Genomic DNA, 199498 nt, shown 5'->3' with positions numbered 1-199498 from the left:
GCCGTCCTCGAGCACCTCGAAGTCGGCAGCGGTCAGATCGGGCACCATCGCCCCGTCGCGGGTCGGGTACACATCCACGCGCACGACGTTGACGCCGCCGCGAAACGCCTGCCCGGTCTGAGTCTGGGTCTGGGTTGGAGTCTGGGTCTGCGGTTGGGTCGCGGCGGGCGTCTGGGTATGGGATACCGACACCAGACCAGCCAGCCCCACCGCCAACACGGCTGCGCAACCACGCCGGCCACTCGTGCTCACGGGTGGAGTATACGCCAGGGGCTTGGGAATTGGTACTTGGGGCTTGGGGATTGGGGCTTGGGGCTTGGGAAGAATTGAACACTGAAAATCTGCGTCTAATCTGTGGTTAATCTGTGGCTGTATTTCTGTTGATCCCATTGGTGGCCTAAGGCACGGCCGGCAGGCCCGGCAGCTCCATCAGTGGCCCCGGCACCGGCTCGAACCGCTGCGCGAATCCCTGCAACTGGCCGTCGCGGCTGACGGTGACCAGCCGCACGGCGGTGGCCCTGGCCCCTGCGCGGAAGAACGGCTGCAGCCCAATCTCGCCGGCGGCCTCCACGGTGACCGTCGGCTTGCCGGTCTCCAGGTCGAAGCCGGCAACGGCTTTTGAGACGAGCGGCATCAACACCTGGTTCGGCAGCGGCAACGGGCTGCCGGATGGCCGCGAGGGGAGTGACGCGCTCCATCGCAGGTTGCCGTTCTTGCGGTCGACAGCGCGCAGCACGTTGTCGCGTGCGGCGAAGTAGATGCGGTGCTCATCGGCGGCCGGCAGCCCCGAGACGTCGCCGCCGACGCGCCACGTCCAGCGCTCGCGGCCGCTGGTGAGGTTCACGCTGACGACATCTTTGGCCGTCGTGCCGAACACCAACTGGTCATCGAGGGCCAGTAAGCCGGTAATGCGAGCGTCGAGTTTACGAGACCAGGTGGTTTCGCCGGTCGCGAGCAGCACCGAGACCAGCCGGTTGTCGGCGAGCGGCAGGAAGAGGCGATCGAGCGCGGGCGCCGGCGCCGCCGCCAGGGCCGAGCCGAGCGCCTGCCGCCACACCAGTTGGCCGTCGGCGGCCCTGAAGGCGGCGAGGTCACCGTTGGGGGTGGAGGCGAGCAACCACCCGGTGTCCCAGTACAGCGAAACGGCCGCGCCGCCGGGGAGCGGTGCGCGCCAGCGCGCCGCGCCGGTCAGCGCGTCGCGCGCTTCGATCGTGGCTTCGGTCACGGTAAACACCAGGCCGTCGCCCGCGGCCGGCGTGAACGGCGTGGCGACGTCCAGCCGCCAGCGGACGGCGCCGCTGTCGAGATCAACCGCCACCAGCTGTCCGCCTTTGAGCGGCACGAATGCGGTTGAGGCATCGAAACCGGCGGCCGCGGCGGGCGCAGAATCGAACGGAAGCGACCAGCGCGGGTCGAGCGGCGCGACGGTCGCGGCCGGCTCCTGAAGAATCGCGACGAGCGCCGCCAACAAAACAGCCATCAGCCCTTATAATAGTGGCTTACCCTCTCATTCGAGATTTCGTGGCCCACCAAACCATCATCGTCCTCGATTTCGGCTCGCAGTTTACCCAACTGATCGCTCGCCGTTTGCGCGAGCTCTCGGTCTACTGCGAAATACTTCCGTTTAACACCTCGCTCGACGCCATCAAGGCCAAGGCGCCGATTGGCGTCATCCTGTCGGGCGGTCCGAGCAGCGTTGACGAAGAGGGCGCGCCGCACTGTGACCGCGCGGTGCTCGACCTGGGCGTCCCGACCCTGGGCATCTGCTACGGCATGCAGCTGATGACCGAGATGTTGGGCGGCACGCTGGGCCGCTCCGCGCACCGCGAGTTCGGCCACGCCCTCGTCCGGCGCGAGCCGGCCACGCCGTCGCGGCTGCTCGAGGGCATTCCAGACGAGCTGAAGGTCTGGGCCAGCCACGGCGACTTCGTCGCGGCGGCCCCGCCGGGCTTTACCGTCGCCGCGACCAGCAACAACGCGCCGGTGGCGGTGATGGAAGCCGCGGATCGCGGCTACTACGCCATGCTGTTCCACCCCGAGGTGGCACACACCGACCGCGGCACCGACCTGCTGCGGAACTTTGCCTTCGGCGTCTGCGGGTGCACCGGCGACTGGACCATCGCCTCGTTCATCGACGAGGCGACGGCCCGCATCAAGGCCCAGGTGGGCAACGGCCGCGTGGTGTGCGGCTTGTCGGGCGGCGTCGATTCCACGGTGGCCGCGTCAATCATCCATCGCGCCATCGGCGACCACCTGCAGTGCATCTTCGTCGACAACGGACTGCTGCGGCTGAACGAGGCCCAGCAGGTGGTGGAGCGCTACAAGAAGCTGGCTTTGCCGGTTCACCACGTCGATGCCACCGACATCTTTCTGAGCCGGCTGGCCGGCGTGACCGATCCGGAGACGAAGCGCAAGATCATCGGCGCCACGTTCATCGACGTGTTCAACGAGAAGGCCCAGGCGCTGGGCGACTTCGACTTCCTGGCGCAGGGCACGCTCTATCCCGATGTCATCGAGTCGGTCTCGGTCCGCGGACCGTCGGCCACCATCAAGAGCCATCACAACGTGGGTGGCCTGCCGGAAGGCATGAAGTTCAAGCTGGTGGAGCCGCTTCGGGAGTTGTTCAAGGACGAGGTGCGGCGCGTCGGTCGGGATCTGGGCATCGAGAAGGAATTCCTGGTCCGCCAGCCGTTCCCGGGCCCCGGGCTCGCCGTCCGCATTCTCGGCGACATCACCCGCGACAAGATCACGCTGCTGCAGAAGGCCGACGCCATCGTGGCGGACGAGGTCCGCAAGGCCGGGTGGTACGAGCGCATCTGGCAGAGCTTTGCGGTGCTGCTGCCGGTGCAGAGCGTCGGCGTGATGGGCGATGCCCGCACCTACGAGTTCACGGTCGCCGTGCGCGCGGTCGAGAGCCTCGACGGCATGACCGCCGACTGGGCGCGCCTGCCGCACGACCTGCTCGCCACGATCTCCTCGCGCATCGTCAACGAAGTGCGCGGCATCAACCGGGTCGTCTACGACATCAGTTCGAAGCCCCCGTCGACCATCGAGTGGGAGTAATCGCGCGGTGAAGGACTTCGTTCACCTGCACCTGCACACCGAGTTCTCGCTACTCGACGGCGCCTGCCGCATCGACGAGCTGTTGGACGAGGCGGAACGGCTGAAGATGCCGGCGCTGGCTGTCACCGAACACGGCAACATGTTCTCGTCGGTGGTGTTCCACGACGCGGCGCGCAAGCGCGGGATCAATCCGATTCTGGGGTGCGAGGTCTACGTTGCCCCCGGCGACCGCCGCGACAAGAGCGGCACACCCGGTGAGACGGCAAACCACCTGGTGCTGCTGGCCGAGAACGAGCAGGGGTTCAAGAACCTCATCAAGCTGGTGTCGTCGGGATATACCGAAGGCTTCTACTACAAGCCGCGCATCGACAAAGCACTCCTCGCGCAGCATGCCGAAGGCCTGATCGGCCTCAGCAGCTGCCTCAAGGGCGAGGTCGCCTGCGGGATTCGCGCGGAGCAGATGCCCAAGGCCCTCGCCGCCGCGGCGCAGTACCGCGACATTCTCGGCAAGGGCAACTTCTTCCTCGAAATGCAGTTCCAGGGCATCGAGGAACAACGCATCGTCAACAACGGCCTGCTGCCGATTGCCCGCGACCTCGAGATGCCGCTGGTCGTGACCAACGACGTGCACTACCTGCGGCACGGCGACCACAAGCCGCACGACATCCTGCTGTGCATCGGCACCGGCAAGTCGGTGAACGACGAGAACCGCCTGAAATATCACGGCGACCAGTTCTTCCTGAAGACCGCCGCGCAGATGGCCGAAGTGTTCGGGGACTATCCCGAGGCCATGCAGAACACGTTGCTGATCGCCGAACGCTGCAACGTCACCATTCCGTCCGGCCAGAACCACCTGCCGAAGTTTGCGGTCCCTGAAGGGTTTACGCTCGACGAGTACTTCGAGCACGTCACGCGCGAGGGCTTCAAGCTGCGGCTCGAGCGCCTGCGCCAGACTGACGAGAAAGGCGAGCTGCGCCACACCCTGGCGGAGTACGAGGAGCGCCTCACGTACGAGATCGCGATGATCAAGAAGATGGAGTACCCCGGGTATTTCATGATCGTGTGGGATTTCATTCGCTACGCGCGCGAGCACGGCATTCCCGTCGGCCCGGGCCGCGGTTCGGCGGCCGGGAGCCTCGTGGCCTGGGCGCTGCGCATCACCGATGTCGACCCCCTGCACTACGACCTGATTTTCGAGCGCTTCCTGAACCCGGAACGCGTGTCGCTGCCCGATATCGACGTCGACTTCTGCGAGCGACGGCGTGGGGAAGTGATTAACTACGTGACCGAGAAGTACGGCCGCGAGAACGTCTCGCAGATCATCACCTTCGGCACCATGAAGGCCAAGGCCGTCATTCGCGACGTCGGCCGCGTGATGGACATGCCGTACGCGGATGTCGACAAGATCGCCAAGCAGATTCCACCGGCGCTCGACATGACGCTCGAGAAGGCCCTGGCCGAAAACCCGGTGCTCCGCGACATGGCGCGTGCTGACGCCCGCGTCAACGATGTGCTGGAGATGGGCAAGCGCCTCGAGGGCGTGTCGCGCAACGCCGGCGTCCACGCGGCCGGCGTCGTGATCGCCCCCGGCCCGATCACCGACTACGCGCCGCTGTTCAAGAGCAACCGCGACGAAATCACGACCCAGTGGGCCATGAAGGAGGTCGAACGCGTCGGCCTGCTCAAGATGGACTTCCTGGGCCTCAGCACCCTCACGCTGATCCAGGACGCGCTGGCCGAACTGAAGCGCACCGAACACATCGTGCTCGACATCGACAACGTGCCGCTGGACGATGCGAAGACCTACCAGCTGTTCGTGGATGGCCAGACCTACGGCATCTTCCAGTTCGAAAGCTCGGGCATGCGCGAGATCCTGCGGCGGGCCAAGCCGCAGCGGCTCGAAGACCTGATTGCGATGAACGCGCTCTATCGGCCCGGCCCCCTCAAGGGCGGGATGGTGGACGACTACATCAACCGCAAGGCCGGGCGCAGCGTGGTGAAGTACGACCTGCCGGTGCTCGAGCCCGTGCTCGCCGATACCTACGGCGTCATCGCCTACCAGGAACAGGTCATGCGCATGGCGTCGGTGGTGGCCGGGTTCACCATGGGCCAGTCCGACGTGCTCCGCAAGGCCATGGGCAAGAAAGACCCGAAGGTCATGGCCAAGCAGCGCGAAGCCTTCATGAAGGGCGCGCTCGAGAAGAACGTCAACGAGAAGAAGGCCAGCAAGATCTTCGAACTGATGGAGTTCTTCGCCGGGTACGGCTTCAACAAGTCGCACTCGACGGCGTACGCGTTCCTGGCGTACCAGACCGCGTACCTGAAGGCGAATTACCCGCGCCACTTTGCCGCGGCGCTGCTGACCATCGAGGCGGCCAATACCGAGAAACTCGCCGTCTACATCAGCGAGTCTCGCGAACGCGGGATCGCGGTGCTGCCGCCCGACATCAACGAAAGCCAGTTGCACTTCACGGTGGTGCCGGAAGGCGTCCGGTTCGGGCTGACCGCCATCAAGGGGCTGGGCGAGGGCGCCATTCGCAGCCTGATCGAGGTGCGCGAACGCACCGGGCGCATCACCTCGGTCCACCAACTGTGCGAAGAGTTGGATCTGCGACTGGTGAACAAGAAGGTGCTCGAGGCGCTCGTGAAGTCCGGCGCCTGCGACAGCCTCGTGCCAACCGGCGTGCCGCTGATTGCCGGGCGCGCCAAGCTGTTCGGCGCCGTTGACAGCGCCATCGAGCACGGCAACCGCACCCAGCGCGACCGCGACCAGGGCCAGGCCGACCTGTTCGGCGGCGGCGACGAGGGCGGCTTGTCGATCATCCGGCTGCCAGATTCGCCGCCGTGGACCGAGATGGAGTTGCTGTCGAACGAGAAAGAGGCACTCGGGCTGTACCTGAGCGGCCACCCGATCGATCGCCACGCCGACAGCCTGCGCGCGTTCGGCGCCAAGACGGTCGGCGACCTGATGCTCAGCGACATCCCGGAGGGTGTGGACGGCGTCCCCGGCCGCCTCGTGATCGAAGACGTGTATGTTGGCGGCATCGTCGGCGGCTTCCGCGGCCTGAAGACCAAGAAGGGCGATCCGATGTGCGTGTTCACGCTCGAGGATCACCAGGGTTCGGTCGAGGTGGTGGTGTTTCCCGAGATGTACGGCAAGCACCGCATGGTGATCGAGAACGGGGCGCTGCTACTGGTGCGCGGCAAGTTCGAGCGCGACGAAGAGAATTCGCGCTTCCAGTGCACCGAGATCATGCCCCTGGCGCTGCTCAAGGAGCGGCTGTCGCGCGGGGTCAGGATCCGGTTGAAGGCCGCCTGCCCGCGTGAGACGATTGAGGCGCTGTGGGAACTGCTGCCGAAGCACCGCGGCGACCGGCCGGTGGCCCTCGAGGTGGAGCTGAACGGCGGCTCGCGCCACGTCATCGTCCGCGCCGAGGTAACATCCTCGATTCGCGTGCGGACCTCGGAACAGTTTGTCGCGGACGTTGAACGTATATGCGGACCCGGTTCAGTAACCGTACACTCGTAGCCCTGATCCCTGATCCCTGATCCCTGATCCCTGAATATGCCCGATCTGCTCGAATTCGAAGAACCGATTGCCGTCCTGCTGAAGGAGATCGAGGCGTTATCGACGCTGGCGATCAGTGAGGACCGCGACCGCGAAATCGCGCGGCTCGAGGCGCGCGTCAGCGCCATCCGCGGGGAGCTCTACAAGAACCTGACCCCGTGGCAGCGGGTCCAGGTCGCGCGACACCCGGGCCGGCCGACCACGCTCGACTACGTCGAGCGCCTGTTCACCGACTTCGTCGAGCTGCACGGCGATCGCCGGTTCGCCGACGACCATGCCATTGTCACCGGAACGGCGTTCTACAAGGGCGCGCCCGTGATGGTGGTCGGCCACCAGAAGGGCAGCGACACCAAGCAGAAGATCTACCGCAACTTCGGCTACGCCCGGCCCGACGGCTACCGCAAGGCGCTGCGCACCATGGAACTGGCGCAGAAGTTCGGCCGGCCGATCGTCTGCTTCGTCGACACCCCCGCCGCCTATCCCGGCATCGAGTCCGAGGAACGAGGCGTGGCCGAGGCCATTGCCCTCAACCTGCGTGAGATGGCGATGCTCGAGGTCCCGGTGATCGTGATCGTGCACGGCGAGGGCGGCAGCGGCGGCGCGCTCGGCATTGCCGTCGGCGATCGCATCCTGATGCACGAGTTCGCGATCTACAGCGTGATCCCGCCCGAAGGCTGCGCCGCGATCTTGTGGCGCGACTCGGCCAAGAAGGTCGAGGCGGCCGAGGCGCTCAAGATCACCGCGCCGGACCTGTTGCAGCTGGAGATTATCGACGAGATCGTGCTCGAGCCCGTCGGCGGCGCGCACACCGACCCGCAGCAGGCGGCGGCGCTGCTCGACGTGGCCTTGCAGCGGTCGCTGGCCGAGGTCTCGGCGCTTGGCGTCCAGGAACGTCTCGACCAGCGCTACGCGAAGTTCCGCAAGATGGGATCCGTCGGGATCATCGACGCGTAACGTGGCGGTCCCTCCAATCTGGAACACGCGTCCTCACGACGAGGCGCAGGCCGCCGAACTGGCGCGCACGCTCGGCTTGTCGCCCATCACGGCGCGCCTCCTGGCCATCCGCGGCCTCACCGATCCGGACGAGGCGTCGCGCTTTCTGAAGCCGTCCCTCGATCAACTCCTCGACCCGTTCCGCCTGACGGATGTCGGCAAGGCGGCCGACCGGCTGCTCGCCGCCATTGCCGCGAAGGAGCGCATCGCCGTCCACGGCGACTACGACGTCGATGGCATCACCTCGACCGTCATTCTGCGCCGCGCCCTCGAGTTGCTGGGCGCCGACGTTGGCCACTTCATTCCCGAACGGCTGACCGACGGCTACGGCCTGCAGCCCAACACGATCGATCGCCTGCACGCCGAAGGCGTGAAGCTAATCGTGTCGGTGGACTGCGGCATCCGCGGCGCCGAGGCCGCCCGGCGCGCCCGTGCCCTCGGCGTGGACCTGATCATCACCGACCACCATGAGCCGGACACCGACCTGCCCGACTGCTTCGCCGTCGTCAACCCGAAGCGCCACGATTGCACTTACCCCGACAAGAACCTGGCCGGCGTCGGCGTCGCCCTCAAGCTGGTACAGGCGCTCTGCCACCGCACCGGCAAGTCGGCGTGGCTGCCGGCGTTCGTGAAGATCGCCGCCATCGGCACGCTTGCCGACGTCGTCCCGCTCGTGGGCGAGAACCGAATCATCGCCAAACTGGGTTTGCAGATGTTGACGAAGGGCCCGCACAAGGTGGGCCTGCGCGCGCTGCTCGAGGCCGCGGGCCTGACCGGCAAGACCATCGACGCGTACCATATTGGCTTCATGGTGGCGCCGCGCATCAACGCCGCCGGCCGCATGAGCACCCCCGACATCGCCACGCGGCTGCTCCTGGCGTCGGACGATGCGATGGGGGAAGAGGCGAAGGCGCTGGCGGCCCAGCTCGAGGCCGAGAACACGCGCCGCCGCACCGAGGACCAGGACATCCTGGCCAAGGCCAAGACGATTGTCGAGTCGGATCCCGATGTCGGCGCGCAGAGCGTGCTGGTGGTGGCGGGGGAGGGCTGGCACCGCGGCGTGATCGGCATTGTCGCGTCGAAGCTGGTCGATGCGTTCTATCGTCCCGCGATCGTGCTGTCGATTGAAGACGGCATCGCTCATGGATCGTGCCGCAGCATTCCGGGCTTCGACATGCTGGGGGCGCTTGAATCGTGCGCCGGACTGCTGACTCGCTTCGGTGGTCACAAGCAGGCCGCGGGGTTGCAGTTCGAGGCGTCCCGCCTCAAGGAGTTCCGCCAGGCGGTGAACGCGTTTGCCAGCAACTGCCTGGGTCCGGACGACCTGCGGCCGCGCCTGTGGCTCGACGGCCCGCTCAAGCTGAACGAGCTGAACGACCGCGTGATGAGCGAGTTCGCTGCCCTCGCGCCCTTTGGCCCCAGCAATCCCAAGCCCCGCTTTCACACCGGACCGGTCGCCGTCGTCGACGGGCCGCGGATCCTGAAGGAGCGCCACCTGAAAATGAGCGTGAAGCAGGAGGGCCGCGTGCTGCGCGCCATCCAGTGGAACGCCGCCGAGCGCGAGCCGAAGCTCACGGCCCAGAAGGACGGCGTCGAGATCGCCTATACCGTCGAAGAGAACGAGTTCCGCGGTGAGAAGTACGTGGAACTCAGGTTAGAGGACTTCCGGGCCGCGGATTCCAAAACAGCCACAGATTAAACACCGATTAACACCGACTAGACACCGACTAGACACCGATCAGACACCGATCAGACACCGATCACTCCTGCCGAAGCGCCTCCACGACATTGATGCGGGCCACGCGCCAGGCCGGGAGGTACGAGGCCGCAACTGATGCCGTCGACAGGATCGCGAACACCGCCAGGTAAGAACGTGGGATCCAAAGCAATCGGCGGCTGTTTCTTGGATCTGCGGCTGGTACAATCGGAGGCGTGGCTTCCTGGCAGAAACGCGCGCAACTCGTCCTGGCGGTCGTCGCCATCGGCGTGATTGGCGTGGTCGGTTACACCCTGCGGCCGCGCCAGGCCCGGGTCGCACCGCCGCAGATCGAGCGGCTCGATCCGAAGGCGACCATCGAGACGCGCGGCGGGGACGTGATCCAGCTCAAGGGCTCGCGCCAGGACGCCCGCATCGAATTCGAGAGCCAGGTCACCTACGACACGGGCGAGACCAAGCTGGTTAGCGTGAAGGTGACGGTCGACAACCGCGCCGGCCGCAGTTACACCATCACCGGCCAGGAAGCGCGCGTCGGCAAGGACCAGGCCAGCTACGACCTCAAGGGCGACGTCAAGCTCGAGACCACCGACGGCCTGACCGCGTTTGCCGAAGCCGCCACGTACTCCGATACCGAGAAGATCGTGAAGGCGCCCGGGCCGGTGCGCTTCACCCGCGGCCGCATGTCCGGCACGGGCATCGGGTTCACGTTCGACGAACAGCGCAATACGCTGTGGCTGCTCGACCAGGCGGTCATTCATGTCGCGCCCAGCAGCGACAGCGGGCCGATGGATGTCACCGCCGGCGCCTTCGGGTTTGCCCGCACCGATCGCTACATGCGCTTCGAGCGGAACATGCGCATGGATCGCGGCGGCCAGATCATCGAGGCCACCGAGGCCATGGTCCACCTGTTTGCCGATCGCGACGAGCCGGACCTGATCGAGTTGCGCGGCAATTCACAAGTCAGCGGCGGTCCAGGCATGGGCGCACTGCAGTCGATGTCGGCGCGCGACATGAACCTGGACTACGGCGACGACGGGCGGACGCTGCAGCAGGCGACGCTGGCGGGGCAGAGCCAGATCCAGCTGGCCGGCAACGGTGGCGCGGCCGGGCAGCGACTGAGTGGCGAGTTCCTCGACGTCGCCCTCGCGCCGGACGGCAGCGTCAAGCAGCTGTCATCGCGACAGAACGTCAACGTCACGCTGCCCGCCACGCGTGACACGGCGGCGCGCACCATTCTCGCCAACGTGCTGACAGCAACCGGCGGCGCGCAGGGCCTGTCGGTGATGAAGTTCGGCGAAGGCGTGAACTACACCGAGGCCGCCTCGAAGACGCAGGGCGCACGGGTCGCGCGCGCGCAGAACCTGGATGCGCAACTGGACCCGGCGGCCGGCTCGTTGCAGGACGCCACGTTTACCGGAGCCTTCCATTTCACCGATGGCCCGCTCACGGCCACCAGCAACCAGGCCCGCTACCGGATCCAGGCCGGGACGCTGGCGCTCAGCGGCAAGCAGGGCAACGCCGACCCGCAGATCAAGACCGACGCGCTGACCATCGACGCGGAAACCATCAACGTGACGCTCAATCCACGCAAGATGGTGGCGGCCGGCAAGGTGAGAAGCGTCCTGCTATCCCCAGGCAAGCCCGTCGGCGGCGCGACTGCGGCGAAGCGGCCAGGACTGCTCGGTGACAAGGAGCCGGTGCACATCATCGCCGAGTCGCTGACCTACGACGAGGCGCTGCGCCGCGGCGAGTACAAGGGACAGGCGCGGCTGCTGCAGGGCCAGACTCAGATCAACGCCGACGCTCTGACCATCGACGAGAGCAAGGGCGACCTCACGGCGGTCGGCAAGGTGATCACCACCCTGGCCATCGTCCGCAAGGACGCCGAGGCCGGCGCACCGACGCCGACGACGATCGGTCGAGGCGGATCCTTCACCTATACCGACCAGGCGCGGCGCGCGGTTTACCAGACTGCGGCGACCCTCGATGGCGAGAGCGGGAACCTGCGCGCCGAGAAGATCGAGATCGTCCTCGCGGCCGGCGAGAACAGCGTGGGACGCCTCGACGCCACCGAGAAGGTGACCGCCATTGTCGACAAGCGCACGGTCACCGGCGCGCGGCTGTCGTACGAGCCGGCCGAAGAGAAATACGTGGTCACCGGGGCGCCGGTCACGATGATCGACGCCGAGTGCCAGGAGATGAGCGGCAAGACGTTGACCTTCTTCAGGGCGTCCGATAAAGTCCAACTCGACGGTAATGACGAAGTCCGCTCGCAAACCAAGGGCGGCGGCAAGTGTGTCCCGATATCCCCCAAGTAGCGCCCCCCATTAATGGCCTCGACCCTCAGCACACACGAACTCACCAAGACCTACGGCGGCCGCACGGTCGTGCGCGGCGTGAGCCTCGAGGTGAACTCAGGCGAAGTGGTCGGGCTGCTGGGGCCCAACGGGGCCGGCAAGACGACCACTTTCTACATGACGGTCGGCCTGACCTCGCCCGACTCGGGCCGCGTCACGCTCGACGGCAAGGACGTCACCGGTGACGCGATGTACGTGCGGGCGCGCAAGGGCATCGGCTACCTGCCGCAGGAGGCGTCGATCTTCCGCGGCCTCACGGTCGAGCAGAACATCCTGGCGATCCTGGAGACGCTCGACCTCGATGCGTCAGAGCGCCGCGCGCGGCTGCGCGAACTGCTGGCCGAGCTGGGCCTGACGCCGCTGGCCAACTCGCCGGCCTACACCCTGTCGGGCGGCGAGCGGCGGCGCGCCGAGATCACGCGGGCGCTGGTCATGAACCCGCGATTCATCCTGCTGGACGAGCCGTTCGCCGGCATCGACCCCATTGCCGTTACCGAGATCCAGAAAATCATCTTCCACCTCCGCGACCGCGGCATTGGCATCCTGATCACCGACCACAACGTGCTGCAGACCCTGAAGATCACCGACCGCGCCTACATCGTCACGGACGGCGCGATTTTCCGGAGTGGGACGCCGGCGGCACTGGCCGCTGATGAAGAGGTCCGTCGGATTTACCTCGGGGCCGATTTCCGGCTGGACTAAGATTGTAAGAGCCGGATATGGGCATTCAGCAGAAGCTCCAAACCAAGCTCGCACAGAAGCTGATCCTTACGCCTTCGTTGCAACAGGCGATCAAGCTTCTGCCAATGTCGACATTGGAACTTGCCGACCTCCTGAACCAGGAAGTCGTGGAAAACCCCCTGCTCGAGGAGATCCCGACCGAAGACCTGCAGGCGGCGGACACCGCACCGGCCGTCGAGAAGGAAGCCGAGGCCAAGGCCCAGGCCGACAAGACCGATTCCTGGGACGACGCCGATTACGAGTATTTCTTCGGCGACTACCTGGACGATGGCTACCGCCCGCGCGCGCCGCAGGAGGTCAAGGAACTGCCGCCGATCGAGAACACGCTCTCGACCAGCTCATCATTGACCGACCACCTCGAATGGCAGCTGTCGTTGCAGACCGAAGCCGAGGCGATTCGCGAGATCGGCGAAGCCATCATCGGCAACCTGGATGACGACGGCTACCTGGTGGCGTCGGTGGACGAAATCGCGTCGATGGGGCCCTGGCCGATCGACGAAGTCGAGCGGGCCCTGCTCCTGATCCAGAGCTTCGACCCGATCGGCGTCGCCGCGCGCGACCTGCAGGAATGCCTCACGCTGCAGATCAAGCACTTGCACCTCGAGGGCACGCCCACCGAGAAGATTGTCTCCGAGCACTTGCGCCTGCTGCACAACCACCAGATGCCGGACCTGGCGCGCAAGCTGGGGCTGACCATCGAGGAGCTCAAGGGCCACGTCGAGATCATTCAGCACCTCGACCCGAAGCCGGGCAGCCGCTTCAACCCGCAACCGTCGCAGTACGTGATTCCCGACGTCTACATCATCAAGGTCGAGGATCAGTACGTCGCGGTACTGAACGAGGACGGCCTGCCGCAACTCCGCATCAGCCCGACCTACCGCCGGCTGCTCGACAAGGGCGCCGCCGAGAACAGCGACGAGACACGCGCCTACGTGAAGGACAAGTTCCGCTCGGCGCTGTGGCTGATCAAGTCGGTCGAGCAGCGGCAGAAGACCATCCACAAGGTGGCGACCAGCATCTGCACGTTCCAGCGCGACTTCCTCGATCACGGCATCGAGCACCTGCGCCCGCTGGTCCTGCGCGACGTGGCCAACGACATCGGCATGCACGAATCGACGGTCAGCCGCGTCGTCACGAACAAGTACATGCACACGCCGCAGGGCGTGTTCGAGATGAAGTACTTCTTCCACAGCGGCATCAGCAGCTCGTACGGCGACGCCGTGTCTTCGGTGACGATCAAGAACCGGATCAAGAAGATCATCGAGAGCGAAGATCCGAAGAAGCCGCTCAGCGACTCGAAGATCGTGAACATCCTGCAGCGCGAAGGGCTCATGCTGGCGCGGCGGACGATTGCGAAGTACCGCGAAGAACTGAAGATTCCCACCTCCAATCAGCGGAAGGTAATGTTCTAACCGCAAGACGATGTCGATCACCCCGGCCATCACCGTCGGCGGCCTGCTCGACGCGCGGCCCGAGTCGGTCGGCTTGACCATCGACCTGTTGGCCGGCGCCGACGGGCTCGAGCGGCACATTACCAGCCCCTACATCCAGAAGACCGGTCTGGCGCTCGCGGGCTTCCACGAGTACCTGCAGCCTGGCCGCATCCTGCTGTTCGGTGACAGCGAAGTGCGGTTCCTCGAGAACATGGCGCCCGGCGACCGCCGGCAGGCGCTGGCCAAATGCTTCAACGACTCGCTGCCGTGCCTGCTGATCACGGGGGGTGCCGAGTTGCCACCCGAGGTGGTGTTGGCCGGCGACCGGGCCGGCGTCCCGGTGCTGCGCACGCCGGTGCCGACGGCGACCGCGATCGGCAAGTTGACCGCCATTCTCGAGGACCGGCTGGCGGCGCGCGAGATCATCCACGGCGTGCTGCTCGACATCCTCGGCCTGGGTGTCTTAATCGTTGGCGACAGCGGCATCGGCAAGAGCGAGTGCGCGCTCGACCTGGTGGTGCGCGGCCATCGCCTGGTCGCCGACGACACCGTCGAAGTGCGCCGCCGGGCCGACTCCTTCGTGATCGGCGCCTGCCCTGAGTTGACCCGCCACCACATGGAAGTGCGCGGTCTCGGCCTGATCAACATTCGCGACCTGTTTGGGGTGGCCTCGACGCGCACCTCGAAGCGGGTCGAGCTCGTCGTGCAGCTCGACCGGTGGGGCCCCGACCGCGAGTACGATCGCCTGGGCCTGGACGACGCGTGGTACGAGCTGATCGGCCTGAAGGTGCCGTTGATTCGCATGCCGGTGGCGCCCGGCCGCAACCTGGCTATCCTGGTGGAGGTCGCGGCCCGCAACCAGCTGCTGCGCATGCGCGGCATCAATGCCGCCCGCCAGCTGGTGGAGCGCCTCGATGCCGGGTTGCTGAGCCCGAGCACCTCAGCACCCCAGCACCTCAGCACTTCTGCACCCAAGCACCTGGAAGAGGACGAAGAGCTGTGAGCAAAGCGCGCTTGCCCTTGAGTTGGGCGCGATTTATCGTGTTGACCGGCTTGTCCGGATCGGGCAAGTCGCAGGCGATTCGCGCCCTCGAGGATCTCGGTTACTACTGTGTCGACAACCTGCCGGTGTCGCTGCTGCCGGTGATGGCCGAGCTCAGCGAACGGCAGAGCGAACACAACCGGGTCGCGGTCGTGATGGACGTGCGCGAATCGCGTTTCGTCAGCGACTTCCCGCGCGTCTACCGCCAGCTGAAGACCAACAAGCTCCTGCGCACCAAGCTGATCTTCCTGGAGGCCGGTCACGCCGAGCTGGTGCGTCGTTTCAGCGAAACCCGGCGCCCGCACCCGCTGGCGCCCGATCGTCCCATCACCGAAGGCCTGAGGGAAGAGCGCGCCTCGCTGCGCACCATTCGCGCCATGGCCGACAAGGTCGTCGACACCTCCAAGCTGAACGTGCACGAGTTACGGCAACAGCTGCGCGAGCTGGTGTCGGGGCAGAAGCAGGCATCGAAGCTGGTGCTGACCTTCCTCAGCTTCGGCTTCCAGAACGGCCCGCCGGCCGAAGCCGACCTGGTGTTCGACGTCCGCTTCCTGAAGAACCCGTATTGGGTGCCGGCGCTCAGGTCGCAGACCGGCCGCGACCCGGCGGTCGCCGCCTACATTCGCCGGCAGCCGGTCGCGCGCGCGACCGTCAAGCGGCTGTCGGCGCTGCTGCGCTGGATGGTGCCGCTGTACGTGCAGGAAGGGAAGTCGTACCTCACCGTCGCCGTTGGCTGCACCGGCGGCCGGCACCGGTCGGTCTACATCGCCGAAGCTTTGAAGCGTGAACTGTCGGATGTGAAGGGCGTCTCGGCGCGCGTCGCGCACCGCGACCTGGCGAAAGGCCCGCGATGATTGGAGTTGTCGTTGTCACGCACGGGCAGCTGGCCACCGAACTGGTCAACGCCGCCGAAACCATCGTCGGCGACCTGCCGCATTTCGCGGCGGTGTCGATCGGCTGGCACGAAGACGTGCAGGACGCCCGCGACGCCATCGCGGCCGCGATCGCGCGCGTCCAGCAGCCGGGCGGGGTGCTGCTGGCCACCGACATGTTCGGCGGCACGCCCTCGAATCTCGGCATCACGTTCCTGAAGGAGGACGCCGTTGAAATCGTCACTGGCGTCAACCTGCCCATGTTGATCAAGGCCGCGAACCTGCCCGACGGCCCGCACCTGACCGAGGTGGCGCGGATGCTGCGCGAGCACGGCCGCAACGCGATCTGGGTGGCGTCCGACCTGCTTACAGGAGCAGGTGGGGCAGGTGCGGCGGGTGCGCCTGGCGCCAGTGGCGACGGTCCGACCGAATGACCACGCGCGAGTGCGTGATTCGCAACCGCCTGGGTCTGCACGCCCGGGCCGCGGCGAAGTTCGTGCACCTGGCGACCCGCTTTATGTCGCAAGTCCGCGTCTCGCGCGAGGGCCGGACGATGGACGGCAAGAGCATCATGGGGATTTTGTTGCTCGCCGCCGCGCCCGGCGCGAGCATCGTCATTACCGCTGACGGCGCCGACGAGGCCGAGGCGGCAGATGCATTGTGCCGCCTGGTCGAGGGCGGATTTGGAGAAGAGCTGTGGAACGCCTGACCGGGATTGGCGTGTCACCCGGCGTGGTGCTCGGCCGCGCGGTGGTCCTGACCCAGCGCACCGAGGTCATGCGGTTCCCGATTCCGCCGGAGCGGGTCGACCAGGAAGTCGCGGCCCTGTGGCGCGCGCAGGCGGCCTCGCAGCAGCAGCTCCAGGACATCAAGTCGCGGGTCGAGCACGGCCCGGGCAGCGAGCTGGCGGCGCTGTTCGACGCCCAGCTGCTGATGCTCGACGACCCCATGCTGGTGGGGCGGGCCGAGACGATCATCCGCACCGAGCGGGTCAACGCGGCGTGGGCGGTGCATCGCGCGTACGAAGAGCTGTACCACGTCTTCATGTCGATGGAGGATCCGTACCTGCGCGAGCGCGAGAACGACGTCGCTGACGTCGCCGGCCGGTTGCGGCTCAACTTGCGCCATGGCGCCAAGGGACCGAAGGAGTTGCTGAGCCAGGTGGACGGGCCGTCCGTGCTGATCGCCGACGAGCTGACCGCGTCGGTCGCCGCGCAGCTCGACTGGTCGCGTGTGCAGGCGTTTGCCACCGACGCGGGCAGCCGCACCTATCACACCGCCATCCTGGCGCGCTCGCTGAAGGTGCCGGCCATTGTCGGCCTGCACGACGCGTCGCTGCGCATCCCCGCCGGCACGCCGGTGGTGCTCGACGGCACGACGGGGGAGTTGATCGTCGCCCCGACGCCCGATCAGATCGACGAGGCACATCGGCGGGCCACCCGGCCGCGCCGCCGCGGGCAGACCGCAGGCGATTCCGGGCCGGTCTCGACCACCGACGGCGTGCGCATCCGTCTCGAGGCCAACATCGAGCTGCTCGAGGACCTGCCGTTCCTGAACGAGCACGGCGCCGAAGGCGTCGGCCTGTACCGGTCGGAGTTCATGTTGTCGGGCCGCCCGATTGCGAGCGTGACCGAGGAGGATCAGTACGCGCTCTATCGCAGCCTGATCGAACAGGTTGCACCGCGCCCGGTGACCATTCGCACGTTCGACCTCGACGAGCGTCAGTTTGCCGGACCTGGCCGCGGACCGGAACGCCGCCGCACCCGTCCCGGCCTGCGCGGCCTGCGCCTGGGCCTGGCGTATCCGGAGGTGCTGCGCACGCAGCTGCGCGCGCTGGTCCGCGCCTCGGCGCACGGGCCGTTGCGGATCATGTTCCCGTTCGTGACCGCGGTCGAAGAGGTGCGCGACGCCCGCAAGATTCTTGCGGATGTCGTATCCGGCTTTAGCCGGATCGACCCGACGCAGATCAAGGTCGGCGCGATGATCGAGGTGCCCTCGGCGGCCCTTGCCGCCGACCTGCTGGCGCCGGAGGTCGATTTCTTCACGATCGGCACCAACGACCTGATCCAGTTCTGCCTCGCGGTGGACCGCACCGACGATCGGGTGTCGGACCTCTACGAGCCGCTGCATCCGGCGGTGCTGCGGCTGATCCGGACCGTCCGGCGAGCCGCCGCGCGCCACCGGATCCCGGTGTCGCTTTGTGGCGAGATGGCGTCGGACCCGGCGCTGGTCGGGTTGCTGGTGGGCCTCGGCCTGACCGAGTTCAGCATGACGCCGGGCGCCATCCCGATTGTCCGCCAGGTCATTGCCGAGACGAGCGCCGCCGATGCGCGCCGTTTGGCCGGCCACGCGCTGCGGTTGGCGACCGCGGCCGAGATTGAGCAGTACCTGTTCGACGCCCTGGCCGCGTCGGCCATTCAAAGGAGTCCGTTGTCGTGAGTGAACCGTTGCATCGCGTCGAAAAACCGTGGGGATACGAACTGTGGTGGGCGCGCACCGACCGCTACGTCGGCAAGCAGATCCACATCAACAAGGGCCACGCCCTCAGCCTGCAGTACCACAACAAGAAGGACGAGACGATTTTCGTGTGGTCGGGCCGAATCCTGTTCGAGCGGGAAGTGGACGGCCAGCTGGTCGCCACCGAGATGGGTCCGGGCGAAGCCGTGCACGTGACGCCGCCGACCGTGCATCGCATGACGGCGATCGAAGACTCGGATGTGCTGGAAGTCTCGACCCCCGAGACGGACGATGTCGTCAGGCTGGAAGATCGGTACGGGAGGAAAGGGACCTAGCTGATACTTGCCGGGAGTCGGGAGTCGGGAGTCGATCGACTCCCGGTTCCCGGTTCCCGACTCCCGTCTAGAACGGGATGTCGTCGTCGGTGACGGGGGCGGGATCGCGCATGGGATCCTGGTAGCCGCTGTCACCGCCGCGCTCCACCTGGCGATCGCCGCCGCGGCTGCCGCCGCCACCACCGCCAAGCAGCACGATCTTGTCGGCCTTGACCTCGGTGGTGTAGTGCTTCTGGCCTTCCTTCTCCCACTGGCGTGTCTGCAAGCGGCCCTCGAGATAGATCTGCTTGCCCTTGACCAGGTACGGCTGCAGCGAATCAGCCGTCTTGCCCCAGAGCACAATGCGGTGCCACTCGGTCTGTTCCTTCTTCTCGCCTTCCTTCGACGTCCAGTTCTCGGTGGTGGCAATGCTGAAGCTGGCCACTGACTGTCCGCCCGGTGTGACGCGCACTTCGGCATCCTTGCCGAGATTGCCCACCAGGATCACCTTGTTCACGCTGCCCATGTCTGCTCGCCTTTCTCACTCACAATCGCGCTTCGATCGCTGTCGTCGAGGTCACGTCACTTACTGATCATCGCCGGATGGCCTACTTGGCCCGGGCCATCGCCGCCAGCCGCTGCTTGGCCAGTCCCGCCAATTCCGAGTCGGGGTACAGCTTGAGCAGGTTCTCGTACGCCTCGCGCGCCCGATCCGGTTGCTTGGTCGCGGCGAGCGCCAGGCCCATCTTGTAATAGGCGTCGGGCACCCGGTCGCCCTTCGGGTAGACGGTGATCACCCGATTATACGCGTCGATCGCCTCCGCGAACTTGCCGTCCGAGTAGTAGCAGTCGCCGATATACCACTGCGCGTCGTCGGCATTGTCGGTGCGGGCAAAGCTCCTGAGATAGGTATTGAACCCGTCCACGCACAGCGTCCACTGGCCGGCGGTGAAGTCGGCCAGCGCGGTGCTGAACAGCCGTTGCGGCGACATCCCGGGCGCCATCGTCATCGGCGGCGCCGGCGTCAGCGGCGCCTGCACGTCGCTCGGCGGGGCACTGGGATCCACCGGCACGGCCGGCGCGGCCATGGCCATGTCGGGCATCGCCAGGCGCAGCGCCTCCACTTCCTGCGACAGGCTGGTGATGCGCACGTTGCTTTCGTCAATGCGCTCGCGAACGATGCGCAGGTCGGTGCCGAACTGGTCGACCGCCAGCTTCTGATCGGCGAACGACTTGCGGGTCGCCCCGGCCTGTTCGTCAACGCGCGACGAAATGGCCGTCAGCTGCGCGCCGAGCGCGTCGAGCGCCGCCTGCAGCTGCTGCTGCAGTTGCTGCGTCTGTTCCTGCAGCATGCGGATGTCGGCCATCATCTGCATTTCGCGGCGCGACTGGGCCGTGGCCGGGGCGGCGCAGGCGAGGGCGGCAAGGAGGGCCAGAATGCCAGCTTGCAGTCGTCGAGTCATACGACCCATCTTACTTTGCCGTAATCACGAAATGCGCCCGCCGATTCTTCGACCACGCCGCATCGTCGTGACCGGGGTCAAAGGGAAACTCCTTGCCGTAACTGACGGTCCTGACCATGTCAGCCGGGATGCCGAGCGAGACCAGGTAGGTGCGCGCCGCCAGGGCACGGCGCTCGCCAAGGGCGAGGTTGTACTCAGCCGTTCCGCGCTCGTCGCAGTGGCCTTCAATGGTGATCTGCCACGTGGGGAACTGCTTTAGCACGGCCGCGTTGGCCTGCAACACGACCTGGCCCTCGGCGTCCACCTCAGAGCTGTCGAGGACGAAAAACAGCGGCTTCAATGGCGAATCGCGGTTGAGGTCGTCGAGCGACTTCGAGCCAATGGTGTCTTCCATCGGCATGGGCGGCACCGGCACCGGCTCGGCCACCGGGCTGGGCGGCGGCGGCGGCGCCGGCGGGGCCGTATTGGCCGTCGCGGGAGGCGGCATGGGCCGCGCCACCGGCGGCGTCTTCTTCGAACACGCACCAACCACCACCGAGAGAAGAACCACCATCACCATCAACGACTGTGCTCGTCTGTTCATAACTAACCTCATTCGCAACTTCCGCACCGTGCACCCGAGGCACCCTAGGCACCCTATTTGTTTATTGCGACCAATGCGGCATCTGGTTGTTGCCATCCCTGGTGATCTGCCGGAGGTTGCGTCCGTCCCGGTCGACCGTGAAGATCTGGCTGCGGCCGGCGCGCGTGGACATGAACGCGAGGTGGCGGCCGTTGGGCGCCCACGCCGGGCTCTCATTGCTGCCCTCGCCAAACGTGATCTGGCGCGTCTCGCCGCTGGCGATGTTGAGAATCTTGATGTCGAACCCGGGCCCGGTCTGGGCGGCAAACGCAATCTCGTTGTACGGCGGGGGCGACCAGGTGGGGCGGTCGGCATACGATTCGAAGGACACCTGGCGCAGCCCGGTGCCATCGACATTGACCACAAAAATCTGCGGCCGGCCGCGCCGCTCCGAGGTGAAGGCGATCTGCGTCCCGGTGGGCGACCACGTCGGCGTGACGTCGATGGCCGGATTGTTGGTGAGCCGCGTGACATTGGAGCCGTCGCGGTTCATCACGTAGATCTCACTGTTGCCGTCACGGGTCGACATGAAGGCGATGCGGTTGCCGTCGGGGGAGAACACCGGCAGGAAATTCTGGCCGACGCCTTTCGTGGGCGACTCCATCGTCCCGGCGTAGATATTGGAGATCAACACGTCGGGCCGGCCGCTGCGATACGAGGTGTAGGCAATCGAGCGGCCGTCGGGCGACCAGTTCGGCGTGACGTTGAGGTTGCGATTGATGGTGATGCGGCGGGGGTTGGCGCCGTCGTAGTCGGCAATGTAAATCTCTTTCACGTCGCGCTTCTCGACCGTGTTCATCACCGGTTCGCGATTGCGATCGGACGCGAAGGTCAACTTGGTCCGCGCGACGCCGCGCAGTTGGCGCTGCGATTCGTGCAACTCGTCGGCCATGGTGTGCGCGTAGATGCGCGGGTTGGCGGCGGCCCCGGTGTACTCGCGGCCGTACGCCGACTGCCGCGCGCGCACGTTGTACAGGCGCATCTCGACGCGAATGCCGGTCGGCGTCTTCTGCACGGTGCCGATGATCACGCCGTCGGCGCCGAGCTCGCGCCAGCGATCGAACGGCACGGCCTCAATCGAGCCGGCGACCGGGATCGACTTGTAGGTGTCGCGCGGAATCAACGCGAACTCGCGCTCGAAGTCGAGGTCGGCGAACAGCACTTCACTGATCGTACGGGCCGCCTCCTGGGTCTCGCGATCGGGCGACAGTGCCAGCAGGTCGGGCACCGCCAGCCGCGGCGGCGTGCCCGATTCGCCGGTCAGTCTTAATTCGACGCTGGTCTGTGGCTGTGGCGGCGCGGGAGGGGTGGCCGGTTGCTGGGCGGTGAGGACCGCCGAGGCCGCCAACAACATCGCGCCTGAAAGTTTCGTCGCCAGTGATCGGTTCGTCATGCTCACGTTCTCTGTTTACCGCACATACTCAAACCATAAGTAGACCGGCAGCGCCGATCCAGTGAACTCGGTTGGCAGCGGGGGCAGCTTGGCCAGTTGCAGGGCACGCGACGCCAGGTAATCGAGATCCGCCCGGCCGCTCGATCGCTCCACTTTCACATCCACGATTCGCCCGTCGCGTTGCACCACGAAACGCATTTGCGTCTCGGCGACCGTACCCTGCTTCGAGCTCCAGTTCATCGTGATCTGGTCTTTCATCGTCGCCAGGTAACCGGGACAGCAGAAGTTGACCACGTCGACATACCCGCCCTTGCCGCCAGCGCCCGACGACAGGCCGAAGCCCTGTCCCTTGGCGCCGGTCTCGGCGATGGCGGTGCCTTTCTGGATCTCCGCGCCTTTGGTCGGAATGGTGCTGCGGGGATCCTTGGCATCGGTCTTGGTCGGGGTCGTCTTGCGCGGCGGCGCCTTCGTGGGTTCGATCATCGCCGGGGTTTGCGCCGCGGGCGGTCGCACCGGTTCGACGGCTTTCTTGGTTTCCACCACTTGCTGGATCGTTCGGCCCCCCAGGGTGGCGAGGCCGCCGTCGGCCGGCCCGATCGGACCGCCGAGGCTGATCTGCAGGATCACCTCCGGCTCCCGCTCGATCGCGCCGAACCAGGCGCCCGGCACGAACGCCACCGCCGCCACCAGCGCCACGTGCGCCATCGCCGACCATCCCACCATCGACGACAGCCCGTCGGACTTGGCCGAGCGCGCGATCAGCACTTCCGAGACCGCGTCCATGGCCTATCGCGCCGCCCTCGGCTGGGCCGTGATGCCGACGTTCTGCACCCCGCCGGCCTTGAGGTGATCGATCACCTCGTACAGTTCCTGCAAGGTGACGCCGGCGTCGCCGCGCAGGAAGACGTCCTTGTCAGTCCGGGTTTCCATCAGCTGTCGCATGCGCTCGGAAAGCACCGCTGCATTGACCGGCTCCTCATCGATCCAGACCCGCTGATCGGTCCGGTAGGAGAGCGGCACGCTGATGTACGGGCGCACCGACGTCAGCTTGTCGGCGCGGCGCGAGACCGGCAGCCGGACCTCGATCCCCTTCTGCATCATCGGCGCCGCCACCATGAAGATGATGAGCAGCACCAGCATGACGTCGACCAGCGGCACGACGTTGATCTCCGACAGCGACGTCGTCACGCGGCGGCCGCGGCGGCGGCCGGTGTTGGCGTCGGGCGGGGTCGAGATCTTCGGCACCTAGGTGAAGTTCCTTTCCGAGATGTTCAGGAACTCCAGCGCGAAGTCGTCCATTTCGGACGCGTAGTTCTTCACCTTCGAGGTGAAGTGGTTGTAGAAGTAGACGGCCGGGATCGCGGCGAACAGGCCGAGCGCGGTGGCAATCAGCGCCTCGGCGATCGGACCGCTGACCACGGCCAGGTCGGTCGAGCCTTGCGTGCCGATGTTCATGAACGCCGTCATGATCCCCCAGACCGTTCCGAAGAGCCCGATGAAGGGCGTGATGCTCGCGGTGGTGGCGAGAAACGTCATCCGCCTCTCGAGCTTGGCCACTTCAATGGACGAGGCGCGCAGCAGCGCGCGGTCGACCGCCGTGATGCTCTTCAAAGTAGGACGTGGCGCAGGCGTTCCAGGACTGGCCGCCCCCTGCGATTGCCGCAACTGGGCCGTCAACTCGGCGTAGCCGGCCTGGAACATCCCGACCAGCGGGCTGAGCGCCAGGGAAGGGCAGACCGCCTGCACTTCGGAGAACTTGGCCGACTTGCGGAAGACCTCGAGGAACGTGGTGGATTGCTTCTCGATGCCACGGAACGCCCAGAACTTGTGGAGGACGATGCCCAGCGAAATGATCGAGAAGATGAGCAGGATTACCATCACCGCCATGACGACGGGGCTGGCGGCGAAGATTAGGTCAGCGAACTCCCCGGCAGCCGCTCGAGTGGGCGGCAGTTCGCCCTCGAGTTGCAATGCCAGGACAAACGATCCAGGCGTCGGCAACAAAGCCTCCGAATCAGGTCCATTGGGAAAATGCGCGCTGGGAAGCGCCGTACTGTGCAACCGTAGCACGCTCCGTGAAATTCTGTCAAACCCATGATACGATGGCAGTTGCGCTCGCCACAGGATTCCCGCAACACGAGACACCACCCGCATGATCCGCTACCTCGCCATCCGCAACCTCGCGGTCATCGAGTCGGTGGCGGTCGATTTTGAACACTCGTTCAATGTCCTGACCGGCGAAACCGGGGCCGGCAAGTCCATCCTCGTCGAAGCTGTCGGGCTGCTGCTCGGCGGCCGCGCCACCCAGGACCTGATCCGCACCGGAGAGGACCTCGCCAGCGTCGAGGCCGTCTTCGAGACCGCCGACGGGGAAGAGTTGATCGTCCGGCGCGAGATTACCTCGCAGGGACGCAGCCGCGCCTTCATCAACGGCGCGCTCGCGACCGCCGCGGCCCTGAAGGACCTGGCGAACCGCCTGGTCGAACTGCACGGCCAGCACGAGCATCAACAGCTGCTCGATCCGTCCCAGCACCTGGCGTTGCTCGATACGTGGGCCGGTCTCGATGCGGAACGTGGCCGGGTCGCCGCCGCGTTCGACACCGTCCGCGGCTGGCGCGACGCACTCGATCGGCTGCGCATGGACGACCGCGAGCGCGCCGCGCGGCTGGACCTGGTCGAGTTCCAGCTGGGCGAACTCCAGAAGGCCGGCCTCCAGGCCGGAGAAGACGAGACGCTGGCGGCGGACCGCCAGTTGCTGCGCAGCGCCGACACGATTCATCGGCTCTGCAACGAAGGCTACGCCGAGCTCTACGATACCGAGACGGCGGCGCTCGGCACGCTCGGCCGGGTCTGGAAACGGGTGGGGGAGTTGGCCGCGATCGACCCGCGCTTCGCGCCGTACCTGGAGGCCCGCGACGCAATCAAGGCACAGCTCGAAGACCTGGCGTTCACGCTCCGCGACTTTGCCGACGGCATCGACGCCTCGCCAGGCCGGCTCCAGCAGGTCGAGGACCGGCTGGCCCTGATTGAGCGCCTCAAGCGGAAGCACGGGGGGACACTCGAAGAGGCAATTGCCGTTCGCGACCGCCTCGCCGCCGAGTTCCAGGCCCTGACCGGTGGCCAGTCGACCCTGGCCGAGATCGAGCAGCGGCTGGCGGACGCGGGCCGGGTGTTCCTGGACGAGGCCCGGGCGTTATCGTCGGCCCGCCGGTCCGCGGCCGCGCGGTTCGCCAAGAGCCTTGAAGCCGAGCTGGCCGATCTGGCGATGGCCCGGACGAAGTTCGAAGTGCGGCTGTCGAGCAGCGAGTCGGAAACGGAGTGGACCGCAGCCGGCATCGACGCGGGGGAGTTTTTCCTGTCGCCCAACGTCGGCGAAGAGCTCCGGCCGCTGGCGCGCATTGTTTCGGGTGGTGAACTGTCGCGGGTCATGCTGGCGCTGAAGACGCTGGGCGCCAAAGACGGCATGGCGGGCAAGACCCTGATCTTCGACGAGGTCGATGCCGGGATCGGCGGGCGAGTGGCCAGCGTGGTCGGCGACAAACTGGCGGCGCTCGGCCAGCGGTTCCAGGTGCTCTGCATCACGCACCTGCCGCAGATCGCCGCGAGCGGCCGCACCCAGTTCCTGATCGAGAAACGGGTACAGGGCAGCAGGACGGTGACGAGCGTCACCCGCCTGACCGCCGAGGATCGCGTACCGGAGGTTGCCCGCATGATGGGCGGATCGGCGGCCGGGGTGAAGGCGCTCGAAAGCGCCCGCGAGCTGCTCGAGACCGCCCAGGCGAAAGGTGAAACTGCGGCGAAAGCGAAAGGCGAAAGTCCGCGGCGGGCGAAAGCGAAACTGGAATGAAATACTTCATCGAGACCTACGGCTGCCAGATGAACGTGCACGACTCCGAGCGCATGGCCGGGTTGCTCGAGCAGTCGGGCTACGACGCGGCCGAGTCTGAGCGCGATGCCGACCTCGTGGTAGTCAACACTTGCAGCGTGCGCGAACGGGCGGAAGAGAAGCTCTATACCCGCCTGGGCGAGATCAAGGAAATGAGCCGCGAGCATGGCCGCGACCCGTTGGTGGTGGTGGCCGGCTGCGTAGCGCAACAGGAAGGCACCAAACTCATCAAGCGCTCAAAGGGCGTCGTCAACCTGGTGGTCGGCACACAACAGGTGAAGATGCTGCCGATGCTTGCGACGCAGGCGCTGAACGAGCGGCCGTCGGTGTTCTACGGGCGCTCGCGAAATGAAGGACTGATCGCCATCGAGAATCCGTACGAGGAACCCTCGTTCCCGCTGGGCGTGGTTCGGCGGGGCGATCCGGTCCGCGCCTACGTGACCATTATCGAGGGCTGCAACGATTTCTGCGCTTTCTGTGTCGTGCCGTATACCCGTGGGCACGAGCGCATGCGGTCTAAAGCCGAGATATTGGCTGACGTGCGAGAAGCGGCTGACAGCGGGCGGCGCGAGGTGCAACTCCTCGGACAAATCGTGAACCATTACCAGGCTCCAGACGACCCGGCGTGCGACTTCCCGGCGCTGCTCGAGGCCGTGCACGAGGTGCCGGGCATTGACCGCATCCGGTTTGCCAGCCCGCATCCGCGGCACACGAGCGACCGCCTCATCGGCACGGTGCGCGACTTGCCGAAGGTGTGTAAACACCTGCACCTTCCCGTGCAGTCGGGCTCGTCGCGGGTCCTGTCACTGATGCGGCGGCGGCACACGCGCGACGAGTACCTCGACCTGGTTGCACGCATTCGCGCGGCTATCCCGAACGTGCAGCTATCGACCGATATGATCGTTGGCTTCCCAGGAGAGACGGCAGCCGACTTTGACGAGACGATGAGCCTGACCGAAGCGGTCGGCTACCACAGCATCTTCTCGTTCAAGTATTCGGAGCGCCCGAACACGCTGGCCTCGAAGCGGATGCCGGACGATGTGACGGACGAAGAGAAGAAGCGGCGCATCGTGGCGCTGCAGTCGCTCCAGCGATCGATCCAGTCGAACCTCTTCCAGCGGTCGATTGGCACGACACATGAAGTACTGGTGGAGGCGACCAGCCGGCGAAGCGGGTGGGAACTGACGGGCCGCACCAGCGGCAACACGGTGGTCAATTTCCCAGGACCGCCGGAATGGCTGGGGCGGTTGGTGGACGTGACGATCCGGCGTACCGGCCCCAACAGCGTGTGGGGCGAGCCGGTCATGTAGCGTCCGGCGTTAGCCGGACCATTCGACGATCGATAGAACTATCCGCCCAAAAGCGGATGCCACAGCAGCGCAGTAACGGGGACGCAATGATCGAAATGAACATCAAGGGGCTGATGGTCGATCCCATCACCAACATGCCCATCATCATCCTCCGCGACTCGGAGGGGCAGAAGGTGCTGCCGATCTGGGTGGGCGTGTTCGAGGCCAACGCCATCGCGTTGCAGATCGAGAACATCCAGACGCCGCGGCCGATGACGCACGACCTGTTGCGCAACATCATCCAGGACCTGCAGGCGACGGTGGACAAGATCGTGGTGTGCGACCTGAAGGAGAACACCTTCTACGCGATGATCCATCTCAAGACTCCGCTGGGTCCGGTGGCGATCGACGCCCGGCCGAGCGACGCCATCGCGCTCGCGCTGCGCACCCGCGCGCCGATCCTGGTGGACGAGAAAGTGATCGACCACGCCAAGACGGTGGACCTGTCGAACGAGAAGCAGGACAGCGATCGTCTCCAACAATGGCTGGAGCAGTTGGATCCAGACGACATGGGTAAGTACAAGATGTAAGTTGAAAGTTGAGAAGTTGAAAGCTGGTAGTTGAAGTGGGCAGTTCCAAGCCCGAAACTACCAACTACCAACTCTTCAACTTTCAACTTTCAAAATGTCGGCCCGCCGACAATCCCGCTAAGCTCCACGTTTACATAGCTTTACATCACGGCATTTCGCGAAATCCCAGCGTCGCCAGAACACAAGATCACGAGATTCGTGATCTTGCTGCTAGAATGCGGGCGAGCCCTACGCGTAACTGCCCAATGATTCTCAGTATTGCCAACCAGAAAGGCGGCGTGGGGAAAACCACCACCGCCATCAACCTCGCGGCCGCTCTTGCCATGCGCGGCAAGCCGACGCTGCTCATCGACCTGGACCCGCAAGGCAATAGCAGCATGTCGTTCATCGACATCCGCACCGCCACGCGAAGCATGTACGACGTGTTCGTCGACAACACCGTGCACCTGGCCGACGTGATCGTGCCGGCCTCGCTGCCGAACCTGTCGATCGCACCGGCGCGCATCGCCCTGGCCAAGCTCGAATCGCGGCTGGTCGGCGAGCTCGATGCGCCATTCCGGTTGAAGGATGAACTGGCCGCGCTCCAGGGGCAGTTCGCCAACATCGTCATCGACTGTCCGCCGGCCCTGGGCCTGCTGACCATCAACGCGCTGGTCGCCTCGACCCATTTGCTAATCCCGATCCAGTCGTCGTACTTCGCGCTCGAAGGCACGGACGACTTGCTCGAGACCATTGAAAAGGTCCGCCAGCGGCCGAACCCGGAACTGCAGATCCTGGGCGTGGTGATCACCATGCACGACAAGCGCACGGCGCTGGCCCGCGACATCCAGGAACAGATTCGCAAGGTCTTCGGCGACAAGGTCTTCCGCACCGTCATCAGCAAGAGCGTGCGGCTCGAGGAGAGCCCGGCGTACCGGGAGTCCATTTTCACCTTCGCGCCGGAGTCATCTGGCGCGACCGAGTACTACAGTTTGTGTGAGGAGGTGATCGACCGTGCCTAAGCCTCGCGGATTGCCAGACAACCTGCGCATGCGCCACGACGCGCATTACGTCGAAACCCTCGCGGCCTCAGCCGGCGCCCCGGTCGGCCGCATGGTCCCAATCGACCAGATCGACCCCAACCCCGACCAGCCGCGACAGGCCATGGGCGACCTGGCCGAGCTGATTTCCTCGGTCACCGAGAAGGGGATTATCGAGCCCCTGGTGGTTCGCCAGCGCGGGCCGCGGTACCAGATCATCGCCGGCGAACGGCGATACCACGCCTCGGTCCAGGCCGGGCTTACCGAGTTGCCGGTCGTCATCCGCGACGTGGACGACCGCGAGATGCTGGAACTGGCGCTGGTCGAGAACATCCAGCGCAAGGACCTGACGGCGTTTGAAGAGTCTGAAGCCATGCAGGCGCTGGCACAGCGCTGCGGTTATACCCACGAGGACCTGTCGAAACGCCTGGGCAAGTCGCGGACCACGATCACCGAGGCGCTGTCGATCAACGGCATTCCGCCGGAGGTCCGGAAGGTCTGCCGGCTGGCCGGCATCAACAGCCGTTCGCTGTTGCTGCAGGTGGTCCGCCAGGGCGACCCGCAGAAGATGCTGGCGCTCGTCGAGAAGATTGCCAACCAGGGCGCGACCCGTGAGCAACTGCGCAAGGATACCCAGAAGGTCAAACCCGGGCGGCCCAAGGCGTTCGTGTTTGCATTCAGGCCGCCGAGCAAGGCCTTCAACATGCGCCTGAGCTTCAACAAGAAGAACGCGAGCAAGGACGAAGTGATTGCCGCACTCGAGAACATTCTCCAGGAACTGAAACACGCGAAGTGAGCGACGCGGGAGGCTTTCCCCGCGTGCCCTGCCTGTTAGTTAACATAAGATGTATTATCAGACTTAGTCTATTTCGCACACAAACATGGCCTGTGGACGGTTTGTGTGGGTTTTAGATGGGTTTGCCGGGCAACTGCCCTAGAGATGCCAGTCCGAAGTTGCTGAGCCCGGCCCCGGAACAATCACGGTCCACGGACCGCCAGCCGGAACGGTGTCCAGGACGTCGTTGGTCCGCGCCCGAACCTGGAGCCGGAATTCGAGCCGCTGACCCCGCAGGACTTCGAATTCGTCGATCGGGATGATCACCTCTGCCAGCTCATCAACAGATTGCCACGCCGGCTCGACCGGGACCTGACGGGTGTCGGGCGCCGAAACCAGCACGACCAGGGTCGCCGACCCGGACGACAACAAGCCGACCACCGGCCCGGCGAGTCGAAGGCACAGACCGGCCGACGCATCGAACCCGACCAACAGTTCGGTGATGGGTGAAGCGGCGGCCACCTCATGCATGGCGCCGGCTGGCCGGACCAGCGACGGCCGCGACGCACCCGCCCATTCCAGGTAGCTCGTCGCGCGACCATCGAGCCTGACCGAGACCACCCCCGCCGGGCTGAGTTCCGTAGCCGCGCCGGTGGAGATGTTCGACACGTATAGCTCGTCCGGAACGGGAACGCCCAACGCCGCATAGGCATTGCGCAGGTGGAGCCGGAACAGCTCGTCGAATTCCTGGTCGTGGTCCGACGAGTGGTCATCGCCGTACCACCAGAACCAATCACTGCCTTCGGCGATTAGTAATTCCTCGAAGGCCTGGTCGCGCCGGTCGGCGGCCACGCCCCCCGCATGGCGATCGAACGTGTCACGCGCCTCGGCCAATTGCGACCAGGCCCGGTGGTCATCGCGATGGCCCATCCAGATATAGAAATCGGCGTTGATCCACGAGCCAGCGTGGACCGACGCCAACGGGACCGCCGGCCCCGACGCCGCCTCGGCCATGGTCACGGTCCGGATGTCACCGGCCGCTGCCAGCGCCGAATAAAGCGCCCGCAGGAACGGCCGCCCGCCGCCGGGATAGTGTTCCCACGCGTTCTCTCCGTCCAGGATCACGCTGACCGTCCCGACTTCCCCGCCGGTGGCTGCCGCGAACCGATGGCCTGCCGTCCGCACCCGGTCCACGAAATCCGCGGCCGCCGCCCCCGCGTCCCACGATTGATAGTGGAAGCCAATCCGATCCGACAGCGCGTGATCGCGAAACAGCGCGACCGGGCCCGCGGCGCCCAGCCGATAGGGCCGGTACAGGATCTCGGGCCGGAGCGCGTGGCCGAACTCGTCGCGCGGCAAGGCCACGCCAAGCGAGCGCGCCAGGATGTCCTCGTCGGTCGCGATCCACGTCACGCCGGACTCAGCCAAAAGCGCCACCGCGGCGTCCGAGACCGAGCCTTCCGAGGGCCACATGCCCGCCGGTCGGCGGCCGAAAGTGTCGGCGTGAAACGCGAGGGCCCGCTCGATCTGCGTCCTGGCGTCATCGGGGCGGGCAAACCGGGTGCGGGGCCGACCTGCGCCCGGATGCGTGCCGAGCCCGACATCCGAGTCGTGCAGCAGCGGCAGAATCGGGTGATAGAACGGTGAGCACGCCAGCTCGACCTGCCCGCGCTCGCCGGCTTCTCGATAGGCCGGCACCACGAGCCGCAGCAGTTCGAGTTCGATTTGCCGCAGCGCCACCTTGTCGGCCTCGGTGTAGTCACGGTCGCGGGCAATCAGCTCGACGAGCCGCGGGTCGCGCGCCAGCCAGTCGGGGTCGATCCAGGCGAGCTTGTGCCAGACCTGCAGATCGCGCAGGTCGGCGGGCGTGAACGCGGCCCCGGCCAGGCGCGCGGCGTGCAGTTCCGCGTAACGCGGATAGGGCGCAATCATGCGGCCGTACGGTGCATGAAACCCGTTGGCGACCAGCCAGCCGGCCTCGTCTGCGGTCAACGCCTCCGCCGGCTTGAGCCCCGCGGCGAGGTGCCGATCCGAGGCCCGGTCTTCCGCAAACGCCTGGACCTGCACGACCAGCGACGGCACCAGGTTAAAGGTCGCGCGTACGCCCGGAAACTCGCCCATCAGGGCGACCATGCCCCAGTAGTCCTTGATGGCATGCAGCCGCACCCACGGAAGGATGTGCTCGCCGGTGGCGAGGTCCTCGTAAAAGGGCTGGTGCATGTGCCACAGCAGGGCGAGGTTCACCATGGGCGATAATGGGGGCAGCTTGCGCGCCCAGGAGGCGCGCGGAACCCCATGCGAATGCGCATCATCGACCGGTACGTCATGCGGGAGATCCTCCCGCCGTTCCTGATTGCCCTGTTGGTGTTCACGTTCATCCTGATTATCCCCTTCATCATCGACCTGGCCGAACAGATGATTGCGAAGGGGGTGCCGTGGGTCACCCTGCTGCAGCTCATGGCCACCCTGGTGCCGGGGGTCGCGGCGCTGACCATTCCCATGGCGCTCTTGATCGGCATTCTCGTCGCCCTGGGCCGGCTGTCGGCCGACCGCGAGGTGGTGGTGCTGATGGCCTGCGGCGTCAGTCCGTACCGGCTGCTGCAGCCGATCCTGCTCCTCGGCGTGATCTGCTGGGGCGTCGCCTCGTGGGTGATGCTCGAGTCCATGCCCAACGCCAACCAGACCTTCCGCGAGATCTCCAACCAGATCGTGATGGATCGCGCCGAGGGCGAGGTGCGGCCGCGCGTGTTCTTCGAAGACTTCCCCGGCCTCGTGCTCTACGTCAACGAGGTGCCGGTCGGCGGCACCGGCTGGAGCGACGTGCTCGCCGCCGATACCCGCGACCCGGCGCAGCAGGTGATCTACCTCGCCAAGCGCGGCCGCATGGTGATTGACCGCGAGGCCCGCACCATCCAGATGGTGCTCGAAGAAGGCACGCGCCACCGCACCGACCTGGCCGATCCCAGTTCCTATGAAGTGGCGCGCTTCGACAGCACCATTCTGTCGCTCGACCCCGAGACCGTGTTCCCCCGCCAGGGACCCGCCCGCGGCGACCGCGAGCTGTCGATCGAGGAACTGCACGCCAAGGCTGAGGAGTTGCGCGCGCAGGGGTTATCCCCGCACAACCAGATCATGGAGATCCACAAGAAGTTCTCCATTCCGGTGGCCTGCTTCGTCTTCGGCCTCCTGGGCCTCGCGCTCGGCGCCACCAGCCGCAAGGACGGCAAGCTGGCCGCGTTCGTGCTCGGCATCGGCGTGATCTTCAGTTACTACGTGGTGATGTACGGCGGCGAGGCGCTCGCGAAGGGATTCTGGCTGCCTGCCTGGCTGGCGATGTGGCTCCCCAACTTCCTGCTCGGGTTCGCCGGCATCGCGCTATTGGCATGGCGTTCGCGCTCGGCCGGTTCGCCGATCAGCATCTCGCTGCCCGCGTGGCTAAGCCGCCGCCGGGCGAGCACCGACCCGTCGGACACGTCCACGACCACCACGACCGGTGTCTCCGCCAAGAGCGGCCGCGTGGTCGTCGTGTTCAAGGTCCCCCAGTTCTCGCTGCCCGGTCCGCGCCTGCTCGACGTCTACCTGGCCAGGCAGTACGTCCGCATTCTCGGCATGACCACGGTCGGCATGCTGGGCCTGTTCTACATCTCGACGTTCATCGACCTGTCGGACAAGTGGTTCAAGGGCCAGACCTCGCTCGGCATGCTGGCGCAATTCCTGTTCTGGTCCACGCCCGAATGGCTCACCTACATCCTGGCGCTGGCCGTGCTGCTCTCCGCACTCGTCACCATCGGCCTGCTCACCAAGAACAGCGAGCTCATCGTCATGCGCGCGTGCGGCATCAGCCTGTATCGCACGGCCCTGCCGCTCGTCCTGTTCGCCGCCGCCGCCAGCGCGATCCTGTTTGCGATGGAAGAACGGCTGCTCGCCACGGCCAATCGCAACGCCGATCGGCTGAAGCACATCATCCGCACCGGTTCGCCGCAAACTTTCGGGGTCATGAACCGCAAGTGGATCGTGGGCAGGAGCGGCGAGGTCTACCACTACCAGTTCTATGACCCGCGCCGGCGCGAGCTGAACAGCCTGTCGGTGTTCGACTTCGATGAGGCGGCGCACACGATTCGCTCGCGGATGTTCGCCGCCAAGGCGACCTATGCCCCGGTGGCCGGCCCGGCCGGGACCGTGCCCGAATGGCGCCTCGAACAGGGGTGGTCGCGCGACTTCAGCGCGAAGGCCCAGGTCACCGACTTCGCCAAGTTCGCCGAGCGCTCCGTGCCGCTCGAGCCGGCCGACTATTTCGTGACCGAGACGCGCGAGCCCGACCTGATGAACTTCGGTCAGCTGCGCACCTACATCGGTGAGCTGCGCGCGAGCGGCTACAATGTGCTCGAGCACGAGGTCGGCCTGTATCGCAAGACCGCCTTCCCGTTCGTCACCCTGGTAATGACGCTGATTGCGGTGCCGTTCGCGGTGTCCACGGGCAAGCGCGGCGCGATGTACGGCATCGGCATCGGCATCGTGCTCGCGCTGGTGTACTGGGTGATGATCAGCGTGTTTGCCGCTTTCGGTGCCGGCGGCTTGCTCAATCCAATCCTGGCGGCGTGGGCGCCCAACCTGATCTTCGGCGCCGCGGCCGCGTTCCTGCTGTTGACCGTACGCACATGACCCAGGTTCCGCAACGCCCCTCACCCACCCGCTACATCACCGCCGGCGTGTGCCTGATCGCGGCCCTGGTGTGCCTGCCGGCCGGCTTCATCCAGATGATCCTCGCGTTGCAACGCGGCGGCTACGGCACCATCAGCATGGTGTACCCGATCGCGTGGCTCGCGCTCGGTGGCGGATTGCTTGGGTTGGGGATCGCGTTGATGATCTGGGAGCTGAGCGTCCGTCACGGCGTCAGGCATTGAAGTCAATCCAGCTGAAGCCGGATGTTGCTTGCGGTCCGGCTGAAGCCGGACACTACAGTGCGATGTGGCGTCCGCCTTTAGGCGGACCTAACGAACGAAGGCGATTTCCGACAGCGTCAGCGAACCGGAGGAGCCGGGGCGATTGTTCAGCGTGTCGATCACGAAGAGCAACGACTCGATACGCGGCAACGGTGCGGCCGCCGTCGAGGTTGAGCCGATCGGCCTGAAGCTCGTGAGCGGCAGGTCGATGAGACGAGACTCGCCATCGGCGTAGAAGGTTCTCCCCCACCGTTCCGTCGCGCTGCCCGCGCGTAACTGCACCCACGCCCTCACCGGTGCGGACGCCCTCACCGTGAACCGTACTCGCCCGAAGTCAGCAAGTCCGCCAATGGTGGGCAACGCCACGGCGGCGTACTGCCCGGCGGCTACCCCTGGCGCGAGGGCGTAGCGCCACCCAATCGGCGGCTCGCCGGCGAAGCGCCGGTCGCGCGAATCAGTCGTCGGCTCGTCCACCAACTCGCTGACGTCGTTGGTTCCCTTCTCGGTGGAGGCGTCCGCGGTCCGGGCGGGAATCCTGGAACTCGGCGTTGCCGCGCCTGGAGCGGGACTGACAAGTCCATCATGCAACCCGACATAGATCGGGTTGGACAGCACCCACGGAATGGGCGGCAATCCCGGCGCGCCGGCGGTGTACGCCTCGATCCGATAGACACCCGGCTCCCTGGTCTCCAGGACCAACTCGTCCTTGGTCGTGCTGCCGACCACGACGCCATTGCGCAGCAACTGAAGTGTGGTGCCGGGCGGCCCGCTCAGACGCGCCCGCAACGAGACGCGGCCATGGATTGGGATGCTGTCACCCACCCCCGTGGTCCGCTGAGCCGCGGTCGCCGTGAAGTCGAGCGCCCCGGGCGTCGCCAGCGCGTCGATGACGGTGAAGGTCCGGCCAAATTTCAGCGCCCTGAGGACGTCAACGGCGTCTGCATGAGCGTCGCCCGTGAGCGGTTGGTTCAGGACCGCATGGTTAGAGAAAGTCCGGAAGGTCGCCTCGTAACCCGGAAGTCGGACATGGATCGTGGACACATCAGGATCGCTCTCCTGCCGGAACCCCAGGCGCGCGTGCGCGTCGGCGGCGGCCAGCGCGGGCATCGGACGGGTCGCACCCGCGGAGTCCCATCGCGCTAGTAAATCAGCGGGCCGATCCAGGAGCGCGGCCATGGCGGGAGCCGGCCGGATGCCGTAACTCAACACGGCGCGCGCGAGCGCCAGCCCAGGCTCGTCTCGCCAGCCGCTGTCCGCGTTGAGCCACTCCAGGCCGTCTGGCTCAACCTCCCAAGCCGACCATCGCAGCGCCGGCCGCGGCGAATCGGGATGCGCCGCAATCCCGACACCGCCCAGACGCCGCACGTCTTCCAGCACATCAGCCGCGGCCCCTGCGAATGGATACGGCGCGGCCGGCATTCCCAGCGCCACCAGGTGGCCGCTGGCCGTGTTCAGTTCGACCGCATCGATCACCAGCACGCCGTGGCGATACTGCGGAGCATCGGGTTGCCGCGTGCCGTCTCCGTGGTCGGTGATGACGATGAATTGGAGTCCAGCACGCGCGGCCGCGGCGGCAATGTCGTCCACCGATCCACTGCCGTCGGAGCGATCCGAGTGAATGTGATACGCCCCGCGAGCCGTCGGCGGACCGCCAGCCAGCGGCGCCGTGTCGCGCGTCGCCGGCGGCAGGAGCATCCAGCCAATGACCAGCACCAACGCGACCAACAGGCCAATGATTCGTAGTCCGCGATGGCGAAGCAGCTGGGTCATGAATCTCTAGGGCCGCGGGTGGAACTTGTCGTACACCGCCCGCAGTCGCGCCTCTAGAATATGCGTATAGATCTGCGTCGTCGACAGGTCGCTGTGCCCGAGCATCATCTGGATCGCCCGGAGGTCGGCGCCGCGCTCCAGCAGGTGCGTCGCAAACGAGTGGCGCAGGACGTGGGGACTGAGGGCGCCGGGCAGCCCGCATTGCCGCCCGTACGCCTTCAGGATCTTCCAGAAGCCCACGCGCGACAGCCCGGTGCCGCGGGCGTTGACGAACAGGCGCGTCGAGGTCCGCTTCTTCAGCAGCACGGGCCGCGACTCCGCCAGGTACCGCACCACCCAGCTGGCGGCCTCATCGCCGAGCGGCACCAGCCGTTGTTTCCGGCCCTTGCCGGTGGTGGTGAGGTAGCCGCTCTCGAGGTTCACGTCCTGCGGCTTCAGGTTGATCAGCTCAGAGACACGGAGTCCGGTGGCGTACAACACTTCGATCAGAGCCCGGTCGCGCAGGCCGCGCGGCACGGCGGTGTCGGGCGCCGCCAGCAGCTTGTCCACATCGTCCACCGACAGGAACTTGGGCAGCGTCTTCCAGGCCCGTGGGGCCTGCAGGTCGTCGGCCGGGTTTACGGTGCGATGGCCCGAGACGACGAGAAACCGGAAGTAGCCGCGGTAACAGGCCACACTGCGCGCCACCGAGGCCGGCGCCCGTCCTTCACCCATGAGTTGCCGGACCAGCGCCTCGAGGCCGCGGCGATCGAGATCCTCGACGGCCCGGCCCAGTCCGGCGGCAAACTGCTGCAGCTGGGCCAGGTCGCGGGCGTAGCTGTCCACGGTGTTGGGCGACAATCGGCGCTCCACCGCCAGGTGGGACAAGTAGGCGACGACGAGCGCACTCACCGCACAAGGATAGTCTCATTGACAGCAGGCACACCGGGGACTAGCATCAGCTGTTACCTTGATCGCAGCAGAGACTAGCTAGTGGCCCCCACCCGTTCTCGATGGCAGTCGCTCCCGACCGAAGCCATTAACCCCTCGTCGCTCAACATCGACAAGCTGGACGCGGGCGGCATTGTCGACCTCATGCTCACCGAAGATCGCCGCATGCTCGTGGCGGTCCAGAAGGAGCGCGACCGGATTGCCCTGGGCGCCGACATGTGTGCGAAGGCCCTCCGCAAGGGCGGCCGCCTGGTGTTCGTGGGCGCCGGCACGAGTGGCCGCCTGGGCGTGGTCGAATCGGCCGAGATGCCGCCGACCTTCGGCACCAACCCGCTGCTGGTGCAGGGTGTAATGGCCGGCGGCAAGAACGCGATCATCCGCGCCAAGGAAGGCTCGGAAGACAACTACGAAGAGGGCGCACGCGCCCTCACGCGGCTCGACCCGACCAAGAAGGATGTCGTGATCGGCGTCTCGGCCAGCGGCATGACGCCGTTCGTCCGCGGCGCGCTGACGAGCGCCCGCAAGGCCGGCTCGCGCGTGGTGTTTGTGACCTGCGATCCCCGCAACGAACTGCAGGCGTTCGTGGACCTGACCATCGCCCCCGCCGTCGGGCCCGAGATCATCGCCGGATCGACCCGCCTCAAGGCCGGCACCGCCACCAAGATCGTCCTCAACATGCTGACGACGTCGGCGATGATCCTGATTGGTAAGACCTACGGCAACCTGATGGTTGACGTGAACGCGCTCGGCTCCGAGAAACTGCGCGACCGCGCCCGCCGCATTGTCCACATCGTCACCGACCTCGACTACGACGAGGCCGAGAAGCTGCTCAAGAAGGCGCACTGGAACGTCAAGGTCGCCATCGTCATGCAGAAGGCCGGGCTGACCTACGCCAAGGCCGTCACGCGGCTGCGCAAGTCGGACGATTTGATCCGCGATGCGATTGGCGAAGACATCGAACCCCGTCTCAAGGCGCTGATCGCCGGCCTGCCCTGAGCGAGCGTGGCGCGCGTCAGCGCGTCACGCGAGTCGAAGGGGCACTCTCTAAGCCAGTCTTGAGCCCGCGGCGCGGTCGAGCATGACCGTGACGCGCGGATGTAACTGCAGGAATGACGCGGGCAGCCGCGTCGTGATCGGGCCGCCGATCATGCCGGCGACGGCGGCCGCTTTCTCTGTGCCGGTGGCCATCAGCACAATTTCCCGCGCGTGCAGGATCGTCGCCATGCCCATCGACAAGGCATGCGTCGGCACGCGGCCCAGGTCGCCGCTGAACAGGCCGGCATTGGCCTCGCGGGTTTCGCGGCAGAGCTCCGCCACGTGTGTGCCGGCCTCCAGCGCGTCGGCCGGCTCGTTGAACCCGATGTGTCCGTTCGCGCCGATGCCGAGAATCTGGAGGTCGATGCCGCCGACCTCGTCGATGGCGCGTTCGTAGCGAGCGCACTCGGCGGCCAGGTTGGCGGCGCGGCCGTCGAGCATGCCGATGTTCACCGTCTCGATGCGCACGTGGTCGAACAACTCGGCCTGCATGTACGAACGATAGCTGCCCTCGTCGGTGGCACCGAGGCCGACGAACTCGTCAAGGTTGAAGGTGCGCGCCTGCGACCAATCGACATGACCGCGATGGCTGCGCGACCGGATCTCGCGATAGAGCGCCACCGGCGTCCGGCCGGTCGGCAGGCCGAGCACGAGGCGCGGCTTGAGGGACAGGGCTTCGATCACGCGAGTAGCGAGGGTCGAGGCCAGGACATCTTCTTGGTCGAATCGTTCAATGTTCACTGAGGTGTCGCGCGAAAGGCATCACGGTAAGGGGGAACGCGGACACCGCCGTCGGCTTCCGCCAACGCCAGGCGCACCGCGCCAAGCGCCGGCTCCACGCCAAGGGCGGCGACGGTGCTGCGGGGCGCGACCTCGGCCAGCCGCCGGCTGACCTCGTCGGCGAGCCACGGGGCGCCGCGCAGCATGCCGCCCGACATCAGCACGGGAAACTGTTCGCCGCGCATTTCGAGGCTGGCAATGACCGAGGCGGCAGCCAACGTCAACTCCTCGGCGGCCTTGCGCATGATCTCGCCGGCCACGGCATCGCCGGCGCCGCGCGCCTGCTCCACCAGCGGCCCCAGCGACGCAATCGCGCGCTTGCCCTTGGCGTGGTCGTAAATCTCTGACACCAGCTGTTCCGGGCGGGACAGCGTGAAGTGCGCCAGGACCAGGCGCGTCAGCCCGGTCGCGGGCCCGCGGCCGTCGGCCGCGCGCGTCACGGCCTTGAGGGCGCGGCGACCGATCCAGTACCCGGAACCCTCGTCGCCGAGCGACGTGCCCCACCCGCCGGCGCGCGCCGCGAGCCCATGGCGATTGACGCCGTAGGCGATGGAACCCGTGCCCGAGATCAGGACCAGGCCCGGGCCCACCGCCGCCGTGTCGTCAGCCAGCGGCACACCCGCGACCAGCGCAATCAACGCGTCGTTGACGATCAAGGTGCGCTCGCGGAAACCCAGGCGCCGCATCACGGCCGCGATCACCTGGCTGTCGCCCTCGCGATCGACGCCGGCCAGCCCGAGGCAAACCGCGGCGGGCACCCCGGCGCCGCCGGCCATCGCCTGATCGATCACGTGATGCAGGACCTTCTCCACTTCGAGCTCGCCATGCGCCTGCAGGTTGGCGCCGCCGGCGCGGCCCTCGCCGACGATGCGGCCGGCCGCATCGGCGAGCAGGGCGACGGTCTTGGAGCCGCCGGCGTCGATACCGAGCACATGCATCCCCCTAGCTTACAGCCCGGACGCGCGCCCCCACCGGCCGGGAGACATGCTAAGTTGATGTGTTGTCAATGTTTCGCCCCACTCCCCCAGTAGTGGCGCGCCTGGTCCGGCGGTCTGCCCTGGCGTTGGCGGTCGCCGCACTCGTGGCCGTCTCGGTGTTCGCGACCGATGGCGATCCAGCCGACCTGTCCACCGTAGCCCAAGGGGCGAAGGTGGAGACGCGCGCGTTGTGGGTCACGCGCACCACGCTGTCGTCGCCCGAGGCCATTCGCGAGATGGTGCGGGCCGCCGATGCCGGCGGCTTCAACACGCTGATCGTCCAGGTGCGTGGACGCGGCGACGCGTATTACGCGAGCACACTGGAGCCGCGAGCCTCGGAACTGGCGTCGAAGCCGGGGTTTGATCCGCTCGCCACGGTCCTCGCCGACGCGCATGCCGCCGGTCTGAAGGTGCACGCGTGGGTGGCGGTGAACCTGGTCTCGAGTTCGGTCAGCCTGCCTGCGGCGCGGGAGCACGTGATTTACCGCGAGCCCGAGTGGCTGATGGTCCCGCGCGAGCTGGCCGCCGAGATGAAGAAGGTGGACTCGCGCAGCCCCGCCTACCTTGGCCGCCTGGCGCGCTGGACGCGGGCCCATGCCACCGAGGTTGAGGGGCTATACACCTCGCCCGTGCATCCACGGGCGCAGGCACACGCCGCGGCCGTGATTGGCGAGTTGGTCCAGAATTACGCAGTCGACGGCGTACACCTGGACTATGTCCGTTTCCCGAACGAAGACTTCGACTACAGCCCCTCGGCGATTGCGTTGTTCAAGGCCACGATTCTTCCCGACATGAGCGAGCAGGAGCGGCGCCAGGCCGCGGCCCGCGAAGTGCTCGACCCGGCCGCCTATCCGAACCTGTATCCCCAGCGATGGAATCGGTTCCGTCGCGACGGCCTGACCGCGCTCGTCACCCAGGTGCGCACGGCGATCAAGGCTGCCCGGCCGGGCGTGCTCTTGAGCGCGGCCGTCGTTCCTGACGCGCAGCAGGCCGCCTCGTCGCGCCAGCAGGACTGGCGCGCATGGCTCGACCAGTCGCTGCTCGACGTACTGTGCCCCATGGCCTACACCACCGACACCGGTGTGTTTGCGCAGCAGATCGAAGCGGCACGCGACTACGCCGGTGACCTGCCGGTGTGGGCGGGCATTGGCGCCTATCACCTGGCCCAGGCGCAAACGCTGCAGCACATTGCCGCGGCTCGCCGGCTGGGCGCCGCCGGCATGATCCTGTTTTCCTACGACGCCCTGACCGCGCCCCCGAACAGCGCCGGCACCCTCAGCGAACTGGGCCGGGCGGCCTTCGGGTCGGGATCGCACTGAGACAGCGGTTCGCACTACACTGCGACTGACTCATGTCGCTGTCCGCGGTCGACTACGCCGTCATCGGCGTTTACCTGCTCGCGATCACCGCCTTCGGTTCGTGGTTCGCGCGATACCAGAAGACGACGCGCGACTACTTCCTGACCGACCGCAGCGTGCCCTGGTGGGCGATCTGCTTCACCATCGTCGCCACCGAAACCAGCACGCTGACCTTCATCGGCATTCCAGCGGCCGCCTACGGCGGCAACATGACGTTCCTGCAACTGGCCGTCGGCTACATCATCGGCCGGGTGCTGGTCAGCCTCCTCTTCATTCCGGCCTATTTTCGCGGCGAGCTGTTCACGTCGTACGAGCTGCTGCAGCGCCGCTTTGGCACGCGCGTCAAGACGCTCGCCGCCGTCATCTTCCTGATCACGCGATCGCTGGCTGACGGCATCCGGCTGTTCACGACCGCCCTCGTGATTGCGATCGTGACGGGCGTGCCGGTGACCGGTGTGGTCGTGGTGCTGGGCGCGGCGATGATCCTCTACACCATGCGCGGCGGCGTGTCGGCGGTGATCTGGACCGACGTGGTGCAGATGTTCGTCTACATCGCCGGCGCCGCGGCGGTGGCGTGGGCCCTGCTCGGCCGCATTCCCGGCGGCTGGCCGGAAGTCGTGCGCGCCGGGCAAGAGACCGGGCGGTTCGTGTTCTTCGACCCGGCGTTCGACCTGACCCGGCCGTACACGATCTGGGCCGGCCTGCTTGGCGGCGTGGCCTTGACGCTGTCAACCCACGGCACCGACCAGTTCCTGGTGCAGCGCTTGCTCTCGGCGCGGAGTGCGAAGGAGGCATCGCGCGGGCTGATCCTGAGCGGCTTCATCGTGTTCGCGCAGTTCGTGCTGTTCCTGCTGATCGGCGTCATGCTGTTTGCGTACTACCAGCACGTACCGATCCCACAAACCTTGACGCGCGCCGACCAGATCCTGCCGATCTTCGTCGTCAGCGAGCTGTCGAACGGACTCGCCGGCTTCATTGTCGCGGCGATTGTCGCCGCGGCGCTGTCGCCGTCGCTGAACGCGATGGCGGCGACCACCATCAGCGATTTCTACTTGCCGTACGTCAACCCATCGGCAGACCAGGCGACGCAGATGCGCATCGCGAAGCTCGTGACCGTGGGCTGGGGCATCGTGCAGCTGGCGGTGGCGATCGGCGCGCAGTGGATGGAGCGATCGGTACTCGATGCCGGTCTGGCGGTGTTGGGGTTCGCGTCGGGACCGGTGCTTGGCGCCTTCCTGCTGGGCACCCTGGCGGCGAGGGTGAGCGAACGCGACACGTTCTTCGGCATGGTGGCCGGCCTGGGCTTGATGACGGCCGTGTGGTGGTCCACGCCGATCGCCTTTACGTGGTATGTCCTGATCGGCGCCGTCACCACCTGCCTGGTCGCGGGGATCCTGGCGACCGTGCTGCCGCGCCAGACCGCGCCGGCATCCTGATGGCCGCCCCCTACCCCACCGTCGCCGGCGTGCTCGAGCGCGCTATCGCCAATCGGGTGTTCCCCGGCGCGGTGGTCGAGGTCGGCCGGCGTGAAGGTGCGGTGGCGACGATCGCGCGTGGCTCGCAAACCTACGCCGACAGCGCGACCGTCGTCGCCGACACCATTTACGATCTCGCGTCGCTGACCAAGGTGCTGGCGACCGCGGCGCTCGCGGCCGGCGAGTTTGCCGGCGGCCGCATGCGGCCGAACGACCGCGTGCGGCACTGGATTGCGTCGTGGACCGGAGAGGATCGCCAGCCGGTGACGATTCAGGACTTGCTCGAGCATTGCTCGGGTCTGCCGGCGCATCGGCCGTACTGGGAACGCCGCCGCGGCCGCGCCTCGTTCGAGCTGGCGATTTGCGAAGAGCCGCTCGACTACCTGCCCCGCACTCAATCGATCTACAGCGACCCTGGGTTCATCCTGCTCGGCCTCGCGATCGAGCACGCGGCCGCGACCCCACTCGATCAGCTGTTCGACGGCTGGCGGGACCGGGAGTTGGGGCGAGGGGCCGAGTTGAGGTTCCGGCCGCCGGTCGAATGGCACGACCGCATTGCTCCCACTGAGGACACGGCCGAAGGTGAAGAACGGCGCGGGGAGGTGCACGACGAAAACTGCGCGGCGCTCGACGGGGTGGCGGGACACGCCGGGCTATTCGGCACCGCCGCGGCCGTCGGCGCGTGCGCGCGCTGGTGGCTGGCGTCGCCGGCCTTCGCGACGTTCGCCCGCCAGAGCAGAACCCCGGGCAGTTCTCGCGCGCTCGGCTGGGACACCATGCTCCCCACCTCGTCGTGCGGCACGCTCCTGTCGCGTCACGCCATCGGGCACACCGGCTTCACGGGCACGTCGCTCTGGATCGATCCCGATCGGGACCTGTATGTAGTGTTGCTCTCGAACCGCGTGCACCCAAGCCGCGACGGTGACGGCATCCAGGAAACGCGCCGCGCGTTGCACGACGCGGTCGTCACCGACCTAGCCTAACCACCCAAGGCACCTTAGGCACCCTAGGCACCCCAGGCACCCTAAGGCTGTGGAACCGGAGGACGATTCGGCTGGCCGACGAGCGGTGTGAACGTGGCACCGCCCGGGCCCTGCTGTCCGCCGCTCGGCCGCTGCCCCGGCCCGGGGAACGATCCCGGCTGCATGCCAAACGCGCCGGGACGCTGCGGTGGGCCGCCGGGGGCGCCCGGCTGCTGTTGACCCGGCCCTCCGGGCCGCTGCGCCGTCTGAACGTAGACGAACGCCCATTCGTTGTATTTGTTGCGGCCGTTGTACAGCCTCAGCGAAGTTTCCGTGCTCTTGGACGTGACGCCGATAATGCCGCCGGCGCCGGTTGCGCCGGTGCTGCCAAACCCCGCCTGCAGGGTCTGGCGGGCAGGAGTGCCCAGGTTGGCACTGCCCTGCTGGCCCGGATTGGTCGATCCGGTCGGCGAGCCAATGCCCTGGGCGGCCTGGTTGGCGTAGATCGGCTGGAAGTCGTCGTTGGTGATCGGGTCTTTGTATTTCTTGCGGAGGAAACGTTGCTCAACCAGGACATCGATGCTCGGCGGTGCCGTATTGGCAAACTTGCGCTGGAACAGGCCAATGGCGCGGGCGTACTGGTTGCCCCGGAACACCAGCTCCTGCTCCTTTTCGCGCGTGGCGAGCGTCGTCCAGTGCGGCAACAGGGCGCCCATCAGCACCGCCATCACGCTCATGGCCACGAGCAGGGCCGCCATCGCGTAACCACTCGACGTCTTCAGCTGGCCCACCGGTCCGGCGGGCAATCCTTGACCCGCTAACTTCATGCGTCTATTATCCTTAACAGGCCTTTCAGTGTCATCTTTTCAATCGACCCTTTCCAGGGTCCTGCCGGCGGCTGGTTCCAGGCAACGCGATACGCTGCGATCGTGTGTGGTCGCCGGCGCCGCCATGCTGGCGGTGGTCGCGGCCTCGTGCGACAAGGTCCCGCTGACCTCACCAACAGGCTCGACCATCTCGATCGCCGTCGACAAGAACATCATCCCGGTCAACGGCCAGGCCACCGTCACCGCCACCGTCGTGGAGTCCGCCGGCACGGCCGTGCATAACGGCACCGTCGTCAGCTTCACGACCACGGCGGGCCGCTTCGACCCTGCCGAGGCGACCACGGTCAACGGTCGAGCGGCCAGCACGTTCATCGCGCCGAACGTCTCGGTCACGGCCACACTGAACGCTTTTTCCGGTGCGGCGAGCACTCGCTCTGGCAATAGCAGTTCGGGCGGTGTCCAGGTGCTGGTCGGAAGCGCCGCAGTCGGCACTTCCGGCGTGTCCATCAATGCGGCCCCGTCGACCGTGCCGCAGAATGGCGGGACGGTCACGGTTACCGCGCGCGTCCTCGACTCGTCGAACAACCCCCTGCCGAGCGTTGCCGTCCTCTTCACCACCGACCAGGGCACACTCGAGAGCACCACGGCAACCACCGATGCGAATGGGAGCGCCTCGACGCGGCTGACGACCAATCGGGTCACCAAAGTGGCGGCGACCGTTGGCGCGGCGACCAAGGAGTTCACGGTCAACATCGTGACCGCTCCCACGGTGACCATTGCGGCGACAGGATCCGGGCACATCGTAGGGCAGCCTGTCGCCTTTACGCTGACACCAGCGGGTGGTGCCACCAGCAACCCGATCCAGTCGGTGGTGGTGAATTGGGGTGATGGGCAATCTCAGACTGTAACCGGCGTCACCGGCAACGTCGGGCTGACCCACACCTACAGTCGCGCGGGTGGCTACACAGCCACGGCGACGGCGACGGACATCAACGGCGTGCAGGGAGTTTCATCGACCGCGATCGTCGTCGGGTTCGAAGCGCTGCCGACCATTACGATGTCCGCGAGCCCTGCTAATCCTGTGCCGGCGAATGGGCTCGTAACTTTCACGCTCACGGCGGGCGCTGGCTCGGCGCCGATCCGATCGGTACGCGTGACGCTGGAGAATGGGACAGCGATTTACACCGGCACTGGCGGCGGCACGTTCTCTTATCGGTTTGATTCAGGGACGACCAACCGTGTGACCGCGACTGTCACCGACGCCAACGGCAGCGTCGGCACCACATCGACGACTATCGTCGTGTCGTAGTCTCGGCCTTCGCCGCTAAAGACCAAAGGGCTAGAGTGCTTCCGCACCCTGGCCCTTTCTTTCTTCCAACGCAGAATGGTCCGGCCGACCGCCTTCGCCAAGGCTCCGGCGGGTCAGGAAGCCGGACCCTACATCAGTTCAGCTCACCAGTCGGCGTAGCGCGTGCCGTCGAGCGCCGTGCGGTCCGAGCCGCTCTTCACCGCGAAGATGCCCACTTGCGACGCCGGGTTGTTCGGATCCGGCTCGGCCTGCGTGGTCACCCAGGTGTCTTTCGACTTGGTGAAGGGGTCGATTGGGATCTCGCGCAGATAACCTTCCGACGCCAACTCGGACAGGTCCGACGGCCACTTGTTCTTGTCGGCGTAGTACTGATCGATGGCGTCGTTCATCCGGAACAGGTTTTCCTTCAGCACGGCTTCTTCGGCGCGGGTCACGCTGTTGCGGTACTGCGACATGCCCATGCTGGCCAGGATGACGATCAGCGTCAACACGACCAGCACTTCAATCATGGTGAACCCGCTCGCCGGCGACCGTCGTTGCGATATCAATGTCACGGCGCTAGTCCCAATCGCGATACTTGGTGCCGTCGAGCGCCGTGCCCTGGTTCTTGGAATACACGTCGTAGACGTTCTGCCCGCTCCAACTCGATGAATCGGGCTTGTCCTGGTACGCCCTCAGCCCCCAGTCGGCGTCACCCATGGTAGGGTCGACCGGAATCCGGCGCAGGAACTTCAGCTTGCGCCCAGTGGCGTCGTTGGCCACCGACACGCCATCGACCAACGCCTGCAGATCCGGCGGATAGCCCTCGCTGTTCGCCTTGAGTTCGGTGGTCGGGATCTGACCCGCGTCCGCAGCATCCTTGAACTTGTCGATCGCGGTGCGCATCTCACGCAGCACGCGCCGCAATTCGGCTTCGCGCGTGCGCTGCATGGTGACCCTGGCCAGCGGCTGCACCGCCGATGCAAGGATGAGGACGATGGTCGTCACCACCAGCAGTTCGACGTAGGTGAACCCGCGTGACTTCATTACCGCACCGTCACTCCCGCCGGCAGGAACTGCAACTGCACACTGGCGCCGCCCGGCACGCTCGCAGAGCCGGTCACCGACAGCGACCCGGTGCCAGCAGCGACAGGCTCGATCAGCAGCGCCCCCAACAGGCCCGCACTCGACGCGCCGGTCTGGTCGCCGGGCCGAGTGATGACAAGGTCAACACGTCCGCTCTTCTCGTCGATCTGGCTCGTGAACGCCGGGGTGACGCCGCCCTGGCGCATGAACGTCCCTTCCTGCACGCTGCGAACCCGGACGAGGGCAGGGTTATAGGTCACCGAGATGGTGAGCGTTGACACGCGCGTCGCGCCGGAGATGGAAATCGGCACGGTATACGGACCGCTGCCGATTCGCATTTCGCTCGGCGGGCTCACCGAGATGCGCGCCGGCACGACCGCGGGAGGCGAGGCCGGTGCGGCGGCCGTAGCGGCGGCAGGCGCGGCTGGAGCTGGGGGCGGCGCGATCGGCGCCGGCTCCGGCGCCACGGCCGGCTCATCTGGCGGCGGGGCCGCGGCCGGACTGGGTGCCGCAGCCACGGCGGCGGGCATCGTCATGCCGGGAATGGGCGAACTGCCAGGCGGCACCACGGGCCGAGGGCCGCCACCCGGCAGCACCGGCGCCGCGGCGGGTTGCATGCCCGCGGCTGCAGCCGCCGCCGGCGAAGGCGCCACCCCTGGCGTCGTCGGCGGCACGGCAATGGCGGGCGTTCCCGGTACCGCGGCCGCGGGCGCGTCGCCGCCAATCACGGCCGGCGGGCCGCCGAGCACCATGTTGCTCTGCGTGCCGATGTAGATCGGGCTCAGGTCCGACGCCTTCAGTTCGTGGGTGCGCAGAATGCGCGGCGTCAGCAGCATCACAATATCGGTCTGCTTGATGAGGTTGTCGTTGCTGGAAAACAGCTGCTTGACGATCGGCAGCCGCATGATGCCCGGGAAGCCGGTGAGGGACTTACGTTCGTCTTCACGCAGCAGGCCTGCCAGCAAGTTCGACTCGCCGTCGCGCAGCCGCAGCCTGGTCTGCACCTTGCGCGAGAAGAACGACGGCAGGTTCTGGCCGGCGATGTTGGTGTCCGTGCCGCGAGCGCTGTTCTCGATGCTAATCTCGAGAATGATGTCGCCGTCGTAGGTCACCCGCGGTGTCATGTCGACGATGATCCCGATGGTGCGGTAGCCGTAGGAGGTCAGCGGATTCACCGTGCTGCCGCCGGCCGCGATCGGCGTGAACGTGGTGCTCGGCACCGGCACGTCTTCACCGAGATTGAGCGACAGCTTCTGCCCTTCCGTGCCACGCAGGTTCGGCTTGGCCAGCACCTTGGTTTGCGAGTCGCTCTCCAGGAACCGGACTACCGCTGACGGCACTTGCAGGTAGAAGTCGGCGGTGCTGACGCCTTGCGAGATCGTGTTCAGATTGAACGGCTTGTCGGACGGCGTCGATTCGGGCGAGAAGTTCAGCGCCGCCGAATAGCTGCCCAGGTCGAGGCCGTACCGCTTGGCGCGTTCGCGGCTGACCTCGAGAATCTGGACGTTCACCGACACTTCGGCGCGCGGCTTGTCGTTGGCCTCGATAATGCGCTCGGCCACCGCCACCACGGCCGCCGTGGCGCGAATCGTCAGCGTGTTGGCGGTCTTGTTCGGGACGATCTGCGGCTGAATGGCCATGCCCGCCACGCGCAGCATGCCGGTGAGCAGCGCCTGCATTTCGGTCGCGTCGGCGTTGGAGATAAAGAAGGTCCGAATCACCTGGTCTTCGTACTGCGTCCGCTTCTGCGTGCTGTCGGCGGCGACGATGATGGTCCGCTCGTTCAGCACCTTGTAGAAGAGCTGATTCGCGATCATGATCTGCTGCAACGCCTGTTCGAGCGACACGCCCTCGAGCTTGAGCGTGATCGAGCGGTCCTGGAAGTCGCGATCGAAGGTCACGTTGATCCCGCTGTAGTTGCCGATGAAGCTGAGGATCTCGCGCAGGCTGGTGTTCACCAGGTTGACGATCAACGGTTCCGGATTGGTCGGGCTCAGCACCGGCTCGATGCTGCGGCGCGCCTGCTGCCGTAGCTGGTCGATCGCCGGCGGCGGCGTCGCCGCCTCGATGCGGTCGCGCAACAGGCGCTCGATCTCGGCCGCCTTGGCGGCGATCGTGCGGTTGGACGGCTCGAACTCCATGGCCTTGGTATAGGCGCGCAGGGCTTCTTCAAGTTGGCCGGCGGCCTCGAACTGCCGGGCGCGATCGGTGTACTGCGTCGACGCCATCAGCATGGCGCGCTCGAGAGCAATCTTGTAGTCCGGGCGATCGGGGTCGTCTTCAAGCGCCTGGCGATAGAAGCCGACGGCGGCCTCCCAGTCGCCGGCCTGGCCCGCCGTTTCGCCGCGCGCGAAAGAGCGGCCGGTGGCGCACCCGGCGGCCAGCACGGCGGCCAGCGCCACCAACACGACTCCGTTGACCAAACGCCTCATCATCATTCGCTCTACTGCCCCGTCAGCCGAATCACCTGGCGGCCCCGTCCATCGAGATGGGTGACTTCCACGGATTCGGCGCCGATCTTCACAATGCGGTAACGGCCATCAATGGTATCGCCGTCCTTGCCGTACATCGTTACCTTCCCGTCGCTCAGCACCGCCCATTTCACGCCGTTGGCTCGTTCGACCAGGGCGATGAACTTCAACGGTATCGGCGGCGGTGGCGGCGGCCCGGCCGGTGCCGGCGGCGCCACCGGCCGCGTCACCTCGGTCTCCGGCGACGCCACCGCCCGCGGCGGCGCCGGCGCTACCCTCGGCTGGAACCGAAACGGATTACGCGCCGTCCCGCTCGGTTCGCCTCGCTCCGCGGCCAGCGTGTCGAGGGCGACCGGCCTCGGGGCCTCGGCGGCCTCACCGGCGGCCGGCCGCGCCGCCTGGGCGCGCGCCCCCGCGACCGGCGCCGCCGCCGGTTCCGGCCGCGACTGAAACCATACGCCAAGCGCGAGCACCAGCACGACACCGCCACCCATCAACAGCCGGCGGCGATCAGCGAGCATCGCGCCTCGACTGGTAATACGTCGATACCGCCAGCGCCAGCGACAACGTATTGCCATCGCCGCCTTGCGCCAGCGACAGGTTGTCGATCACCACGAAGTCGGGCAGCGTCTCCACGGCGTGGATGAACCGCTGCACGTCTTCCCACTCCCCCGTCAGGCTGTAGTTCACGGCCAGGCTATCAAGCGACGACTCCCGCAGGGTGGTCGGCGAGGTCGAGCTTTGCCTGAACACCACGTCGTGAGACCGCGCCAGCAGGCTCAACTTCGAGTGCGTGATGCGCTGCGCGGCGCTCAGGTCCGCGGGCAGCACCTCGCGATAAAACCGCTCCAGGTCGCGGGTCGCCTGCGCCTGGCCGTCGCGGGTCGCCTCGGCGGCCGCCAGCTCGGCGCGCGCGTCGGCCAGCGCCAGGCTCGAGGCCTGCGCCCGCGTGCCGCCGCTCTCCACCGACGCCCTCAGCGGCAACACCAGCAGCACCAGCACACCGAGGTTGATGGCCAGCAGCGCGCCGAGCGGCACGAGCACCCGCCGGTGGTCGGCGACGACCCGCGCGAACGGCACCTCGCTGCCCGTCGTAAACAGCGCCTTCATCGCCGGCCTCCCGCCACGACGTTGGCCGCCGAACGGTTCGCCGGCGCCGCCTCGCCAGGTTCAGACGCCGACGGCGGCTGCTTGGCCGCCGGCGGCGGCGTAATGGCCGGCGGCGGGAGGTTGTAGTACGCCTGCAGAACCGACGTCAGCGAGAGGTCTTCGTTGCTCGAGTCCGACCGTGACAGCACATCCAGGAACACGCCGGTTTTCTCGAGGGCCTCGATGAAGCTGTCGAGATCCTCCTGCTGCCGGGACTGGACGGTGAACGCCACCAGCAGCCGGCCGGCGTTGTCGACCTGCGGCTGCACCGACGAGATGCGCACTTCGGGCGGGAGGGTGGCCTGGAACTGATTCAGCAACTCGGTCCACGAAAACGCGCGGCGATCGATCAGCGCGTTGGCCTCGCGCGCGGCCGACGAGACCTGCGACAGCTGCGTTCGGTCGATGGTCTGCTGGACCACCCGCGCCTTCTCCCGCAAGTCGCGCGCCGCGCTCTCGTTCTCGACGACGGTCCGGCCGAGGTCGCGATTGGCCCGCTGCAAGCGCCACAGTTCCACCGTGTTAAACACCGTGAGCCCGGCCACGATCACGCCGACCGCCGCCAGGACGATCCGCACGGCACGGGTGTTGTAGAAGGGCCGCGTCGACAGGTTGGTGCGCAGCATCGCTAGGCCACCCGTCCTTCCCTCAGCAGCACGCCGACGAGCGGCGCCAGCACGTCGAGCACCTCCTGCGAGGCGCCAATGCGATCGGGCAGCGCGGCCGCCTGGCGCGGGTCCACGGATTCGACGCCGATGCGCAGCCGTTCTTCGAGACCCCGCCGCACGCTTTCGGCGCCACCCGGCAGCCGGCCGCCGCCGGCGATCAGCACGCGCGCGAAGCCGGCGCCATGCAGGCGGTCCTCGTAATACATCGCGGTCTGGTGAATCAGGTCCGCCAGCGTCCCCTCGGCCTCTTCGCCGCGGTGGCGGAAGAACAACAGCGCCTGGTCTCGCATGACCGCGAGCGTCAGGTAGGTGTCGGTGATGTGAACGAGCAGCCAATCTCCCGCGGGGCCGCCCGCCACGGCCAGGATGCCATTGAGCACGCTGAACGACGCGAGATCGACCAGGCCGGCCTCGGCGCCGGCCATCAGGCAGGCCTGCTCATACTGCTGGATCACGTCGGCCCGGGCCAGCGACACCACCATCTCGTGGCTGCCGTCAGCCGCGGCCAGTCCGGGCGACACGCTGATCACGGCCTGCTCGATCGGGAACGGCGCGGTCTTGCGCACCTGCCACCGGACGATCTCCTGCAGGTCGGCGGCCTTGGGGGGCACTTTCTCCAGCCGGAGCAGCGAGACCTTCGCCACCGTGTCGGGCACGACCAACGCGACGCGGCCGGGCGGGTGGCCCAACGCGGCCAGCACGCGGCCAACGGCCTTCGCGACGGCCGGCACGTCCGCCATGTTGAGCGCGGAGAGCGACGGCACCACCGCGCCGGCGGGTAGCGCCTCGTGGGCGTGCGCCGCGACCACGGCCTGGTCGCCGCGCCACGCCAGGCGCGCCGCCGCCACGTGCGCGTGATCGATCGCGATGGCCACGTCGGGCGGCGGGGACTGGAAGAGGGACCGGAAGCTCATTCGACGAACGTCACCTTGTTGATCTCGCGAAGGGTGGTCTCGCCGTTGAGCACGCGCTCGACGGCCGACTCGCGCAGCAGCCGCATGCCCTGCTCCTTGGCGGCGCGCTTCACTTCCGAGATCGGGCGCTTGTCGAGAATGATCTCGCGAATGTGATCGGTCAGGTCCAGCAGTTCGCAAATAGCCATGCGGCCCTTGAAGCCGGTGCCGCTGCACTCGATGCAGCCGGCGCCCTCGTAGAACGTGTGCTTCGCCGCGACGCCGGCGTCGATCGCCGACTCGGCCAGCAGTTCCGGAGCGATCGTCACCGGATGCTTGCACGCCTCGCAAATCTTGCGCACCAGCCGCTGCGCCATCACGCAGTTGAGCGCCGAGATGAACTGGTAGGGTTCCACGCCCATGTTGAGGAAGCGCCCCAGCACGTCGAACACGTTGTTGGCGTGGACCGTCGTGAACACCAGGTGGCCGGTCAGCGCCGACTGGATCGCGATCTGCGCGGTCTCGGGATCGCGAATTTCGCCGACCATCACCTTGTCGGGGTCGTGACGCAGGATCGAGCGCAGGCCGCGCGCAAACGTCAGGCCCTTCTTCTCGTTGATCGGAATCTGGGTGATGCCCTTCAACTGGTACTCGACCGGGTCCTCAATCGTGATGATCTTGTCTTCGATCGTGCGAATCTCGGCGAGGGCCGCGTAGAGCGTCGTGGTCTTGCCGCTGCCGGTCGGGCCCGTCACCAGCACCATGCCATACGGCTCGCGGATGTACTTGCGGAACCGCCGCAGCTCCTCTTCCGGAAAGCCCAGGATGTCGAGGCGCAGTTCGGTGAACTGCTCGCTCATCGACTGCTTGTCGAGAATGCGGATCACGGCGTCCTCGCCGTGCACGCTCGGCATCACCGAGACGCGGAAGTCGATGGTCTTGCCGGGCACGCGCAGCCGGAAGCGGCCGTCCTGCGGCACCCGCTTCTCGGCGATGTCGAGCTCGGCCATCACCTTGATGCGCGACAGGATCGAGCTGTGGAAGCGCTTGGCGATCGGCCGCATGGCCGACTGCAGCACGCCATCGATGCGGTACTTCACGTAGACCGCATCGTCCTGCGTCTCGATGTGAATGTCGCTGGCGCGGCGCTGGATGGCGGTGTAAATCGTCGAGTCGACCAGCCGGATGATGGGGCTGCTGTCGCTCGTCAACCGTTCGACGGTCAGGTTCTCGTCGCCGAGGTCATCGTCTTTGAGGACCTGGATCTGGAACTCTTCGGTGGCCTCGTCCAGGACGCGCTGCGAGCTTTCGCTCTTCTTCAGCATGCCCTCGATCGCCGAACGCGCGCCCACCATCACCCGCACCGGCGTGCCCAGGATCACGCTGAGCTCGTCGATCATCGGCAGGTCGGTCGGGTCCGAGACGACGATCACCAGCGACTTGCCGTCGCGCCGATACGGCACGAAACCGTAGCGCAACATCAGGTCGGCCGGAATCGACCGGAACAGTTCCTGGTCGATCCGGAAGTCGTGCATGTTGAGGAAGTCGAGCCGGTAGCGCTCGGCCAGCCGGCGCGCCGCGGCCTCTTCGGCGCTGCGTTCGGCCGCCGACACTTCCGGCGCCGCCGGCTCCTCGATCAGGGCCTCCGGGTCGAGCGTCTCGTCCGGGGTTACGTCCACCTGCCGCGTCCCTTCGTCATTAGCTGCCGCCGATCACCGAGGTGAGTTGGAACAGCGGCATGTAGAGCGCCAGCACGATGCCGGCGATCACCACGCCCATGAACACGAGCATGGCCGGTTCGATCACCGTCACAAAGCGCGCCACGTCGGTTTCGATTTCTTCGTCGTAAAAGTCCGACAGGCTGTTGAGCATCTCGGTCAACGCGCCGGTGGACTCACCGACCTCGATCATCTTGATGGCCACGTCGGGCACGGTCTTGCGCTCGAACATCGTGGCCGAGAAGCTCTGCCCCTCGCGGACCTTGGTCGCGACGATCGCCAGCTCCTCGCCCAGGTGGCGGTTGCCGGTCGAGCGCGACGCGATCTCGAGCGCGTTCACCAGCGGGATGCCGCCCCCCAGCAAGGTGGCCAGCGTCCGCGCCATCTGCGTGGTCGCGAACTTGTGGAAACTCGGCCCGATGAACGGCAGCTTCAGCAGCAAGGCATCGAACTTGGAGCCGTGTCCCGGCTGCCGCACCCAACTCCAGAACGCCGCGGTGCCGACCCCGAGCGCGATCAGGATGAGCCACATCTGCCCGCGGATCACGTCGGACACGCCGACGATGATGCGCGTGGATAAGGGGAGTTCGGCACCGAAGCTCAGGTAGAACTCCGAGAAGGTGGGCACGACCTTCACGATGATGATCGAGACCAGCACGACCGCGAGCCCGATCAGGATCGCCGGGTAGATCATGGCTGAAATCGTTTTCGAGCGGACTGTGTCAACCGTCTTCGAGTAGGCCACGTAGCGGCGCAGCACCGCATCGAGATTGCCGGCCCGCTCCCCTGCCATCAGCGAGGCGGTGTAAACGTTTGGGAACAATTCGCCGTGCGCGGCGAAGGCATCCGACAACGCGGTGCCGCCGCGCACCTTCTCGTGCACATCGTCCAGCACCGACTTGAACAGCGGGTTCGTGAGGCGGGTCCGCAGGATGTCGAGCGACTGCACCAGCGGCATGCCGGCCTTCAACAGCGTGGCCAGCTCCTGGTTAAAGACCAGGAACTCGTGGCGGGTGATCTTGCGGCTGCGCGACAGCGTGAAGCTGCCAAAGCCGAGCCGGGGCCGCAGTGCCAGAACGTGCAGCCCCTTGTCCTCGAGCTCGCGCCTGAGGGCAGCTTCGCTCTGGGCCACGTACACGCCCTCGATAATCTCACCCGATGTGGTGCCGAGCCGGCAGCGGAATTCCATCCCTAACAGATTGACCCACAGGGGATTATACGGAAATGGGACCTGTATTCCCACCCGTTTAGACGACCGTTCGACCCGAATAGTCGAGCGACCTCGCCGGGGCGACCCCCGAGGTCTTGATCCGTTCGGTGTTTAATCTGTGCCTAATCTGTGGCCGGCCCGCTGCAGGATGCGGCGGACGTAGTTCTGGGTTTCGGGGAAGGGCGGCAGGCCGCCGTAGCGCCGGATGGTGCCCTCGCCGGCGTTGTAGGCCGCCAGGGCGGTGGGCAGTTCAAGTCGGCTCAGCAGGTCCTTGAGGTGGCGGACGCCGGCCTCGATGTTCGCCTTGGGGTCGTACGAGTTGTGAACGCCGTACTGACGGGCCGTAGCCGGCATCAGCTGCATGAGGCCGCGCGCGCCCTTCTTCGACCGGGCACGGGTCTGGTAGTTCGATTCCTGCTCGATCACGGCGTGAATGAGACGCGCGTCAACCTGGTGGGTGGCCGCGACCGCGGAGATGAGGTCGGCGAACGGGCGGGCCGCCAGCACGGCGTCGGGCACGCCAACCGGTGCCGCGGCCGCTGGCACGGCCGGCGCGTCCTCGACCGGCAACGCGTCCACCGGCACCGGGTACGGCACTTCGTCCGGATCGACCCGGGTGATCATCGCCGCCGGGAACGTCACTTCCCCGCCGGCGCGCAGCACGGCGGTGGCCAGGTCGCCACTAACACGATAGGAGCGAACCGACATGCTTTGCCCGCTCTTGAACACAAGGATCTCCGCGCTCGCGGCGGGCGCGAACAACAGTAGTGATGCGGCCAGCGCGGCGATCCTGAACATGTCCTATTGAATGAACGCGTGGAACACGCGGACGCCCAGTTCGCGGGGGTCGCCGCTCTTCATGGCGGGGTCCAGGGCCGGCACGAAGGTCTTGTCGGCCAGCAATTTCATCTCAACCATGTCGCCCTGGCCCAGTTGGGCCGCGGTCACGCTGTAGGTGCGCACCGGCGCTTCGCTGGCGCTCAGTGGCACGGTCGTGACCACCTGGTCGCCGACCGTGATGGTCAGCTGCTGCGCGCCGTTAGGGCCGGTGGCCGGATTGTCCACCTGAAGATAGAGCACGACGTCGCGCTTGGGATTGCGGAAGGAGATGGTCGCCTCTTTTTTGGTCCACTGCCACTCGGTGCGGCCGGCGCCTTCAGAGACCACCTCGGCCGGGTGCCAGCCGTCCTTGAAGATGACAAAGATGTTCTCGGTCTGCGGCAACAGCTCGAAATCGACGACCTTGTAGGATCGGTCGCCGCGGTCCACGTTCGACAGCTTGAGCCGGTCATTGCTGCCGGGGCTGTAGATGCCGGCAACGACCTTGGCAGCCCCGACGTAGGGGTAACTGGGCACGAACATCGTCCGCTTGTACTCGACGCTCTGCCCCGGCTTCCACTCGGTGCTGGGGGTCGGCGGTTCGTGGTCGTCAGTCCACATCAACTCCTCGTCGGCATCGAGGAAGTGAACGAATACGCGCCGGGCGCCCAGGTTGGGGGCGTCGGCTGCCGCGGTGAACTTGTAGGTCACCTCGACCGGGCTACCGAGCGCGACTTTCGCGCGCGATAACGACACCTCGAGGGTGCCGACCGGGGGGGTCGTGTCTTCGGCCGGGCCGCACGCCGCCAAGGTGACGGTCAGGGCCATCAGTACAGCAGCTGTCCGCAATCGACTAACCATGTCTCTCCGTTGCATAGGGTTCCAAAGGAGAATATCATGCAGTCCATTCCGATGGACACTCCACGAGACGCGCTGGGCATGGTCGAGACGAAGGGCTTTATCGGCTCGGTGGAGGCTGCCGATGCCATGGTCAAGGCGGCCAATGTGGCCTTGATTGGCACGGAATACATCGGGGCCGGCTACGTGACGGTGCTGGTCCGGGGCGATGTCGGCGCCGTGAAGGCCTCGACCGACGCGGGCGCCGCGGCCGCGCGCCGGGTCGGCGAACTGGTGTCGGTCCACGTCATTCCCCGGCCCCACGCCGAGGTCGAAAGAATCCTGCCAAAGGCTTAAGGCTTTGGCCGCCGCCGCTTCATCACCCCAAACCGACAAGGACCTGGCCTCGATCGCCGAGGCCCGGGCGCTTGCCCGCCGCGCCAAAGTGGCGCAGGCGACGCTGGCCGAGTGTTCCCAGCAGCAGATCGATCGCATTGTCGAGGCCATGGCGCTGGCCGTCAGGCCCCATGCCGAAGCACTGGCGCGGCTCGCCGTCGAAGAGACGACGTTTGGCGTGATCGCCGACAAGATCCAGAAGAACCTGTTCGCGTCGCAGCGGGTGTACGAGTTCATCCAGCCCATGAAGACGGTCGGCGTGATCAACCGCTTCGACGACCGCAAGATCATCGAGATTGCCGAGCCGTTCGGCGTCGTCGCCGCGGTCATTCCGTCGACCAATCCCACCTCGACCGCGATCTACAAGATCCTGATTGCCATCAAGGCGCGCTGCGCGGTGGTGATGACGCCGCACCCGTCAGCCGCCCGGTGCATCACGCGGACCGCCGACATCATGTACGAGGCCGGCCGCAAAGCCGGGCTGCCCGAGGGGGCCATTGGCTGGATGACCACCGTGACGCTCGAGGGCACCCAGGAACTGATGAAGGCCCGTGAGGTGTCGGTCATTCTCGCCACCGGCGGCATGGGCCTGGTTCGCGCTGCCTACAGCGCGGGCAAGCCGGCGTACGGCGTGGGTCCTGGCAACGCGCCGTGCTACATCGAGTCGAGCGCCGACGTCCGCAAGGCCGCCAACGACATCCTGACCGGCAAGTCGTTCGACAACGGTGTGCTGTGCTCGTCTCCCAACTCCGTCGTGGTGGATGAGGCGGTCGAGGCCGAAGCCAGGCGCCAGTTCAAGGACCAGGGTGGTTACGTCCTGTCGCCCGCGGAGGCCGACACGCTGGCGAAGCAGCTGGTGACGCCGCAACGGCTCCCCAACCCGGCGTTTGTTGGCAAATCGGCGGTCCATATTGCCCAGCAGTGCGGTATTGCCGTGCCGGCCGGCACCAGGGCCTTGATCGCGGAACTGACGGGCGTCGGCCGCGACTTCCCGCTGTCGATCGAGAAACTGTGCCCGGTGTTGTCGTACTACGTGGTCAAGGACTGGCGCGAAGGCTGCGAGCGGTGCAAACAGATTCTGAAGTACGGCGGGATGGGCCACACCATGTCGATTCACTCGCAGAACGATGCGGTGATCCTGGAATTCGGCCTGCACAAGCCGGCCTACCGCATTTGCGTGAATACGCCGACCACGCACGGGTCGATTGGACTCACGACCGGTTTGGACCCGGCCATGACGCTCGGCTGTGGCGGCTTTGGCGGCAATATCACCTCGGACAACATTTCTCCGAAGCACCTCCTCAACATCAAAAGGGTCGCGTACGAGTTGCGACCTGCCTCGGCTTCGCCCTCAGTGCCTAAGGTGCCTAACGTGCCTGAGGTGCCTAGGGTGCAGTTGCCGGGTGCTCCAGCTCTTCCCAAGGCACCCACCAAGCCACAACCGGATTCGATCTCTGCCGATGCCCTCACCAATCGGATCGACAGGTTCCTCGCGACCCGCGGGTTAGCACCCGCCAGGGCACCTGAGGCACCTAAGGCACCCGATGCACCCTTGGCACAGGGGTCCGAGCCAGAGAGATTCGTGTGCGAGGAGGATGTTCGCTTGGCGATTCGCGAGGGACGAAAGCTCCTGATTGGCGAGCGAACTATAGTCACGCCCTCGGCCCGGGATGCCGGCGAGGCCGCGCGGGTATTCGTCCAGGCCGGCTGGCCTGCCGTAAACAGCTGAGCCGTAACAGGTTGACCCCAAGTTATCGTCGTGCTACCCTGCCTCGGGTCGGGTACTTACCACCAAAATATTGAATGCCGAGCCCTTACTCGCTCCCCATCGCGTTCCTATGTTGCACATCGGTGTTCGCCGGTTGCATCACAGGCTCAGGCGCGAAGACGGTCCAGGTCATTCCGCAGCCACCCGCGGCCGTGGCGCCAATCCCGGTCGCGCCGCCCGCGTCGGATCCGGTCGATCTGCTCATCGCCCAATCTGACCGCCACTTCGCAACTGGCCAGCAGGAGTTGACCTTCGGTCACCTCGTCCGCGCCCGCGCCGAGTTCGATCGGTCGTTGGACATCCTGCTCGAGTCGGCCGACGGCGCCCGAGCCGATGTCCGGCTGCGCGAGCACTTCGACCGGCTGGTGGACCGCATCAGCGTACTCGAGCAAATCGCGCTCGAGAAGGGCGACGGTTTCACCGAAACCCGAACGGAGCCGGCGTCCATTGATGCGCTGCTCGCCATCGAGACCTTCGATGCCGCCAAGCCGACCTTGGCGACTGCTGCCGCCGTTGAGGCGGACCTCGAAACGACGGTCCACGACATTCCGATCCCGACCAACGACCGGGTGCTGCGCTACGTCGAGCTCTTCCAGGGCCGGTTGCGCGAGTTCCTGACCGAAGGCCTGTCGCGCGGCGCCCAGTACCTGCCCATGATCCAGGCGACGTTCCGGGCCGAAGGCCTGCCGCTCGATCTCGCCTATATCCCGCTCATCGAAAGCGCCTTCAAGCCATCGGCGCTGTCGCGCGCCAAGGCCCGCGGCGTCTGGCAGTTCATGCACGGCACCGCCCTCGAGAATGGCCTGAAGGCCGACTGGTACATCGACGAGCGCGCCGACGCCGAAAAGGCAACCGTCGCCGCGGCCAAGTACCTCAAGACCTTGCATCGCATGTTCGAGGATTGGCACTTGGCCATGGCTTCGTACAACGGCGGTCCCGGCCGGGTGAAACGGGCCCTCACGCGGAGCCAGAAGAACGACTTCTGGCAGCTGACCGCTACCAAGCAGTACCTGCCGCGCGAGACTCGCGATTACGTGCCGATGATCCTGGCCGCGGTAATCATCGCCAAGAACCCGGCCCAGTACGGCTTCGACATCGAGCCGATGGTGGCGCCGGCGACCGAGACCGTGAAGGCCCCGGCCGCGCTCGACCTGCGCCGCGTCGCCGAGTGGGCCAGCGTGCCGGTGGACGACATCCAGAAGCTCAACCCCGAGTACCGCCGCTGGACCACCCCGGTCAAGGCGGGCGAGTACCAGATTCGCGTGCCAGAGGGCACGGGCGATCGCGTGCGCGAGGGCCTCGCCGCTTCGGCGCCCAGCCAGCTGAACGCCTTGCAGTGGCACACCGTCAAGAAGGGCGAGACGCTGGCCACGATTGCCAAGAAGCTGCGCGTCAACCGCACCGACCTGGCCGAAGCCAACTACCTGAGGGTGAATTCGCGGGTCAAGACCGGCGGCAAGCTGCTCATTCCGCGCATGCCGTCATCGGCGCTCTTGGCGAGGGCCTCGTCGGCCGACCTCGAGAAAGCGGCCGCCGCGACGGTGGCAGAGATTCTGGAAGAAACCGCGGCGCTGCCGGAACCGGCTGCTGCCAAAATATACCGTGTGCGCGCCGGCGACACGCTGTCGGCCATTTCCCGGAAGACCGGTACCTCGGTCGTGCAACTGCAGCGCTGGAACAAGATGCGCGGCACCAGGCTGAACATCGGCGACCGGCTCATCGTCCAGCCACCCGCCTCCAAGACCGCTAATCAATAAACAGCAAGAGGTAAGGAGTTTCTCCTTATCTCTTGAACTCCTGTGATGGGCTCTACGCCAGTCTCGAGTCGCTGTGCTTGCGCAGCGACTTGATGCCCTGCTCGATGCGCTCGGCTACTTCGCGCTCGCGCTGCAGCGCCCGCAGCGTGTTCTGCGCCTCCTGCACCATGAAGTCGAGCCGGGCCAGCTTCTCGCCGACGTGATCGATCACGGCGCGCTGTTCGCCCAGCATCTCCAGGTTGACGTTGATGTCGTCGAGCAGGTTGGTGATGGTATTGGCGCGCGCCTGCACCTCTTCCACCACCTTGCGGCGCGACTCGATGTCGGCAATCTTGGTGTCGGTATCGCTGACCCGGTCCAGCAGGTCTTCGACCTTGCCGCGCAGGTCGGTGACCTCGGCGCGATGGTCGGTCACAAACTGCAGGTCGGCCTTGCTGCGGCTGCTGATCTTGTGGACGCTCTCCACTTCGGCCTTGACCGCCTGGACCAGTGATTCCTTCTCGGCGATCAGCTTGATCTTCTGCTCGACCCCTTCGGTGGCGCGCGTGAGGTCGCTCAGGCGCAACTCGAACGTGGTGATCTTCTTTTCCGAGAACGACAGCTGGGTGCGCCGCTGTTCGAGCTGCTTCACCATGGTCTCGGCACGCTTCAGCTGGTCCTCGGCCGCTTCGGTCTGCGCCACGGCATCGCGCTGCCGGGCCTGAACGCTGGCCAGTTCGGTCAGGAGCTCTTCCTTGATGCCGGCTGCGCGGCCCAGTTCGTCGCCAACCGTCTGCACCTGCTTGAGCCGCTCGGTGGTTTCCGCCGCGAGCGTCTTGCTCTGCTCCACCAGTTCCGTGAGCCGGGCCTGCTGTTCGTGGACCGCCGTCTCTTCCTGCTTGACGGCGGCCACCAGCTGTTGCGACCGCGCGATCGATTCGCCGAGCGTCGTCACCTGCGCCGTCAGCGGCAGCAGGCGCGCCTGCAGCGCGGCCACGCCGTCGAGCTTCTGTTGTGCGTCACCCACCTGCGTGCCGAGCGTGTCGCACAGGCTCTTCAGGCTCTCGACCTCGTTGCGCCGGGCCAGCTGTTCGGCCAGCTTGCGATCGACGTCGGCGGTGACGACGTGGAGGTTGTTGATGCGGCCTTCGAGCTTCTCGATGAACTGCAGCCGCGCGCCGACGCGCGTCAGCTGCGCGTCGAGCTCGGCGGCCAGTTCGCCCAGCCGCGTCGCCGACTTGGTGCCTTCGTCCACGGTCGCCATCTTGCTCAGCACCGCGTCCATCTTCGACTCGAGTTCGGGCGTGCGGCTGAGCAGCGTGGTGGCGCGCTCGCCAAATGCCTCGAGCGCCGCGCGATCGGCCGACAGCTTGTCGCGCAGCACCGACGCTTCGGCGTAGGACTTGTGGAACTCGGCAATCTCGCCGCGCAGCGTGTCGAGGTCCTGCCGCGACTGCTTCAGGCTTTCGTGTTGCGCCATGGTGCGGCGGCTGATCTCGTCGACCTGCGCCAGCCGCTCGCCCAGTGCTTCGAGCGCGCCCTGCTTGCGGGCCATCTCCTCGGCTTGCGCCATCAGCGTCTGGAAATCCTTGCTCAGCTCATCGGCGCGCTGGTTCATGGCCGACAGCGCCTTGTCCTTGGCAAGCACGCCGTCCATGCGGGTCTCGGCCTCGCCGACCGCATTCGACAGGCCGCGCAAGCGGTGATCGAAGGCGTCGAATTCCTTCTTGTCGACCGACAGCCGTTCGATGGTCGTCTTCAAATACTCCGACAGGCCGCGGCTTTCCTTGTCGAGGCGCACGAACTCGCGCGAGAATTCCTCGCGGGCCGTCGTCGCCGCCGACAACTGGGCGGTGGTCTCCTGCGCCAGCTTCTCCATCCGCTCGACGGTTTCTTCCGCGCGCGCCACCTGCTTGGCGCCCTCGTTCAGCTTCGAGATCTGCACGTCCATCGCCCACACCATTTCGTTCAGGCGGTTGGCCTCGACGACGGCACGTTCGACGGCGTGTTTCTGGGCCTCGAGGGCCTTGGCCTTCTGCGAGACGTGCTCGGCCAGGGCGTTGAGCGAGTTGAGCCGCTCTTCGGTGTTCTTGCTGAGTTCCTGCAACTGGACCAGCGGACCGAGCTTCTTCTCGATTTCCTTCACCGACTCGGTGGCGGCGGTCGAGTCGGCCTTGGCTTCGCGCGAGGTCTCGCGAATGCGCTGGAACTCCTGCGTCAGCTGGGCGCCGACCGAACGGACGGCGTCGAGCTCGCCCCTGAGCGTCGACACGCCCTCAACTGAGCGGACGACTTCGGCGGTCGAGACCTTCAGCTGGCCGCGCAGGTCTTCGAACGACGCGCGTTCCTTGCGCAGGGTCTCGATGGTGGCCTGGTTCTCGAGGGCCTGCGATGCCAGCTGGTTCACGGCGAGGCGGTGCTTCTGCAGTTCGCCGTCCGGGGCGGTGATCTTCTCGGCCACCCGATTGGCATCGGCCACCTGGTCGAGGACCTGGGCAATGCGCGTTTCGATCTGCTCGAGGCCTTTCGCGCGCTCGTCGTAGCCGGTGACCTTCTGGCCGAGCTCCTCGAGCCGTTTCAGCGCGAGATCCGCCTTCTGGCCGACCTGGTCGAGCGCCTTGCTGGTCTGGGCCAGCTTCGCGGTGCCGCCCGCCATTTGCGTCAGCATGGCGCTCAGCGCCGCGCGTTCCTCACGCGCCTGAGTGACCAGCGCCTGCAGCTCGTCGTGCTGCTGTTTCTTGTTGCCGCTATTGCCGCCGAAAAGTGCGTCGAGCATGCCGGAGAGTATATAGCGGGGGCGGGTCTGACGGAACAGGTGGCGCAGGCAGAAATTGCGCCATCCCCGAGGGCCGGGGACGTCGCTTTCTGCGACCCCCACTCACCCACTTTCGTCGGCCCGACCGTTTCTTCGCCTCAATCGCGTGCCGGGCCGGCGGCAGTCGGCTTGCAGTTCGGTGCGCATGCTGGCAACTGTCGAAAGCGCTACCGTCATTGGGATTGAGGCCTGCCGCGTCCACGTCGAGATTGACGTCAGCTTCGGACTCCCGCACTTCCAGTTGGTGGGCTTGCCCGACGCGAGCGTGCGCGAGAGCCGCGACCGCGTCCGGGCGGCGATCCGCAACTCGGGGTTCGAGTTCCCCGCGCATCGCATCACCATCAACCTGGCGCCCGGCGACGTGCGCAAGGCGGGACCCGCCTTCGACCTGCCCATCGCCCTTGGCATGCTGGCGGCGACGGGCAAGGTCCAGCCGGCCAGCCTTGCGGGCATCGTGCATGTGGGCGAACTGTCGCTGGACGGCACGATCCAGCCGGCGCGGGGCATGCTGGCCATTGCCGCCGAGGCCCGCCGCCACGGCGCCCGCGCCCTGCTCCTGCCCCACGACAACCTCCCCGAAGCCGCCGTCGTCACCGGCCTGAGGCTCCTGCCCGTCCGAACGCTCGTCGAGGCGGTCACGCGGCTGAACCAGGCACCGGATGACTGGCCGGTGGCACCCGGCACCCCTGGCACCCTAGGCACCGTAGGCACCGTAGGCACCGTAGGCACCGTAGGCACCTTAGGCACCTTAGGCACCCTAGCTCTGGATCTATCCGACCTCCACGGCCAATCCTTCGCCCGCCGTGCCCTGGAAGTCGCTGCGGCTGGTGGTCACAACCTGCTGATGATCGGTCCGCCCGGCGCCGGCAAGACCATGCTCGCACGCCGGTTGCCGGGCATCCTGCCGCCGCTGTCGTTTGACGAAGCCATTGAGGCGACGACGATTCACTCGGTCGCGGGTCAGCTACGTCCTGGCGTTGGCCTGCTCACCGAGCGGCCCTTTCGCGCGCCGCATCACACCATCTCCGACGTCGCCCTCGTCGGCGGGGGCTCCACGCCGCGGCCCGGCGAAGTCAGCCTCGCCCATCACGGCGTGTTATTCCTGGACGAGATGCCGGAGTTCGACCGCCGCGTGCTCGAGGCGCTGCGGCAACCGATCGAGGAAGGCCGCATCACGGTGTCGCGGGCGTTGCGTTCGGTGATGTTTCCTGCGCGCTTCGTGCTGGTCGCGGCCATGAATCCCTGTCCGTGCGGGTATCAGGGCGACCCCAAGCGCCAGTGCCGCTGCACGCCGCAACAGACCGCACGCTATCGCGGGCGCTTGTCGGGGCCGCTGCGCGATCGGCTGGATCTGATCGTGGAGGTCGAGGCCGTGCCGATCACGGCGTTGACCGAGGGACCGGCCGGCGAGTCCTCCGCCGCCGTGCGCGAACGGGTGCTCGCGGCGAGGGCGCGGCAACTCGCGCGCGGCGCCAGGGCCCGCGTCAACGCGCAGCTCGCGGGCACGGAGTTGAAGAAGCACGCGCCGCTCAATCTCGCCGGACGCCGCCTGCTCGAGCGTTCGGCCGAAAAGCTCCACCTCTCCGCCCGCGGCTTCCACCGCATCGTCCGCGTCGCGCGTACCATTGCCGATCTGGCCGGCGCCGAGGCCATCACGACCGAACACTTGATGGAGGCGCTGCAATACCGGTTCGTGGAGACCTCATCATGACTGAGCAACTCGAGAGTCGGTCCGACACCGTTAGATTGACATGGCCATATGGCCATGGCTATATAGGGGATATGCGAACTATCGCCGCCGGGAAGTTCAAGGACGTCTGCCTGCAAACGCTCGACGAAGTGGCGGCCAGCCGCCGACCGATCGTGATCACCAAGCGGGGGCGCCCGGTCGCCAGACTGGTCCCCATCGCCGCCACCAGGCGGACGCGAGCGCTCGCCGGCAGCATTGTGTCCGAGTCAGGCGACCCATTCAGCACGGGTGAGGTGTGGGATGCCGGTCGTTCTTGATACGCACGCCTGGATTTGGTGGGTCACCAACGACCGGCGGCTGTCGCGACGCGCCCGTGCGGCCATCCAGAAGCCCCTCGCCCGCGGCGAAGTCTGGATCTCGATGATTTCGATCTGGGAAATGGCCAAGAAGGTCGAGAAGGGCCAACTCGCGCTCGACCGCCCGCTCGATGATTGGTTCGAGGCCGCCCTGTCGGCCGAGGGCCTGCACGTCGCCGAAATGACGCGCCCGATTCTGGTCGACAGTTGCCGCCTGCCATTGCCCTTTCACGGCGATCCCGCCGATCAGATCATCGTCGCGACGGCGCGGTCGCTGTCGGCCACCGTGGTGACGAAGGATGCGCGGCTACGCGACTATCCGCACGTCCGAACGACCTGGTGAGCCGGCGCGGAGTTGAAGAAACACGCGCCGGTCACTTCACCGGCAGCCTGGCCTTCAGTTCCTCCAAGGCGAGGATCTGTCGCAGCAGATCGCGCGCGGGGCGATTCCACTCGATGAAGCGTTGCCGATTGCGCGGCAAATCGCCGAGGCGCTCGAAGCGGCGCACGAGCAAGGCTCATTGGGCCGCCTTCGTCAACAGCGCCGGCCAGTTGAGCAGGACTTCAATGGACGGGTCAGTGCGGCGGACGACGGCGCTGACAATAAACCGCTGGCCATCCGCCGTCATGTCGTAGGGTGGCGCGCCCGAGCCCTGATTGGTAAAGAACTGAAACAGCGGGGTCGATTTGCCGAACTCAATCGGCGCCGCCCCAATGACGGGAACGCCCATCAATGTGCCGTCGGGTGCGACATAAAATATCTCTTTGCCGTCGCGGCGCCATCGTGCAAAGCTGCCGCCGCCAGGCGACACTTGGACGCGTGGACCCGGATCGGGGAAGCTCTGGACGTAGATCTCAGTTCGTCCGGAAGTATCCGAACTATACGCGAGCCATCGACCATCGGCAGACAGCGTTCCTGAGGTTTCGCTCGCGGGTGTCTGAACGAAGGGGACCGACTGCCGATCGCCGGTCAAGCGCAACACGTGAATATCAAAATCGTCGCTGACACCCGAGCGTTGCCCCTCTCCCTCCTCCAAGATGACAGACGCCCCGTCGGCGGACACGTCGGTGGGGTGCGCGTGCCTGCCGACCGGTTTGTAGAGGCTGGTTTCGGCGCCTTCGGCGCCCGCGGCCATCTCGAAGATGACATCCTTGGAGTTCACGCCACGAGTGAAGAACAGCCGCCGGCCGTCGGGTGACCACCTCGGGTTAGCGCCGCTGCTGCCAACTCGCGAGAGGACCGCGCGCGTCAGTTCGAGGACCCACACGCCGCCATTGCGAGCCATCGCCACGCGACGTTGGTCGGGCGAAAGCGCCGGCGTGGTGCCACCGGCCGCTTGTTCGATGCGTTCGAGAATCCGGCCACTGCGATCGATCCATTCGAGTTGCGTCGCATCGGCGAGTCCGGCGGCACTCACGGGCCGATACGCGACGGTGCCGCGAGTGGACACGCTGAACTGGTCCGCGGCGTTCGGCGCCAGCTGGCGCGGTTCCCCGTTCAGCCGCAACGCGGCAACGTCCAATGCCTGGGCATACAGCACGCGATCGCGAACGAACAATAGATGCCCTTCGGCATAGCGGGCAATGGTCGGAAATGTGAGCAGCCGCGTTCGTGTCGTGGCATCAAATGTCGTCGCCCACGTCCCCGCCTTCGCGGGATCGGCGCTTTGCACGCTCTCCAGGAAGTAGCGGCCGCCAGGAAGAAACGCGGTCGCATCGTGTCGCTCGCCAGGGAGCGGTACGACCTGTGCCGCGGGCAGACCGCCGTTGGCGGCGATGCGCCAGAAGCCATTGTTGTCGCTGTAAAGAATCGTGCCTTCGGGTGTCCATACCGGCGACCGCGCCGCGCTCAACCGGGTCTGGCTCAGCACTTCCGGCATGCCACCGGCCACCGTCACTTTCTTAATGCGATAGGACGCCATGAACGCGAGCGACTTCCCATCAGGTGACCAGCCCAACGCCCGGGCGCCCTCGGTGCCGGGCAGGGCGCGTGCGCCGGCCGTACCCAGATCTCGCAGCCAGATGAGCTGCCCACCGTCGCCGAAACCAACAAACGCCAGCGTGCGCCCGTCAGGAGACAGCGCGATGTCGCCAGCGGTGCGAGAGACGATCACGCCATCGGTGTCGTGAATGCCGAACCGCACGACGTCGGCCGTCCGCGGCGCCAGCAATTGCGTCGCGACAGTCCAGACGGCGAGTCCAGTCACGACGGCTCCGATCGCGAATGCGGCGGCCAGCAACCAGGGCGTGCGGCCTCGCGACGACGGACCGTCGTGCAAGTCCGTCACACCGGTATCCAAACCGCGCGTCGCAATCGTGTCGTCAATGTCGAGGCGCGCCGCCGAAGCCGAGTCGAGGCGCCGCTTGCGATCCTTTTCGAGACACCGTCGGAGCAGCTTGTGGATCGGCGCGGGTACCGTTGGCGGCAGCGCTGACCAATCCGGCTGGTCTTTCAATATCGCGGCAATGACGTGCGAAACGGTTTCGCCTTCGAAGGCCGGCCGGCCGGTCAGCATTTCGAGCAACACCACGCCGAACGCCCACAGGTCGGTGCGCTTGTCGATGGCCTTGCCGGCAGCTTGTTCGGGCGACATGTACGCGGCGGTGCCGAAAATGATGCCCGCTTGCGTCGCATGAATTGAGAGGGTCGGCGAGTTCATCGCGGTGGCCGATGATCCGGCGGTCGGATCGACAGCCTTCGCGAGCCCGAAGTCGAGCACTTTGACGGTGCCGTCTGGCCGCACCTTGATGTTCGCGGGCTTCAGGTCCCGATGAATGATGCCGTGTTCATGTGCGGCTTCCAGCGCTTCGGCGATCTGCCGCGCAATCGGCAACGCCTCATCGAGTGGAATCGCACCGCGCGCGAGACGTTGTGCGAGATCTTCCCCTTCGACCAGTTCCATGACCAGCGCGAACGTGTCGCCCGCGTGTTCGAGGCCGTAGATCTGTGCGATGTGCGGATGATTGAGCGAGGCGAGGACTTCGGCCTCGCGCTGGAACCGCGCCAGCCGTTCGCGATCCTTCGCCACGTCGGCCGGTAGGACCTTGAGTGCGACCTCGCGCTTGAGCGTCGAGTCCTTGGCCCGATACACCTCGCCCATGCCACCGGCGCCCAGCAGGGAGAGGACTTCGTAGGCGCCGAGCCGGGTGCCAGGGGTCAACCGCGTGATTATAGGGCCTTACCGCGCCCGGGACACTTCTTGCTCAGCGGGCCGGGGCCGCCCGCGTTACGCCACGCGGAGCAGCAAACGCGGCGCTACCTTGCCTCGCCCGGCACGCGGTCTGCCCGAGGACGGCGATGGTAAACTGCCGCCATGTCCCCTGCTCCGGTTCGCCCATACTTCCTGTGGTGGACCGACCTCACCGAGGCTGGCTTCGCTCGTCGGCTGAACGATCCCGATCCCGCGATCCGTGCCTACTGGCTGGGCGCGCTGCTGCGCGAAGCTCACACCGCCGACGTCTGGCGGTTCACCACCCCTTCGGCGGTTCGTGCGCAGTGGCCGCATCTGGTGCGACACCTCGGTCGCAGTCGCGCGATGTGGGCATGGTTGCTTCAGATCGATCCAGGGGAGCAGACGTGGCCACCTTCGACCGTCGCATAGTCCAGCCCTCGACGCTGCGGTTCCTGCAGGTCTGCCACGCGCGGACGCCATTTCATCTGGCCGGAGGTGCGGCGCTGTCGGGCGTGCATCTGCGTCACCGTCTATCGCGCGATGCGGACCTCGTTTTCCACGATCGGCAGACTCATCGCGACGCCGTGTCCCTGCTTCCGGAGATCGCACCGGAGGCGGGCGTCACGATCCGAGTGGTCCGTGATGCCGGCACGTTCGTGCGCGGCGTGTTGACTGGTGCCGACGGTGAGGTGGACATCGACTTGGTGTTCGAAGCGGTGGCCGACATCGGCGGCCCGGACGTGGTTGAAGGCGTCCAAGTGGAATCGCTTGCTGACCGGCGGGCGAACAAGCTGACGTGCGTCCTCTCCCGGTCTGAGCCGCGTGACCTGGTGGATCTGCTGTTTCTGGATCGCGCCGGCTATCCACCGGAGGCGGATCTCACGCTCGCCCTGGCGAAAGACGCGGGAATTGATCCGGGAGTGATGGCCTGGCTGCTCAGTCGGTTTCCTGTGACGCCCCTGCCCCAGATGCTGGTGTCGCTGTCGACCGGCGAGCTGACGTCGTTTCGCGAAGCGCTGGCAGAACGGTTGCGGCGACTGGCAATCCCGGACTCCTAACGTCCGTACGGGGCTTGATTGCGCCGGCAGCCTGTCCTTCAGCTCCTCCAGCCGCTCACCACGGAGCCGTAGTCGACCCTCGGTTGCGCCTCAGTCCTCCTTGAACCAGAACACCCGGTTCACCCCGCCGAGCGGCATCGGCTCGCGGTTCAACTTCACCTCCACCAGTGTCGTGGTGTACGGAAAGAAAAACCGGATGTCATCGCGGCCGAGGTCCTCATCGAATTCGAGCACCGCATCCCACTTGCCCGCCTCGCGCGGGCGCGCCAGGGCGCCGTGGCTCGAGTCGAAGCCGTGGTAGGCCACCAACTCGGTGCCCGATTGCGCGATGACACGAATCGCCATGCCGCCCAGGTGCTTTGGCAGTTTGTCGAGATTGACGTGAAAGCAACGGAAGCTGCGATCGTTCTTGTAGGCATGCACATCGAGATCGAAGGCCGCGAGCGCGGCGAATCCCCGCGGGCCGACGGTGCCCATTTCGATGAAGTAGTCCGTGATGCCGTCGCCCCGCTCGTCAACCGCGTGGATCACGAACTGTTGCCAGCGGGTCGCGCGGGCGGCTCTGAGCGTCGCCGCATTGGCGGCGAGGTGACGTTGGCACCAGGCTCCATAGTCCGGGCCGGACGACACCGTCAACGCGGCCAGGATCATCTGCTGCAAGTCGTGAGACGGCTTCGTCAGGATCGATGCGTGATTGAGACCAGCCAGGAACACCAGCGGCACCGCGGTGTTCTTCCACGGTTCGATCTGGACGCGTTTGCGTCGTGAGGGCTCGACGGTCAGGTCGATCGCGATCTTGCGGCTGTTGAAGCCGACGCCCGACCACCGCACCGTGCCGTCGGTGCCAGGCTCGGTGACCGCCCGCCTCAGCCAGCCATAGTCTTTGAGGCCAACGAAGATGAAGGGAAATGGCGTGCTGGCGCTCTTGCCGTAGACAGCGGTGGACGACAGGAAGTCGTGATGGGCCAGGTCCCACGTGTACTGGCTGCCCAGTTCGAGTCCGGCCAGAACCTGGTCGCCGGCTTCCATGAAGTCGGGGCCGGGTTCACGTCCTCCTTTGAACATGGCGCCGAGCCAGCTTCGCCCCTTGTGCGCCATCGGGCTTCCAAACGTGGCCGGCGCCAGGCCGACCAGCCGCTTGAGCCGGCCCTGCCGCTGGGTGGCCAGGCGTGGGCTGCCAGCCGCCCCGCTCGTCCCCGCGAGCCACTCGCGAACCACCAGCATGCCGGTGGAGTGGACGATGGCGTCAAACGGCGCCGTGTCATTCAGACCGGCCTCCCTCAGTGCCCGGTCAAAGCCCTCGGCAATGTCTTTGAGGCTGACCTCGTTGCTGAGGGAGACGTAGTTACCGACGTGGATGGTCCGGGCGTCGTAGCCGGCCGCCGCCAGGAAGGTCCGCCAGCCTCCGAAGCTCTCCCCCTTGTCGCTGTAGCCGTGGACCAGGACGACCGGAAGCTTTGCCATACCCGGCTAGACGGCCGACTGCTCAGCTTTTCTCATATTGGAGACGAACAAACAGCGAAAATCTGCACAACTCGGCAATTTGCGTTTCGGGATTCCCCGGGGCCGTGCTAGCCTACGAACTCACGTCGCCGAGACGGGAAACCCAAATCACTCAGGTACTTGATGCTCTCTAAGCGATACACCATTGTTCTGGCCGACCGCACGACCGGTGTCGTGCGTCGCTTCACGATCAGCGTGAAGGTGGCGGCCGCTGTGGTGTCGATCGCGGTGGGCCTGCCCATGTTGATTGGCGTCGGCGCCGCCTTCAAGGCGCGGTACGACGTGGCCGCGTTATACGTCGCGCACGACACGCTTGAGCTCGAGAACGCCAGCTACCGGGCGGCGACCGAAACCCTGGCCGGCCAGATTGTCGCGCTCCAGACGACGATGTCGGACCTCGGCGCCAAGGCCGCCCTTGACCCCGCGCTGCAGAACTCCATGGACAAGCTGCCGGCCGTGGTCAAGAACCGCGCGATGGGCGGGCCGACCGCGAGCGCCACGCTCACTACCCTGGCGCCCGGGCTGGCGTCGCCTGAAAACACCTTTAACGTGCTGAGGGACCTGCTCCAGGGCCTCGAGAGCCGCCTGCAGACCGTGCGCTCCAACGTGGACAAGCGCAATGCGCTGGCCGCGGCGACGCCCTCGATCTGGCCGACCCACGGCTGGTTGTCGTCGAGCATGGGCAATCGCGCCGATCCGCTCACCGGTGAGAAAGACTTTCACCCCGGTCTCGACATCTCCGCCGACAAGGGAGACCCCGTCTATGCCACGGCCGACGGCACGGTCAGCAGCGCCGCGATGGCCGGGAACTACGGCAACCTGGTGGTCATCGATCACGGCTACGGCATTGAAACCCGCTACGGCCACCTCTCGGCGTTCAAGGTTCGCGACGGCCAGGCCGTGAAGCGCGGCGACCTGCTTGGACTGGTCGGCACCACCGGACGCACGACCGGCCCGCACCTGCACTACGAGGTGCGCGCCAACGGCCGCATCCTCAACCCGCTCCAGCTCCTGCTCACCCCCCGCCGCGCCAGCGGCAACTAAAGATATAATCGGGAGATAGGCATCCCGCCTTTTTCCCAACATGTTTGGCCAGCTCCTCACTAAAGTCCTCGGCAGTCAAAACGATCGCGACCTGAAGAAGCTGCGCCCGCGCGTGGCCGAGGTCAACGAGTTCGAAGCCCGCATCAAGACCCTGAGCGACGATCAGCTCAAGGGCAAGACCGCGGAGTTCCGGACCCGGCTCGCGAACGGCGAGACCATCAACGACCTGCTGCCCGAGGCGTTTGCCGTCGTGCGCGAAGGCGGCCGCCGCATTCTGAACATGCGGCACTACGACGTGCAGCTGATCGGCGGCATGGTCCTGCACCAGGGCACCATCGCCGAGATGAAGACCGGCGAAGGCAAGACGCTGGTCGCGACGCTGCCCGCCTATTTGAACGCGCTCGAAGGCAAGGGCGTCCATGTCGTCACCGTGAACGACTACCTCGCCCGCCGCGACTCGGAATGGATGGGCCGGCTGTACCGCTTCCTCGGCATGTCGGTCGGCGTGATCCAGCACGACCTCAACGACCAGCAGCGCCAGGTCGCCTACGGCTGCGACATCACCTACGGCACCAACAACGAGTTCGGCTTCGACTACCTGCGCGACAACATGAAGTTCGACCTCGGGGCGATGGTCCAGCGCGGCCATCACTTCGCGATCGTCGATGAAGTCGACAGCATCCTGATCGACGAGGCGCGCACGCCGCTGATCATCTCGGGCCCGGCCGAGGAGTCGACCGACCTCTACTACGAGGTCGATCGCATCATCCCGAAGCTGACGCGCGGCGAGGTGCACCAGGGCCAGACCAAGGGCGAGGACCGCGACCGCCTCGAGGCCTCGGGCGACTACGTCGTCGACGAGAAGAACAAGACCGCGACGCTGACCGAAACCGGCATGGCCAAGGCCGAGCAGTTGCTGTCGCACCGGATGCAGCCCGGCGGCCTGTACGACCCCGCCAACATGCCGCTGCTCCACCACGTGCAGCAGGCGCTGCGCGCGCACGTCCACTACAAGCTCGACGTGCAGTACATGATCAAGGACGGCGGCGTCGTGATCGTTGACGAGTTCACCGGCCGCCTGATGCCGGGACGCCGCTGGAGCGATGGCTTGCACCAGGCCGTCGAGGCGAAGGAAGGCGTCAAGATCGAGCGCGAGAACCAGACGCTCGCGACCATCACCTTCCAGAACTACTTCCGCAAGTACAAGAAGCTCTCGGGCATGACCGGCACCGCCGAGACCGAGGCGCCGGAGTTTGCGAAGATCTACAAGCTCGACGTGATGGTAATCCCGACCAATCGCGTCATGTCGCGCATTGAAGAGCCCGACCTGGTGTATCGCACCGAAGCCGAGAAGTGGGGCGCGATCGTCGACGACATCATCAAGCGGCAGGAAGAGGGGCGCCCGGCCCTGGTCGGCACCGTCTCCATCGAGAAGTCCGAGCGGCTGTCGTCGATGCTGAAGAAGCGCGGCACGAAGCACATCGTGCTGAACGCCAAGTACCACGCGCAGGAAGCCGAGATCGTCGCGCAGGCCGGACGCAAGGACGCCGTGACCATTGCCACCAACATGGCGGGCCGCGGCACCGACATCCTGCTCGGCGGCAATCCGGAGTACATGGCGCGCCAGCAGAGCCTGAACGAAGAAGTCGCCGAGAAGGTCGCCAAGGGCGAAGAGAAGTACATCGACGATGACGAGTTCGTGAACTTCTTCCACGTCGACAGCTTCTACCGCGTGAAGCGCGCCGACTGGGACCGCATTTTCACGCACTTCAAGAGCCAGTGCGAAGAGGAACACAAGCAGGTCGTCAACCTCGGCGGCCTCCACATCATCGGCACCGAGCGGCACGAAGCCCGCCGCATCGACAACCAGTTGCGCGGCCGCGCCGGCCGCCAGGGCGACCCGGGCTCGTCGCGCTTCTACCTGTCGCTCGAAGACGACCTGATGCGCATCTTCGGCTCCGATCGCATTTCGGGCCTGATGCAGCGCCTCGGCATGGAAGAAGGCGTGCCGATCGAACACGGCATGGTCAGCCGCGCCATCGAGCGCGCCCAGAAGCAGGTCGAAGCGCAGAACTTCTCAGTCCGCAAGCACCTGCTCGAGTACGACGACGTGATGAACAAGCAGCGCGAGAGCGTCTACACGCTGCGCCGCGAGATTCTCGAGGGCAAGATCCACCTCAGCGAAGAAGAGGTCAGCGACATCCGCGGCTACGTCATGGCGACCGCCGAGGAACTGTTCGACGAGAAGGTCGAGGAGTTCATGGGGCCCGAGGTCGAGACCGAAGAATGGGACCTTCCCGCCCTGCAGCGCGATACCGCGCAGCTGTTCGCGCTTGGCGACGACGATTTCGCCTCGCTCAAGTACGACGAGATGAACGCCGACGAGATCCGCGACGCACTGTGGGCCAAGATCGTGGCCCGCTACGTCGACAAGGAGAACATCGTCCCGCGCGAGATCCTGACCCGGGTCGAGCGCGACCTGATGCTGCAGATCGTCGACCAGCAGTGGAAGGACCACCTCTACTCGCTCGATCACCTCAAGGAAGGCATTGGCCTGCGCGGCTACGGCCAGCGCGACCCGCTCGTCGAGTACAAGAAAGAGAGCTACGCCCTCTTCAAGGACATGCGGCGGCGGATCGAGGAAGAGATCGTCCGTTATCTGTGGTGGCTCAAGCCGGTGGTCGAGCGCGAAGGCGCCGAACCGACGCTGGCGGTGCCGGCGCGGCCCGCGCCAAAGAAACCTGCCGCGCTGAACTACAACAACCCGGCCGCCGAACGACCGTCGGTGTTCACGCAGCCACCGGCCGCGGCGGCGGGCATGCCTGACGACCTGACGCAGGAACGCGCGCCTGCTCGGGTCGGTGGCGACGACGCGCCGATCAAGACGGTGAAGCGCGACGAGCCCAAGGTGGGCCGCAACGATCCCTGCTGGTGTGGCAGCGGCAAGAAGTTCAAGAAGTGTCACGGAGCCTAATGAACCCTCTCGAATCTGGACTGCGCACTGCCCTCACTTTCGACGACATCCTCCTCGTGCCGCGGCACTCCACCGTGCTGCCGGCACAGGTCGACGTCACCACCCGCCTCACGAAGAACATCAAGCTGAACGTGCCGCTGCTGAGCGCGGCGATGGACACCGTCACCGAGTCGGAGATGGCCATTGCCATGGCGCAGCAGGGCGGCCTGGGCATCATCCACAAGAACCTGTCGATCGAGAACCAGGCGCTCGAGGTGGATCGCGTGAAGCGCTCCGAGAGCGGCATGATCGTCAACCCGATCACGGTGGCGCCCGAGGCGCTGATTCGCGAGGCGCTCGAGCTGATGCAGAAGTACCGCATCTCGGGCGTCCCCATCACCGAGGGCGGCAGCCGCGAGGGACGGCTGGTCGGCATCCTCACCAACCGCGACCTGCGCTTCGAGACCAACCTCTCGCGCACGGTGGCGGAGGTGATGACCAAGGACAAGCTGATCACCGTGCCGGTTGGCACCACGCTCGACCAGGCCCGTGAGATCCTGCATCACGCCAAGGTCGAGAAGCTCCTGGTCGTCGACAAGGACTTCATGCTGAAGGGCCTGATCACCGTCAAGGACATCCAGAAGGCAATCAAGTATCCCAATGCGTGCAAGGACTCGCTCGGCCGCCTGCGCACCGGCGCCGCGGTGGGCATTGCCCGCGACACGCTCGAGCGCGCCACGGCGCTGGTCAACGCGCACGTGGACGTGCTGGTGATCGACACCGCGCACGGCCACTCGCAGGGCGTGATGGACATTGTGCAGGCGATCCGCAAGGCGTTTCCCGATCTCGATCTGATCGCCGGTAACGTGGCGACCGCAGCGGCCACCGAGGCCTTGATCAAGATCGGCGTCAACGCGGTGAAGGTCGGCATCGGCGCCGGCTCCATCTGCACCACCCGCATCGTCGCCGGCATCGGGATGCCGATGATCTCGTCGATCGCCGAGTGCGCGGCGGCCGCGGCCAAGCATGACATCCCGGTGATTGCCGACGGCGGCATCCGCACGTCGGGCGACGTGGTGAAGGCCCTGGCCGTGGGCGCCAGCTGCGTGATGGCCGGCAACCTGTTCGCGGGCACCGACGAGAGCCCCGGCGAGTTGATCCTCTATCAAGGCCGGACGTTCAAGGAGTACCGCGGCATGGGGTCGATCGGCGCCATGCGCAAGGGCAGCCGCGATCGCTACTTCCAGGACGACTTCGAGCTCGAAAGCGGCACCAGTCCCGCCGGCAAGCCGAGCATGGAGAAGCTGGTGCCCGAGGGCATCGAGGGCCGCGTGCAGCACAAGGGCAGCATGTCGATGGTGGTGCACCAGTTGATGGGCGGCCTGCGGGCCGGCATGGGGTACTGCGGCGCGGCGACCATCCCCGACCTGCAGCGCGACGCGGAGATCATCCGCATCACCAATGCCGGCTTCCGCGAAAGCCACGTCCACGACGTGACGATTACGAAAGAAGCGCCGAACTATCGCGTGGAGTAGCCCCGCGATGAAAGACCTCAGACGGCTACTCCTGCTCGGCCTGCTCCTCGCCGGTACCGCCTCCTGCGACCGTGCGACGAAGCACTACGCCATGACGACCCTGACGGGCGCGCCCGACCAGTCGTTCTTCTCGGACACGGTCCGGCTGACGTACCACGAGAACCCAGGGGCGTTCCTGGGTGTTGGCGCGCAGTGGCGCCCCGAACTACGAGCCACCTTCTTTCAGTTTGGTAACGGACTGTTCCTGCTCGCGACAGCGGTGCTGGCGCTGCGCAGCCGGTTTTCGCGCCTGGGCCAGGCCGGCCTGGCGCTGTTCCTGGCCGGCGGGGTCTCGAACCTGGTGGACCGGGTGGCCATGGGCCGGGTGATCGATTTTCTCAATGTGGGAATCGGTCCGCTCAGGACCGGCGTCTTCAATGTCGCCGACATGGCCATTATCGCGGGGGTGGCCATCCTGATCGCCGAAGGCGTCCGCAATACTTACACGCCCGCCGTGACGAACCTGCAGGCCTGACGCGGCCCGGCGGCGCGCCCGGACCCGATCTCGCCGCTATCCCCTTTTGCACATCAGCCGATAAACGGGCATGCAATATGCAAACTAGCATGGGCATGACGTTCGTAAGCCGACTGGCGGCCGCCGCCGGTATCTCGCTGGTGTTGACGTTCTTGTTGATGCTGCTCTTCCAGGCCGATGGCCCGATGGAGCCACGGGAGATGCTGGAAGCCTCGGGCGGCGCGGCGTCGCTGTCAGAGCCAGGCATCCGCCCGATCAGCCTCCGCTAGCCCGCGTTCCTACCTGATCCCCCGCCGGGGGCCGGTCCGCTGAGGGCGCCGATCTAGGCGCCGGCGCGGTAGAGGGCGACGCCGCCCTTCATGGCGGCTGTTCGCAGCGGGCCATCCTTGCACGCGAGCGGCAATCGACGGCGCTGGGCTAATTCCAAATAAGACGCATCGTAGACTGACAGCCGGTACGTGCTCGCAAGTTCGGCGAGGCGCGAGAAGGCCAGGCCGGCCATCTCGTGATCGAGGCGCAATCGAAGCCCGCGAAGCCAACCGAGCGCAATCTGCCGCTCGCCTGCGCTGAGCTTGCCGCGCCGCTCCAGAACCGTCAGCGCGTTGGCCACCTCCAGCGGCCAAAGGGCCGGCACCTCGAGGGTTGCGCCCTCAGCAATCGCAATCAGAGTCGCGGCTGTGTCTTCGTTCGACTGCGCGGGGTGGACCCAGCCCACGGCCACCGAGGCGTCCGCCACGAACGATTTCGTCACAGCCGGCCTTCGTCGATGGCCGAGCGGACTTCGCGGTCCGAGAGCTTCGCGCGGGACCGCTTGCGGATCTGCTGCTGCAGCTCCTGCAAGCCACTGACGGCACGCCGCACGTCATCGACCCGCTGCGCACCCTCGGGTACCAGCCGGGCAACGGGCTTGTCGTGCCGGGTAATCACGACTTCCTCGCCCTGTGCGACGCGCTCCAACAGCTCGCCGAACCGGGTCTTCGCCTCGAAGGCAGTTACCTTGGTCATCGGCACTCCAGTATTAACCAGTCGTTAACCAGTTTAACATAAGTCAGACCGCAGCAATGGCAATCGCCCGGGTGTCGTCACCGGTCGCCACAATCTGGACCGACACCGCACCCACCGGCACCCGGATCAGGCGATCTGCCCATTCGATCGCGAGCACTCCCTGGTCAGCCAGTTCGGCATCCATGCCTAACTCGTCCAGGTCCACTTTCTCCAACCGGTACAAATCGACGTGGACCAGCGGCAGCCGACCCTGGCGATACTCGTGAACCAGCGTGAACGTTGGGCTCGTGACGTCGGCAGCATCGATGCCGAGTCCTTCAGCCAGCCCCTTAGTGAACGCCGTCTTCCCCGCCCCGAGGTCGCCCGACAGCAACAGCACCGCGCCCGGCTGCAGTTCTGCGGCAAGACGAGCCGCAATGGCGCGAGTATCGGACTCCGAGTTGGATTCGTAGACCACGTGAATGATGAGGCTTAAGCGTCCGTGTTCCAGGAAGAGGACAAGTGTCTGTCTGTGCCCAGGATTAAGAGGATTGAGTGTCTGTGTCTAATCTCTGGCTAATCTGTGGCTGTATTCAATCGGCGGCTTTCGTGGCCACGCGGCGGCGCGCCGTCAGCTCCAGCACGGCATCGCCGATGTGATCGATCAGATCGCCGGCCGTCATCGACACTTCCCCGTTGTCGGCGTCGGCCAGTTCCCCGGCCGAACCGTGCAGGTACACGGCCAGCCGGCACGCGGCCTCCGCGTCCAGCAGTTGGCCCAGCCACGCGGCGAGCATGCCCGCCAGCACATCCCCGGTGCCGCCCGTGGCCATGCCGGCGCAACCGGTCGGGTTCACGAACACCTTCTCGTCGGGCGTGACCACTAACGTGCGGTAGCCCTTGAGCACCACGTACAGCTTGTGGCGCCTCGCGAAGTCGGTGGTCATGCCGATGCGATCAGCCTGGAGGTCCTCGACCGTGCAGCCGACCAGCCGGGCCATCTCCCCTGGATGCGGCGTGATGATCAGGTCGCGGCCCTCACGGCCCACCAGCAGTGACGGCTCGTCAGCGAACGCGTTGAGCGCATCGGCGTCGAGCACCAGCGGGCCGTCGTACTTATCCAGCAGCTCGCGCACGAACGTCGTCACACCCTCGCCGCGGCCGAGGCCCGGGCCGGCGACAATCACGTCGGCGTCGATCGCCAGCACCGCCGGCGCCGCCGAAAAGTGCACCGTGCCATCCGGCGTTTCATCCAGGCCCTCGGTCATGTACTCGATGCCGTGCGCCGCAATGGTGGGCTGGCACGACCGCGGCGACGCGACGGTCACGAGGCCGGCGCCCGAACGCAGGGCGCCGTGCGCACACAGCACGGCCGCGCCGACCTTCCCCACCGAGCCGGCCACCACCACGACGCGGCCAAAGTCGCCCTTGTGCGCGTCCACGGCCCGCGCCGGAACCAGCGGCCGCATCTGCTCGCGCGTCAGCAGCTCGATGTGCGGGCCTTCCAGCTGGTCGAAGACATCGGCCGGAATGCCGATGTCGGCAATCACCACCTCACCCGATTTGGATTCGGCGGGCGGCAGCACCAACGGCATCTTCGGCGCGCCCAGGGTGACCGTCACCGTGGCGTCGATTGCATCACCGATCAGGTCGCTGGTATCGGCCGACATGCCCGACGGCATGTCGATGGCCACGATCGGCACGCCGCTTTCGTTGAGGTCGGCGACCACGGTCTCGTAGAAGCCGGTCAGCGGCGCCGAGAGTCCCGTGCCGAACATCGCATCGATGATCAGGTCATGACCGGTGATCTCCGCGCCGTGCAGTTCCCACGCCGTCTCGTCGGCGACTTCGACGACGCTCTGGCCAATGCGGCCGAGAATCTCGAGATTGATGCGGGCGTCGCCCTTGATCTCGGCGACCTTGCCGATCACGAACACCGAGACGTCCACACCGCGCTGGTGCAGCGTGCGGGCCACGACAAAGCCGTCGCCGCCGTTGTTGCCCTTGCCGCACACGATGGCCACCTGGCGCTCGGCCAGGTCGGGATAGAGGGACTCGACCGCTGCCACCACCTGGCGGCCGGCGTTCTCCATGAGCACGAGGGACGCGATGCCGATGTCCTGGATGGTGCGACGATCGGCCTCGCGCATCTGGTCGGCGTTGAGGATTCTCATGCTTGATGTAGCGTCCGCCTTCAGGCGGACCATTCGGCCTGCGGCGAACTATCCGGCTAAAGCCGGATGCTACATGGACTCTAGCACCATCAAGCGGCCTTGGGGTACGCTGCTGGGCGATGAGCGCTTACGTGAACGTCAACGGCGTGATTACCGACGCCGCCCACGCCGTGATCCCGGTTTACGACCACGGCTTTCTCTATGGCGAAGGGGTCTACGAGGTCTTTCGGACCTATCGGGGCGTGCCGTTCCTGTTCGACCGCCACCAGGCGCGCCTGCGGGCCTCGGCGGCGCGCATCGCCCTGGATGTGCCGTTCTCGGATGACGAGGTGCTGCAGCGGTCGCTGGCGACGATGGCTGCGGCTGGACTAGGACCCGCCTCCGCACAAGGCTCCGGCGCGGCAAGCGAAGCGTACGTGCGCATTCTGCTGACCCGCGGCGTCGGCGAGATCACCTACGACCCGGCCGCGTGCCCGGTTCCGTCGCTCGTAATCATCGCCAAGCCACTCCCTCAGGCGCCGGCGGCGCACTACGAGCAGGGCACCAAGGTGGTGATGGTGGAAGACATCATCCGTAACCATCCCGCGTCGGTGTCGCCGCTGATCAAGAGCAACAACCTGATTAACAACGCCCTGGGCATGCAACAGGCCATTCGCGCCGGGGCACAAGAGGCGATCTTCCGCAACTATCGCGGCGAGCTGGCGGAGTGCGCCCAGTCGAACCTGTTCATCGTCTCGAAGGGCGTGGTGAAGACGCCGCCCGTTGATGCGGGCCTGCTCGCGGGCATCACGCGTGCGTTCACCATGGAAGTGGGGACGGCCGCCGGCATCCGCTGCGAAGAAGCGGTCTTGAAGGATCAGGATCTGTTCGGGGCGGACGAGGCGTTCTTCACCAGCACGACCAAGGAAATCGTCCCGATCGTCCTGGTTGACGACAAGAAGATCGGTGATGGGCAGGTCGGGCCCATCACCAAGAGGTTGCTAGCGGAGTATCGGCGCGTCGCCTACGTGTAGGATTCGATCGGCGGGCAGACGCAGACGAGGTTTCTGTCGCCGTAGGGGTTGTCGATGCGGCCCACGGTCGGCCAGAACTTGTTGGCGCGCACCCAGGGCAGCGGGTAGGCCGCCTTCTCGCGCGAGTAGGCGTGCGGCCAGGCATCGGCCGAGACGGCCGCGGCCGTGTGCGGCGCGTGCTTCAGCACGTTATCCTTCGGATCAGCCTTGCCGGTGATCACTTCCTCGATCTCCTGGCGGATGGCAATGAGCGCATCACAGAAGCGATCGAGTTCAGCCTTCGGCTCGCTCTCGGTTGGCTCAATCATCAGCGTGCCGGGCACCGGGAACGACACCGTCGGCGCATGGAACCCGTAGTCCATCAGCCGCTTGGCGACGTCGCCCTCTTCCACGCCCTTGGCCTTGAAGGCGCGCAGGTCGAAGATCATCTCGTGCGCGACACGGCCGTTCTCACGCGTATACAACACGTCGTAGTGCTTCTCGAGCCGCGACTTGATGTAGTTGGCGTTGAGAATCGCAAAGCGCGTGGCATCGGTGACGCCCGACGCGCCCAGCATCCGGATGTAGGCGTAGGAGATTAGCAGGATGCTGGCGCTACCCCACGGCGCTGCGGAGACTGGGGGAATGGCTTGGGTCCGGCTAAAGCCGGACGCTACATCTTCCGCGCCGGACGCCACATTCACGAGCGGATGGCCGGGGAGGAATGGCGCGAGATGCTTGGCCACTCCGATCGGCCCCATGCCGGGACCACCGCCGCCGTGCGGAATGGCGAAGGTCTTGTGGAGGTTCAGGTGGCACACGTCCGCGCCAATCGTAGCCGGGCTCGTCAGACCCACCTGCGCGTTCATGTTGGCGCCGTCCATGTAGACCTGGCCGCCGTGCTGGTGAATAGTGGCACAGATGTCACGGATCGAATCCTCGAACACGCCGTGTGTCGAGGGGTAGGTGATCATCAGGCCGGCAAGCACCTTGGCGTGCTCTACAGCCTTCTTCTTCAGGTCAGCCACATCCACATTGCCGTTGGCATCCGTCGCCGTGACGACGACCTTGAAGCCGGCCATCACGGCGCTCGCGGGATTGGTGCCATGCGCCGATGACGGGATCAGGATGACATCGCGCGCCGCGTCACCGCGCGACTGGTGATACGCGCGCATGACGGCCAAGCCGGCAAACTCGCCCTGCGCCCCCGAGTTGGGCTGCAGCGACACGGCGGCAAAGCCGGTAATGGTGCAGAGCGCGGCCTCGAGTTCCGCGCAGATCTGCCGGTAGCCTTCGGTTTGATCCGCCGGCGCGAACGGGTGCATCCGCGAGAACTCTTCCCACGACACCGGGTACATCTCGGTCGCGGCGTTGAGCTTCATGGTGCACGAGCCGAGCGGAATCATCGACGTGTCGAGCCCCACGTCCTTGCGCTCGAGACTGCGGATGTAGCGCATCATCTCGCTCTCGGAGCGATGCGTGTTGAACACGGGGTGGGTCAGGTACGCGCTGGTGCGGCGCAGGCTGGCGGGCCACGACGGCGGCTGGGCGCCCTTGGCGTCGAGGGCCACGGCGGTGCCCTTCTTGCCGGCGGCGGCCGCGAACACCTCGAGCATCGCGGTGAGGTCGGCAGTGGTCACGGTCTCGTCGAGCGCAATCCCGATCTCGGTGTCGCCGACGTAACGGAAGTTGATCTGGCTCTGCTCCGCCGCGGCGCGGATGGTCTTGACCTTCGCGGCGTCGGTCTTGATGCGCAGCGTGTCGAAGTACTGCAGGTTCGACTGCTGGTAGCCAAGCGAAGCCAGCGCGCCCTCGAGCGAGCGCGCAAACGTGTGGACGCGCGATGCAATCGCCTTGATGCCCTCTGGGCCGTGATACACGGCGTACATCGCCGCCATGTTGGCGAGCAGCGCCTGCGCGGTGCAAATGTTCGAGGTCGCCTTCTCGCGGCGGATGTGCTGTTCGCGCGTCTGCAGGGCCATGCGGTAGGCGCGATGGCCATGCGAGTCGACCGACACGCCGATCACGCGGCCCGGCATGTGCCGGACATACTCCTGGCTGGTCGCGAAGAACGCGGCGTGCGGGCCGCCGAATCCGAGCGGCACGCCGAAGCGCTGCGAGTTGCCGAACACCACGTCGGCGCCCATCTCGCCCGGCGAGGTCGCCAGCGCCAGCGCCAGCAGGTCGGTCGCCACCGCCACGCGCACGCCGGCGGCGTGCGCCTTGTCGACGAACGGCTTCAGGTCCTCCAGGCGGCCGGCCTCGTCTGGATACTGGACCAGCGCGCCAAACACCAGCGGCTCGCCGAGCGGCATCTGGTCGACAGGCCCAATCTTCAACTCGATGCCCAGCGGTTCCGCGCGGCTGCGCAGCACCGCAATCGTCTGCGGGAAGCAGCGGTCCGACACCAGGAACGTGCCGTTGGCATCGCCCAGTTTCTTGCCCTGCACGCGGTGCAGCAGCGTCATGGCCTCGCCGGCCGCCGTGCCTTCGTCGAGCAGCGACGCGTTGGCCACCGCCATCCCCGTGAGGTCGGTGACCATGGTCTGGAAGTTGAGCAGCGACTCGAGCCGCCCCTGCGCGATCTCGGCCTGGTACGGCGTATAAGGGGTGTACCAGCCGGTGTTCTCGAACAGGTTGCGGCGGATCACGCTCGGCACGAGCGTGTCGGAGTAGCCCAGGCCGATAAAACTGCGGAAGACCTTGTTCTTCTTCCCAATTCCCTTCAACCGCGCAAGGTAGGTGGATTCGCTTTCGGCCGGCGGCAGATCGAGCGGCGCCTTGAGCCGGATGCTGGCGGGAATGGCCTCATCGATCAGTTGATCGAGTGACGCGGCGCCCACTTGCTTGAGCATCGCCGCGACGTCGTCGCCGCGAGGACCGATGTGGCGAGGGGCAAATGTGTCGAGAGGGTCGAGAAAGGGGGCTGGTTTCATTTCGCGATCAGCGCTTCGTACGCCGCGGCATCCATCAAGGACGCGGCTTCACCGGGGTTGGTCATCTTGACCTTCACCATCCACGACTCGTGCGGCTTGCTGTTGACCTGGTCGGGGCGGTCCTTCAGGTCGCCGTTGGTGGCCACCACTTCGCCCGTCACCGGCGCAAACAGTTCCGACACGGCCTTCACCGACTCAATGGTGCCGAACACCTGGCCGGCGGTCATCGTCGAACCCACCTCGGGAAGCTCGACGTAGACGACGTCGCCCAACTGCTGCTGGGCAAAGTCGGTGATGCCAATGGTGCCGGTGTCACCGTCCACGCGGATCCACTCGTGCTCTTTCGTGTACTGGAGGTCGGTCGGATAGGCCATGGGTCAGCTCTTCTTGGGACGTTTGTAAAAGGGCATGGGAACAACCACCGCCTTGGCGCGGCGGCCGCGAATGTCGATCTCGAGCTCGGTGCCCGGCGCCTTCAGCGTCGGCGGCACGTAGGCCATACCGATGGCCTTCTTCAAAAACGGGGTCTGGGTGCCGCTCGTCACGACGCCCACCTGCTGGCCGTTGTGGAACACCGGATGTCCGTGGCGGCCAATGGCCCGTTCGGTCATCTCGAAGCCCACCAGGATTTTCGCCGTGCCGTTGGCCTTCTGCGCGTGCAGCACGTCGCGGCCCAGGAACTCGGTCTTGTTCCAGCCGACAATCCAGTTGAGGTCGGCTTCGACGACGGTGGTGGTCTGGTCGATGTCGTTGCCGTGCAGGCGCATGGCGGCTTCGAGGCGCAGCGTGTCGCGCGCGCCCAGGCCGGCCGGAATCAGGCCGTGTGGCTTCCCCGCCTGCATCAGCGCGTCCCACACGGTGGGCGCCATCGCGGGGGGGATCATGATCTCGAAGCCATCCTCGCCGGTATAGCCGGTGCGCGAGACGGTGCCGCGGACGGCGGCAATCTCGCCGTGGGCGAACCAGTAGTACTTGATGGCGGCCAGGTCGATGGCGGTCTGCTCTTGCAGGATCTCCTGCGCGCGCGGCCCCTGGATGGCAATCAGCGCGTAGCGGTTACTGGAGTTGACGATCGCCACGTCGGGCGAGGCTTCCTTGGCCCGTGTCGAGATCCATTCCCAGTCCTGGTCGATGTTGCCGGCGTTGATGACCAGGAGGTAATGTGACGGCCCGAAGCGGTAGACCAGCAGGTCGTCCACGAACGTGCCTTCGGGCGAGGTCAGGCCCGAATACTGGATCTGGCCGACCTGCAGTTTCGAGGCATCGTTGCTGGTGATGTGCTGGACGGCCTCGAGGGCGCCCTTGCCGGCAATTTCGACTTCGCCCATGTGGGAGACGTCGAACAGGCCGGCCGCCGTGCGCACGGCGAGGTGTTCCGCGGTAATGCCCGAGTACTCGACAGGCATGTCCCACCCACCAAAGGGGACCATGCGGGCGCCGAGGTCGACGTGCGTACCGTGAAGCGGGGTGCGTTTCAGTGGAGCGGCGGAATCAGTCATTTAATGAGGGGGTTCACCTGATAAGGTGAACCCCCAAACGGTACTATGCCGCTCCGCCACGGTCAAGGCGACTGACTGGCCTTTTGGCGCCTGTTCCTGCGCTCGCCAATCGCCACGCACGCGGCAATCGAGCCGCCGAGCGCGACCCAGACCAGCCAGGGCCCCGTTTCGTAACCCAGCTGCATCGACGCAGGCACCAAAATAGCGGCGACGATTCCTGCGACCAGCACCCCGACGACGACCTCACCGAGAATCCGAAGCAGCATCAACGGCCTCCTTCCGCAGTGAACAGAGAGATCCTAGACCGGCACCCCGCCGGAGCAACCGATCAACCAGAACCAGGCCAACTCGGACTGCAGCGCGAACTGGAACCCGCAGGCAGCCGTCCACCCGGGAACCCACCAGTAGTCCGAGACGCAGGCGTTGAACTCCCAGTTGTACACATTCACGGTGTGCGCGTACTCCGCCCAGCAAGCGTAAGGTCCCTCAGTGCGATCCTTGAACGACGCCAGCGTCGCTTGTCGCGTGCCGGCTGGCATGGGCCGGGTCGCCGTCACCGCGAGGCCGCGCACCGCGTTCAGGAGCGCATGCGACGACCTCAACGACTGGGCCTGCGGCGAGTCGTTCGCGGCGAGCGCGACGATTAAGCTCTCGAAGCCGTCGAGCGCCTTCGACCCCACCATCAGCTTTTGCACCTTCGCAATGTTGGCCTCGAAGGGATCGGCCATCTGTAGCCGCAGGACACGGCCCATTCGACCGACTCGGATGGCCCCGTTGGTACCGGCTTCCAACTCAATGACGTCGCCAGGCACCTCCACGCGAAGGGACACCGTGTCGCGCCCCACCCGCTTGAAAAACTTGACGCCGCGCCCTTCAGCCCGCAGCGTCGGCTGCTCCTTCTCCCATCCCATGGTGAACGTCGTCTCACCAGCCTTGCGAGGCGCGGCTTCCGGCCGCGCCGACGGCGTGGCGATGGCTGCCAACATCACGATTCCCAACCACAGCTTTCGATTCATGACTTCCTCCGACCCGGGTGTGCTTTTGGCGCACCCATCTCGAAGATCGGCGCATGACCGCACGGCACCCCCGCCCTGCCTCGCCGTCTTCAACCTGCCGGAGGCCTCCGGCAAACCAGTACGAAACCGTTGAGGCGTGTCGGCTTACGGCGGCGACACCAGTGCGCTCACCCCGTCGGTCGGCGGCGCTGACGGCGCCGGGCGATAGCGAAGGTAGGCATTGAGCGTGTGGTAACTGATGTCGAGCATGCGGCACGCCTGTCGCTTGTTGCCCGCATGACGTTCGAGCACGAGCCGGGCATAACGGCTGCCCCACGCGCGCATGGTGTCGCCGAGCCGGAACGCCGGCACCAGCACGTCGCCATACGTGCCCCGCAGACTGATCGGCAAGTCGTCCACGCTGATCTGGCGCGATTCGGCCGTCGCGATCGCGCCTTCGAGCATCCGCTCCAACTCGCGCACATTGCCAGGCCAGTCGTACGCGATCAGTGCGTCGACGGCGGCCGGCGTCATGCTCAACCGCCCGCGGCCGTCGTGGCGCGCCAGGAAGTACTGCGCCAGTTCCAGGATGTCGCCCTTGCGGCGCCGCAAGGGCGGCACCGCGATCTCGACTCCGCTAAGGCGATAGAACAGGTCGGTCCGGAACAGGCCCTGCTCCACCAGCGCCGCCAGGGGCCGATTGGTGGCGGCGACAATCCGCGTGTCGATGCGCCGCGCGCCGTTGCCGCCCACCCGCTCGACGGTGAAGTCCGGGATGGCGCGCAGCAGCTTCGCCTGCGCCGCCGTCGACAGGTCCGACACCTCGTCCAGAAACAGGGTGCCGCCATCGGCGTGCTCGAACTTGCCGCGCCGGCCGCGCACGCCGGTCGCGGTGCGTTCCTCGATGCCGAACAGCTCGGCCTCGATCAGCGTTTCGACCAGCGCCGCGCAGTTGATGGCGACGAACGGTCCCTGCCGGCGCCGTCCCAACTCGTGAATCTGTCGGGCCACCAGCTCCTTCCCGACGCCACTCTCGCCCTCGATCAGCACGGTGAAGTCGGTGCTGGCCACGCGCTCAACCCGGTCGCGCAACGCGCGCATCACCTCGCTCGAACCAATCAAGGGGGCGGCGCCATCGCGCTCGGTGGCCCTCAACAGCGTCGACGAGTTCGCCAGCCGCTCGGCTTCGATCAACAGCGCCGCCAGGTTCGCGGCCGCCTCGATGACCTGGCAGGTCCACGCATCCGGCCCGCGCCGCGCATCGAACGCCGCCTCGAGCACGACCTGCCGCCCAGGTTCCTTCACCGGGACCACGTACGCCACGTAGTCGCGGGCCCGGATCGGTTGCAACGACCGCGTCGGCATCGAAGCCGACAGCTCGTTCAACCGGATGCTGCGCACGCCGTTCAGGCGGCGCAGGCGTTGGACGAGCAACGCCGCCAGGTTGCGACGATCTTCGGTACCCACCAGGTCCGCCGCCACCTGGCGGAGGATCGGAAAGATGCCACTGCGCCGGTCGGCGCTCCGGCGCTGCACGCCCGACGCGCCGGCCGAGGCCATGACTCTGTTGCCGCCCCTCATACGCTGCCCCTCTCCATGACGAGTGCTGGGACGGCTAACAAAGCTGATGCCAACTCTGGCCGGCTTGGGTTTGGCGCAAATCCCGCTCCGTCAGCCGGCTCGCCAGACTCACCTCGCGCTGCCTGGGTATTCGCTGCCCGTGATGCCGCCACACAGGCGGCAAACGCCGGGCACCCGCTACTCGCTACCCTCCGTCGCCGCGCCAACCTCAACGCGGTCGTCGAAGACCACGAGGCCGTGATAGCGCAGCGGATCAAGGCGCGCGACGTGGCACCGTTCCACGCGGCCCCGCACGCACGAGCGAGCCCCGCCACCGCACAACTGCAACTCGGTATGAGCGCCAGGCCGTAGCCGCGTTCCCGATTCGACCAGCGCGGCACGGCTGCTGATGTTGACCAGGACCACCGCCTGGCCGGGCCGCAGCACGGCGCCCGCCGCAAACCGTGGGCCGCCGCCCGACAGGCGCCGCTCGAGACGGCGCTCGATCAGCTGTCGCGCTACGGCCGCCATTGCCGCGCCCGCGCATCGAACATCAGGACGCGCACGCGGCCGGTAGCACCGTAGATTCGAATCGCCATTTGCGGTCCGCGCTGAGCCGCCAGGTACAAGGTGCCGCTGGTCGAACCGCCGAGCGGACTGAACGACACCAGCGACGAGTTGCCGATGCGCAGCGGATCGGCGCCAGTGGCCATGGCGCCGCCGGTACCCACGTCAGCAATCGGCTGGTTGATGCGCAACGCCACGCCACGCGCGTGATCGTCGATCCAGTTAACGGGCGTCAGTACCGGATCCGCCAGCCGATCGATGTCCTTCTGAAGTACTCCGTTGCCGTTGCCGTCGACGAACAGCTGGATGGCCGTCCGGCCGTCCAGCTGTTCGAACCTGACCGCTACGGCCGCGCCTCGCTTGAGCGACTCGAGCCGCGCCCGCTGCAGTTGCGCCGCCAGGTACTGCGTCCCAACAATCACGTGCTCGCGATCCAGGGTGCCACCGACCACCGGCACCGCGATCGCAGCCAACACCAGGCTGAGCCCAGCGGCGACGACCACGTCGATCAGCGCGAGTCCACGCTCACTCGCCGCCACCGCTGGCCTTGTCAGGCTTGGCCACACTGACAAGCGGCTTGATCTTCAGGAAGCTCTTCTCGCCGATGCCCTTTACGTTCATCAGCTCTTCGATCTTCTTGAAGCCGCCATTCTTGGTTCGGTACTCGAGAATGCGCTCGGCCACCTTGGGACCGATGCCCGGCAGGGTGGCGAGCTGATCGAGGGTCGCCGCGTTGAGGTTGACCGTCGTTTTCTCGGCCGCCGGTGCCTGGGCGTAAAGTGGCGCCGAATCGACCGGCGTGCCGGCGATGAGCAGTGCACACAAGGCCAAGGCCGTCGAAAGAGTTGATCGCATGGGGTTCCTCCTAATCAGTGGGTAACGTGGTGATTTGGTGAGTTGGTGATTTGATTTGGTGACTGCGCGGGAAGGTTCGATGACGACGTACGGTCAGGCGGCCATCAGCGGACAGAGCCGCGCAGTCAGTGCGCAGCAGAGCAAGGCGCGCTCCGGCTCAGGTGAATCGCCGCAACCGATTCACCGCGGGGTGCTTCCGGCGTTTCCCGCCGCGGTCCTGGACGCGTCGGCCGTGGGCTGGCGCCAACTCGCGTTCCCTCTCGGTGGTGAGGAAGGCCATTTCGGGCCTGATCGGCGAGGGTCCCACGGGCAACCGCGGTTGCGCCGAAGGCAACTGCGGTTCCCGTGTCCTGCTACAATCCGGACCGACCGAGCCGCCGCGCCTGACACCGGCGATCGGCCACCAGAGGATGAACATGCGAAAACACACTTTCCTTCCCGCCGGCCTGACGGCCCTTGCTGCTGCGGCCGTGCTCACGGCCACGGTGTCGGCGCAGAACCCGGTCACCCAGCGGATGGCGCAGTGCTCACTGGTGTGGGCTGGCCACGAAGACGCCATCGAGAAGCACCTCGCCGAAGGCGCGATCCTCAAGATGGAGGCGGTGCCGATCGGCGTCACGAAGCCGCAGCGCGCCACGCTCGAACCGGGCGGCCCCGCCGAGCGCTTTGCCTGGAAGGCCCTGAACCCCGGCTACAGCAAGGGCTACATGGAGAGCTACAAGGCCGAAATCGCCGCCTACAAGTTCGACCGCATGCTCGACCTCCACATGGTCCCGCCCATCGTCGAACGCACGATCAGCGGCCGGAAGGGCGCAGCGGTCCTGTGGGTCGAGAACACCAAGCCATGGAGCGTCGAAAAGCCCCCGCAGGGGCCTGAGCCCAAATGGAGCATCCAGCTGACCCGCATGAAAATGTTCGATCAGCTAATCGCGAACATCGATCGCAACCAGGGCAACCTGATCTACGACGACGATTGGCACCTGTTCCTGATCGACCACTCGCGCGCCTTCATCGACAAGAAAGACCTCAAGGGCATGGCGCCACTCGGCCGCGTGGACCGGCAGTTGTGGACGAAGATGCAGGCGCTGACGTTCGACCAGCTCAACCAGGGGCTTGGGGAATGGGTCGGCGAGAAGGAAAAGAAGGCGCTCTTGCTGCGGCGCGACAAAATGGCTGAAGAGATCAATAAAATGGTCGCCAAGCGCGGGGAGTCTGTGTTCTACGATTAGGGATGCGGATTGTTGCAGCCTTGCTGGCCGGCGCGCTCCTGGGTGCGCCCGCCGCACTCCTCACCGCGCAAGGCTCGCCGCGGGTCGTCGCGATCGGCGACATCCACGGCGCGATCGATGAGTTCACCTCGATCCTGAAGGTTGCCGGACTGACCGGCGCTGACGGCCGCTGGACCGGCGGCCGCACCCACCTCATTCAAACCGGCGATTACACCGACCGCGGCGACGGCACGCGCGCCGTGCTCGACCTGCTGATGGCGCTTGAACCGCAGGCCAGGAAGGCCGGCGGCCGCGTCGTGTCGCTGCTTGGCAATCATGAGGTGATGAACCTCATCGGCGATACGCGCGACGTCACCCGCGAGATCTTCGCCACCTTTGCCGATGCCAACTCCGAGGCGCGGCGCCAGGAGGCCTGGTCGCAGTACGCCGCCCTGGCGGCCGCCCGCGTGGCGAAGGGCGCGTCCGTGCCGCCGGTCTACGGGCAAACGCGCGACGCGTGGCTCACCACGCACCCGCCCGGCTACGTCGAGTATCGCGAGGCCTTCGCGCCGAAGGGGAAGTACGGCCGGTGGCTGCGCGACAAGGACATGGTCTTGCGGCACGAAGGCTCAATCTTCATGCACGCCGGGTTCGACCCCGACACCGCGCCACCCAAGTTCGACGACATGAACACCCTGCTCCGCGCCGAAGTGCGGCGGCTCGACCGGTTCAGGGACCTGCTGGTGGCCCAGAAGCTCGCGCTGCCGTTCTTCACGCTGCAGGAAATCCTGCAGGTCGCCTCGAACGAAATCGGCACCGCCAACGCGCTGATCGCCGCGGCCCAGGCCGAAGGCAAGCAACCTGACCGCTCAAAGCTGAACACGGCGTTGCTGCTCGAGGCGCAGGAGATCCTGAAGATCGACACGTGGCTGGTGGTGGCCGGCGACGGCCCGCTCTGGTATCGCGGACTCGCCACGCTGCCAGACGACGCGAGTGGCGGGCCGTTCGCGGCGCTGCTGCAGCGGTACGACGCCAGGCGGTTCGTAACTGGCCACACGCCGCAGCAGAACCGGCGGATCAACGCCCGCTTCGGTGGCCGCGCGATCCTGATCGATACGGGGATGTTGAGCTATTACAAGGGCCGCGCGTCGGCCCTGCTGATCGAAGGCGACGTACTCACCGCCATCTACGAAGACGGGAAGGTGCCGCTCGAAGGTCCGCCTAACCACCTTCGCCAAGGCTACGGCGGTCAAGAAGGCGGACACTACATAGACGACGCGGAGCGGAACCAGGCCACGGTCTGGCGAAGCCCGTCCTCGAGCGTCACCGTCGGCCGGTAGCCGAGCAGGCGCTCGGCTTTCGCGATGTCAGCCTGCGAATCGCGCACGTCACCGGTCCGCGCCTCCTCGTAGATCGCGTCGACGTCAGACCCGATGATCTTCTTCAGCGTCGTCAGCAGCTCGTTGAGCGACACGCGCCCGCCGGTCGCCACGTTGAAGACTTCCCCGCCCACGCCAGGCGTCTCGGCCGCGCGCAGCACGCCGTCCACGACATTGCTCACAAACGTGAAGTCGCGAGTCTGGCCGCCGTCGCCGTAGATCACCGGTCGCGTGCCATCGAGCAGCGACTTGATGAACAACGAGATCACGCCGGAGTACGGTGAGCCGGGATCCTGCCGCGGCCCAAACACATTGAAATAGCGCGTGGTCACGACTTCCAGCCCATAGAGGCGCGTGAACATCTGCCCGTATTGCTCGCTGACCAGCTTCTGCAACGCGTACGGCGTCATCGGCTTGGTGGGCATGTCTTCGCGCTTGGGCAGCGTCGGCTGGTCGCCATAGACCGACGACGACCCGGCGAACACGATGCGCTTGACGCCCGCGTCTTTGGCCGCCACCAGGATGTTGAGCATGCCGTCGACGTTGGCCCGGTGCGACTCGCGCGGATTCTTGACCGAGCGCGGCACCGACGGAATGGCGGCCTGGTGCAGCACGTAGTCGACACCCACCACCGCCGCCGCGGCCGTGTCGGCCTCGGCCAGGTCGCCGGCCGTGAACTCCACGCCCGGCTGCAGGTTGTGCTCAAAGCCGGTCACCAGGTTGTCGACGACCCGCACGCGGTGGCCGCGGGCGGCGAGCGCGGCCGACAGGTGAGAGCCGATGAAGCCGGCACCGCCGGTCACGAGATAAGTGGACATCAACGTTTTCCCAAAGAGTGCCGCAGTGAGCCTATAAGCCGAATTCTGTCCCGCGACGCCCTTGCGAGCGCCGCGAGGGTAACCATTCCTCTAGCCCCGACATTACTGGCGGGGTCGAGCAACCTACCCGGAGACCTCAGGCGGGCCGCCTGTGGCGGTCCCCAGCTTGCGCCGGGGGGCCTCGTCTCCCTATTTGGTCTTGCTCCGTGCGGGGTTTGGCCTGCCACGCTTGTTACCAAGCGCGCGGTGGGCTCTTACCCCACCATTTCACCCTTACCCTTCGACTCGGGACGACGGGCCTCACGGCCCGCCGCCCCTCGCTCAGGGCGGTATATTTTCTGTGCCACTGTCCGTCGGGTCGCCCCGCCCGGGAATTACCCGGCGCACTGCCCTGTGGAGTTCGGACTTTCCTCTCCCGCCAGCACTTCTCACCTCGCGGCAAGGTTACTGATGGCAGCGGTTACCCGGCTCACTGCAGCGTAGCTAGTTCGAATCTTTCTCCTGCGAAATCTGGTACTGCTCGAGCTTCTTGTATAGATTACTGCGCGGCGTATCGATGACCTCGGCGGTCTTCGAGATATTCCATCCATTCTCCCTCAACCGCGCCACCAGGTACGCCCGTTCCGATCCCGACTTGAACTCCTGGAGCGTGGTGGCCTGCAGCCATGCGGGCGTCGCCGCGCCCGCCACGGCCACGTCGCCGTCGGCACCGGCCCCGGCCCCGGCGGCCAGCATCGGCGCGTCGCCGCGGATGGCGCCGCCCTCGGGGATGTCGCGGGCGTCGATTGCCTCGCCACCGGTCATGATCATCAACCGCTCGACGAAATTGCGCAGCTCGCGAATGTTGCCGCGCCAGTGCTGCTGCTTCAACCGCTCCATGGCGGCGGCGGTAAAGGTCTTGCGGTGGAAGTTGTTGTCGCGCGCGAACAGGTCGGCAAAGTGGCGGACCAGCGCCGGGATGTCGTCGCGGCGCTCGCGCAGCGCCGGCACGTGGATCGGCACCACGTTGAGGCGATAGAACAGGTCTTCACGGAAGGTGTGGCGGTCGATCTCTTCCTCGAGGTTCTTGTTGGTGGCGGCAATGACCCGGACGTCGACCTTGATGATGCGGTTGCTGCCCAGGCGCTCGAGCTCCTGCTCCTGCAGCACGCGCAGCACCTTCGCCTGCGTCTTCAGGCTCATGTCGCCGATCTCGTCGAGGAAGATCGTGCCCTTGTCGGCCTGCTCGAACTTGCCGATCTGTCGGTCGGTCGCGCCGGTGAACGACCCCTTTTCGTGGCCGAACAGCTCCGACTCGATCAGCTCGTCGGGAATGGCGGCGCAATTGACTTGGACGAACGCGCCATCGCGCCGCAGGCTGTCGCGATGAATGGCGCGCGCCACCAGCTCCTTGCCGACGCCACTCTCACCCCAGATCAGCACCGTGGCATTGGTCGGCGCCGCCTTCTGGATCGCGCTGCGGACGACCGCCAGCGAGGGTGAGTCGCCGACGATCTGATAGCGCTTCTCGGCATCGCGCCGGTAGTGCTTGTTCTCGCTCTTGAGCCGGCGGGTATCGACCGCGTTGCGCGCGGTCAACAGCATGCGGTCGCGTTCAACCGGCTTTTCGATGAAGTCGAACGCGCCGAGCCTGGTGGCTTCGACCGCGTTCTGGATGTCGGCATTCCCGGTGATGATGACGATGGGGGTGACGCCGACCATGTGGTGGAGCTTCTGCAACACCTCGAGGCCGTCCATGCCCGGCATCTTGATGTCGCAAAACACCAGGTCCGGTGATTCCCGCTCGACCAGCTTGACGCCCTCGTCGCCGCTCGCCGCGAGCATCACCTCATACCCCTCGTATTCAAGCGTCATCTTGAACGAGTCGCGAATCGCGACATCGTCGTCAATCACGAGAATGCGTGGCTTCACCGCTGCTCCGTGCGAACGGTGCGAATCGAGCGAGTACCGGCGTCGGGGTCATACAGGAACACGGCCAGGATGTCGCCCGGCTGGGCGGCGCCCACCACGCGGCGGAACCCGGCGATCGAGTTCACCGGCTGGCGGTTGAGCTCCAGGATGATGGCGCCCCGCTCGATGCCGGCGTCGTAGGCCAGCGAGAGCGGCTCGACCCGCTGCACCAGCAGGCCGGTCATGCCGGAAGGGATGTCGAAGCGGTGGGCGTTGCTGTCGTCGATCTCGATCAGACTCAGCCCGAGTTCGCCCGGGCCGGTACGCTGGACCGAGCGGTCGGCCGGCGACACCGGCGTCTCCTGCGCCCGCTGCGGCCGCTCGGCCAGCTTCACCGACACCTCGCGGGCGCGGCCGTCGCGCACGTAGGCCAGGCGCGCGCTGCTGCCCGGCACGCGCTCGGCAATGTCGCGGATCAGGCCATCGTGGGTCTGCACCGGCTGGCCGTCCACCGACATGATCACGTCGTACGGGCGCAGGCCGGCGCGCGCGCCGGGCGAGCCCGCGGCCACGTCCTGGACCAGCGCGCCTTCCCCTTGCGGCAGTTTGAGCGAGGCCTGCAGATCGGGATCGACGTCGCGCAGCGTCACGCCGATGTAGCCGCGCTCGACGCGGCCGAGCTTCTTCAACTGCGGCAGGATGCCACGCGCCTGGTTGATCGGAATCGCGAAGCCGATGTTGTTGGCCTGGCGGCTGATCGCCGAGTTGATGCCAATCACCTGGCCGCGTCCGTTGATCAGCGGCCCGCCGCTGTTGCCGAAGCTGATGGCGGCATCGGTCTGGATGTAGTTGTCGAGGCTCGCGTCGAACAGCTTGCGGCCAATGAAACTGACCACGCCGACCGTCACGGTGTGCTCGTACGCCAACGGATTGCCAATGGCGCAGACCCATTCGCCGACCCGCAGGCCGCTCGAATCGCCGAGCGGGGCGTGCGGAAACGGCGTGGCTCCCGAGACCTTGATCAAAGCAATGTCGGTGTCGGGATCGGATCCCACCACCTCGGCGCGCAGGCTGCGGCCATCGGCCAGCTTCACGGTCAGCCGCTCGGCGCCCTCGATCACGTGGTGATTCGTCAGGATGTGGCCGGCGGCGTCGATCAGGAAGCCGGTGCCGGTCCCGCGCCGGGGCGCCTCGTTGCCGCGACGGCCCAGGTCAAACGGGTCGCCGTCGCGCGGCGCGCCCTCCTGGAGCAGGCGGCGTGCCCGCCGGCCGCGGGCCGTGGCGTCGATGTTGACCACCGCCGGGTTCAGCCGCGCGGCGATGTCGGCGAAATTCACGGGCCCCGGGCTGAACCGCTCCACGGTTCCGGTTCCTGCCGGGCCGGACTCCGCGTCACCGCGCGCCTGGAGGGTCGACACGCCGGCACCGGAGGCGTCCAGGCCAGCCTCACTTCCCGGCACGGCCAGCCGCGGCGTCGACAGGATGACGCCTACCAGGAGGCCGATGATGCCGGTGAGCGTGGCGATGATCCACGCGAACTGCCGCGTCATGATTCGATCATTATACGGCGCAAGAACGCCTCTTCATCGAGCGTCTCAATGCCCAGTGCGCGCGCTTTCTCGGTCTTGCTTGCCCCCGGTTCCGTGCCGGCGATGAGCGCCGTGGTCTTCTTGCTGACCGAACCGGTGACCTTTGCGCCAAGCGCCTCGAGCCTGGCCTGCGCGTCTTCGCGCGACATCGACGCCAGCGTGCCGGTGATCACGAAGCTCTTGCCCGCCAGCGGCTGCGGACCAGCCGGCGCCACCTTGCGCTCGCCGGTCATCTTCAGCCCGGCTGCCTGCAGCCGCTCGACCAGCTCGCGGTTGCGCGGTTCGTCGAACCACGTGCGAACCGCCTGGGCCAGTACCGGCCCGATCTCGCGCACCTGCTGCAAGGCGTCGAGCGACGCGGCCTGGATCTCGGCGACCGACCCGAAGTGGTCGGCCAGCACCTGCGCGCCGCGCTCACCGACGTGACGAATGCCCAGGCCATACAACAGCCGCCACACCTCGTTGGCCTTCGACTTCTCGATCTCGCCGATCACCTTGGCGGCGGACTTCTTGCCCATCCGCTCGAGGCTCTCGAGCCCCTCGGGCGTCAGGTGATACACATCGGCCAGGCTCTTCACGAGGCCCGACTCGGCCAGCTGGCCGACCAGCGACTCGCCCATTCCCTCGATGTTCATCGCGCCGCGCGACGCGAAGTGCTCGAGCCCGCGCCGCAGCTTGGAGGGGCACGAACTGTTCTCGCATCGCCAGACGGCCTCGTCTTCAGGCTTGTGCAGCGGGCTGTTGCACACCGGGCAGGCGGTCGGCATCACCCACGGCGCCGGGCGGTCGGCCGCCTCGGGGTGCGCGGGACCCACTACGCGCGGGATCACATCGCCGGCCTTCTCGATAATCACCATCTCGCCCGGGCGAATGTCCTTGCGGATGATGTCGTCGGGGTTGTGCAGCGTAGCCATGGAGATGGTCGATCCGGCCACGACCGTCGGTTCGAGCATGGCAAACGGGGTCGCCGCGCCGGTGCGGCCGATGTTCACCTCGATCCGGTGCAGCATCGCCACCTTGCGCTCGGCGGGAAACTTGAACGCCGTCGCCCACCGCGGAAACTTCGACGTCGTCCCCAACCGTTCGCGAGCCGCCAGGTCGTTCAGCTTGATGACGACGCCGTCGGTTTCGAAGGCCAGCTGGCCGCGTTTCTCGCGCCACTCGTCGCAGAAGACGATCACCGCGTCAATGCCGTCGCACTCACGCCAGTGCGGCTCCACCGCCAGTCCCCAACTCTTGAGATCGCGCAGCATCTCCGAATGCAGAGACGCCCCGTCCGACCCGCCCAACCCGCCCGGTGACACCACCTGGTACAGCCATGCCGACAGTCCGCGCTTCGACACCAGCGCGGGGTCGAGGTTGCGCATGGTGCCGGCCGCGGTGTTGCGGGCGTTGGCGTACAGTGGCTCGCCCGCGGCTTCCTGCTCTTCGTTCATCCGCTCGAACGCCTGCTTCGGCAAGTAGACCTCGCCGCGAATCTCCAGGCGACCCTCCGGACCGTTCTTCAACGCCAGCGGGATGGCGCGCACGGTGCGCACGTTCGCGGTCACGTCCTCACCTCGCGACCCATCGCCGCGCGTCGCCCCGCGCACCAACCGGCCGTGATCATAGGTCAGGGCAATGCTGAGGCCGTCGATCTTGAGTTCGGCCACGTACCCCGGTGATCTGTCGAGCGCCAGGCCCTTGCGCACACGCTCGTCGAAGGCGCGCAGGTCTTCCTCGTTGTAGGCGTTGTCGAGGCTGAGCATCGGCTGGAGATGATCGACCGTGACAAAGCCTTCGGCCGGACGTCCGCCGACGCGCTGCGTGGGTGAGTCGGGTGTGACCAGTTCGGGGTGAGCCGCCTCGATCGCCTTCAGCTCGTTCATCAAGGCGTCGAATTCGGCGTCGGAGACCCGCGGCGCCGCGTGCAGGTAATAGAGCTCTTCGTGCCGCCGGATCTGCTGTCGGAGTTGGTCGGTGCGCTCGGCGGGAATCATTCAATGCCTTACACGGAAGCACTGAAGCACATAAAACTCAATGGTTGGCGGTGTTTCCGTGATTCTGTGTTTCAGTGCGATGCATTTCTACCGGTCTCGTAGCAGAACGTAGTCGGCGAGCCCCATCAGGGCCTCGCGCTCGCGGCTGGGCGAAAACTGCCGCAGCTGGCGCTTGGCGGTCTCGCCAAACTCCACCGCGCGGGCATAGGCGTAATCAAGCGATCGGTGCTCCGCCAGCAGCGCCTTGATGCGCGCCCAGTTCTCGGCGCTGACGTCGCGATCGCGAACGGCGTTGCGGATGAGGTCGCTCGCCTCGGCGCCGCCGTGCTCGAGCAGGTGGATGATCGGCAGCGTGATCTTGCCTTCGCGCAAGTCGCCGCCCACCGGCTTGCCAATGACTTCAGCCGCGCCGGTGAAGTCGAGCAGGTCGTCAACCAACTGGAACATCGTGCCGAGGCCGAACCCGTACTCGCGCAGCGCCTGTTCTTTCTCGGCGCCAACCTCGCCCAGAATGCCGCCGATCTGCGCGCAGCCTCCAAACAGGTAAGCGGTCTTGCGGTGGATGATGTCGAAATGCTCGTTCTCGGTGAGATCGACCACGCCGTTCTTGGTGAGCTGATAGAGCTCACCTTCGATCATGCGCAGCGTGACATCACACAGCAGGCGCACCACGTCCAGCGAGTCCTGGGTGAGCGCCATGGCCATCGACTTGATGTAGAGAAAGTCGCCGGCGAGCACCGTGACGTCGTTGCCCCATTGCGCGTGCGCGGACTTACGCCCCCGCCGCACCTCGGCATCGTCGATGATGTCGTCGTGCACCAGCGTGGCGGTGTGAATGAACTCCACGACCGCGGCGTTGGTGATGGCGCGCGGGCCGGAATAGCCGGACAGCCGCGCGGCCATGAGCAGCACAGCCGGACGCACGCGCTTGCCCCCGCTCTTCTGCAGGTAGTTGCCGATCTCCGGGATGATATGGATCTGCGACTGGACCTGCATCGCGAACTCACGCTCGACCGCAAGCAAGTCTTCGCGTACGGGTTCGAACAGTTGGATCAGGTCCGCTTGGGTCCGGGGTGCGGCATTGGACACGTGGCCTCAATCTCACCATAGGCAGAGGGCGGTGTCAACGAAAGGGAACGCCTGTTAATGCTTGCAGGGGCGAGCTTTGCAGGAATCCTACGGCCGGAACAGTGCGTCAAAGTTGTGATCGGTTTCGGCGGCGACGACCGCTGGCGCCACTCCACGGGCCGTGGCGACGTAGTCGACGACCTTGGCCACGTGGGCCGGCTCGTTCCGTTTGCCGCGGTACGGCACCGGCGCCAGGTAGGGGCTATCGGTTTCGACGAGCAGGCGGTCGGCCGGCACCCGCGTGAGCGCAGCTCGCAGCGCCTCGGCCTTGGGAAAGCTCACCACTCCGGGAATCGACAGGTAGAACCCGGTCGCCAGGGCGCGGTCGGCCGCCGCCGAATCGCCGGTGAAGCAGTGGAACACACCACGCAAGTCGGTGCCGCCCTCTTCGGCGAGGATGCGGAGCGTGTCATCTTCTGCCTCGCGCGTATGGATTACGATCGGCAAATCGCGGCTCTTCGCCAGCCGCAACTGGGCCCGAAACACCGCCTGCTGCACCTCGCGCGGGGAGAAGTCGTAGTGGTAATCGAGACCGATCTCGCCAATCGCCCGCACCGCCGGCAGCGCGTCGAGGCGCGCGACGACGGCGGTCGCCGACGCCTGCGGATCGGCCGCGTAGTGATTGGCATGGTGCGGATGCACGCCCACGGCGAAACGGCACTCGGGCCATGCCGCTGCCACCACCGGGACGCGCGCGAACTCCGCCTCGTCTTCGGCCGCCAGGATCACGAGCGCGCGCCGCACGCCGGCCGCGCGCGCGCGCGCGACCACCTCGACGAGATCGCCGGCGAACTCCTCGCCGGCGATGTGGCAGTGTGAGTCAGTCACGTAAGGTCCCGCTAACAGGAGATCAGGAGGCCAGGAGCATTTGGGTTAGGTTCTCCTGAACTCTTGATCTCCTGTTAGACGCCGCCTGATCTGCTGGGTCATTGCTTATTCAGCCCCGTCATCCAGTTCAGCACGACCACGATCGGCGCGGTTCCGTCCAGCACCGTCGGCGTGGAGACGATGAGAAAGCGGCGCCCGTCTGGTGTGATGTCGTAATTGTGCGGCGGCAAGTTCAGCAGGCCCTGAAACAATACCTGGGGCACGCCGGCTCTGAAAGCGCCTCCCGGAACCGCGCCTGTCAGATCCACTGCCATCAGCGTACCGCCACTGTCGAAGAACAATTCCTTCCCGTCCAAGCGCCAGCGCGGGTAGTAGCCGCTCGTTGATGAAATCTGCCACTTACCCCCGGCGAGTGGAAAGCTCTGCACGAACACCTGGGCCTGCCCGCTCTCATCCGACGTGTAGGCAATCCAGCGTCCATCAGGCGAAAACGAGGCCCCGAACTCACTGAATGGAGTCGCGACCACGCGTGCCGGCTTGGCGTCTCCGACCAAGGGCAGCACCCAGAGGTCTGCCTTCGTAACGGGATCGTCTTCCTGATACAGAATATATCGGCCGTCCGGTGACCAATCGTTGATCAACTTGTTGAACGGCGTCTTCAAGAGCAACTTCTCGACCTCGGTTCCACCGGCGTCCTTCACGTAGAGGTTGAACACACCACCGTCGCGGTTCGAGACAAAGGCGATGCGCTTTCCGTCCGGAGACCAGACCGGGACGTTGTCTGCCGCAGGATCGAAGGTGAAGCGGGTGCTGCTGCCTCGTGCAAGGTCATCAATCCAGATATCGCCACCGCCCTCTGCCCGAAACACGGCGAGGCGCGCGCCGTCAGGCGACAGTCTGGGATTTTCGTACATGCTTGCCGGCTTGACGCTTGGCTCAACTTTTCCGGTGCGATCAATCCAGGTGAGCTGACGACCACCCGTGCCCCCGCTCCGATAGGCAAGCACGCCATTCTGCGAGACCGTCATGCCACCCGTGCCGGTGGACGGGCCCGAACCGACGCCCTCGGCCACTTGAAATGAGTCTCCAGACATCTCGAATGTGATCGGATCGAGCCGCTGCGCCATCAACGTACTTTCGCGCAGAAACAGGAGCAGGTTCGGCGAGGCAAACTCCGGCTTGGTCGTGGCGGCGACCAGAAATTTCCTGTCTTTTGAATTTAGCGAGCCCACGTAGATGCCGGTGTTCTCCGGCTGGCTGCTTTGGACCAGGTATAGAAAGTGAATGCCATCAGGGAGAAAGCGCGGGAACAGATGAGCCGTCTCGCCGCGAGATCGGTCCAACTCCGACACCGATGCTTGCGGGCCACCCGACGCAGCGATGCGTATCAGGCCACCGTTCGCCACCGGCGCGAACAGGATGACCCCTTCACCATTCCAGGTACCTCCACGGCCGCCGCCAGCATCAGCCACGGTCTGTGGAGTAGCACCGAGCGTGTCCACCTTCTTCAGCTTGCCATCGGCGAAGAACCCGACGTGTCGGCCGTCGGCCGACCAGAATGGGTGTGTGCCGCCTTCGGTTCCGGGCAACATCATCCCGTTCACGCGCTCGATTGGGCGCAGCCACAGTTTTCCGATCCCTTCCTCCGTGACGCGCGCCACCAACTGGCGGCCATCAGGGGATAGCGCCAGCATCAACGGCGGGACGACGCCCGAAGAATCAACGCGTATTTCGAACGTTGCCTTTGGAGGATCGGCTTCACGACGCCACGGAGCCCAGAGCACGACGGCGGCAACGGCGACGATGGTCGCGAACGCCGCCACGATCCACGGAGCCTTGGACGCTGACCCCGGCGCGGCGATCACCGTCGCAGGCGCGGCGGGGGGAGCCTCGTCCGCCCTCGCGTTGACATCGTCCATCTCCAGACGGGCATCGCCGATCGAACTCAGTCGCCGCCGGGGATCCTTTTCGAGACAGCGCCGCAGCAAACGTCGCAGCGGCGTCGGTAAGTCAGCCGGAAGCGCCGTCCAGGCGACATCGTCTTTCAGCACGGCCGCCAGCGTGATCGAAACATCATCGCCCTCGAACGCACGCTGACCCGTCAGCATCTCGAACAGGACGACGCCGAAGGCCCAGATGTCGGCACGGCGATCGACGGCGCGGCCGCGCGCCTGCTCCGGCGCCATGTAGGCGGCGGTGCCGAGAATCAGGCCCATCTGCGTGGCGTGGACGCTGAGCGTCGGCGAGTTCATGGCGTTGGCGCTCGAGCCACCCGCGGGATCCAGCGCCTTGGCGAGGCCGAAGTCCAGCACCTTGACGGTGCCGTCGTCTCTCACCTTGATGTTCGCCGGCTTCAGGTCGCGATGAACGATCCCGGCCTCGTGCGCGGCGAGCAGGGCCTCGGCAATCTGCCGCGCGATCGCCAGCGCCTCGTCCAGAGGGAGCGCGCCGGTCGCCAGCCGGTCTGCCAGCGTCGGCCCTTCCACCAGCTCCATGACCAACGCCATGTGGCGTCCGGCTCCAGCCGGACCAGCGGGGTTGGTCTCTTCCACCCCGTAGATGGCCGCGATGTTGGGGTGGTTCAGCGACGCCAGGACCTGCGCTTCGCGGCCAAAGCGCGCCAGGCGGTCGGCATCGTCGGCAACCGATGCGAGCAGCACTTTGATCGCGACGTCTCGATTGAGCTTCGAGTCCCGGGCACGATACACCGCGCCCATCCCTCCGGCGCCAAGTTCGGCGACAATGTCGTAGTGACCGAGACGGGAACCTGGAGACAGGGGCATTCGGGGGACGCGCGCCGATTCTACACTACGGCGATCGGTCGCAGGAGATCAGGAGATCAGAAGCATTTGAGGAAGTTTCTCCTGATCTCTTGATCTCCTGTCTACCTCACCCGGGTGCCCGGTGTCGCGGGTTCGACGTTCAGCACGATGGCGGCGCCGCCGTCGGGGCTGGCGGCCAGCACCATGCCGTTCGACTCGAGGCCCATCATCTTGCGGGGCGCGAGGTTGGCCACGATGACGACCGTCTTGCCGACCATGGCTTCGGGCTCGTACGACTCGGCAATGCCGGCGAGAATCGTGCGAGGCTCGGCCTCGCCCGCGTCCACCGTCAGCTTCAGCAACTTTTGCGACTTGGGCATCCGCTCCGCTTCGAGGACTTTCGCGACCTTCAGCTGAATCTTCATGAAGTCGTCGATCGTGATCAGGGCGGGTGGGGCTGGTGGGGCTGGTGGGACAGGTTGGGCGGGTTGGGCGGGTTGGGCAGGTTGGGTTGCCGGGGTCGCAGCAATTGCCTGACCGGCCTCACCCGCCTGACCAGCCTGACCAGCCTGACCAGCCTCACCCGCCTGACCAGCCTGACCCGCCTTATTCTCTTCCGTCACATTCACTCCCTTGTCTGCTTCAATGCGGGGCCACAGGGCGCCCGCGTTCAGAACCTGCTTCTCACCTGACGCGCGCCAGGCGGTGTCTTTGTCGAGCCGGCGGTCGGAGGCCGGCGCAGAATCGCCGAGGCGGCGGAGGATCTCGGTCGCCGACGCCGGCATCACCGGTGACAACAGCACTGCGGCAATGCGCACCGCTTCAGCGGTATCGGCGAGCACGCCGTTCAGGCGGTCGGCCTGGCCCGGGTCCTTCGCCAGCGCCCACGGTTGTGTCTCGGCAATGTAGTTGTTGGCGGCGCTGACCAACCGGAACGCCGCCGCGGCGCCGTCGTGCAGCGCATGCACGTCCATCGCGGCTTTATAGGCAGCCACGTTCTCGGCCGCGATGGCGGCCAGTGGGCCGCCGCCGGCCGCCCGGATCGCCCCCTGCTGGTAGCGTTCCGTCATCGACGCGACGCGGTTCACCAGGTTGCCCAGGTTGTTGGCGAGGTCGGCGTTGTACTTCTCCTCGAACCGCTCCCAGGTGAAGTCGCCATCACCGCCGTACGGGATCTCCTTGGCGAGATACAACCGCAGCGGATCGGGGCCGAAACGCGACGCCGCATCCAGCGGATCGACGATGTTCCCCATCGTCTTGCTCATGCGCTCGCCCTTGAAGTAGACCCAGCCGTGGCCGAACACCTGCTTCGGCAGCGCGACGCCGGCGCTCATCAGCATCGCCGGCCAGATCACGCAGTGGAAGCGCGTGATGTCCTTGCCCACCACGTGCAGGCTGGCCGGCCACCATTCCTTGAACCGCTCCTCGTCCCATCCGTAGCCCACCGCCGCGGCGTAGTTAATCAGCGCGTCGAACCAGACGTAGACCACGCTGGATGGATCGAACGGCACCGGAATGCCCCACGATTGACCGGCGCGGGTCATCGAGATGTCGTCGAGGCCGCCTTCGACCAGCCGCAGGATCTCGTTGCGGCGAATGTCGGGCTCGATGAAGCTGGGATGCTCCTGGTAGTGCTTCAGCAGCGGCTGCTGGTATTTCGACAGGCGGAAGAACCAGTTCTTCTCCTTGATCCACTGCGGTTTCGTGTTGTGGATCGGACAGTTGCCGTCCACCAGGTCCTTCTCCTGCTTGAAGGCCTCGCAGCCGACGCAGTAGAAGCCCTCGTACGCGCCTTCGTAAATGTCGCCGTTATCGAGACATGCCTGCGCCATCTTCTGCACGGCCGGAAAGTGGCGCTTCTTGTCGCTGGTGCGAATGAAGTCGTCGAACGACACGTCGAGGCGCTGCCACACCTCGCGGAACACGCCTTCCATCTCGTCGCAGTACGCGAGCGGGTCCTTCCCCTGCTCGATCGCCTTGCGGTAGACGTTCTGCGAGTGCTCGTCGTTGCCCATCAGGAAATGAGTGTCGAACCCGGCCAGCCGCCGGTAGCGCGCGATGATGTCGGCCGTGACCTTCTCGTAGGCCGTGCCCAAATGCGGCCGGCTGTTCACAAAGTCGATTGCGGTCGTCAGAAAATACTTCATCGCTCCAGCCATGCCTTCTGCGCCAACGCTTGAATCTCCTTGATTGGGATGCTCCGCTCGGCCGCCAGTTTCGCCAAGTCCTCGAACTCGGGTTGCGCGTTCACGATCTGGCCGTGGCGGCGCGCCACCTTGAATCGCACCGGCCCGACTGCCGTGCCGACGCTCACCATCTCGCGTTCCAGGCAATCACGAGACATCTCGTGGTAGCGCACGCCAATGGTGGTCGACTCGCGGAAGACGATCTCGCAGAGCGTCTCACGGTCGCCGGGCCGGGCCACGATCGTCATCAGCGTGCCCGGGCGGTTCTTTTTCATTTGCACCGCCGAGTAGAACACTTCCAGCGCGCCGGCGGCGTACAGCCGGTCCATCAGGTGGCCAAAGATTTGCGGGTTCATGTCGTCAATCTCGCACTCGAGGACGACGACGGCATGCGCCTGGGTGCCGTGCGCGTCCACCTTCGCACTCGGCGCTACGGCGGACAAGTGGAGCTCGGCATCCTCGCCTACCAGGACCCGAACCACGTTCGGTGTCTCCGGCAGATCCCGGTCGCCAGCACCGTAACCCACGCTCGTCACCCGCATGGCCGGCACCGGACCAAAGCTCGCCGCGTACTCCGTCAGGATCAACGCGCCGGTGGGCGTCAATAGTTCGGCCTGGATGCCCGACGAGTACACCGGCGCATCCTTCAGCAGGGCGACCGTCGCCGGCGCCGGCACGGGAAAGACGCCGTGCGCCGAGCGGACCATGCCGCCGCCCACGTTCAGGGGGGACACGACGACCCGATCCGCCTTGAACCACTCGATCGCGAACACGGCGCCGACAATGTCGATAATCGAATCGATGGCGCCGACCTCGTGCAAGTGGACCTGGTCGATCGGCAGGCCGTGAATGGCCGCCTCGGCTGCTGCCAACCGCCCGAACATGGCGATCGCCCTCGTTTTTCCCCCATCCGACAACGCCGACCGGCGAATCGCCGCCGCGATCTCTTTCAGGGTGTGATGGCCGTGCGGGTGTGAGTGGGCGTGGGTGTGGTTGGCCACGCCTGCATGAGTATGCGTGCGGCTTGAGGTCCGGCTAAAGCCGGACGCCACATCGGCATCGCCGGACGCCACATGGCCCGATTCGATGACCCGAAACTTGGTGGCGGTCACGCCGGTCTTGATGACCCTGTCGACGGACACGTCCCAGCCGTCAACCGCCAGGCTGCCGAGCGCGCGCTTCAGCTCGTCGAACGGCAGGCCGGCGTCGACGAGCGCCCCGAGAATCATGTCGCCCGCCGCGCCGGCGAAGCAGTCGAAGTAGAGAATCGTCACCGTTTAGATTCTTCCTTGAAGCTGAAGTACGTCCCGTCGCCCAGAATGATGTGGTCGGCCAACTCGATCCCCAGCATGTCGCCGGCCACGGCCAGGCGGCGCGTCAACAGCCGGTCAAACGTGCTCGGCGACGGGTCGCCCGACGGGTGGTTGTGAAATACCACCACGCTCGCCGCCGACGCGGCGACGGCCAGCCGGTAGATATCCCGCGGTTCCGCCACGGTCCCATCGAGCGTGCCGGTTGACACCACCGCGGTCCGAATCAACCGATGCTTCTGATCCAGCAGCATCACGCCCACCCGTTCCACCACGTAGCCGCCAAACCGCGGCATCAGGTAGTGCGCGGCCTCCTTGATCGTCAGGAACCGCGGCCGATCGGGGCTGTCGCGGGTCAACGTGCGCCGGCCCAGTTCGACCGCCGCCAACACCCGCGCCGCTCGCGAGGCGCCGATCCCCGGGACCCGTTCCAGGTCGTCCATCCCGAGCCGGGCCAGGCTGGACAGGCCGTCGGCCATCGCGATCACATCCTGCGCCACCGCCAAGGCCCCTCGCGACCGCGTGCCGGAACCAATCACCAGCGCCAGCAACTCGTTGTCGCCGAGCGCGTCGGCGCCCGCCCGTGCCAGCTTCTCCCGCGGACGGTCCTCCACCGGGACGCTCGCCATCGTGGCCGACCCATCATGGTAGCTGATTGAGGCGCGTTCTGCCGCGATCGCGCGGCGGCGGCGCGGCGACGCTGTCGTATACTCGTCGGACATGCTTCGTGTCGCTCGCCGCCTGGCGCTGGTCATCCTCACCCTCCTCACTGCCGCGTGCTCCGAACCCCCGAATAAGGAAATGAACCTGGCCCAGGGCGCGATCGAGGCGGCCCGCGCCGCCGGTGCCGAACGGTTCGCGGCTGACGAACTCAAGGCCGCCGTCGACGCGCTCGTTCGCTCGAACGAGGCCGCGGCCGGCGACGACTACCGGCAGGCCCTGAGCCACGCGATTGACAGTTTCGAGCGCGCCCAGAACGCCGCGAAGCTGGCGGTGGAAGGCCGCGCCAACGCGCGCGGCGAAGCCGAACGCGCGGTGGCCCAGGTCGCCACCCTGCTGGCCACTGCCGAGACCCAGTTCAAGGCCTCGCCGCTACCCGCCCGCAGCCTGGCCGCACCGAAACTCACGATCGACGTGGCGACTGTGGCCTTGCAAAAGGCGCGCTCAGCACTGGAGAAGGAAGACTACCTGGCCGTGGCACCGGCGCTCGAGGGTACCGCCGTGGCGCTTCAGGCCGCATTGGCGCAAATCGACCGGCCGCCGGCCGCCACGCCGGCGCGCCGCAAGCGCTAGGGCGCGTGCCCCGAGATCGCGATTCCCGCGATCCCAACCGCCGTTCGCTGTCGCGATTTCTGCCTACGAGAGGTCGGCGTGAGACGGCACCCAGTGGCCGTCGACCACCACTTCGGCCCAGCCCGTCAGGAACACGCCGTCGCCGGTCCACTCGACCCGTTGCGTGCCGCCTGGGGCCATGACCTGGATGTCGCGGGCCGCACCGCCATGGGCGATGGCGGCAATGGCCGATGCGCAGGCGCCGGTCCCCGAGGCGTGGGTCGGCCCGACGCCGCGCTCCCAGATCAGGATGCGCACGCGGTCCGGCGCCTCGACCACGGCAAACTCGACGTTAGTACCTTCAGCGAAGCGCGGATGCGTTGCCAGCGCCGGCCCCAGCCGGTGAAACCGCGCGAGGTCGGGCAGTTCCTTCACGAGCGCCACGCACTGCGGGTTGCCAACGGCCAGGGTGGTCACTTTCAGCCGCTCGCCGGCGGCGTCCAGCGTCTCTTCGGCGACACGCTCGGGGTGTCCCAACGCAGCGCGAAAGGTGTAACGACCGCCGCTGCGCCCCACCAGTGACAGGGTTTTCCACCCGGCGTCGGTGTCGACGCGCACTTCGGTGAGGGGCGCGAGGCCGCCGGCTTCCCGTTGATGCATCACCAGCGCGGCCAGGCACCGCAAGCCGTTGCCCGACAACTCCGACGGGCTGCCGTCGGTGTTGATCAATTTCATCCGCGCCGTGCCATCCGGAGCCACGGTGTAGTAGATGACGCCGTCACCCCCGAGACCCGAATGCCGATCGCACAACCGCCGCGACAGTTCGTCGAGGCGCAGCCCCTCGACCGGTTCGGCCGGGACGAACAGAAAATCGTTTCCGTAGGCGTGGGCCTTGGCGATCGACAGCATCAAGGCACGCGGAACGCGTTGAAGACCCACGTCAGGCCGGCGGTGAAGCCAACCGCCGGGTCGTACGAAGTCAGCCCGAGGTTGAGGCCGCCGTCGAGGCGCACCGCGCTCTTGGTGTAGCGCGCGCCAAAGCGCAGCAGGCCACGATCCTCGGCGCCCGGGGTGACGATATCCGCGAAGTTCGCGCGGCCCACAAACTCGCCGACCAGCTCGGTGTTCTGGCTGATGGCACGCGCCACCGACAGGCTGTAGATCAGCAAGTCATCCTGCGCGACCGCTTCGGTCGGGCGGCCGATCATCAACAAGCCAATGTTCGCGACCACGCGCACGGATTGAATGGTCTTGCCAATGGTCAGGGCCGACGCAAAATCCTGGACGTCCTTGCCAAGACCGGACTCATTGCCCGCGTTCGGCAACCGCGTGGAGAACCAGCTGCCCATGGCGGGCCGGCGCGCGGTCTCGGACAGCAGCCTCACCTTCGCGCCGATGCGGATGTCGCCAAAGTCGTTGGTGCTGTCGCCGTCGATCTGCAACAGGTACGCGAGGGGCGCGCCCGAGGACCGTTCCGTGATGTTGAGCTTCTGATAGATGCCCCAATCGAACTGGATCTCGGCGATCGAGCTCACCCCGAGGCTGAGGCCAAACGCCGGCATCGTCACGTGGTTGCCGCGCAGTCCCGAGACAGGGAAAAGGATGTCGCGCTGGTAATCAATCCCCGTTTCGATCAGGGCGCGCCCGGAGCCGATCGTCTCCGGATCTTCGGTTTGCAGCGGCCGCTGCTGCGCCAGCGCCGGCGAGGCCGCCGCCATGCCGAGCACAAGTAGGGTGGTCGTGAAGGTTCGCATCATGGGCTTAGAACGTTTTCCTGCTGTCGAGAAGAATAGTCACGGGACCGTCATTGACCAGCGACACCTGCATCATGGCCTGGAACTCTCCAGTGGCGACGCGCAGGCCACTCGCCGACAATTCTCGCACGACCTCTTCGTAGAGCGCGCGGGCAATCTGCGGCGGAGCTGCCGAGGCGAACGATGGACGCCGGCCGTTACGGGCGTCGCCCGAGAGCGTGAACTGCGACACCACGAGCACGCCGCCCTGGAGGTCGAGCACCGATCGGTTCATCTTGCCGTCTTCGTCCGCGAAGATGCGCAGGTCACGAACTTTTGACGCGATGTACTGCAGATCGGTTGGACCGTCGCCTTGCTCAACCCCCAGCAGCACGAGCAGGCCCTGGCCGATCTCGCCAATGACCCGCTCGGCAACGGTCACGCTCGCCGAGGTCACGCGCTGAACGACAGCTCTCACGGTTTGACGGGAACGGTGGGCCGGGACAGCATCAACGGGATCAGCGGCACATCGGCCGGCACATCGTCGAACTCCTCGAGCTGGGTGGCGATGGCCTGGGGCACCTCACCTGGCGGATTGAGACGCCGATCGAGCAGCCAGCGCGGCATGACGTTCGCCAGCGCCTTGATCATCGAGTTCTTCACGGCCGGATGTTCGCGTTCGAGCTCCGCGATCAGCCGCTTGACCCGTTGCCGCTGCAGACTGAGGTCGCCGCACGCCGGGCAGCAGCAGCCAATGATCGGCAACTCGCGCTCCTTGCAGTAGGCGCGCGCCTCGGCCTCGGTGACGTAGACGAGCGGACGAATCACGACGTGGGCGCCGTTGTCGGAGGTCAGCCGCGCCGGCATGGCCTTGAGGGCACCGGCGAAGAACAGGTTCAACAACGCGGTTTCGACGAAATCGTCCAGGTGGTGGCCCAGGGCGATCTTGGTGGCGCCGGTCTGCTTCGCCATGCGGTACAAGACGCCACGGCGCAGCCGCGCGCACAGCGAGCAGGGCGTCTCGTCGCTGTCGAGCTTGTCGTCGATGACGGCGCCAATGTTGGTGTGCTCGCTGTAGAACTCCCAGCCGCGCCCGCGGCACGCCTCGCCAACCTGCTGGTGCTGGTAACCCTCGTACCCCGAATCGACGTTAACAGCGACCAGTGAGAAGTTGATCGGGGCGCGCTTTCGCAGCTCGTCCAGGATCTGGATCAATGCCCAGCTGTCCTTGCCGCCCGACAAACCGACCATGACGCGGTCGCCGTCTTCAACCAGGTTGAAGTCGGTGATCGCCTTGGTGGTCTTCTTGGCGAGGCGCGTTTCAAGGGGCGAACGATATGCCATGACCAACTCGATGTTAGCAGGGTGTCGTAGATCTGGCGACCTGGCGATTTCGTGACATGGCGATTACGACACGACCGCTACAGCAACAGCTTCTGAATCGCTCCCGACCACGTCATCTGCTTCGCCACGTCCAGCCCGGCCTCGCCCATCCGCGCGGCGAGGTTGCGGTCGTCCATTACGCGGCGCATCGCGGCCGCGAGCGCTTCGGGCGTCGGTGCGGTGACGTAACCGGTCTCGCCGTCACGAACGAGCTCGGCCGGCCCCCCGCTATCGGTGCAGGTGATCACCGGCTTGCCGCACATGTAGGCCTCGACCGTGACGAAGCCGTAGTCTTCGTTGAACGGCGGGAACACCACGCCGCGGCAGCGCGCCAGGTGGTGCACGAGACCGGCTTCATCCAGCCGCCCCACGAACTGGACGCGATGCTCGAGCTCGAGATGGCTGCGCAGCTTCATCAAGGCGGCAAGCTCGGCGCCTTCGCCGGCAATCACGCACTTGATGCCGGCCGCCATGGGTTCAGCCAGCGCGCGCAAGACCAGGTCAAAGCGCTTGAGCGGCGACAGCCGCGACACGCCGAACAGGTAGTCCCCATAGGTGTCATGACGGTAGTCGCGCTTGGGCGGCGGAGGATACAGCACGTCCGACGAAATACCGCCAAACTGCCGCAGCCGCGTCTGCACCGTGCCCGAAATCACAAACCGCCGTTGCATCCGGGCAAACAGGTGTTGGTCGACCCGGTGGATGATGGCGCGCCGGGTGCGCTCTTTGATCCGGCCTTTCCACGACAAGTGCGAGCTGAACTGCCCCCACAGATCGTAGTACTCGCGCATGCGGTGGTTGAGCCACAGCACGTGCTTCGGATGCTGCACCGCGAACCCGGGGAACCGCAGGCTGATGACCTGGTCGACCTTCTGCTCCTCGTGCGCCATCTGCACGTCGGTGCACCACGCGGCCAGGTAGGCGCTCGCCTGCTGCCCGAACCGGTTCTGCGGCGTGACGATCAGGCCCGCTTCGTGGCCCTCCTCCTTCAGCGCGCGCACCAGCTCGCGCGCCATCACCAGGTGCCCGCCCTCGGCAAACGGCGGGCTCGACGTCACGACCGCAATCGTCGCCACTACGGCGCGTCCCCGTAGGCCGGAATCAGCCGGACCATGACACCCAGGAAGCGGCTGTCGCTGGCCCCCGACTCGAACATCGGCACGAAGCCGGTCGCGGACCCAATCGACAGGCTGTAGACGTAGTTGGTCGGGTAATCGGGATGGTACTTGTACGGCGCGCCGCGCGGCATCGCCACCTCGAAGGTCTGCTGCGAGTTGGCGGCCATGTCGACCACCTGGCGGCCCGCGCCCGCATCCACGGTCACGCGATTGGGCCGAGGGCCGGTTTCGAGAATCACCGTCAACTTCGCGATGCGCAGCGATCGGGCTTCTTCCACACCCGCGGCCTGCGATTCCGGCGCGATCGGCGCGCGCAGCAGGAGGTCGGCCGTCGATTCGCCCTTCACCCAGAACGCATCGCCCTCGCGGTTATAGATGTTGTCGTCGATGAAATAGGCAAAGATCGGCGGCGTGCTCGGGGTGCCGCCGAGCGGCTGCCGCGTCCGGTCCGGCAGCACGTTCACCGGCAAATCGTTGACCATCGTCAACTCGATCGGCAGCCGGCGGAACAGCCCCGACTTGCTGTGCTCGGCCGGGTGGGTGGAGGCATAGAACGGATTGGAGACAATCCGCATGACGAACATCCCGCTGATCGCGAGAGTGACCAGGCCGGCCACCGCGGTCTGCAGCGGCGGGACCAGGAACAGGAACACGCCGTACGTCCCGAGAAAGTAGCGATTGCCGACCGGGCCGCCGCCGCCAGACCAGGTGAACGGCATGTACAGCAGCAACGCGACGGCGGTGCCCACGCCGCCCGCCAGGGTCAGCCACTGCCACATGGCGCGGTCCCGCGTCGCGGCCAGGAACAGGATGATGGCCATCATGCCGGGGAAGAAGTAGATGGCAAACCCGGTGTGACGGCCGATCACGAAGTAGGCGAGGTTACGCCGGAACACCTCGAGCAACGCATCGCGCGTGAACAACACTTCGAAGGAACCGCCACCGACCCGACCCAGGCCGACCGAGTCGAACGTCTTGGCGTCGTTCTGGTACGGAAAGCCGCCCGTAAAGTTAACGCCGTCGCGGCTGTAGAACGTCTTGCGCTCGCCGCCCTGGTAGTTCCATTCACCGGTCAGCGCAATGTTGAGGGCGAACAACGCGGCTACGACCACGCCAAACGAGGCGCCGATCTTCATGGCCCGTTGCCCCTGGCCCCGCAGGAGCGCCGACACCAGCAGCGGCGCGATCAACAGGACGTTGGTGGGCTTGGCGAAGGCGCCCACGCCCAGCAGCACCGCGGCGACCACGTCCGAGCGCGGCCCGAGCAGCCAGCGGGTCCGCCACGAGGCGAGCTGGTCCTCGGCGATGGGCGCAGCCACTTCCTTGTAACACCAGAAGTAGTAGCCCATCAGGACGATGGCGAAGATGAAGAAATCGGGTGCGAGCTGCACCATATAGATCGGCACGAGCGAGACGAACAGGAACGCGAACGCGAACACCAGGGCGCCCACCGGGTGACTGCGCGCGCACAAGAACGAGTAGGCGCACAGGAAGCACAAGGTCATCAGGAGCGCGTGCAGGACCAGGAACCCGTTGGTACCAAACAGCCAGATGAAGGGGGCGGCCGCCAGGGGATAGATATAAGCCTTGGCGTAAAACAGCCGGCCCTCGCTCCCGCGCTTGAGAAACAAGCCCTCTGGTCCGGACGGAAACTCCTTCCAGACCCGTGCGAGATCGTCGCGGCGGTATTCGAAGTCGAGATCGGTCGCCAGACTGTGGCCCAGGGTGTAGTAGGTCGCGGCATCTCCGAAGAAGCCGCCCGACGCCTTTGCCACGTCAACCGACAGGGCCCACGTCAGCAGCACGACGCCAATCGCGGCCGTAGTGCTGGCACCGAGGCGCCAGGCCAGGCTCCGGTCCCGCAACCGCGTGGCGACGTCGTGATCCAGTGTCATTGCGCCCCGGTCCGGCTAAAGCCGGACACCACATTGGAGTTCCCGGTCCGGCTAAAGCCGGACGCCACAGTGAAGTCCATCATCGTTCGGTGGTCAGGAAACTCAAGTCGGCTTGCAGGATACCCGCTCGGCCGGTCGCGCGCGAGGTTTCGTGCAACATCACATAGAGCCGCTCCATCTTGCGGACGAACGCGGCAATATCGTAACGGGCGCCGGTCTTGCGGGATTGGGCGCCCAGGGCAGCGGCCAGTTGCGGCTCCTCGACCAGCCGGCAGATGGCGTCGGCCAGGCGGCCGGCACTGGCCTTGGGCACGACCAGGGCGTCGCGGCCATCGGTCAGCACGTCCAACAGGCCATCGGCGTCGGTCGCGACAATCGGTTTGCCCATGGCGAGGGCCTCGAACATCGTGAGCGGCGTGCCTTCCCACAGCGACGGAAACACGACGATGTCGAGGGCCGAGAGCGCGGCGGCCACGTCGCGCGTGAAGCCGGTGAACACCAGCTTGTCGCCCAAATTGAGCGCCCGCGCCTGCGCCTCCAGTTCCGGCTGCAACTCGCCTTCGCCGACAATGAAGAACCGCGCATGCGGATGCTTGGCCAGGACCTTGGGCGCGGCCTCGATCAGGTATTGATTGCCCTTCGACGGCATCAAGCGCGTGATGGTGCCGAGCGCCATCGTGCCGGGGGCAATCCCGAGGGCCTGCTTTGCCTTGGCAATCTCTGCGACACTGCGGGGCCGCGCAAACTCATCGAGCGGCGCGCCGAGGTAGACCACCTTCGTCCGTTCGGCCGGCATCAGCCGGGCGCGGGTGGTGAACTCCCCCGTCGACTCCGACACTGCGATCGCCAGGTCGGTGTGCGGCGCGAGGATCTTGTCGGCGACTTTCTGGAACCACGGCGTATCGGTATGGTTCGCGTGCTCGTGCAGGATTGCCGGAATCCCCATCCGCCACGCGCACAACCGCCCGAACGTTGTCGCGCCATAGCCGTGCAGGTGCACGAGGTCGGCCTGCTTGTCGCGCAGCACCTTCAGCATTGCGGTGAACGTCGCCGGATCGAACTTGTGCCGCGCCATGTAGGTGACGTCAATGCCGAACTCTTCGAGCGTGTCGGCCGACAAGTCTTTCTGGCGCAGGCTGATCAGCGAGACGTTGAAGCGCGAGGCATCGAACCGCGGGATCATCCACGCAAACAGCCGCTTCACGCCGTGCATGCGCGACCCTTCCCACCCGAGGTGGTCGCAGACGTGGACGATGTTTAGTCGCCGGGAGTCGGGCTCGCCCGCCGAAGCCTTGGCGGAGGTGGGAGTCGGGAGTCGGGAGTCGCTCACAGCAGTCCCTCACTCCGATACCAAACGGCTGTCCGGTGTATGCCTTCTTCGAGGTCAACCTTAGGTGAGAAGCCCAGTTCCGTCTTCGCCCGGGTGGTGTCGAAGGCGCGGCTCTTGGTGTAGAAGTCCACGCGACGCCGGAAGATGGGCGGCTCGATCCGTAGCGGCACGCACACCATTTCGCAGAGCAAGCCGGCCGTCCAGAACGGCCACACCGGCCAATGCCGGGCGGGCGGCGCGACGTCCAGGTCCTTCGCCACCATGCCGACCAGGGCCTCGAGTGTCGTGTAGCGCGGACCGGCGAGGAGGTAGGTGCGGCCGGCGGCGCCGGGCACCGTGCCGCACAACCGGAAGCCTTCCACCAGATCCTCGACAAAGGTCAGGTGATAGAACACCTGCCCATCGCCGATCATCGGAAACTTGCCGCGCGCGAGGCCACGAAACATCTTGAGAAAACGCAGGTCGCCCGGGCCGTAGATGCCGATGGGCCGCGCCACCACGACCTCGAACCCGGTCGTCCGGCCAAACTCCCGGGCCAGCGTTTCCGCCTCGAGCTTGGTCTCCTGATACACGTCCCCGGGATTGAACGGGGCGTCTTCGTTCGCGGGCGGGTTCGCGACGTGCCCGTGCACGCCGCCGGTGCTGCAGTGCACGACGCGGCGGGCACCCGCGGCCCGGGCGGCCTCGAGCACGTTGCGCGTGCCGTCGACGTTGATCGCGCGATACGCCGAGTCGGGTTGGCCGGCCTCCCGGTAGGTGGCGGCAATGTGATACACGACCTCCACGCCTTCGCTGGCGCGGCGCATGGCGGCGGCGTTGGTGAGATCGCCTTCAGCAGCTTGCACGCCCGCAGCGGCGAGCGGCGAACGATCGAATCGCGCGCGGCTTTTCGGCCGCACCAGGGCGCGAACCTCGTCCCCGCTGGACGCCAGCAGTTTCGCCAGGTAGCCGCCGGTGAATCCCGTGGCCCCGGTCACCAGCACTCTCACCGGCGCGCCAGCTCCCCCGACCCGACATTCAGGCGCGGGTCGCCCGCCAACCGTTCGTAGGCTTGCGCGGTGCGCCGCACGTACGATTCGCGGCTGTATTTTTCCTGCGCGACGATCCGCGCCGCGGCCGACAACCGCTCCCGCTGCTCCGGTTGCTCAACCAGTTCCAGCACCGCTTCGGCAATGGCCTCGGCGTTGGGCTCCACGAGCCTGGCGATCGCCGGCGTCAGCACCTGGGTGTGGGTCAGCAGATTCGTCGCGACGATCGGTTTACCCGATCGCAGGTAGGAGTAAATCTTCAGTGGCGTGTTGGTGCCGCGAATGCGTGGCGAGACCAGCAGATCGGCGGCCTGCACGAAGCCGGGAATCTCCCGGGCCGGCTGCTGCCCGGTGAAGATCATGACCGCCGCCGCGCCGCGCGCCTCGGCCTGGGCCCTGGCCGCCGCTACTTGTGCCGGCTCGCCGCCGACGACGAGGACGCGCGTCTCGGGCCGGCGCCGTCCAATAATCGCCGCGGCCTCGATCAGCACGTCGACGCCCTGGTAGGCCTCGAAGGTGCCGGTGTAGAGCGCCAGCGGCGCCGAGGCATCGATGCCCCACGTCCTCCTGACGTCGGCCGGGGTGCCGGTTGGCGGGTCGTCCACGTCGCCACCCATCACGTTCTCGATCAGCAGCGACCGCTCGCCCGCGCCCATCTCGGTCACGGTGTCCTGCAGTTCCTGGCAGATCGTGATCACGACCTGCGACTTGTGAACCATCTGGCTTTCAGCCCACGTGAACAGCGTACGCAGAGCGCCCGACTTGCTGTACTTGAAGTTAGTAAGCTGCTGCGGCAGGCTCGAGTGCATGTCGTAAAGATGCGGCACGCCCAGCCACTTCGCCAGCCACACGCCGAGCAACCCCATTTCTTCGTGCGAGTGGATCGCGTCGTAACGCTCGGCGATCACGCGCCGCAAGACCGTGAAGACCATCAGACCATCAAGCAGCAGCTTGGTGGGCGACGGGCCGATGCGCACCTTGTTGACAAAGGGCGGACGCAGCGATCGGAAAATCCGCAGGTTAGGCAGCGCGACATCCCGGCCGATCGGATAGGTGACCAGATCGATCTGGTGACCGAGTTCACCGAGCGTCTTGATGCGGTGGTATTCGCTGAACGGGGTGCCGCGCGGCTCGAAGAACGGCTCGGGCGCGAGCATCAGGATGCGCACGCGTCATTATATCTCTCTGAGCCTAATGCAGTTAGGGTAGAATCGTGGTTTCAATTTTCCCAGACTGAGTCCCTAGTTGAAGGTCCTTGTACGCCTCCTCGTCAGCGTCGCACTCATGTACTTCGTGCTGCGCTCCATCGACCTGGCCGCGCTCTGGCTGCGCGTCAAGGGCATGAATCCCACGTGGATTGCACTGGCGCTCGTCTCGTACGTTTTCATCCAGGCCGTCAACGTGTGGCGCTGGCGCCGGCTGCTGCGCGCGCAGCACGTGGACGTGGCCACCGGCACGCTCCGCGAATCGATGTGGGTCAGCCTGTTCTTCAACAACTTCCTGCCGAGCGGCATTGGCGGTGACGTCATGCGCATTGCCGACACGGCACCGGCGGCCGGCTCCAAGACGCTGGCGACCACGGTGATCCTCGTCGATCGCGCCATCGGGCTGGCGGCGATGATCCTGGTGGCCTGCCTCGGCGCGTTCGCGGCTTCGCTCGTGGGCATTCACGTGCCCGGCGCCCGGTGGTTGTGGATCGTCGCCGGAACCAGCGTCGTTCTCGCGATTCCGGTGATCGTCATCCCGAGCTTGACGGCTTTCCTGCTGCGCCCCTTGCGGCTGCTGAAGCGGCCATGGGTCGATGAACGGGTCCAGCGCCTCGACGATGCCATTGGCCGGTTTCGAGAGACGCCCTCGACCCTGTTCGGCGCGTTCGCCGGCGCGCTGGTGGTTCAGGTCACGGTCGTGGTGTTTTATCTGCTCACGGCCGAGGGGCTGGCGATACCGTTGCCGATTCTGCTGGGCGCGGTGCTGATTCCGGTAAGCCTGGCAGTGCAGATGGTGCCGGTGTCCATCAATGGCTTCGGCGTTCGTGAAGCTGTGTTCGCGTTCTTCTTTCGCCGGTTCGGCCTGCCGATCGATGCGGCCGTAGCCCTGTCGCTGGTCTCGACCGGCCTGGTCATGGGCCTGTCGCTCGTCGGCGGGCTCATGTTTCTCCGCCGCCGGTCAACCTCGCACGCCGCTTCCTAGGGCCGGCCGCCGGCCCGCGCGACCGCCGCGTAGTCCTGGAACGTAAACAGGCGGCCGTTGAGGCGATCCATGTTGCGATTGAACGCCGACACCAACTCGGTCAGCGGGTCGGCCGCGGCCTCGCCGAAGTGCTCCGGCCGCGGCGTCACCCGTTGCAGCCGCGCGTCTTCGGCAATCGGCGCACGATAGACGATCTCGACCGGGCTGAAGCCGCTGGCGTGCAACATGTACTGCAGCGTCTCGGGATGAATCGGCCGCACATGGCTCAAGTCCCTGATGTAGCTTTCGAAGAAGGCCACCCAGCACGCAGGGTTGATGGTTTCAAGCACCATGCGCGAACCCGGCCGCAACTTGTAATACGCCACCTGCAGGAACTCCGACAGATACGCCGGGTCCAGGTGCTCGATCACCTGCACGGCAATCAAGCCGCCGAGCGAATGATCCGGCAAGCCGCGCAGCACGCCCAGGGCATCGCCGGCCGCAGCGTCGAGACCTCGCGCCCGGCACACCTCCACCATTTCGGGGTTCAGGTCGAGACCGCGGGCGGTCACGCCGGCGCCCTTCAACAAGTCCAGGAACTCGCCTCGGCCGCAGCCCACATCGAGCACGTCGGCCGCGCCGGTGAAGTACGGCACGTAGTCGGCCAGCCGCGCGCGAATCTCCTGCTCGGAGCCACGAAACCGATCCTCGAATCCCAGATACTTGAACGCCTCGGTCTGGAGCGCGCTCGCTGTGACAGCCGCCGGCGCGGCGGTGGCACCGGCAACCGGTCCCGTCTTCGCGGCCACCCGTTCCACCTCGCGCTTGGCCATCACCGCGGCACGCTGCGCGACGTCGGCCACGTGGCGCAGCTCGTCGATGGCGTCCTGCATCTCCCGCGCGCGCGCATCGGCGAGCGGCGTCAACTGCTGCAGGAACTGGATGAGCAGCGATTCGAACCGCACGAGGCCGTCGAATCCCTCGCGCAAGGCCGGCAGCGCGGCGGCAATCGCCTGGTGGGCCTCGCGGTGCGGCACGGCGTTGCGATTGAGGTGTTCGACGACGGCGGCGTTGAACGCCATCTGGCGCTCGAAGACTGGCGCCACCAACTGCCAGGCGGCCTCGGCCATGCGGCCCCGCCACCCCGCCGGACGCGGCGGCCCGCCGGGCGGGACGATGGTCCACGACTCGTTGATTGCGGGCAGCCGTTGCTCGTCGTAGTGCGCGGGCGGCGACGGCCACGACGGTGAGGATTGAATCGCGCGGTCGAGCGCGGTCAGCGCTTCGTTGTACTTGCGATGGGCCTCGGCACGCTCTGCGATCAGCCGGGTGACCAGCGGCTGATTCGGCTCGGTGACCATCTGTCGAACCGTAGTGTACGGTGCGGGGGGTGTCAAGCCGACTGACGGGCCAGAGCCGGGCGTGCAATTTTTGTGATCGCAATGTCATTTCCGGTGGTCACATCCCCCGCATCCTCCACACAGGCCCGAAAATCACAAGGCCCCCGTTGGCAGCGGTCTTGCTTGCGCAGGATCGACCATCCACTTATTTGCAGGAACGTCCCGCTGGACGGTGACCCTCTGTGCCAAACGAAGCACGGCTGGGCGGAACTGTAATGGCCGGCGCGAACCGTGCCGATAAGCGGTGGCGGCAGGAACCCAGATGATTTTCACTAACCTCCCCAAGACGGCCGCCACGCTGGCGGCCATCGTATGCCTGGCCGGCTGTGAGGCCGCGAAGAGTGCCAACCCGACGGCCCCCACGGTCGCGGGCCCCCTTCCGGGCGTGTCAATTACCGCCCCCAAGCCCCTCGAGCCGGAGGCCGGCACCACCCTGACCTTCAGCACGGAACCGCCCACGCTCTTGATCGAGAACGCCGGTTCCAGTGGTGTCCGTACCCTCTGGCTCCAAGTGGAAGTCGGGACCGACGCCGGGTTCCAGCAGGTGGTCCACTCGGCGGACCGGCTGACGCCAGGCGACGGAGGCCGCACGACGTACCGGCTGCCCGAACCGCTGGGCGCTGGTTTCACCTACTACTGGCGTTCACGCGCCCAAGACGGCGCGAACACGGGCCCCTACTCCAACGTGTCCACGTTCACCGTCGTTCCACCCGTCGTGATCGACCCGCCGACGCCCATCGCCCCGACCGGCACCGTGTCGACCAACCGGCCCGACTTCAGGGTCACCAACGGCAACATCTCGGGCACGACCGGTGTCGTCTATCGATTTGAAGTGTCCACGACAGCCGACATGAGCAGACTGAGCGCCATCGTGACCGCCGCCCCCGGCAACGGCACCACGACCACGACCCTGGGCGAGCTGCCGTACAGCACCACCTTCTATTGGCGCGTCTATGGCAGCGATGGCAGCACGCAGTCGGCGTATTCGTCGACGCTGTCGTTCCGCACGCCAGCCGCGCCCGCACCGCCCGCGCCCACACCGGGGCCAAGCACCGGCGTTCCCCTGGGGACCGGCGGACGCGGCCCCGACAACGGACCACTGCCGAACATGTTCGCCGTCGTCCAGGCGGTAGCCCGGGCCAACCCGTCCGCGCTGCAGAGCTCGTGTCAGAGTGGCGGCGGCACGTGGCAGTTCATGGACCTGGTCGTCGACACCCTGCGCACCTATGATTCGCGCTGGGGCTACAACGGCAAGCGCGGAAACATCAACGATCCCTCACACGACGTCGTGGCCTACAACTACGGGTCAGGCGCCGATCAGGGCAGCACTTCGGTGTACATCATTGACGTGATCAGCGGTCACTGCGGCCCCACCCCTGGACCCTCGTGGGTGGACGTTACCGGCGTCACGCTCAGTTCGGGCTCGATCGGTCGCTGGACGTCTCGCGGTCGCTTCTAACAAGTCCGGCGGGCGTCTGGCGCGCAGGTCAAGGTCTCGGGCGGTCTGGGGCTGTCGGTGACGGCACCAGACCGCCGGCTTGCCCCTGGCCGCGTCTGATCAGCATGCCCGGCCCCAACACACCAATCAACAGAAACGGGTAGTACCACGCCAGGTAGGCTGAGGTCGCGTTGATCTTCCAGATATTGGCGCCCATGGCGACCGCGGCGGTGATCAGCGCCAACCCGACGAGCCCGGCGTTTCTCGCCATCGCCGCCGTCACGCAAAGGAACGCGAAGTAGATCATGAAGAACGGGGAGAGTAGAGCCGATTCGCCGGTCAGCGGCTGGATCAGCCAGCGCCACACGCCGGTCTGCTGCCCCCAAAAGCCGAATGGGGTCATGCCGTAACCGCGAGGATCTGTCTGGTGGCCGAGCGTGTCACGCATGACCGTCGCGATGAGGCCAAGACCATCGGCGGGCCTTGATGCCAGGAGCACCCACACGCCGACCACGAGCGAGAGCGCGCAGAAGCCGCCCACGAACTGAAGGGCCGACTTGCGCGAAAGGCCCCAGTTGTAACCCAACCACGCAGGGAACATGAAGGCCGGGTAGAACCCAAAGCCCGCCGCCGCCGCCAGTAGTGCCCCCGACAGCCACGGCCGATCGAGATAGCGAAACGCCACCAGCGTGACCGAGGCTGGAATGATGTGGGACGCGAACGTCATCCCGCCAATCTGATCGCCACTGCCGCCCACGCCGAGGACACTGACCGACCCGCAGTAGAGCGCGGCCAGGGCCATGCCCAAATTGTCCCCACTGCAGCGCTGGCCGATCTTGAAGAGCGCCCATGCGGCCAGCAACTGAAATGCCGCGAGTAACAATTGCGGCGACAGCGGTGAAGGTGCCAGGTAACTGGATTGCTCCCCGAGCTGCGGCAGGTCGGGCGACGGACGATTGGCCGGCGCCCGCAGGATCGATTGCATGCCGGCCTGGGCGACATACATCAGCGGCCCGTACGCGGCGCCGGGCGTATTCGTCAACATCGGATCGCCGTATGGCAGCAAGCCTCGTTCGCGGAGCCTCTGGCCGCCGAGGTTCGTGAAGTAGCTGGCGTCTTCGACGGGCCGCAGAAAGGGATAGGCAATCGCGAGCGACACGGTGAACGCGGCCAGGGCCGCGAGCGCGCGAACATCGATGGCCGGCGTCCAGGTCCACGTGTCGGACTGCCTCGACCTCCAGACCATGCGCACCATCAGGATGGTCGAGAGCGCTGTCGCCCCCGCAAATATCAACCGCAGCAGGCCGTAGTAGGTCGGATCGCCGTGCCGGCTGACCGTCACCAGGAGGTCGAGCGATCCAATCAGGCACCAGCCCATGGCCTGGACGATCAGCAGGTCGATGTTTCGCGCGCTCCAGGGCCGCGCGTAATCGAAGCCGACTATCAGGAACACCAGTAAGCCAAGCCACAGCGCACCGGCTTGGTCTGGCAGGACTTGTCGAAGCCGCGAGAGGCGCTCGTCCGCTTGAAGCCGCGTGTCGAGCGCTCGCACCGACTCGCCGGCGGACGCGAACTGCACTTCGGAAAACGAAGGCATGTAGACTTCCGTGAGCGGGACGATTCGGTTGTGATAGCGCGCGCCCGCGAGGGCCGCCAACGCAGTGACCACGGCGATCGCGAGCACAATCCGCGCGTATCTCATGACTTGCTCCGATCGATCAGCGGACTTCAAACTCTGATCGGATTACGTTGTAAAAGGTTTCGGCGATCTTCGCGTAGCCCAGTTCCGTCGGATGCAGGCCGTCGATGCCGATGTACCGACTCACATCCGTGGACAGCGCCTGGAAGATATCGACCAGCAGCGCGCCTTGGCTCTGCGCGACAATCCGCATTCGGGCGTTGTAGTCCGCAATCAGAAACGGAGAAATGGTTTTGCTCAAGCCCGGACGGCCGGGCGGTACGGTGGCCAGCAAGACCCGCATGCCGCGGAGCCTGGCCTCAGCCGCCATCACCGAGATCTCCCTGGCGGCGCCGCTCGCGGCGCCGTCCTCGCCACGGGCAATGTCATTACTGCCCTCCATCAGCAACACCACCTCAGGCCGGACGATGTTCAACGCCGCCATGAAACGGTCTCTGGCGTTGATCGCCTTCTCGCCGCCGAGACCGTAGTTGGCAACGATGATGGCATCTTCCTGGGTCGTGTACCGCGACTCGAGGAACCGGGTAAGGGCTGTAGGGTACGCCGCCCACGGGACCTGAATCAACCGCGTCGACGGCGTGCCCAGGGACCGTGACGATGACACCGGGACCGTTACCTCACCGAAGGTGATGCTGTCGCCAAAAGCCAGAAAGCGTGTCTTGCTCAGGAGCGGCGTCCGCGACACCGATACCTGGAAGGAACACGTGGCGGACCGTTCGAGGCTATCCTTCGCCGTGCATTCCACGCGCGTGTCGCCGATCGGAAACGTCTCCCCGGCTGGCGGCGTGCAGGACACGGTCACCGGCAAGGCGCCCTTCTCGGCGACCGGCGTGGTGAAGGTCACCGCAATCCCAGTGGTCGCCGTGGTACTCGCGGCGATGGAGGCCGGACATGCCAGGGTCGGCGGATCGGCAACCACCGGCGGCGGGGGTGGCGGCGGCGTCGGCGCGGTCGGGGTGCTGCCGCACGCTGCCGCCAGTAACATCAGGGCGACGAACAACGTCACCCCAGGGATCCTTGCGAATGTCATGGACGAGTAGATCGATTCTAGTTCAAGAGATCCGTCCGGGCGAACATCACCTTGCGGCGGTGCTGCCCTGAGCAGGCAGAATCCGATACACCATCCCCTCCCCCTCCACGTGCTCGAGCCGGAGTTCGGCGGCGAACCGCTCGTACCTCTGCTGGATCTCGGCGCGCCGGTCCTGGGGATAACGTTCGCTGTGCACGACGACGTACTGCACGCCCAGCTGGCGGAGACTGGCCAGACTGGTGGCATCCGGAAAAGCCGTGAGCTCCTGATTCAGCCTCTCGTGCAGAGCCGGGCGAATGCCGCTGTAGCCGTGGACGGTCTTTTGCCAGTGCGCCGTGGCGTGCAGCATGGCCATGGTCTGGTGACGTTCGTACGCGCCAAGGTCACCCAGACTGGGTACCGGCACTTCGGCAATTGCAAACGGCTTCGGCAGGGTGTTGAGCCAGCGATCGATCGGCGGGATCTCTACGGCGTACCGGACGTGCGCGAGCGGCATGCTCGCATACTCGGCGAGTAGCAATAGCGCCAGCACCGTGGCCCCTACCGCCCGGGAGGCTGGCCCGCGACGCGCGAAGAGGCGATCGAACCCCACTCCGAACAGCACGCCGAGGGCGAGCATGACCAGAATCATGAAACGCGACGGCACGCGGATGAAGTTCAATCCCGGCCAGTCGTAGAGGTGCGGCCAGAGACCGACCGGCGCTGGGACAAAGATCCAGACGGCGATCACCGCCAGCAAGAAATAAAACGGCGCCGGATTGTGCCGCAGTCGGGCTCGCCAACCCTGCTCGGTGACGGTGGGCCGTGGCACCAGCGCGATCAGTGCAAACACCACGACCATCACCCCCGGGAAGAGCCACGCGCTGGCCAGGTCATTGAAGTTGACGTCGCTGACCAGCGTGCGCAGGTACTGGTGCAGATGCGACGGTGAGGCCAGGTAGCTCTCTGGGGTGGGCAGCCAATTTTCGAGCGAGCGTTTCAATCCGATGTCCCGCTGCGCCATGCGGTACGGCACGAGCAGAGCCACCAGCGGCGCGACCAAGGCCAGACCGCCGAGACCGAAATCCCGAAGCCGCCGGCCGAGTGCCAGTGACTCTCCGAGCGCCAGTCGATAGGCGATCAGGCCGGCCATTGCCACCGTCATGAAGACGGCACCGTGCCCGCTGGTGAACGCCTGCAAGGTGTAGAACCCCGCGGCCAACCGGAGGTCGCGCCGGCGGCCGTGGTCGAGATAGGCATGCAGGAACGCCAGGCCGAACGGCAGCCATTGCACGGCGGTGAGATGCAACTGGCCAATGCGAAAAAAACGCGGCGGCGCCGCCAGGAAGACAATTCCGCAGAGCGTCGCGCCGAGTGCGCTGATGCCGACGCGCCGCGCCAGCAAGTACGCACCCACGCCACAAAGGACACACGTGGCCAATTGCACCAGGTTGAGTGCGAGCACCAGATTGCCGGTCAGCCAGATGACCGGGGCCGCCAGCGCCGCGCTGCCGAGCAGATTCTCGGAATACGCGAGCGTATTTGGATTGGGAAAATAGATATTGGCGTCGAAAATGGCCAGCGGTTGAGCAATCGCGGCGTGGACGTTCCACCCGAGCGTCCACAAGAACAGATGGGTATCAGGGTTGTCCGCCAGTAGCGTCGTGGCGGGGCTCAGCGAAACCGGGTAGGCGAGGACGATCGTGAGCGCGGTGTAGAACAGCGTGACCAGCGCGAGGCGGCGGTGCTCGCTTCGCTCGCCCGCGCCGCCAGCGAACTCAAGCGGTCGTTCGATCATTTGCCGTGGGGTCCTCCGCGATGACTGGATGAGCTGCCTGGGTGCCGAAGACACCCTGGCAGCAAATCGCCGAGGCTAGAAGCGGAGACGGCCGCCGAAGCCGATCTGCAGTCCGCCGGCCTTGGTTTCCTGCTCGGATTGCAGCAGGAGGACGGTCGTGGACGCCTCCGTATAGCGGATGAAGACCCCGGCGCCCACGCGCACCGAATCGTTCTTCCAGATCATGTACGACACGTCAGCGCCGACGTTGTAGCCGACCATGCTCTTCTTGCGAACGGCGACGGTGGGGTTGACCACGACCTGCGAGTATGGCGTGCCGACTTCGCCAATGGTGACCTCGCTCACGACCGGCTGCTCCAGCCGGAACCACGACGGCCCGGCGAAGAGCATGACATCGAGCTTGGTACCAAAAGGCATCATCCAGCCCACCTGCAGGTGCGTGGCGCGTTCCTTTCGGAACTGATCGCCCCCGGCCGTGGCACTGAAGCTTCGCGGCGTGTTGAAGAAGACCGGATGCGGCGCGCTGCCGGTGATCCCGATATCGGCGGTGTTCTGCTCCTGGTGATACCCGGCACCGACCGAGAGATTCTTCCAGACGCGGAAGCCGATGCCGGCATCGAACAGACTGCCCGACGTGTAGATGCTGGTGCTCGATACGCTACCGGCTTCCTCGTAGATCGTCAGCGGCCGCGTATCGTTCAGGCTGGTGTCACCCGACTCGACGCCAAAGCCGATATTGAGATAGACCCGGTCTTCCCACTTTGCGGTCTGCGCCGCCACGTCGGATGCCGAGCCACCGATCAGGCCGGCCATTAAGAAGGTGGTAACAAATCTACGCATGGTCGTGTTTCGCTCCAAAAGGTGTGGGTCGTGGGAAGACCCGTTCGTGGAGCACTCTAACATAGCTGTGAAGATCTGCGAGTTTTATGGCAGAAATGACGCGATTCCTGCACAAGAAGGGCCAGGTGAGGTATGCTTTGGTCGTTTGCCTCCCGGCCCGCCTCCCAGGCGCGGTACGCAAGGGCTCGCGAGAGGCATGGAGACTGCAATTTGAAGATCAAATATTCTGTGCCGGCGGCGTGCCTTGCTTTGTCAATAGCTTTGGCGGGGTGCTCGGCGCAGCCGGTTTTGCCAACTGCCCCCTCAGCCGCCATCGGCGGGACCACCAGCGCCGCCGCAGACGGGTCCACCCTCAAGGTGAGCCCTCCCGCAATCATCAGCCCGATCGACGGCATCACGCTCGATACCCGGAACCCAACCCTGGTGTGGGGAAATTCCAACGGCAATTACGGCTCGGTCGGCCTGGCGTACCAAATTGAGGTCAGCTCGCCGAGCGCCGTGGTCTACACCCGCGAGGTCGGCGAAACGCCCAACACCGGCGCCCACCGGGTCGAACTGGAACTGGCGCCCAACGTCGTCTACTCGTGGCGCGCGCGTGCGGCACTGGGCACCCTGGTCGGCCCGTGGTCGATCTGGGGCGATTTCAGGACCCCGGCCCCAGTGTCGGCGCCAGTCGCGACCAACCCGAGCAGCCCCACCTTCCGGACACCTGACCCGCCCGCCGGCCAGCGCTTGCCGCGTCCGAACATGCAGGCTCTGGTGCAGCAGGTGGCCAGCCGGAACCCGGCCGCCTTGCGCAACTCCTGCCAGGACCATGGCGGTTCGTGGCTGTTCATGGATCTCGTGGTCGAAGCCCTGCAGGCCACTGACCTGCGTTGGGGCTATAACGCCAAGCGGGGCAACATGAACGATCCCTCACACGACGTCGTGTCCTATCACTGGGGCGCAGGCCCCAGCGAAGGCAACAGTCAGGTCTATATCATTGACATCATCGCCGGTCATTGCGGCTCGAACCCGTCGGTGAGCTGGGGTGACGTGACCGCGATCACCTACGATTCCGGCAGTCTCGGGCGCTACATGTATCGCCGGCCCGGCCGTCGGTAATCAACTCGCGGGTAGGGACAAGCCGTGAAGGTTTGTCCCTACCGTTCCTTCCTCCGCCCGTCCTCCTCCACTTTCCCCCTCGAACTCCTGTCCTCGGCATTCGCCCGGCGACGCGCGGCGCGTTGACGGCAGTCGACGTCACGCACGGCGAATCATCGTCGATGCGACAACCGTACAAGGAAAAGGCGGGCCCGAAGCCCGCCCTTTCACGACGTTCCCGAGACCGGCGTTCAGCGCGCGCGGGTTAACGTCCAGCGGCCAGGCTCTTCGCCGGTGAAGTCGCGGTAGGTTGTGCGCGGGGATGAGCCGCAGTGCCCCTCGATCACGTCGATTAAATACACGTCAGGGGAATTCATGCTCTCGCCGGCGCCGTAGTGATAAGCAATCTCATCGCCGGCCGCGGTCACCGGGAAGCCGCCGTTGTCAAAGGGTTGCTTCGTCGGTTTGCCGTTGTAGCCCCAGCGTGCGTCGCTCGCGCGCAGGTTGTCGATCAGTCGATCGAGCCACGGGTTGCTCTCATACTTGCGGCCGTTAGGGCACTGATTCAGTTGGCCGAGCAGACCGGACATCGCATTGATGAAGGGGCGGGCGTCGGGCAACGGCAAGCGGCTGCCGACCGGGGGGTCATTGGGCCGCGGTCCGACCACGGCGTTCGGGTCAGTCGACGGGGGCGCCGCGGTCGCAGTCCCCGTCGTGGTGAACGACATGACGGGCGACCACGGGCCGTATTTGTCGTCGCTTTCGGCACGGACGCGCCAGTACAACTTTCTACCAGCCGGCAGCGGCACGGTCGCATAGCGAATGAGACCCTGTGAATCCACGACCCCCATCCCGGCCGACAGCAGCGAGGCGAATGAAGTGGAATCGCTCACTTCGAATCGATGCGCGAAGTGGGTCACCACGTAAGCCGCCCGGGCGGGCTGGGCAGTGAGGAACGCTGCGACCGGAATGCTGGTGGCTTCGGCGAGCGGGAACACGCCGTTCGGCGCGCCGGCTTTCAGCGTGGAGCCGTCGGCGTTCAGGGCGCCAGCCGAACCCGAAACAGCGGACGGCGCAACCGGAGACGTCATGCCCCCTTCGCAGCCGGCCAGTAAAGTGGCGCATACAACCGCAAAGGCGGCTGCAGAAGTGGATCGTCGGAACATCAGCATACAGCCACCCACTATACCGCCGCGACTGCCGAGCCGCAATTACTCTAACGACAATCCACGCCTAGCCCGTCCGTACGCCGGACGTGCCAGTCCTGTACAATCTACTGGTTTGCCTGAATCGTCTTCTTTCTACAAATCGTTCTCCGAGAAGCAGCTCACCGGCTACGGCAGCGGACGACGGACGCGGATTGAGCGGCACCGCCTGAACCTGTTGGGCCGCTTTGTGCCGCCGCCCGGGGACATGGTCGAGGTGGGTCCCGGACACGGTACGCTCGCCGAGCAGGCGATTGGCGCCGGATGGTCCTACACCGCCATTGAAGCCAGTCCCATCCTGATCGAACTGCTCAGGAGCAAAGGCCTCCGCGTGATCGAATCGTGGGCGCCTCCGATCCCCATCCCCGACCAGAGCGTGGACGTGGTCTACGCCGACCAGGTGCTCGAGCATATGAGTGGCATCGACGCGGCGCGTCATTTCACCGCTGAGGCGCTCAGAGCGTTGCGACCTGGCGGCGTGCTGTTCGTGGTGGTACCCGACTACCTCAAGGAACGCGAGTTCTTCTGGGACGTGGACTACACCCATAATTTTGTCACCACGGAACGGCGCGTCCGGCAACTGTTCAACGACGGCGGCTTCGAAATCCTTCACATCGAACGCGCGATCGGGCTTGCCCGAGGCCTCAAGCGCGATGCCCTGGCTGCCGGGGCGCTGCTCGTCAACATTCCTGGTGTCGACGCGCTGTCGCGTTATACCGGCACGGAAGACCTGCTCTTCAAGATTCGCAAGAACCTGTTCGAGACCCTTACGTTCGTTGCCCGCAAACCGGGCGAAGCGCCGCGATGAGCCTGCGGCTGGCACGGTGACCGGTGTCGAACCTTCTCGGTCGGGCGACGCGGTCCTCGATGGTGCGCTTGGCGATCACCATCACCATCCTCTTTTTTCTCTCCACTCGCATCGACATGGCGGCTACCGCGCGGGCCGTCGCCGACGTCAGCCGCTGGCACCTGGGTGTGGTGCTCGTGATGGTCGGCATCGATCGCGCGGTCATGTTCACGCGATGGTGGCTGTTGTTGCGGGCCAGCGGCATTGCGATTAGCGCCGGAGACGCCGCCCGCCTGTTCCTGGTCAGCTCGTTTGTCGGCAGCTTCCTGCCCGCGGGTGTCGGCGGCGACGCCGCCCGGGCGTACGGGCTCGCCCAGGGTCCGACCACTGGCAGCGAGGCCCTCGCGTCGGTTGCGGTCGACCGGATGCTGGGGGTGTTGTCGCTTGTCGCCATGGGCCTCGTCGGCCTGCTGGCGTGGACCCCCGAGGCACGCAACGACTGGCGGCTGGCCGCCGCGCTGGCAGTGCTGGTCGCCGCGTCGGTCGCGCCCTTCTGGGCCAACCAGTGGCTCCGCTGGATCGTGCCCTCACACCGGCATCAGCGGTCGGTGACCCGACGGGTCCTGAAGCTGAGCGACGCGGTCGGCCGCTACCGCAACCGCCGCGGTGTCCTGGTGCACGTCATGGCGTGGTCGCTGGTCGTCCAGGTGCTGCGGATTGTGCAGGCCTACATCCTCGCCCTGGGCCTCGGCATGACGGTGCCGTTCGGCTACTTCCTGCTGTTCATGCCGGCGGGGCTGCTGATGTTGCTGCTGCCGGTGTCGATTAGCGGCTTCGGCGCGCCCCAGGCCGCGATTGTCTGGATGTTGCAGCCGGCTGGCGTGCCCGAGAGCACCGCGCTGGCGCTCTCGACCCTCATCGTTTTGACCGGTCTTGCCGGCAACCTTCCCGGGTTATTGCTGTGGTTGAAAGCCAGGCAGCCTCGACAAACCTGAAGGTTTGTCGCCACGGTTCTCGGGGGCATTACGTGGGGACAATCCTGTAGGTTTGTTCGTCGAAATCCTGTAGAATCTTGTACTTAGCATGGCTCAGGTTTACGCTGCCAAGTATCTCGCCAAAGCGGCGATGAGCGCCCCGCGCGATCTCGTCCGCGGCATGGTCGCCAAGTACACCCCGCTCCACCCCACCGTCTTCATCTTCCATTGCACGTTCGTCTGCGACGCCCGTTGTGAAATGTGCAGCAACTGGACGCGTGGCAACCGCAAGGAGGACATGACGCTGGAGCAGATCGAGCAGGCGTTCAGCTCGCCGCTGTGGAAGGACATCGAGAACGCGTCGCTCTCGGGCGGCGAGCCGACCACCCGCAACGACATGGTCGAGATCTGCCGCGTGATGATCGACAAGTTCCCGAAACTGCGCAAGCTCACGCTCAACACCACCGGCATCACGCATCACCGTGCCATCCCGATGCTGACCAAGGTGGTGCAGCTGTGCAACGAGCGCAACATCATCTTCTCGATGCGCGTCTCGATCGATGGCGTGAACGAGATGCATGGCTCCGTCCGCAACGTGCGCAACGCGTTCGAAAAGGCCGGCAAGACGATTGCCGCGATGCAGGAACTGCAGAAGACCCACAAGTTCAACTTCGGCATCTCCTCGACCATCTTCTCCAAGAACCTCGAAGACGCCGACAACATCCTGGCGTGGGCGAAAAAGGAGAAGCTCGACATCGTCTTCAACATGGTGCGCTTCACCGACGCCATGCTGGGTAACAGCGAGCTCGAGGCCGGCCTGAAGCCGATCGGCGTCGAAGAGCAGACCATGCGCAAGTTCTTCCTGGACCGCGTGCGGCAGGATCCGTTGCTCGACGGCCAGAACTACATCTATATGCACTATGCGGACATGATCGCCAACGGCTATCACCGCACCGCGCCCTGCCCGTTCCAGACCCAGGGCGTCATGTTGAACCCGAACGGCGACCTGTTTTTTTGCGAGCTCAGCGAGATCATGGGCAACGTGACGCAAGAAGACGCGGAGGCCATCTACTTCCGCGAGTCCTCGCAGGCACATCGGCGCGAGATTCGCGATCACAAGTGCCCGACCTGCCTGAGCCCGTGCCAGATGAACGTGGCCGCCATCAAGCAGGTCGTGCCCTACGCGCGCTTCCTGGTGCGCGCCTCGATGGAAAAACGCCGCCGCCCCACCCTCGCCGTGCCCGCGCCCGCATAACCTCCTCTGCCTGCGCTGGTCTGGCCTCTGTGCGGTAAGCTGCAAAGCGATGCGACAATCGTTTGCTGTCGGTTCGATTTTCGGAATGGCCGTGGGGGTGGCCTTAGCGCTGCTCGTCACTCAGCAGTGGCGCGACGCCGCACGGGACCTGCCGCCAGGGGCCGCGGTTGTGGGAGAGCCACCCGTGGGGCCAGTGGCAGAAGCCCTCGCGGCGTTCAAGGACCGCAGTCCCGCCGTGATCGACACCTACCTGCGTCAACACCAAGTGAGAAAGCTGCAGATCGGCGCCGGGAGCAGCCGGCCGCCCGGTTGGCTCAACACCGACATCGAGCCGGGAGACGGGCTGGCGTTCCTCGACGCCACCAAGCGCTTCCCATTAGAGGATGAGTCGATCCACTACATCTTCAGCGAACACGTTATTGAGCACCTGACCTACGACGAGGGTAAGGCGGCGATGGCCGAGGCCTACCGCGTCCTGGCCCCAGGCGGACGAATGCGCACCTCCACGCCGAACCTGACGAGGTTCATCGACTTGTTCTCCAAGGATCCAAGCGACGACGCCAAGGCATTCATCGTCGGCAAGCTGCAGTGGCATGAATGGCCGACCGAACCGAACTCCGCGGCGATCATCCTCAACCTGCAAATGTCGTCGTGGGGCCACAAGTTCATGTACGACGTGGCCACGCTCGGGGGCGCGCTGACACGAGCAGGATTCCGCAACGTGCAGGAATTTGAGGCGAACCTCAGCAACGACCCGCACCTGGCCGACCTGGAACAGCGGGATACCGGCGTGAACGCGCGCTGGAGCGCCTACGAAACGATGTCGGTTGAGGTTGAGAAGCCGCGCCGGGCGACGACGCGCTGACCGCGGATGATGAGCGAGGGAAAGATCAGCCAGGTCGTGGTCGCCGTCACGGCCATCGGGTTCCTGGGCCTGCTGGCGGCGGTCGCCGCGCCGGCCGTCCTGCTGTTTGGCGTCAGCCTGCAGATCGCGTTCATCCTGCCAGGCATTGCGATTGCCCGGGCCGTCGCCGGGCCGGCGCTTGGATGGCTGGTGCCGCTCGCCGTCGGACCGCTGCTCGGGCAGGCACTGGCCAGCCTGGCGCTGACGGCCGTCTGGGCGGCGGGCGGGCGCGGAATTTGGGTGGTGCTGGCGGCGTCGCTACTGGCCGCGGGTGCGATCGTGCCCGCCAGGCGACTGCAAGGGCGCTGGCGGCTGCCCGCCACGGCGCCCGGCGATCGCCTGGCGCTGGCGGCCCTGTTGCTGATTGTGCCGGTGGTGGTCGGACTACCGTTTGCGCACGTTGGCGAGATCACCGCTGACGGACAGTTCTATCGCGCGTACTTCACCGCCGATTACGTGTGGCGGCGCGCGGTGGTGGCCGAACTGGCCAAGGGCGCGTTCCTGCCCGTCAACCCCTACCTTTTTTCCGATACGTTGAACTACTACTGGATGCCGCACCTGCTGACCGCAGCACAGTACCGCTTTGCCGGCGCGTGGGCCACGCTCGACGAGTTGCTGCTGATCCGCTCGGTGTGCATCGACGCCTTCCTCGTCACCTTCCTCTATGGGGTGGTGCGGGTGTTCGGCGTGCGGCCCTGGGCCTCCGCGGCCGGCGTCGCCTTCGTCATCCTGTCGTCGAGTTTCGAGGGGCTCTACGCGTGGCTGGATTTCGCAAGTCACGGCGTACCGGCGCACGAGCTCACCAACTTGAATATCGATGCGATCACCCGCTGGTACCTCCGCGGCATCCCGATCGACGGCCTCCAACGCCTCTTGTTCTACCAGCCGCACCACGTGGTCGGCTATGCCGCCGGCCTCATGGGCGTGCTGGCGGTGTCGCAGCGTTCCCGGGCATTCGATCCCGTGGTGATGGCGGTGGCGGGCCTGTTGCTGGGGCTGTCGATCGCGATCAGTTCGTTTGCGGGCGTCATGTTCACAGCCGGCGCCGCGCTCTTCGAGGCCGTCTCGGTCGCGCGGCAGGCAGACTGGCGGCGTGGGCTGGCACACGCGGTGTCGAGCGCAATTCCCCTGGCTCTGGCCAGTGGCATGGTGTTCGCGCTTCGCTACGTGGACGCCGATGCCAGCATCGTGCAGTTCGGCGTGAACCAGCTCGCGACCCAGAGCTTCTGGCTGGTCACGGCGCTTAGCTTCGGTCCAGTCCTGATCGTGTCGGCCGCAGCCATCGCCGTAATTCTGCGCCAGAAGCGCCAGGATATCGGCGGACTCGCCGCCCTGGCGGCTGCCTGCGGCGTGTTCTATTTTTTCATCAACGTCCGCGATCACCAGGACGTCTACGTCGGCTGGCGCGTCGGCCACCTGCTGTTCATGGCGGCGACGGTGCTCGCCGGCATCCTCTTCGACCGGCTGCCGACCATGCCCCACCGGCGGATCGCCGTGGCGGCAATCGTGGCGGTCTTCGTGGCGGGATTGCCCACCACCATCATCGATATCTACAACACGCAGGACATCACCAATAACCGAGAGGCCCCTGGGTTTCGCTGGACACTGCGCCTGACCCCCGATGATCGGCAGGCGTTCCATTGGATTCGACTCAACACCGAACCAGACGCCATCATCCAGGTCGATCCCTTCGCCCGCGATGCCGAGACCTGGGCCTACCTGCCGGCGTTCGCCGAGCGCCGCATGGCGGCCGGCCTGCCCATCTCCATGGTGCCGTTGAAGAAATATCAGGAAGCGTCCGAAGAAGTGCGATCGATTTTCGACGAGCCCCCGCTGTCGGCGTACGAACGAGCGGTCCGTTCCGGCATCAACTACGTGCTGGTCGGTCCTCCCGAGCTCGACACGCACCCGGGCGTGACCGAGCGGCTCGACTCGCTTCCGGAACTGATGCCGCTGCTCTTTCGCAACGGCACCATCTCGATCTACGGGGTGAAGACCTCGCGCTAGGACCAGGCGCTTACCCGAGCATCGGTGTTTAATCGGTGCGAATCTGTGGCCTAGCGGCCCTTGCGACAAAACGCCATCAGGTGCCAGCCGAGCGGCCGGACCCACTCTCGCGGCAGGGCGTTAAAGGTGCCGACGAAGAACGTGTTGAACGCCAGCCCCTTCCAGCCGCCGTGCAGGCGCGACTTGACCGGGAACCGCTCCGGCACGATCCGCACTTCGGCGAACGGCGCCAGCAGGGCCTTGAACTCGCCGATCGAGTATTTCACCAGCACCGGCGCATCCTCGTGCTCGAGCGGCACCTTCATCACCTTCGACAAGGCATTCAGCCACGAGACGCGGTTGTAGACCATGAAAATGCCGGTGCCGCCCGGCTTGAGCACCCGGTGGCACTCGCGAATCAGCTGCGCTGCGTCGGCCGTGTACTGGACCACGCCGTGGCCGTAGGCCACGTCGAATGACTGGTCCGGGTACGGCAGGGCCTCGCCATTGGCGACACGCAGTTCCTCGGCTTCCAGGCCATGCAGCGCGAAGTTATTCCGTGCGAGGTCGATCGCGGTCTGCGCCAGGTCGACGCCCGTGACGCGGGCCCCGCCGACGGCGAAGCGGACCAGGTCGGTGCCAATCCCGCACCCCACTTCGAGCAGACGCTGGCCCTTGTAGGACGGGAAATCCACCAACTGGGGCAGGTAGCGCAGCTTGTCGTAGCGGTAGTCGTCGAGGTCGTCGAAGAAGGCCTTGGTGCCGACCGGCGCGTCGGTCATCTCCAGGTCGTGGATGCGGTGGTTCCAGTAGCGTTGAATCTCGTTGATCACGACCCTGTATCGTACAATGACCGGCTGATGGTGCGCGACCTCAGCCGGCTGGCCGACACGAAATTTGATGTGATCGTGGTCGGCGGCGGCTTTTACGGCGTGACGGTCGCCTGGGATGCCGCCCAACGGGGCCTGGCGGTCGCCATTATCGACAAGGACGACTTTGGCGCGGCGACCTCGTTCAACAACCTGAAGACGCTGCACGGCGGCCTGCGCTCGCTCCAGAGCCTGAACTTCCGGCAGATGCGCCTGTTCATCCGCGAGCGGCGTGCCCTCGCCCGCATCCTGCCCCACCTGGTCCGGCCGCTGCCGTTCGTGGTGCCGACGACGAGGACCCTGAAACGCAACGCGTTGGTCATGCGGGTCGGACTGGCGATTAACGACGCGATCGGCAGCGACCGGAACGAAGGCCTCGCCGACCCCGGCACCCACCTGCCTGACAGCCAGATCCTGTCGAAGGAGGAGACGCTTCGACTCAACCCGATCATTGACCCCAAGGGGGTGACCGGGGGCGCCATGTGGTACGACTACCAGATGGTGAGCACCGACCGCGTGACGCTGTCGTTCCTGCTCTCCGCGGTCGACGCCGGCGCGACCGCCGCCAATTACGTCAAGGCCAACCGCTTCATTCGCGAGGGCGACCGCATCGTCGGCGTGCAGGCCGAAGACGGCTTGACCGGCAACACCTTCGACCTGCGCGCGACGGTGGTCGTCAACTGCGCCGGGCCGTGGGCCGCGTCGATGCTCACCGACCTGCCGCTGGCAGCGCAGGGGACACCGCCACCGCGGTTGTCGCGGGCCATGAACGTCGTGACCCGCAAAGTGGTCGGATCGCACGCCTGCGGCAGCATGGCCGGCGGACGTTACCTGCTGATCGTCCCGTGGCGCGACGTCTCGATGTTGGGTACGAGCCACGATGCCTACGACGGGTCGCCTGACCAGCTGAAAGTGACCCGCTGGGACCTCGAGGCGTTCCTGAAGGACGCGCGCGAGGCCTTTCCCCACGCCGGCCTGACGACCGCCGACGTGCGACTGATTCACCGCGGGCTGCTGCCCATGGTGTCGGGCGACGGCCATCATGTTCGCCTGCTCAAGGACAGCCGGGTCGTCGACCACAGCCGCCACGGCCTGGCGGGGTTGGTCTCGGTGTTCGGCGTCCGCTACACGACGGCGCGGCACACCGCCGAACAGGCGGTCGACGCGGTCTTCCGGTCGATGGGCCATGCCACGCCGCCCCCCTGCCGCACCGCCGAGACGCCGTTGCTTGGCGGCAGCATGAACCACGTCGACAACTTCCTGAAGGCCGTCCTCCTGCGCGACGTCGAGGGCGTCCCCACCGAGACCCTGCGCCGCATCGCCACGACCTATGGCACCGGCTACGACCGGGTGCTGCAGATGGCCCGCGACGTGCCGGCGCTGGCGCGTCCGCTCGGCCGCAACTGCGACGTGCTCGGGGCCGAAATCCTCTATGCGGCGCGCTCTGAAATGGCCCTCAAGCTGGGGGACGCCGTCATCAGGCGAACTGAAGCCGGCGCCGCCGGGCACCCCGGCACCGACGCCCTCGAGCGGGCCGCCGCGATCATGGCCCGGGCGCATGCATGGGACGAGTGGCGCGTGCGCAACGAAGTCGCCGAGGTCGAAGCGTTCTACCGCCTGCCCAGAGACTAGCGCGGGCCCTGGGAGGCTCCCCGGGAGGGTCTCCCAGAGGGGAAAATGTCGTCCGAACACCGTTTTCAGAGGGAGCGGGCGCACTTTTCATAGAGAAAAAGTGCGAACTTATAGTAACCTCCCCACTGCAACGCTGTCGTTGAGCGATTGCCTATAGGAGAACAGATGGCCAAGACTGCGAAGAAGAAAGCCGCGAAGAAGCCGGCGCGTAAAGCGAACGCCGCGTTCATGAAGCCCGTGACGCCGAGCGCCGCCCTGGCGGAAGTTGTCGGCAGCAAGCCGATTCCGCGTACCGAGGTCACCAAGAAGCTCTGGGCCTACATCAAGAAGAACGGCCTGCAGGACGCGAAGAACAAGCGCATGATCAAAGCTGACGCCGCACTGAAGCCCGTCTTCGGTGGCAAGGCCACGGTCAACATGTTCGAGATGACCAAGCTGGTCAGCAAGCACCTGAAGTAGTCATAGCTTCTGAAGATCACGGGCGCACGGGTCAACCGTGCGCCTTTTCTTTTGTACGAAAACGCCGGGTGTAATTTCCGATGTGTTCGAGGAAATTACACCCGGCGTTATCGTAAATGCGCGGTCGCCCAGCGTTCGAACACCATCAGCGGGAACAGCGTGTGCGCGTGGTTCTCGCGGCCGGCGGTGTGGGCGTCCATCAGCGCGGTCACCGCGGCCGGATCGAACAGGCCCCGGCGGGCGACGCGTTCGGGCGACAGCAGGTCGCGCATCAGCGGCTGCAGTTCGCGCCGCAGCCAGTTCTTCATCGGGATGCTGAACCCTTCCTTGCGCCGCGACAGGATGCGGTCCGGCAGGATACCCTGCATCACCTGCTTGAGGATCCACTTGCGCTCGCCGTTGCGGATCTTCAGGTGCCCGGGCATCGAGAACGCCAGTTCCATCAGGTCGCCGTCGAGAAACGGCGCGCGGGTTTCGAGCGACGTCGCCATGCTCATGCGATCGACCTTCACCAGGATGTCGTCGGCGAGGTACAAGCAGAGATCCGCATAGAGCTGCCGGTTGAGCGCATCGTCCTGGCCAAAACGGCCGAGCGCATCGCGCACCGGCGCATACACGTCGGTGGCGCCCAGCGCGTCGCGTAAGCCGCCCCGGTACAGCCGCGTCTTGTCACGCGCGCTCAAGTACACCATCCAGCGGTAGTGCCCGAGATCGGCCGGTGCCGCGGTCGCGCCGGCACTGAAGCGCTTCACCTTGTTGACGAGGCCTTTCTTCTTCCCGGTGGGCGGCAGCGCCGAGGCGACCCCGGCCAGCGCCGGCATGAGGGCGTCGCCCATCCAACCCAGCTTCGTCGACAGCGACTGGGCCTGGTAGGCGTCATAGCCGCCAAACAGTTCGTCGCCGCCATCCCCGGACAACACCACCTTGACGTGCTCGCGCGCCAGTTCCGACACGCTGAAGGTCGGAAACATCGAGACGTCGGCGAACGGCTCGTCCAGGTGCACGACCAGGCGCTCGAACAGATCACCCAGGTCGGGCGAGACGCTGCGCTCCCGATGATTGGTCTTGAACAGCGCCGCCACGTCGCGGGCGTATGGCAGTTCGTTATAGGTGCCGTCGCTGAAGCCGATGCTGAAGCTGTTGACCGGCTGCGACACCGCCTCGCTCATGAACGCGACGAGCGAGCTCGAGTCAATGCCGCCCGACAGAAACGCGCCGAGCGGCACGTCGGCCATCAGCTGGCTCGTGACCGCCTTGCGCAGGGCAACGCGCAGGGCCTCGGCCGCCTCGCGGTCGTCCCACTCGCGCAGCGGCACCTCGGCCGCATCCCAGTAGCGGTGCACGGTGACTTCGCCCGCCCGGTACTTCAGGAAGTGGGCCGGGGGCAGCTTGTGGATGCCCTTGATCATCGTGCGTGGCGCAAGCACGTATTCGTAGGTGAGGAACTGGTCCAACGCGATCGGATCGAGTTCGCGCGTCACCTCGGGCCGCACGAGCAACGCCTTGACCTCGGACGCCAGCAGCAGCCCCTTCGGCGTCAGCGTCCAATAGAGCGGCTTCTCGCCGGCGCGATCGCGCGCGGCGATCAGCGTCTCGGTGCGGCCATCCCAGATCGCGAGCGCGAACATGCCGCGCAGCTTCGGCAGGAACTCCTCGCCCCACTGCTCGTAGGCGTGGACCAACACTTCGATGTCGGATCGGCGCGACCGGAAGGTGTGCCCGAGGCCCTCGAGCTCGTCGCGCAGCGCCTGGAAGTTGTAGATCTCGCCGTTGGCGACGATCTTGATGTCGCCGGCCTCATTCAAGATCGGCTGCTGGCCGGTGGCCAGGTCGACGATCGCCAGCCGCCGCATGGCCAGGCCGACGCCGGGGAGCGTGATGCTGCCCTCTTCATCCGGGCCGCGGTGGTGCAGCATGCGCACCATCTGCTGCAGTTCACCGTCACCGACCGGCCGGCTGAGATCACGGTCGACAATCCCGACGATGCCGCACATGACTACGCCTGCGGTTCCCGGCGATCCCTGACGACTTTCGCGGGAATCCCTGTCGCGATGGCAAACTCCGGAACCGCCCCGACCACGACCGCGCCGGCGCCGATAATGGCGTCGCGACCGATCGTGGAGCCGTCGGTCACGACCACGTGCGTACCGAGCCAGACATTGTCGGCCACGTCGATGCCGCGCGCCGTGCGCCCTTGCGCCAGCACCGGGATATCAGTGCGGTCGTAAAGGTGATCGCCGCCCACCAGGTAGGTATAGGCCGCCATCAGGATGTCCTTGCCGACGTGGACCCGCGAGGCCGAGAAGATCTCGCAGTTGAAGCCGATGTTGGCGCGGTCGTCGATGACGATGTCGCCGTTCTTACAGCTGAGAATGGTGTTGCGGCCGACGAACACGCCGCTGCCGATCCGGATGCCCTGGTTGTCGGTGCCCTTGGCGTCGAGGCAGCACAAGTCGTCGATGACGACGTTGTCGCCGATGTGGATCTTATGAGGATGGCGCAGCGTGACGCCGACGCCGAACACCACGTTGCGGCCGACCGAGCCCAGCACCAGCGGGTACAGCTTCTTGCGCAGCAGCAGCCCGATCGCACCGGGGACCCAGCTCGCCAGCACCATCGCCAGCTCGTACTTGACGAGCGCCCAGGTCCCGGGCCGGCCCACGAACAGCTCGCGGTACTTGTCGGCGTTCGATCGCGTCTCGTTGAACAGCTCCTGCTGGATCACCGTAATCCGCGGGTCGTGCTCGCGCGGGGGACGGGCGGTCATCAGCGGGCGACCAGTGCCAGGTCAGGCGACTCGCGCACCTCGCGAATCACGTAAGTGGGCTTGTCCTGGGATTCGTAATAAGTCCGCGTCATCACCTCGGCGAGCAGGCCAAAGGTGACGAGCTGCACCCCGATGAAGACCAGCATCACACCCAACAACAGCAACGGGCGATCGGCAATCCCCTGATGCAGGACCAAGCGGACATAGGCAAGCCAGCCGGTGATCGCCGTGCCCAGGCCGCCGGCAATCAGGCCGAGCAGCCCGAAGATGTGCAGCGGGCGAGTCGAGTAGCTCAGCAGGAATTTCACGGTCGCCAGGTCGAGCACCACGCGAACGATCCGCGACAGCCCGTACTTGGTGACGCCGGCGCGGCGGGCGCGGTGGTTCACTTCCATCTCGGCGATCTTCACGCCAATCTGGCTGGCAATCGCCGGCAGGAACCGGTGCATCTCGCCGTAGAGGCGCAGCGGCTTGATCACTTCCGACCGGAACACCTTGAGCGAACAGCCGTAGTCGTGCAGCGGCACTCCGGTCGCCCACGAAATCAGCTTGTTGGCCAGGATCGACGGCACCCGCCGCGTGATGAACGTGTCCTTGCGGTCCTTGCGCCAGCCGCACACGATGTCGTGGCCCTGATCGATCAGCGCGACCATCGCGGGAATGTCGCGCGGGTCGTTCTGCAGATCGCCGTCGGAGGTGACGACCAGGCGGCCGCGCGCGTGGGCAATCCCGGCCGCGAAAGCGGCCGTCTGCCCGAAATTGCGGCGGAAGCGGATGACCCGCAGCCGCGGATCGCTTGCCTGCAACGCGGCCAACCGCTCGAACGAATCGTCCGTGCTCCCATCGTCCACGATGATGAGTTCGTAGGCGCGGCCGTACTGGCTCAACGTCTCGGTCAGCTCCTCATACAGGGGCTTGATGTTGGGCGACTCGTTGTGGACGGGAATGACGATCGAAAGCTCAGGTTTCATTGAGCGGGACAGGGCATTATATAGCGAGACCGTGCCCCGTTTCGATCCCCTTTCGCGTGCGCTGGGCGCCGTGGCCGCCCTGCTGGGCACGGTCGCAGCGGCCTGGTATTGGTCCGCGGGCCTCACCCTGAGCCACTACGACGCCAAGGCGCACCTGGTCGTGGCCAGGCGCATCCTCGACAGCCTGACGCCAAGCTGGGAGCAGATTGGCGCCGTCTGGCTCCCCTTGCCTCACCTACTGAACGCCCTGCCAGTGCAGATCGACTGGATGTACCAGACGGGTGCCTCGGCCATCTTCATTTCGATTGTCTCGTTTGCGGTGACCGTTGCCTGCCTTTCGGCCCTGGTGCTGCGGGTGACCGGGTCGCCCTGGGGCGCGGCCCTGGCGGCCGCCTTATTCGCCGCCAACCCGAACGTGCTCTACCTGCAGAGCACGCCGATGACGGAGCCCTTGCTGTTCGCGCTCTCGAGCCTGGTCGTGTTGCACCTGGCGCAGTGGGCGCTGTCGGACGCCGTGGCGGTCCCGCGCGCGGCGGGCTGGACCATCGTCGCCGCATGCCTGACCCGTTACGAAGCCTGGCCCATCGTCGGTGCGGCCATGGTGCTGGCCGCTTGGGTGAAGTGGCGCCTGGGCACGCCGCTGGCGCGCGTCGTGGAAAGCACCGCGTGGTTGCTGCGCTACCCCGCCGGCGCCGTGCTGTTCTTCATGGGCATGAGCTTCGCGAGCATCGGCGAGTGGTTCGTGACGGGCGGCTTCTACGTTCCCGATCCCAAGCTTCAGGGACAACCCCTCGTGGTCATTGAAGCGATTCTCGAAGGCGTGGCCGACCTCGGCGGGCCACGCCTGGTCCTTGCGGCAGGCGTCTCGGCCGCCGCATTGCTCGTGGCGGGGGTGATTTTCAAACAGGAGATCAAGAGATCAGGAGTGCCTTCTTCTCTTCAAGGCCTGACTCCTGATCTCTTGACCTCCTGTCAGACTCACCCAGCGGCCCTGCTGATGCCGCTCGCTCTTCTCGCTTCGGTGGCCCTGCCGTTCTACGCGTTCGTCTCGGGCCATCCCTTCCGGATTCGCTACGAGGTGCCGCTGATCCTGGGCTCCGCTGCCTGCATCGGTGCGGCCGTGGGCATGGCGCGTCGCGCGGCAGCGCCCATCGCGCTGCTGCTGTTTGTGGCCATCGTTTGGCAGGCGCGGCCGTTCGATCGCCAGGCGCCGATGATCGTTGAGGCCCAGCTCGATCGTCAAAACGGCATTGGCCGGCAGGCGGTGACGGCCTGCCTGCGCGAGGCGTACGACGATACGACCATCATGGCGAGCATGGGCGCGCTCGCGCACTACATGCAGGAGCTCTCGCTCGCGGGCTTTCACATCGCTGACTTCCTTCATGAAGGCAGCGGTCCGACCTGGCAGGCCGCCTACGCGTCGGGCCCCGCCGCATTCACCGGCTGGGTGTTAATCGAGGAAGCCGCCGAGGGCGGCGACATGCTGCATCAAAAGGTCACGACCTGGCCAGGGTTCTTAGCGGGCTTCGAGCGGGTGTGCGAGGGCGGGAATGTGGCTCTCTACCGACGAAGGTCCGGCTAAAGCCGGACGCCACATCGATGAAGTGTCCGCCTTTAGGCGGACCCGAGAATCTCGAGAACTTCGTCGTGAATGTGGCCGTTGGTGCCAAGGATGTCGCCGGCATAGGGATCCCACGGGCCGCCGTCCGTGGCGGTGACCCGGCCGCCGGCCTCCTCGAGGATCAGGGCCGCGGCGCGCGTGTCCCACGGCTTCAGGCTCGCTTCCCAGAAGCCTTCCATGCGCCCGGCCGCGACCCAGCACAGATCGATCGCGGCCGACCCCAGGCGCCGGACCGCGCGCGCGCGCCGCAGCACCTGGCCGAACACGCGGACCAGCTCGTCGGGATCCTGCTGCACGTGGTACGGAAACCCCGTCACGAGCATCGAGTCGAGCACGATCGCATTGGTGGACACCTGCAGGCGGCGCCCGTTCATCCGCGCGCCCTCGCCGGCCTCGGCCGTAAACAACTCCTCGCGATTGGGATCGTAGACCGCGCCAATCACGGCCTGCCCGTCGATCTCGAGCGCCAGCGACGCGCAGAAGATCGGCACGCCGTGCGCGAAATTGGTGGTGCCGTCGAGCGGATCGAACACCCAGCGGTGACTGGCGCCGGTCGGCGGCGTGTCGAATTCCTCGGCGAGCACGTCGTGATTGGGGAATCGCTCGGCGACCATCGCGCGGAACATGCGTTCCACCTCGACGTCCACTTCGGTCACCAGGTCGATGGCGCCCTTCTTATCGACGCGCACACCCGTGCCAAACTTGGCCATCTGCAGTTCGCCGGCACGAATCACGGCTTCGACGGCCGTCGCAAGAAATGCTGGTGGGAGGCTCAACTGGAATCGATGGCTACGCGGTGGCCTTGGCGATTTTCTTGACCATCCGGATCTCCATGCCGCCCGGCACCTTCTTCAGCACCGTTTCGTCCATGAAGTTGCGGATCAGGAAGATGCCGCGGCCGCTCGACTTGAGGATGTTCTCGGGCGCCAGCGGGTCGGCGACTTCTTCGGGCACGAAGCCCTCACCCTGGTCTTCGATGCGAATGACCAATTCGCCGGCATCGGTCGGCGGCACCGGGCTGAACTCAACCAGCACGCGCTTGCTGCGGTCGTTCTTGTTCCCGTGCTTGATGGCATTGACCACCGATTCACGGACCGCGACGCTGACCCAGTGGAGTTGGTCCTCATCGAGCCCCGCCATCTTGCCGACGTGGTCACTCACGACCTGTACGAAGTCGAGCATGTCGAACGCGCTGTTGAACTCAAGACGGACCGTGTGCGGTGGGATCATCGGGGGAACAATCCACAGGAGGTAAGAAGATCAAGAGAAATAAATTTTCCTCCTGAACTCTTGGTCTCCTGTTGGTTTCGCGCAAAACAGCATCTCATGCCCGGCCTCTAAGTACCATAGCGCTTCAAAGCCGGTCAAGTTGCTATAGTTGAACATGATGCGAGTGGCCGACCGAATTGCCGTATCCCCCGCGCGCGCCGTCACCGGCGTGCTGCGAATGCCGGGGGACAAATCCATCTCGCACCGTTACGCCTTGCTTGCGGCCATTGCCGATGGCCCTTCCACGATTGCCAACTATGCACCCGGCGCCGACTGCGCATCGACGCTCACCTGCCTGGCGTCCCTGGGCGCTATCGTCTCACGAACCCCGGCCCCAGACGATGGAGATCCGCCAATCGTCACCATCGAGGGCCGCGGCCGGCGCGGGCTGGCCGTGCCGGCCGCCCCCCTCGACTGCGGCAATTCGGGGAGCACCATGCGGATGCTGGGCGGGGTCGTCGCCGCTCATCCCTTCATATCGACCCTTGTCGGCGATGCATCACTCTCGCGGCGGCCCATGCGCCGAATCATCGGCCCCCTGACGCAAATGGGTGCCACGGTCACCGCCGGCCCCGGCGACCGCCCGCCCGTGGTCATTCACGGCGCCGACCTGGCCGGCATCCAGTTCTCGCCCGACACCCCCAGCGCCCAGGTCAAGTCGGCGGTGCTGCTGGCCGGCCTCCAGGCCGCGGGCGAGACCCGCGTCATCGAGCCGGCATCGACCCGTGATCATACGGAACGGGCGCTGGCCGCGTTTGGCGCGACGGTCACCATCGAAGGCCGGACGATCACCCTGCGCGGCGGCCAGCGCCTGGCCGGCCGCCATCTGCGCGTGCCGGGCGACCTTTCGTCGGCTGCGTTCATGGCCGTGGCGGCCGCAGCCCTCGCCGGCTCGGACGTCACCATCACCGAAGTCGGCTTGAATCCAAGCCGCGCCGGGCTGCTCGACGTGCTGCGCCGCTTCGGCGCGGTGGTCGACACCACGATCGAGGACGAGTGGCAGGGCGAGCCGGTCGGGCGCCTGCGTGTGCGGCACGGCGCCATGCGCGACCTCGTCATCACCCCGGCCGAAGTGCCCGAGGTGATCGATGAACTCCCCGTGCTCGCCACGCTCGGCACCTTCGGCGGCAGCGTCACCGTCTCCGGCGCCGGCGAACTGCGCGTGAAAGAGAGCGACCGCATTGCCGAACTCGTCGCCGGGCTGCGGGCGATGGGCGCGGATGCCGAGGAGCGGTCCGACGGCTTCCAGGTCCGTTCGGGGGGCCGCTTGACCGGCGGCACCGTCCACGCCCACCACGACCACCGGCTGGCCATGGCCTTTGCCATCGCCGCGCTCGGCGCCAGCGGCCCGACGATGATTGACGGCGCCGACGCGGTCGCGGTGTCCTATCCGGCCTTCTTCGACGACCTCGAGAGGCTGACGCGTGAGGGCTGACAAGGTTTACCTGGTTGGCTTCATGGGCGCCGGCAAGACCACGGCGGCGCGCGCCCTCGGCAAGCGGCTCGACTGGAAGGTGGAAGACATCGACGCGTGCATCGAGCGCGCCGAACGGCGTGACATCCCGACCATCTTCCGGCAGGACGGCGAACCCTACTTCCGCAGCCGCGAACGCGAGGTGCTGATCGGCCTGCTCCCCGAGCGCGGCGTGGTCGTGGCGTCGGGCGGCGGCACCTTCGTGGACCCGGCCAATCGCGAGTTGATGCTCAAGGACGGCGCGGTGGTGTGGCTCGACGCCCCGCTCGCCACCATTCTGACGCGAATACCCCTGGACGGCCGCCGGCCGCTCGCGGCCGACCGCCTGGAGATGGAACAGCTTTATAATCAGCGCCTCGCGGCTTACCGCCAGGCGCACTTCAGGGTGGACGCAGGACGCGGCTCCGTTGAGGGGCTCGTTGACGCGATCGTGGAATGGTTGGACACCTAAATGCGCTATTTGGTCATCAGCGACATACACGCGAATCTCGAGGCCTATGAGACGGTCATGGCCGCCGCGGGCCCCCTCAAGTACGAGCGGGTCCTGGTGCTCGGCGACCTCGTCGGCTACGGCGCCGACCCCAATGCGATTTGCGACCGCGTGCGCGCGCTGGCGCCCGAGGCATTGATTCGCGGCAACCACGACAAGGTCGGCTCCGGGGTCGAGAGCCCGGAAGGGTTCAACGCCGTGGCCCGCAGCGCCATTCGCTGGACCTACGACCAGCTGACGCCGGAGAACCGCGAGTGGCTGGCCGGCCTGCCGGCCGGTCCCCTGGTCGTCGATGACTTCATCGAGATTTGCCACGGCACGCCGTTCGACGAAGACGCGTACGTCTTCGACGACCTTGACGCGCTGCGCGCCATGCACGCGGCGCGGCGGCCGCTCTGCATGTTCGGCCACACCCACGTGCAGGTCGGCCATTTCCTGTCGCGCGATCAGTTCGGGCTGTCGACCGCCGACGACCGCCGGCCGTTGACGATCAGCCTGGACGAGACGAATCGGTACCTGGTCAATCCTGGTTCAGTGGGCCAGCCGCGCGATGGCGATCCGCGAGCCGGGTTCGCGATCGCCGACACGGCGGCGCGCGAAGTGACGATCTACCGGGTGGAATACCCGATCGCGAAGGCGCAGGCGAGAATTCTCGAGGAGGGCCTGCCCGACGTGCTGGCCCAGCGCCTCGCGCTCGGCCGGTAACTTTCAACTGAAACTGCCACGGCAACTTTCAACTAAAACTACCAACTTTCAACTTTTCAACTTTCCACTTTCTTCTTCGCGCGCTCTTCCCGCTTCCGCAACTCCGACGCTAGCGCGTCTTGCGCGGCGCGCGAGCCGAGAATCCAGCCGATCACCACGCCGACGATCAGCACGCCGGGAATGAAGATGAAGTGCGATGAGGTCATGCCCTCCATCTACTGGCCCCGGCGTTCGAGTGCGGTTAGTTCCGCTTCGACCTTCTGCAGGCGGCGCGCAATCGACCAGACATAGCCGAGCAACACGACCCAGACAAACCCGTACGCGCCGCCGACCATGGTGAAGGCGGGAATCTGCTCGCCGGCCGGGATGTCCGACACCGGGAGGAACTCGCCTTGCGGGGGCGGTTGCATCGCGTGGAGGGCCGCCGGCCATACGGCGGGAGCCAGCACCATGAGCAGGAGCAATACTCGACTGAATCGCATCACGCTTCGTCCTCGGCAAGGTAAAGGGCTTCGACCCGGCTGCGCTGGTGCTCGAGCCGGGCACGCAGGTTGAGCAGGGCCACAAACAGCATGGTGAACGCCGCGAAGCAGAACCACAGCGGAATGCCCATGTCCGTCGGCAAGGTGGGCACAACCGAGGTCTGCGGATGCAACGTCCGCCAGACGTTGACCGACACGTAGATAAACGGCACGTTCGCCATGCCGAACAGGGCCATGCCCGCGGCGAGCTTGTCGGAACCGGGACCGCCGTAGCGGCGCAGCAACAGGTACGCGCTGAAGATCATCCACAGCAACAAGCTCGACGTCAGCCGCGGATCCCACACCCACCACACGCCCCACGCCTTGCGGGCCCACAGCGGTCCGGTGACGAGCGTCAGGGTGCCGAACACGAAACCCAGCTCAGCCGCCGCAATCGCCCAGCCATCCGCCGACGCCTTCTTGCCGAACAGGAAGATCGCGCTGGCCACGCCGCAGATGAGCGCCGCAATCAGGAACAGGATCGCCGCCGGAAAGTGAAAGTAGAAGATCTTCTGGACGAGGCCCATCGTCGACTCGTAGGGCGCGGCGTTGATCATCCAGGGCGCCACGCCAAGCATGACGGCCGAGAGGCCGATGAGCACCGGGTTCAATTTCGTCATGGCTGCCTGAAATTCTACTCCGTCATCACCGGTTCGAACGTCCAGAGTGCGAGGGTGATGAAAATGACGTCCCAGAAGACCAGCAGGCCGATCCAGAACTGCGCCATCGGCAGGTCGGGCGTGGTCTGGAACAAGGCCGCGGTGCCGCGGACGCCGGCGATCATTACGGGAATGGTGATCGGATACAGCAGGACCGGCAACAGCGTGTCCCGGCTGCGCACCCGCACCAGCATGGCCGCGAACAACGTGCCGACGGCGGCAAAGCCGAGGGTACCAAGGGCCAGCAGTGCCGCCAGCCGCCCCGGATAGGCCAGGACCGGGGCGTTAAAGAGCAGTCCGACCAGCGGCACCAGCACGATCTCCACGAGGGCCAGCAGGACGAGGAGACCGAGCAGCTTGCCGGCGTAGATCGCCGGCCGGTCCGATGGCGCCAGGAGCAGCGCCCGCAGCGTGTCGTTATAGCGCTCGCGCTCGAACGTGCGCGCCATGGCGAGGGTGCCCGAGAACGAAACCGCCACCCACAGGATGCCCGCCGCGACATCGTCTGGCGCCCGGCCCTCGCGCACGATCGCGAACGAGAAGACCAGCACCACCGACACCGCAAAGAACAGGGTCGTGAGCAGCACTTCCTTGCTGCGCACCTCGACCGTCAGGTCCTTGCGCATCACGTGCCAGGCCACCCGGAAGAAACTGCCAATCATTGGATGGCGAGCCGGTAGCGATCGCTCAGGCCGCGGCTATCGGAATCGGTGCCGACAATGCGGCCGTTCTTCAGGTAGATGGCGCGGCTCAACAAGCCGTCGGCGACCTCGAGATCGTGGGTCGCAATCACCAGGATGCAGCCGGCCTGCTGCCGCTCGCGTAACCGCGCCACCAGGGCCGTTGTCGAAGCCTGATCCAGTCCCGTGAATGGCTCGTCGAGCAACACCAGCCGCGGGTCATGCAGCAGCGCCCGCTCGAGCGCCGCGCGCTGGCGCATCCCGCGCGAGAATCCCGACACCAGGTCGTCACCACGATCGGCGAGGCCAGCGCGCTCCAGGCTCGTGCGTGCCGCGGCCAGGGGATCGGCCAGCCCGTATAGCTGCGCGAAGAACACCAGGTTCTCGCGCGCCGTGAGTTCGGGATAGAGAAACAGATCGTGGCCCAGCATGCCGATGCGGCCGCGGACTTCGGCGCCCCCCTGGGCGGCCGTGCGCGCGCCGTACAGGACCTGGCCCCGGGACGGGCTGATCAGCGTGGCGAGAATGTTCAGCAGCGTCGACTTGCCGGCGCCATTCGGCCCGAGCAGCCCGACCATGTCGCCGGCAGCGCACGTGAAATTGACTTGGGACAGCGCCTTGCGGCGCCCGTAGTGGCGCGCGAGGTCTACGACGGCGAGTTGGTCAAAGTCGCTGCTCATGAGGGCCGAGATCGAGTGCCGCCATCACCTTCTCGAGGTCCGACGTCAACCGCTGCAGCCGCGCCTGGTCGGCCGTGGACAGCGCCTTCTGTCGCTTCTTGCGCTCGAGCGCGACGATGTCGTTCAGCAGCCGCTCGCGCCGGGTTTCGAGCCTGGCATCTTCCGTCGCCCGAGCGGCCGTGGGCGACACGGCCATCCACAAGCCCACTGCGAAGATCAGCACGGCAGCGGCCAGGGCGACATTGCGCGGCCACAGGCTGTGCGCCGGCAAGCCCGACAGGTTCACCACCAGCGTGTCGCCGGCATTCAACCGCCCGCCGTTGCCCATGATAAAAACCTGCCCGTCCGACGTCATGTCGCGCGTCTCGGTGAGCTGGGGTGACGCCATCTCCATGGCGCCCACCTTCTCGGCCGCCACAAACAACTGTCCGAGGGCGATCGGCCACTTCTGCTGGATGGTCGTGGCCGCGCCGGCCTGCGGCAGCGAGAAGCCGATCTGCGCCAGGGTCTTGCCGGGCGCGAACGGGCCCGTGATCGTCAGCATGTCGCCGCGTACCGACGCCGACGGCGACGACCCCTGCATCACCGACGCGCCCGACGCGCCGGTCGGCAGTTCCATGAGAATCGGCCCGCCGATGTCGATCGGGGTGCGCGCGTTGTTGACCACCTCGAGCAGGTAGAACACCGTCAGGGTGTCGTCCTGGAACTCGAAGATGATGCGCGACTCGGGACCAAACTCGACGACGCCCGGCCGCGCCGGTTCTTTCGCGGCGGCCGTCGCGGCAGCCAGCTCCGCTTCGGCGGCCTTCTGGATCCCGGAAATCAGCGCGACGCGAATGCCGCCCTTGGCGGGCACCGGGAAGGCCTGCGACGTGAGCAGTTCGCCGTCAACGGTTGCCGAGGCCTGGACGCTGGCGCCGACCGTGAGACCCGTGAACTCGGCGCGGCCCTGGGCGTCGGTGGTGGCCGTGCGCGAGTCGCTGCCGACCCGCAACGTCACCAGCTGGCCTTCAATGTTGTTGCCCATGCGCTCGCGAAGGACGCGAACGGTCACGCTGGCGTCTGGTAGATCGCTGGCCGGCAACGGCACGCCGGCCATCGCGCCGGCATCGGGCGTAGCGATCTGCGCAACGACCGCCGTGGACATGAACACCGCCACCAGCAGCGCCGCCAGGAGGGCCGGGACTTCAGTCCCGGCCATATGGCCTTTCATAGTTTGGACCCACATGCTTTGCAGAACTTCGCGTCGGGGTCGTTCGCTTTGCCGCACTGCGTGCAGAACGGAGCCTCGGCTGCAGCTGGCTCAGCCGGGTCCGCGCCGCCGAGCCGCTTCGCGACTTCTTGCTCGATCTGATCGTGATAGCCACCGCTCAGGTCGAGCTGCTCCATCAAGCCGAGAGCCCGCTGGCGCAAGCGGCCGGCCATCTCGTCGAAGTCGGCCTGCGACATCTTGCGCATCGCGAAGTCGAATTCCAGTTCCTTGATCGACCGCAGCACGAGCGCCTTCTCGCGTTCGAGCGCGACCCGCGTCCGGCCGCCCACCGTGACCGGCGCATCGACATCGGGCGACACCAGGGGCGACAGGGTCCGGTAGGCGCCCAGCCCGACGAAACTGACCGACACGACGGTCAGGCTGAGGATGATGATATTGGCGGGCGACTGGCCGGTCGCGACGATCACCGTCGCGGTGGCTGCCAGCATGCCGCCCAGCAGGAAGAACTGCCACGGCTGAAGAAACGGTTCCTCCTTCGCGCTCTGCGCTTCGGAGGACAAGTCTTCCTGGGATGGACGGTTCTTGTCCACCGTAGCTTTAGCGGAGGTGGAGGCCATTAATCGAGGTTACGCAGTTCGTCGTTGAGACGCGCCGCCATTCCGGGATCTTCGCCATCCGGCATGCCGGCCACCGCCGCCTTTTGTGATGACCATCGCAAAGCCAGGTAGGCCGCAGTGAGCAGGCCGCCAAGGCCGACCACGATCGGCATCAGCCAGACGACGCGCCCGGAACCGCTGTTCGGCGGCTCGCTCAAAATATGGTTGCCGCCAAAAGTGTCGACGTAGAACTTCAGGATCTCGCTCTCGCTCTTGCCTTCCTTCAGCATCACGTCGATCTTCGCGCGCTCGACCGCGCAGTGACCACAGGAACACTGCCCCACCGGCAATTTCGAACAACCGCCGCACCAGCACGCCAGCTTGTGGGCCACTTCCCGCGCCTCGGGCGTGTTGATGGTTTCGAGCCGCGGATCCTGCCCCGTCTCGACGTGTTGCGCCGTCACCCGCGCCGCCGGCAGCAGCAGGCTAATCAGCAACAACGACGCGGTGACCGCGCCGGCCGGCATCTTCACCACGGCGAAGCTCACCGCCGTCTCCGGCAGCAGTGCAATGCCGGTGCCGATGGCCATGATGGCGAAGCCAAACCACACCCAGTTGACGAGCGGGTTGATGTGCACTTCGACGCTCGCCGTCTGCTCTTCGAGTTCGAACGCCGGCATCACGACATAGAGGTCTTCGGCAAACATGCGGCGGATGGCCACCTCGGTGGTCGGCTCCTCCTCGTGCTTGCGGAAGTACCACTTCGCCGGGCGCATCGTCTCCAGCACGGCGCCGTTCTTGTCCTTCACCGTGATGTGACCGGTCACCATCTGCTTCTGGCCGTCGTCGGTGACGCGAATGGCGTCGAGATGCAGGGTGTAGTCGCCCACCGTGGCTTCTTCGCCGGGCTTCAGCAGCAACTGCTGGTCGCGGCTGAACCCCTCGCCCGCGAAGCCGAGGAACATCAGGACGATGCCGACGTGGACGATGTAGCCGCCGTAGCGCCGCTTGTTGCGCGAGACGAGGCCGATCATCGCGGTCAGCAGGTCCGTGCCGGTCATGCCACGTCGCACGTGCGAGCCACGGATGAATTCCTGGATCAGCGTGGCCATCACGTAGGCGCTCAGCGCAAAGCACAGGCCCGAGCCCCAGACGCGCACGCCCATGGCCACGACGATGCCGCCCACCACGAGGCCGCTCAACACCGGCCACAGGAACGACTCCTTCAAGTTCATGATGGTCGACTTGCGCCAGGCCAGCAGGGGCCCGGTGCCCGTCAGCACCAGCAGGATCAAGCCGATCGGCACCATCCAGCGATTGAAGAACGGCGGTCCGACCGTCAGCCGCTCGCCGTTGATGGCCTCGGTAATGGTCGGGAACAACGTCGCGAACAGAATGAACAGCGCTGAAAACAGCAGCACCCAGTTGTTGGCGAGAAACGCCGCTTCCTTCGACATCCACGAGTCGAGCTCATGCCGGGCCTTCAGCATGGGCAGGCGGTAGATCACCCAGCCGAAACTGAAGGTCAGCGTGAACATCATGAACGCGACGAAGTAGCGCGCCAGTTCCGGGTCCTCGCCGAAGGCGTGAATCGACTGCACCACGCCCGAGCGTGTGAGGAAGGTGCCGACGATGGTCAGCAGGAACGTGATGATGACGAGCGACACGTTCCAGACGCGCAGCATGCCGCGCCGCTCCTGGACCATCACCGAGTGCAGGAAGGCCGTGGCCGTGAACCACGGCAGCATGCCGGCGTTCTCGACCGGGTCCCAGCCCCAGTAGCCGCCCCAGCCGAGCTCTTCGTAGGCCCAGATCATGCCGAGGACGAGCCCCAGCGACAGGAAGAACCAGGAGAACATCGTCCAACGCCGCACCGCGCGCAGCCACGAGTCGTCCAGGTGGCCCGTGATCAGCGCCGCCATGCCGAACGCGAACGGAATGGTGAGCCCGACGAACCCGAGGTACATGGTCGGCGGATGGATCGCCATGTAGAAGTTCTGCAACAACGGGTTCAGGCCGCGGCCATCGACCGGCGTCTCGGTGAGGTAGGTCGCAAAAGGGTTGTTGTGGATGATCATCAGGAAGAGGAAGAACATCTCCACCGCCCCGATCACGGCCACCACATACGGAATCAGCTCGCGATTGCTGTCGCGATTGATCTTCACCGCCACCGACCCGAACAGCGACAGCAGGAACACCCAGAACATGACCGAGCCGTCGAGACCGCCCCAATACGAGGTGATCTTGTAGAAGACCGGCTGCACGCTGTCGGAGTAGCGCTGGACGTAGCGGATGGAATAGTCGCCGGCCACGAAGGCGTAGATGATGATGCCCGACGCCACCGTCATGAGCGCGGCGACGGTGTAGAAGGCGCCGATGCCGCTTTCGATGAGGCGGTTGTTGCGCCGACGGGCGCCGGCGACCGAGGCCGCGACCGCGTAGGCCGCGGTCACGAACGTGATCAGGAGGATGAGGGCGCCGAGGGAGGCCATCGCGGCCGCCTCAGAACTTGTCCGAGGGCCCGGTGGCGCCTCCGGGTTTGGCTTCGTACTTCGACGGGCATTTCGCCATCACGCCGTTGGGCTGCACGGTGAAGCCATCGGCCGAGAGGATCCCCTTCAGCACGACTTCGGAGTCGCTCTTGAACGTATCGGGCACGACACCGGTATAGCTGGCGTTGACGATGTGGCCGTTGCTCTGGACCTGGAAGATGTAGTCCAGGCTGTTGGGCCGCCTCTTGATCGAGTCGGGCACGACGAAGCCGTGCATCTGCAGCTTCTTGCCGTACCACGGCTCAGGCTGCACCATCACTTCATCAACGTGCTTGTAGTACTCGGTGCCCTCGGCCATCGTCGTGTACAGCAGACCGCCGAAGGTCAGGGCGAGAACCAGGCTGGTGAGACCGATCTTGACGGCTTTATAGCTCATGTTTTTGGACTTTGCCGAAGTGGCTTCCTCTGCCTCAGGATACTACTGACGAGCGCGACCGGCAACCCCACCACGTTCGAGTACGAACCCTCGATTCTGGGAATAAAACGCGACGCCAGCCCCTGGATGGCGTAGGCGCCAGCGCGATCGACGGGCTCGCCGCTCTCGACGTACCACGAGATGTCTTCGTCTGTCATCGGATTGAACCAGACGCGCGTGCGATCGACCGCCGCTTGGACGCCTCTAGTGCTGACCAGCGCCACGCCCGTGAACACGTCGTGGGCGCGCGCCTGCAGCCGTCTCAGCATGGCCGTGGCCTCGCTCGCGTCAACCGGCTTGCCCAAGATCAGTCCGTCGATGGTGACCGTGGTGTCGGCGCCGAGCACGGTGGCGTCGGGACGGAGGGCCAGTACGGCGCGCGCCTTCTCGATCGCCAGCCGCTCCACGTACGCGTCCGGCGCCTCGCCGACGCGCGGCGTTTCGTCGATGTCGGCCGCGAGCACCTCGAACGCGATGCCGGCAGCCGCCAGCAACTCCGCGCGCCGCGGCGAGCGGCTCGCGAGCAGAAGGGTCCGGCTTCCACCTCCGCCAAGGCTACGGCGGACAAGAAAGCCGGACGCTACTTCGATGGAAGGTTCTCGTACCACTTCAAGTTGGCCGTCGACGTCCCGATGCACGCCAGGTCGATGCGCGTGTCGCCATTCAGGTGCGCGAAGGCGCAGCCGGCGGCCGCCATGCTCTTCTGCCCTTCGAGCACGAACTTCGTCCAGGTGCCATCCGCGCCGAGGCGATAGATGTTCACACCGCCGCCACCCCCTCGATAGCCGGCCACGATTTCATCGACACCGTCGCCATCAAGATCGCCCGACTGCAGGGTGTGGCCATCGTTCAACGTGTCGTCGATGACCGTCCGGACGCTCCAGTCCTGATCCCCACCAGCCTTACCAGCCCCACCCGCCTTACCAGCCCCACCCGCCCGATAGATCACGACCTGGTTGCCGTGCCAGGGCTCAATCGACGCCAGTTGACGGCCGGCCTTGGTCCTTAACACCGCGACGTCGCTCGAGCCGTTCTTCGGCCATGGCTCGGGATTGCCGGCGGTCAGTCGCGTCGTCTGCCACGTGCCGTTTGCATACCGGTAGAGATGAATGCCCATGAAGCTGGCGCCGAGCAGCGCCTCGCGGCCCTGGCCGTCCCAATCGACGACCTGCAGGCCGTGCAACACCCCCTCGTCCGCATCGGTCACCGTCTCGCGCTTCAGGTCCGGGGTGCGATAGGCGTAGATGGAGACCTTGTCCTTGTAGTCGGGCGGGACCCCGGCCACGCCGCCGAGCGGCCCGTTGACGACCATCTTGCGGCCCGTGCCTTCCGCATCAATCCACCGCACGCGATGCACGGACGGCATGCGATCAAATTCCTTCGCAACCCAGGGCGCGTTCACGTCCGGCCCCTTGCTCAACATGGTCATGACGCCGTTGCCCTTGGCCGGCGTCGTGCTGAACCCGCTTTGCAGGGCAATCTCGGGATAGCCATCGCCGTCGACGTCGAAGGCGTCGGCGTTGATCATGCCCGGGAAGCCCGAGGCCATCACGTGCGGCGTCCAGGTGGGATTCTCGTACCAGACCAGATCCACCTTGGCGCCGGTGGCCACTGCCAGAAGATCGACCTTGCCGTCCTTGTTGATGTCGGCGGCGGTGACGTGGTACCCGCCGCGCAGGCCGGTCGCCACCTCGTGCGCGACCAGGTTCCACGGCGCCGCCGGGCCCTGGGCCTGCACCAGCCCGATTGACGCCGCGATCGCCGCTCCGAATAGTCCGGTCACAGTCCTGCGCATACACGCTCCCGAGGTAGGGCGGGCGTTGGCCCGTCCGGCGAATGATATTCTTGAGCACCGTGATTCTGGCGAACAAAGTGATGCCCGCCGTCGTGGCGGAGATCATCCGCAAGGGGCCGATGTGCGACGAGAAGGTGACGCTGGCCTGGCGGCTGGCCGTCGGGCCGCAGATTGCCAAGGTCACCACCGTCCGGCTGGTGCCCGACGGCACGCTGCACATCAAGGCCGAATCGCAGGCCTGGATCGACGCGGTCCGCAAGTCGACCTCCCTCATCCACATCCGCATGGGCGACTTGCTTGGTGAGAACTTGGTCAAAAGACTTGAGGTCAGATAACTAGGGTGCCTAGGGTGCCTAGAGTGCCTAGAGTGCCTAGAGTGCCTAGACTAGAGTGCCTAGAGTGCACGACCCTCGGTCGCACCTTAGGCACCTTAGCCACCTTAGGCACCTTAGGCACCTTAGGCACCTTAGGCACCTTGATAAGATAGCCCCATTATGCGAAGCGCATTTATCGTCAGTGCAGCACGTATCCCTACCGGCAAGTTTCTCGGCACGCTGAAGGACTTCGCCGCTCCCGAACTGGGCGCCATGGTGGTTCGCGAGGCGGTCCTGCGCGCAGGGATTGATCCCGCCATCGTGGACGAGTGCATCATGGGCAACGTCGTGTCGGGCGGCGTCGGCCAGGCGCCGGCGCGGCAGGCCGCGCTCAAGGGCGGGCTCGCCGACCATGTCGCCGCGCTCACCATCAACAAGGTCTGCGGCTCCGGCCTCAAGGCCGTGATGCTCGCGCAGCAAGGCATCCAGACCGGCGACATCGACATCGCGGTGGCCGGCGGCATGGAGTCGATGAGCAACTGCCCGTACATCATCCCCAAGGTCCGCGAGGGCCTGCGCATGGGCAACGGCAGCGTCGTGGACCTGATGATTCACGACGGCCTGTGGTGCCCGTTCGAAAACTGGCACATGGGCAATGCCGGCGAAACCGTCGCGGACCTCTTCAAGGTCACCCGCGATCAGCAGGATGAGTACTCGGCCGGCAGCCACCAGAAGGCCGCCGCCGCGCAGGCCGCCGGCAAGTTCGCGGCCGAGATCCTGCCCGTCGCCATCCCCCAGAAGAAGGGCGATCCGATCAGCTTCGCGGCCGACGAGTCCGTCCGCGCCGACACCACCGCCGACGTGCTGCGCAAGTTGAAGCCGGCCTTCAAAAAAGACGGCTCGGTCACCGCCGGCAATGCGCCGCCGGTCAACGACGGCGCCGCCGCGTTGGTCGTGATGGCCGACGACAAGATGAGCGCCCTCGGCGTGACGCCTTTGGCGCGGATCGTGGCCCAGGCCACCAGTGGCCTCGCGCCGAAGATGCTGCTCATGACACCGGTCGAAGCCACCCGCAAGGTGTTGAAGAAGGCCGGTTGGTCCATCAACGACGTCGACCTCATGGAACTGAACGAGGCGTTCGCTGTTCAGGCGGTGGCGGTCATGCAGGAACTGGGCATCGACCCCGCGAAGGTCAACGTCAACGGCGGCGCCGTGGCCCTCGGCCACCCGATCGGCGCCTCGGGCGCGCGCATCCTGACGACACTGATCTATGCGTTGAAGGATCGCGGCCTGAAGCGCGGGGTGGCTACGTTGTGCCTGGGCGGCGGGAACGGCGTCGCGCTCGCCATCGAAGTGCAGTAAGCAAGAGGACCGGTGGGCCGAGGATCAGGGTTTCCTTGATCACGGCCCACGCGTTGTGTGGGATGAAGTTCGGCAGCCAGTAGCGCCGCGAGATCGCCTCGAACACAAACGCATCCGCAAAGTAGTACGTCGTCGTCAGCGGCCATAGGGCCATGACGCCAAGCGGCGGCGTAGTATCGGATCCCAGCCAATCAAACAGAACGTGGCTCGCCCAGGCCAGGGTCACGGCCAGCGCCAGCTGCGGGTTCTTGCCGCGGTTGTAAGCCAGCACTGCCAGCCCCGCGAATACGGCCGCCCCCAGGCTATGGGTCTCCATGTTGTGCCGGCCCCACAAGAAATCCAGGTCGGGCAAAACAGCTGCAAGGGCAATGGTGCCCAGGGTGCCTCGAGTGCCTAAGGTGCCTAAGGTGCGGGGGGTCAGGGCCAACCCGACAATCAGGCCGCCAAGCGCATGTCCGACGGGGCTGGGCATCCCTCCACCGTACGAGGTTTCTGCGTTATGGGTCAAACCGGCATGTGGCAGACCCTGCGATCCGGCCAGAAAACAGGCGAAAGTGGTCAGTTCCCCTAAAGTGTTGAAAATGAACCTAAAGCGGCGAATGGGTGCACAGATTTACGCTTGACTTTCGCTTGGCGCGTTTCTAGGATCAGTCCTGTCCTGAAAGGACCCATTCACATGCCACTAGACGAACGACAGGAACGCATCAAGGCCCTCGACATTGCCGTCGGCCAAATTGAAAAACAGTTCGGCAAGGGATCGATCATGCGGCTCGGCCAGAACAAGGCCGTGGCCCCCGTGGACGTGATCTCCACCGGCGCGCTCAGCATCGACTACGCGCTGGGCATTGGCGGCGTCCCGCGGGGACGCGTCATCGAGATCTTCGGCCCGGAATCGTCAGGCAAGACCACCCTCGCCCTCCAGGTCATTGCCGAAGCACAAAAGACGGGTGGCCTGGCGGCCTTTGTCGACGCCGAGCACGCGCTCGACGCGGCCTACGCCAAGAAACTGGGCGTCGACATCGACAACCTGCTGGTGTCGCAGCCTGACAACGGCGAGCAGGCGCTTGAAATCGTCGAGGTCCTGATCCGCTCCAACAGCGTCGATGTCTGCGTCGTCGACTCCGTGGCGGCGCTCGTGCCGAAGGCCGAAATCGAGGGCGACATGGGCGAGGCGCAAATGGGCCTGCAGGCGCGACTCATGTCGCAGGCGCTGCGCAAGCTCACCGGCGCGGTGTCCAAGTCGAAAACCTCGCTCATCTTCATCAATCAGCTGCGCGAGAAGATCGGCGTGATGTTCGGCAACCCCGAAACCACCACCGGCGGCCGCGCGCTGAAGTTCTATTCGTCGGTCCGCATCGACATTCGCCGCATTGGCGCAATCAAGGACGGCGACGCCGTCGTCGGCGGGCGTACCCGCGTCAAGATCGTCAAGAACAAGATGGCGGCGCCCTTCCGCGAGGCCGAGTTCGACATCATGTACGGCGAGGGCGTGTCGCGCGAAGGCGACCTCATCGACATTGCCGTCGAGCACAAGATCATCGAGAAGAGCGGCGCGTGGTTTGCCTACAGCGGCGAGCGTCTCGGCCAGGGCCGCGAGAACGTCAAGACCTACCTCAAGGAGCACGTCGAGTTACGCACCGTGATCGAAGAGAAGGTGCGCAAGGCGCTCGGCATGTCGCGCGAACCAGAGCCCGCCACGGTCGGGGCGTAACACTGGAGACCTCGCTCATGTATTCCGTCGTCCAGCTACGCACGCCGTGGCTGGACGACGTGATGATTCTAGCCAGTGCCCTCGCGGCCGGCGGATTCCTGTGGATCGTCCTCGCGCTGATCGCATCCGTGTACCCGCGTTACCGGGCGCACGCCTGGCGGCTGCTCCTCACGGTCGGCTTCAGCCTGCTGGTCTCCGACGTCCTCCTGAAACCCATCTTCGACCGGCCACGTCCCTTCACGACCATCGTTGACCTGCCGGTCATCGACGGCAAGCCGGCCAGTTCGTCGATGCCCTCGGGCCACGCCGCGCGGGCGGTGGCCGCATCGATTGCCGCAACCCGGATGATACCGGCCGCCGGCTGGCTGCTGTGGCCGTTTGCCGCCCTGGTCATGGCGTCGCGCGTCTACATCGGGGTCCACTGGCCTTCCGACGTCATCTTCGGCGCCGTGGTGGGCCTTGCCTGCGCGTGGTTTGTGCTGGGCGGCATCAGACAGCGGTTGCACACCTAAAAACCTCCGCGATATACTCGTAAGTCTCTCCTGAGGCCAGGTAGCTCAGTTGGTAGAGCATGCGATTGAAAATCGCAGTGTCGGGGGTTCGATTCCCTCCCTGGCCACCAGCCTTCGCCCGCGTAACACTTGGCGGGCTTCGGCTCGGTAAACCAGCCCGCCAACATCAGTTCGCGAAGGCTGTCCCGCCGTAGCAAAGGCCAAGCAATGCGCCTTGCGAAGGCGGACTGAAGTGGCGGTTCCTGAGCTTCGGCTGAGCAAGCCAGCGTCATTCGGGAATGCAGGCAAAGGCGGACCTCCCTACTTATTCACCACCTGCGTCGTCTGCAGCACGCCCGTTCCCGGGAAGCCCGGCAAGGCGACGTTGTAGGCGGCAACGCCGTCCATCGTTCGGCCAATCACCCGGCTACTCCAATGCACCGTCGTCACCTGCACTGAACTGCTGCCGACCGAGCCGCGCAAGGTCAGCAGCCCGTTTGCGATGACTCCGGTGACCGGGCCGGTCAACTCTCCGAGCGCCAGGGTTCCGGACACGGACTCGCCGTTTCGCCACGCAAATTCCCGGTATCCGGCCGATCCGGCTGCCATTGGCGAGACCAAAGACCAGCTGGACGCGACGAAAGTCGCCGAAAAGGCGACCTCTAGAAGTCGATCAGCCGCGTGTACTTGACGACGAACGAACGGCCGAGGGTCTCGGCGGTGGTCGAACTGAGCAGGTCGCGGCGATCGTTGAACACGACAAACAGGCCGGTGCCGCTGCGGTTCAGCAACGCCAGCCGCACGTTTGACGAGAACTGGCCGGTCTGCCCGTTGTACTGCAGCAGCGCCGAAATGTTGGCCAGGGTGGTGAAGGAGTAGTTGGCCTTGATCGGCACGAGGTTGTTGACAAACGAGCCATACGGCAGGTCGACATCCTGCCGGGTCCACCCGACGCTGGCCGTCGCCTTGGGCGAGATCCGATAGTCGCTCGTGAGCTCAAAGCTCTTGAAGTCACCGTCGTAGTAGCTGCCGACACGAACCCGGGCCGTTCCGGTGATGCGCGCACTGGGGTTGTGTTGGAACTCGAAGAAATGCTGCAACCACGAGTACTCCCCGGCCGGGATCACCACGCGATTGCCGTCGCGGTTGTACACCTGGAAGGGCGCCAGCGGGTTGTCCTTGGTCAGGTCCACCGCCCATCCGAAACGGCCGCCCTGCCGCGGCTGGATCTCGAACGGATGAATGTGCATGCCCTGGCTTTGGAGCTCGCCGTTGAAGTCATAGTACGAGTTATACGAGTAGTGGGGCGCGAAGCGCCGGATCCACGGGATGTTCTTGGGCTGGGGCTGAAAGAATGCGCGGAACTCGGGACGCCGGTAGCCGCGACGCGGCAGAAAGCCGACCTCGGGGTTGAACGTCTCGCCCACTTGCGAAAAGCCGCCAGACACCTGCCAGAGATTATTCGTGAAATTGTAGAACGCCCGGCCGGCGTAGTCGCTGCCGAAGACGGCGTTGGCGCCGCCCGAATCAGTGCGCGCCAGGAAACCCGACAACCGCTGACTCGACGATAACTGGATATTGGCATCCACACCGTACGCGCGGTTGAAGTCGGCGCTCGGCGCGAAACTGCCCGTGCCCTGCCGGTTGACGAAAATGGCGCCGTAGCTCGATCGGCCCACCTCGCGCTGGACACGCAAGGTGGTGAAGTTGTTGGCCTGCCCCACCACCTGGGTGCCGGCGGCGTTCTCGGCGTCATCGGTCTGGATGTTCAGCGCGCCGACATTCCAGCCGCCGAGTTTCCCGCTGAGGCGGGCGCCGGCGATGATGTCGATGGGCACCCCGCTCGACGACAGGCCAACGCGACGCGAGAAGAACAGGTCGATGCTCTGCGGGTTGCCAAACTGGAACGTGGATGCGTTCTCGAGGAAGAATGGCCGTTTTTCCGGAAAAAACAGGTCAAACCTCGTCAGGTTGACCTGCTCTTCGTCGGCCTCCACCTGCGCGAAGTCGGTATTGATCGTCGCATCGAACGTCAGGTTGGGACGGATACCCCACTTGAAGTCCAGGCCGACGTCCGCTTTCTTGTCGACCAGGTCCCCCGACAGCCGGGTGTAGTCCTTGTTGACCGAGCCCAGGGCGTACGGGATGAACTTGATGTCGCGACGAGGCGGCAGGTCCAGGCCGGTCACCTTGGCGGCCAGCGAGACGCGATAAATGTCGAAGCCGCGCGGGATCGGCGCCAGGTAGACCTGCTCGTTCTTGTGACGGATGTTGCGCATCACGTTGAAGCCCCAGGTCTGGTCGGTGCCGGTCTGGTAGCGCAAGGTCTTCAGCGGGATGGCCAACTCGGTCTCCCACCCGCGATCCGTGATCTGCGAACGGACCGTCCAGTCACCGTCCCAGTTCGGGTTGAAGGCACTGATGCCGCCGCGTTGCGTGCCGGCGCCGCCGCCGCCGAACGACACGCCGCTGCTCTGCCCCTCGCGCGCCACCTGGCCGTCGTACTCGATGCCCAGCGGATTGGTGCCGAACACGAAGGCGTTCTGGCTGTCGTTAAAGGTGTCCAAGGCGATGACAATCGAATCCGTCTCGTTCAACGAGGCGTCGCGACGGGCCTGCGACACGATGATCTTCGACGGATCGCTGTCGAAGGCGATCACGCTGATATACAGGGTGCCGCGGCCGACCAGCATCCGCACCTCGGTCTTCTCGCTGGCGGGAGCGCCTTCGATCGGGTCCTGTTGCGTAAAGTTGCCGTACGGTTGTACGGTCTGCCAGACAGCCTCGTCGACGCGGCCGTCGATCACCGGTGCTTCGGCGGAATCGGCGAGCTTGCCAACCGTGAACGTCGGCGGCGCGGTCTGTTGGGCAGATACGGTGTGGGGCAGGAGGCTGATGGAGGTGGCAAGGACGAGCCGGACGACCTGGACACGACAGCGGTGCGATCTACACATAGTTCTATTCGTACTAAACTGGTTCTTGACAAGAAGTTTAGATGGCTGAGAGGCGAATCGCAGTGTATGACATGGCCTCGACCGTGACAATGGGGTGACGCGATGAACAAAATGATCGCGCGCGGAGTTGTTGTCTTTTGTTGTCTTGGCCTGGCCGCGTCCGCCGTCGGGCAATCGATGCCCACCCTCAACAACGACCAGCGTGCACTGCTCACGGCACTGCTCGCCGCCGTCGATGCCGCTCCACCACCAGCCGACGCGACGCCGGACTCGTGGCAAACCCACGTCCTGCGCGCCTCGGACGGCTCCCACTATGTCGCCTTCTCGGTCGCCTCGTCGCCGACGGCGCCGATCGCCGCCAACCGCGTTCTGATCTACGTGCGACTGTCCGTCGTCTCGCCGGCACCAGGGGTGAGGGTGGCGCGCTCGAGCGTCCGCGAATGGCTGGGCGGCTCGCGCACTGATCCGCGGCTCGTACGGTCCCGGCGCGGGTTCGCCGTCGGCGAGATGCCCGCGATGGGCGCCGCGACCGCTGGTGGCGGCGGTGCTGCCACGGTCGGATCCGCCGACCTCCAGATCATGGGCCTGCAGCGGGAGCGTGAGCGGCAGCGCAAGGAACAAGAGGAACGGGATCGGACGGCGAGCCTGGCAGGCGCCGGGCCCGATGGCGCGACCTTGCTGCCCTTTGAAGACTTCGACCTGATCGCTCCGCCGCAGTTCGCCGACGGCACCCCGGCCATCCAGCGCGCGCTGACCGCGGGGCCCGGCCAATATCGGCTCTCCGTCGCCTGGGTCGATGCCGCGGCCAAGCCGGGCCAGGCCCCGGTGCACGTGGCCCACCGGACGCTGGACCTGCCGCCCGCGTGGGCCGACGACTTCAGGCTCAGCTCGGTCGTCGTCGCCGAGAGTGTGACGGTTCGCGAGACGCCCTACACCGCCCTCGAACAGCGCGCCCATCCCTACGCCCTCGGCGTCACCGAGATCCGGCCGGCGCGTGATGCGGTGTTCGCCAACAGCGACGCGTTGTCGCTCGCCTTTCAGGTGATCAACGCGCGGGCCCCCGACACCGGCAAACCCGACGTGACGGTCAACTTCCGGATCACCCGGCAGGCGGGAAGCCGCGAGGAGCAGGTCGCCACCCTCACCCCGCTCCGCTACGACAGGACTACCCTGCCGCCAGATTTCGACGTGCGGCTGGGCCATCCCCTGATCGCCGCCATGTCGGTGCCACTGGGTACGTTGACCCGCGGCGCCTACCGGCTGCATATCGCGGCGACCGACCACGGCACCACCACGACCACGCACAGCGCGGTTGAGTTCAACGTCATTGGCACGCCGCTGTCATTGCTGAATGAAGCCCCGCCGCTCGGCCGGCGCTTTCGCCGCGAAGACGCGATCGCGGACGCCGTGCTGGCCGAGCTGGTCAAAGCATTCACGCCGGCCTCGCCGTCGCCGGCCTTGCGCCGCGCCCTCGACCAGGTCGCCAGCCGCGCGTTCATCGACCTGCTGGCCGAAGAGCCGGTGCCACCGGGCGAGCAGGCCACGCGCACCGCGCTGACCGGCCTGGCGCTTTACGCCATCGGCGACGTCTCGGCCCTGGCCCGGTTTCAGCAGGCGCTCGCGCTTGGCGGACCTGGCGGCCCACTCCAGTTCTTGATCGGCGCGGTCCGTGCGATCCAGGGCCGTGATCCGGATGCGATTGCCGCCTGGCAATCGGCCCGGGACGAAGGCGTAAACTTCGTCGCGCCCTTCCTGGCCGAAGCGTATCTGCGTCGCGGGGACGGCGCGCGGGCCTCAGCGCTGGTGTTGGCGGAACTGGGCGGACGGCCGGCCGAGGGGACGTGGGCGCGCGCGCTGGCGGCCTCGCACCTCGCCAGCGGCCGCACCCAGGAAGCGCTCGCCGTGCTCGAGGCCCAGTTGGCAAGGGCGCCCGACGACCTCGACGGACGCTGGCTCCAGTTACAAGCGCTCTACGGCCGCCTGGCCCGGGACGGCGGCACCGATCGCGATCGCTTCACTGACCTTGCAAAGGCGTACATCGCGGCCGGCGGCGCCCATGCGGAACTCGCCGCGGAGTGGATCAGGGTTCTGAAGGGTTCTGAAGGGTTCTGAAGGGTTCGGAAGGGTTCGGAAGGGTTCGGAAAGGTTCGAAGGGTTCAGAGAACCCGCTACCCGCGTGGGAATAGGTTACCCTGCAACAACTTAGCACCATTTCTCAGGACAGCCTCTTTCTGGGGCCGAATTGACCGCGCCACTTTGGTACGGGGCATGCTGTGGCCCGCGACGTGGCAAAGCGCTATCAAGACATCGTCGCCTGGCAACTGGCCGACGACCTACGCCGGCAGATCGTTGCGACATCGGCGGAGGCCCCGTTTGCTCAGGACTACAGGCTCTGCGCGCAGATCCGGGCTGCCGCCAACTCGGCATCGGCGAACATCGCAGAGGGATTCAAACGGTTTAATCCTGGCGAGTTCTCGCAGTTCATGAAATACGCACGCGGTTCGCTCGCAGAGGTCGGCATTCATTTGACCGACGCCAAGGACCGAAGACTCATCAGTGAGGCAAGACACGCCGAACTCAGTCACCTCGCTGCCAGAGCCGCGATCGCCTCAGCTCGCTTGCATGGGTACTTACGAACGGCAGAGCCTCCAAAGACCAAGACGCGATCAGCGCAGAAGCGCCGCTGAACCTCTCCGAACCTCTCCGAACCTCTCAGAACCTATTTCTTGAGCTTGAGTGCCGGGGGCGGCTTCGGCGCGCCTTCGGTCTTCAGCGAGTAGGCGCGGCGCGATGCCGCCGTGATGTTCGGGCGGTTCACTTTGACTTCGAGCTGGCGCGTGCGCTTGGTCGGGTCCGGATTGGTCGAGTAAAACCCCAGCACGTAATAGTCACTGGTCTCGGCGTCGATGCGCCGCAGCTCGGTGGCAAAGTCGTTGGTGTTCACCACCGCGAAGCCGCCGGTTTCCTCGGCGAGGTAGCGCAACGAGCTGGTCGTCTTCTGCACGTAGGTCCGCCAGTCGCTCTGGTCGACGTACTCGCCGACGTCGGTAATGCCGGCCAGGCCGCGCGGGTCGATGGTGTAAATGCTGGCATTGGCGCGATTCGCCGACAACGTCAGCTCGCGCATCAGCCGGTGCAAGTCGAGGTCGGCGGTCACCGCCCCCATCTTGAAATACGGGTTCTCGTCATCCAGTGCGAAGGCCATCGGGTCGGCATACCGCCCGCCCATCACCCGGTCGCTGCTGCTGCGGCCCGCGGCAAACGGGTCGAAGTCATAACCGGTACTGATGTAAATCACGGCCTTGCGCCGGTTGGCCACCTTCTCGATGTCGCCCAGGATGTCATACGCCGTGTAGAACGCCATCTGCGCCCTGGCGCGGATGTCGCCTGGCCCCTGCGAGTTCTCCATCATCTTGAAGATCTCTCGCGGCAGGTACCCCGAGCCGCGAATCTTCCGGGGCGCCTCGGCGAGGAGCTTGCGATCGTAAGTCGGTCCCACTTCCAGGTAGGAGGGCCCGCTCGAGACGACGGCGACGAAGTCGCCGTCGTGGATCAGCGTGTTAAGGACGGTCTCCAGCAGGCGGCGAACGTGGGGCGTCAACTCGGGCTCGAAATGCAAGTCGTCAATGAAGATCAGGAAGATGCGACCCGCCGTGTCGGCCATGCTGCGCCGCGCCGCCGGCAAGACGATGCCCTCAGGCACTGCGGCCGCCGGGGCCGGCTGCAATAAGTTGAAGGTCCGCCCGCCATGCACCAGTGAGAATGACGTCACCGTCTGCTGAACGCCATCTTCGAGAACGGTGAAGTCGGCCGCCGTCAGGTCCGAGATGAACTGGCCCTTGTCGTCGCGCGGAATCACGTCGGTCGTGACCAGGGTCACACCGGCCCGGAACGTGGGCTGTTGGTTCTGCGCAGGCCGGGAGTCGGGAGTCGGGAGTCGAGGGATTGAGCGCCAGCCGCGACAACAGCCAAGCACGCGGCCGCCAGGGCAAACCTGAACTTCATGACGACAGTATAGTGTCTGCTGCCCACTCCCCACTCCCGACTCCCGACTCCCGACTCCCGTCCCGTATAATGTCGCTCATGCATCCGACCCGCCGACAAGTCCTGGGCACCCTCGCCGCGGCCAGCGCTGCCACCCTGGTTGACCCCGGTCACGTGCTGGCCAAGCTGGCGGCCGACGTCCCCTGCACCGGGGCCGCTCCGGCCGGCGAGTTGCTCGGCACGTTGCCGCTGTTCCGTAACAAGCCCCAGGTTCAAGCCTTCGGCGTGAAGTACGGCGGCCCCGGTCTGGATGCCCGCATGGTCACCGACCTGTCGATTCTCGAACCCGGCAAGCTGATCACCCCCAACGAGCTCGCCTACATCCGCACCGAGATCCCGGCCGCGGCGGCGAACCACACCGGTCCGTGGACCATCGAGACCAGTGGCCTGCTCGCCACGGACGGCCTGCTCGAGCTCGACGCGATTGCCAAACAGTCCAGGAGCTACGGCGCCCACCTGTTTGAGTGTTCCGGCAACGCCAACCCATCGAACTTCGGCCTGATGAGCGTGGCCGAATGGGACGGCATCCCCCTCGCCGATATCGTCGCCGGCCTGAAGCCCACCAAGGACGCCACCGCGGTGCTGGTGAGCGGGTTCGACCACATTGGCCAGGTGTCGCAGCGTTCGATCGTCGGCGCGAGCTGGGTGTTTCCACTGGCCTCGCTCGACCAGCTCGGCGCCTTCCTGGCCGTGCGCATGAACGGCGAACCGGTGCCGGCCGATCACGGCAAGCCCGTCCGCCTGGTCGTCCCCGGGTGGTATGGCTGCACGTGGATCAAGTGGGTCAACGAAATTCGCCTGGTCGGCCCCGACGAACCCGCGACGACGCAGATGGTGGAGTTTGCGAACCGAACGCACCAGGCCGTCCCGCACAAGTTCGCGCGCGATTACACGCCGGCCGACATCCAGACCGCCGCCACGCCAGTGCGAATTGAAAAGCGTCGTACCGCAAGTGGTCTCGAATACCGTATCGTCGGCATCGTCTGGGGCGGTACCAAGGCCGTCGATCGCCTGGCAGTCCGGATCACGCCTGCGGCACAGACACCGCAGCAATTCGACAGCAAGAGTGGCGAGTTCGCTCCATTCGCGGTCTGCCCCACGCCCAAGACGCACGCCACCTGGAACCTGTGGGAGTACCGCTGGAAGCCCACCGCGCCTGGCACTTACGACATCGCGCTGAAAGTAGCTGATGCGTCAGTGCCACAGCGCCGGCTCGAGTCGGGATACTACATGCGCCAGGTCACGGTCGACGAGGTCTAACCACGAAGGACACGAAGGCCACCACGAAGAACACGAATCAACTTTGGTTTTCTTCGTGTGCTTCGGGCGTCCAGAAGTTCGGTTCTTCGTGGTTACTTGACCGCGTCGCGCGCTTCGGTAATCTCCGGTAGTCCCGGATCCGCCAGGCGCCAATTCGCCAGGAACCGCCTGTAGGTCGCGCGGGCCGAGGCCGAGTCGCCGGCGTTACGATAGGCACGGGCCAGGCCCAGCACTGCCCGGCTGCGATTGGGCGTCCTCGCCAGCGCGCGATCGAACCACACGACGGCCTCTTTCGCGCGGCCGACCTGGAACAATAACTCGCCGTACAACTCGTCGGCGCCCTTCACCGGAAACGGCCGGCCAATGGGCCGGGGCATGCGGGCCTGCAAGGCCACGGCGCGATCCATCATCGCGAAGGCGGCAGCGTGCTGGCCGCGCGCGAACAGGTCGAGCGCTTCCATCTGGCGCAGCATCACCTCGGCCTGCTCTCGCAGTTCGGCCGCCTGTGCCGGCGCCGAGGCGTTGCGGAACTCGGCGATGGTGGCCTGCACGCGGGCGGCGTCGCCGAGATTGACCGCGCTCAGGCCCACGGCAAACAACTCCTCGATGTTGTCGAAGGTCGACTGACCCTTCAACTCGCTCCATCGCTCGCTCTCGATGATGTAGCGCGCGCGCATGGAGCCGCGATCGTTGCGCAAGGCGTCCAGGCCGCTGCCCCGCCCAATCTCACTCTGCTCGCCATAGCCGTGGCCGCCGGCATGCTGCGGCGATTGAATCAGGGGCACGCCGACTCCCGACTCCCGACTCCCGACTCCCGCCTTCATCGCCTCGTTGACAAACGCAATCGCTTCGCGCGTCTTCGAGAACCGTCCCTGCTGCGTCCACTCGTACTGCAGCCAGGCCAGGCTGTGAAAGTCGCGGCTGCTGATCGGCAGGCCGCGCCGCTTCGCCCACGCGATCGAGGCATTCCACGACGCCTCGTCCGACTCCGCCGCCTCATCCCACAATCCGACCTGGAGGAAGGTGTGGGCCGGCATGTGCAGGGCGTGGCTCGCGGCCGGCGCAATCTTCGCGTAGGCGCGCGCGGCCGGCAGTGCGCGGCCGGCGAGCGTGCCGTGATCGTAGGCGTGCAGAATATAGTGTGCCGCACCGGGGTGCCGCGGACTGCGGGCAAAGACCTTCTCGGCGATGGCGCCCGCCTGGCGCCGCAGCGGCAGCGCCGCATCGCCGCGCGGCAACATGGCCAGCAGCGACAGCGCGTAGAACGTCTGCGCCTCATCGTCCGCCGGGTAGTCGGCCGCGAGCTTGGCCATCACGCTGGAATACGCCTTGTGCCGCGCGCCTTGGTCACCCGGCCCGAACAAGGCGTCGACCGCTCGCATGAAGCCCTGCTCACGCGGCGTCTTCGCCTTCGCCAGTCGCGCACCCGGCGTGGCGCCCAGCTTCGCGAGCGCCGCCCGCCCCTGCGGCAGCTCCTCGTAGAACCACAACGGCTGGCTGAAGCTCATCGCCTCGCCCCAGTAGGCCAGGGCAAAGCCGGGATCGACCTTCTGCGCCGCGCGGAAGGCATCAATGGCGTCTTCGTAGCCAAAGCTATGCAGCCACGCGATGCCGCGCTGGAAGTCGGCCTGGGCGGCCGGACTGCCGGAGTTGGCAAAGTAAGCGCGGCCCAACTGGGCGCCGGATTGGGCAAGCGGGGAGACCAAAGCGGCGCACGCGAGGGCCAAGGCAAGAAAGGGACGCATGTCAGACAAGGTTAGCGCAAAAAGAAAACGGGGCGCCCCGTTTGGGGCGCCCCGTCAGAGTCGCCGTCTGTCCGTTCGTTAGAAGGACAGGCGGAACATCATCTGCGTCAGGCGCATGAAGCCGCGCTGCGCGGTGATGCGGCCGAACGCCGAGCTGCCGAACGAGGTGTTCGGACCGACCGTCTTGACCGTGTTGGTGATGTTCAACACTTCAATCTTGATCTGGCCGCGCATGCGCGAACCCATGCGGACGTCCTTCGACGCCACAAAGTCCCAGTTGTTGCGGTGCGGCGTGCGAACGTCGCCGTTGGTCCTCGGCGAGTTGCCGAACGTGAAGGCCCCCGGGTTGGAGTAGGCCGCCGAATTGAGCCACACGCCGGGGTTCGGCTGCGGGGTGTAGAACAGACGGTCCTCGCGGTTGCCACTGGTCAGCGGATCGCTGCCGGTGAGGTTGGGCCGCTGCATCGGGTAGAACGCGCTCGAGTTGTTGTTCGAGCTGTTCGACACCGAAATCGGGAAGCCGCTCTCGAAGGCGATGATCGACGAGACCGTCCAGTCGCCGAGGATGGCGGCGCCGACGCCGCTCTGCGCCCAGCGCTTGCCCTCGCCGAACGGCAGTTCGATGATCGGCGAGATGGAGATCTTGTGCGGCACATCGAGGAGGCCGATCGAATACTCGGCATCCAGGTCGTACGGGTTCTGGGCATTGCCGTTCGTGGCCGAGAACGAGTTGCCCTCGCCGAACTGGTTGTCCATCAGCTTGCTGCGGGTGTAGTTGATGCGACCGCCCCAGCCGTTGCTCATGCGCTTCTCGAACTTCAGGATGGCGGCGTGGTACTGATTCTTGCCGCCCGTGGTCTGGCGCATCAGGATGTTGCCAAACTGCGGGAACGGACGCAGTGACTGGGCACGCGTGATGGTCGGGCTGTTCGGCGAGAAGCCGGTGCCGGTGCCGAAGAACGGGTTCGGCACCTGCTGCGACAGCGCCGCGCCGAGCGCCAGGTGAGAGGGATCCAGCGTGTTGATGTTGATCGTCGCTGAATCGTTGGCGCCGCCGTAGCCGAGGTTACGGCCGGTCGCGCCGGAGTACTCGAAGCCAATCGCGATGTTGCCGGGCATCTCGCGGTTGAGATCGAACGAGTACTGCTGCACGTAGGGCGCGCCCTTGTCCTGGTCGATGAACTCGATGTTGCTGCCCACGCCCTCGAGGGCGCCGAGCGAGTTACCACGAGGCTGCACGACGCCGCTGGGGAAGGGGTTGTTCAGCAACGTCGTTGGCACGAACTGCCCCTGCTGAATGAAGGTGTTCTGGCTGTAGCCCACCTGGCCGTAGTTGGCCGACCCGAGGAACGGGTAGTTCCACGGTGCCTGGTAGATGCCGTAGCCGCCGCGGATGACCGTCTTGGGATTGATCGAATAGACCATGCCCACGCGGGGCGAGTACTTCAACGCCGGCTGGTTGCCCTGTTCGGTGGGCGCGCCATTGACGCCGGCATAGACCAGGCCGCCACGCACCGGCCGGCCGTTGACGACGATGTTGCCGAGCGCGCCGCCCGGGTTGAGCGCGCGGTCGAAGGCCACCGTGAAGCGGTTTTCTTCTTCCTGCAGGCCGGTCTCGCTCTCGATACGCAGGCCATAGTTCAACGTGAAGCTGGAGTTCACGCGGAAGTCGTCCTGCAGGTAGGCGCCGAAGTAGTTGATGAAGTAGTTGGCCGGGGCCGACACGCCGATGCTGCTTTGGTTGCCGGGGTCGCCCGAGGGGTAGCCGAGCAACAGGCTGGCGAGCGCGTTGCCGGACGGCGAGGCGCCATTGACGCCGTTGACGGCCGGGTTGGCCGACGTATAGCGACGGTCGAAGTTCAAATTACCGGCACCGTTGGAGAACGACTGCGACTCCAGACCGATGGTCCGGTAGTCAACACCCGCCTTGATGGTGTGGCGGCCGAGCAGCTTCGACACCGTGCCGTTGGCGCTCCACGAGTACAGGTTGCGATCGGACGGATCGATCGCGCCAAGCGAGTAGTAGTCGGTGATGTTGACGTTGGGGAACTTCTTGGTCTGAATGGCGCTGCTGAACGCCGAATCGAAGCCCAGGCTGGCCGGGTCGAAGTCGATCGACAGCGTGTCGTCGTCGCGGAACTGGGTCAGGCCGTAACGCAGGGTCACCACCGTGTTGCTGCTCGGCAGCCAGGTGTTGTTCAAGGCCAGCATGTGGATGCGGCGCTTGAGCAGGTAGTCGCCGTTGTCGATGAACCGGTTGGGACCACTCAGGCCGGGCTCCAGGTAGTTGGCGCAGGGCTCGTCGGTCGTGTTGTAGAGATAGAAGCCGCTCATCGAAACGCTGTCGCTGAACCGATGATCGAGCTTGCCGGTGTACATCATCGCCCGGTCTTCGATCTGGGCCACGCTGAAGAAGTTCGACTGGCCGTTGCTGACGTCGTTGGTCGGCGCCGGCAGGTAGCTGAGCATCTTGGTCGCGATCGGGTTCAGGCGGTTGGCCGGAATGACGTTACCGGGAAACGGCGTGCGACCGTTGCCGCTGGCGTCGCCGGTGAGCGGGTCGTACACCACGACCTGGTTGCCGCTCGAATCAAACGAGCGCGAGAAGTCGCCGGCGCGTTCGCGCGCCGTCGGCAGCCTCTGGGAACCGTTGCGGGTCGTGTTGGAACCGTACCCTTCGACCGAGCCCCAGAAGAACGTGCGGTTACGGAGGACCGGGCCGCCGAAGCCGCCGCCGCCAAGGTGGAAGTAGGTTTCGGGCAGCGGAATGTTCTGCTTCTGCGAGAACCAGTTGTTGGCCATGCCCCAGCGTGGGCGGGCCTGATAGAAGCCGCTGCCGCTGAAGCTGTTGCTGCCCGACTTGGTCGCCACGTTGAACGTGCCGCCGCCGGTGCGGCCGGCTTCCGCGTCATACAGGTGGACCTGCACGGCTACGTCATCGAGCGCCTCGATGGAAGGGTTGGCCGACGCGCGGTTGCGGATGTCGGTGACCGGCACGCCGTCCACCAGGTAGTTGTTGCCGCGGCGCGTGCCGCCGCCAAGCGACAGCAGCGAGGCGTTGGTCTGGTCCTGCTGGCGGTTGAACTGCGAGTCGCCCGAAGCCACCACGGTGGGCAGCGTCAAGGCGAACAGGAATGCCGACCGGCCGCCGCTCGGCAGCGTCGACAACTGCTGCGAGCTGATCACGCCGCCGCCGGTGGCATTGGACGTGTCGATCAGCGGCGCCGCGCCCGTCACGGTGATGGTCTCCTGCAACTGGCCGACTTCGAGGCCGATGTCCAGCGTCACGAACTGCTGGGCCGCGACCCGAATCGCTTTCTGCTCGTAGGTCTTGAAACCAGCGAGTTCAGCCTTGACGGTATAGGTACCCGGTGGCACCGCCGCAAAGTTGTACTGGCCCTGCTCGTTCGAGACCGCGTCGCGCGTCGCGCCGTTGCCTTCGTTGAGCAGTGTGACCGTGACGCCGGGGACGACACCGCCGCTGTCGCGGACCGCGCCGCGCAGACCGCCGGTGAACGTCTGAGCCCACGCCGTGCTCGAGACCACTGGAACCATCAGCAGCGCCAGCAGGCACCACTGTGACAAGGATTTCCTCATACTCGCATTCCTCCAAATCGAAGAAGTCTGGCGCCAGGCCGCACCCGGCGTCACAGACACAACGCAGCCGCAAAGTTCAAAACAATATTCGACGAGCGAGCTGTTGAGACGTTTTGTTAACAAAGATGCGGGAGTGTAGGTCACCCAGCTTGGCCTTTGCAAGGCCAGAACACCATCCCCCACTACAAAATTTTGGATAATCCGACCCCTAAAGGTCGGTCACCGCACCCAAACTGGCGGTCGAAACCTGCCGCGCATACTTGGCCAGCACGCCGCGGATGTATCGCGGCTTGCGCGTCTTCCACGCCTTCTTGCGCACTCGCCACTCCCGTTCAGGGATGTCCAGGCGTAGCTGCCGGGTCCGCGCGTCGATCGTGACGGTATCGCCGTTCTTGACGAGTGCCAGGGGCCCGCCGACGAACGCCTCCGGCGTGATGTGGCCGACCACGAAGCCGTGGGTGCCACCGCTGAACCGGCCGTCGGTGATCAATGCCACGTCGGCGCCCAGCCCGCGGCCCATGATGGCGCTCGTTGGCGACAGCATTTCGCGCATGCCCGGCCCGCCCTGCGGCCCCTCGTAGCGGATGACCACCACGTCGCCCTTCTTGATCTTGCCGGCGAGAATCGCCGCCAGTGCGGCCTCCTCGCGGTCGTAGACTCGGGCGCGGCCGGTGAACTTCTCACCTTCCTTGCCGCTGATCTTCGCCACGGCGCCCTCGGGCGCGAGGTTGCCGCGAAGTACGACGAGGTGGCTGTCCTTCTTGAGCGGGTCGGCCACCGCCCGCACCACTTCCTGCCCCGCCGGGTAGTCGGCCGTGTCGCGCAAGTTGTCGGCCAGCGTGCGGCCGGTCACCGTCATCGCATCGCCGTGCAGCAGGCCGGCATCGAGCAGCCGCTTCAAGAGCGGCGTCAGGCCGCCGATCCTGACCAGTTCGGCCATCACGAACTTGCCGCTCGGCTTGAGATCCGCCAGTACCGGCACCCGTTTGCCAATGCGGGTGAAATCGTCGAGTGTCAGCTTCACGTCCGCCTCGTGCGCGATCGCCAGCAGGTGCAGCACGGCGTTGGTCGAGCCGCCAAGCGCAATCACGGTCGTAATGGCGTTCTCGAACGCCTTTCGCGTGAGGATGTCGCGCGGCCGGAGGTTGTCCTGCACCAGCCTCACCACCGCGGCGCCGGCGTTGGTGCAGTCGCGTTTCTTGTCGTCCGAGATCGCCGCCTGCGCCGAGCTGTTGGGCAAGCTCAAGCCCAGCGCCTCGATCGCCGAGGCCATGGTGTTGGCGGTATACATGCCGCCGCACGACCCGGCGCCCGGGCACGCGTGCTGCTCGAGGTCGGCCAGCGCCGCATCGGTCAGCTTGCCCGCCGCGTGCTGCCCCACCGCCTCGAACACCGAGACGATGTCGACGGGCCGGTTCTGGAAGATACCGGGCATAATCGTGCCGCCGTAGACGAACACCGCCGGCCGGTTGAGGCGCGCCATCGCCATCACGCAGGCCGGCATGTTCTTGTCGCAACCACCAATCGCGACCAGGCCATCAAGCCCCTCGGCGCCCATCACCACCTCGATCGAGTCGGCGATCACCTCGCGCGACACCAGCGAGTACTTCATGCCCTCGGTGCCCATCGAGATGCCGTCCGAGACGGTGATGGTGCCAAAGATCGACGGCTTGCCGCCGGCGCCATTCACGCCGTCGGCGGCATGACGCGCGAGCACATCGATGTGCACGTTGCACGGCGTCACCTGGCTCCAGGTCGAGCAGACACCGATCTGTGACTTTTGGAAGTCGCCGCGCGTAAAGCCCACCGCGTGCAACATGGCGCGCCCCGGCGCGCGTTCGGGGCCATCGAGCACCAAAGATGAATGCGGTCGCTTCATAAGTGCAACAGCCTGCCATAAATTCACAGGAGATAGAGAGATCAGGAGCAATTTTTTTACGAGTCCTTGCTCTTGAACTCCTGATCTCCTGTGTTTGACTATGATCGGGGCGTGGAATCGGTCCGTCTGGATGTGTGGCTCGACGTTGCGTGCGTGTTCAAGACCCGCTCCGAAGCCCAGAAAGCCTGCAAGCTGGGCAAGGTCAGCGTGGGCGGCCAGGTCGCCAAGCCGCATCGCGAGGTCCGGGTCGGTGACCAGCTGATCATCCAGCGGCCGATGGGCCGCAAGCAGCTGCTGACCGTACTCGGCGTGGCCGATCGCAGCATTTCACGGGCCGAGGCGCGGCTGCTCTACGACGACACGTCGCCCAAGCCCACCCCCGAGGAGATCGAGCTGCGCAAGCTCGAGCGTATCTACCGCGCCGCGGCGACCCCTCCCACCCGCCCCGACCGCGACCAGCGGCGCACGCTGCGCCGATTGAAGCGGGGGGAGTAAGATGCCCTGGTGCCCCTACGATTCATCGTCCTGCTGCTGGCTGGAGCCCTGTTCTTCTTCCTGCCGTTCACCGCTGACTTCCTCACCGACTGGATGTGGTTCGGCGAGCTCGGCTACCGGGATGTGTATTCCACCGAGATCACGGTCCGGGCCGGGCTGGCGGTCGCGGTGTTCGTCGTGGCCGTCGCGTGGCTGGCGTTCAACGTCCGCCTGGCGCTAACCTCGATTTCCCCCACCCCGGTCGCCTTCACGACCCGTGAAGGGTTCACCGTCTCGCTGCCGACGCGCGATCAACTGCGGCCCCTGGTCATGATGGCGGTCGTGGTGGCGGCGTTCCTGCTGGCCTCGTTCGCGTCGAGCCAGTGGATGACGCTGCTGACGTGGTGGCACCAGACCCCCTTCGGTAAGAGCGATCCGATCCTCGGCAATGACGCGGCCCTGTACATCTTCACGTTGCCGGCGCTCACGCTCGCCCGCGGGATGGCCATCGCCATGATCATGCTGGCCGCGGCCGGGGCCGGCGCCCTCTACGTCGCCGCCGGCCAGATGGCACTGACGCCGTTCGGCATCAGCATCCAGGACCGCGCCCGGCGCCACCTGACGTGGCTCGCGGCGGCGTTCTTCCTCACGCTCGCGCTCGGCGCGTGGCTGAGCCGCCTGAACGACCTCGTGTCGCCGTCCGGGATCATCCAGGGCGCCAGCTACGCCGACGTGCACGCGCGCATGCCGGCCGCGTTCGTCGTGATGGTGGCGGCCCTGATTGCCGCCGGCCTCGCCGCGGCCTCGGCCGCCGGCCCGTCGGCCCGGCTGCTGATTGCCGGCGCCGGCCTCTATGCCATCGCCCTGCTCGGCGGCGAAGGCTACGCCTCGATGCTGCAGCGCTTCGCGGTGACGCCGAACGAGCAGGTGCGCGAGACCCCGTACATCGAGTACAACATCACCGCGACCCGCGAGGCGTTTGCGCTGGATCAGGTCGAGGAACGCGAGTTGCCCGGCGAGGGCACGCTGACCCGCGCCGACCTCGAGGCCAACCGCGGCACGCTCGATAACGTGCGCCTGTGGGATCACCAACCGCTGCTCGAAACGTTCGGCCAGATCCAGGAGATCCGCACCTACTACGACTTCGTCTCGGTCGACAACGACCGCTACATGATCAACGGGAAGAACCGCCAGGTCATGTTGTCGGTGCGCGAGTTGAATCCGGCGTCGCTGCCCAACCGCACCTGGATCAACGAGCGGCTGGTGTTCACGCATGGCCACGGCCTGACGCTCGGGCCGGTGAACGAGGTCACCAACGAAGGTTTGCCGGTGCTGTTCGTGCGCGACCTGCCGCCGGTCACCACCGTCGACATCGACATCACCGAGCCCAGCATCTATTACGGCGAGCTGGCCGGCGACTACGTGATCGTCCGCACCAACGCCCAGGAGTTCCACTACCCGAAGGGCGAGGACAACGTCTACAACCAGTACGCCGGCACCGGCGGCATCCCCATTGATTCGCTGTGGCGGAAGATGTTGTTCGCGGCGCGGTTCCGGTCGTACCAGATCCTGTTGAGCGACGACATCACCAGCGAGAGCCGGCTGATGTTCGACCGCCAGATTCGGCGCCGCGTCGCGAAGATCGCGCCGTTCCTCGTGTATGACGACGATCCGTATGCGGTGGTCAGCGACGGCCGCATCTTCTGGATCCAGGACGCCTACACCGCCACCGATCGCTATCCCTACTCCACCGCCGCCGGCGGCGTGAACTACATCCGCAACTCCGTCAAGATCGTGGTTGACGCGTATCACGGCACGGTGCAGTTCTACCAGTCGGACGCCAACGATCCGATCATCCAGACCATCGGCAAGATTTTCCCGACGCTGATGCGGCCGCTCAGCGAAATGCCTGCCGACCTGCGCGCCCATGTGCGCTACCCGGAAGGCATCTTCCAGATCCAGTCGTCGGTCTACGCGACCTACCACATGACCAACCCGGCGGTGTTCTACAACAAGGAAGACCAGTGGGAAGTGCCGGCGGTGGACAGCGGCGGCGAGACCCGGCGCATGGAGCCTTACTACACGATGATGAAGCTGCCGGGCGAACCCGAGGCCGAGTTCATCCAGATGCTACCCTTCACGCCGCGCCGCCGCGACAACCTGGCGTCGTGGATGGTGGCCCGCAGCGACGGTGACAACTACGGCAAGCTGCAGGTGTTCCAGTTCTCCAAGCAGACGCTGGTCTTCGGCCCGCAACAGGTGGTCGCGCGCATCAACCAGGACCAAATCATCTCGCCGCAGATCACGCTGTGGAGCCAGCAGGGCTCCCAGGTGATCCAGGGCACGCTGATGGTGATTCCAATCGAGCAGTCGTTGATCTACGTGCGGCCGCTCTACCTGCGCGCGCCGGCCGGCCGCATTCCCGAACTGACCCGCGTCATCGTCGCCTACCAGAACCGCATCGTCATGGAACGGACGCTGGACGAAGCCATCGACCGGTTGTTTGGCGAGAACACCCGAACGCCGCGCGCGGCCGCGCCGGCGACGACGACGGCCGGGGCGGCACCGGCACCGGGTGAAATCGCGCCGGCACCGGCCAGCACCGGCAACGTCGAATGGGACCGCATGGCGAACGAGGCGCGCTCAACCTATCAGCGCGCCCTCGACGCCCAGCGCGCCGGCGACTGGGCGCGGTACGGCGAAGAAATCAGGCGGCTCGGCGAGTTGCTCGAGCGAATGAAGCAGCCCAGATAGAAACTGGGGTGCCTAAAGTGCCTAGGGGTGCCTAGGGTGCCTACTGTGCACCCGACGCACTCTAGGCACTCTAGGCACTCTAGGCACCCTAGGCACCTTAGGCACTATGATCAAAGCCGTGTCAGTTTCTGACCTCCACGGCCGGCCCCTGCGTAATCTCCGTCTTTCGGTGACGGACCGCTGCAACCTGCGGTGCCAGTACTGCATGCCCGAGGCCGACTACTTGTGGCTGCCGCGGGAAGACATCCTGCAGTTCGAGGAGATCGAGCGGCTGGTCGATCAGTTCCTGCACCTGGGTGTCGACAAGGTCCGGCTGACCGGCGGCGAGCCGCTGCTGCGCCGTGACCTGCCGGACCTGGTGGCGCGGCTGGCGGCGAAGCCGGCCATTCGCGACTTCGCCATGACCACCAACGCGGTACTGCTGGCGCCGGCGGTGGCCAGCCTCAAGACGGCGGGCCTGCACCGGCTCACCATCAGTCTCGACACCCTGCAGCGTGACCGCTTCGTCAAGCTCGCGCGCTTCGACGAGTTGCCGCGCGTCATCGCCGGCATCGATGCCGCGGTCGACGTGTTCCCGGGGTTCAAGATCGACACGGTGATGATCCGCGGCATCAACGACGACGAGCTGATCCCGTTGCTGGAATTTGCCCGGGAGCGGCGCGCCGAGATCCGGTTCATCGAATACATGGATGTCGGCGGCGCCACAACCTGGTCGACGAGCCAGGTCGTCTCGCGCCAGGACATGCTGGCAACGATCGCCGCGCACTACGGACCGGTGGAGCCAGTCCGCGAGTCGTCGTCGGCGCCGGCCGAACGCTATTGCCTGCCCGACGGCACGGTCTTTGGCATCATCGCCTCGACCACCGAACCGTTCTGCAAGTCGTGCGATCGCAGCCGGCTGACCGCCGACGGACTCTGGTATTTGTGCTTGTATGGCGCGCGTGGCGTGGACTTGCGGGGGCCGCTGCGCGGCGGCGTCAGTGACGAAGCCCTGCGCGACCTGGTGACCAGCGTATGGCACGCGCGCACCGACCGCGGCGCCGAAGCGCGGCTGACCGAGCGCGAGCGGTCACCGTTGATTCCGGTGAGCACCCTGCGAAGGGACCCCCACTTGGAGATGCACACACGGGGCGGCTAGGGAGTTGAAAGTTTACGAGTTGAAAGTTGGTAGTTGTAGTTAATAGTTTCAGTTTCAGTTTCAGTTCCAGTGAACTACCAACTGCCAATGCAACTGAAACTTTTAACTTCAACTACCAACTACCAACTTTTCAACTTTCAACTGTCTAGCAGTGCTCTTCGAACGCCTTCTGCAGTTCGGCGGCGATCAGGTCCGACGAGCGGTTCTCGATGTCCTTACGCTCCATCAGGTAGACCAGCTTGCCGTCCTTCATCAGGCCAATCGATGGCGACGACGGCGGATATGGCGCGAAGTGGGCGCGCGCGGCATCGGTGGCTTCGACGTCGGCGCCGGCGAACACCGTGGCCAGGCGGTCGGGGCGCTTGCCCTGCCGGAGCGCGAGGGCAATACCCGGGCGGGCCTTGCCGGCCGCGCAGCCGCACACCGAGTTCACTACGAGCATCGTCGTGCCGGCCTGCTGGACGGTGGTCTCGACCGCCTCGGGCGTCTTCAGCTCTTCGAAACCCAATCGGGACAGTTCGGCCCGCATCGGCGCAATGAACGGTTCTGGATAGCGTTGCACGATCATGTGTCTTGAATCCTCTTCGAAAAAACTCGCGTCCTACGTCTCATCATTGTAACTGGAATGGTGCCCCCCGAACGGATCTCCCCGCTCAACCGCGCGCCGGTTCGGCCTGGCGGCGACTACATCCTCTACTGGATGATCGCCACCCGCCGCACGAGGCATAACTTTGCCCTCCAGCGGGCGGTGGAACACGCCGTCCAGCTCCGCAAGCCGCTGCTCGTGCTCGAGGCGCTGCGCGCCGGCCATCAATGGGCCTCGGCGCGCTTTCACCAGTTCGTTGTCGATGGGATGCGCGATAACGCCCGCGGGTTTCAGCGGCGGGGCGTTCGCTACCATCCATACCTCGAACCGGACGACGGCGACGGGCGCGGCCTGCTCGCCCACCTCGCCGCCAGCGCGGCCGTCGTCGTGACCGACGACTTCCCGTGCTTCTTCCTGCCCGCCATGGTCGCCACGGCAGCGGCCCGCGTGGACGTGGCCATGGAGGCCGTCGATTCGAACGGCCTGCTGCCCATGCGCGCGGTCGCCAAGGTGCATCCCACCGCCTACGCGTTCCGCCGGGCCCTGCAGGGCGCGTTGCCCGCGCACCTGGCGCACCGGCCACTGCCCGACCCGCTCGCGGCGCTGACCGGAGCGCCGCCCGATTTGCCGCCGGGCACAGCCGCGCGCTGGCCCGACGCACTTGGCTGGCTTGACGGGGGTGGCAGCCTGAACGACCTGCCCATCGACCGGCGGGTCCGGGCGGTAGGGCAACGCGGCGGCTCGGTGGCCGCGAGCGAAGCGCTGCAGCAGTTCCTGTCGGGGGGCTTTGCGGACTACGGCAGCGCGCGCAACCATCCCGACCGCGACGTGTCGAGCGGACTGTCGCCGTACCTGCACTGGGGGCACCTCTCCTCGCACGAGGTCTTCGACGCGATCATGACGCGCGAAGGCTGGCTTGGCGATTTACCGCAGCGGGCCACCGGCGCGCGCGAAGGCTGGTGGGGTGTCGGCGCCAACGCCGAGGCGTTTCTCGATCAGCTGATCACCTGGCGCGAGCTGGGCTTCAACTTCGCCTGCCAGCGGGACGACTACGACGTGTTCGAGTCGTTGCCGGCCTGGGCGCTCGCGACGCTCGAGGCGCATGAAGTGGACGAACGCGAGTGGGTCTACGACCTGACTACCCTGGAGCAGGCCCGGACTCATGATCCGCTCTGGAACGCCGCGCAACGCCAGCTCGTGAGCGAGGGCCGCATGCACAACTACCTGCGCATGCTATGGGGCAAGAAGATCCTGCAATGGTCGGCCACCCCGCGCGAAGCGCTGGCGGCGATGGTCGAGTTGAACAACAAGTACGCCCTCGATGGCCGCGATCCCAATTCGTACGCGGGCATCTTCTGGGTCCTCGGGCGCTACGACCGGCCGTGGTTTCCCGAGCGGCCCATCTTCGGAGTGGTGCGCTACATGACGTCCGATAGCGCGGCGCGCAAGCTGCGACTGCGCGAGTACCTCAAACGCTATGGCAATCCGGCAACAGGAGACCAGGAGACCACGAGAAATCTATTCTCGTGATCTCTTGATCTCTTGTTAAACGTTGATCAGGCGTGAGATTTCGGCCTCGACGCGACCGTACTCGGCATCGAGTGACGCGACCACCGGCGCCAAGGCCGACAGGTCCCCCGACCGCCCCAGCTCGTCGAGCCGGGCGCAGACGGCCAACAGCTGCTTCGCACCGATGTTGCCGGCGCTGCCCTTCAGCGAATGGGCGGCACGCTGCACGGCGACGGCATCTCCGGCCAGCCAGGCGGCCCGCAGCCGTTCGATGCGCGCCGGCACATCAGTCGTGAAGAGCTGGAGCACCTCGGCCAGCACGTCAGGTTCGCCTGGCGGCGTCAACTGGCGGAGGCTGTCGAGGACGACGGGGTCGAGCGCCGGCGCGGCCATCATCTCCCCTTCTGCTTCTTCTGCGCCTGCGACACGTCCTCGAGCGCGTCGAGTTGCGGCTTGACGAAGCGCTCGTAACAGGTCGGGCAATAGCTGTGCGAGAACGACACCCCCGAGTGATCGTGGAAATAAGTCTCCACCTTCTCCCAGTAGTTCTGGTCGTTGCGGATCGACTTGCAGTAGGCGCACATCGGCAGCAGGGTCTGCAGGGCCTTGACGTTGGCCAGGGCCTCTTCGAGGCTGCGCACGCGCTCGGCCAGCGCCAGCTGCAGTTCGACGACACGGGCGCCGACGTTGACGCGCGCGACCAGTTCGTCCTCGTTGGCCGGCTTGGTCACGTAGTCGTTGGCGCCGGCCTTGAGGCCGGTGACGATATCGGCCGAGGAATCGCGCGAGGTCAGCAGGATCACGTAAGTCGGCGCCTGCTCGCCGCGGGCGCGGATCAGCTGCACGACTTCCGGGCCGGCCAGCCCCGGCATCTCCCAGTCGAGCAAGGCGATCGCGGGCGGGTTGGGCGCGGTCAGTTGCTGCCAGGCCTGTTCGCCGTCAGGCGCGAACGTGACCTCGTACCCGGCCTTCTTCAACATCGCACCGACGACGGTCCGCGACACCGGCTCGTCATCGGCGACCAGGACGCGCAGTGAAGGCATTGGTGAATGTTATCACTCGACTCGCCCGGAATGCCGGCCGGGCCGGCACCCCAGGCTCGCTCGTGACAGGTCATCCGCCGGTGATAAGCTCTGTCGCCATGCGCATTGCTGCCCTGTTCGCCAGCGTAATCCTCGTGGTCTCGACCGCCGCCCCGGCCGCGGCGCAAGCCACCGCCTTCGTCGGCGGGCGGCTCATCGATGGCACCGGCCGCGTCATCGACGCCGGCACGGTCGTGATCGACGGCGGCCGCATCGTCGCGGCGGGGCCGGCGGCCTCGACGCCGGTGCCGGCGGGCGCCACCCGTATCGACGTCACGGGCAAGACGCTGTTGCCGGGCCTGATCAACGCCCATGGCCATGTCGCCGCCACGACCGGCCTGCGCTCGGACCCGGCGTCGTACACGCGCGAGAACCTGACGCGGCAGCTGACGACCTACGCCCAGTACGGGGTCACCACGGTGTTCAGCCTGGGCGACGACCAGGCGCTCGGCTTCGAGTTGCGCAACGAGCAGTCGTCCGGACCGCTCGACCGCGCCCGGCTGTTCGTGGGCGGCGCGGTGGTGACGGGCGACACCGCCGAGGCGGCGCGCGCCATGACCAGCACGGTCGCGGAGATGAAACCCGACCTGATCAAGATTCGCGTCGATGACAACCTCGGCACCGGCCGCAAGATGCCCGAAGCCGCCTGGCGCGCCGTCATCGACGAGGCGCATGCTCGCAGGCTGAAGGTGGCCGTCCACATCTATTCGCTGGCCGATGCCAAGGCCACGCTGGCCGGCGGCGCCGACTTCATCGCCCACAGCGTGCGCGACGAACCGGTGGATGCCGCGTTCATCGCAGCCATGAAGGCGCGCGACGTCTGCTACTCCCCCACGTTCACGCGCGAGATCTCGACGTTCATCTACGATTCCACACCGGCCTGGATCGACGATCCGTTCTTCGTCAAGGGCGTGACGCCCGAGATCGTCGCGCAGTTGAAGGATCCGAAGCGGCACGCGCAGGTCCGTAACAGCGCCGGTTGGAAAGCCGGCCAGCAGTACAAGGCGGGTCTCGAAGTCGCCAAGCGGAATCTCAAGGCGCTGGTCGATGGCGGCGTGCGCATCGCGTTCGGCACCGACTCCGGACCGCCGGCGCGCTTTCAGGGCTTCTTTGAGCACCTCGAGCTGGAAATGATGGTCGAGGCCGGCCTGACGCCGATGCAGGCGCTCGTGTCAGCGACGGGCGACGCCGCCAGGTGCCATCAGCGCGCCGGTCAGCTCGGCACGCTCGCCGCCGGCGCGGCCGCCGACCTGATCGTGCTCGGCGCCAACCCGCTCGACAACATTCGCAACACCCGCAGCATCGAACAGGTGTGGATCAACGGGCGAAAAGCTTTTTAACGCGGTCGTCGAGCCGGGCCGTACACCGGGCGGCCCGGGCGGGCGCCGGTCAGCCCCTTGGGGTCGAGCACCGGCACGCCATTGACGATCACATGCTCGATGCCGGTCGCGTACTGATGCGGCTGCTCATAGGTGGCATGATCGCGAATGGTGGCGGGGTTGAAGACCACGACGTCCGCCAGTAGCCCAATGCGAATCGAGCCGCGGTCGGTGATGCCCATCTGCGCGGCGGCGGCCCCGGTCATACGCCTCACCGCGTCGTTCAGCGACAGGACTTTGTCGTCCCGAACGTACTTCGACAAGACGCGCGGAAACGTGCCGTAGGCCCGCGGATGTGGCGCCCCTTGCGCCAGGACGCCTTCGCGGCGCAACGCCGCCGAGTCGCTACCGATCGTGACCCGGCTCGATCGCAGCCCGGTGGCCACATCCGCCTCGCTCATCATGTGGTACAGCGCGCCGATGCGGCCGCCGCTGTCGATCAGCAACTGGAAATAGACCTCCCACGGATCGGCCTTGCGCTCGGCGGCGATCTGCGTGATCCGCTTGCCGACGATCGACTGGTCCATCGCCGGCGGAACCGACGCCACCTGGATGCCGTCGAAGGTGGTCGCCAGCAGCAGGTTTTCCCAGCCATCGAGCTGGGTTTCGATCTCCGCGCGAACGCGCTTGCGGATTTCGGCGTCGGCCAGGCGCGCCAGCATCCGGTCGCGGCCGCCCTCCTGCACCCACAGCGGGAGCGTCGCCGCGAGTCCCGTGCCGCCCGCCGTGTACGGATACATGGTCGCCGTCACCGGGATCCCGGCGGCGTTCGCCTGGTCAAGCTTGGCGAGCGCCTCGCTCATGCGGCCCCAGTTGGCCTTGGCGGCCACCTTCAGATGAAACACCACGACCGGCAGGCCGGCCTCGCGGCCAATCGCGATCGCTTCGTCCAGCGCGTTGAACAGGTTGAAGCTCTCACCCCGGATGTGGGTAATGTAGATGCCGTTGTGCCGGGCGGCCACCCTGGCCAGCGCCACCAGCTCGCTGGTCTGGGCAAACGTCCCCGGCACGTAAATCAGCGCGCTCGAGAGTCCGAACGCGCCGTCCTGCATCGCCTGGTCGACCATCGCCTCCATGCGCGACAGCTCCGCCGGCGTCGGGGCACGGTTGTCGAGGCCGATCACCTCGCGCCGCACGGTGGTGGCCGGCACGAAGGTGCCGACGTTGATGGTCGTGCCACGCTGCCGCAACCGCTCGAAGTAGCCGCTGAAGCCGGTCCAGTCGAACGGCACGTCGAACACGCGCAGCGCGTCCACGTCGGCGGTGTCCTTGGTCCAGAACGCCGGCGACCCGCCCTCGCCGATGATCTCGGTCGTGATGCCCTGGCGCACGTGGCTCTCGCCGTTGCCATCGGTCAGCAGCGTCGTGCCCGACTGGCCTTGCACGTCGATGAAGCCGGGCGCCACCACCAGGCCGGTGGCGTCGATCACCCGGCCGCCCTGGGCCGCCGACAAGTCGCTCATCGCGACAATGCGGTCGCCCCTGATGCCGACGTCCACGCGAAGCGACGGCCCGCCGTCGCCCACCAGGACGTCACCCCCGCGGATGATCACGTCGTATCGGTCCTGCGCCGGCGCACAGGCCAACACCGCGAGGCACAGGCCCGCGACCGTGGGAACGACGAGCGCGCGGATCAGGGTCATCGCGCGCAACTATAATCCCTCCATCACTCCTTCCCAAGCGACGGTCACCGCGTTTGTGCCAGGTGGTCCGGCTAAAGCCGGACACCACATCTGGCCCTCACCTTCAGGCGAACAGCCGATGTGGCGTCCGCCTTTAGGCGGACCAGTCGACCGCGGCCTCTTCACTGCCGACGAGTATCAGCAGGTGCGGGCGTTCTTCGACGCCAGGCCTGAACTGGCGCCGACGCCGCTGCACGACCTGCCCACCCTGGCCCAATCGCTCGACCTCGGCCGGCTGATGGTCAAGGACGAAACCGCCCGTTTCGGCCTGAACGCCTTCAAGCTGCTCGGCGCGCGGTTCGCCATGGCGACGCTGCAAGCCGAGGGCGCGTTGCCCCCCGGCCACACCGTGGTCTGCGCCAGCGAGGGCAACCACGGCCGGGCCGTGGCCCGAGCGGCACGCGACGCCCGGTGCCATGCCCGCGTGTACATGGCCGCTGACGCGGCGCAGGCCCGCGTCGATGCCATCGCCGGCGAGGGCGCCACGGTCATCCGGGTCGAGGGCTCGTATGACGATGCGGTGAGGCGGCTCGGCGCGGATGCGGCCGCACACGGCTGGACCATCGTGTCGGACACTTCGTGGGACGGCTACGAACGCATTCCGCGGCTGATCATGCTCGGCTACACGAGGATGCTCGCGGAGGTCGCGGCAGCGCACGACGTGGTGTTCGTCCAGGGCGGCGTTGGCGGACTGCTGTGCGGCGTCGCGAGTTGGTGCGCGTTTCATACCCCAACCACCAAGGTCGTCTCGGTGGAACCCACGTCCGCGGCGTGCCTGCTGGCCTCGGCCCGCGCCGGCCGGCCCACTGCCGTCGCCGGCCCGCTCACCACCACGATGGCGGGCCTTCGCAATCGCGAAGTATCGCCATTGGCATTTGATGCGGTGCAGAAGACGGTCTCGGCCTATCTCGCGATCGACGATCACTGGGCGCACGACGCCATGCGCGCGCTGGCGCAGCCCGCGCCCGGCGAGCCGGCCGTCGCCGCGGGGGCATCGGGCGCGGCCGCACTCGGCGGGCTGCTCGCGGTGTGCCGCGATCCGGACATGCCCCGCGTGCGCGCGGCGCTCGGGCTGGGCCCCGGTGCGCGGGTCCTCGTTCTCGTCAGCGAAGGCGTGACCGACCCCGGCCTGTGGAGCGCGGTCATGTCGCGGCGATGAGACGCGACAAGTTTGGACTGGGCGCGCTCCTGCTGTTTGGCGCGCTCACGGTGCTGATGACGTGGCCGCAGGCCGCGCGCTTGTCGACGCACCTGCCCGACTCGGACGACCCGCTGCTCAGCATCTGGCGGCTCGCGTGGATCGCGCACATCCTGCCGGTCAACCCTGCCGACCTGATGAACGGCAACATTTTCCATCCGGAGCCGCGAACCCTCGCGTACACGGACGCAGTGCTGATGCAGGGGCTGGCGGCCGCGCCGCTGCTCTGGTCCGGCCTGTCACCCGTGGTGACCTACAACCTGATTGTCCTCGCGTCGATCGCGCTGTCAGGCTGGACGATGTTTCTCTACGCGCGGCACCTGACGCGCAGTGCCTCCGCGGGCGTGCTCGCCGGCATCGTCTTCGCATTCGTCCCGTTCCGGTTCGACCACCTACATCACCTGGAACTGCAGGCCACGATGTTCATGCCGCTGGCTTTGCTCTGGGTCGATCGCGCCCTTGCCACCGGCGCGAGGCGTGACGTGTGGCTGGCAGTGGCGGCGGTGGCCGCACAGGTCTACTGCGGCATTTACTACGCGATCTTTCTCGCCACGGCGTTGCTCGTGGCCGTGCCCTGGCGCTGGCGCGAGGTGCCAGTCGAGCGGCGCGCCGGCGCACTTCGGGCCGCCGTCACGGCGTCGGTCGCCGGCGCGGTGGTCGTGCTGCCCTACCTCGCGGTCTACATGCTGAACCGCGGCAGCCTCGGTGAGCGGGACCCGCGTGACATCCAGGCGTATTCGGCGACGTGGCAGAACTATCTTGCGACCCCCACGGCGAACCTCGTTCATGGTGGTTGGAGCGGGCGGCTGGGCGAGAACGAGCGGCGCCTGTTCCCCGGTGCGGTGGCGCTGGCGATCGCGGCGATCGGAGTGATCGGCCTGGAGCGGCGGCGCGCAACGCTGCTGGCCATCGGCGCCCTCGGCTTCGTGATCTCGCTCGGTGTGAACACGCCGTTCTATTCGTGGCTGACATCGGTCCTGTTCATCTACAACGGCCTGCGGGCCCCGGCGCGCGCGAGCATCCTGGTTTTCCTGGCACTCGCCGGCCTGGCCGCCTTTGGCTGGTCGCGGCTCGAATCGCGGCTTCGTCGGTGGGCGCCGGTGGCCACCGCGGTCGTCGCCATCGCGCTGCTCGCCGAGTACGCGACCGTGCAAGCGAACTGGTACGTCCCCGGTCCCCGGCCACCCGGCGTCTACGAGTGGCTCGCCCGCGAACCGCGATCGGTGGTGCTCGAACTGCCGCTCACCACCGCCGACCGACTCGACATCGTGCCTGACGGCATCTACATGTTCCGCAGCACGGCACACTGGCAGCCGAGCCTGAACGGCTACAGCGGCTTCTTCCCGAAGTCGTATCTCGAATTGACGGAACGCATGAGGACGTTTCCGGACGACGCGTCGACTGCGTACCTGAAGGCGCGGCAAGTGGACCTGATCGTGATCCATGGTGGCCTGATGGCGCCGGACGCCTTTGGCGCTCTCACCAGCGACCTGATGACGAGGTCCGACTTTGAACTCACGAGGCAATTTGCGGAGCCGAAGGGGCCCGACGTGGTGTTTCGAGTGCTGAGATAGCCGGGCGGCGGCCCGGCAGTCCCATCGACGGCCCAGGGCGTCCCATGATCGAACACCCGGCTCGGCTCCTGATGGAACCTTCGGCCACTAACTCTCGTTTCCTCAATATGTTGGGCTCGTCCGGCAAGCTGGCACAACCCTTGAGTATGTTTCGTAGCCAGACGCCAGTATCCAGATGCCAGACGGGCTACTGGCTACCGGCTACTGGTTCTAAAATCGGTGCCATCGTTTTTGGTGGCGATCACCGTCTAAGTAGGGCAATCACAGACATGGACATTCAGCGTCCCGCATCCGTCGCGCAATCGAAGAAACGCCGTCAAATCACGTACGGCGTCGTCGGCGTCGTGGTCATCGGTTTGGTTTCCGTGTTCCTGGCGAGGCTGCAGCCTGCCGCCCCCACCGTCGAACGGGCCACCGTCTGGGTCGATACGGTCAAGCGCGGCACCATTCCCCGGCAGGTCCGGGGCCTCGGCACGCTCATTCCGGTGGACGAAGCGCGGCGCTGGGTACCGGCATCGACCCAGGGACGGGTCGAGCGGATCATTCTGCGTCCCGGCGTCCAGGTGACCCCCGACACCGTCGTCCTCGAACTGAGCGACCCGCAGGTGCAACAGGCGCTCAATGACGCCGACCAGCAACTGCGCGCGTCGGAAGCCGATTTCAACAGCCTGAAGGCCCGGCTCGACGCCGAGACCCTGAATCAGCGTGCGCAGGCCGCCATCGTCAGGGCCGATTTCCAGAATGCGCAGACCGAACGCGAGATGAACGAAGGCCTCGCCAAGGACGGCCTGGTGTCTAACCTGGTCTTGAGGCAGTCGGTGGTCCGCGCCGAGTCGCTGAGGACCCGCGACGGCATCGAGACGGATCGGCTGAAGGTATCGGAGCAAAGCGCCCTCGCGCAGTTGGCCTCGGCGCAGGCCCTGGTGGACCAGCGCAAGTCGAACCTGGCCCTGCGGCGCCAGCAGGTCGACCAGCTGCGCGTCCGCGCCGGCATGTCGGGAGTGCTGGAGCAGGTGCCGGTGGAAGTCGGCCAACAGGTGCAGCCGGGCACCAACCTGGTGCGTGTCGCCGACCCGACCCGCCTCAAAGCCGAACTGCGGATCGCGGAAACCCAGGCGCGCGACCTGACGATCGGCCAGACGGCGCAAGTCGACACGCGCAACGGGATCATCGCCGGCAGGGTCGTTCGCATTGACCCGGCAGCGACCAACGGTACGGTTACGGTCGACGTCGCGCTCGAGGGCGAGCTGCCCCGCGGGGCCCGTCCCGACCTGAGCGTGGACGGCACCATTGAACTGGATCGCCTGGAAAACGTCCTATACGTGGGACGCCCGGCGTTTGGGCAGGAACAGAGCACGGTGGGCCTCTTCAAGCTCAACAAGCAGACCGGCGAGGCCTCGCGCGCGCAGGTGCAGCTTGGCCGCAGCTCAGTGAACACCATCGAGATTCTGAGCGGGCTGGCGGAAGGCGACGAAGTCGTCCTGTCTGACATGTCGGCCTGGGACCAGTTCGATCGCATTCGGTTACGGTAGTTTTCGGCAACTTAAGGAGTCCTCTGATGAACGCTTCCGCGCAGCCCCTGATTCGCCTGAATGGCATCAAGAAGGTGTTCTATACGGACGAAGTGGAAACCCACGCACTTGCCGGCATTCACCTCGAGATCCAGCAGGGCGAGTACGTGGCCATTGCCGGACCGTCGGGCTGCGGCAAGTCGACGCTGCTCGCCATTCTCGGCCTGCTCGACACGGCCAGCGAAGGCACCTACACGCTGAACGGCAACGAGGTCGCCAACCTCTCGTTGTCGGAACGCGCGCGCGTGCGCAACCGCGAGATCGGGTTCATCTTTCAGAGCTTCAACCTGATCGGCGACCTGACGGTCTTCGAGAACGTGGAGCTGCCGCTGATTTACCGCGGTATGAAGGCGGCCGAGCGCCGCGAGCGCGCCAATGCCGCGCTCGAACGCGTCGGCATGGCCCACCGCGCCAAGCACCTGCCCTCGCAGCTCTCGGGCGGTCAGCAGCAGCGCGTCGCCGTGGCCCGCGCCGTCGGCGGCCAGCCGTCGATCCTGCTGGCCGACGAACCGACCGGTAACCTGGACTCGAAGAACGGCGAGGCCGTGATGGATCTGCTGCGCGAGCTGCATCGTGGCGGTGCCACGATCTGCATGGTGACGCACGATCCGCGCTACGCCGCGCACGCCGACCGTGGGATTCACCTCTTCGACGGCCGCGTCGTCGAAGAGAACGTCGGAACCGTGGTCTAGGCACTTCAGGCGCCGAGGGTGTGCCGGTGGCACCCCTCGGCCCTTCCCGCGGCCCTCGCCTTCGGTCATGATGGAAGTGGCAGACGCCCATGGTCCGGACTCTCCGACTCCCCATTCCCGGTTTCCCACACCCAGCATGATCAAACTCACCAGTATTGAAAAGTCCTATCGCCACGGCCTGTCGCAGACCTTCGTGCTGCGCCGCGTCAACGCCGAGATCAAGCAGGGCGACTTCGTATCGATCATGGGACCGTCGGGCGCCGGCAAGAGCACGCTGCTCCACATCATGGGCATGCACGACAGTGCCTGGACCGGTGAGTACTGGCTGTTTGACGACCCCATTCACCAACTGTCGGCCAAGGACCGGATGCGGGTGCAGAAGCAGCACATCGGCTTCGTGTTCCAGAGCTATCACCTGCTCGACAACCTGACGGTCTACGAGAACATCGACCTGCCGCTGTCGTACCGCGACGTCAAGAAGGCCGAACGCGAAGGCATGGTCGCCGACATCCTCGACCGCTTCAACATCGTCGGCAAGAAGGACCTGTTCCCGAACCAACTGTCGGGCGGCCAGCAGCAGCTGGTGGCCATCGCGCGGGCGGTCGTGGCCAAGCCGTCGCTGATCCTCGCCGACGAGCCGACCGGCAACCTGCACACCGACCAGGGCAAGGAAATCATGGAGTTGTTCAGGAAGTTGAACGAGGCCGGCACCACGATCGTGCAGGTCACCCATTCGCAGGCCAACGCCGCCTACGGCAAGCGCGTGATCAATCTGAAGGACGGTTGGATTGTCGACGAGAACTGACCCGCCGTCCCGAATACTGATAGCCGACGACCAGGCCGACGTTCTCGAAGCGCTCCGGTTGCTGCTGAAGCCGGAAGGCTTCGTGATCGACACCGCGGCCTCGCCCGCGCAGATCCTGCGCGCGCTCGAGCTCAAGGACTACGACGTGGTCCTGATGGACCTGAATTACACCCGCGACACCACGTCGGGCGACGAGGGCCTGGACCTGCTGCAGCGGATCCACACCGGCGACGAGTCGCTGCCGGTCGTCGTGATGACGGCGTGGGGCTCGGTCAACGTCGCGGTCGAGGCCATGCGGCGGGGCGCGCGCGACTTCGTGCAGAAGCCGTGGGAGAACGAACGGCTGCTGTCGATTGTGCGGACGCAGACCGAGCTCGGCCGCGCCATTCGCCGCGGCCGTCAGCTCGAGGCCGCCAACCAGGCGCTGCAGTCAGACGGCCGATCACCGATTCTCGCCGAGTCGGCGGCGATGCGGCCGGTCCTGGAGATGATCGCGCGGGTCGGGCCGTCGGATGCCAACGTGCTGATCACCGGCGAGAACGGAACCGGCAAGAGCCTGGTGGCCCAGGCGGTCCACGGCGTCTCGCCGCGGGCCGGCCGCCCCATGGTGACCGTCAACGCCGGCGGCATGGCCGAGGGCGTGTTCGAGTCGGAACTGTTCGGCCACCTCAAGGGCGCGTTTACCGACGCCAAGGCCGATCGCGTGGGCCGGTTCGAACTGGCCGATGGCAGTACGTTGTTCCTCGACGAGATCGCCAACGTCCCGATGACCCAGCAACAGAAACTGCTGCGCGTGATCGAGACCGGCGAGTTCGAACGTCTCGGATCGTCGAAGACCCGCAAGGTCAGCGTGCGCCTGATCTCGGCCACCAACGCCGATCTCAACGCCGAAGTCGAAGCCAGCCGCTTCCGGCAGGACCTGTACTTCCGCCTCAACACCATCGAAATTCACCTGCCGCCACTGCGCGACCGGCGCGAAGACATTCCGCTGCTCGCGAAGCACTTCCTGCGCCAGCACGCCCAGCGCTATCGCAAGTCGTTGTCGGGCTTCGACCCGGCGGCCATGCAGGTGCTGATGGACCATCGCTGGCCCGGCAACGTCCGCGAGATGGACCACTCGGTCGAACGCGCGGTGCTGATGTCGCAGGGCGCCACCGTTCGGGCCGGTGACCTCGGGCTCAGAGTCGAGGGCGGCTCGTCGGCCCGGCTCGAAGACATGAGCCTGGAAGAAGTCGAGGCGTTCCTGATCAAGAAGGCGATGGCCCGCTACGGCAACGTCAGCCACGCCGCCCGAGCCCTCGGCCTGTCCCGCAGCGCGTTATACCGCCGTCTCGAACGATATAAGCTTTAGCCGTGTGGCGGCGCCTTCGCCTCGACCAGCAGATCTTTCTCCTCGCCCTCGGCGCCGGTGTGCCAGGCGCCGTCACCGCGCTGTGGATTCTCTGGACCGAGGCTTACACCCCCAAAGTGCAATGGACGCTCACCGCCCTCATCCTGACGACCCTGTTTGGCCTGGCCTCCTCGGTCCGCACCCGGGTGGTGGTGCCGCTGCAGACGCTGGCGAACCTGTTGGCGGCGCTGCGCGAAGACGACTTCTCCATTCGCGCCCGCACCAATAATCCCGACGACCCCATGGGCGCCGCGCTGATTGAAGTCAACGCGCTCGCCGAAACGCTGCACGAACAACGGCTGGGCGCGGTCGAGGCGACCGCCCTGCTACGCACGGTGATGGAGCAGATCGACGTCGCTGTATTCGCGTTCGATCCGGAACAACGCCTGCGCATGGTCAATCGCACCGGCGAGCGGCTGATGGGCAAGAGCATGGAGCATATGCTCGGCCGCACCGCCGATGAACTGCAGCTGGCGGACTGGTTCGGCGACGCCCCCCGGGTCGTCGACATCTCCCCTCCCGGCGGCGGACCGGGCCGATGGGAAGTGCGCAAGACAACGTTCCGGCTGGGCGGATTGCGCCACGACCTGCTCGTCCTCTCGGACGTCAGCCGGCCCTTGCGCGAGCAGGAGCGGCAGGCCTTTCAGCGGCTGATCCGCGTGATCGGCCACGAGCTGGGCAACTCGCTCGGCCCGATCAAGTCGATCGCCGGCACGCTCGAAACCCTGCTCCACCGCGATCCGCCGCCGAGCGACTGGCGCGAAGACATGACCCGCGGCCTGCAGGTGATCGCGTCGCGCACCGATTCGCTGAGCCGCTTCACCGGCGCTTCCGCGCGGCTCGCCCGCCTGCCGGCGCCCCGGCTGGCGCCGCTCGTGCTCAAGCCGCTGCTGCAGCGCGTGGCCGGCTTCGATACGCGGGTGCCGGTGCTCGTCAAGCCCGGGCCCGACGTGACCGTTGACGCCGACGCCGACCAACTCGAACAGTTGCTGATCAACCTGCTGCGCAACGCCGCCGATGCCTGCCTCGAGGTGGGCGGGACGACCGTCACCGCCGGCTGGCGGCGCACGCGCGCCGGGCTCGAGATCTTCGTTGAGGACGAAGGCCCCGGTCTCTCGAACACCTCGAACCTGTTCGTGCCGTTCTTCACGACCAAGCCGGGCGGCTCGGGTATCGGTCTCGTGCTGTGCCGGCAGATCGCCGAGGGCCACGGCGGCTCGTTGACCCTCGAGAACCGCAAGGATACCCGCGGCTGCCGGGCCCGGCTGACGCTGCCAATCGAAACATGAAGCACCTGTCGCTGGTCGTCCCGGCCTACAACGAGGCGGCGCTTCTGCCGCGCCTGCTCGACACCGTGGACGTGGCACGTTCGCGTTACGCCGGCGGGGCCGGGGCCATCGACATCGTGGTCGCCGACAACGGCTCCACTGACCAGACTTCTGCACTTGCTGAAGCGCGCGGCTGCCGAGTGGCGCGGGTCGAGAAGCGAATGATCGGCGCCTCTCGAAATGGCGGCGCGGCCCTCGCGACCGCACCGGTCATCTGTTTCGTCGACGCCGACATGCAGGTGCATCCCGACACCTTCAACGCGATCGCCACGGCCATGGCCGATCCGGGCATCGCCGGCGGCGCAACCGGCGTGACCATGGAGCGCTGGTCCGTGGGAATTGCCTGCACCTACGCGATGCTGCTGCCGATGGTATGGCTCACGCGCATGGACACGGGGGTCGTGTTCTGTCGACGCGAGGACTTCGCCCGCGTGGGTGGCTACAGCGAAACCCGCCACTTCGCCGAGGATGTCGACTTCCTGTGGAAGCTGACGCGCCTGGGCTGGTCGCGCGGCCAGCGCCTGACGCGGCTGCGGCCGGTGAAGGCGATCGCGTCGGTCCGCAAGTTCGATCGCTATGGCGACTGGCACTACCTGACGATGATGCCGATGCTGGTGGCGGGCACGCTCCGCGCCCGCGCCTCGGGCAGCACTCTGGCCCGGCAATACTGGTACGACGACCGGTAGGCGCAGCCGTCGCGAAGGCGATTGCCGACTTGCTCGCGGTACGAGAACCCCTCAGGCCGCAGGTCAGGGCCCCGGCCTGCCCTCAGCGCTCACGACACCCGATCAGCGGAACACGTCGGTGCTCAGATACCGCAGCCCGGAGTCGCACATGATCGTCACCACGGTCGCACTGGGTCCAAGGCGCGCGCAAACGCGCCGCGCCGCGACCACGTGGTCGGTCGCGATCACTATCGTCGGCAGCGGGCCGGCCTCGCGCGCCGTTACGTAGAGCGTCGGCCCCGCCACCACGGATAACGACTGCCCGAAGGGGACGCCCCCCCCCGCTGGCTCGACCTAAATAATGGACGGCTGCGAGCCTGAAAGGTGTATGCTACCGCCGTTAATTCGGGACTGCCTCGCCGTACGCCTCGTACGCACCACCGCCGTCGTTTCTTTTCAGGTCCGTCGTTTTCCGTTCCACTCGTCAATCGATTCACCTCGCTGGAGGAAGAATGAGATTCGTTCAATCGGTGGCGTTCGTCTCGGTACTGTCGGTGCCGATGCTGGCCGCGGCGCAGGCTCAGCTGCCGCCCGCGGCCACGACGAAGGTGGACTACACGAAAGACGTAAAACCGCTGTTGCAGCAGAACTGCTACAGCTGCCATGGGCCCGAGGTGCAGCAGGCCGGCCTCCGTCTTGACTTGCGGCAGAACGCGCTGCGGGGCGGCGACTACGGCCCGGTGATCGTCCCCGGGAAGAGCACGGAGAGCAAGCTGATTCACCGCCTGGTTGGCGGCGATGGCGGCATGCAGATGCCCCCGACCGGTGCGCTGCTCGCGGAAGAGGTCGGCCTGCTGCGCGCCTGGGTCGATCAGGGCGCGGAATTTGTCAACGAGGTGGCCGACGAAGCGCCGCCCAGGCCCATCGATCCAATGCTGGCCGCCCTGATCACTGCCGTGCGGACAACATCGAAGGCCCAGGTGAAACCGCTCCTCGCCGCCAGTCGTGATTCGGCCAGGAGCGCGGACCCGGGGGGATCGACGTTGCTCCATCACGCGGCCGGCTTCGGTACGATCGACACGATGACGATGCTGCTCGACGCAGGGGCCGAGGTGAACGCGAAGAACCGTCGCGGCTCGACCCCGCTGCACTGGGGCATCGACAACGAGGCGAAAGTGCGGCTACTCATTGCTCGCGGCGCAGCCGTCAACGTGAAGCAGGTCGAGGGGCGCACGCCACTCTATCAAGCCGCCGCCATGTCGAACACGCACTCCGTCGTCAAGCAGCTGCTGGCGGCCGGCGCCGATCCGAACTTGGCGATGGCCAACGGGCGCACGCCCCTGATGGCGGCCGCCCAGCGCGGCGACCTCGAGGTGATGCGCATGCTCGTGGCCGCGAACGCGACCGTCGACGCCAGAAACGGCGCCGGCGAAACCGCGCTGATCCTGGCCTCGGGCGACGGGTCACCGGCCGCGGTCCGGTTCCTCATTGAAAAAGGCGCGGACGTGCAGGCCCGCACGAAACGGAATGAAACAGCCCTCGGCAACGCCAGCACGGCGGGCGTCGAGGGCACCGTCGATCTGCTGCTCGAGCATGGCGCCGAGGTGAACGTCCGTAACGTCCGCGGGTACTCGCCGTTGTTGCTGGCCGCCAGCTCCGACGCGGTCCCGGCCGGCGTCGTCAAGACGCTGCTCGCCAAGGGCGCCGATACGAGCTTCGTTGGCGACTACGACGAGACGGCGCGCGACATGGCCAGCCGGCGCGGCGACACCGAGGTCACCCGCCTCCTTGGCGGCGTCACGCCCGCCCAGGTTGCCGCGGTGGCATCGCACCTCTCGGTCGGTGCTGGCACGCGACGCCCAATTGCCGACGCCATTTCTCAGGCACTCGCCATGATTGTCACGCAAAGCCACACCTTCATCCGCGTGGGCGGCTGCAACTCGTGCCACTCCCAGGACCTGCCGTCCGCCGTCGTCGGCTACGCACGCAGCCGAGGGCTGCGCATCGCGCACGACATACCGCAGCTGCCGCAGTCAATGCTGCCCTCGCCAGACCGGTTGATGGACCTGAGCGGTGTCATCAGCGCGCCGAGCATCGCGTGGGAACTGGTGGACTTCGGCATGAACGGGGTGCCAAAGAGCGCGTTCACCGACGGCGCGGCGCGCGCCATTCTGTCGATGCAGTCGGCCAATGGCAGCTGGTCGGGCAACGAGAGCCGGCGACCGCCGATGAACGCCGGCGACTTCCAGTCGGCGGCGGTGTGCATCTTCGCGCTGAAGCACTACACGCCCGCGGGCATGACCACCCGCGGTAGCGAGGCGATCGCGCGCGCGGTGCGGTGGTTGGAAACCGCGACCCCGCGCACGACACAGGACCGCGCGTTCCATGCTTTGGCGCTCGCCTGGGCGAACGACGGGGCCGAAAACGCGAAGAGCTCCGCCCGCGCGCTCATTGCGCTGCAGCAGCCGGATGGCGGTTGGCAGCAGCTGCCCGGGATGCCGGCCGACGCCTATGCCACGGGGCAGGCGCTTTTCGCCCTGTTGATTGCCGGCAAATTACCCTCGACCGACCCGGCCGTCCAAAAGGGTATCGATTACCTGCTGAGGACGCAGGCGGCGGACGGAACCTGGCACGTGCAAACGCGAGCCATCTGGCTGCAGCCGTACTTCGAGAGCGGCTTCCCGTATGGACGCGACCAGTTCATCTCGACCGCCGGCACTGCCTGGGCGGCGATGGCACTGGCAGCGGTGGCGCCACAGCAGCCCGGTACGTCGGTCGCACGGAGATAGCTTGACAATGCGTGGGCCCGGACCGGCGACCGGGTACGTGGCCCACGCGTCTCACCCGCTGCAGATCCGTGTGCCACGCCGTCGGGTCCTGTCATGATAGGGACCCGCCATGACCGAGCGTGAACTCTGCGACAGTTTTCTCGACACGTCCCTGCCCGCCGATCAATTTCATCACCGGCAGCACGTGCACATGGCATGGCTGTTCGTCCAGCAGCACAGCATGCCTGCGGCTCTCGGCGAGTTCAGCGAGGCCCTCAAGCGCTTCGCCGCCGCCAAGGGGGCGCACGGGCTGTACCACGAGACCATCACGTGGGCGTTCCTGCTGATCATCGCCGAGCGCCAGGCGCGCGACCCGCAAGCGACCTGGCCGGCATTTGCCGCCGCTAATCAGGATCTGCTGACGTGGCAGCCGTCCATTCTCGATCGCTACTACTCGAAGGCGCTGCTGTCGTCCGACCTGGCGAAACGAACATTCCTGATGCCGGATTTGGTCCGGCTAAAGCCGGACGCCACATCGGAAACGCGGCCGGACGCCAAGTCTTGACGTTACCGGCCCTCGTCGTGTTCGACCTGGCCGGCACCACCATCGAGGATCGCGGCCAGGTGCCGGCGGCCTTCACCGCGGCCCTCGCGGCGCATGGCATTGTCGCCACCGCCGAGCAGATCACGCGGGTGCGTGGCGCATCGAAGCGACAGGCCATCCGGGCGTTTGTCGCCAGCGACGCCGAGGCATCCCGGGTCTATGCCGCATTTCAGTTGGCGTTGGCCGCGCGGTTTGAGGCCGATCGTGTCAATCCCATCCCCGGGGCGGCCGAGTGCTTCCAGGCACTGCGCCACGCGGGCGCCAGGGTGGCGCTGACGACCGGCTTCGACCGCGACAT

Annotated in this window: 175 protein-coding genes, 1 tRNA gene, 1 other RNA gene and 1 pseudogene (1 of these 178 only partly in view); 80 read left to right on the top strand and 98 right to left on the bottom strand. The window is 66.2% G+C overall.

Features of this window, described 5'->3' with window-relative positions:
* Together Q8T13_03960 and Q8T13_03955 are read right to left on the bottom strand one after the other, a co-directional pair.
* Positions 1-252 (bottom strand): hypothetical protein (locus Q8T13_03960; GenBank protein ID MDP3716904.1); only part of this gene is annotated, 252 nt, incomplete at its 3' end.
* 145 nt (positions 253-397) lie between these two features.
* The gene (locus Q8T13_03955; GenBank protein ID MDP3716903.1) at positions 398-1480 is read right to left on the bottom strand and encodes a PQQ-like beta-propeller repeat protein; all 1083 of its coding nucleotides are present in this window, start codon (positions 1478-1480) and stop codon (positions 398-400) included.
* A 14-nt stretch (positions 1481-1494) separates the two neighbouring features.
* On the opposite strand from Q8T13_03955, the gene guaA reads away from it, so the two are divergent.
* The 13 genes from guaA to Q8T13_03890 all read left to right on the top strand — a co-directional run bounded on the left by guaA (position 1495) and on the right by Q8T13_03890 (position 18578).
* Positions 1495-3063: a glutamine-hydrolyzing GMP synthase gene (guaA, locus tag Q8T13_03950; GenBank protein MDP3716902.1), complete on the top strand. Its 1569-nt coding sequence runs from the start codon at positions 1495-1497 to the stop codon at positions 3061-3063.
* Between the two features lie 7 nt (positions 3064-3070).
* Complete coding sequence (gene dnaE / locus Q8T13_03945; GenBank protein MDP3716901.1) at positions 3071-6592, top strand: DNA polymerase III subunit alpha; 3522 nt, start codon at positions 3071-3073, stop codon at positions 6590-6592.
* Between the two features lie 36 nt (positions 6593-6628).
* Positions 6629-7585 (top strand): acetyl-CoA carboxylase carboxyltransferase subunit alpha, encoded by a 957-nt coding sequence (locus Q8T13_03940; GenBank protein ID MDP3716900.1) that lies wholly within the window; start codon positions 6629-6631, stop codon positions 7583-7585.
* Between the two features lies 1 nt (position 7586).
* The gene (recJ, locus tag Q8T13_03935) at positions 7587-9323 is read left to right on the top strand and encodes a single-stranded-DNA-specific exonuclease RecJ (GenBank protein ID MDP3716899.1); all 1737 of its coding nucleotides are present in this window, start codon (positions 7587-7589) and stop codon (positions 9321-9323) included.
* A 233-nt stretch (positions 9324-9556) separates the two neighbouring features.
* Complete coding sequence (lptC, locus tag Q8T13_03930) at positions 9557-11659, top strand: LPS export ABC transporter periplasmic protein LptC (GenBank protein MDP3716898.1); 2103 nt, start codon at positions 9557-9559, stop codon at positions 11657-11659.
* A 12-nt stretch (positions 11660-11671) separates the two neighbouring features.
* The gene (gene lptB / locus Q8T13_03925; protein MDP3716897.1) at positions 11672-12400 is read left to right on the top strand and encodes an LPS export ABC transporter ATP-binding protein; all 729 of its coding nucleotides are present in this window, start codon (positions 11672-11674) and stop codon (positions 12398-12400) included.
* Between the two features lie 17 nt (positions 12401-12417).
* A complete protein-coding gene (rpoN, locus tag Q8T13_03920) occupies positions 12418-13851 on the top strand; it encodes an RNA polymerase factor sigma-54 (protein MDP3716896.1) in 1434 nt (477 codons plus the stop codon).
* Positions 13852-13861: 10 nt separating this feature from the next.
* Complete coding sequence (hprK, locus tag Q8T13_03915) at positions 13862-14875, top strand: HPr(Ser) kinase/phosphatase (protein ID MDP3716895.1); 1014 nt, start codon at positions 13862-13864, stop codon at positions 14873-14875.
* Positions 14872-15768, top strand: a complete 897-nt coding sequence (gene rapZ / locus Q8T13_03910; protein ID MDP3716894.1) for an RNase adapter RapZ — start codon at positions 14872-14874, stop codon at positions 15766-15768. The genes hprK and rapZ overlap by 4 nt, the downstream gene beginning before the upstream one ends.
* Complete coding sequence (locus tag Q8T13_03905) at positions 15765-16220, top strand: hypothetical protein (GenBank protein MDP3716893.1); 456 nt, start codon at positions 15765-15767, stop codon at positions 16218-16220. Before rapZ ends, Q8T13_03905 begins: the two co-directional genes overlap by 4 nt.
* A complete protein-coding gene (locus Q8T13_03900) occupies positions 16217-16495 on the top strand; it encodes an HPr family phosphocarrier protein (GenBank protein MDP3716892.1) in 279 nt (92 codons plus the stop codon). Before Q8T13_03905 ends, Q8T13_03900 begins: the two co-directional genes overlap by 4 nt.
* Positions 16483-18225, top strand: a complete 1743-nt coding sequence (gene ptsP / locus Q8T13_03895) for a phosphoenolpyruvate--protein phosphotransferase (protein MDP3716891.1) — start codon at positions 16483-16485, stop codon at positions 18223-18225. Before Q8T13_03900 ends, ptsP begins: the two co-directional genes overlap by 13 nt.
* Entirely contained in the window at positions 18222-18578 is a 357-nt protein-coding gene (locus tag Q8T13_03890; protein MDP3716890.1) for a cupin domain-containing protein, read from the top strand. Before ptsP ends, Q8T13_03890 begins: the two co-directional genes overlap by 4 nt.
* 67 nt (positions 18579-18645) lie before the next feature.
* On the opposite strand, the gene Q8T13_03885 is transcribed toward Q8T13_03890, so the two are convergent.
* The 7 genes from Q8T13_03885 to Q8T13_03855 form a co-directional block, all read right to left on the bottom strand.
* Positions 18646-19083, bottom strand: a complete 438-nt coding sequence (locus Q8T13_03885) for a single-stranded DNA-binding protein (GenBank protein MDP3716889.1) — start codon at positions 19081-19083, stop codon at positions 18646-18648.
* Between the two features lie 82 nt (positions 19084-19165).
* Positions 19166-20020 (bottom strand): tetratricopeptide repeat protein, encoded by an 855-nt coding sequence (locus Q8T13_03880; protein MDP3716888.1) that lies wholly within the window; start codon positions 20018-20020, stop codon positions 19166-19168.
* Positions 20021-20030: 10 nt separating this feature from the next.
* Positions 20031-20603 (bottom strand): peptidoglycan-associated lipoprotein Pal, encoded by a 573-nt coding sequence (pal, locus tag Q8T13_03875; protein ID MDP3716887.1) that lies wholly within the window; start codon positions 20601-20603, stop codon positions 20031-20033.
* A 61-nt stretch (positions 20604-20664) separates the two neighbouring features.
* Complete coding sequence (tolB, locus tag Q8T13_03870; protein ID MDP3716886.1) at positions 20665-22035, bottom strand: Tol-Pal system beta propeller repeat protein TolB; 1371 nt, start codon at positions 22033-22035, stop codon at positions 20665-20667.
* Between the two features lie 15 nt (positions 22036-22050).
* Positions 22051-22818 carry a TonB C-terminal domain-containing protein gene (locus tag Q8T13_03865; GenBank protein MDP3716885.1) on the bottom strand — a complete coding sequence of 256 codons (768 nt, stop codon included), beginning with the start codon at positions 22816-22818 and terminating at the stop codon, positions 22051-22053.
* Positions 22819-22821: 3 nt separating this feature from the next.
* The gene (locus Q8T13_03860) at positions 22822-23280 is read right to left on the bottom strand and encodes a biopolymer transporter ExbD (protein MDP3716884.1); all 459 of its coding nucleotides are present in this window, start codon (positions 23278-23280) and stop codon (positions 22822-22824) included.
* A complete protein-coding gene (locus Q8T13_03855) occupies positions 23281-24036 on the bottom strand; it encodes a MotA/TolQ/ExbB proton channel family protein (protein ID MDP3716883.1) in 756 nt (251 codons plus the stop codon).
* Between the two features lie 151 nt (positions 24037-24187).
* Here Q8T13_03855 and recN point away from each other — a divergent pair, with 151 nt between their 5' ends.
* From recN to Q8T13_03830, 5 genes are all read left to right on the top strand, one after another.
* Positions 24188-25882: a DNA repair protein RecN gene (gene recN, locus Q8T13_03850; protein MDP3716882.1), complete on the top strand. Its 1695-nt coding sequence runs from the start codon at positions 24188-24190 to the stop codon at positions 25880-25882.
* The gene (miaB, locus tag Q8T13_03845; protein MDP3716881.1) at positions 25879-27231 is read left to right on the top strand and encodes a tRNA (N6-isopentenyl adenosine(37)-C2)-methylthiotransferase MiaB; all 1353 of its coding nucleotides are present in this window, start codon (positions 25879-25881) and stop codon (positions 27229-27231) included. The genes recN and miaB overlap by 4 nt, the downstream gene beginning before the upstream one ends.
* A gap of 86 nt (positions 27232-27317) precedes the next feature.
* Complete coding sequence (locus tag Q8T13_03840) at positions 27318-27800, top strand: bifunctional nuclease family protein (protein MDP3716880.1); 483 nt, start codon at positions 27318-27320, stop codon at positions 27798-27800.
* A gap of 245 nt (positions 27801-28045) precedes the next feature.
* Positions 28046-28801: a ParA family protein gene (locus Q8T13_03835; GenBank protein ID MDP3716879.1), complete on the top strand. Its 756-nt coding sequence runs from the start codon at positions 28046-28048 to the stop codon at positions 28799-28801.
* A complete protein-coding gene (locus Q8T13_03830; protein MDP3716878.1) occupies positions 28794-29615 on the top strand; it encodes a ParB/RepB/Spo0J family partition protein in 822 nt (273 codons plus the stop codon). Before Q8T13_03835 ends, Q8T13_03830 begins: the two co-directional genes overlap by 8 nt.
* A gap of 138 nt (positions 29616-29753) precedes the next feature.
* Here the strand turns inward: Q8T13_03830 and Q8T13_03825 are convergent, their stop codons facing one another.
* Positions 29754-31841 carry a glycoside hydrolase family 57 protein gene (locus Q8T13_03825; GenBank protein MDP3716877.1) on the bottom strand — a complete coding sequence of 696 codons (2088 nt, stop codon included), beginning with the start codon at positions 31839-31841 and terminating at the stop codon, positions 29754-29756.
* A gap of 48 nt (positions 31842-31889) precedes the next feature.
* Here Q8T13_03825 and lptF point away from each other — a divergent pair, with 48 nt between their 5' ends.
* Both lptF and Q8T13_03815 read left to right on the top strand, forming a co-directional pair.
* Positions 31890-34256: an LPS export ABC transporter permease LptF gene (gene lptF / locus Q8T13_03820; GenBank protein ID MDP3716876.1), complete on the top strand. Its 2367-nt coding sequence runs from the start codon at positions 31890-31892 to the stop codon at positions 34254-34256.
* Entirely contained in the window at positions 34253-34498 is a 246-nt protein-coding gene (locus tag Q8T13_03815; protein ID MDP3716875.1) for a hypothetical protein, read from the top strand. The genes lptF and Q8T13_03815 overlap by 4 nt, the downstream gene beginning before the upstream one ends.
* An 87-nt stretch (positions 34499-34585) precedes the next feature.
* On the opposite strand, the gene Q8T13_03810 is transcribed toward Q8T13_03815, so the two are convergent.
* Both Q8T13_03810 and xerD read right to left on the bottom strand, forming a co-directional pair.
* Positions 34586-36307, bottom strand: a complete 1722-nt coding sequence (locus Q8T13_03810) for a PHP domain-containing protein (GenBank protein ID MDP3716874.1) — start codon at positions 36305-36307, stop codon at positions 34586-34588.
* A gap of 6 nt (positions 36308-36313) precedes the next feature.
* Positions 36314-37198: a site-specific tyrosine recombinase XerD gene (gene xerD, locus Q8T13_03805; GenBank protein MDP3716873.1), complete on the bottom strand. Its 885-nt coding sequence runs from the start codon at positions 37196-37198 to the stop codon at positions 36314-36316.
* Positions 37199-37279: 81 nt separating this feature from the next.
* Here xerD and murQ point away from each other — a divergent pair, with 81 nt between their 5' ends.
* A complete protein-coding gene (gene murQ, locus Q8T13_03800) occupies positions 37280-38233 on the top strand; it encodes an N-acetylmuramic acid 6-phosphate etherase (GenBank protein ID MDP3716872.1) in 954 nt (317 codons plus the stop codon).
* Between the two features lie 48 nt (positions 38234-38281).
* Here murQ and nagB read toward each other — a convergent pair whose 3' ends face one another.
* Positions 38282-39013, bottom strand: a complete 732-nt coding sequence (gene nagB / locus Q8T13_03795) for a glucosamine-6-phosphate deaminase (GenBank protein ID MDP3716871.1) — start codon at positions 39011-39013, stop codon at positions 38282-38284.
* Entirely contained in the window at positions 39010-39990 is a 981-nt protein-coding gene (locus Q8T13_03790; GenBank protein MDP3716870.1) for a BadF/BadG/BcrA/BcrD ATPase family protein, read from the bottom strand. Before Q8T13_03790 ends, nagB begins: the two co-directional genes overlap by 4 nt.
* A gap of 68 nt (positions 39991-40058) precedes the next feature.
* Between Q8T13_03790 and Q8T13_03785 the strand changes: the two genes are divergently transcribed.
* From Q8T13_03785 to Q8T13_03775, 3 genes are read left to right on the top strand one after another with little or no spacing between them, the layout of a single operon-like run.
* Positions 40059-41348 carry a family 10 glycosylhydrolase gene (locus Q8T13_03785; GenBank protein ID MDP3716869.1) on the top strand — a complete coding sequence of 430 codons (1290 nt, stop codon included), beginning with the start codon at positions 40059-40061 and terminating at the stop codon, positions 41346-41348.
* A 32-nt stretch (positions 41349-41380) separates the two neighbouring features.
* On the top strand, positions 41381-42823 hold the full coding sequence (locus tag Q8T13_03780; protein ID MDP3716868.1) for a sodium:solute symporter: 1443 nt from the start codon (positions 41381-41383) through the stop codon (positions 42821-42823).
* Positions 42823-43845, top strand: a complete 1023-nt coding sequence (locus Q8T13_03775) for a serine hydrolase domain-containing protein (protein MDP3716867.1) — start codon at positions 42823-42825, stop codon at positions 43843-43845. The genes Q8T13_03780 and Q8T13_03775 overlap by 1 nt, the downstream gene beginning before the upstream one ends.
* 41 nt (positions 43846-43886) lie before the next feature.
* Here Q8T13_03775 and Q8T13_03770 read toward each other — a convergent pair whose 3' ends face one another.
* Positions 43887-44651 carry a hypothetical protein gene (locus tag Q8T13_03770; protein ID MDP3716866.1) on the bottom strand — a complete coding sequence of 255 codons (765 nt, stop codon included), beginning with the start codon at positions 44649-44651 and terminating at the stop codon, positions 43887-43889.
* 106 nt (positions 44652-44757) lie between these two features.
* Between Q8T13_03770 and Q8T13_03765 the strand changes: the two genes are divergently transcribed.
* Entirely contained in the window at positions 44758-45960 is a 1203-nt protein-coding gene (locus tag Q8T13_03765) for an Ig-like domain-containing protein (GenBank protein MDP3716865.1), read from the top strand.
* Positions 45961-46103: 143 nt separating this feature from the next.
* Here the strand turns inward: Q8T13_03765 and Q8T13_03760 are convergent, their stop codons facing one another.
* The 11 genes from Q8T13_03760 to Q8T13_03710 form a co-directional block, all read right to left on the bottom strand.
* Positions 46104-46514, bottom strand: coding sequence for a type II secretion system protein (locus Q8T13_03760; GenBank protein MDP3716864.1), 411 nt, complete (start codon positions 46512-46514; stop codon positions 46104-46106).
* 4 nt (positions 46515-46518) lie between these two features.
* Entirely contained in the window at positions 46519-46986 is a 468-nt protein-coding gene (locus tag Q8T13_03755) for a type II secretion system protein (GenBank protein MDP3716863.1), read from the bottom strand.
* Positions 46986-49448: a secretin N-terminal domain-containing protein gene (locus Q8T13_03750; GenBank protein MDP3716862.1), complete on the bottom strand. Its 2463-nt coding sequence runs from the start codon at positions 49446-49448 to the stop codon at positions 46986-46988. Before Q8T13_03750 ends, Q8T13_03755 begins: the two co-directional genes overlap by 1 nt.
* A 20-nt stretch (positions 49449-49468) precedes the next feature.
* Positions 49469-50017 carry a hypothetical protein gene (locus tag Q8T13_03745; GenBank protein ID MDP3716861.1) on the bottom strand — a complete coding sequence of 183 codons (549 nt, stop codon included), beginning with the start codon at positions 50015-50017 and terminating at the stop codon, positions 49469-49471.
* Positions 50007-50606 (bottom strand): GspMb/PilO family protein, encoded by a 600-nt coding sequence (locus Q8T13_03740; GenBank protein MDP3716860.1) that lies wholly within the window; start codon positions 50604-50606, stop codon positions 50007-50009. The genes Q8T13_03745 and Q8T13_03740 overlap by 11 nt, the downstream gene beginning before the upstream one ends.
* On the bottom strand, positions 50603-51271 hold the full coding sequence (locus Q8T13_03735; GenBank protein ID MDP3716859.1) for a hypothetical protein: 669 nt from the start codon (positions 51269-51271) through the stop codon (positions 50603-50605). The genes Q8T13_03740 and Q8T13_03735 overlap by 4 nt, the downstream gene beginning before the upstream one ends.
* A 2-nt stretch (positions 51272-51273) precedes the next feature.
* Positions 51274-52227, bottom strand: coding sequence for a pilus assembly protein PilM (gene pilM / locus Q8T13_03730; protein MDP3716858.1), 954 nt, complete (start codon positions 52225-52227; stop codon positions 51274-51276).
* Positions 52224-53819, bottom strand: coding sequence for a GspE/PulE family protein (locus Q8T13_03725; protein MDP3716857.1), 1596 nt, complete (start codon positions 53817-53819; stop codon positions 52224-52226). The genes pilM and Q8T13_03725 overlap by 4 nt, the downstream gene beginning before the upstream one ends.
* Before the next feature lie 85 nt (positions 53820-53904).
* Positions 53905-55113 (bottom strand): type II secretion system F family protein, encoded by a 1209-nt coding sequence (locus tag Q8T13_03720; GenBank protein ID MDP3716856.1) that lies wholly within the window; start codon positions 55111-55113, stop codon positions 53905-53907.
* Positions 55114-55245: 132 nt separating this feature from the next.
* Complete coding sequence (locus Q8T13_03715; GenBank protein MDP3716855.1) at positions 55246-55932, bottom strand: lytic transglycosylase domain-containing protein; 687 nt, start codon at positions 55930-55932, stop codon at positions 55246-55248.
* Between the two features lie 3 nt (positions 55933-55935).
* A complete protein-coding gene (locus Q8T13_03710; protein MDP3716854.1) occupies positions 55936-56781 on the bottom strand; it encodes a hypothetical protein in 846 nt (281 codons plus the stop codon).
* Between the two features lie 84 nt (positions 56782-56865).
* On the opposite strand from Q8T13_03710, the gene Q8T13_03705 reads away from it, so the two are divergent.
* The 3 genes from Q8T13_03705 to Q8T13_03695 all read left to right on the top strand — a co-directional run bounded on the left by Q8T13_03705 (position 56866) and on the right by Q8T13_03695 (position 60711).
* Positions 56866-57147 carry a BMC domain-containing protein gene (locus Q8T13_03705; protein ID MDP3716853.1) on the top strand — a complete coding sequence of 94 codons (282 nt, stop codon included), beginning with the start codon at positions 56866-56868 and terminating at the stop codon, positions 57145-57147.
* 4 nt (positions 57148-57151) lie between these two features.
* Positions 57152-58915, top strand: a complete 1764-nt coding sequence (locus Q8T13_03700) for an aldehyde dehydrogenase family protein (protein ID MDP3716852.1) — start codon at positions 57152-57154, stop codon at positions 58913-58915.
* Positions 58916-58989: 74 nt separating this feature from the next.
* Positions 58990-60711 carry a transglycosylase SLT domain-containing protein gene (locus Q8T13_03695; GenBank protein ID MDP3716851.1) on the top strand — a complete coding sequence of 574 codons (1722 nt, stop codon included), beginning with the start codon at positions 58990-58992 and terminating at the stop codon, positions 60709-60711.
* 52 nt (positions 60712-60763) lie between these two features.
* Here Q8T13_03695 and Q8T13_03690 read toward each other — a convergent pair whose 3' ends face one another.
* Entirely contained in the window at positions 60764-63466 is a 2703-nt protein-coding gene (locus Q8T13_03690) for a hypothetical protein (protein ID MDP3716850.1), read from the bottom strand.
* A gap of 184 nt (positions 63467-63650) precedes the next feature.
* Here Q8T13_03690 and Q8T13_03685 point away from each other — a divergent pair, with 184 nt between their 5' ends.
* From Q8T13_03685 to Q8T13_03675, 3 genes are all read left to right on the top strand, one after another.
* Complete coding sequence (locus Q8T13_03685; GenBank protein MDP3716849.1) at positions 63651-65216, top strand: YifB family Mg chelatase-like AAA ATPase; 1566 nt, start codon at positions 63651-63653, stop codon at positions 65214-65216.
* Positions 65217-65287: 71 nt separating this feature from the next.
* Positions 65288-65512, top strand: coding sequence for a type II toxin-antitoxin system Phd/YefM family antitoxin (locus tag Q8T13_03680; GenBank protein ID MDP3716848.1), 225 nt, complete (start codon positions 65288-65290; stop codon positions 65510-65512).
* Entirely contained in the window at positions 65496-65894 is a 399-nt protein-coding gene (locus Q8T13_03675) for a type II toxin-antitoxin system VapC family toxin (GenBank protein ID MDP3716847.1), read from the top strand. Before Q8T13_03680 ends, Q8T13_03675 begins: the two co-directional genes overlap by 17 nt.
* Positions 65895-65925: 31 nt before the next feature.
* Here the strand turns inward: Q8T13_03675 and Q8T13_03670 are convergent, their stop codons facing one another.
* Together Q8T13_03670 and Q8T13_03665 are read right to left on the bottom strand one after the other, a co-directional pair.
* Positions 65926-66060, bottom strand: a complete 135-nt coding sequence (locus Q8T13_03670) for a hypothetical protein (GenBank protein ID MDP3716846.1) — start codon at positions 66058-66060, stop codon at positions 65926-65928.
* A gap of 9 nt (positions 66061-66069) precedes the next feature.
* Positions 66070-68712: a protein kinase gene (locus tag Q8T13_03665; protein ID MDP3716845.1), complete on the bottom strand. Its 2643-nt coding sequence runs from the start codon at positions 68710-68712 to the stop codon at positions 66070-66072.
* A 153-nt stretch (positions 68713-68865) separates the two neighbouring features.
* Between Q8T13_03665 and Q8T13_03660 the strand changes: the two genes are divergently transcribed.
* Entirely contained in the window at positions 68866-69153 is a 288-nt protein-coding gene (locus tag Q8T13_03660) for a hypothetical protein (protein ID MDP3716844.1), read from the top strand.
* Positions 69129-69782, top strand: a complete 654-nt coding sequence (locus Q8T13_03655) for a nucleotidyl transferase AbiEii/AbiGii toxin family protein (GenBank protein ID MDP3716843.1) — start codon at positions 69129-69131, stop codon at positions 69780-69782. The genes Q8T13_03660 and Q8T13_03655 overlap by 25 nt, the downstream gene beginning before the upstream one ends.
* Before the next feature lie 90 nt (positions 69783-69872).
* Here Q8T13_03655 and Q8T13_03650 read toward each other — a convergent pair whose 3' ends face one another.
* A complete protein-coding gene (locus tag Q8T13_03650) occupies positions 69873-71246 on the bottom strand; it encodes a hypothetical protein (GenBank protein ID MDP3716842.1) in 1374 nt (457 codons plus the stop codon).
* A gap of 162 nt (positions 71247-71408) precedes the next feature.
* Here Q8T13_03650 and Q8T13_03645 point away from each other — a divergent pair, with 162 nt between their 5' ends.
* From Q8T13_03645 to Q8T13_03625, 5 genes are all read left to right on the top strand, one after another.
* Positions 71409-72329, top strand: coding sequence for a M23 family metallopeptidase (locus Q8T13_03645; GenBank protein ID MDP3716841.1), 921 nt, complete (start codon positions 71409-71411; stop codon positions 72327-72329).
* A 40-nt stretch (positions 72330-72369) separates the two neighbouring features.
* Positions 72370-75303 carry a preprotein translocase subunit SecA gene (gene secA / locus Q8T13_03640; protein MDP3716840.1) on the top strand — a complete coding sequence of 978 codons (2934 nt, stop codon included), beginning with the start codon at positions 72370-72372 and terminating at the stop codon, positions 75301-75303.
* Positions 75303-76817, top strand: a complete 1515-nt coding sequence (gene guaB / locus Q8T13_03635) for an IMP dehydrogenase (GenBank protein ID MDP3716839.1) — start codon at positions 75303-75305, stop codon at positions 76815-76817. Before secA ends, guaB begins: the two co-directional genes overlap by 1 nt.
* A 7-nt stretch (positions 76818-76824) precedes the next feature.
* The gene (locus tag Q8T13_03630) at positions 76825-77331 is read left to right on the top strand and encodes a signal peptidase II (GenBank protein ID MDP3716838.1); all 507 of its coding nucleotides are present in this window, start codon (positions 76825-76827) and stop codon (positions 77329-77331) included.
* Positions 77332-77426: 95 nt separating this feature from the next.
* Positions 77427-77600 carry a hypothetical protein gene (locus Q8T13_03625; protein ID MDP3716837.1) on the top strand — a complete coding sequence of 58 codons (174 nt, stop codon included), beginning with the start codon at positions 77427-77429 and terminating at the stop codon, positions 77598-77600.
* A gap of 53 nt (positions 77601-77653) precedes the next feature.
* Here the strand turns inward: Q8T13_03625 and Q8T13_03620 are convergent, their stop codons facing one another.
* From Q8T13_03620 to Q8T13_03605, 4 genes are all read right to left on the bottom strand, one after another.
* The gene (locus tag Q8T13_03620) at positions 77654-78082 is read right to left on the bottom strand and encodes a type II toxin-antitoxin system VapC family toxin (protein ID MDP3716836.1); all 429 of its coding nucleotides are present in this window, start codon (positions 78080-78082) and stop codon (positions 77654-77656) included.
* The gene (locus Q8T13_03615) at positions 78079-78336 is read right to left on the bottom strand and encodes a type II toxin-antitoxin system prevent-host-death family antitoxin (protein ID MDP3716835.1); all 258 of its coding nucleotides are present in this window, start codon (positions 78334-78336) and stop codon (positions 78079-78081) included. The genes Q8T13_03620 and Q8T13_03615 overlap by 4 nt, the downstream gene beginning before the upstream one ends.
* Before the next feature lie 43 nt (positions 78337-78379).
* Positions 78380-78793, bottom strand: coding sequence for a tRNA (adenosine(37)-N6)-threonylcarbamoyltransferase complex ATPase subunit type 1 TsaE (gene tsaE / locus Q8T13_03610; GenBank protein MDP3716834.1), 414 nt, complete (start codon positions 78791-78793; stop codon positions 78380-78382).
* 115 nt (positions 78794-78908) lie between these two features.
* Positions 78909-80489 (bottom strand): NAD(P)H-hydrate dehydratase, encoded by a 1581-nt coding sequence (locus tag Q8T13_03605; protein ID MDP3716833.1) that lies wholly within the window; start codon positions 80487-80489, stop codon positions 78909-78911.
* 119 nt (positions 80490-80608) lie between these two features.
* Here Q8T13_03605 and Q8T13_03600 point away from each other — a divergent pair, with 119 nt between their 5' ends.
* Positions 80609-81502 carry an aminotransferase class IV gene (locus tag Q8T13_03600; GenBank protein ID MDP3716832.1) on the top strand — a complete coding sequence of 298 codons (894 nt, stop codon included), beginning with the start codon at positions 80609-80611 and terminating at the stop codon, positions 81500-81502.
* Here Q8T13_03600 and gcvP read toward each other — a convergent pair.
* The 9 genes from gcvP to Q8T13_03555 all read right to left on the bottom strand — a co-directional run bounded on the left by gcvP (position 81493) and on the right by Q8T13_03555 (position 89893).
* Positions 81493-84417: an aminomethyl-transferring glycine dehydrogenase gene (gene gcvP, locus Q8T13_03595; protein MDP3716831.1), complete on the bottom strand. Its 2925-nt coding sequence runs from the start codon at positions 84415-84417 to the stop codon at positions 81493-81495. The genes Q8T13_03600 and gcvP overlap by 10 nt on opposite strands.
* A complete protein-coding gene (gene gcvH, locus Q8T13_03590; GenBank protein MDP3716830.1) occupies positions 84414-84791 on the bottom strand; it encodes a glycine cleavage system protein GcvH in 378 nt (125 codons plus the stop codon). Before gcvH ends, gcvP begins: the two co-directional genes overlap by 4 nt.
* Before the next feature lie 3 nt (positions 84792-84794).
* The gene (gcvT, locus tag Q8T13_03585; protein MDP3716829.1) at positions 84795-85916 is read right to left on the bottom strand and encodes a glycine cleavage system aminomethyltransferase GcvT; all 1122 of its coding nucleotides are present in this window, start codon (positions 85914-85916) and stop codon (positions 84795-84797) included.
* Between the two features lie 62 nt (positions 85917-85978).
* Positions 85979-86182: a hypothetical protein gene (locus Q8T13_03580; GenBank protein ID MDP3716828.1), complete on the bottom strand. Its 204-nt coding sequence runs from the start codon at positions 86180-86182 to the stop codon at positions 85979-85981.
* A gap of 33 nt (positions 86183-86215) precedes the next feature.
* The gene (locus Q8T13_03575; protein ID MDP3716827.1) at positions 86216-86932 is read right to left on the bottom strand and encodes a hypothetical protein; all 717 of its coding nucleotides are present in this window, start codon (positions 86930-86932) and stop codon (positions 86216-86218) included.
* Between the two features lie 144 nt (positions 86933-87076).
* On the bottom strand, positions 87077-88492 hold the full coding sequence (locus Q8T13_03570; GenBank protein ID MDP3716826.1) for a sigma 54-interacting transcriptional regulator: 1416 nt from the start codon (positions 88490-88492) through the stop codon (positions 87077-87079).
* Positions 88493-88669: 177 nt separating this feature from the next.
* Entirely contained in the window at positions 88670-89002 is a 333-nt protein-coding gene (locus tag Q8T13_03565) for a hypothetical protein (protein MDP3716825.1), read from the bottom strand.
* On the bottom strand, positions 88990-89577 hold the full coding sequence (locus tag Q8T13_03560) for a GspH/FimT family pseudopilin (GenBank protein MDP3716824.1): 588 nt from the start codon (positions 89575-89577) through the stop codon (positions 88990-88992). Before Q8T13_03560 ends, Q8T13_03565 begins: the two co-directional genes overlap by 13 nt.
* On the bottom strand, positions 89564-89893 hold the full coding sequence (locus Q8T13_03555; protein ID MDP3716823.1) for a helix-hairpin-helix domain-containing protein: 330 nt from the start codon (positions 89891-89893) through the stop codon (positions 89564-89566). The genes Q8T13_03560 and Q8T13_03555 overlap by 14 nt, the downstream gene beginning before the upstream one ends.
* A gap of 416 nt (positions 89894-90309) precedes the next feature.
* Here Q8T13_03555 and Q8T13_03550 point away from each other — a divergent pair, with 416 nt between their 5' ends.
* Together Q8T13_03550 and Q8T13_03545 are read left to right on the top strand one after the other, a co-directional pair.
* On the top strand, positions 90310-91122 hold the full coding sequence (locus Q8T13_03550; GenBank protein ID MDP3716822.1) for a hypothetical protein: 813 nt from the start codon (positions 90310-90312) through the stop codon (positions 91120-91122).
* A 2-nt stretch (positions 91123-91124) separates the two neighbouring features.
* Positions 91125-92441 carry a metallophosphoesterase gene (locus Q8T13_03545; protein MDP3716821.1) on the top strand — a complete coding sequence of 439 codons (1317 nt, stop codon included), beginning with the start codon at positions 91125-91127 and terminating at the stop codon, positions 92439-92441.
* Here Q8T13_03545 and Q8T13_03540 read toward each other — a convergent pair.
* From Q8T13_03540 to radC, 11 genes are all read right to left on the bottom strand, one after another.
* Positions 92366-93298: an SDR family oxidoreductase gene (locus Q8T13_03540; protein MDP3716820.1), complete on the bottom strand. Its 933-nt coding sequence runs from the start codon at positions 93296-93298 to the stop codon at positions 92366-92368. The genes Q8T13_03545 and Q8T13_03540 overlap by 76 nt on opposite strands.
* Before the next feature lie 18 nt (positions 93299-93316).
* Positions 93317-93774, bottom strand: an RNA gene (gene rnpB / locus Q8T13_03535) — RNase P RNA component class A.
* A 7-nt stretch (positions 93775-93781) separates the two neighbouring features.
* Complete coding sequence (locus Q8T13_03530) at positions 93782-95209, bottom strand: sigma-54 dependent transcriptional regulator (protein ID MDP3716819.1); 1428 nt, start codon at positions 95207-95209, stop codon at positions 93782-93784.
* Complete coding sequence (locus tag Q8T13_03525; GenBank protein ID MDP3716818.1) at positions 95206-96738, bottom strand: trypsin-like peptidase domain-containing protein; 1533 nt, start codon at positions 96736-96738, stop codon at positions 95206-95208. The genes Q8T13_03530 and Q8T13_03525 overlap by 4 nt, the downstream gene beginning before the upstream one ends.
* The gene (ligA, locus tag Q8T13_03520) at positions 96735-98756 is read right to left on the bottom strand and encodes an NAD-dependent DNA ligase LigA (GenBank protein ID MDP3716817.1); all 2022 of its coding nucleotides are present in this window, start codon (positions 98754-98756) and stop codon (positions 96735-96737) included. Before ligA ends, Q8T13_03525 begins: the two co-directional genes overlap by 4 nt.
* 87 nt (positions 98757-98843) lie before the next feature.
* Positions 98844-99845 carry a polyprenyl synthetase family protein gene (locus tag Q8T13_03515; GenBank protein ID MDP3716816.1) on the bottom strand — a complete coding sequence of 334 codons (1002 nt, stop codon included), beginning with the start codon at positions 99843-99845 and terminating at the stop codon, positions 98844-98846.
* 87 nt (positions 99846-99932) lie between these two features.
* The gene (locus tag Q8T13_03510) at positions 99933-100712 is read right to left on the bottom strand and encodes a TatD family hydrolase (protein ID MDP3716815.1); all 780 of its coding nucleotides are present in this window, start codon (positions 100710-100712) and stop codon (positions 99933-99935) included.
* 98 nt (positions 100713-100810) lie between these two features.
* Positions 100811-103495: a protein kinase gene (locus Q8T13_03505; protein ID MDP3716814.1), complete on the bottom strand. Its 2685-nt coding sequence runs from the start codon at positions 103493-103495 to the stop codon at positions 100811-100813.
* A gap of 101 nt (positions 103496-103596) precedes the next feature.
* Complete coding sequence (metG, locus tag Q8T13_03500; GenBank protein ID MDP3716813.1) at positions 103597-105621, bottom strand: methionine--tRNA ligase; 2025 nt, start codon at positions 105619-105621, stop codon at positions 103597-103599.
* Positions 105618-106934 carry a nickel pincer cofactor biosynthesis protein LarC gene (larC, locus tag Q8T13_03495; GenBank protein MDP3716812.1) on the bottom strand — a complete coding sequence of 439 codons (1317 nt, stop codon included), beginning with the start codon at positions 106932-106934 and terminating at the stop codon, positions 105618-105620. Before larC ends, metG begins: the two co-directional genes overlap by 4 nt.
* Positions 106931-107692, bottom strand: a complete 762-nt coding sequence (radC, locus tag Q8T13_03490) for a DNA repair protein RadC (protein ID MDP3716811.1) — start codon at positions 107690-107692, stop codon at positions 106931-106933. Before radC ends, larC begins: the two co-directional genes overlap by 4 nt.
* Here radC and Q8T13_03485 point away from each other — a divergent pair.
* Positions 107691-108263 (top strand): hypothetical protein, encoded by a 573-nt coding sequence (locus tag Q8T13_03485; GenBank protein ID MDP3716810.1) that lies wholly within the window; start codon positions 107691-107693, stop codon positions 108261-108263. The genes radC and Q8T13_03485 overlap by 2 nt on opposite strands.
* Before the next feature lie 63 nt (positions 108264-108326).
* On the opposite strand, the gene dapF is transcribed toward Q8T13_03485, so the two are convergent.
* The 9 genes from dapF to Q8T13_03440 form a co-directional block, all read right to left on the bottom strand.
* Positions 108327-109151 (bottom strand): diaminopimelate epimerase, encoded by an 825-nt coding sequence (gene dapF, locus Q8T13_03480; protein MDP3716809.1) that lies wholly within the window; start codon positions 109149-109151, stop codon positions 108327-108329.
* Positions 109151-109999 carry a hypothetical protein gene (locus Q8T13_03475; protein MDP3716808.1) on the bottom strand — a complete coding sequence of 283 codons (849 nt, stop codon included), beginning with the start codon at positions 109997-109999 and terminating at the stop codon, positions 109151-109153. The genes dapF and Q8T13_03475 overlap by 1 nt, the downstream gene beginning before the upstream one ends.
* A gap of 4 nt (positions 110000-110003) precedes the next feature.
* A complete protein-coding gene (gene dtd / locus Q8T13_03470) occupies positions 110004-110453 on the bottom strand; it encodes a D-aminoacyl-tRNA deacylase (protein MDP3716807.1) in 450 nt (149 codons plus the stop codon).
* Positions 110450-111319, bottom strand: a complete 870-nt coding sequence (gene ttcA / locus Q8T13_03465; GenBank protein MDP3716806.1) for a tRNA 2-thiocytidine(32) synthetase TtcA — start codon at positions 111317-111319, stop codon at positions 110450-110452. Before ttcA ends, dtd begins: the two co-directional genes overlap by 4 nt.
* A gap of 77 nt (positions 111320-111396) precedes the next feature.
* On the bottom strand, positions 111397-112434 hold the full coding sequence (locus Q8T13_03460) for a glycosyltransferase family 4 protein (protein MDP3716805.1): 1038 nt from the start codon (positions 112432-112434) through the stop codon (positions 111397-111399).
* A complete protein-coding gene (locus Q8T13_03455; protein MDP3716804.1) occupies positions 112434-114371 on the bottom strand; it encodes a hypothetical protein in 1938 nt (645 codons plus the stop codon). The genes Q8T13_03460 and Q8T13_03455 overlap by 1 nt, the downstream gene beginning before the upstream one ends.
* Before the next feature lie 79 nt (positions 114372-114450).
* Positions 114451-115701 carry a glycosyltransferase family 4 protein gene (locus Q8T13_03450; GenBank protein ID MDP3716803.1) on the bottom strand — a complete coding sequence of 417 codons (1251 nt, stop codon included), beginning with the start codon at positions 115699-115701 and terminating at the stop codon, positions 114451-114453.
* Entirely contained in the window at positions 115698-116678 is a 981-nt protein-coding gene (locus tag Q8T13_03445) for an NAD-dependent epimerase/dehydratase family protein (GenBank protein MDP3716802.1), read from the bottom strand. The genes Q8T13_03450 and Q8T13_03445 overlap by 4 nt, the downstream gene beginning before the upstream one ends.
* 8 nt (positions 116679-116686) lie before the next feature.
* A complete protein-coding gene (locus Q8T13_03440; protein MDP3716801.1) occupies positions 116687-117898 on the bottom strand; it encodes a glycosyltransferase family 4 protein in 1212 nt (403 codons plus the stop codon).
* 76 nt (positions 117899-117974) lie between these two features.
* Here Q8T13_03440 and Q8T13_03435 point away from each other — a divergent pair, with 76 nt between their 5' ends.
* Entirely contained in the window at positions 117975-118919 is a 945-nt protein-coding gene (locus Q8T13_03435) for a lysylphosphatidylglycerol synthase transmembrane domain-containing protein (protein MDP3716800.1), read from the top strand.
* Here the strand turns inward: Q8T13_03435 and Q8T13_03430 are convergent.
* Positions 118916-120259, bottom strand: a complete 1344-nt coding sequence (locus Q8T13_03430) for a class I SAM-dependent methyltransferase (GenBank protein MDP3716799.1) — start codon at positions 120257-120259, stop codon at positions 118916-118918. The two genes, Q8T13_03435 and Q8T13_03430, sit on opposite strands and share 4 nt — an antisense overlap.
* A 301-nt stretch (positions 120260-120560) precedes the next feature.
* Between Q8T13_03430 and Q8T13_03425 the strand changes: the two genes are divergently transcribed.
* Positions 120561-121757: a hypothetical protein gene (locus Q8T13_03425; GenBank protein MDP3716798.1), complete on the top strand. Its 1197-nt coding sequence runs from the start codon at positions 120561-120563 to the stop codon at positions 121755-121757.
* A gap of 28 nt (positions 121758-121785) precedes the next feature.
* On the opposite strand, the gene Q8T13_03420 is transcribed toward Q8T13_03425, so the two are convergent.
* From Q8T13_03420 to Q8T13_03405, 4 genes are all read right to left on the bottom strand, one after another.
* A complete protein-coding gene (locus Q8T13_03420) occupies positions 121786-123438 on the bottom strand; it encodes a hypothetical protein (GenBank protein MDP3716797.1) in 1653 nt (550 codons plus the stop codon).
* Between the two features lie 16 nt (positions 123439-123454).
* Positions 123455-124465 (bottom strand): GDSL-type esterase/lipase family protein, encoded by a 1011-nt coding sequence (locus Q8T13_03415; GenBank protein ID MDP3716796.1) that lies wholly within the window; start codon positions 124463-124465, stop codon positions 123455-123457.
* A 46-nt stretch (positions 124466-124511) separates the two neighbouring features.
* Complete coding sequence (locus Q8T13_03410) at positions 124512-126242, bottom strand: hypothetical protein (GenBank protein ID MDP3716795.1); 1731 nt, start codon at positions 126240-126242, stop codon at positions 124512-124514.
* Between the two features lie 75 nt (positions 126243-126317).
* A complete protein-coding gene (locus tag Q8T13_03405; GenBank protein MDP3716794.1) occupies positions 126318-127082 on the bottom strand; it encodes a hypothetical protein in 765 nt (254 codons plus the stop codon).
* A gap of 357 nt (positions 127083-127439) precedes the next feature.
* On the opposite strand from Q8T13_03405, the gene Q8T13_03400 reads away from it, so the two are divergent.
* Positions 127440-128186 (top strand): hypothetical protein, encoded by a 747-nt coding sequence (locus Q8T13_03400; protein ID MDP3716793.1) that lies wholly within the window; start codon positions 127440-127442, stop codon positions 128184-128186.
* 230 nt (positions 128187-128416) lie between these two features.
* On the opposite strand, the gene Q8T13_03395 is transcribed toward Q8T13_03400, so the two are convergent.
* Positions 128417-129337 carry a hypothetical protein gene (locus Q8T13_03395; protein MDP3716792.1) on the bottom strand — a complete coding sequence of 307 codons (921 nt, stop codon included), beginning with the start codon at positions 129335-129337 and terminating at the stop codon, positions 128417-128419.
* 109 nt (positions 129338-129446) lie between these two features.
* On the opposite strand from Q8T13_03395, the gene Q8T13_03390 reads away from it, so the two are divergent.
* The 5 genes from Q8T13_03390 to Q8T13_03370 all read left to right on the top strand — a co-directional run bounded on the left by Q8T13_03390 (position 129447) and on the right by Q8T13_03370 (position 135297).
* The gene (locus tag Q8T13_03390; protein MDP3716791.1) at positions 129447-130178 is read left to right on the top strand and encodes a class I SAM-dependent methyltransferase; all 732 of its coding nucleotides are present in this window, start codon (positions 129447-129449) and stop codon (positions 130176-130178) included.
* Positions 130179-130237: 59 nt separating this feature from the next.
* Entirely contained in the window at positions 130238-131152 is a 915-nt protein-coding gene (locus Q8T13_03385; GenBank protein MDP3716790.1) for a lysylphosphatidylglycerol synthase transmembrane domain-containing protein, read from the top strand.
* 88 nt (positions 131153-131240) lie between these two features.
* Positions 131241-132386 carry a radical SAM protein gene (locus tag Q8T13_03380; GenBank protein ID MDP3716789.1) on the top strand — a complete coding sequence of 382 codons (1146 nt, stop codon included), beginning with the start codon at positions 131241-131243 and terminating at the stop codon, positions 132384-132386.
* A 184-nt stretch (positions 132387-132570) separates the two neighbouring features.
* Positions 132571-133251 carry a methyltransferase domain-containing protein gene (locus Q8T13_03375; protein ID MDP3716788.1) on the top strand — a complete coding sequence of 227 codons (681 nt, stop codon included), beginning with the start codon at positions 132571-132573 and terminating at the stop codon, positions 133249-133251.
* Between the two features lie 6 nt (positions 133252-133257).
* Positions 133258-135297, top strand: coding sequence for a hypothetical protein (locus Q8T13_03370; protein ID MDP3716787.1), 2040 nt, complete (start codon positions 133258-133260; stop codon positions 135295-135297).
* 50 nt (positions 135298-135347) lie between these two features.
* Here Q8T13_03370 and Q8T13_03365 read toward each other — a convergent pair whose 3' ends face one another.
* On the bottom strand, positions 135348-136109 hold the full coding sequence (locus Q8T13_03365; GenBank protein MDP3716786.1) for a class I SAM-dependent methyltransferase: 762 nt from the start codon (positions 136107-136109) through the stop codon (positions 135348-135350).
* A gap of 27 nt (positions 136110-136136) precedes the next feature.
* Between Q8T13_03365 and Q8T13_03360 the strand changes: the two genes are divergently transcribed.
* Both Q8T13_03360 and Q8T13_03355 read left to right on the top strand, forming a co-directional pair.
* Positions 136137-137777 carry a glycerol-3-phosphate dehydrogenase/oxidase gene (locus Q8T13_03360; protein ID MDP3716785.1) on the top strand — a complete coding sequence of 547 codons (1641 nt, stop codon included), beginning with the start codon at positions 136137-136139 and terminating at the stop codon, positions 137775-137777.
* A 165-nt stretch (positions 137778-137942) separates the two neighbouring features.
* Entirely contained in the window at positions 137943-138236 is a 294-nt protein-coding gene (locus Q8T13_03355; protein ID MDP3716784.1) for an SWIB/MDM2 domain-containing protein, read from the top strand.
* Positions 138237-138343: 107 nt separating this feature from the next.
* On the opposite strand, the gene asnB is transcribed toward Q8T13_03355, so the two are convergent.
* Genes asnB through Q8T13_03340 form a run of 3 tightly spaced genes read right to left on the bottom strand, consistent with a single transcriptional unit; the run spans position 138344 to position 141974 of the window.
* Entirely contained in the window at positions 138344-140230 is a 1887-nt protein-coding gene (gene asnB, locus Q8T13_03350) for an asparagine synthase (glutamine-hydrolyzing) (GenBank protein ID MDP3716783.1), read from the bottom strand.
* A gap of 2 nt (positions 140231-140232) precedes the next feature.
* Positions 140233-141003 (bottom strand): hypothetical protein, encoded by a 771-nt coding sequence (locus Q8T13_03345; GenBank protein ID MDP3716782.1) that lies wholly within the window; start codon positions 141001-141003, stop codon positions 140233-140235.
* Positions 141003-141974: a glycosyltransferase family 2 protein gene (locus Q8T13_03340; protein ID MDP3716781.1), complete on the bottom strand. Its 972-nt coding sequence runs from the start codon at positions 141972-141974 to the stop codon at positions 141003-141005. Before Q8T13_03340 ends, Q8T13_03345 begins: the two co-directional genes overlap by 1 nt.
* Before the next feature lie 31 nt (positions 141975-142005).
* Between Q8T13_03340 and Q8T13_03335 the strand changes: the two genes are divergently transcribed.
* A complete protein-coding gene (locus tag Q8T13_03335; protein MDP3716780.1) occupies positions 142006-143556 on the top strand; it encodes a hypothetical protein in 1551 nt (516 codons plus the stop codon).
* A gap of 32 nt (positions 143557-143588) precedes the next feature.
* Here the strand turns inward: Q8T13_03335 and Q8T13_03330 are convergent, their stop codons facing one another.
* The gene (locus Q8T13_03330) at positions 143589-144371 is read right to left on the bottom strand and encodes an inositol monophosphatase family protein (protein ID MDP3716779.1); all 783 of its coding nucleotides are present in this window, start codon (positions 144369-144371) and stop codon (positions 143589-143591) included.
* A gap of 13 nt (positions 144372-144384) precedes the next feature.
* On the bottom strand, positions 144385-144825 hold the full coding sequence (locus Q8T13_03325; protein MDP3716778.1) for an ATP-binding protein: 441 nt from the start codon (positions 144823-144825) through the stop codon (positions 144385-144387).
* Between the two features lie 154 nt (positions 144826-144979).
* Between Q8T13_03325 and aroA the strand changes: the two genes are divergently transcribed.
* From aroA to Q8T13_03310, 3 genes are read left to right on the top strand one after another with little or no spacing between them, the layout of a single operon-like run.
* Positions 144980-146299, top strand: coding sequence for a 3-phosphoshikimate 1-carboxyvinyltransferase (aroA, locus tag Q8T13_03320; protein ID MDP3716777.1), 1320 nt, complete (start codon positions 144980-144982; stop codon positions 146297-146299).
* A complete protein-coding gene (locus Q8T13_03315) occupies positions 146289-146789 on the top strand; it encodes a shikimate kinase (protein ID MDP3716776.1) in 501 nt (166 codons plus the stop codon). Before aroA ends, Q8T13_03315 begins: the two co-directional genes overlap by 11 nt.
* Positions 146790-147533 carry a metallophosphoesterase family protein gene (locus Q8T13_03310; protein MDP3716775.1) on the top strand — a complete coding sequence of 248 codons (744 nt, stop codon included), beginning with the start codon at positions 146790-146792 and terminating at the stop codon, positions 147531-147533.
* A gap of 56 nt (positions 147534-147589) precedes the next feature.
* On the opposite strand, the gene Q8T13_03305 is transcribed toward Q8T13_03310, so the two are convergent.
* From Q8T13_03305 to Q8T13_03255, 11 genes are read right to left on the bottom strand one after another with little or no spacing between them, the layout of a single operon-like run.
* Entirely contained in the window at positions 147590-147739 is a 150-nt protein-coding gene (locus tag Q8T13_03305) for a hypothetical protein (GenBank protein MDP3716774.1), read from the bottom strand.
* A gap of 9 nt (positions 147740-147748) precedes the next feature.
* Positions 147749-147997 carry a CcmD family protein gene (locus tag Q8T13_03300; GenBank protein ID MDP3716773.1) on the bottom strand — a complete coding sequence of 83 codons (249 nt, stop codon included), beginning with the start codon at positions 147995-147997 and terminating at the stop codon, positions 147749-147751.
* A gap of 17 nt (positions 147998-148014) precedes the next feature.
* Positions 148015-148674 (bottom strand): cytochrome c biogenesis protein CcsA, encoded by a 660-nt coding sequence (gene ccsA / locus Q8T13_03295; GenBank protein ID MDP3716772.1) that lies wholly within the window; start codon positions 148672-148674, stop codon positions 148015-148017.
* A 14-nt stretch (positions 148675-148688) separates the two neighbouring features.
* Positions 148689-149375 (bottom strand): heme exporter protein CcmB, encoded by a 687-nt coding sequence (locus Q8T13_03290; GenBank protein MDP3716771.1) that lies wholly within the window; start codon positions 149373-149375, stop codon positions 148689-148691.
* Entirely contained in the window at positions 149372-150073 is a 702-nt protein-coding gene (gene ccmA / locus Q8T13_03285) for a heme ABC exporter ATP-binding protein CcmA (GenBank protein ID MDP3716770.1), read from the bottom strand. The genes Q8T13_03290 and ccmA overlap by 4 nt, the downstream gene beginning before the upstream one ends.
* On the bottom strand, positions 150057-151274 hold the full coding sequence (locus Q8T13_03280; protein MDP3716769.1) for a hypothetical protein: 1218 nt from the start codon (positions 151272-151274) through the stop codon (positions 150057-150059). The genes ccmA and Q8T13_03280 overlap by 17 nt, the downstream gene beginning before the upstream one ends.
* Before the next feature lie 8 nt (positions 151275-151282).
* The gene (locus Q8T13_03275; GenBank protein ID MDP3716768.1) at positions 151283-151903 is read right to left on the bottom strand and encodes a zinc ribbon domain-containing protein; all 621 of its coding nucleotides are present in this window, start codon (positions 151901-151903) and stop codon (positions 151283-151285) included.
* Entirely contained in the window at positions 151903-154374 is a 2472-nt protein-coding gene (locus Q8T13_03270; protein ID MDP3716767.1) for a cytochrome c-type biogenesis CcmF C-terminal domain-containing protein, read from the bottom strand. The genes Q8T13_03275 and Q8T13_03270 overlap by 1 nt, the downstream gene beginning before the upstream one ends.
* A 10-nt stretch (positions 154375-154384) precedes the next feature.
* On the bottom strand, positions 154385-154810 hold the full coding sequence (locus Q8T13_03265; protein ID MDP3716766.1) for a cytochrome c maturation protein CcmE: 426 nt from the start codon (positions 154808-154810) through the stop codon (positions 154385-154387).
* Positions 154807-155376: a Maf family protein gene (locus Q8T13_03260; protein ID MDP3716765.1), complete on the bottom strand. Its 570-nt coding sequence runs from the start codon at positions 155374-155376 to the stop codon at positions 154807-154809. Before Q8T13_03260 ends, Q8T13_03265 begins: the two co-directional genes overlap by 4 nt.
* A 53-nt stretch (positions 155377-155429) precedes the next feature.
* Positions 155430-156632, bottom strand: a complete 1203-nt coding sequence (locus tag Q8T13_03255) for a VCBS repeat-containing protein (protein MDP3716764.1) — start codon at positions 156630-156632, stop codon at positions 155430-155432.
* A 71-nt stretch (positions 156633-156703) separates the two neighbouring features.
* On the opposite strand from Q8T13_03255, the gene Q8T13_03250 reads away from it, so the two are divergent.
* Together Q8T13_03250 and Q8T13_03245 are read left to right on the top strand one after the other, a co-directional pair.
* Positions 156704-156979, top strand: a complete 276-nt coding sequence (locus Q8T13_03250; protein MDP3716763.1) for a DciA family protein — start codon at positions 156704-156706, stop codon at positions 156977-156979.
* Positions 156980-157138: 159 nt separating this feature from the next.
* On the top strand, positions 157139-158320 hold the full coding sequence (locus tag Q8T13_03245; protein MDP3716762.1) for an acetyl-CoA C-acetyltransferase: 1182 nt from the start codon (positions 157139-157141) through the stop codon (positions 158318-158320).
* On the opposite strand, the gene Q8T13_03240 is transcribed toward Q8T13_03245, so the two are convergent.
* A complete protein-coding gene (locus Q8T13_03240) occupies positions 158265-158792 on the bottom strand; it encodes a metal-dependent hydrolase (protein MDP3716761.1) in 528 nt (175 codons plus the stop codon). The two genes, Q8T13_03245 and Q8T13_03240, sit on opposite strands and share 56 nt — an antisense overlap.
* Before the next feature lie 204 nt (positions 158793-158996).
* Between Q8T13_03240 and recA the strand changes: the two genes are divergently transcribed.
* From recA to Q8T13_03225, 3 genes are all read left to right on the top strand, one after another.
* The gene (gene recA / locus Q8T13_03235; GenBank protein MDP3716760.1) at positions 158997-160031 is read left to right on the top strand and encodes a recombinase RecA; all 1035 of its coding nucleotides are present in this window, start codon (positions 158997-158999) and stop codon (positions 160029-160031) included.
* Positions 160032-160048: 17 nt separating this feature from the next.
* The gene (locus tag Q8T13_03230; GenBank protein MDP3716759.1) at positions 160049-160543 is read left to right on the top strand and encodes a phosphatase PAP2 family protein; all 495 of its coding nucleotides are present in this window, start codon (positions 160049-160051) and stop codon (positions 160541-160543) included.
* A 34-nt stretch (positions 160544-160577) separates the two neighbouring features.
* Positions 160578-160653, top strand: a tRNA-Phe gene (locus Q8T13_03225).
* Between the two features lie 190 nt (positions 160654-160843).
* On the opposite strand, the gene Q8T13_03220 is transcribed toward Q8T13_03225, so the two are convergent.
* Positions 160844-161077: a hypothetical protein gene (locus tag Q8T13_03220; GenBank protein ID MDP3716758.1), complete on the bottom strand. Its 234-nt coding sequence runs from the start codon at positions 161075-161077 to the stop codon at positions 160844-160846.
* 107 nt (positions 161078-161184) lie between these two features.
* A complete protein-coding gene (locus Q8T13_03215) occupies positions 161185-163476 on the bottom strand; it encodes a DUF5916 domain-containing protein (GenBank protein ID MDP3716757.1) in 2292 nt (763 codons plus the stop codon).
* Positions 163477-163578: 102 nt separating this feature from the next.
* Between Q8T13_03215 and Q8T13_03210 the strand changes: the two genes are divergently transcribed.
* Both Q8T13_03210 and Q8T13_03205 read left to right on the top strand, forming a co-directional pair.
* Complete coding sequence (locus Q8T13_03210; protein MDP3716756.1) at positions 163579-165588, top strand: hypothetical protein; 2010 nt, start codon at positions 163579-163581, stop codon at positions 165586-165588.
* Between the two features lie 161 nt (positions 165589-165749).
* Positions 165750-166163, top strand: a complete 414-nt coding sequence (locus Q8T13_03205) for a four helix bundle protein (protein ID MDP3716755.1) — start codon at positions 165750-165752, stop codon at positions 166161-166163.
* Positions 166164-166195: 32 nt separating this feature from the next.
* On the opposite strand, the gene Q8T13_03200 is transcribed toward Q8T13_03205, so the two are convergent.
* Positions 166196-167452, bottom strand: a complete 1257-nt coding sequence (locus tag Q8T13_03200; protein ID MDP3716754.1) for a VWA domain-containing protein — start codon at positions 167450-167452, stop codon at positions 166196-166198.
* Between the two features lie 107 nt (positions 167453-167559).
* Between Q8T13_03200 and Q8T13_03195 the strand changes: the two genes are divergently transcribed.
* On the top strand, positions 167560-168780 hold the full coding sequence (locus Q8T13_03195; GenBank protein ID MDP3716753.1) for a molybdopterin-dependent oxidoreductase: 1221 nt from the start codon (positions 167560-167562) through the stop codon (positions 168778-168780).
* Positions 168781-168872: 92 nt separating this feature from the next.
* On the opposite strand, the gene Q8T13_03190 is transcribed toward Q8T13_03195, so the two are convergent.
* From Q8T13_03190 to ilvD, 3 genes are all read right to left on the bottom strand, one after another.
* Positions 168873-170525: a bacterial transcriptional activator domain-containing protein gene (locus tag Q8T13_03190; GenBank protein MDP3716752.1), complete on the bottom strand. Its 1653-nt coding sequence runs from the start codon at positions 170523-170525 to the stop codon at positions 168873-168875.
* A gap of 78 nt (positions 170526-170603) precedes the next feature.
* Positions 170604-174110 (bottom strand): TonB-dependent receptor, encoded by a 3507-nt coding sequence (locus Q8T13_03185; GenBank protein ID MDP3716751.1) that lies wholly within the window; start codon positions 174108-174110, stop codon positions 170604-170606.
* A 220-nt stretch (positions 174111-174330) separates the two neighbouring features.
* Positions 174331-176001, bottom strand: coding sequence for a dihydroxy-acid dehydratase (gene ilvD, locus Q8T13_03180; protein ID MDP3716750.1), 1671 nt, complete (start codon positions 175999-176001; stop codon positions 174331-174333).
* Positions 176002-176112: 111 nt separating this feature from the next.
* On the opposite strand from ilvD, the gene Q8T13_03175 reads away from it, so the two are divergent.
* The 3 genes from Q8T13_03175 (at position 176113) to moaA (ending at position 180367) form a co-directional block, all read left to right on the top strand.
* A complete protein-coding gene (locus Q8T13_03175) occupies positions 176113-176496 on the top strand; it encodes a S4 domain-containing protein (GenBank protein ID MDP3716749.1) in 384 nt (127 codons plus the stop codon).
* Positions 176497-176505: 9 nt separating this feature from the next.
* On the top strand, positions 176506-179229 hold the full coding sequence (locus tag Q8T13_03170; protein MDP3716748.1) for a UPF0182 family protein: 2724 nt from the start codon (positions 176506-176508) through the stop codon (positions 179227-179229).
* Positions 179230-179347: 118 nt separating this feature from the next.
* Positions 179348-180367 carry a GTP 3',8-cyclase MoaA gene (gene moaA, locus Q8T13_03165; GenBank protein ID MDP3716747.1) on the top strand — a complete coding sequence of 340 codons (1020 nt, stop codon included), beginning with the start codon at positions 179348-179350 and terminating at the stop codon, positions 180365-180367.
* A 145-nt stretch (positions 180368-180512) separates the two neighbouring features.
* Here the strand turns inward: moaA and Q8T13_03160 are convergent, their stop codons facing one another.
* Positions 180513-180935 carry a BrxA/BrxB family bacilliredoxin gene (locus Q8T13_03160; GenBank protein ID MDP3716746.1) on the bottom strand — a complete coding sequence of 141 codons (423 nt, stop codon included), beginning with the start codon at positions 180933-180935 and terminating at the stop codon, positions 180513-180515.
* Positions 180936-180992: 57 nt separating this feature from the next.
* On the opposite strand from Q8T13_03160, the gene Q8T13_03155 reads away from it, so the two are divergent.
* Positions 180993-182483 (top strand): deoxyribodipyrimidine photolyase, encoded by a 1491-nt coding sequence (locus tag Q8T13_03155; protein MDP3716745.1) that lies wholly within the window; start codon positions 180993-180995, stop codon positions 182481-182483.
* A 15-nt stretch (positions 182484-182498) separates the two neighbouring features.
* Here Q8T13_03155 and Q8T13_03150 read toward each other — a convergent pair whose 3' ends face one another.
* Positions 182499-182858: an Hpt domain-containing protein gene (locus Q8T13_03150; GenBank protein ID MDP3716744.1), complete on the bottom strand. Its 360-nt coding sequence runs from the start codon at positions 182856-182858 to the stop codon at positions 182499-182501.
* The gene (locus tag Q8T13_03145; GenBank protein ID MDP3716743.1) at positions 182855-183505 is read right to left on the bottom strand and encodes a response regulator; all 651 of its coding nucleotides are present in this window, start codon (positions 183503-183505) and stop codon (positions 182855-182857) included. Before Q8T13_03145 ends, Q8T13_03150 begins: the two co-directional genes overlap by 4 nt.
* 98 nt (positions 183506-183603) lie before the next feature.
* On the opposite strand from Q8T13_03145, the gene Q8T13_03140 reads away from it, so the two are divergent.
* Positions 183604-184884: an amidohydrolase family protein gene (locus Q8T13_03140; protein ID MDP3716742.1), complete on the top strand. Its 1281-nt coding sequence runs from the start codon at positions 183604-183606 to the stop codon at positions 184882-184884.
* Here the strand turns inward: Q8T13_03140 and Q8T13_03135 are convergent.
* On the bottom strand, positions 184881-186566 hold the full coding sequence (locus Q8T13_03135) for a D-aminoacylase (GenBank protein ID MDP3716741.1): 1686 nt from the start codon (positions 186564-186566) through the stop codon (positions 184881-184883). The genes Q8T13_03140 and Q8T13_03135 overlap by 4 nt on opposite strands.
* Before the next feature lie 118 nt (positions 186567-186684).
* Here Q8T13_03135 and Q8T13_03130 point away from each other — a divergent pair, with 118 nt between their 5' ends.
* The 8 genes from Q8T13_03130 to Q8T13_03095 all read left to right on the top strand — a co-directional run bounded on the left by Q8T13_03130 (position 186685) and on the right by Q8T13_03095 (position 195849).
* On the top strand, positions 186685-187764 hold the full coding sequence (locus tag Q8T13_03130) for a diaminopropionate ammonia-lyase (protein MDP3716740.1): 1080 nt from the start codon (positions 186685-186687) through the stop codon (positions 187762-187764).
* Complete coding sequence (locus Q8T13_03125; GenBank protein ID MDP3716739.1) at positions 187761-189377, top strand: hypothetical protein; 1617 nt, start codon at positions 187761-187763, stop codon at positions 189375-189377. Before Q8T13_03130 ends, Q8T13_03125 begins: the two co-directional genes overlap by 4 nt.
* 269 nt (positions 189378-189646) lie before the next feature.
* The gene (locus tag Q8T13_03120; protein ID MDP3716738.1) at positions 189647-190909 is read left to right on the top strand and encodes an efflux RND transporter periplasmic adaptor subunit; all 1263 of its coding nucleotides are present in this window, start codon (positions 189647-189649) and stop codon (positions 190907-190909) included.
* Positions 190910-190935: 26 nt separating this feature from the next.
* A complete protein-coding gene (locus tag Q8T13_03115; GenBank protein ID MDP3716737.1) occupies positions 190936-191640 on the top strand; it encodes an ABC transporter ATP-binding protein in 705 nt (234 codons plus the stop codon).
* A 136-nt stretch (positions 191641-191776) separates the two neighbouring features.
* Complete coding sequence (locus tag Q8T13_03110; GenBank protein MDP3716736.1) at positions 191777-192445, top strand: ABC transporter ATP-binding protein; 669 nt, start codon at positions 191777-191779, stop codon at positions 192443-192445.
* The gene (locus tag Q8T13_03105; protein ID MDP3716735.1) at positions 192429-193796 is read left to right on the top strand and encodes a sigma-54 dependent transcriptional regulator; all 1368 of its coding nucleotides are present in this window, start codon (positions 192429-192431) and stop codon (positions 193794-193796) included. The genes Q8T13_03110 and Q8T13_03105 overlap by 17 nt, the downstream gene beginning before the upstream one ends.
* 2 nt (positions 193797-193798) lie before the next feature.
* Positions 193799-195124 carry an ATP-binding protein gene (locus Q8T13_03100; GenBank protein ID MDP3716734.1) on the top strand — a complete coding sequence of 442 codons (1326 nt, stop codon included), beginning with the start codon at positions 193799-193801 and terminating at the stop codon, positions 195122-195124.
* Entirely contained in the window at positions 195121-195849 is a 729-nt protein-coding gene (locus Q8T13_03095; protein MDP3716733.1) for a glycosyltransferase, read from the top strand. Before Q8T13_03100 ends, Q8T13_03095 begins: the two co-directional genes overlap by 4 nt.
* 102 nt (positions 195850-195951) lie before the next feature.
* Here Q8T13_03095 and Q8T13_03090 read toward each other — a convergent pair.
* A pseudogene (locus Q8T13_03090) lies at positions 195952-196062 on the bottom strand (cysteine synthase).
* Between the two features lie 278 nt (positions 196063-196340).
* On the opposite strand from Q8T13_03090, the gene Q8T13_03085 reads away from it, so the two are divergent.
* The 3 genes from Q8T13_03085 to Q8T13_03075 all read left to right on the top strand — a co-directional run.
* Entirely contained in the window at positions 196341-198617 is a 2277-nt protein-coding gene (locus Q8T13_03085) for an ankyrin repeat domain-containing protein (GenBank protein MDP3716732.1), read from the top strand.
* A 109-nt stretch (positions 198618-198726) separates the two neighbouring features.
* Positions 198727-199161 carry a hypothetical protein gene (locus Q8T13_03080; protein ID MDP3716731.1) on the top strand — a complete coding sequence of 145 codons (435 nt, stop codon included), beginning with the start codon at positions 198727-198729 and terminating at the stop codon, positions 199159-199161.
* Positions 199158-199498, top strand: the 5' portion of a protein-coding gene (locus tag Q8T13_03075) for a phosphonatase-like hydrolase (protein ID MDP3716730.1). 316 nt of this gene lie beyond the right edge of the window; the window shows 341 of its 657 coding nt (coding positions 1-341); the start codon lies at positions 199158-199160; its stop codon lies off the right edge, out of view. Before Q8T13_03080 ends, Q8T13_03075 begins: the two co-directional genes overlap by 4 nt.

This window comes from Acidobacteriota bacterium, from assembly GCA_030697165.1.
Taxonomy (GTDB): Bacteria; Acidobacteriota; Vicinamibacteria; order Vicinamibacterales; family UBA2999; genus 12-FULL-67-14b.
The sequence above is the reverse complement of the archived record's forward strand: the minus strand, read 5'-3'. Positions and strand labels throughout refer to the sequence as shown.

Coding starts and splice junctions, on each gene's coding strand:
- ccsA (MDP3716772.1), bottom strand. CDS start 148,674: ATGACGAAATTGAACCCGGTGCTCATCGGCCTCTCGGCCGTCATGCTT.
- Q8T13_03540 (MDP3716820.1), bottom strand. CDS start 93,298: ATGTCCACTTATCTCGTGACCGGCGGTGCCGGCTTCATCGGCTCTCAC.
- hprK (MDP3716895.1), top strand. CDS start 13,862: ATGTCGATCACCCCGGCCATCACCGTCGGCGGCCTGCTCGACGCGCGG.
- Q8T13_03555 (MDP3716823.1), bottom strand. CDS start 89,893: ATGCGATCAACTCTTTCGACGGCCTTGGCCTTGTGTGCACTGCTCATC.
- ligA (MDP3716817.1), bottom strand. CDS start 98,756: ATGATTCCCGCCGAGCGCACCGACCAACTCCGACAGCAGATCCGGCGG.
- Q8T13_03815 (MDP3716875.1), top strand. CDS start 34,253: ATGACCCAGGTTCCGCAACGCCCCTCACCCACCCGCTACATCACCGCC.
- Q8T13_03705 (MDP3716853.1), top strand. CDS start 56,866: ATGGACACTCCACGAGACGCGCTGGGCATGGTCGAGACGAAGGGCTTT.
- Q8T13_03280 (MDP3716769.1), bottom strand. CDS start 151,274: ATGGCCGGGACTGAAGTCCCGGCCCTCCTGGCGGCGCTGCTGGTGGCG.
- Q8T13_03385 (MDP3716790.1), top strand. CDS start 130,238: ATGGTGCGCTTGGCGATCACCATCACCATCCTCTTTTTTCTCTCCACT.
- Q8T13_03380 (MDP3716789.1), top strand. CDS start 131,241: ATGGCTCAGGTTTACGCTGCCAAGTATCTCGCCAAAGCGGCGATGAGC.
- Q8T13_03840 (MDP3716880.1), top strand. CDS start 27,318: ATGATCGAAATGAACATCAAGGGGCTGATGGTCGATCCCATCACCAAC.
- Q8T13_03810 (MDP3716874.1), bottom strand. CDS start 36,307: ATGACCCAGCTGCTTCGCCATCGCGGACTACGAATCATTGGCCTGTTG.
- Q8T13_03775 (MDP3716867.1), top strand. CDS start 42,823: ATGGCCGCCCCCTACCCCACCGTCGCCGGCGTGCTCGAGCGCGCTATC.
- Q8T13_03630 (MDP3716838.1), top strand. CDS start 76,825: ATGAAAGACCTCAGACGGCTACTCCTGCTCGGCCTGCTCCTCGCCGGT.
- Q8T13_03310 (MDP3716775.1), top strand. CDS start 146,790: ATGCGCTATTTGGTCATCAGCGACATACACGCGAATCTCGAGGCCTAT.
- Q8T13_03835 (MDP3716879.1), top strand. CDS start 28,046: ATGATTCTCAGTATTGCCAACCAGAAAGGCGGCGTGGGGAAAACCACC.
- pilM (MDP3716858.1), bottom strand. CDS start 52,227: ATGAGCTTCCGGTCCCTCTTCCAGTCCCCGCCGCCCGACGTGGCCATC.
- Q8T13_03885 (MDP3716889.1), bottom strand. CDS start 19,083: ATGGGCAGCGTGAACAAGGTGATCCTGGTGGGCAATCTCGGCAAGGAT.
- gcvH (MDP3716830.1), bottom strand. CDS start 84,791: ATGGCCTATCCGACCGACCTCCAGTACACGAAAGAGCACGAGTGGATC.
- ttcA (MDP3716806.1), bottom strand. CDS start 111,319: ATGGCATATCGTTCGCCCCTTGAAACGCGCCTCGCCAAGAAGACCACC.
- Q8T13_03265 (MDP3716766.1), bottom strand. CDS start 154,810: ATGAGCTATAAAGCCGTCAAGATCGGTCTCACCAGCCTGGTTCTCGCC.
- Q8T13_03770 (MDP3716866.1), bottom strand. CDS start 44,651: ATGAAGTTAGCGGGTCAAGGATTGCCCGCCGGACCGGTGGGCCAGCTG.
- Q8T13_03195 (MDP3716753.1), top strand. CDS start 167,560: ATGCATCCGACCCGCCGACAAGTCCTGGGCACCCTCGCCGCGGCCAGC.
- Q8T13_03270 (MDP3716767.1), bottom strand. CDS start 154,374: ATGGCCTCCCTCGGCGCCCTCATCCTCCTGATCACGTTCGTGACCGCG.
- Q8T13_03425 (MDP3716798.1), top strand. CDS start 120,561: ATGATTTTCACTAACCTCCCCAAGACGGCCGCCACGCTGGCGGCCATC.
- Q8T13_03160 (MDP3716746.1), bottom strand. CDS start 180,935: ATGATCGTGCAACGCTATCCAGAACCGTTCATTGCGCCGATGCGGGCC.
- Q8T13_03155 (MDP3716745.1), top strand. CDS start 180,993: ATGGTGCCCCCCGAACGGATCTCCCCGCTCAACCGCGCGCCGGTTCGG.
- Q8T13_03710 (MDP3716854.1), bottom strand. CDS start 56,781: ATGGCCCTGACCGTCACCTTGGCGGCGTGCGGCCCGGCCGAAGACACG.
- Q8T13_03600 (MDP3716832.1), top strand. CDS start 80,609: ATGAGCGCTTACGTGAACGTCAACGGCGTGATTACCGACGCCGCCCAC.
- pal (MDP3716887.1), bottom strand. CDS start 20,603: ATGAACAGACGAGCACAGTCGTTGATGGTGATGGTGGTTCTTCTCTCG.
- Q8T13_03660 (MDP3716844.1), top strand. CDS start 68,866: ATGTCCCCTGCTCCGGTTCGCCCATACTTCCTGTGGTGGACCGACCTC.
- Q8T13_03110 (MDP3716736.1), top strand. CDS start 191,777: ATGATCAAACTCACCAGTATTGAAAAGTCCTATCGCCACGGCCTGTCG.
- Q8T13_03370 (MDP3716787.1), top strand. CDS start 133,258: ATGATGAGCGAGGGAAAGATCAGCCAGGTCGTGGTCGCCGTCACGGCC.
- ccmA (MDP3716770.1), bottom strand. CDS start 150,073: ATGAGCAGCGACTTTGACCAACTCGCCGTCGTAGACCTCGCGCGCCAC.
- Q8T13_03305 (MDP3716774.1), bottom strand. CDS start 147,739: ATGACCTCATCGCACTTCATCTTCATTCCCGGCGTGCTGATCGTCGGC.
- Q8T13_03485 (MDP3716810.1), top strand. CDS start 107,691: ATGCTTCGTGTCGCTCGCCGCCTGGCGCTGGTCATCCTCACCCTCCTC.
- Q8T13_03525 (MDP3716818.1), bottom strand. CDS start 96,738: ATGACGCGGCAGTTCGCGTGGATCATCGCCACGCTCACCGGCATCATC.
- Q8T13_03130 (MDP3716740.1), top strand. CDS start 186,685: ATGTGGCGTCCGCCTTTAGGCGGACCAGTCGACCGCGGCCTCTTCACT.
- Q8T13_03355 (MDP3716784.1), top strand. CDS start 137,943: ATGGCCAAGACTGCGAAGAAGAAAGCCGCGAAGAAGCCGGCGCGTAAA.
- gcvP (MDP3716831.1), bottom strand. CDS start 84,417: ATGAAACCAGCCCCCTTTCTCGACCCTCTCGACACATTTGCCCCTCGC.
- Q8T13_03135 (MDP3716741.1), bottom strand. CDS start 186,566: ATGACCCTGATCCGCGCGCTCGTCGTTCCCACGGTCGCGGGCCTGTGC.
- Q8T13_03545 (MDP3716821.1), top strand. CDS start 91,125: ATGCGGATTGTTGCAGCCTTGCTGGCCGGCGCGCTCCTGGGTGCGCCC.
- Q8T13_03120 (MDP3716738.1), top strand. CDS start 189,647: ATGGACATTCAGCGTCCCGCATCCGTCGCGCAATCGAAGAAACGCCGT.
- Q8T13_03645 (MDP3716841.1), top strand. CDS start 71,409: ATGCTCTCTAAGCGATACACCATTGTTCTGGCCGACCGCACGACCGGT.
- tolB (MDP3716886.1), bottom strand. CDS start 22,035: ATGACGAACCGATCACTGGCGACGAAACTTTCAGGCGCGATGTTGTTG.
- Q8T13_03745 (MDP3716861.1), bottom strand. CDS start 50,017: ATGCTCGCTGATCGCCGCCGGCTGTTGATGGGTGGCGGTGTCGTGCTG.
- Q8T13_03340 (MDP3716781.1), bottom strand. CDS start 141,974: ATGAAACCTGAGCTTTCGATCGTCATTCCCGTCCACAACGAGTCGCCC.
- Q8T13_03675 (MDP3716847.1), top strand. CDS start 65,496: ATGCCGGTCGTTCTTGATACGCACGCCTGGATTTGGTGGGTCACCAAC.
- Q8T13_03395 (MDP3716792.1), bottom strand. CDS start 129,337: ATGCTGATGTTCCGACGATCCACTTCTGCAGCCGCCTTTGCGGTTGTA.
- Q8T13_03145 (MDP3716743.1), bottom strand. CDS start 183,505: ATGCCTTCACTGCGCGTCCTGGTCGCCGATGACGAGCCGGTGTCGCGG.
- Q8T13_03240 (MDP3716761.1), bottom strand. CDS start 158,792: ATGCCCAGCCCCGTCGGACATGCGCTTGGCGGCCTGATTGTCGGGTTG.
- Q8T13_03245 (MDP3716762.1), top strand. CDS start 157,139: ATGCGAAGCGCATTTATCGTCAGTGCAGCACGTATCCCTACCGGCAAG.
- metG (MDP3716813.1), bottom strand. CDS start 105,621: ATGAAGTATTTTCTGACGACCGCAATCGACTTTGTGAACAGCCGGCCG.
- Q8T13_03080 (MDP3716731.1), top strand. CDS start 198,727: ATGACCGAGCGTGAACTCTGCGACAGTTTTCTCGACACGTCCCTGCCC.
- Q8T13_03720 (MDP3716856.1), bottom strand. CDS start 55,113: ATGGAATTCCGCTGCCGGCTCGGCACCACATCGGGTGAGATTATCGAG.
- Q8T13_03095 (MDP3716733.1), top strand. CDS start 195,121: ATGAAGCACCTGTCGCTGGTCGTCCCGGCCTACAACGAGGCGGCGCTT.
- Q8T13_03615 (MDP3716835.1), bottom strand. CDS start 78,336: ATGACCAAGGTAACTGCCTTCGAGGCGAAGACCCGGTTCGGCGAGCTG.
- Q8T13_03475 (MDP3716808.1), bottom strand. CDS start 109,999: ATGATGCGAACCTTCACGACCACCCTACTTGTGCTCGGCATGGCGGCG.
- Q8T13_03415 (MDP3716796.1), bottom strand. CDS start 124,465: ATGACATTCGCAAGGATCCCTGGGGTGACGTTGTTCGTCGCCCTGATG.
- Q8T13_03210 (MDP3716756.1), top strand. CDS start 163,579: ATGAACAAAATGATCGCGCGCGGAGTTGTTGTCTTTTGTTGTCTTGGC.
- Q8T13_03190 (MDP3716752.1), bottom strand. CDS start 170,525: ATGCGTCCCTTTCTTGCCTTGGCCCTCGCGTGCGCCGCTTTGGTCTCC.
- Q8T13_03940 (MDP3716900.1), top strand. CDS start 6,629: ATGCCCGATCTGCTCGAATTCGAAGAACCGATTGCCGTCCTGCTGAAG.
- Q8T13_03410 (MDP3716795.1), bottom strand. CDS start 126,242: ATGATCGAACGACCGCTTGAGTTCGCTGGCGGCGCGGGCGAGCGAAGC.
- Q8T13_03905 (MDP3716893.1), top strand. CDS start 15,765: ATGATTGGAGTTGTCGTTGTCACGCACGGGCAGCTGGCCACCGAACTG.
- Q8T13_03230 (MDP3716759.1), top strand. CDS start 160,049: ATGTATTCCGTCGTCCAGCTACGCACGCCGTGGCTGGACGACGTGATG.
- Q8T13_03695 (MDP3716851.1), top strand. CDS start 58,990: ATGCCGAGCCCTTACTCGCTCCCCATCGCGTTCCTATGTTGCACATCG.
- Q8T13_03275 (MDP3716768.1), bottom strand. CDS start 151,903: ATGGCCTCCACCTCCGCTAAAGCTACGGTGGACAAGAACCGTCCATCC.
- guaB (MDP3716839.1), top strand. CDS start 75,303: ATGAACCCTCTCGAATCTGGACTGCGCACTGCCCTCACTTTCGACGAC.
- ilvD (MDP3716750.1), bottom strand. CDS start 176,001: ATGAAGCGACCGCATTCATCTTTGGTGCTCGATGGCCCCGAACGCGCG.
- Q8T13_03575 (MDP3716827.1), bottom strand. CDS start 86,932: ATGAATCGAAAGCTGTGGTTGGGAATCGTGATGTTGGCAGCCATCGCC.
- Q8T13_03690 (MDP3716850.1), bottom strand. CDS start 63,466: ATGCTCGACGCACTTTTCGGCGGCAATAGCGGCAACAAGAAACAGCAG.
- Q8T13_03150 (MDP3716744.1), bottom strand. CDS start 182,858: ATGATGGCCGCGCCGGCGCTCGACCCCGTCGTCCTCGACAGCCTCCGC.
- Q8T13_03685 (MDP3716849.1), top strand. CDS start 63,651: ATGCTGGCAACTGTCGAAAGCGCTACCGTCATTGGGATTGAGGCCTGC.
- lptB (MDP3716897.1), top strand. CDS start 11,672: ATGGCCTCGACCCTCAGCACACACGAACTCACCAAGACCTACGGCGGC.
- Q8T13_03125 (MDP3716739.1), top strand. CDS start 187,761: ATGAGACGCGACAAGTTTGGACTGGGCGCGCTCCTGCTGTTTGGCGCG.
- Q8T13_03430 (MDP3716799.1), bottom strand. CDS start 120,259: ATGGTCACCGAGCCGAATCAGCCGCTGGTCACCCGGCTGATCGCAGAG.
- Q8T13_03505 (MDP3716814.1), bottom strand. CDS start 103,495: ATGCCCCTGTCTCCAGGTTCCCGTCTCGGTCACTACGACATTGTCGCC.
- Q8T13_03325 (MDP3716778.1), bottom strand. CDS start 144,825: ATGATCCCACCGCACACGGTCCGTCTTGAGTTCAACAGCGCGTTCGAC.
- Q8T13_03290 (MDP3716771.1), bottom strand. CDS start 149,375: ATGATTGGCAGTTTCTTCCGGGTGGCCTGGCACGTGATGCGCAAGGAC.
- Q8T13_03900 (MDP3716892.1), top strand. CDS start 16,217: ATGACCACGCGCGAGTGCGTGATTCGCAACCGCCTGGGTCTGCACGCC.
- Q8T13_03565 (MDP3716825.1), bottom strand. CDS start 89,002: ATGGCGGCCGTAGCGCGACAGCTGATCGAGCGCCGTCTCGAGCGGCGC.
- Q8T13_03735 (MDP3716859.1), bottom strand. CDS start 51,271: ATGCTGCGCACCAACCTGTCGACGCGGCCCTTCTACAACACCCGTGCC.
- Q8T13_03715 (MDP3716855.1), bottom strand. CDS start 55,932: ATGTTCAGGATCGCCGCGCTGGCCGCATCACTACTGTTGTTCGCGCCC.
- Q8T13_03740 (MDP3716860.1), bottom strand. CDS start 50,606: ATGAAGGCGCTGTTTACGACGGGCAGCGAGGTGCCGTTCGCGCGGGTC.
- Q8T13_03140 (MDP3716742.1), top strand. CDS start 183,604: ATGCGCATTGCTGCCCTGTTCGCCAGCGTAATCCTCGTGGTCTCGACC.
- aroA (MDP3716777.1), top strand. CDS start 144,980: ATGATGCGAGTGGCCGACCGAATTGCCGTATCCCCCGCGCGCGCCGTC.
- radC (MDP3716811.1), bottom strand. CDS start 107,692: ATGTCCGACGAGTATACGACAGCGTCGCCGCGCCGCCGCCGCGCGATC.
- Q8T13_03215 (MDP3716757.1), bottom strand. CDS start 163,476: ATGTGTAGATCGCACCGCTGTCGTGTCCAGGTCGTCCGGCTCGTCCTT.
- Q8T13_03345 (MDP3716782.1), bottom strand. CDS start 141,003: ATGACCGCCCGTCCCCCGCGCGAGCACGACCCGCGGATTACGGTGATC.
- Q8T13_03825 (MDP3716877.1), bottom strand. CDS start 31,841: ATGGTGAACCTCGCCCTGCTGTGGCACATGCACCAGCCCTTTTACGAG.
- Q8T13_03570 (MDP3716826.1), bottom strand. CDS start 88,492: ATGAGGGGCGGCAACAGAGTCATGGCCTCGGCCGGCGCGTCGGGCGTG.
- Q8T13_03580 (MDP3716828.1), bottom strand. CDS start 86,182: ATGCTGCTTCGGATTCTCGGTGAGGTCGTCGTCGGGGTGCTGGTCGCA.
- Q8T13_03550 (MDP3716822.1), top strand. CDS start 90,310: ATGCGAAAACACACTTTCCTTCCCGCCGGCCTGACGGCCCTTGCTGCT.
- Q8T13_03625 (MDP3716837.1), top strand. CDS start 77,427: ATGACGTTCGTAAGCCGACTGGCGGCCGCCGCCGGTATCTCGCTGGTG.
- secA (MDP3716840.1), top strand. CDS start 72,370: ATGTTTGGCCAGCTCCTCACTAAAGTCCTCGGCAGTCAAAACGATCGC.
- Q8T13_03115 (MDP3716737.1), top strand. CDS start 190,936: ATGAACGCTTCCGCGCAGCCCCTGATTCGCCTGAATGGCATCAAGAAG.
- Q8T13_03790 (MDP3716870.1), bottom strand. CDS start 39,990: ATGCATGTGCTCGGTATCGACGCCGGCGGCTCCAAGACCGTCGCCCTG.
- Q8T13_03085 (MDP3716732.1), top strand. CDS start 196,341: ATGAGATTCGTTCAATCGGTGGCGTTCGTCTCGGTACTGTCGGTGCCG.
- Q8T13_03405 (MDP3716794.1), bottom strand. CDS start 127,082: ATGCGTAGATTTGTTACCACCTTCTTAATGGCCGGCCTGATCGGTGGC.
- Q8T13_03605 (MDP3716833.1), bottom strand. CDS start 80,489: ATGAGAATCCTCAACGCCGACCAGATGCGCGAGGCCGATCGTCGCACC.
- rpoN (MDP3716896.1), top strand. CDS start 12,418: ATGGGCATTCAGCAGAAGCTCCAAACCAAGCTCGCACAGAAGCTGATC.
- dapF (MDP3716809.1), bottom strand. CDS start 109,151: ATGCTGTCGATCGCCAAGGCCCACGCCTACGGAAACGATTTTCTGTTC.
- Q8T13_03650 (MDP3716842.1), bottom strand. CDS start 71,246: ATGGCAAAGCTTCCGGTCGTCCTGGTCCACGGCTACAGCGACAAGGGG.
- Q8T13_03955 (MDP3716903.1), bottom strand. CDS start 1,480: ATGGCTGTTTTGTTGGCGGCGCTCGTCGCGATTCTTCAGGAGCCGGCC.
- Q8T13_03455 (MDP3716804.1), bottom strand. CDS start 114,371: ATGACACTGGATCACGACGTCGCCACGCGGTTGCGGGACCGGAGCCTG.
- asnB (MDP3716783.1), bottom strand. CDS start 140,230: ATGTGCGGCATCGTCGGGATTGTCGACCGTGATCTCAGCCGGCCGGTC.
- miaB (MDP3716881.1), top strand. CDS start 25,879: ATGAAATACTTCATCGAGACCTACGGCTGCCAGATGAACGTGCACGAC.
- Q8T13_03785 (MDP3716869.1), top strand. CDS start 40,059: ATGTTTCGCCCCACTCCCCCAGTAGTGGCGCGCCTGGTCCGGCGGTCT.
- Q8T13_03680 (MDP3716848.1), top strand. CDS start 65,288: ATGCGAACTATCGCCGCCGGGAAGTTCAAGGACGTCTGCCTGCAAACG.
- Q8T13_03865 (MDP3716885.1), bottom strand. CDS start 22,818: ATGGACGCGGTCTCGGAAGTGCTGATCGCGCGCTCGGCCAAGTCCGAC.
- recN (MDP3716882.1), top strand. CDS start 24,188: ATGATCCGCTACCTCGCCATCCGCAACCTCGCGGTCATCGAGTCGGTG.
- lptF (MDP3716876.1), top strand. CDS start 31,890: ATGCGAATGCGCATCATCGACCGGTACGTCATGCGGGAGATCCTCCCG.
- Q8T13_03360 (MDP3716785.1), top strand. CDS start 136,137: ATGGTGCGCGACCTCAGCCGGCTGGCCGACACGAAATTTGATGTGATC.
- Q8T13_03780 (MDP3716868.1), top strand. CDS start 41,381: ATGTCGCTGTCCGCGGTCGACTACGCCGTCATCGGCGTTTACCTGCTC.
- Q8T13_03880 (MDP3716888.1), bottom strand. CDS start 20,020: ATGACTCGACGACTGCAAGCTGGCATTCTGGCCCTCCTTGCCGCCCTC.
- Q8T13_03755 (MDP3716863.1), bottom strand. CDS start 46,986: ATGAAGTCACGCGGGTTCACCTACGTCGAACTGCTGGTGGTGACGACC.
- recA (MDP3716760.1), top strand. CDS start 158,997: ATGCCACTAGACGAACGACAGGAACGCATCAAGGCCCTCGACATTGCC.
- Q8T13_03420 (MDP3716797.1), bottom strand. CDS start 123,438: ATGAGATACGCGCGGATTGTGCTCGCGATCGCCGTGGTCACTGCGTTG.
- gcvT (MDP3716829.1), bottom strand. CDS start 85,916: ATGACTGATTCCGCCGCTCCACTGAAACGCACCCCGCTTCACGGTACG.